We start from the raw sequence: 230,686 nt of genomic DNA on the forward strand, positions 1-230,686 counted from the left end.
ATGGCCGGGCACTGGCGCACCCTGCTGGGCGGGATCTGCGCCGATCCGCAGGCGCGGATCGACCAGTTGCCGCTGCTGGACGCCGCCGAGCGCGCCTTCGTGACCGAGGGCTGCAACCAGAGCGCCCGCGAGTATCCGCTGGAGCGTAGCTATGTCTCGCTGTTCGAAGAACAGGTGGCCGCGAATCCAGAGCGCACCGCTGTCAGCTATCTCGACCAGAAACACAGCTACATCGAACTCAACACCGCCGCCAACCGCCTGGGCCATGCCCTGATCGCGGCGGGCGCCGGCTTCGACCAGCCGATCGCGCTGCTGGCCGAACGCGGCCCGGACCTGCTGGGCATGATCGTCGGCAGCTTCAAGGCTGGTGCGGGTTACCTGCCGCTGGACCCGGCGCTGCCGAACCAGCGCCTGAGCGGCGTGATCGGGCAGAGCGGGGCGCCGGTGCTGGTGTGCAGCGCCGCCTGTGAAGCCCAAGCCCGTGAACTGCTGGTTGGCCTGGAAGGCGTGCAACTGCTGGTCTGGGAACAGGTCCAGCAGAGCGATGCCATCAACAATCCGGGCCGCTACAGCCGTCCGGACAACCTGGCCTACGTGATCTTCACCTCCGGTTCTACCGGCCTGCCGAAGGGCGTGATGGTCGAACAGCGCGGCATGCTCAACAACCAGCTGAGCAAGGTGCCGTACCTCGATCTGAGCGACAAGGACGTGATCGCCCAGACCGCCTCGCAGAGCTTCGATATCTCGGTCTGGCAGTTCCTCGCCGCACCGCTGTTCGGTGCCCGGGTAGATATCGTGCCGAACGACATCGCCCGCGATCCGCAGGCGTTGCTGGCCCATGTTCAACAGCAGGGCATCACGGTGCTGGAAAGCGTCCCGTCGCTGATCCAGGGCCTGCTGGCCGAAGAGCGCGTCAACCTCGACGGCCTGCGCTGGATGCTGCCGACCGGCGAAGCGATGCCGCCAGAATTGGCCAAACAATGGCTGCTGCGTTATCCACAAATCGGCCTGGTCAACGCCTACGGTCCGGCGGAATGCTCGGACGACGTGGCCTTCTTCCGCGTGGATCTGGAATCGACCCGGAGCACCTACCTGCCCATCGGCACCCCGACCGACAACAACCTGATCTACCTGCTGGACGATGCTCTGGAACTGGTGCCGCTGGGCGCCGTCGGCGAGCTGTGCGTCGCCGGCACCGGCGTTGGCCGTGGCTACGTCAGCGACACCCGCCGCACCGTCCCGGTCTTCGTGCCGAATCCCTTCGGTGCCCCGGGCGAGCGCCTTTACCGCACCGGTGACCTGGCCCGCCGTCGCGCCGATGGCGTGCTGGAATACGTCGGCCGCGCCGACCACCAGGTGAAGATCCGCGGCTACCGCATCGAACTGGGCGAGATCGAAACCCGCCTGCTGGAACACCCGGCGGTCCGCGAAACCGTGGTCCTCGATATCGACGGCCCGCAAGGCAAGCAGCTCGCCGCCTATCTGGTCCCGCGTAGCGAGATCAACGTCGACCAACTAAAGGCCACGCTCAAGGCCAACCTGCCGGACTACATGGTGCCGACGCATTTCATAAAGCTCGACGCCATGCCGCTGACCCCCAACGGCAAGCTGGACCGCAAGTCCCTGCCACAACCCGACGCCAGCCAGTCCCAGGCCACCTACATCGCCCCGGTCACCGAACTGGAACACCAACTGGCCGCCATCTGGACCGAAGTCCTGAAGATCGAGCGAGTGGGCCTTAACGACAGCTTCTTCGAGCTCGGCGGCCATTCCCTGCTGGCCGCGCAGATGGTGGCGCGGATCAAGAAGCACCTGGGCATCAGCCTGCCGCTGCGCACCCTGTTCGAGCAGCCGCTGCTCGGTCAGTTGGCCACTGCGCTGGCGGCGCTGAGCACCACAACGACTGACGATGACTGGGACGACATGGACCAGTTCATGGATTCACTGGAGGAAACCGAAGCATGAGCGGGACCACAACTGCACGTATCGCCAAACGCTTTGTCGGTCTGTCGCTCGACCAGCGCCGTCAGTTCCTCGCCAAGCTGCGGGCGGACGGCAAGGACTTCACCCTGCTGCCGATTCCGGAGTGCCGCCACGACGTGACGGCGATCCCGCTGTCCTACGCTCAGCAGCGCCTGCTGTTCCTCTGGCAGTTGGACCCCACCAGCGACGCCTACAAAATGAGCACCGCCCTGCGCCTGCGCGGGCAACTGGACGACAGCGCCCTGCAACGCGCCTTCGACCTGCTGCTGCAACGTCATGAAGTGCTGCGCACGGTGTTCAACACCGAGGGCGAGCAGCCGCGCCAGGTGATCCAGGCGCCGCTGTCGCTGGAACTGGAGCGTGTCGACCTCCAGGAAGCCGACCTGGCCGCCCGCGCCGGCGCCTTCGTTTCCCGTCCGTTCGACCTGCGCCAGGGCCCGCTGCTGCGCGCCTGCCTGTTCCGCCTCGGCGCCGCGGACCACGTGCTGGTGGTGTGCATGCACCATATCGTCTCCGACGGCTGGTCCATGGAGGTGATGGTCAAGGAGTTCGCCCAGGCCTACCAGGCCTTCAGCCAGGGCGCCGAACCGGACCTGCCGGCGCTGCCCTTGCAATACGCCGACTACGCCATCTGGCAGCGCCAGTGGCTGGAAGCCGGGGAGGGCGAGCGTCAGCTCGACTACTGGCGCCGCCAGCTGGGCGACGAGCAACCGCTGCTGGAAGCCGCCCAGGACTTCCCGCGTCCGTCGACCCAGAGCTTCCGCGGCGAGCACCTGAAGTTCGACTTCGGCCGCGACCTGTCCCAGCGCCTCAACGCCTTTGCCCGCAGCCAGGGCATGAGCCTGTTCATGCTGGTGCTGGCCGGCTTCTCGCTGTTCCTCTCGCGTCAGTCCGGGCAGCGCGATATCCGCATCGGCGTGCCCAACGCCAACCGTGGCCGTAGCGAAACCGAAGGGCTGATCGGCTTCTTCATCAACACCCAGGTGCTGCGCTGCCAGCTCGACGAGCGCCTGAGCTACCTCGACCTGCTGGCCCAGGTCCGCGAGACCTCGTTCGAGGCTCAGGCCCATCAGGACGTGCCCTTCGAGCAACTGGTGGACCAGTTGGCGCCGGAGCGCAGCCTTGGCCACAACCCGCTGTTCCAGGCCAAGTTCAACCAGCATGTGATGCTCAAGCAAGAGCTGTCGCTGAAGCTGCCGGGGCTGGAGGTCAGCGAGTACCCGATGCACCGCGAGGGTGCGCATTTCGACCTGGCCCTGGATATCACCGACGACGGCAGCCTGGTGCATGGCGACATGGCCTATGCCAGCGACCTGTACCAGCGCAGCACCGTCGAAGCCTTCATCCCCCAACTGCTGCAACTCTTCGAGCAACTGCTCGATGCGCCGCAGGCGCCGCTTTACAGCTTGGGCGCGCTGCCGCAACCGGCGTCCGCTGAAGCACTGCCCGCCGCACCGTCGGTTCTCGCGCAATGGCAGGCCAATGTCGAGCGCCAGCCAGACGCCATCGCTGCTCGCTGCCTGACCGAAAGCCTGACCTACCGCGAGCTGGACGAGGCAGCCAACCGACTCGCCCATCACCTGCTGCAACAGGGCGTCCAGCCGGGCGAGCCAGTAGCGGTGCCGATGGAGCGCTCGCTGCCCTGGCTCGCCGCGCTGCTGGCGATCTTCAAGGCCGGCGCTGTATACATGCCGCTGGATGTGAAGGCCCCGGTCGAGCGCCTGCAGCAGATGCTGACCCGCGCTGGCGCCCGTGCGGTACTGCGCGCTGAAGCCGGACTGCGCCTGGAAGTGCCCGTCGATATCGTCTGGCAACCGGCACTCTGGCAGCAACAGCCGGCTACCGCACCGGCCATCGCCCTGCACGAACACTCCCCGGCCTACGTGATCCACACCTCGGGCTCCACTGGCCAGCCCAAGGGCGTGCTGGTTAGTCATGGCGCCCTGGCCAGCTACGTGCGCGGTCTGCTGGCGCGCCTGCAACCGGCGCCGGAGGCGAGCATGGCGCTGGCCTCGACCATCGCCGCCGACCTCGGCCACACCGTGCTGTTCGGCGCTCTGTGCGCGGGGCGCACCCTGCATGTGCTGCCCGAGGCCCTGGGCTTCGACCCGGATGGCTTCGCCGACTACATGGCCACCCACCAGGTCGGCGTGCTGAAGATCGTGCCCGGTCATCTCGCCGCGCTGCTTCAAGCGGCGCGGCCGGCCGATGTGCTGCCACACCAGATGTTGATCGTCGGCGGCGAAGCCTGCCCGGCCGGACTGGTAGAGCGGGTTCGCGAACTGCGTCCACAGTGCCGCTTTATCAACCACTACGGCCCGAGCGAAACCACGGTCGGCGTGCTGACCCATGAAGTCGCGGACGAAATCCCGTCGGTCGTGCCGGTCGGTTCGGCGCTGCCGGGGGCCGTGGTGCGGGTGCTGGACGATGTCTTCAATGGCGTCGCCGAGCGTGTCCCCGGCGAGTTGTATATCGGCGGCGACAGCCTTGCCCTCGGCTATCTCGGCCAGCCGGCGCTGACCGCCGAGCGCTTCGTGCCGGACCCTCATGGCCCGGCGGGCGCGCGCCTGTATCGCAGTGGCGACCGCGTGCGCCGCAACCCTGAAGGCCAGCTGGAATTTATCGGCCGCGCCGACGACCAGGTGAAGATCCGCGGCTATCGTGTCGAGCCGGCGGAAGTCGCGCGGGTGCTGCAAGGCCTGGCGCAGCAGGCGGTGGTCCTCGCCGTACCGCAGGATGACGACGCCAGCCGCCTGCAACTGCTGGCCTGGGTCGTCGCCGAAGGCGTCACCGGCGAGTCCCTGCGCCAGCAGTTGGCCCAGGTGCTGCCGGACTACATGGTGCCGGCGCAGATCGTTTTGCTGGAGCAACTGCCGCTGACCGCCAACGGCAAGCTGGACAAGCGCGCCCTGCCCAAGCCGGGCGCGGTGCAGCAGCGCTATGTCGCGCCGCAAGGCGAGATCGAGGAAACGCTCGCGGCCATCTGGCGCGAAGTGCTCAAGCTGGAACAGGTCGGCAGCACCGACAACTTCTTCGAGCTGGGCGGCGACTCCATCCTCAGCTTGCAGATCATCGCCCGGGCCAAGCGCCAGGGGATCAAGCTCAATCCCAAGCAGCTGTTCGAAAAGCAGACCATCGGCCAACTGGCCACCGTCGCCAAGCTGATCGAGAAGAAGGCCACGGCCCCGGTGGTCGAACTGGTCAGCGGCAACCTGCCGTTGCTGCCGATCCAGGCGCGCTTCTTCGAAATGGATATCCCGCAGCGCCAGCACTGGAACCAGTCGGTGCTGCTCAAGCCGGCGCAGAAGGTCGACGCCGCCCATCTCCAGGCAGCACTGCATGCCCTGCTGGAGCAGCATGACGCCCTGCGCCTGAACTTTGCCCGGCAGTACGCCGGCTGGCAGGCGGTGTTCGCACCGCTGGACAGCACCTCGGTGTTGTGGACCCGCACCGGCGATGACCTGCAAGCCCTGGCCGACGAAGCCCAGCGCAGCCTCGACCTGAAGAGCGGCCCGCTGCTGCGTGCCGTGCTGGTGGACCTGGCCGATGGCAGCCAGCGCCTGCTGCTGGTGATCCATCACCTGGTGGTGGACGGCGTGTCCTGGCGTGTGTTGCTGGAGGACCTGCAACAGGCCTGGACCGCCATTGCGGCGGGCCGTGCCCCGGTGTTGCCGGCCAAGACCAGTTCGTACAAGGACTGGGCGGAAAAGCTCCATGCCTACGCCAACAGCCCGGCCCTGGAAGCCGAGCGCGACTACTGGCGCGGCGTGCTCGACGGCGCCGCCGGCAGCCTGCCGCAGGACAATCCGCAAGGCAGCCTGCGTATCCGCGATGCCGCCCATGCCACTTCGCGCCTCGATGCCGACCTGACCACGCAACTGCTCAAGGTTGCCCCGGCGGCCTACCGCACTCAGGTCAACGACCTGCTGCTGACCGCCCTGGCCCAGGTGCTGTGCCAGTGGAGCGGCCAGCCATCGACACTGGTGCAACTGGAGGGCCATGGCCGCGAAGACCTGTTCGACAGTATCGACCTGAGCCGCACCGTCGGCTGGTTCAGCAGCCTGTTCCCGGTGCGCCTGACCCCGGGCGCAAGCGCCGCCGCCTCGCTCTGCGGCATCAAGGAACAGTTGCGCGTGGTGCCGGCCAAGGGCATCGGCTTTGGCGTGCTGCGCTACCTCGGCGATGGCGATTTCGCCCATGAGCTGGCGGCCCTGCCGCAGCCACGGGTGACCTTCAACTACCTCGGCCAGTTCGACGGCAGCTTCGAGCAGGACGCCGCCTTCGGCCTTGCCAGCGAAAGCAGCGGCCAGCCGCTGTGCGAGGACGGTCCGCTGGGCAACTGGCTGGGCATCAACGGCCAGGTGTTCGACGGCCAGTTGCGTCTGGACTGGACCTACAGCCGCGAGATGTTCCGCGCCGAGACCATCGAGGCCCTGGCCCGTGACTACGAGCGCGCGCTGCAAGGCCTGATCGAACATTGCGTGGCCGGTCATCACGGCGTCACGCCGTCGGACTTCCCGCTGGCCGGCCTGACCCAGGCGCAACTGGACGGGCTGCCGGTGGCCGCGGCGAGCATCGAGGACATCTACCCGCTGGCGCCGATGCAACAGGGCATGCTGTTCCACAGCCTCTACGCCAGCGAGGCGGGCAACTACATCAACCAGCTGCGGGTCAGCGTCGATGGCCTCGACCCGGCGCGCCTGCGGGAGGCCTGGCAGGCCCTGCTGGACCGCCATGAAGTGCTGCGCAGCAGCTTCGTCAGCGATGCGGCGCAGCCGGTGCAGGTGGTGCAGCGCCGTGTCGAGCTGCCCTTCGTGCAGATCGATGCCCGCGAGCAGGACGCCAGCTGGCTCGACCACTGGGCACGGGCCGAACGGGACAAGGGCTTCGAGCTGACCCGCGGCCCGCTGCTGCGGGTGGCGCTGGTCCGCACCGGCGACGACCGCCATGAATTGATCTACACCAACCACCACATCCTGATGGATGGCTGGAGCAGCTCGCGCATGCTCGGCGAGGTCCTGCAGCGCTATGCCGGCCAGGCACCGACGCGCCAGGGCAGCCAGTACCGTGACTACATCCGCTGGTTGCAGCAGCAGGATGCCGCGGCCGGCGAGCGCTTCTGGCGGGAACAGCTGGCCGCGTTCGACGAGCCGACCCGTCTGGCCCAGGCACTCAAGGGCACGGCAGAGGGCGAGGGCTACGGCGAATACCTCGAAGACCTGGACGCCGGCCTGACCCGTCGTCTCGGCGAGTTCGCCCGCGAACAGCGGGTCACCCTCAACACCCTGGTGCAAGCCGCCTGGCTGTTGCTGCTGCAACGCTATACCGGGCAGTCCAGCGTCACCTTCGGCGCCACCGTGGCGGGTCGTCCGGGCGAACTGGCGGGCGTCGAGGAACAGCTGGGGCTGTTCATCAACACCTTGCCGGTGGTCGCCAGCCCGCGCCCGGAACAGTCCGTGGCCGAGTTCGTGCAGCAGGTGCAGGCGCAGAACCTGGCCCTGCGCGAGTTCGAGCAGACGCCGCTGTACGAGGTGCAGCGCTGGGCCGGCTGGAGCGGCGAGGCGCTGTTCGACAATATCCTGGTGTTCGAGAACTACCCGATTTCCGATGCCCTGCAACAGGCGGCGCCGGACGGCCTGGTGTTCGGTGATGTCCGGACCGAGGAACAGACCCATTACCCGCTGACCCTGGTGGTCAATACCGGTGAGCGACTGTCGTTGCGCATCAGCCATGACCGCCGGCATTTCGGCGAGCGTGCGGTGGCGCAACTGGCGGCACACTTCAATCATCTGCTGGCGGGGCTGATCGTCGATCCGCAGGTGCGCCTGGGTCAGCTGGCCCTGCCGGCGGAAGAGATGAAGGCCGTTCCCCGCTTCCCAGGCGAGCAGTGCATTCACCAGATGATCGAAGCCCAGGCGGCGCGGTTGCCGCAGGCGGTGGCAGTGAGCTTCGGCGTCGAGCAGCTGACTTATGCACAGCTCAACGCCCGCGCGAACCAGCTGGCGCACAAGCTGCGCGAGCAGGGCGTGGGGCCGGATGTGCTGGTGGGGCTGTCGGTCGAGCGCAGCCTGGACATGCTGGTCGGCGTGCTGGGCATCCTCAAGTCGGGCGGGGCCTATGTGCCGCTGGATCCGGATTATCCACAGGACCGCCTGGACTTCATGACGGCAGACAGCGGGATCAAGCTGCTGCTGACCCAGGCCGACCTGCAAGCGCTGGCGGGCTACAGCGAAGAGAACCCGGTCAACCTGACCACCCCGGACAACCTGGCCTACGTCATCTACACCTCCGGCTCCACCGGCAAGCCGAAGGGTGCCCTGCTGCCCCACAGCAATGTGCTGCGCCTGTTCAAGGCCACCGATGCGTGGTTCGGCTTCGACGAGAAGGACGTGTGGACCCTGTTCCACTCCTATGCCTTCGACTTCTCCGTGTGGGAGATCTTCGGTGCGCTGATGTACGGCGGCCGGCTGGTGGTGGTGCCACGCGAAGTCACCCGTTCGCCGGAAGATTTCCACAAGCTGCTGGTGGCCGAGCAGGTCACCGTGCTGAACCAGACGCCATCGGCGTTCAAGCAACTGGCGCGGGTGGCCTGCGACTCGTCCGCCGACCTGGCCCTGCGCTATGTGGTGTTCGGCGGCGAAGCCCTGGATGTCGGCAGCCTGCAACCCTGGTTCGAGCGTTTCGGCGATCAGCAGCCGCGCCTGATCAACATGTACGGCATCACCGAAACCACGGTGCACGTGACCTACCGCCCGATCAGCCAGGCCGACCTGCAACAGGCCGAGGTCAGCCCGATCGGCGAGGCCATCCCGGACCTGTCGATGGTCGTGCTCGACACCGACTTCAACCCGGTGGCCCCGGGCGTGTGCGGCGAGCTGCATGTGGGCCACGCCGGCCTTGCCCGCGGCTACCACAACCGCGCCGCGCTGACGGCCGAACGCTTCGTGCCCAACCCGTTCGCCGCCGACGGCAGTCGCCTGTACCGCACCGGCGACCTGGCGCGTTTCCGTGACGAAGGGGTGATCGAATACGCCGGCCGTATCGACCACCAGGTGAAGATCCGCGGCTTCCGTATCGAACTGGGCGAGATCGAGGCGCGCCTGCAGGAACACGACGCCGTGCGCGAGGTGATCGTCCTTGCCGTCGACGGCCCGGCCGGTCAGCAACTGGTGGCCTACCTGGTGCCCCGCGATGCAGCCCGGACGGACCTGCGCGACACCCTCAAGGCCCACCTCAAGGCCAACCTGCCGGACTACATGGTCCCTGCGCACCTGATGGTGCTGGACGCCATGCCGCTGACTGCCAACGGCAAGCTGGACCGCAAGGCCCTGCCCAAGCCGGACGCCTGTGCCGCGCAAGGCGCCTATGTCACCCCGGTCAGTGCACTGGAACAGCAACTGGCGGCCATCTGGGCCGATGTCCTGCAAGTGCAGCAGGTCGGCCTCAGCGACAACTTCTTCGAACTGGGCGGTCACTCGCTGCTGGCGACCCAGGTGGTCTCCCGCGTGCGCCAGCAACTGGACCTGGAACTGTCCCTGCGCGACCTGTTCGAGTCCGCCGACCTCGCGGCTTTCGCCGCTGCTGCCGAGCAAGGCCCGGCCAGCAAGGCGCCGGCGCTGGTCCGCGCCGACCGCGACCAGCCGCTGGCCCTGTCCTACGCCCAGCAACGCCAGTGGTTCCTCTGGCAGCTGGAGCCGGACAGCGCCGCCTACAACATTCCGGTGGCCCTGCGCCTGGACGGTGCGCTGGATATCGAGGCGCTGGAGTCCAGCTTCAGTGCGCTGATCGCCCGTCACGAAACCCTGCGCACCACCTTCCGCCAGGACGGCGAACAGGCCGTGCAGATCGTTCATCCGGCCGCGCCGCTGGTGCTGGCGGTGGAAGCGCTGCCGTCCGGCGACAGTCTGGAAGACTGTATTGCCCGGGAAGTGCGCCGTCCGTTCGACCTGCAACACGGTCCGTTGCTGCGGATCAAGCTGTTGCACCTGGGCGAGGACCGCCATGTGCTGGTGCTGACCCAGCACCACAGCGTCTCCGATGGCTGGTCGATGCCGATCATGGTCGACGAGCTGGTACGCCTCTACGAGGGTTTCAGCCAGGGCCGCGAGACTCACCTCGACGCTCTGCCAATCCAGTACGCCGACTACGCCCTGTGGCAGCGCCAGTGGATGGCCGCCGGTGAACAGCAGCGCCAGCTCGACTACTGGACCGCGCAACTGGGCGGCGAGCAGCCGGTGCTGGAACTGCCTACCGACCGCCCGCGTCCGGCGATCCAGCAGTTGGCCGGCGCACGTCACGCCATCGCACTGGAACCGGCGCTGGTGGACAGCCTCAAGACCGTGGCGCGGCAGCAGGGCGTGACCCTGTTCATGCTCCTGCTCGCGGCGTTCCAGACCCTGCTGCAGCGCCATAGCGGCCAGTCGGATATCCGCGTCGGCGTGCCGATCGCCAACCGCACCCGGGCCGAGACCGAGAAGCTGATCGGCTTCTTCGTCAACACCCAGGTGCTGAAGGCCGAGTTCAGCGCCGACGCCACCTTTGCCGAGCTGCTGCAACAGGTGAAGCACACCGCCCTGCAGGCCCAGGCCCATCAGGAACTGCCGTTCGAGCAACTGGTGGAAGCCCTGCAGCCGCAGCGCAGCCTCAGTCACAGCCCGCTGTTCCAGGTGATGTTCAACCACCAGACCGAGGTCAGGGGCACGGCGCATCAGCTGCCGGGCCTGAGCGTCGAGGTGCTGGGCGCCGACAGCCAGTCGGCGCAGTTCGACCTGACCCTGAACACCGTCGAGCATGCCGCCGGCCTCGATGCCGAACTGAGCTACGCGACTGCGCTGTTCGACGGGGCGACCATCGCCCGTCTGGCCGGGCACTGGCGCAACCTGCTGCAAGGCATCTGCGCCGACGCCAATCAGCGCATCGCCGACCTGCCGTTGCTGGATGCGGATGAGCGTCGGCGCATTCTCGTCGACTGGAACCAGAGCCAGGCCGATTACCCACGCGAGCAATGCCTGCCGGCGCTGATCGAGGCGCAGGTGCTGGCAACGCCGCAGGCCACCGCGCTGGTCCTCGGCGATATCACCCTGAGCTACGCGCAACTCAACGCCCATGCCAATCAGCTGGCGCACAAGCTGCGCGAGCTGGGCGTCGGACCGGACGTGCTGGTGGGCGTGGCGCTGGAACGCGGTGTGGAGATGGTCGTCGGCCTGCTGGCGATCCTCAAGGCCGGTGGTGCCTATGTGCCGCTGGACCCGGATTTCCCGCGGGATCGTCTGGCCTACATGATGGAAGACAGCGGTTTGAAACTGTTGCTCAGCCAGTCTTCGTTGCTGGATCAACTGACCATCCCGGCGGACGTTGAAACGCTGTGCCTGGACCAGGAAGGCGACTGGCTGGACGGCTACAGCCAGGACAACCTGCCAGCCTCGGCTGCGCCGGAAAACCTCGCCTATGTGATCTACACCTCCGGCTCCACCGGTCTGCCGAAGGGCGTGACGCTCCAGCATCAGTCCCTGGTCAACTTCCTGTTCAGCATGGCCGACCAGCCGGGGCTGGGCGCGGATGACCGGGTGCTTTCGCTGACCTCGCTGTCCTTCGATATCGCCGGTCTGGAACTGTACCTGCCGCTGATTCGCGGGGCGTCGGTGGTGCTGCTCAAGCCGCACCAGAACAAGGATCCGCAGGCGCTGTTGCAGGTGATCGCCGAGCAGCAGGTCAGCGTGATCCAGGCTACGCCTTCCAGTTGGCGGATGATCCTCGACGCTGCTCCGGCGGGCGCCCTGAAGGGCAAGACCATCCTCTGCGGCGGTGAAGCACTGAGCGCCGAACTGGCCCAGCGCCTGATCGACCAGGCCGGCCATGTGTGGAACGTCTACGGCCCGACCGAGACCACCATCTGGTCGGCGCGTCACTACCTGACCCAAAGCGACGATGTCTGGCTGGGCAAGCCACTGGCCAATACCACGCTGCATATCGTCAGCGATGATCTGGACGTGTTGCCGGTCGGTGCACGGGGCGAGTTGCTGATTGGCGGCGATGGCCTGGCCCGTGGTTACCATCAGCGTCCATCGCTGACCGCACAGCGTTTCGTGCCGGATCCGTTCTCGACCACGGGCGGCCGCCTGTACCGCACCGGCGACGTGGCGCGCTACCACGCCGACGGCGTGATCGAGTACGTCGGTCGTCTCGACCACCAGGTGAAGATCCGCGGCTTCCGTATCGAACTGGGCGAGATCGAGGCGCGGTTGCTGGAGCATCCGGCGGTGCACCAGGCCGTGGTGATCGATATCGACCTGGCCGGCCACAAGCAACTGGCTGCCTACCTGATCGCCGACACCGACAGCGCGGAACTGCGCAACGCCCTCAAGGCCCACCTGCGCGCCGGCCTGCCGGACTACATGGTGCCGGGTCACCTGGTCTGGCTCGACGCGATGCCGCAGACCCCCAACGGCAAGCTCGACCGCAAGGCCCTGCCGGCACCGGACGCCAGCCTGGCCCAGCGCGCCTACGTGGCGCCGGTCAGCGAGCAGGAACAGCAGATGGCGGCGATCTGGGCCGAGGTGCTCAAGGTCGAGCGCGTCGGCCTGACCGATGACTTCTTCGAGCTGGGCGGGCATTCCCTGCTGGCCGCGCAACTGGTCTCACGCATTCAATCCGGCCTCGGTATCGACGTACCGCTGCGCCTTATCTTCGAGAAACCGCAATTGAACGAATTCCTCCTGGCCTTCGCCGACACCGGCCTGTCGCTGACCGAGGACGGCCTGTCCGATATCGAAAAACTGATGAACGAAATGGCAGGAGCCTGAGATGGACAAGACTACCGCAGAGCGCATTGCCAAACGTTTCGTCGGCCTGCCCCTGGAGCAGCGCCGGCAGATTCTCGACAAGATGCGCGAGACCGGGCAGAGCTTCCGCCTGCTACCGATCGCCGTCACCCGCCACGACACGCCGCGCATCCCGCTGTCCTACGCCCAGCAGCGCATGCTGTTCCTGTGGCAGATGGCGCCGGACGACAGCGCCTACAACGTGCCGATGGCGGTACGCCTGAACGGTGCGCTGGACCAGGACGCGCTGGGGCGTGCCCTGCAGGCGCTGGTGCAGCGCCATGAAACCCTGCGCACCCGCTTCGTCTCGGTGGACGGTGCATTCCACCAGGAAATCCTCGAGCAGGTGCCGGTGGCTCTGGAGGTGACCGAGGTCGCGGGTGAAGAGGCGCTGCGGGCCCAGGTGGAAGCCGAATTGCAGGCACCGTTCGACCTGCTCGGCGGCAACCTGCTGCGGGCCCGGCTGTTCCGCCTTGGTGCCAGCGAGCATGTGCTGACCCTGTGCATGCATCACGTGGTCTCCGATGGCTGGTCCGGCCAGTTGCTGGTGCGCGAATTCGTCCAGCTCTATCAGGGCGAGATCAGCGGCCAGCCGGCGCAACTGCCGGCGCTGGCGATCCAGTACGCCGATTACGCGATCTGGCAGCGCGCCTGGCTGGAAGCCGGGGAGGGTGGGCGTCAGCTGGACTACTGGAAGCAGCAGTTGGGCGAAGAGCACCCGGTGCTGAGCCTGCCACTGGATCATGAGCGTCCGCTGCAACCGAGCCATCGCGGCGCCGTACTGCGCGCCGACCTGCCGGCAGATCTGTCCGCGCAACTCAAGCAACTGGCCCGCGGCAATGGCCAGACCCTGTTCATGCTGGTACTGGCGGCCATGGCGGTGGTGCTGTCGCGCTATAGCGGCCAGACCGATATCCGCATCGGCGCGCCCAATGCCGGGCGTACCCGCAGCGAGCTGGAAGGGCTGATCGGCTTCTTCATCAACACCCAGGTGCTGCGTATTCAGGTGGACGAGCGGCAGACCTTCGCCGCGCTGCTGGAACAGGTCAAACAGGTGGTCAGCGGTGCCCAGTCGCACCAGGAACTGCCCTTCGAGCACCTGGTGGACGCCCTGTTGCCGGAGCGTAACCTGGGCCACAACCCGCTGTTCCAGTTCAAGATCAACCAGCAGGTGGCCGGCGTAGACGACGGCGAGGGCGGCAGCGTCGAGGGCCTGAGCGTCGAGAAGTACGCCTCCGGTTCCACCGATGCGCGCTTCGACCTGGCCTATGACTTCGTCGACGGCCCGGGCGGCGTGCGTGGTTATTTCACCTATGCCACCGACCTGTTCGAGGTGGCGACCATCGAGCGTATCGCCGGGTCGCTGCGTCGCGTGCTGGAAAACCTTGTGGCGCATAGCGCCGAAGCCGTGCTGGCCTTCCCCGAGCAGGCCCCGCAACTGGCCGCGCCAGAGGCCCCGGCGCTCGCCGGTGGCAACTTCATCACCCTGTGGCAACAAGGCTTGCAGGCCGGTCGCGGCAAGCTGGCCCTGCGGGCTGGCGAGCAGACCCTTGATTACGATGAGCTGGAAGCACAGTCCAACCAGCTCGCCCATTACCTGCAAGGGCAGGGCGTCGTTGCCGGGCAGACCGTTGCGCTGTGCCAGGAACGCGGTATCGAGTGGGTCGTCAGCTTGCTGGCGGTGCTCAAGCTGGGCGCCGTGTACCTGCCGCTGGATACCCGCCAGCCTGCCGAACGCCTGCGCCAGTTGGTACGCGACAGCGGTACAGTGCTGCTGATCCACGCCGGTGATTTCGATCTGGGCTGCCCTTCGCTCAGCTGGAACCCGCAGCTGTGGGCCGCCTGCGACACGCACGCGCCCGCCGTGCACATCCACGCCGAACAACCGGCCTACCTGATCTACACCTCCGGCTCCACCGGCCAGCCCAAGGGCGTGGTGATCAGCCATGGCGCCCTGGCCAACTACGTGCAGGCGGTGCTGGAGCGCCTGGAGCTGAGCACCGACGCCAGCCTGGCCATGGTCTCCACCATCGCCGCGGACCTCGGCCACACCATGCTCTTTGGCGCCCTGGCCTCGGGTCGGGCGCTGCATTTGCTGTCCCATGAACACGCCTTCGACCCTGACCGCTTCGCCGCCTATATGGCCGAGCACCAGATTGACGTATTGAAGATCGTCCCCAGCCATCTGCAAGGCCTGTTGCAGGCGGCCAATGCGACGGATGTGCTGCCGCGGCAACTGCTGGTGCTCGGTGGCGAGGCCAGCAGCTGGAGCCTGGTAGAGCAGATCCGCAGCCTGAAGCCGGGCTGCCGGGTCCTCAACCACTACGGCCCGACGGAAACCACGGTCGGCATTCTCACCCACGAAGTCGGCGAGCGCCTCGACGCCTGCCGCAGCGTGCCGGTGGGCCAGCCGCTGGCCAATGGCACCGCGCAGGTGCTGGACGCCTGGCTCAATCCGGTGGCGGACCGCGTGGCGGGCGAGCTGTATCTGGGCGGGCAAGGCCTGGCCCAGGGGTATCTGGGGCAGCCTGCGCTGACCGCCGAACGCTTCGTTCCGGCGGAAAACGGCCAGCGCCGCTACCGCGCCGGTGACCGCGCGCGGGTGGTGGACGGGTTGCTGGAATACCTCGGCCGCGCCGACGACCAGGTGAAGATCCGCGGCTACCGGGTCGAGCCAGGCGAAGTCGGGCACCTGCTGCAAGGCCTCGCCGGGGTCGCCGAAGCAGTGGTTCTCGCGCTGCCGCAAGACAACGACGAAACGCGCCTGCAACTGGTCGGCTACTGCGTTGCCGCCAGCGGCGTGAGCCTGGACGGCGAAGCCCTGCGCCAGCAACTGGCCGTGACCCTGCCGGAGTACCTGGTACCGGCGCAGATCCTCTTGATGGAGCGCCTGCCGCTGACCGCCAACGGCAAGCTGGACAAGCGCGCCCTGCCCAAGCCGGGCGCGGTCAAGCAGCGCTACGTGGCGCCATCCGGCGAGATCGAGGAAAAGCTCGCCGCGATCTGGGCCGACGTGCTCAAGCTGGACCAGGTCGGCAGCACCGACAACTTCTTCGAACTGGGCGGCGACTCCATCCTCAGCTTGCAGATCATCGCCCGGGCCAAGCGCCAGGGCATCAAGCTGAGCCCCAAGCAGCTGTTCGAGAAACAGACCATCGGCCAGCTTGCCAGCGTCGCCAAGCTGATCGAGAAGAAAGCCGCCGCCCCGGCGCCGGTGCAGATCAGCGGGCGCCTGCCGCTGTTGCCAATCCAGGCGCGCTTCTTCGACACCGCCATCCCCGAGCGCCAACACTGGAACCAGGCGGTGATGCTCAAGCCCACTGTGGTCCTCGACCCGGTGCACCTGCAGGTCGCCCTGCACGCGTTGCTCGAGCAGCACGACGCCCTGCGCTTGAGTTTCCAGGAACAGGCCGCCGGCTGGCAGGCCAGCTTCGCCCCGGCCAACAGTGCCGGCGTGCTCTGGGTCCGCGAGCTGGATGATGTTGCCGCTCTGCGCGAACTGGCCAATGAAGCCCAACGCAGCCTCGACCTCAAGGACGGCCCGCTGCTGCGCGCCGTGCTGGTCAACCTGGCCGGCGGCGAGCAGCGCCTGCTGCTGGTGGTCCATCACCTGGTGGTGGACGGCGTGTCCTGGCGCGTGCTGCTGGAAGACCTGCAACAGGCCTGCGCCGCGCTGATGGCCGGCAAGGCTATCGAGTTGCCTGGCAAGACCAGCTCGCTCAAGGCCTGGGCCACCCACCTGCACGACTACGCGCTAAGCCCGGTGCTGGAGCAGGAGCTGGACTACTGGCAGCAGCAATTGCAGGGCGCCAGCGATGTGCTGCCTTGCGATCATCCCGAGGGCAGCCAGGAGCGCCGCCACGCCGTGTCGGTGAGCACCCATCTGGACGCCGAGACCACCCGCAAGCTGCTGCAGGAAGCCCCGGCGGCCTACCGCACGCAGATCAACGACCTGCTGCTCAGCGCCCTGGCCCGAGTGATCTGCCGCTGGACCGGGCAGCCTCATGCGCTGGTGCGCCTGGAAGGCCATGGCCGCGAAGACCTGTTCGACGATATCGACCTGAGCCGCACCGTCGGCTGGTTCAGCAACCTGTTCCCGGTGCGCCTGACCCCGGCGGCGGACCTCGGTGCCTCGATCAAGACGATCAAGGAACAGCTGCGCGCCATTCCCAACAAGGGCATTGGCTACGGCGTGCTGCGCCACCTCGGCAACGATGCCGCCCGCGCCACCCTGGGCGCGCTGGCCCAGGGCAATATCGTCTTCAACTACCTGGGCCAGTTCGACGGCAGCTTTACCGCCGAGAACGCCCTGTTCGCCCCGTCCGGCGAGAGTGCCGGTGACGGCCAGGACTTCGCCGCGCCGCTGGCCGCCTTGCTCAGCCTCAACGGCCAGGTCTACGGCGGCGAGCTGGACCTGGGCTGGAGCTTCAGCAGCTCGGTATTCGAGCGCGACACCGTGCAGCGTCTGGCGGACGACTACGCCGCCGAGTTGCGCCTGCTGGTGGCGCACTGCACCGGCGCCAACGTCGCCGGGATCACTCCGTCGGACTTCCCGCTGGTGGCGCTGACCCAGGCCGAGCTGGACGGACTGCCGGTGAACGCCGGCCAGGTGCAGGACCTCTATCCACTGTCGCCGATGCAGCGCGGCATGCTGTTCCACAGCCTCTACGAGGCCGAGGCGGGGCACTACATCAACCAGTTGCGCATCGATGTCGACGGCCTCGACGTGGCCCGTTTCCGCGCGGCCTGGCAAGGCCTGGTGGACCAGCACGAGGTGCTGCGCAGTATCTTCGTCACGGCGCTGGAGCAGCCAGTGCAGATCGTCCTGCGCCAGGTCGAGGTGCCGTTCGTCGAGCGCGATGCCCGCGCGGCGCACGACCAGCACGCCTGGCTCGACGCCTGGGCTGCCGAGGAGCGGGCCCGCGGCTTCGCCCTCGACCAGGGCCCGTTGCTGCGCCTGGCGGTGGCCCGCACCGGCGCGCACAGTCATCAATTGATCTACACCTGTCACCACATCCTCATGGATGGCTGGAGCACCTCGCGCATGCTCGGCGAAGTGCTGCAGCGCTACAGCGGCCAGACCGTGCCCCGGCAGGCCGGGCGTTACCGCGATTACATCGCCTGGCTGCAGGCTCAGGACGGCGCCGCCGCGCAGGGTTTCTGGCGCGAGCAACTGCGCGCGCTGGAGGTGCCGACCCGTCTTGCCACGGCGCTGGTCGCGCCCCGCGCCGGCGAAGGCTACGGCGATCACGGGCACAGTCTGGATGGCGAACTGACCCAGCGCCTGGGCGAGTTCGCCCGGGAGCAGCGCGTCACCCTCAACACCCTGGTCCAGGCCGCCTGGCTGTTGCTGCTGCAACGCTATACCGGGCAGTCTGCGGTGGTGTTCGGCGCCACCGTGGCCGGTCGTCCGACCGAGCTGGCGGGCATCGAGGAGCAACTGGGCCTGTTTATCAACACCCTGCCGGTAGTGGGCTGCCCGCGTCCCGAGCAGCGCGTCGGGCAGTGGCTGGCGCAGGTACAGGCCGGCAACGTCGCCCTGCGCGAGTACGAGCACACGCCGTTGAACGACATCCAGCGCTGGGCCGGCCATGGCGGCGAGGCGCTGTTCGACTCGATCCTGGTGTTCGAGAACTACCCGGTGTCCGAGGCGCTGGAGCAGGCCGCCCCGGAAGGACTGGTGTTCGGTGCGCTGAACAACCAGGAACAGGCGCACTATCCGCTGGCGCTGGTGGTCAATGTCGGCACGCGCCTGTCGATGCGCCTGGGGCATGACCGGACGTGCTGCGACGCCGCGCAGGCAGCGGCCATCACCGTTCATCTGGAGCAACTGTTGCGGGCGCTGATCGAGGATGCCGAGGCACCGCTGGGCAGTCTGTCGCTGCTGACCCAGGGCGAGCGCGAGCAGTTGCTGCATGGCTTCAATACCAGTGCCGTGAGCTTCCCTGAGACCTTGCTGCCGACGCTGATCGAGGCCCAGGTGCAGGCCACGCCCGACGCCGTCGCGGTGATTCTCGGTGAGCGCCAGTTGGGCTATGCCGAGCTGGACCGCCAGGCCAATCTTCTGGCCCGCCGTCTGGTGGATCTGGGCGTAGGGCCGGACGTGCTGGTGGGCCTCTCGCTGGAGCGCAGCCTGGAAATGGTCGTCGGCTTGCTGGCGATCCTCAAGGCCGGTGGTGCCTATGTGCCGCTGGACCCGGCGTACCCGCGTGAACGCCTGGACTACATGCTGGGTGACAGCGGTGTCCGCCTGTTGCTGACCCAGTCGTCGTTACAGTGGGGCGACGACGTGCGCCGGCTCGATCTCGACACGACGATCGACTGGCAGGACCGTACCGAGGCCACGGCGCCATCGGTGCAACTGCACGGCGACCACCTGGCCTACGTGATCTACACCTCCGGCTCCACCGGCCGGCCGAAGGGCGTGGAAATTCGCCATGGCGCCCTGGCCAACCACATGCTGTGGATGCAGGACGAACTGAAGCTGGTGCCACGGGATCGCGTGCTGCAGAAGACCGCGTTCAGCTTCGATGCCTCGGTCTGGGAGTTCTGGCTGCCGCTGATCAACGGCGCGCAACTGGTGCTGGCCAGCCCGGCGCTCAGCGATGACCTGTCCTTGTTGTGGAACGAGGTGGAGCGGCAGGCCATCAGCGTCCTGCAACTGGCGCCGTCGGTACTCCAGGCCCTGCTGCCGGAGGCCCGCAGCGGCCAGCTGGGTTCGCTGCGCACCCTGGCTTTCGGTGGCGAGGCGCTGAGCGCGGCGCTGGTGGAACAGTTGCGCGAGCAGTGGAATGGCCAGCTGTACAACCTGTACGGCCCGACCGAAGCCACCATCGACACCAGCAGCCTGCTGATCGACGGCCCGGTGGACAGCACCATCGCCGCCATCGGCCGACCGATCGCCAACGTGCGCACCTACGTGCTCGACGCGAACCTGCAACCCTGCCCGGTGGGCAGTGCCGGCGAGCTGTATGTCGGCGGCGATTCCCTGGCCCGTGGCTACCACGGCCGCGCCGACCTGACGGCCGAGCGTTTCGTGCCGGATCCGTTCACGTCCGGCGCCCGGCTGTACCGCACGGGTGACCTGGTGCGCTACCGCGCCGACGGGGTGATCGACTACCTCGGCCGCATCGACCATCAGGTGAAGATCCGCGGCTTGCGCATCGAGCTGGGCGAGATCGAAGCGGTGATCCGCCGGCATGCCGAAGGGCGCGACGTGGTGGTGCTGGCCAACGCCACGCAGTTGCTGGCGTACCTGGTCGGTGCTTCTGACGAGCGTCTGGTGGAGACCCTGAAGGCACGCCTGGGCGAGGACCTGCCGGCGTTCATGGTGCCGGCGCACTGGCTGTTCCTCGACCAGTTGCCGCTGACGCCGAATGGCAAGCTGGACCGCAAGGCCCTGCCGCAGCCGGAAGCGGGGCAGGCCCAGGCGGCCTGGGTGGCGCCGCGCAGCGAGCTGGAAATGCAGTTGGCGGCGATCTGGGCCGAAGTGCTCAAGGTCGAGCGGGTCGGCTTGCACGACAACTTCTTCGAACTGGGTGGCGACTCGATCATCTCTATCCAGGTGGTCAGCCGCGCCCGTCATGCCGGACTCTTCTTCACGCCCAAGGACCTGTTCCAGCGCCAGACCGTACAGAGCCTGGCGGTGGTGACGCGGCGTGCCGAGGCGAGCGTCATCGAGCAGGCGCCGGTACAGGGTGAGGCGCCGCTGACGCCGATCCAGCAGGCGTTCTTCGACAGCGTCATCCCCCAGCGCCATCACTGGAATCAGGCGGTGATGCTCAAGCCATCCCGCGTCCTGCACGCCGAGCCGCTGACGCAGGCCCTGCGTGCGCTGCTGGCGCAGCATGATGCCTTGCGCCTGACCTTCACCCGCGAGCAGGACCTTTGGCACGCAGTACATGGCCAGGGCGAGGATGCCGCGCTGCTCTGGCAGCGCCAACTGAACCATGCCGACGAGCTGGAGACCCTGGCCCAGGCAGCCCAGCGCAGCCTCGACCTGGAACAGGGCCAACTGTTGCGCGCCGTGCTGGCGCAACTGCCTGACGGTTCGCAACGGCTGCTGCTGGTGATCCATCACCTGGTGGTGGACGGGGTGTCGTGGCGGATCCTGCTGGACGACCTGCAAAGCGCCTACCGCGCCCAGGACGCTGGCCAGCCCCTGGTCCTGCCCGCCAAGACCAGCGCCTACAAGGACTGGGCCGAGCACCTGGTGGCCTACGCCGCCAGCCCGGCCATGCAGCGGGAACTGGCCTGGTGGCAAGGGCAGTTGGCCGATGCCAGCGATGCCTTGCCGGGGCGCCAGCTCGACGTTGCCCTGAGCAACCGTGATGTCGCCAGCGTGCATACCCGCCTCGACCCGGAACTGACCCGGCAATTGCTGCAGGACGCCCCGGCGGCCTACCGCACGCAGATCAACGACCTGCTGCTGACCGCCCTGGCGCGGGTGATCTGCCGCTGGAGCGGACAAGCCTCGGCGTTGATCCGTCTCGAAGGGCACGGCCGCGAAGACCTCTTCGACGACCTCGACCTGACCCGTACCGTGGGCTGGTTCACCAGTGTCTACCCGGTGAAGCTGAGCCCGCAGCCCGGGCTCGCCGAGTCGATCAAGACCATCAAGGAGCAGTTGCGGGCGATCCCCGACAAGGGCATCGGCTACGGCGTGCTGCGCTACCTGGGCAGTGATGACGCACGCCAAGCGCTGGAGCGGCTGGCCAAGGGCAACATCGTGTTCAACTACCTCGGCCAGTTCGATGGCAGCTTCGCCAGCGAGGATGCGCTGTTCCTGCCGTCCGGCGAAAGCCGTGGCGACATGCAGGGCGCGGACGCGCCGCTGGACAGTCCGATCAGCCTCAGCGGCCAGGTGTACGCCGGCCAACTGGAACTGACCTGGCGTTTCAGCACGGCAGTTTTCAGCCGTGACGAGCTGCAGGACCTGGCCGAGGGGTACCAGGCCGAGCTGCGCCGGTTGATCGGCCATTGCCTGGCGGATGGCGTCGCGGCAGCCACGCCGTCGGACTTCCCCCTGGCGGCTCTGGACCAGGCCGGCATCGACCGCCTGCCGGTACCGGCAGCGACCCTGGCCGATATCTACCCGCTGTCGCCGATGCAGCAGGGCATGCTGTTCCACAGCCTGTACGAACAGGCGGCGGGCAACTACATCAACCAGATGCGCGTGGATGTCGACGGGCTCGACGTGGCCCGCTTCAAGGCGGCCTGGCAGGCGGTGATCGACCAGCACGACGTGCTGCGCGCCAACTTCGTCAGCGACCTCGAGCGGCCGCTGCAAGTGATCCGTCGTCATGTCGAGGTGGCCCTGCGTGAAGAGGACTGGCGCTTGCGCGATCACTCGCCGACGGCACTCGAGGCCTGGGCCGGGGCCGACCGCCAGCGCGGCTTCGACCTGGAGCAGGACCCGCTGCTGCGCCTGACCTTGCTGCGCACCGGTGATGCCCGACATCACCTGGTGTACACCAGCCACCATATCCTGATGGATGGCTGGAGCAGTTCGCGGCTGCTGGGCGAGGTGCTGCAGCGCTACCACGGGCAGCCACCGCAGCAGAGCGGCGCGCGTTACCGCGACTACATCGAGTGGCTGCAACACCAGGACGCCGCGGCCAGTGAAGAGTTCTGGCGCGACCAACTGGCCGCGCTGGAAGCACCGACCCGCCTGGCCGTGACACTGGCGGACGCGGTCGGGGCCAGTGGCCATGCCGACCATCACTACGCCCTGGACGCGCAACAGACCCGGCGCCTGAATGCCTTCGCCCGGGAGCAGCGCGTGACCCTCAACACCCTGGTGCAGGCGGCCTGGCTGTTGCTGCTGCAACGCCATACCGGCCAGGCCAGTGTTGCCTTCGGCGCCATTGTCGCCGGGCGTCCGGCGGAGCTGCCGGGGATCGAGGAACAACTCGGCCTGTTCATCAACACCCTGCCGGTGCTGGCCAGTCCGCGGGCCGAGTGTTCGGTGGCGACGTTCGTGCGCCAGCTGCAGGACCTCAACCTGGCCCTGCGCGAGCACGAGCACACGCCGCTCTACGATATCCAGCGCTGGGCCGGGCAGGGCGGTGAAGCACTGTTCGACTCGATCCTGGTATTCGAGAACTACCCGGTGTCGGAGGTGCTGCAACAGGCCGCACCGGAAGAACTGGCCTTCGGCAGCGTGATCAACCGGGAACAGACCCACTACCCGCTGACCCTGGTGGTGCAGGCGAACGACACCCTGGCGGTACGGTTCAACTTTGACCGCCAGCGCTTCAGTGAAGCCGGCATGGCTCGCCTGGCCGGGCATTTCGACCGCTTGCTGCGTGCCCTGGCCGCCGACCCTGCGGCGCCACTGGGGGAATTGGTGCTGCTGGCGGACGACGAACGTCAGCAACTGCTTCACGGCTGGAACGACACCCGGGTGGCCTTCGACGCGACCCCTGTGCATGAGCTGGTCGAAGCCCAGGTGTGGGCGACGCCGGATGCCACCGCAGTGATTCTCGGCGAGCGCAAGCTGAGCTATGCCGAGCTGGACCGCCAGGCCAACCGCCTGGCCCGGCGTCTGGTCGACCTGGGCGTGGGCCCGGACGTGCTGGTGGGCCTCTCGCTGGAGCGCAGCCTGGAAATGGTCGTCGGCTTGCTGGCGATCCTCAAGGCCGGTGGTGCCTATGTGCCGCTGGACCCGGCGTACCCGCGCGAGCGCCTGGACTACATGCTGCGTGACAGTGGCCTGAAGCTGCTGCTGGGCCGTGGCGTGCCGCCGCTGGCCAGCCAGGTGCAGGTTCTCGACCTCGATCAGGCGATCGACTGGAAGGACCACGTCGACGTGGCGCCGGTGCAGGTCGCGGTAGACCCGGACCACCTCGCCTACGTGATCTACACCTCCGGCTCCACCGGGCGGCCGAAAGGCGTGGAGATCCGCCACGGCGCCCTGGCCAACCACATGCTGTGGATGCAGGACGAACTGAAGCTGGTGCCACGGGATCGCGTGCTGCAGAAGACCGCGTTCAGCTTCGATGCCTCGGTCTGGGAGTTCTGGTTGCCGCTGATCAACGGTGCGCAACTGGTGCTGGCCAGCCCGGCGCTCAGCGATGACCTGTCCTTGTTGTGGAACGAGGTGGAGCGGCAGGCCATCAGCGTCCTGCAACTGGCGCCGTCGGTACTCCAGGCCCTGCTGCCGGAGGCCCGCAGCGGCCAACTGGGTTCGCTACGCGTCCTGGCGTGCGGTGGCGAGGCGCTGAGCTCGGCGCTGGTGGAACAGTTGCGCGAGCAGTGGAATGGCCAGCTGTACAACCTGTACGGCCCGACCGAAGCCACCATCGACACCAGCAGCCTGCTGATCGACGGCCCGGTGGACAGCACCATCGCCGCCATCGGCCGACCGATCGCCAATGTGCGCACCTACGTGCTCGACGCGAACCTGCAACCCTGCCCGGTGGGCAGTGCCGGCGAGCTGTATGTCGGCGGCGATTCCCTGGCCCGTGGTTACCACGGCCGCGCCGACCTGACGGCCGAGCGTTTCGTGCCGGATCCGTTCACGCCCGGCGCACGCCTGTACCGCACGGGTGACCTGGTGCGCTACCGCGCCGACGGGGTGATCGACTACCTCGGCCGCATCGACCATCAGGTGAAGATCCGCGGCTTGCGCATCGAGTTGGGCGAGATCGAAGCGGTGATCCGCCGGCATGCCGAAGGGCGCGACGTGGTGGTGCAGGCCAACGCCACGCAGTTGCTGGCGTACCTGGTCGGTGCTTCTGACGAGCGTCTGGTGGAGACCCTGAAGGCACGCCTGGGCGAGGACCTGCCGGCGTTCATGGTGCCGGCGCACTGGCTGTTCCTCGACCAGCTGCCGCTGACGCCGAATGGCAAGCTGGACCGCAAGGCCCTGCCGCAGCCGGAAGCGGGGCAGGCCCAGGCGGCCTGGGTGGCGCCGCGCAGCGAGCTGGAAATGCAGTTGGCGGCGATCTGGGCCGAAGTGCTGAAGGTCGAGCGGGTCGGGATGAACGACGATTTCTTCGCATTGGGCGGTCATTCGCTGCTGGCCGTGCAGGTGGTGGCGCGGGTCCGCGAGCAACTGCGTTGCGAGGTGCCGCTGCGCGAGCTGTTCGACAAGAGCACCCTGGCCGACCTGTGCGCGCTCATCGAGCGCCAGCAGGGTCAGGCAGACAGTGCCCAGGACGAACTGACTAAATCGCTGGAGGCCCTCAAACGTCTTAGTGCAGAGGAAATCGACAACCTGCTCGCCTGACTGGAGACCCCAAACGTGCAAGAGCTGCTTGACTCCGTAAAATCGCTGTCTGCCCGGGAACGCAAGGCGTTGGCCGTCCTGCTCAAGCGACAGGGGGTGAATCTGTACGGGGTTACCCCGATCTTCCAGCGCGAGATCGAGGCTAGCGCGGCGCTATCCTATGCCCAGCAACGCCTGTGGTTCCTCTGGCAACTGGAACCGACCAGCAGCGCCTACAACATCCCGGTGGCGCTGCGCCTGACCGGCAGGCTCGATGTCGCTGCCCTGCAAGCGGCGTTCGGCGCGCTGGTGGCCCGCCATGAAACCCTGCGCACCACCTTCCGCCAGAGCGGCGAGCAGGCGGTGCAGGTGGTGCATCCGCCAGCGCCGTTCAACCTGGCCGTGGAGCCGCTGGACGACCGCTCGCACCTGGACGCGCGGGTCGCCGCCGAGCTGCGCGCGCCGTTCGACCTGGAGGCCGGTCCGCTGTTGCGCGTGCGCCTGCTGCGCCTGGCGGCAGAGGAGCATGTGCTGGTGGTGGTGCAGCACCACAGTGTGTCCGATGGCTGGTCGATGCCGATCATGATCGACGAACTGGTCCGCCTCTACGACGGCCATTGCCGTGGCCAGGCCGCGCACCTGCCGGCCCTGCCGATCCAGTACGCCGACTACGCCATCTGGCAGCGCAACTGGATGGAGGCGGGCGAACAGGAGCGCCAACTGAACTACTGGGCGGCGCAACTGGGGGGTGAGCAGCCGGTGCTGGAACTGCCCACCGACCGGCCACGACCGCTGTTGCAGAGCCATGCTGGCGCGCGCCTGGACATCGAACTGCCGCCAGCCCTGGCGCAGGACCTCAAGGCACTGGCACGCGCGCAGGGCGTGACCCTGTTCATGCTCCTGCTGGCGTCGTTCCAGACCCTGCTGCAGCGCCACAGCGGCCAGGCGGATATCCGTGTCGGCGTGCCCATCGCCAACCGCACCCGGGCCGAGACCGAGGGGCTGATAGGCCTGTTCGTCAACACCCAGGTGCTCAAGGCCGAATTCGCCGCGGACACCACCTTCGCCGCGCTGCTGCAACAGGTCAAACAGACCGCGCTGCAGGCCCAGGCCCATCAGGACCTGCCCTTCGAGCAACTGGTGCAGGCCTTGCAGCCAGAGCGTGATCCGGGGCGCAGCCCGCTGTTTCAGGTGATGTTCAACCACCAGACCCGCGGCCAGGGTCATGGCCCGTCGCTGCTGGACCTGCGGATCGAGAAACTGCCGGTGCGCGAGCACGCCGCGCCGTTCGACCTGACCCTGGAAACCCTGGAGCATGACGCCGGCCTGGGCGCGGCGATCACCTATGCCACGGCCCTGTTCGACGCGGCGACCATCGAGCGCCTGGCCGGGCACTGGCGCAACCTGCTGCAAGGGATCTGCGCCAACGCCCAGCAGCGTATCGCTGACCTGCCGTTGCTGGATGCGGATGAGCGTCGGCAGATCCTGATGGGCTGGAACCAGAGCCAGGCCGCCTACCCCCGCGAGCGGTGCCTGCCGGCGCTGTTCGAGGCGCAGGTGTTGGCGACCCCGGAGGCCGTCGCGCTGATTTCGCCTGAAACCGCTGTCGACTACGCCGAGCTGAATACCCGGGCCAACCGGCTGGCGCACAAGCTGCGCGAGTTGGGCGTCGGCCCGGATGTGCTGGTGGGCGTGGCGCTGGAACGCGGTGTGGAGATGGTCGTCGGTCTGCTGGCGATCCTGAAAGCCGGTGGCGCCTATGTGCCGCTGGACCCGGATTTCCCGCGGGATCGTCTGGCCTACATGATGGAAGACAGCGGTTTGAAACTGTTGCTCAGCCAGTCTTCGCTGCTCGACCAACTGAGCATCCCTGCGTGCGTTGAAACGCTGTGCCTGGACCAGGAAGGCGACTGGCTGGACGGCTACAGCCAGGACAACCTGCCAGCCTCGGCTGCGCCGGAAAACCTCGCCTATGTGATCTACACCTCCGGCTCCACCGGTCTGCCGAAGGGCGTGACCCTCCAGCACCAGTCCCTGGTCAACTTCCTGTTCAGCATGGCCGACCAGCCGGGGCTGGGCGCGGATGACCGGGTGCTTTCGCTGACGTCGCTGTCCTTCGATATCGCCGGTCTGGAACTGTACCTGCCGCTGATTCGCGGGGCGTCGGTGGTGCTGCTCAAGCCGCACCAGAACAAGGATCCGCAGGCGCTGTTGCAGGTGATCGCCGAGCAGCAGGTCAGCGTGATCCAGGCCACGCCTTCCAGTTGGCGGATGATCCTCGACGCGGCGCCGGCAGGTGCCCTCGCTGGCAAGACGGTGCTGTGTGGTGGTGAAGCCTTGAGTGCGGAACTGGCTCAGCGCCTGATCGACCAGGCCGGCCATGTGTGGAACGTCTACGGTCCGACCGAGACCACCATCTGGTCGGCGCGTCACTACCTGACCCAAAGCGACGATGTCTGGCTGGGCAAGCCGCTGGCCAATACCACGCTGCATATCGTCAGCGATGATCTGGACGTGCTGCCGGTCGGTGCACGGGGCGAGTTGCTGATTGGCGGCGATGGCCTGGCCCGTGGTTACCATCAGCGTCCATCGCTGACCGCACAGCGTTTCGTGCCGGATCCGTTCTCGACCACGGGCGGCCGCCTGTACCGCACCGGCGACGTGGCGCGCTACCACGCCGACGGCGTGATCGAGTACGTCGGACGTCTCGACCACCAGGTGAAGATCCGTGGCTACCGCATCGAGTTGGGCGAGATCGAGGCGCGGTTGCTGGAGCATCCGGCGGTGCACCAGGCCGTGGTGATCGATATCGAGGTGTCCGGTATCAAGCAACTGGCGGCCTGGCTGGTACCGGTCGAGGGTGCCGGGGATCCGGATGCGCTGCGTGTCGAACTGCGTGCCCATCTCAAGGCCGGTCTGCCGGAGTACATGGTTCCGGGGCATCTGGTGTGGCTGGAGAAAATGCCGCAGACGCCGAATGGCAAGCTCGATCGCAAGGCGCTGCCCGCGCCTGATGGCAGTCAGACGCAGGTTGGTTATGAGGCGCCACGCAACGAGCGGGAACGGGAACTTGCGCGGATCTGGGCCGAGGTGCTCAAGGTCGAGCGGGTTGGACTGAAGGACAATTTCTTCGCCCTCGGTGGCCATTCGTTGCTGGTGATCACCCTGGTCAGCCGGCTGCGCGAGGCGTTCTGCACCCAACTCAGCCTGCATGACTTCCTGTTGCTGGACACCTTCGAGGACCTTTCCGATTTCCTTGCTGTTGGCGAAAACCGGGTGAAGAACCCGGTGGTCACCATGAATATCAGCAGCAGCGCCAAAGCGCCGCTGTTCTGCCTCCCGCCCGGTGGTGGCGGCACCTACGCCTACTACCCGCTGGCCGGGCACCTGGGGCCGCAGCGCAGCGTGCTCGGGGTGGTGAACAAAAGCTACGTGGTGCCGGGCTGGCAGGAAACCTCCTGGGACGACATGGTCGGCTACTACGTCGAGCAGATCCGCAAGGTGCGGCCGGTCGGGCCGTACAACCTGCTGGGCTGGTCGCTCGGCGGTGCCCTGGCGATCGAGGTGGCACATGCGCTGGAAGCGGCGGGTGAGACCGTGGGCTTCCTCGGACTGGTGGATACCTACCTGCCCAAGGGCGAGCAACTGCTGGCCGCGGATGACGCGCTGGAAAACGAAGAACCCGAAGCCGGCCCGTGGGATGGCCTGGTGAAGAGCCTGCTGGCCTTCGCCCCCGGGATTGGCGAGGCGGTGGTGATGGGTCTGATCGAACAGGCGACCGCGCGCTTTGCCGATCCCAAGGACGCGGCGGACTGGGTGATGGTCCAGGTGGCCGAGTGCAGTGGCACCGATATCGAAGCGCTGCGGGCGATTCACCGGGATATCGGGGTTCAGGCAGAGATTGCCAGTGGCTATCAGTTGCTCAGCGCCAATATGGCGTTGGGGCAGGCGTTCCGGCTCAAGCCGCTGAAGGTGCAGCCGCATTGCTGGTGGGCGGGGGCGAGTCGTAGTGCGGAGCAGGTGGAGCTGGCTGAAGAGGTGTTGAGGGCGGGCTGCGAGCTGGAGACGTTGCGCTCGGCCACGCTGGAAGGGCAGAAGCACGATGATGTGATTCTGGCGCCGGCGTTGTTGAATGACCTTGCATTCGAGCTGGAACGCGCCGACTGACGGTAAACCGCATCAGGGCTGCCAGGTGCATGTCTTGAGCTTTGCAGCGCTCAAGGGCGCTGCACTTATCAAGGCGAGCACCTATCAGCCCTGATGCGGTTCTGTGTCAGGCTTCATAACCTGTTGCATTTAGCCGAAAAACTTCACCCCCATCCGACTTCTTTGTAGGCAATTTCCCAAGCATACTGCCGCCCCCCGCTTGGTGGTTGCGTCCTTGGGAAACGCTGCCTAGGCTGCGTCGGTCGTTGCCAAATCAACGACCGGATTAGCAGTCCGACAGACGTTAAAACCCTCCAGCACCTTATGGCGGCTGTATGTGTGGGCACCTTCGGGTGCGCCGGGTTCTGACGTCCTCGGTCTGCTAACCCACATACAGTCGCCACCCAATTCGTTTAGCAGCGAATCGTGGCGCTCCCGTTCGACGACGTCAGGAGTTACCCATGAAGAAGATTGTCCCCGATCCACCCCACCTCACCACCACCCACACCCACTTCGCCACCACCCACCGCAGCCATGCACCGCTGTTCGCCGTCAATGCCGGAGTCCATGTGGACGACGCCTTGATGCACGTGGCGTCAGCGCTGAAGTCCGCGATCGAGACCAACCTGCAGGCGTGCGACCTGGCCGATCGCAAGTACGGCGACCTGCTGTGGGCGACCCAGCAGTCGCTGGAGATCGCCCAGGTGCTGATCGGCTCGCTGTTGGCCTCGGCGCAGATGCGCCGCGCGGCTGAAAGCGGGTGACAGCGTTGGCCTCGATGCCATGAAAAAAGGGCCAGTCAGAAAACCTGACTGGCCCTTTCTCGTTGCTGCCTCAGGCGATCAGAAATCGCCGCGCAGGGTCAGCATGAAGGTGCGTGGATCGCCCCAGACGTTGCCGCGGTTGAGGCCGGCGGCCACGGTGTAGTACTTGCGGTCGAAGAGGTTTTCGCCGGTCAGGTTGACCTTCCAGTGCTCGTCCAGCTTCCAGCCGATACGGCCATCCCAGATGCCGCGACCCGGCGAGCCGTAGTCGGTGCCACCGACCAGTTCGTTCTTGTAGCCCGATTGCGCGGAGACGCCAAGGCCGACGGTCAGGCGCTTCCATTCGCCTTCTTGCGGGGTGTAGCTGGTGCTGATGCGGGCGATGTGCTTCGGCGTGTCGACGGTCAGCGGCGTGCCTTCCGGGCTGACGATACGGTTGTAGGTATAGCCGGCCAGGACTTCCAGGCCCGGCAGCACTTCACCGCTCGCTTCCAGGTCGATGCCCTTGCTGCGCTGGACCAGACCATTGACCTGGCAAAGGCCGGAGACGTTGGTTGGGCAGAGGTGGGTCTCGTCAGGATCGGTGACGGCGAGGTCTTCCTGCTTGATGTAGAACAGCGCTGCCGACACGTTCAGGCGCTTGTCGAACAGTTCGCCCTTGATCCCGGTTTCATAGTTGGTGCCGATGGCCGGGTCCAGTGGCGAGCCGCTGTAGGTACGGTCGTTCTGCGGCTTGAAGATGTCCGCGTAGCTGGCGTACCAGGACCAGTTCTCGGCGAAGTCGTAGATCAGGCCGGCGAACGGCGTGACTTCGCGGTTCTGCTGCGTGACGTAGTCGTTGCCGGCGCCCAGTTGCTGGTCGTAGTCGAACTTGTACCAGCTGACCCGCGTGCCCAGTACCAGGCTCAGTGGCTCGGTCAGGTGCAGGCGTGCGTTGGCATAGAGGCCCGAGCGCTCGTCGATGGAGTTGGACTTCAGCGACCAGGCCGGACGGTTCGGCTTGGCGAAGGCGTTGTGATCGACATCGAAAATGTTGATCGGGATCGAGGTTGCACGGGAGTACGGGGCGCGTCGCTCGGTCAGCTCCTGGCGCGACCAGTTGGCACCGACGGTGACCTGGTGCGACAGGCCGTATGCGTCGAAGTGGCCTTCCATGAAGCTGTCGACACCCACGCTTTCGATATTGGTGTGGCGGAACTCGACGTTGCGGAATACCGAGCCGCTGTTGGTGGCTGGATTGATCGCGCCATTACCGTACGCAGCCACCATGTCCAGGTCGCTCTTGGACCAGGTCACGGAGGTCTTGTTGCTCCAGTTCTCGTTGAAGCGATGGTCCAGTTGGGCGAAGGCTTCGGTGGTGTTGGTGTTCAGGTGGTTCCAGTCCTGGACCAGCGCGGTGGAGCGGGAAATGTCCAGGTTCTGCCCGTTGCTGTAGCGCGGCAGGCCCCAGATCGAATAGCCGTCGGTCCTTCTTTCCTGGCGACGCAGGCTCATGGTCAGGGTGGTGTCTTCGGCCAGGTCCGCTTCGAGGATGCCGTAGAGCAGTGGCGTCTTCGACTTCAGTTCGTCGATGTACGATCCCCGGTCCTCGTAGGCGGCGACCATGCGACCCCGCAGGGTGCCGGAGTCATTGAGCTTGCCGCTGCCGTCGAGGTCCACGCGGTAGTTGTCATAGGAGCCGGCACGGGTGGTGATGGAGAACTGCGGTTCGCTGGTGGGACGCTTGCGCACCAGGTTGACCGCGCCACCCGGGTTGCCGGCGCCAACCAGCAGGCCGGCAGCGCCACGCAGGACTTCGACCCGGTCGTAGATCGCCATGTCCGGTGCCATCCAGCCGGTCAGGGTGTAGGCCTGACCGGGAATGCCATCGATCAGGTAGCTTTCTTCGTTCAGCACGAAGCCGCGGGACTGGAAGACGTGAGAGCCGAAGTTGCGCTGGCTGAACGACATGCCAGGGGTTTTCGACAGCACTTCGCTCAGCGTCGTCAGGTTTTTGTCATCCATCAGCTGGCGGGTCATCACCGTCACCGACTGCGGCGTCTCGCGCAGTGATTGCGCCGCTTTGCCGATGGTCACGGCTCCGGTGGTGTAGGAGCCGGTGTTATCCGTGGTCACTCCCAGCATCTGCGAATTGATCGCCGTCGGTGCCAGGTTCACTGCCTTCGGGTTTTCTTCGGCGGCTGGCGTCTCGGTCTTGGCCTGCACGTCCTCGGCCATGACCTGGGCGGCGAACGGCAGGGTCAGGGCGAGGCCGAAGGCGGCCTGGCGCAATAGCAAGGCCTTGCTGAGAGGAGTGAGTCGGGACGGTGTGTGCATGTGCTGGTAACTCGTTCTAATGGTTATGTCGTGAGTGTTGGCGTCGCGGAGTCAACGGCTCGGAGCACTGGACGAGGGTGGGGAGCGCGTTTTGTCGTTGTAGAGAACGAGTTGCATGCGCAAGGATTTAACGGGATTTTCACTTTTCAGAATTTTCTGACGAAGCCGGCGTGATGGGCGCAGATGTCGGATTTCTGGCGACTGGATACAGGCGGTCTGGCGAGGGAAGGGGCGAAACGAGGCCTTCAGAAATCGCCGCGCAAGGTCAGCGTGTAGCTGCGCGGGTCGCCGAAGATATTGCCGCGGTCCAGGCCGCTGGCGGAGGTGTAGTAGGTGCGGTCGAACAGGTTGTCGCCGTTGAGGCTGACGGTCCAGTGTCGGTCTACTTTCCAGGCGATACGCGCATCCCACACGGCATGGCCGGGCGAGCCGTACGCCGCGGTGCTGTCGCTGTCGGTGGTGTAGCCGGACTGCGCCGACACGCCGGCCCCCAGGCTCAGGCGATTCCAGGCGCCGGGCAGGGTGTACGAGGTACTGGCACGCAGCATGTGCTTCGGCGTTTCTGCCGAGACCGGGCCACCGGCGCTGCTGTGGGTCAGGTTGAAGGTGTAGCCGGCCAGTACCTGCAAACCGGGCAGCACTTCGCCGCTGGCCTCCAGTTCGATGCCGCGGCTGCGTTCCACGGTGCCGTTGACGTAGCAACTGCCGGCGACATCATTGGTCAGGCATTTGCCGTCGCTGGTGGCGTCGATGGCGTAGACCCCTTCCTGGCGGATATAGAACAGCGCCATCGCCACGTTCAGTCGCCTGTCCAGCAGTTCTCCCTTGAGGCCGGTTTCGTAGCTCTTGCCGATGGCCGGGTCGAGGATCGAGCCGCTGACCGTGCGGTAGTCGCTCTGCGGCTGGAAGATGTCGGTGTAGCTGGCGTACCACGACCATTCCTCGTCGAGGTCGTAGATCAATCCGGCGAAGGGGGTGATCCGCGCCTGCTGACGGGCGACGAAATCGCCGCCGCCGATGCGGTAGTCGAAGTCGTAGCGGTACCAGCTGGCTCGCGCGCCGAGGATCAGGCTGAGGGGTTCGCTCAGGTGCAGGTTGGCCTTGCTGAACACGCCATAGCGCTCGTCGACGCTGCGGTTGACCGACTTCCAGGCCGGTCGTGCCGGCCTGGTGAAGGCCTGGTGATCGACGTCGGACAGGTCGATGGGGATGTTCAACGCCAGCGGCGCGCGTTTTTCCAGGACGTCCTGGCGCGACCAGTTGGCTCCGGTGGTGATCTGGTGCGAGAGGCCGAACGCCTCGAAATGCCCGTCGAGGGTGCTGTCGATGCCGGTGCTGTCGATATCGGTATGGCGAAACTCGACCCCGCGAAAGGCCACGCCCTTTCCGGTCAGTGGGTCCACCGTGCCCCGCGCGTAGGCGGCCGACTGATGGAAACCACCCTCGGAATGGATCACCGACAGGTTGCCGTTCCAGTCGTCGTTGAAGCGGTGGGTGACCTGGCCGAACACCTCGGTGATCTGCGGCTGGAGCAGGTTCCAGTCCTGCACCAGGGCGGTGGAGCGCGGCACATCGAGGGGCTTGCCGTCGCTGTAGCGCGGCAGGCCGAAGATCGAGTAGCCGCGTACCTTGCTCGATTGCTGACGCAGGCTGGCGGTCAGGGTGGTGTCGTCGTCCAGATCGATGTCGACGATGCCGTAGAGCAAGGGCGCCGTGGCGTGCTTTTCGTCGAGGTAGGAACCCTTGTCCTCGTAGGCAGTGATCAGGCGTCCGCGCACGGTGCCGGCGTCGTTGAGCTTGCCGCCAGCGTCGAGGTCGAGGCGGTAGCTGTCCCAGGAGCCGGCGCGGGCGATCAGCGAGAGGCGCGGCTCGGCGGTGGCGTGCTTGCGCACCAGGTTGACCGCGCCGCCCGGACTGCCGGCGCCCAGCAGCAGGCCGGCGGCGCCGCGCAGGACTTCGACGCGGTCGTAGATGGCCATGTCGGTGGGCATCCAGGCCGTGGGGTTGTAGGCCTGCCCGGGGATGCCGTCCATCATGTAGTTTTCGTTGCTGACCACGAAGCCCCGCGACTGGTACAGGTGCGAGCCGTAGTTGCGCTGGCCGAAGGTCATGCCCGGCGTATGCGCCAGGACCTGGTCGAGGCGGGTGAGGTTGCGGTCGTCCATCAGTTGGCGGGTCATCACCGTCACCGATTGCGGGGTCTCGCGCAGCGATTGGGTGGACTTGCCGAGGGTGATGGCGGGCGTGGTGTAGGAACCGCTGCCCTCGGTGGTCGGCTCGATCGGTTCGGCGCTGATCGAGGTCGGGGCCATGTCGAGCAGCGTGGTGGTCGGGTTCATCAGCAGGGTCAGGGTATCGCCGACCAGGCTGAAGTTGATGCTGGTGTTGCGCAGCAGCAGGTGCGCGGCCTGTTCCGGGGAGTAGCGGCCGCGGACCTGGGTGCTGGTTCTGCCCTGGATATCGTCGGGGTTGACCAGCACCTGCAGGTCGCTCTGCCGGCCCCATTCCTGCAAAGCACTCCACAGCGGTTGCGCGGGGATGTCGAAGCTGACCTCCTGAGCCTGCACCTGGGTGGCGACGAAGCCCAGCCCTGCGCCGGCCAGCAGCGGCACAGGGCACAGGCGCAACAGGTGCTTCATCAGCAAGGCCAGGGGGAACGAGGCGCGTCGTTGCATTCTCTGCATGAACCGAGTGCCTTCCATGGGCATGGAAGCGGTGGATAGGGGAACCCTGAGGCATCATGAATGACTGATGTCAGGATAATGGCGAGGTGAACAACGTCAATGATATCCATTTCCAAATGTTTTCACATTCGGCGATGGAAATAGTTTTGCCCGCCGCAGCGCAGGCCGGGGCGGGTGAGGGGAACGAGAGAAGAGTCAAGCTTATAGAGGCCGCAAAGCGGCCCCAGGGGCTTACGCGGAAACAGCCTCCACCTGCTCGACGCTGATCCGCCCACCCTCCATGCGCACCAGCTGATCAGCCACCGGGAAATAACGGTCGTCATGGGAGATCACGATGATGGTCTTCCCCTGAGCCTTCAGCTCTGGCAGCAGCTCGGTATAGAACACCCGGCGGAAGGCCGGGTCCTGGTCGGCGGCCCATTCGTCGAAGACCAGCAACTGGCGCTCGTCGAGCCAGGCGTTGATCAGCGCCAGGCGCTTGCGCTGGCCGGTGGACAGGTCGGTGGTGGTGAAGACGCCGTCGCGGATGCCGACCTTGTGTGCGATATCCAGGCGCTCCAGGTACTTGCCGGCGTCTGCCGGCAGCGGCGCGTCGCCGGGCAGCGGGTCGTCGAACAGGTAGTAGTCGGCGAAGATGGTGGTGAACAGCTGGCGGTAGTCGTCCAGTTGCTCGGCCTTGAGCGGCTCGCCATTGAACAGGATCTCGCCCTGCTGCGGCGTGTACAGGCCCAGCAGCAGCTTGATCAGGGTGGTCTTGCCGCCGCCGTTCTCGCCGACGATGAAGACGATGTCGCCCTGCTTGATGTGCAGGTCGATGGGGCCGAGGTGGAAGGATTCGACACCTTCCACCGGTGGGTAGTCATAGCGTGCCCGGCGCAGTTCCAGGCTGTGCATCGGGGCCAGGGTCGACGGGCGGTCGCTGACCAGCAGGTGCGGTTCCGGCGAGGAGAACTTCCACGACAGCTCGGCGATGCGGCGCAGGGCGATCTTGGCCCGGGAGATGATCGGCAGGGTGGTGATCAGCCGTTCCAGCGGGCCCTTCATGTACAGCATGACCAGGACGAAGCCGCCGAGCACGGTCTTGTCGGTGGTCGGCCACAGCGCCTGGAAGGCGATGGCGATGCCGATCACCGCGAAGAACAGCATGGAGCCGAAGGTTTCGGCGCTGACGAAGATCCCGGCGGCGCGGATGTTCGCCGCGCAGATGCGCTCGGTGGTGCCGCCGATCTGCTCGTTGAGCAGGTGCTGACGGCGGCGACGCTGGATGCGCAATTCCTTGGCCCCGGCGGAAATCGCCTGGTAGTGCTTCTGCAGTTCGTCCTCGCCGTCGCGGGCCCGCAGGATGCTGCGCATGCCGGCCTGGTGCGCCAGATACTGCGCGCCGGCGCCGATGACCACGGTAAGCAGGGTCAGGCCGAGGATCTGCCAGGACAGGAAGGCCAGGTAGCTCAGGCAACCGAGGGTCACGGTGAAGGCGATGACCATGGGCGCCACCGACAGGGCGAAGTTGCTCAGGGTGTTGACGTCGTTGAGCAGCACCGGGATCAGCCGGTGTGTGCGGTAGCGCTCCAGTTGCTCGATGGGCGCGACCAGGATCTTCGCCGCCAGCTCGCGGCGCAGGTTGGCCACCACGCGCTGGCCGACCCGGTTGCTCAGCAGGCTGGAGCCGGTGGAGCAGGCCAGGGTCAGCAGGCACAGGCCGGCGAACAGCAAGGCGCTGTCGATGCCGGGGCCACCGTCGCGGGCCATGGCGTTGTTGATGGTGGCCAGCAGGCCGGTGACGCTCAGACCGCTGACCATCCCCAGCACGGTGGACAGGACCACCAGCCACCAGTAGGGCTTGAGGATCCGCAGGGTTTCCCGGGCCAGGCTTTCAGTCTTCAGGGTCATGCAGTGGTCTCTCGGATCATGGCCGTTGCGCCTGGAATGCGCACAGGAGGGAGTGGGCCGTCAGGGAGAGGACGAGCCTGGACCGCGGAAATTTAGCGGTGCGGAGCGCGGTACCGCAGGTCGGACAGATGAATTCTGTCGCCGATTGCGGCCTTGGCGGTTTCAGTGCCCGGCCAGCTGTTGCACAATAGGCGCCGTTTTTCCCCTCCAGGATTTGCAATGTCTAAGTCAACCGTCTGCGGTGCGCTCGGGCTGGCCCTTGTGCTGGCGGGTGTCGCCGGGTGTTCCTCGAAGAAGGCCGCCGTCTACGAACACGAGAACTTCGATGATTCGGGCACCTTTTCCCGCAGTTTCCCGGTCAGCGAGTCGAGTTCCTGCGAAGCCGCGCGGCGTGCCCTGCTGAGCCAGGGCTACATCATCACCACCGCCGACAAGGGCCAGGTGAACGGCAACAAGAGCTTCCAGCAGACCGGCGAAAGCCACATGCAGATCAGCTTCAACGTGGTCTGTGCCGACGACATGGGCGGCGACAGGCGCTCCACCGTGTTCGCCAACGCCCTGCAGGACCGCTACGCGCTGAAGAAGTCCAACACCTCGGCCAGCCTTGGCGTGGGCGTGCTGGGTTCGGTGTCGATGCCGATCGGCTCCACTGACGACTCGATGGTCAAGGTGGCCAGCGAGACGGTGACCTCGGCCAAGTTCTATGAGCGCTACTTCGCCCTGGTGGAAAGCTTCCTGCCGCCGGCACCGAAGCAGCCGGCCGCCGAGCCTGCCCCAGTCGCCCCGGCGAAGCCGGCGGTCGAGCTGGGCATGCCGGAGAGCACCGCCCCGGCGCCGGCTGCCCTGGCCGCGCCTCAGGCCGAAGCTGCGGCTCCGGCGCCAGTCGCCGCCCCCGTGGTGGAAACCCAGGCTGCGCCGGTAGTGGATGACAGCCAGGGTTCGCAGCCGATCGCGCCGCCGGCCGAGGCCACGCCGATCAGTGCCGAGCAAGGCACTCCGGCGGCGTCCGAGGCAGCACCAGTGCCCGCAGTGGAAACGCCAACTGCGCCGACCGACGGCAACAGCGCGCCGACGCTCTAGCACGGGGATAAATCCTGTTACACCTGCTACGTTTATTTTCGTACACGTTGTTGTCATTTTTCCTTCACCGGTGCACTTTAGGGTGAGTCAGGACACAGATACGAACAGACGAAGAAACGGAGTAGGCAATGGACGATTATCAGGAAGAACTTCTCGAATTCCACGCTGCGGAAATGGATGTACCGGAGCCGGCGGACGATGCGACAGAGCTGTGACGAAATTGAAAGGAAAGGGCCAGTGCATGCACTGGCCCTTTTTTATTGGAGTACTGAATGTGCACGCGGTCGGTGTTTAGCCCACCCGCCGCTGACTGCGCCGAAACTCCCCCGGTGTCACCCCGCTCCAGCGCTTGAATGCCCGCTGGAACGCCTCCGCCGAGGCAAACCCCAGCAGATAGGCAATCTCGCCAAACGCCAGCTCGGTGTCGCGGATATAGCTCATCGCCAGATCCCGCCGCGTGTCATTGAGAATCGCGCGAAACTGCGTGCCTTCCTCGGCCAGCTTGCGCCGCAGGGTCCAGGTCGGCAGTTGCAGGCGCCGCGCCACTTCTTCCAGGTCTGGCTCGCGCCCGCCATTGAGCAACGGCCCGAGCAGGTGGGCGATGCGCTCGGCGAGGCTGCGAATGCGCGTGCGCTCCTGCAACTCCTGCTCGCACAACTGCAACAGATGCTGCCAGGTGCTGGGGCAGTGGGCGGGGTTACGCAGGTCGAGGGCGGCGCGGCCCAGGCGCAACTGGTTGGTCGGTGCGCCGAACTGCACCGGCGTCAGGCTCAGGGCCTGGTAGCGCTCGGCGTAGGCCGGGCTGTCGAATTCGATCTCGATGCGTTCGGCCTGCACCGGCTGGCCCACCAGGTCAGACAGCTGCGCCAGCCAGCCTGATAGCAACGAATCCACCACGAAGCGGTTGTAAGCGTTGTACGGGCTGATGGAGTAAAAGCGCAGCCAGGCGCCCTGGGCGTCCTCTTCAAAACGCGATTGCCCGCGGTAGTTGGCTGCATACAGCGGCTCGAAGTGCAGCAGGGTGCGGGCCGCCTCGCCGAGGGTTGGCGCTTGCGCCGCCGTGATGCCGGCCAGCCCGGCCTGGCCGAGACGGCTCAGACGCCCCATGCACAGGCCCAGCGCCGGCTCCCGGCATTGCGCGATGGCAGCGTGGCCCAGGTGCATGTAGCGCGGGATCGACAGGCGCGCGCCGGGCTCGGCCAGGCGGGCCGGGGTCAGGCCATAGCGTTCCAGCAATGGCGCTGGGTCTTCGCCGCGTTCGTTCAGGGCCAGTTGCAGGCTCTGGATGAAGCCGACCGACAGATCGCCCAGGCGTACCCTTGGCCGGGTCATCAGATCAGAGCCACAGGTTGAGCAACCGCGCGCCACGGCCGTCGCCGGCGTGGTACAGGCCATTGAGGTTGGCGAAGCCCAGGCCTTCACCGCGCACTTCCCAGAACTGCCCGCGCAGGAACACGCTCATGCTGGCGACGCCCGCTGGCACTGTGCTTTCGCTGAGTCGGTACCAGGCCTGTTCTTCGCTGGTTTCACCCGGTTGCAGCAGCAGGTCCGCCGCCTGCGGCTGATGGCGGTTGCCGCGCCAGGGGCCGTGCCAGTCGCCGACGAAGGCCGGGTTGGCGATGATCTGCGCATCCTGGCTGACCAGTCGCGCATAACTGGACGGGTACCAGCCGTCGCTGCCGAGCAGCACACCGAGGCGGCCGGCGGGGGTGTCGATGACCTGCGGCGGGTGCGTGGTGCCGGCGCTGATGAAGCGCCGTACATTGCTGTCCGGGTATTGCTGGCGCTGCACTTCGCCCAGCACCGTGCCATTGCCGGCGAATACCAGGCTGCTGTTATAGAGGGCGCCGGAGCCGGTGCGCAGGACGCCATGGTCGAGATAGGGCTCGGGCAGGACGATAGAGCCGGCCACCAGGGTCACGCCGAACTCCTTGGCCAGGTCGCCAAACAGCTTCTGGTAGTCGGCAGCCATCTGCCCGGCCTTCATGCGCAGGTGGGCGTCGGCGCGGCGGTCGTCGCCCTCGGCGCTGGCCATCGCCAGGCCATAGCGCACCGGATTGCTCAGTTCCAGCCACTGGTAGGCCTCGCGCAGGCGTGTGACCTGATACAGCTCGCGTTTTTCGCCACGGGCCCAGAGCCAGGTACCGATATGTTCCGGGAGCACTACCACCGTGCGTTCGTTGACCAGCCCCTTGACCCGCGCCTGTTCCAGGTAGGCGGCGAGCTTGCGGTGCAGGCGGGTGAGGTTCTGGTAGTCGCCGGGATACAGCAGCGGCTCGATGCCGAGCAGGTTGCCCTGGCCACTGGGCACGCCCTGGTCCAGGGCCAGCTCGACGCGCAGGTCGGACAGGTAGTGACCCTCGGGGCGTTGCTCGGCCCAGAGCATGTAGCCGCCGAAGGCAGCGAGGAGAACGAGCGCCAGGGCGCCGGAAAGCAGTTTGCGCATGGAGCGGACAAGGCCGGGAAGGAATTCGTCCCTAGGGTAGTCGCCCCGGTGCATTTGGATCAATAACTTGTCATTTTCGGTCATTGAGCCGCGACGGATCGGCCTTTAATGTCGGCTTCATACAAACCGACGGGGCCCATCGAGGCACCCGCATTCCGTGATTCAGCGTGGAGATCATCATGACCGCCGCTCAATACCCGCACCTGCTCGCTCCCCTCGACCTCGGCTTCACCACCCTGCGTAACCGCACCCTGATGGGCTCGATGCACACCGGCCTGGAAGAAAAGCCCGACGGCTTCGAGCGCATGGCCGCCTACTTCGCCGAGCGTGCCCGAGGCGGCGTCGGCCTGATGGTCACTGGCGGCATCGGGCCGAACGTCGAGGGCGGCGTGTATTCCGGCGCGGCCAAGCTGACTACCGTGGAAGAGGCCGAGAAGCACAAGATCGTCACCCAGGCCGTGCATGAGGCCGGTGGCAAGATCTGCCTGCAGATTCTCCACGCCGGGCGCTACGCCTACAGCCCCAAGCAGGTGGCACCGAGCGCCATCCAGGCACCGATCAACCCGTTCAAGCCGAAAGAGCTGGATGAAGAGGGCATCGAGAAACAGATCGCCGACTTCGTCACCTGTTCGCAACTGGCGCAGAGCGCCGGTTATGACGGCGTCGAGATCATGGGTTCGGAAGGCTACTTCATCAACCAGTTCCTCGCCGCCCACACCAATCACCGTACCGACCGCTGGGGCGGCAGCTACGAGAACCGCATGCGCCTGGCGGTGGAGATCGTCCGCCGTGTGCGCGAGGCGGTCGGGCCGAATTTCATCATCATCTTCCGCCTGTCGATGCTCGATCTGGTGGAAGGCGGCAGCAACTGGAAAGAGATCGTGCAACTGGCCCAGGCCATCGAGAAGGCCGGCGCGACCATCATCAACACCGGTATCGGCTGGCACGAGGCGCGCATCCCGACCATCGCCACCAAGGTGCCGCGGGCGGCGTTCAGCAAGGTGACCGCCAAGCTGCGCGGCGCGGTGAAGATCCCGCTGATCACCACCAACCGCATCAACACCCCGGAAGTCGCCGAGCGCGTGCTGGCCGAGGGCGATGCGGACATGGTTTCCATGGCCCGGCCGTTCCTCGCCGACCCGGACTTCGTCAACAAGGCCGCCGAAGGCCGCGCCGACGAGATCAACACCTGCATCGGCTGCAACCAGGCGTGCCTGGACCACACCTTCGGCGGCAAGCTGACCACCTGCCTGGTCAACCCACGGGCCTGCCACGAGACCGAGCTGAACTACATTCCGGTGAGCCAGGTGAAGCGTATTGCCGTGGTGGGTGCCGGCCCGGCTGGCCTCGCGGCGGCCACCGTGGCGGCGGAGCGTGGGCATCAGGTGGTGCTGTTCGATGCGGCCAGCGAGATTGGTGGCCAGTTCAACGTGGCCAAGCGCGTGCCGGGCAAGGAAGAGTTCTACGAGACCCTGCGCTACTTCGGCCGCAAGTTGCAGACCACGGGCGTCGAGTTGTGCCTGAACACCCGGGTCGACGTGGCGCAGCTGGCGGCTGGCGGCTATGACGAGATCATCCTCGCTACCGGTATCGCCCCACGCCTGCCGGCGATCCCCGGGATCGAGCATGACAAGGTGCTGAGCTATCTGGACGTACTGTTGCAGCGCAAGCCGGTGGGTCAGCGGGTAGCGGTGATCGGCGCCGGCGGGATTGGTTTCGATGTCTCCGAGTTCCTTGTCCACCAGGGCGTGGCCACCAGCCAGGACCGCGAGGCGTTCTGGAAGGAGTGGGGGATCGATACTGGCCTTGAGGCCCGTGGCGGTGTCGCCGGGGTCAAGGCCGAGCCGCATGCCCCGGCGCGCGAGGTCTATCTGCTGCAGCGCAAGAAAACCAAGGTCGGCGACGGCCTGGGCAAGACCACCGGCTGGATTCACCGCACCGGGTTGAAGAATAAACAGGTGCAGATGCTCAACAGTGTCGAGTACCTGGGGATCGATGATGCCGGTTTGCATATCCGCATTGGCGAGGGCGAGCCGCAGGTGCTGGCGGTGGACAACGTGGTGATCTGCGCCGGCCAGGACCCGCTGCGCGAGCTGCAGGACGGGCTGGTGGCGGCGGGGCAGTCGGTGCATCTGATTGGCGGTGCCGATGTGGCGGCGGAGCTGGATGCCAAGCGGGCGATCAACCAGGGCTCGCGGTTGGCGGCGGCGCTCTGACCGGGGCGGGCGGCGTTGCTGATGGCCTCATCGCGGGCAACGCCCGCTCCCACAAGGTTCTCCCACAAGGTTCTGCAGCGCCCCGGATACCTGTGGGAGCGGGCGTTGCCCGCGATGAGGCCATCAAGCCCACACCCTATGAGCCTGCTTTCCCCAGTCCTTGTGTGAGCGGGTTTACCGGATCGCCGGACCGCCGCGATTGCAGTAGTGAATTCACCACCGCAATCGCGGGTGAACCCGCACAGGTTCATCTGTCGCCTGTAAACTCGCGCTCATGTTCGATCTTCCCCAAGCCCCGCTCCAACCGCTTACGCTGCCCTGGCTCCAGGCCTCCGGCATCGACGCCGCCATCCTGCGCCTCGACCTGATTGACCCACTGATCAGTGGCAACAAATGGTTCAAGCTCCACGAACACCTGCGCCTCGCCCGACAAACCCAGGCCCCTGGCCTGATCAGCCTGGGTGGCAATCATTCCAACCACCTCCACGCCCTGGCCGCCGCCGGCCAGCGTTTCGGCTTCGCCACCGTTGGCCTGCTGCGCGGCGAGCCACAGGACACCCCGACCGTCCGCGACCTGCAAGCCCTCGGCATGCAGCTGCACTGGCTCGGCTACGGCGGCTATCGCGCGCGTAACCAGCCCGGCTTCTGGCAGCCCTGGCAGGAACGCTACCCCGGCTGGTACTGCATACCGGAAGGCGGTGGCGGCGAAGCGGGCACGAAAGGCTGCGACCTGATCGTCGAGCAGGCGAAAGCGCAATTACCGGCACTGGGTTGGGACGACTACGATGCTTGGTGGCTCGCAGTCGGCACCGGCACCACCCTGGCCGGACTGGTCCTGGCCGAGGCCGGTGCCCACGTGGTGCACGGCGCGCTGGCAGTACCACCGGGCCATGGCGTGGAACAGACCGTCCCGGCCCTGACCGGCCACCTGACCAACTATCACCTGCACAACGCCAGCCGCGGCGGCTTCGCCCGAATCGACCCCGAACTGCTCGATTTCATCGCCCGCTGCGAAGCCGAATCCGGCCTGCCGCTGGAGCCGATCTACACCGGCAAGGCCCTGCTGGCGCTACACGACCAACTGTTGGCCGGTACCGTTCGTCGCGGCACCCGCCTGATCGTCGTGCATACCGGCGGATTGCAGGGCCGCCGGGCGATTTAAACGCTGGCGTTGAGCGGGAAACCCCGGAGACTGGTGTAATCTGACAGCAAAAGGCCACACGTTTTTCGACGCGGCGACCGTTTTAGTAGGAAAGGGCAATGTTCGAGATAGACCGCAACAGCAAGGTGCTGTTGGTAGACCAGATCCGTAGCGCAATCATCGGCCGCATCGACGCCTTCCAGTGGGTCCAGGGCAGCCGCCTGCCCTCGGTCAGGGCCCTGTCGAAGCAGCTGGGCGTGAGTATCTTCACGGTGAGCAGTGCCTACGAGGACCTGGTCGCGCAGCGGATCATCGAGTCCCGTCCGGGCGCCGGCTACTACATCCTGCCCACCGGCCCGGCCGGCAGCAAGGACCCGGAACGGATGATTCCGCCGTCCAGCCTGCACGCCGGCTTCCTCTACCGGGCGCTGGACCCGTCGCAGTACGACACCCCGGTCAGCTCTGGCTACCTGCCGCCATCCTGGCTGGTGGACGCGGTACCGGCCTCGGTCACCGGGCGACTGATCCGCAGCACCCTGTCGTGCAGCGTGCCGGCCCCGGCGGCCGGCAGCCAGGAACTGCGCTCGGTGATCGCGAAGAAGCTGCGCGAACTGCAGATCAACGCCTCCAGCAGCCAGATCGTGGTGACCATCGGCGCCACCCATGCCTTCTCCCTGATCCGCAACATGATGCTCGAACCCGGCGACTACCTGCTGGTGGAAGATCCCAGCTACCTGCTGCTGCAACTCAAGCTGATCAAGGATCGCGATTTCAACATCATCACCGTGCCGCGCACCGCCGATGGTCCTGACCTCGAGGCGATGGAAGCGATCGTGGCCGAGTATCGCCCCAAGCTGTTCCTGACCCAGACCCTGGTGCACAACCCCACCGGCGGCAACACGTCGCCGGCCAAGGGCTTCAAGATTCTTTCGCTGGCGCAGAAATACGATTTCCATATCGTCGAGGACGATATCTTCGGCGCCCTGTGCGCCAGGCAGACGCTGCGCCTGAGCAGCCTCGACGAGTGGAGCCGGACGTTCTACCTGAGTGGTTTCAGCAAGGTGCTCAGCCCCGCGCTGCGCCTGGGTTATGTGGTGGCGCCGCCGGCGTTCGTCGAGCGTCTGGTCGAGCAGAAGATGTACAACGTGCTGTGCGGCTCGTCGCTGGACGAGACCATCGTCGCCTACACCCTGGAGTCAGGGCGTTACCAGCATCACCTGGATGCCTTGCGCCAACGGGTCATGCAAGAGCGTACCCGCGCCCAGGAGTGGCTGGGCAAGGTGGGCGTGGAATTCGAGGAGGGGACCGCCGAAGGCCTGTTCCTCTGGGCGCGCTTCCCTGCGCATGTGGACCTTCGCCGGCTCATCGAGCAGGCGCACGACGAGCGCATCTTCCTGGCCCCGGGCTCACTGTTCAGCAACACCCGCGCGTACGACCAGTACCTGCGCCTCAACGTCAGTCACTGTAACGACCCACGTTTCCGGCAATTCCTCGATGTCCATCTATGCAGCGAAACTGCCAGCGCTTGAAGTAGTCCGCCAGCGTGCTCACCTTGCCCAGGTCCTCGAAGGAATAAATGACGCCATTGAGGATCTGCACCACGTCGTTGTCGCGCAGGCTGGGGATGATCGAATCCTCGAAGATTTCCGAGCCGTTGACCGCCAGGCTCAGGTCGTCGATCCAGTACAGCGGCTTGCCGTCCTGGCCGGACCAGATCCGGGTGTCGGCATAGAAGGACTTCAGCGCCAATCCATTGGTTTGCATGGGCATGTGGTTGATCCCGCTTCGACTGATTAAAAGTTCGGTCATGGTTCAGGCCTTGCGTTGGGCGCGGAACCGCAGCCGGGTTGCATCAACGGTCCAGCGCCCGCAGGAATCCAGCAGGTCGCCGACCAGTTCTTCACTGACTTCTTCAAGAAACGCCGGGCGCAGCGCCAGCGGCACGGCGCGCAGGTAGTGGCCGTAGTGGTGCTCGAGCCATTCGCCGATGGGCCGGTCGAGGACCGCCGGCTGCTCGAACCAGCTGATGTGGTTGATGTGGAAGCCCGCCTGCTCCAGCACCATCTGGTATTCATGGGCGGTGGGCAGGTAGGCGTGGTGCATGCCTCGCGAGTCGATGGAGCGGCGCTCCAGGGCGCCATGCAGGGCGCGATGGATCAGTGCCGCGTGGCCGCTTCCGGCGAACTCGCCAACGAAACGCCCGCCCGGCTTGAGGGCCATGAAGGCGCCGCAGGCGACCAGGTCGGCATGGTGCATCTCGTGCAGGGCGTCATGACTGAACACCGCATCGAATTCCTGATGAAAATACAGCTCCTCGGCGTTTCCGCGCTTGACCTCCAGGCCCCGTGCCCGGGCAGCCAGCACCCGCTCCGGACTGACATCGAAGCCCACCACCTCGGCGCCCTGGCTAGCCAGTTGCGCACTCAGGCAGCCGTCGCCACAACCGATATCCAGCACCCGTTCGCCCGCCTGCAACGCCAGCAGGCTTACCACGCCTTCGGCGTGGTGGACGATGCACGGCGGTGGTGGCTCGGGGGGCTCGGTGCCGGGGCGGAAAAAACTCGGAGCACTCATCACTTGGATTCCATCGGGTACAGGGACGAAAGACGCGCGCCGGTTGCCCGGCGCGCGCGGTATTCAAATGCGTTTGGACAGCCACACCAGCACGATCACCACGGCGCACACCGCCGGGGTCAGCCAGTTCCAGGTTTCGCCCATCAGCCAGATCGAGAAGCCGAAGGTGAAGAACGGCTGCAGCAGTTGCAGTTGGCTGATGCGCTGGATGCCGCCCAGGGCCAGGGCGCGGTTCCAGGAGAAGAAGCCCAGCAGCGAGTTGATCAGGGCCAGGAACAGCAGGGCCGCGACGCCCTGGCCCGGCAGGTTGGCGATGGCTTCGCCGTCATAGAGGAACAGGCTCACCGGGAGCAGTACGGGCAGGCTGACCACCAGGGTCCAGCACATTACCTGCCAGCCCGGCAGTTCCTTGGACAGCGCGCCGCCCTGGGCATAGCCGAAGCCGGCGAGGATGACCGCGCCGAGCAGGGCCAGGTCACCGATGTAGATATCCTGCACGTCGGACTTGACCACGGTGTAGGCCAGTACGGTGAGGAAGCCCAGGCTCGATACCGCCCAGAACGCCTTCGACGGCCGGGTGCCGGTGATCAAGGTGCCGAAGATCGCGGTGGACAGCGGCAGGGCGGCGAGGACTACGCCACCGTGGCTGACCGGCACGTACTGCATGCCCAGCGCGGTGAGCACCGGGAAGCCGTAGACGATGCCGGTGGAAGTCAGCAGCATGCGTTTGATCTGCGAGCCGTTGGGCAACTTGGCGCGGCCGATGATCAAGAACGGAATCGCCGCGAGCGCCGCCAGTACGGAACGGAAAAAGCCGACCTGGAGGGCGCTCAGGTCCCCGGCGAGCATCTTCGCCGCCGGCAGGGTCATGGCGAAGGCGGCGACGGAGATGAGCCCGAGGAAATAGGCCTGCAGGTCCTGGTTCTTGGTGTCTTGGTAGCTGGCGACTGTACTTTGCGTCATTGCAACGGTTCCTTCTGGCTTTACCGGTAAGGCCTGCGTCCCTCATGGACGCAGGCGCACGCCGGTCAGATCTGTTTGTTGTTCAGGTTCGGTTTGTCCAGCGGGCTGGTGCTGAGGAAGAACACCAGGGAAGTGCGCGTACCGCTTTCCACCTTGCGCACGCCGTGGGGAATCTCGCAGCGGTTGATCAGCACGTCGGCGTAGCCGGTCTTGAGCAGGGCTTCCTTGCCTTCGTAGTCGACGAAGAACTCGCCACCGTCATAGTCCTTGCCGAACTGGATCACTACCGAGTAGCGGTATTCCAGGTTGCTGTAGGTGTCGATGTGCTTGCCGATGAAGTTGCCGGCTTCCAGCTTGTTGGCCTGGCAACGGCGGATGTAGCACTCGCCGCCCATGATGCCGTTGAAGAACTCGCGGCTCTTGCCGGACGAGAGGATCTCCACCACGCGCTTGCCCCATGGGTCGTTGCGGTACACCGGCAACTGGCCCTTGATGTCTTCCATGAAGCGGCCGACCGACAGGAAATTCTGCTCGCCCACGTCGCCGATCTCGATGATCGTCTTGGGGATTACCTGGCAGGCTTCTTCCATGTAGGCCAGGTCTTCCCGGGAGAACAGCTGGGCGGCATTCAGGGCCGCGTAGGCGCTGCTGTTCAGTTGCTGGCTTGCCGTTTGAATCGTCTCTTGCATGATCAGGCTCCTTGAGAATCGGCGAGTGGGTACAGCGTGTCGTTCAGGTCGTCGGCAGTGGTTTGCAGCGGCCCGAAGGGCTCGCGAACGCCACGGCACATGTGGTCACGGATCAGGTACAGCCCGGCCATGAAGCCCCAGACTTCGAGGAAGGGGCCGTAGCTGGAGGGCTGCTGCTCGATGCTGGCGCGGTAGTTGGCGATATGCCGGTAATGCACGTTGGGACGGCGGTGATGCGCGTCGTGGTTGGGCAGGTCCTGGGGGTACACGTAGAGGCGCACCGGCACGTCCAGCAACAGGCCCTTGAGCAGCCACGTGGCCCAGGCAACCAGACCGCCGCGGGGTGGCTTGCGGCCCTGGAAGCGGCCCCAGGTCAGGCGTCCGTAATGCGGCTTGTCGCCCCGTCCGGCTTCGCGCTGGTAGAACCACAGGTGCTCGGTGAACAGTTGCAGCCACATCGAGTGCTCGAACAGCACGGCCCGCGGGATCACGTAGATCAGGCCGAACGCCGCCAGGCAGTCGGTAGCCCACAGCAGGGCCAGCAGGGCGCCCCAGAACACCAGGCGGAAGCGCACTTCGTCCCGTGGTGGCCGCACGAAGCAGTCGTTCAGCGTCGCCCGCCACTGGCGCAGCAGGTAGGCCGGGCGGAACGGCGTGCTGATCACCCGCCACCAGTAGGTCGGTTCCGGCATGCCCGGGTGGAAGCCCTGCGCTTCGATGAAGCACTGGTCCGGGTCGATGTCGGTGCACAACACGTGAATGTTGTGGTGCTCGCGCACATGGCTCTGGTTGTAGGTGTCCCAGTCCTGGTACAGCAGCGGCGTGGTCAGGAAGAAACGGGCGTAACGCTGGGCCCGCGCCTTGTCCTTGAGCACCGCACCATGGGTCAGGTAGTGGAAGGTCGCCTGCATGCTGCGCAGGCGGTTGACCATCAGCACCCAGGCGGCCAGTACCAGCAGCACCGACAGCAGCGGATGGAAGGCACCGTCCAGCACCGCCTTGCCGAGCAGCACCAGGCCGATCATGGTTGCCCAGGTGATTGCCAGGTGAGCCCGCAGGAAGGACTCGCCGGTGCGCTCCATCCGTGCCTTCAGGGCGTCGGCATCCTGCACCTGGCCCTTGCCGGTCAGCCAGGTCCACAGCGGCTGGAATGGCAGGTGGGCGTAGCTGGCGCGGACGTTGCCCTGTGGGCCGTACTGGCAATAGTGAGTGGTTTCTCGCTGGCTCATCAGTACACCCGCGTCAGGTAAAGGACAGGGATGTCGCTGTACAACCAGTAGAACGGCTGCATGCGGTTATGGTCGGCACCGATGACGATGGGGTTGCGCCATTGCCCGGCGAACACCTGGCCGATGGCCGCGTACTCCGCGCCCTGGGCGTAGAGGATGCGCATCAGTTCCTCGTTGCTGCGGTTCTGGTGCCAGGCCTGGTACAGCGGCAGCCGGGCGTTGAAGATCGCCGCGTAGTCGAGGTCGCTTTCAACGATGCAGCCGTTGTCGCGGTTGGCCAGGCGCTCTTCGGCGTCTGCGGTCATTGCCCGCCATTGCGCTTCGCCGCCGGCGGCCTCGGCGATCATGATCGACTCGGTCTGCGGGCCGAGGATGTCGAGCATCTTGGCCTGGCTGATGCGCAGCTTGCGGGCGAAGCCTTCACGGGTTTCCTTGAGACGGTTGAGGGTCGACTCGTCGAAGCCTTCGAAGTCGCCGCCACCGATGGCGATGCGCGCGTCGATGCCGTGCTTGCGCAGGACCGCCTGCAGGTCGGGCAGGGTCTTGACCACGCGGCTGGCCACCAGGCCGATGCCTTCGCCGAGGTGGTCGAAGGTGTAGCGCAGCCGGCCGTTCTTGCTTTCGTAGCCGTAGTCCGGGCACACCGGCGAGACCAGGGTGATGGTTTCGCCGGCCAGGCCCTTGGCCAGGGTTTCGGCGAAGCGGGCCATGAAGTGCGGCGCCGAGCTGGTGAACGACAGACGCTCGAAGGCGCGCTCCAGGTCCACCACCAGGGCGTCCGGCAGAACTGTCATGGCCGGGTAGCGCACCTTCAGTGCCGGGGTGGTGACGGTATTGTCGTTGACCGCGCACAACAACAGGTTCAACAACGATGGACGACTCTGGTTGATATAAGGCTTGTCGAGGATCAGCGTCTTCTTGCCTTCGCTATTGCGCACTTGCCATTGAAAGCCGGGGAACTTCGACTGGATGAAACGATAGAACGGCATATAACGCGGCAAACCGGTCTTTTCATCATCATCCCGTTGGAAGCGGGAATACACCGCCGACAACCGGGAAACTTCCTCTTCGATGCACAGTGCCTTTACCAGGTCGGCCGGTGGTTGTTGCGACAGGGAAATCGGCGACAACACACGCTTGCTGATCAACTTATGGGTAAGTTTGTTTCTGACGTAATACTTCGCGAGAGATTGGCTCATGGAATCACCGATACGAAAGTTCCTGGTCAGCAGGCACAAGTTCAATAAGGTTGATATTCACGTGTTCCGGTTGCTGCAGGGCCCAGAGCACCGCGCGGGCGACATCCTCTGGCTCCAGCGGGGTCAGGCTGCTGTACACGCGGTCGGCCTTTTCCTGGTCGCCGGCGCACTGCACCAGGGCGAACTCGGTGCGCGTCTTGCCGGGCGCAATGCTGGTCAGGCGCACCCGGCGGCCCACCAGTTCGGTGCGCAGGCAGCGTCCGAAGTGATCGACGAAGGCCTTCGAGGCGGCGTACACATGCCCGCCCTGGTAGTGCACATGGGCCCCGATCGAGGTCAGGTTGACCACGTGGCCATGACCGCTGGCGATCAGTTTCGGCAGTACTGCACGGGTCACGTTGATCAGGCCGTGGATATTGGTGTCGAGCATGGTGGATATCTGCTCGTCGCTGACATCCAGCAAAGTTCCCTGGCCTTGCAACAGTCCGGCGCCATTCACGAGTTTGCTGATGGCAGCGAATTCGTCGGGCAGATCATTCAACTTCTTGTTCAGCTCAAGACTGTCGCGAACATCACAGTCCAGTGCATGAAAACGTCCGTGGAATTCATCGGCCAATTGATCAAGCCGTTCTTTCCGACGTCCGATTCCAATAACTTTGCATCCCTGCTCGATGAGCATTCGGGCACAAGCGAGCCCGATGCCAGACGTCACTCCGGTGACGACGACCGTTTCATCAGTTTTCAATTGCTGCTCCTTTTTATTGCACGCTCAGGTGGGGTGTTTCGCAGTGACAGAAGCGTCCGTGCCTGATGAACACGTGCAGATTAGGAACAGCGGCGGGGGATGTACCGGTACAGCGGCAGCGGGTGGCCGCCAAACTGTCTGGTCGCGAGACCATGACAGTTGAGGGGAGGGGGCGGGGGATGAATCGTGGGGACAGAACGCGGACCCTGTGGGAGGGGGGTAAACCCGCCCACACAGTCCCTGCTAAATCATTGGGAGGTGTTTCAGTCGTTGCCCGGAAGCATGCGCCGTAGGGTGTTGTCCTTGCGTACATAGTGGTGGTACAGGCCGGCCACGGCATGCAGGCCGATCAGCCAGTAACCGAGGGTGGCGCCCCATTCATGCCAGCCCTTGACCGTGCGGGCCAGGTCCTTGTCCGGCTGGACCAGCGCCGGCAGGTCGAAGCCGTAGAAGGGGATGGGTTTGTCGGCGGCGCTGAGGATGGTCCAACCGGCCAGGGGCAGGCCGATCATCAGGGCGTACAGCAGCCAGTGGACCAGATGCGACAGGCCGGTCTGCCAGGCGGGCGGCGCCGGCACGATGCGCGGGGTTGGCCGGGTCACCTTGAGGAACAGACGCAGCCAGACCAGCAGGAAGACGGTCAGGCCGAGCATGAAGTGCAGGGTTTTCATCAATTCCCGCTCGGGGCTGTCCTTGGGGAACAGGCCGCGAAATTCGATGCAGGCGTATACAGCCGCCAGCAGCACCAGCATCAGCCAGTGCAGGGCCACGGACAGAGTGCCGTAGCGCTCCCGGGTATTGGTCAGGCTCATTGAACATTCCTCTTCAGGTCAGGGATTGCGCTCTTGGTGGCGCTGTCTTCAACTCTAAACCATCCGGGTTTGGGGTGCCTTGATGTGGATCCCCAGAACCGCGCCTACAAGGTCAGCGCAGGCAGGTCAGGCCAATGGTCCGAAACCAGGAACGCTCGCTCCGCCTCATGCCAATCCCCATCCGCGCCGGGTATCAGGCGCACCATCAACTGCGCCTGGGCGTGGGGATCGAGGGCGGCGATCCAGTCACGCAGATGCTGCGCCGTCCACACCTCGTCCGCCGCCACCCGCGCCGGCCCGAGCCAGAACTGGCGCGGCAGCAACTGCCAGCTCCCGGCATCACTGGCGGCATGGAACGCGGCCCAGTCGCGCTGGTACAGCCAGCGTCCGCGTTGGTGCTCGGCATGCACGCCATCGGGCGACTCGGGAGGGACAGCCCACGGATAAAACAGATAGCCACCCAGCCACAGTCGCGCCTCGACCCGATCCAGACCCAGGCCTGCCAAGGCCTCGCGGCTTTCCGGGCGGCTGGAAATGGGTAACTGGTGCGCCGCCAGATGCGCCAGCTTGCGGTCCAGCCGGTCATGGCAACCGGGGCCGAGCCAGTGCGCCGGGTCGTGGCCGTCGCCCGCGTCGGGACCGAGGTAGAGCTTGATCGCCAATTCCAGGTGATGCACGCCGTCGCGGTCGCGCAGCACCATGTCCAGCTCGCCCAGCGTGTGTCCGCCCTGGCGTATTGGCAGGTTGGCGGCCAGCAGTTCGACGCCGGGTGCCTGCTGCAATGCGAATTGCCACAGCCGTTCGTAGTACAGGCCCAGGCGTCGGCTGGCCGAGCGCGCCAACCAGTCCAGCAACGGTGCAGGATTGCGGTCAAGGCACAGCAGCCAGTCGCGCAACTGTCCCGGATTCTCGACCCAGCCGCTGGCACTCAGCGGGTGGCGCTGCGGCCACGGTGCCCCAGCCAGCAGCGGTGGCGACAGCAGGGCCCAGGCCAGATCACGCACCGTGGGCTGGCGCAGATGACGGGGCAGGGCATGGAGGGCGGCGAGCGGATTCATCCAGCGAGCATAGCCCCGTTTGCCGCCAGCCGGGGCACTGGCCCATAATCGGCGTTCGTAACCGTGCTTTTCCTATGTAGCAGAGCCTTAGCAGGAGCCCCATGGAGCAATTTCGCAATATCGGTATCATCGGCCGCCTCGGCAGCTCACAGGTACTCGATACCATCCGCCGACTGAAAAAATTCCTGCTGGAACGGCACCTGCACGTCATTCTCGAAGACACCATTGCCGAAGTCCTGCCCGGCCACGGCCTGCAAACCTCCTCGCGCAAGCTGCTGGGCGAGGTCTGCGATCTGGTCATCGTGGTCGGCGGCGACGGCAGCCTGCTCGGCGCCGCCCGTGCCCTGGCCCGGCACAACATCCCGGTACTCGGGATCAACCGCGGCAGCCTGGGCTTCCTCACCGATATCCGACCCGACGAACTGGAAGTGAAGGTCGCCGAAGTCCTCGACGGCCACTACCTGGTGGAAAACCGCTTCCTGCTCCAGGCCGAAGTGCGCCGCCACGGCGAGGCCATCGGCCAGGGCGATGCCCTTAACGACGTGGTCCTGCACCCGGGCAAGTCGACGCGGATGATCGAGTTCGAGATCTACATCGACGGCCAGTTCGTCTGCAGCCAGAAGGCCGACGGCCTGATCGTCGCCACCCCGACCGGCTCCACCGCCTACGCACTGTCCGCTGGCGGGCCGATCATGCACCCCAAGCTGGACGCCATCGTCATCGTGCCGATGTATCCGCACACCCTGTCCGGGCGGCCGATCGTGGTCGACGGCAACAGCGAACTGAAGATCGTCGTGTCCCAGGACATGACCATCTACCCGCAGGTCTCCTGTGACGGTCAGAACCACTTCACCTGCGCGCCCGGCGACACCATCACGGTGAACAAGAAGCCGCAGAAGCTGCGCCTGATCCATCCGCTGGACCACAACTACTACGAGGTCTGCCGGACCAAGCTCGGCTGGGGCAGCCGCCTGGGTGGTGGAGGCGACTGATGCTCGATCCCGCGCGCAGTTTCGACCTGATCGGCGATGTCCACGGCTGTGCCCACACCCTCGAGCGGTTGCTCGACGCCCTCGGCTACAAGCGCCGGGGCGGGGTGTGGCGACATGCCCAGCGCCAGGCCTTGTTCCTCGGCGATATCATCGACCGCGGCCCGCGCATTCGCGAGGCCCTGCATATCGTCCATGACATGGTCGAGGCCGGTCAGGCCCATTGCATCATGGGCAACCATGAATACAACGCTCTCGGCTGGACCACCCCGGCGCCGGCCGGCAGCGGCAAGACCTTCGTCCGCGAGCACACCCCGCGTCATGCCCGGCTGATCGACGAGACCCTGACCCAATTCGCCGATCACCCCGGCGACTGGCACGACTTCCTCGGCTGGTTCTACCAGTTGCCGCTGTTCGTCGATGCCGGGCGCTTCCGCCTGGTCCACGCCTGCTGGGATGGCCGGGTGATCGACACCCTGCGCCAGCAGTACCCGCAGGGCCTGATCGACGAAGCCTTCGTTCGCGCCTCGGCGCAGCCGGACACCTTCGCCCACCTGGCTTGCAACCGCCTGCTGCGCGGCACCGACATGCGCCTGCCGGACGGCCTCACCCTGACCGGTGGCGACGGCCTGACCCGGGCCTTCTTCCGCACCAAGTTCTGGGAGGAAGACCCGCAGACCTACGGCGATATCGTGTTCCAGCCCGATGCCCTGCCGGCCGAGGTGGCCAGCGCGCCGCTGAGCCACAGCCAGAAAAACGCCTTGCTGCGCTATGCCGAGGACGAGCCGATGCTCTTCGTCGGGCACTACTGGCGCAGTGGCAAGCCGGCGCCGATCCGCGCCAACCTGGCCTGCCTGGACTACAGTGCAGTGCTTTACGGCAAGCTGGTGGCCTACCGGCTCGACGATGAAACCCGGATCGACCCGCGCAAGTTCGTCTGGGTCGACGTGGAACGGCCGGAGGCCAGTCAATGAATGTGGTTGAAATCCTGCGCCTGCCACTGGACGCCGACTTGAGCGGTTTCGTCCAGTTGCTGCGGCGCCTTCAGGTGCCGCACCGGGTCACCGAGGAACAGGGCACGCAGGTGCTCTGGGTCGAGGAATCGCGGGCCGAGCAGACACTGCGTTTGTATCAGCTGCACCCTCAGGGCGATATCGACCCCGAGCTGCTGCCAGCGCCAGAGCCGGTGCCGCAGCGCCCCGGCGTCGCCGAGCAACTGCGCGCCAGCAAGGCTACTGCGGCGGTGCTCCTGCTGTGCCTGGTGGTGGCCGGCCTGACCGGGTTCGGCGACAACGTCGAAACCCTGCGCTGGCTGACCTTCCTCGATTTTCATGTGAAGGGCGACTACGTCTATTTCACCCCGCTGGAGGTCAGCCTGCAGGCCGGCCAATGGTGGCGGCTGATCAGCCCGATGCTGGTGCATTTCGGCATCCTCCACCTGGCCATGAATGGCCTCTGGTACTGGGAACTGGGCCGGCGTATCGAAGGACGTCAGGGCGCATTCAGCCTGCTCGGGCTGACCCTGGTGATTGGCGTGGCATCCAACGCCGCGCAATACCTGTTCGGTGGGCCGAGCCTGTTCGGCGGCCTGTCCGGCGTACTGTACGGACTGCTCGGGCATGTCTGGCTGTACCAGTGGCTGGCGCCCAGCCCGCTGTACCGCATGCCAAAGGGTGTGCTGGTGATGATGCTGGTGTGGTTGCTGCTGTGCCTGTCCGGACTGGTCAGCCTGCTCGGCTTCGGCCAGATCGCCAACGCCGCCCATGTCGGCGGGTTGTTGGTCGGATGCCTGAGCGGACTCTTGGGCGGGGCGCTGGCCCGGCGTAAACTGACGGCTTGATTTGGGAGACGCTATGTCCACTTTTGCGCAAATGATCGAAAACATCACCCCGGAAATCTACGAGAGCCTGAAGCTGGCCGTGGAAATCGGCAAATGGGCTGACGGGCGCAAGCTCACCAGCGAGCAGCGCGAACTGTCCCTGCAGGCGGTGATCGCCTGGGAAATGCAGAACCTGCCCGAGGATCAGCGCACCGGCTACATGGGCCCGCAGGAATGCGCCTCGAAGTCCATCACCGTGCCGAACATCCTGTTCAAGTCGGATGCGATCCATTGATCGAAGTCGGCCGTGGTTCCATTCGCAAGATGGCCGCGCGTCTCGAGACGCCGGTCGTGCAATACGCCTTCCGCCTGGATGAGGTCGAAGTCCCGGTCAACCCGATGATCGGCCAGACCGTGCGCCTCGAATACCTGGGCGCCATCCACTGCAGTCATTGCGGCAAGCGCACCAAGACCAGCTTCAGCCAGGGTTACTGCTACCCGTGCATGACCAGGCTGGCCCAGTGCGACGTCTGCATCATGAGTCCCGAACGCTGCCATTACGACGCTGGCACCTGCCGCGAGCCGTCCTGGGGCGAGCAGTTCTGCATGACCGACCACGTGGTCTACCTGGCCAACTCGTCGGGGATCAAGGTTGGCATCACCCGCGCCAGTCAGTTGCCCACCCGCTGGCTCGACCAGGGCGCGAGCCAGGCCCTGCCGATCCTGCGGGTCGCCACCCGGCAGCAGTCCGGGCTGGTGGAAGACCTGCTGCGCAGCCAGGTCGCCGACCGCACCAACTGGCGCGCGCTGCTCAAGGGCGACGCCGAGCCGGTGGACCTGATTGCCGTGCGTGATCAACTGTTCGACAGTTGCGGCGACGGCATCCGTGGCCTGCAGGAGCGCTTCGGCCTGCAGGCGATCCAGCCGCTCACCGATGGCCAGCCCCTGGAGATCCGCTATCCGGTCGAGGCTTATCCAGGCAAGATCGTCAGTTTCAACCTGGACAAGAACCCGGTGGCCGAGGGCACGCTGCTCGGCATCAAGGGCCAGTACCTGATCTTCGATACCGGCGTGATCAACATTCGCAAGTACACGGCTTATCAACTGGCCGTGCATCAGTAAAAGGACCGCCACATGCGCACCGAACAGCCGCAAGTGATCTACCTCAAGGACTATCAGGCCCCCGAGTACCTGATCGACGAAACCCACCTGACCTTCGAGCTGTTCGAGGACCACACCCTGGTCCACGCCCAGTTGGTAATGCGCCGCAACCCGGCGCGCGGTGCCGGCCTGCCGCCGCTGATGCTGGATGGCCAGCAGCTCGAGCTGCTGAGCGTCGCTCTCGACGACCAGGCCCTGAGCGCCGGCGAGTACCAGCTCGGCGACAGCCACCTGACCTTGCAGCCGACCGCCGCGCAGTTCACCGTCGACACCAGCGTGCGCATCCACCCGGAAAGCAACACCGCGCTGGAAGGCCTGTACAAGTCCAGCGGCATGTTCTGCACCCAGTGCGAGGCCGAAGGCTTCCGCAAGATCACCTACTACCTCGACCGCCCGGACGTGATGAGTGCGTTCACCACCACCGTGATCGCCGAACAGCACCGCTACCCGGTCCTGCTCTCCAACGGCAACCCGGTGGGCAGCGGCCCGCAGGAAGACGGTCGGCACTGGGCGACCTGGGAAGACCCGTTCAAGAAGCCGGCCTACCTGTTCGCCCTGGTGGCCGGCGACCTGTGGTGCGTCGAAGACACATTCACCCGCCAGTCGGGCCGTGACGTGACCCTGCGTATCTATGTCGAGCCGGAAAACATCGACAAATGCCAGCACGCCATGAACAGCCTGAAGAAGTCCATGCGCTGGGACGAAGAGGTGTACGGTCGCGAGTACGACCTGGACATCTTCATGATCGTCGCGGTCAACGACTTCAACATGGGCGCCATGGAAAACAAGGGCCTGAACATCTTCAACTCCAGTTGCGTGCTGGCCCGCGCCGAAACCGCTACCGACGCCGCGCACCAGCGGGTCGAGGCGGTGGTGGCCCACGAGTACTTCCACAACTGGTCGGGCAACCGCGTGACCTGCCGCGACTGGTTCCAGCTCTCGCTCAAGGAAGGCTTCACCGTGTTCCGCGACGCCGAGTTCAGCGCCGACATGAACTCGCGCACGGTCAAGCGCATCGAGGACGTGGCCTACCTGCGTACCCACCAGTTCGCCGAGGATGCCGGCCCGATGGCCCACGCCGTGCGTCCGGACAGCTTCATCGAGATCTCCAACTTCTACACCCTGACCGTGTACGAGAAGGGTTCGGAAGTAGTGCGCATGGTCCGCACCCTGCTGGGCACCGAAGGCTTCCGTAAGGGCAGCGACCTGTACTTCGAGCGTCACGACGGCCAGGCGGTGACCTGCGACGACTTCATCAAGGCCATGGAAGACGCCAACGGTGTCGACCTGACCCAGTTCAAGCGCTGGTACAGCCAGGCCGGTACGCCGCGTCTCGCGGTCAGCGAGGCCTATGACGCCGCCACGCAGACCTACAGCCTGACCTTCCGCCAGAACTGCCCGCAAACCCCGGACAAGGTGGAGAAGAAGCCGTTCGTGATCCCGGTGGAACTGGGCCTGCTGGATGCCCGGGGCAACGACCTGCCGCTGCGCCTGCAGGGCGAGGCCGCCGCCAATGGCACCTCCCGCGTGCTGTCGGTGACCGAGGCCGAGCAGACCTTTACCTTCGTCGATATCGCCGCCAGGCCGCTGCCGTCGCTGCTGCGCGGCTTCAGCGCGCCGGTCAAGCTGTCGTTCCCTTACGACCGTGACCAGCTGATGTTCCTCATGCAGCACGACAGCGATGGTTTCAATCGCTGGGAAGCCGGCCAGCAACTGTCGGTACAGGTGCTTCAGGAACTGATCGGCCAGCACCAGAAGGGCGAGCCACTGGTGCTGGACCAGCGTCTGGTCACCGCCCTGGGCAGTGTGCTGGGCAATGACAGCCTGGATCAGGCCATGGTCGCCGAGATGCTTTCGCTGCCGAGCGAGGCCTACCTCACCGAGATCAGCGAAGTCGCCGATGTCGATGCCATCCACGCCGCCCGCGAGTTCGCCCGCCAGCAACTGGCCGCGCAACTGTTCGATGGCCTGTGGGCGCGCTACCAGGCCAACCGCAGCATGTCGCGGCAGACCGCCTACGTGGCCGAGGCCGAGCATTTCGCCCGGCGTGGCCTGCAGAACATCGTGCTGTCGTACCTGATGCTCAGCGGCAAGCCTGAAGTCCTCGAAGCGACCCTGGAGCAGTACGACGCCTGCGACAACATGACCGAGCGCCTGACGGCCCTGGCCGTGCTGGTCAACTCGTCGTTCGAGGCCGAGCGGGCCAAGGCACTGGCGGCGTTCGCCGAGCACTTCAAGGACAACCCGCTGGTCATGGACCAGTGGTTCAGCGTCCAGGCCGGCAGCACCCTGCCGGGCGGGCTGGCGCGGGTGCGCGAGCTGATGACCCATCCGGCGTTCACCATGAAGAACCCGAACAAGGTGCGCGCGCTGATCGGTGCCTTCGCCGGGCAGAACCTGATCAACTTCCATGCGGCGGATGGTTCGGGTTATCGCTTCCTGGCGGATATCGTCATCGAACTGAATGCGCTGAACCCGCAGATCGCCTCGCGGCAACTGGCGCCGCTGACCCGCTGGCGCAAGTATGACGACAAGCGTCAGGCGTTGATGAAAGGCGAGCTGCAGCGGATCCGGGATTCCGGGTCGCTGTCCAGCGATGTGTTCGAGGTGGTGAGCAAGAGCCTCGCCTGAGGTGAGAGAAGGCCGCGAAAGCGGCCTTTTTCTTTTGTTGTCAGTGAGAGCCTCATCGCGGGCAACGCCCGCTCCCACAGGGTTTTATGTCTTGCCAGGATCTTGTGGCTGACCGAGAACCTTGTGGGAGCGGGCGTTGCCCGCGATGAGGCCCTCAGCAACACCATCAATCTCCCGATAACAAAAGATAACGTCCCGTTCGTTGTCAGCCCTTCGCAAACCCCGATAGGATGGCCATCAGCTATTGCAGGGCTCTGGAATAAGCTTTTCGCAGTACCTGCAGATGGATTGACCCACATAACAATAATCGGGGGACAGATCTGTGACCGGACCTCTAACACTGGCGGCCAGCGCGGCATTGCTGCTGGCGATGGGCCTTTGGACCAACAGCATCGAAGCAGCCACGGCGACGACGGCACCTGAAACCGAAGTCTGGTCGACCCTCTCGACCAAGGCCGACAAGGGCCTGCTGCTCGACGTGACTCACGCCGGTGCACGCTTGGTCATGGTCGGCGAACGCGGCCATATCCTCTTCTCCGACGACCAGGGCAAGACCTGGACCCAGGCCAAGGTCCCGACCCGACAACTGCTCACCGCCGTCACCTTCGTCGACGACAAGCACGGCTGGGCCGTCGGCCACGATGCGCAGATACTCGCCAGCAGCGACGGCGGCGCCACCTGGACCAAGCAGTTCGAAGACCTCTCCCGCGAAGCACCGCTGCTCGATGTCTGGTTCGACAACCCGCAGCACGGCCTGGCCATCGGCGCCTATGGGGCCATGCTCGAAACCACCGATGGCGGCCAGCACTGGCAGGACGTCGGCGACCGCCTCGACAACCCCGACCAGTTGCACCTCAACGGCATCACCCGGGTCAAGGACGCCGGCCTGTTCATCGTCGGCGAGCAGGGAACCTTGTACCGCTCCAGCGACGACGGCCAGACCTGGCAGAAGCTCGACAGCCCCTACGAGGGCTCGTTCTTCGGTGTGATCGGCACCGCCAAACCCCAGACCCTGCTGGCCTACGGCCTGCGCGGCAACCTCTACCGCTCCACCGACTTTGGCGACACCTGGCAGCAGGTCAATCTTCAGGCTGCCCGCGGTCCGCTCGAATTTGGCCTGTCAAACGCTACGCTTCTCGATGATGGCAGTCTGGTACTGGTGGGTAACGGCGGCACCGTCCTGCACAGCAGCGACGACGGCGTGACCTTCAGCGTCTTCAACCGGGCCGACCGCCTGGCACTGGCTGGAGCCAGTGGCCTGTCCGACGGCAACCTGATCCTGGTGGGGCAGGGCGGCGCGCACTTCGCCGCCACCACCGGTGCCGAGAGGGCGCAACCATGACAGCTCGGGAGCAGTTCAGCATGAATCAACACCATCAGGACAAGCCCACCACCCTGGAGCGCCTGATCTTCAACAACCGCCCGGCAGTGATCGCCATCTGCCTGCTGGTCAGCGTGTTCCTGTTCTGGCAGGCCACCCTGATCCGTCCTTCCACCAGCTTCGAGAAGATGATCCCGCTGGAGCATCCGTTCATCCAGAACATGCTCGAACACCGCAACGACCTGGCCAACCTCGGCAACACCGTGCGCATCTCGGTGGAAGCGGTCAACGGCGACATCTTCGACAAGGACTACATGGAGACGCTGCGGCAGATCCATGACGAGGTCTTCTACATTCCCGGGGTCGACCGTTCCGCGCTGAAGTCGCTGTGGAGCCCGGCGGTACGCTGGACCGAGGTGACCGAGGAAGGTTTCTCCGGCGGCGAGGTGATCCCCAACACCTACAACGGCTCCCAGGACAGCCTCGACGCCCTGCGCAACAACGTGCTCAAGTCTGGACAGATCGGTCGCCTGGTGGCGAACAACTTCAAGTCGAGCATCGTCGACGTACCGCTGCTGGAGTCCTACCCGGACCCGCAGGACCCGGGCAAGCAGGTCAAGCTGGACTACCAGCAGTTCTCCCACCAGCTGGAGGAGAAGATCCGCGACAAGTACCAGGCGCAGAACCCCAACGTGAAGATCCATATCGTCGGCTTCGCCAAGAAGGTCGGCGACCTGATCGACGGCCTGATGATGGTAGTGGGCTTCTTCGGCATCGCCTTCGTCATCACCTGGATCCTGCTGTACTGGTTCACCTGGTGCATCCGCAGCACGGTGGCGGTATTGATCACCACCCTGGTGGCGGTGGTCTGGCAACTGGGGCTGATGCATGTGGTCGGCTTCGGCATCGACCCGTACTCGATGCTGGTGCCGTTCCTGATCTTCGCCATCGGTATTTCCCACGGCGTGCAGAAGATCAACGGCATCGCCTTGCAATCCAGTGACGCCGACAACGCGCTGACGGCGGCACGGCGCACCTTCCGCCAGCTGTTCCTGCCGGGGATGATCGCCATCCTCGCCGACGCCGTGGGTTTCATCACCCTGTTGATCATCGATATCGGGGTGATCCGCGAGCTGGCCATCGGCGCCTCCATCGGTGTGGCGGTAATCGTCTTCACTAACCTGATCCTGTTGCCGGTCGCCATTTCCTATGTCGGCATCAGCAAGAAAGCCATCGAGCGCAGCAAGCGCGACGCCACCTGCGAGCATCCGTTCTGGCGCCTGCTGTCGAACTTCGCCAGCGCCAAGGTGGCTCCGGTGTCCGTCGTCCTGGCCCTGCTGGCCTTCGGCGGCGGCCTCTGGTACAGCCAGAACCTGAAGATCGGCGACCTCGACCAGGGCGCGCCGGAGCTGCGTCCGGACTCGCGCTACAACAACGACAACGCCTTCATCATCGACAACTACTCCACCAGTTCCGACGTGCTGGTGGTGATGGTCAAGACCCCCACCGAAGGCTGCTCGGCCTACGACACCATGGCGCCCATCGACGAACTGATGTGGACCATGCAGAACACGCCGGGCGTGCAATCGGCGATTTCCCTGGTGACCGTGTCCAAGCAGATGATCAAGGGCATGAACGAGGGCAACCTGAAATGGGAAAGCCTGTCGCGCAACCCTGAAGTGCTGAACACCTCGGTGTCCCGTGCCGACGGCCTGTACAATGCCGACTGCTCGCTGGCGCCGGTGCTGGTGTTCCTCAACGACCACAAGGCCGAGACCCTCGACGGGGTGGTCAAGGCGGTCAAGACCTTCGCCGACAGCCACAACCGCGACGGCCTGGAGTTCCTCCTGGCGGCGGGCAACGCCGGTATCGAGGCGGCGACCAACGACGTGATCAAGTCGGCCGAGCTGACCATCCTGATCCTGGTCTACATCTGCGTGGCGGTGATGTGCATGATCACTTTCCGCTCCTTCGCCGCGACCCTGTGCATCGTTCTGCCGCTGGTGCTGACCTCGGTGCTGGGCAACGCCCTCATGGCGTTCATGGGCATCGGCGTCAAGGTCGCCACCTTGCCGGTGGTGGCCCTTGGCGTGGGTATCGGCGTCGACTACGGTATCTACATCTACAGCCGCCTGGAAAGCTTCCTGCGCGCTGGCCTGCCGTTGCAGGAGGCTTACTACGAGACCCTGCGCTCCACCGGCAAGGCCGTGCTGTTCACCGGCCTGTGCCTGGCTATCGGCGTGTGCACCTGGATCTTCTCGGCCATCAAGTTCCAGGCCGACATGGGCCTGATGCTGACCTTCATGCTCCTGTGGAACATGTTCGGTGCCCTGTGGCTGCTGCCGGCACTGGCGCGCTTCCTGATCAAACCGGAGAAGCTCGCCGGGCAGAAGGGCAACTCGATCTTCGCCCATTGATCCTGGGCTGAACCCAACGCGGGCCTGACGTCACAACGTCAGGCCCGCGTTGCTTTTGGGCTATCATTGCGCCTTTCCCTGACCATGGCAGTTCCCCGATGACCACCCTTTCCCACGCCCTGCAAACCTGCGACATGCTGCTGATCGACGGCCTGCACGCCTTCGACTTCGTCTTCGATGACAGCGGCCTGCGCCTCGAATGCATGGACGGTCGCGCCCTCAAGCGCTGGGCCTTCACCCCCGTGCAGATCGAGGCGGCCCGTGCCGAGGGCGGCGACTGGCTGATCGCCGGTGATAGCGGCGAGCACCGCCTGGTGTGCATGAGCGCGTTGCGGGCGTCGGAAGAGGATGAAGACGACGATGAAAGCGCTGTTGAGCCTGCTGATCGCTAGTGCCATGAGCCTGACCGCGCAAGGCCACGAACTGCTGGTGGGTGGCTATACCGACAGCCTCTACCGTTATCGCTTTAGCGATGGGCACATCGAGGCGCAGCCGTTGCAGGTGGTGGCGACGAGCAATGCATCGTGGCTGACCCTGTCGGCCCGCCAGGTGTATGCAGTCAACGAGCAGGCGCCGGGGCGGGTGTCGGCGTTCAGCCTGGATCGGCAGCACGGGTTGCGGGCGCTAAACCAGGTAAGCAGTGACGGTGCCGAGCCGACCCACAGCAGCCTGAGCCATGACGGGCGTTTCCTGTTCGTCGCCAACTACGGTGGCTCCAATGCCGAGGGCGGCAATCTGGCCGTGCTTCCGGTGTTGGCGGACGGGCGTCTGGGCGAGCCGGTGCAACAGGCGCGGCATGCTGCGAGCAAGGTCGATGCCGGGCGCCAGGCCACGCCGCATGTGCATTCCATGGTTTCTTCGCCGGATGGGCGCTATGTATTCGCCAGCGATCTCGGTGCCGACCGGGTCTTCGCCTATCGCTACGATGGCAACAAGCCCCAGCCCCTGGACTTCTTCGGCTCGGTAGCGCTGCCGCCGGGTAGCGGGCCGCGGCACCTGCTGTTCAGCGCCGATGGCCGGCATGCCTGGCTGACCCTGGAAATGCGCGGGGCGGTGGCGGTGTTCGATTGCCAGGACGGGCGCCTGACCCTGCGCGACACGGTCTCCCTGACCGACAGCCGCGATCCAGGGGCCAGGGCGGCGGGTGCGCTGCATGCCTCGGCGGACGGGCGCTTCCTGTATGCCAGCAACCGGGGGACGGCCAACGAGCTGGTGGTGTTCGCCATCGATCCAGTCGATGGCGGGTTGAAAACGGTTCAGCGGCGTTCGGTGGAAGGCGATCATCCACGGGAATTCGCTCTCGATCCTGCCCAGGGCTTCGTGCTGGTGGCTAACCAGAAAAGCAACGAAATCGTGGTGATCCGCCGCGATCGTGACAGCGGCAGGCTGGGCGAGGTGGTGCAGCGATTTCACCAGGCCGCCCCTTCGGATCTGAAGTTCATCGACTGACTATCGATGGCCTCGATAGTCGTTACTGGTGCAATGAATTTTTCCCGGTGGCGGCAGCGGCGTAGTTTTGAACCAAGCCAGACGGCTCTTCAACTCCACGTTTTCGAGGCCAGACCGATGAACTTCAATCTCTTCCCTGTGATCGCCGCATCTGCCATTTCCGCTTCCGTGGTGCAGGCTGCCAATGCCCATGTCGAGCTGAGCGAGCGCAAGGCCGCCACGCCGAGCTACACCACCGAATACCTGCGTCAGAGTGCCAATTTCTATGCGGCGCTGGATCACAAGGTCAACCACTGATTCCGAGTTGAACACGGACCTGTGGGAGCGGGTTCACCCGCGATGACGTCGGTGAATTCACTACCGCAATCGCGGGTAAACCCTCTCCCACAGGGTTCGCGTAAAGCCCGCTAGGGCTGCTTGGCCATGATTGCCTTGAACAGTTCCGATTCCAGCCAGCCCTGCAGCCAGGCCCTAAGCTTGGGATAGGGTGCCTCGGCGAACCACTGCGGTTCGACCCCGGCGAACTGGCGGATAAACGGCATCAAGGCGGCATCGGCCAGGGTCGGATGCTCGGCCAGCAGGTAACGCTGTTCGCCGAGCCGCCGTTCCAGATCCGCCAGGATCACTTCCGCCTGCTGCCGATAATGCTCCCGCGACTGCTCCGGATACCGCTCGGCATACTTGTAGTGGTTCAGGTGCACCTTGAACTCACCGTCATTGCGCGCGATCAGTTCGTCGATCCGCGGATCGCCCCCCAGCAGCCAGTCCTGTGGATCGTTCTGTTCCAGGGCCCAGCGCATGATCTCCAGGCTTTCCTCCAGCACCCGGCCCTCGACACTGAGCACCGGCACCGTGCCCTTGGGCGACAACGCCAGCATCTTTGCCGGCTTGGCCTTCAGGCTGACCTCCTCGATCTGCACCGCGATCCCCGCATAGCGCACGGCCAGCCGCGCGCGCATGGCGTACGGACAGCGGCGGAAGGAGTAGAGGATCATCCATTCACCTCCAGGGTACTCAGGCCATTGCCTTGGCGCCGCACCTGGATCTGCACGCCGATCCGCTCATGCATTTCCTGCACGTGGGAAATCACCCCGACCTTGCGCCCCTGGGCCTGCAAGCCGTCGAGGGCGTCCATGGCCAGTTGCAGCGACTCCGGATCGAGGCTGCCGAAGCCTTCGTCGATGAACAGCGATTCGATACGCAGGGTGCTCGACGCCATGGACGCCAGGCCCAGGGCCAGGGCCAGGGACACCAGGAAGGTCTCGCCGCCGGACAGCGAATGCACCGAGCGCAGTTCGTCGCCCATCTCGGTGTCCAGCACCAGCAGGCCGAGCTGGCTGCCGCCGCGCTTCAGGCGGTAGCGCTTCACCAGCTGGCGCAACTGGTGGTTGGCGTGGTGCACCAGCAGGTCGAGGTTGTAGCCCTGGGCGATCTTGCGGAAGGTGTCGCCGCTGGCGGAGCCGATCAGGTCGTTGAGGCGACCCCAGCGCAGCATGTCTTCCCGTGCCGCGCCGATGCGTTCGGCGAGGCTCTGGCTCGCTTGCTGGCGGCGCTGGTCCTCGGCCTGTTGGGCACGCAGTTCGGCGCACTGGTGTTCTTGCTGCTCAAGCTGCTGCTGGCTGGCGAGCAGGGCCTGCTGCAGTTCGTCGAGGGAGCGTTCGCTGAGGTTCAGCGCCTGATGCTGCTGCACCCGCTCGTCACGCTCCTGGACCCGCACACCGGCCTGTTCCACGGCCTTTTCCGCCGTTTGCAGGCGCTGGCGCAACTGCGCGACCTGCTCGTCGTCCATGCCCAGCAGGGCATCCAGGCCCTGTTCGTCCAGTTCCGGATGGGCTTCGCGCCATTGTGCGATGGCCGCATCCAGTTGCTGGCGCTCCTGGTCGAGGGCCTGGTGCTGGCCTTCCCGTGCTTTCAGCTCGCTGGCCAGGGCGGCTGCTTCGGTGCGGGTTTCCTGCAATTGCTGATTGCTCGTGGCTTCGGCGGTGCGGGCTTGTTCCACGGCCTGTTCCAGTTGCTGCTGCCAGTGATCGGCATCGCGGTGCTCGCCGATCAGTTCGGCCAGGCCAGTGCGGGCCTGTTGCTGCTGGGCTTCGAGGGCGGCGAGCTGCTGTTGCAGCTTGTCCAGCTCGCGCTGGTGCTCCTGCTGTTTGGCGGCGGCGCTGTCGCGCTGCTTGAGACGTTCCGCCAGTTCTTCCTGCTCGTCCTTCTGCTGGTCGAGCAGTTGCTTGCGCGCGCCCAGGCGTTGGTCGAGGTCGAGGAAGGTGGGCGCCGGGTCATCTTTCAGCGCGCTGAAGATGTCCGCCGGCAGCAGGCTTTCGAACGGTGCCAGGTCCTGCTGCAGGCGCTGTTCGTCGGCATTCAGGCTATCCAGCTGCTGGTTCAGTTGCTGGGTGGCTTGCTGGCTCGACTCGTTGGCCTGCTGCAGCTCACGCTGCAGGCGCGCGGCGTCCTGTTGCAGGGTGAGCAGGGCGGTCTGGCGCTGTTCGTCGCGGGCGATATCGTCGTTGAGCCGGCGCAGTTGCAGGTCGAGCCATTTGCTGCGGGCAGCGGCGTCGTGTTCGGCCAGCTGTGGATAAAGTGCATGGCCTTCCAGTTCCGGGGCCAGGGCCTGGCGCTGGGCGTTCAGTTGTTCCTGCTGGTGCTGGTATTCCTTGAGCTGGCCCTTGACGCTGCCGAGCTGCGAGCGCAGCTCGTCGAGCTTCTGGTTCAGTTCATCGACGGCGCGCTGGGCGTTGGCTTCCTCGTCCTGGTCGTGACGGGCGAGGTTTTCCAGCAGCGCTTCCGGCTGGTGATACGGATGATCCAGGCTGCCGCAGACCGGGCAGGGCTGCTCGTCCTGCAACTGCGCGCGCAGTTCCTCGACGCTGGCGCTGCGGGCCAGGCGCTGGCGTTCCAGCAGTTGACGGGTCAGGGTCAGGGCCTGTTCGGCGGCGATCTTGTCCTGCTTGCCTTGCAGGCCGGCGGCCATCAGTTCGCTGTGTTGCTGCTGGGCGGCTTGCTGGCGTTCGCCGAGGGCGTGCAGGCGCTGCTCGACGTCCTGCTGGCGGCTCCAGGCCTGGGCCAGGGACTCGAAGCCGCGTTGCAGCTTGCGGTTGTCTTGCAGCAGGGTGCCCAGCAGGCCGATCTGCTCGGCAAGAGCCTGGGGTTCGGCCGCGGCTTCCTTGAACAGCAGCTCAAGCGAATTGCGCAGTTCGGCGCACTGGCGGGCCTGGGTTTCGGCGCGCTGTTGCAGGGCCGGCAACTCTTCGCGGCCCTTGGCGAGGCGATTGGCGGTGAGCATCACCTGTTGCAGTTGGCCGCGATAGGCGGTCCAGGAATCGCCCAGGTCGGCCAGTCCGGCGCTTTGTTCCAGTTGCGCGGCGATGGTCGCCAAGGACTGTTCGTGGCGTTGCTGGTGTTCAATCAGCGTCGCTAGCTGGCTCTGGCTGTCCGCATGGGCCTGCCGTGCCTGCTGGCTGGCTTCGTGGTCGCGGTTCAGGTCCTGTTCCAGGCGTACCAGGTTGTTCTGGATGATGAAGGCTTCCCGCAGGCGCGGGGCGTTGTCGTTCTGCTGTTCACGGGCGCTGGCCAGGGCCTCGCGGGACGTGGCCAGCGCCTGTTCCAGTTGAACCTGGCGCTCGCCCAGCTCGACCTGCTGCCGACGCTGCTGCTCCAGCGCGCTGGCCAGCGGCGTGAGCTGGTTGAGCACGTCCTGGCGGCGGGCGAACTGGTGCCGCTGTGGGGCCAGCTGTTCCAGGCGGGTCAGGTTCAGGCGTTCGCCGGCCAGTTGCTCCCACTCCTGGCGGGCACTGGCGAGGGCGTCGGCGGCGCTGCGCTGCTGGTCCTGCAGGGCCAGCAGTTCGTTGCTCCAGTTGCGCTGCTGTTCGAACTGGCGCTGCCTTGCCTGTTCGTCCTTGAGTTGCTGCTGGGCACCGGCGAGGCGCTGGTCGAGGTCGGTGCGGGCCTCCTCGGACATCGGCAGCACGCCGCTGGCTTCCAGCTCCAGGGCCTTGTGCGCCTCGAAGGCTTCCCGCGCCTTGATGAAGGCGCGTCGGCCCAGCTGGCTGTAGATCGCCGTGTTGGTGAGCTTTTCCAGCAGCTCGCTGCGTTCCTTGTCGTCGGCCTTGAGGAAGGCGCTGAACTCGCTCTGGGCCAGCATCACCGCACGGGTGAACTGGGCGAAGTTGAGGCCCAGGCGCGCTTCGATCAGTTGTTCGTACTCGCGCTTGCTCTGGTTGCTCAGCAGTTGCTGGCTGTCCAGGTCGTGCAGGCTTTGGCGGCTGCCCTGCAGCTTGCCGTTGGCCTTGTCGCGGGCACGGTTGGTTTCCCAGCGGGCGCGGTAGCGGTGGCCGTCGATGCCGACGAAGTCCACCTCGGCATAGGCACTGCCGGTGCCACGACGGAGCAGGGTGCGCGGGTCGTTGGTGAGGATTTCACCGTCACCGTCGGGCACTTTGGTCTCGCGGCCGATAGTGTCCAGTCGCGGCACGGTGCCGAACAGCGCCAGGCACAGGGCGTCCAGCAGGGTGCTCTTGCCGGCGCCGGTAGGGCCGGTGATGGCGAACAGGCCGGCGCTGGCCAGCGGTTCGGCAGTGAAATCGACCTCGAAGGGGCCCGCCAGGGAGGCGAGGTTCTTTAGGCGGATGGCGAGGATCTTCATGCTGGTTCCTCTTCTTGCTGCACGTCCTGCAGGAGCAGGGCGAAGTCCGCCAGGGTGCGTTCGTCGGCGACGCTGCCGTAGGCCTGTTCCCAGGCGCGGGCGAAGAGGTCTTCGGGGCGCAACTGGCTGAGTTCCATCAGGCGCTCGTCGTCATCGCCCTCGGCACCGGCGCGTCCGGCGTATTCGGCGGCGATGCGCACCAGGCGCACGGCCTTGCCCTGCAGGGCGGCCTCGATCTGCTGGCGCAGGTCGGGCTGGGGTTCGTCCAGTTGCACGCGCACTTCCAGCCAGGGCTGGCGCTGCTCGTCTTCGAGCAGGTCCGGTTCGGGCAGGTCGGTGAGCTGGGCGAGGACCTCGACCAGCGGCGCCGGGCCGACCCGTTGCAGGGCAACGGCCCGCGGTATGCGGCGGCTTTCCACGCTGACCAGGCTGGAGCCCTTGAACTCGACTTCGAGAATCTGGTGCGGATAGTTGATTTCCGAGAACGACAGCGGGATCGGCGAGCCGCAGTAGCGGATGCGTTCCTCGCCGTTGACCTTCTGCGGCTTGTGCAGGTGGCCGAGGGCGACATAGCCGATCTCGCTGCCGAACAGGCTGGCCGGCAGGGCCTCGGCGTTGCCGATGATCAGGCTGCGTTCGGAGTCCTCGGACACCGAGCCGCCGGCCATGTGCGCGTGGCTGACGGCGATCAGTGCCTGCTTTGGCCCGCGTTTGGCCAGGGCCGCGGCGATGAGTTTCTCGTGGACCTGGGCGATGCCGCGCAGGTAGTCGTCGCCGAGCGCGGCGCCGGTGACTTCCGCCGGGCGCAGGAAGGGCAGGGCCAGGCACCAGCCGTGGACCTTGCCCTTGGCGTTGGCCAGCGGTACCAGCAGGCGCTCGGCGTCCAGCTCGCCGTCGTCCAGCCACTGCACGCGGCCGAGGGCGTGGGTGCGCAGGCGGCGCATCAGGGCGGCGGGCAGTTCGATGCGCGAGCCGGAGTCGTGGTTGCCGGCGATCATCACGATGGTCAGGCCGGGTTGCTGCTCGTGGGCCTGGACGATGAAGTCGTAGAGGCGTTCCTGGGCTTTCACCGGAGGGTTCACGGTGTCGAATATATCCCCGGCGATCAGCAGGGCATCGGGTTGGCGCAGCTTCAGCTGGCCGAGCAGCCAGTCGAGGAAGCAGGCATGTTCGAAATCGCGCTCCTGGCCGTGCAGGGTTTGCCCCAGATGCCAGTCGGAGGTGTGAAACAGACGCATGGGTAGTCCCGGGGTGTGATCTGGGCGAGAGATAAAGCCGGGTATGGTACCTGAATGTGGGATTGGTCAGGTTTTTAGGTAGGACTTGAGGCCCTCATCGCGGGCAACGCCCGCTCCCACAAGGATTTTTGCCAACCACATCATCTGTGTACGACGCGGACCCTGTGGGAGCGGGCGTTGCCCGCGATGAGGCCATCAGCCTCGACATCCTATTTGGGATAGAGCGGCGGCAAGCTGCCGTTATCACCCTGGGCCGGCTGCGTCTGCTCCGCCGCCGGAATGGTGCTGATTGCCCGCCACAGGTCTTCACCCTGCCAGTACTGCCCCGCCTCGCTGTACAGCGCACTGTTCAGTCCATCCAGCGCATCCGACAACGGCACGAAGCGCGCCGCCATGTCCGCCAGGGTCTGTGGCTGCTGCCGGGCCCAGGCGTCCAGCGCCTGGCGCGTGGCCTGCGGGTCGTTGGCCTGGCAGGCGCGCTTGAGGTCGTCCAGCAGCGTGCGCGGGCTCGGTCCGGCCTGGATCGCCCGCGCCACCGCCGGCTGCGAACGGGCTCGCCACCACAAGGCAAAGCCGGCCAGGGTGGTCAGCGCCAGAATCAGGGTGCTCAACTGCCACGGCCAGAGCAGCGCATTGCCCCGATCCGTCGCCACGCTTGGCGTCTCCGCGCTCAGCGCCGGGTTGTCCTGCACCGTCAGCCGATGGGCCGGCAAACTGCTGTGTTCCAGATGGTCCTCGCGGGTGTTCCACCAGGCGATTTCCAGACTCGGCAGCTCCAGGTTGCCGCTGTGGGTCGGTACCAGCGCTTCTCGTTCCTCGCGACTGCCGATCAGACCGCGCTCGTCGATCTGGTTGCGCAACTGTGGCTGGTCCGGATACCGCCGCAGGCCAGTGATTTCGGTGCCCGGCAGCGGCGTCAGCTGAGTGCTGGACAGCCCCTCGGCCTTGACCGTGACGCCACGGGTCAGCGAATCGCCGATCTGGATCGGGCCCTGGCCCGGGTCCGGGCTCCAGTGTTCTTCCAGGGTCACGCTGCGCGCCGGCAGCCACGGCGCCCCGGCCGGATAGCTGGCGGGAATCGGCTTGACCTGCAACGGCAGCTCCCGCGAACTCACCCGCACCTGGCTGTTGCCGGCCGCATTGGGGCTGTCGCTGTCACCCCCGGCGCTGGTGGCGCTGAAGGTCAGCGACGGCACCGTGACCTCGCCGCTGTGCTGCGGGTACAGGGCGTAGCGCATCTCGATGACGCCATGGCGGATGCCGTTGATCAGCTTCTCGTAGGTGCGCGACTCGCCCAGTGGCTCGATCTTCACCCCCTCCAGTTGCAACGGGCTGAGGCTGCTGTCGTCGTACAGCGACACCGAGTGGTAGATGCGCAGGGTCAGCACGGCCTGGGCCTGCACGTAGACGCTGTTCTGGTCGAGGCTGGCTTCGACGAACACCGGGGCAAGCAGGGTGGTCGGGGTGTCTTCGGCGGCCTGCACCTGGAGCTGGATCGGCTCGCTGTGCAGTTCGCCAAGGTGCAGCGCGGGGATTTCCAGAGTGCCGGCGCGGCGCGGCATCAGGGTGACGACCCAGCGGGTGGTTGCTTCGTTCTGCCCGTCGAGGGTGTTGAGGCTGTTGAGCTGGCGCGTTCCGCGGACTTCGAAGTCGGCCTGCAAGGGCGTCAGGTCCGGCTTGCCGAACTGGGTGACGTCGCGGATTTCCAGGGTCAGCTCCAGGGTTTCCGCAGTGCTCAGCTGGCTGCGGTCGACGCTGGCCAACAGCCCTTGGGCCTGGACCTGCAAGGCGAAGAAAAGACAGAAGACGAAGGCGCAAACGCGGCTCATCGATGGGTTTCCTGAAGTTGTTGCTGTTCGTACCAGAACTTGCGCCGCAGCAATTGTGAAGGATTGTCGGGAATCTGCCGCAGCCATTGTTCCAGGGCCTGGCGCTGTTCGGCGTCCAGGGTGCTGCCAGTGGGGCGCTGCGGCGGCTGGGTGACGGATTCGTCGTCATCGCCGTTGGCATTCTGCGGCGCCTGGGTGTTGCTCTGTTCCTGGGTGTCGCGGGGCTCCTCGCCGGGTTGTCCGGCTTCGTTCTGCTCGCTGCTTTGCTGTTGATTGTCGCTGTTGTCGCCAGGAACCGGCTGGCCCGGCTGCTGCGGGTTTTCCTGTTGCGGTTCCTCGGGCGGCGGTGTCTGTTCCTGCTTGCGTTGTTGCAGCAGTTGTTCCACCAGGGCCTTGTTGGTCAGCGCCGGTTGCAGGTCGGGCTGGCGTTCCAGGGCTTCCTCGTAGGCATCCAGCGCCGCTTCCAGTTCTCCGCTGCGGGCCAGGGCGTTGCCGCGGTTGTAGTGGCCGGCGGCGCTGTCGTCGAGGGCGAACTGGCGGGCAGCCCCTGCGAAGTCTTCGGCCTCGTAGAGGGCCCAGCCTTTCCACTGCGGGTCCTGGAAGTGTTTTGCCGCTTCCGCCGGGCGGCGCTTTTCCAGCAGGTGCTGGCCCTGCTGATCGGGGCGCCGCCACAGGTCGCTGAATTCGAAGGCGTACGACGGTTGCGGCAAACACAACAATAGCGGCAGGCAGAACAACCAGCCACGCCGTCCGGCGCAGGCGGCGAGCAACAGCAGCGGCAGCAGCAGCCAGTAGCCCTGGTCGGCCCAGGTATCCAGCTGCACGGTCTGGCCGTCGTTGGTCAGCGCTTTTGGCTTGTCGAACAGGCCCAGGCCGCGCAGGTCGAGGTCGTCGATGCGGGCATGGCGGTAGCGGCCGCCGAACTCGGCGACGAAACGCTTGAGGCTGGAGCTGTCCAGTTTGGGCATGAGGATGTTGCCGTCGGTGTCCTTGAGCAGTTCGCCGTTGGCTTGCTTGACCGGCGCACCTTCGGCACTGCCGACGCCGAGCATCAGCAGTTCGGGGCCGTTGCGGCCCAAGGCCTGTTCGATGCCCTGGCGTTCCTTGTCATCCAGCGACGAGGCGATCAGCAGCAACCGGCCCTGGCCCAGCGCGCCCTGAGCGAGCAGGGCCAGGCCTTTGCGCACGGCCAGATCGGCGCGCTGCCCGGGTTGCGGCATGATCCCCGGTTCCAGCGCTTCCAGCAGGTTGCGGCTGGTGCCGAGGTCGTCCGACAGCGGCACCAGGGTGTGGGCGCTGCCGGCGTAGACGACGATGGCGGTCTGGCTGTCGCGGCGGTGTTCGAGCAGGTCGAGGATCTTGCGTCGTGCCTGTTCCAGACGGGTTGGCGGCGTGTCCTCGGCCATCATCGCCGGGGTCAGTTCAAGCAGGATCACCAGCGGGTCGGCAGGGCGCTGTCGGGTTTCTTCCAGACGCTCCCAGCTCGGTCCGAGCAGGGCCAGCACGCCGAGCAGCCAGGCCAGGCCGAGGGCGACCCAGGGCAGCTTGCTGTCGTGGCCGCTGCCACCGCCGAGCAGTACGTTATGGAAGGCCGGCGGCAGGATCATCTGCCAGCGCCCGGCGCGTTTCTGCCGGTGCCAGAGTTTCCACAGCAGCCAGCCGAACAGCGGCAGCAACAGCAGCCACAGCGGACGCATGAAGTGCGGCAGGATCTCGTTCATCGACGCCTCCGCAGGCGCAGGCGCTTGAGACGCTGGCGCCATTCCGGGTGCGGCTGGAGGAAGTCAGGGCGGCGCAACAGGCGCTGGAGCAGGCGTTGCAGCAGGTGGTCGGGCCAGCGTTCGCGGATCACCAGGACGATGCTCAGCAGCAGCGCCGCGGCCAGCGGCCAGGCGTACAGGGGTTCGGCGGTACGGGCCTGTGTCGGTTGCTGCTCCACCGGTTCCAGCAGGTCGAGGGTGTCGCCAATGGCCTTGAGCTCGGCACCGTCGCGGGCGCGGAAGTATTCGCCATGGGTGATCTGGGCGATCTCGCGCAGCGAGGCTTCGTCGAGGTCCAGGCTCGGGTTGAGGCCGAGCTGGCCCACCGTGCCGCTTTCCTCGGCGCTGGCGCCGATGCCGATGGTGTAGATGCGGATGCTTTCCTGGGCCGCCAGGCGCGCGGCGGTCAGCGGGTGGATCTGCCCGCCGTTGTTGGCGCCGTCGGTGACCAGGATCAGCACGCGGCTGTCGGTGGGGCGCTGGCGCAGGCGTTTCACCGCCAGGCCGATGGCGTCGCCGATCGCCGTGTTCTTGCCGGCGATGCCGATCTGCGCGTCATCCAGGAAGTTGCGCACGGTGCGCCGGTCGAAGGTCAGCGGAGCCTGCAGGTAGGCCTGGCTGCCGAACAGGATCAGGCCGACCCGGTCGCCTTCGCGTTGCTGCAGGAAGTCGCCGAGCAGGTCCTTGACCAGGGACAGGCGGCTGACGTCCTCGCCGTCCCAGCTCATGTCGGGGAAGTCCATGGACCCCGAGACGTCTACCGCCACCAGCAGGTCGCGGCCGCTGGCAGCCACTGGCAGCGGTTCGCCGAGCCATTGCGGGCGCGCGGCGGCGCACAGCAGCAGGAGCCAGACCAGCACGAACGGCGCCTGCTGGCGCCAGGTCGGCAGGTTCAGGCGTGCGCGGCGTCCGGCCAGGCCTTCCAGTTCATCGAGGAAACTGACCTTGAGCACCGGCTCGCCGCTGTCTGCCGCTGGCAGCAGCAGGCGCGCCAGCCAGGGCAGCGGCAACAGGGCGAAGATCCACGGCCAGGCCAGTTCAAACATGCTTGCGGATCCAGGTTTCGACCGCCTGGTTGAGCCCGGCAATGGCCTTGTCGTCGAGGCGGCATTCAGGCTTGTAGGTGCCTTCCACCAGCACCATCCAGCGGGTCAGCCCGGCGGCCGGGCAGCGGTTGTCGAGGAAGGCCAGCCACTTGCGGCCATTGAGGGTGTGGCTGTTGCTGTCCGGGTAATGGTTGCGGCACAGGCGTTTGAGCAGAGCGTTGATCTGCTGCAGCCAGGCACCGGCCGGTGCGCCGTCGTAGGGCTTGGGCAGTTGCGCCAGTTCGGCCAGGGCAGCGACGCGGATCGGGTCCAGCGGCTGTTCCGCCCGTGGCACCGGGGCCTGGCGTGGCCGCCAGTGACGCAGGCGCCAGGCGCCCCAGCCGAGCAACGGCAGGATCAGCAGCAGCGCCCACCAGCCCGGGGCAGGCGGCCAGGCGCTGATCGGCGGCGGGGCGATCAGCGGTTGCAGTTGCGCCAGGGGATTCATCGTGGTTTGCCCGCCCGTTGCGGATCGAGGTATTCGCGCAGTTGCTCGATCATCTCGCTCTGGGTACTGAGCGGCATCAGCACCACCCGCAGCTTTTGCGCGAGCATTTCCCAGCGTTCGATGCGTGCCTCGCTCTGCTGCCGGTAGCTCTGGCGCAGGTTGCTGTCCAGGGTGTCCAGCTCCAGTTGCGCGCCGCGCTGGGCGAAACGCAGCAGGCCGGCGGCGGGCAGGGCGTGGTCGAGGGGATCGGAGAGCGGCAGCAGGAGCAGGTCGCAATGCCGCGACAGCAGGCTCAGTTGCTGCTCGACGCTGGGATTCAGCGCCCGTTCGTCGCAGAGGATGATCGCCAGGCTGCCCGGGCGCAGCACTTCGCGAGCGCGGCGCAGGGCGTTGCCGAGGTTGTCGCCCTGGGGCACGGACTCGGTGTGCAGCGCCTGGTTGGCCCGGGTCAGGCGGTTGAGCAGTTGCAGCAGGCTCTGCTTGCTGCGCCGGGGCTTGATCTCGTGATGCTCGTTGTCGCCGAAGACCAGGCCGCCGATGCGGTCGTTGTGGCCCAGCGCCGCCCAGCCGAACAGCGCCGCAGCCTGCGCCGCCAGCACCGACTTGAACATCAGCCCGGAGCCGAAGAACAGCCGGCGGCTCTGCTCGACCATGATGAAGATCGGCCGTTCGCGTTCCTCATGGAACAGCTTGGTGTGGGGTTCCTGGGTGCGCGCGGTAACCCGCCAGTCGATGTTGCGCACGTCGTCGCCGGCCTGGTACACGCGCACCTGGTCGAAGTCCACGCCGCGCCCGCGCAGCCGCGAATGGTGCAGGCCGACCAGCGGGCTGCGCTGGCCAGGGGCGGAGAAGATACGGACCTCGCGCACCCGGTGGCGCATCTCGATCAGCTCGGCGAGGCTGACGCGGATGCCGGGGGCGGCCAACAGTTGACTGGGCATGGGTTCAGGCGACGGCGACGACGTCGAGGATGCGCTGGATCACCCGGTCCTGGTCGATACCGGCGGCTTCCGCCTCGAACGACAGGATGATGCGGTGGCGCAGCACGTCGAACAGCACCGCCTGGATGTCCTCGGGGCTGACGAAGTCGCGCCCGGCCAGCCAGGCATGGGCGCGGGCGCAGCGGTCCAGGGCGATGGAGCCGCGGGGGCTGGCGCCGTAGGCGATCCAGTCGCCCAGCTCGGCGTCGTACTTGGCGCCGTTGCGGGTGGCCATGACCAGTTGCACCAGGTATTCCTCTACCGCGTCGGCCATGTACAGACCGAGGATTTCCTTGCGCGCGGCGAAGATCGCCTGCTGGCTGACCCGGCGTTCCGGCTTGGTTTCGCCATTCAGCGCCTCGCCACGGGCCTGGGACAGGATGCGCCGCTCCACGGCGGCATCGGGGAAGCCGATCTTCACGTGCATGAGGAAGCGGTCGAGCTGGGCTTCCGGCAGCGGGTAGGTGCCTTCCTGCTCGATGGGGTTCTGCGTGGCCATCACCAGGAACAGCGGCGACAGCTCGTAGGTACTGCGGCCGACGCTGACCTGACGCTCGGCCATGGCCTCCAGCAGGGCCGACTGGACCTTGGCCGGGGCGCGGTTGATTTCGTCCGCCAGCACCAGGTTGTGGAAGATCGGGCCTTGCTGGAAGACGAAGCTGCCGGTTTCCGGGCGATAGATCTCGGTGCCGGTGATATCGGCCGGGAGCAGGTCGGGGGTGAACTGGATGCGGTGGAACTGCGCTTCGATACCGTCGGCCAGTTCCTTGATGGCCTTGGTCTTGGCCAGGCCGGGGGCGCCTTCGACCAGCATGTGGCCGTCGGCCAGGAGGACGATCAGCAGGCGCTCGACCAGTTTTTCCTGGCCAAGGATCTGGGTTGAAAGAAAGGTGCGCAGCGCGATCAGCGCTTCACGGTGTTCCATCGTCGACGGTTCCTGGGATGAAGCCCGGGGCTGGGGTGCAGCGGCCGGGCAGAGGCGGATACTTTAATCCATCCGGGGGGTCGCCGACTAACGGTGGCGGGGGAAATTCTTCAGGACATGGCGTTGTGCGATGCCCTGTAGGCGCAGGCAAGCCAGCTCCTACACAACTGCGTTGCCTCGAGATGTGGGTGTCTACGCACGGGCCTACCTGACATTTCTGCCAGTTGGCCGTTGTCGGCGGGCGCGGTACAACCGTGGTAATCAGCCGGCGGAGCCTATTCCATGAGCGGTTCGGTGCATGTCCATACGCCGCATTTGCAGGCGCTCGAAGGGCGCGGACTGCCGGTGCGCGAGGTCGACTATCACCGGGCCCAGGCCGGGCAGGGTGCCGAGCGGCAGGTCACCCTCAGTCGTTTCGATGCCAGCGCCAGGCAGCGGCGGCAGTGGGATGCGCGCCAGTCCGAGCGTCTTGGGTCAAGCCAGCGGCAGGTGGAGAGCCTGTCCGGCACGCTCCTGCTCAGCGAAAGCCCCGATGCCGGATGGTCCCTGATCTTGCCGGGAGACGCCGGGCAGGCCGTGGAGCGCTGGGACACCCGGGGCAGTCACTGGCTGTCTGGGTATGACGAGCGGTTGCGGCCGCTGGTCGTGAGTGAGCGGGTGGGCGGCGAGCCGGTGCGGGTCTGCGAGCGCTTCGCCTATGGCGAGGCCGGGAGTAATCGGCGTGGGCGGTTGGTGCGTCATGATGACAATGCCGGTAGCCGTCTGTTCATGGCTTACAGCCTGGTCGGCCAGGCCAGTGCGCAGGTCCGGCATTTCCTGCGCGCCCTCGATCTGCCGGACTGGCCCGAATCCCTGGCCGAGCGCGATGCCCTGCTGGAGTCGGGTGCGGGGGCGGCCAGTGCCGTCAGTCATGGTCCCTTGGAGGACGTGCTGGCACAGGTCGATGCGCTGGGCCACTGTCAGCGGTTCACCTTCGACCTGGCGGGCCAGTTGGCGACCTTGACGCTGGAGCTGCCCGGCCGCGCGTCACAGCCCTTGCTGAGCGATGCCCGTTACGACGCGTTCGGGCGGATCGAGACGCAGACATTGGGCAATGGCGTGGCCAGCATCGCCGGGTACGATCCTGCCGACGGGCGCCTGCGCCAACTGAAGGCGCGGCGCCCGGGCGAATCTGCGCTGCTGGACCTGCAGTACAGCTACGACCGGGTCGGCAATGTCCTGCGCATCGAGGACCTGACCCAGTTGCCAAGCCATTTCGCCAACCAGCGGGTCGATGGCGTCAGTACCTTTACCTACGACTCCCTGTCCCGACTTATCGAAGCCACGGGCCGCGAAGCCGCCGGGGCGCTGATCGGCCCCGGCCTGCCGGACCTCGCGCCGTCCCCCGGCGACACCAGCCGCCTGCTCAACTACCGCCAGCACTACGCCTACGACGCCAGCGGCAACCTGCTCAGCCTCGAACACCTCGGCCAGCAGGGCTATACCCGGCGCATGGCAGTGGCGGTGGACAGCAATCATGCCTTGCCCTGGGAGGACGATGTCGCGCCTGAGGACCCGCGCAGCGGCTTCGACGCCAATGGCAACCAGTTGGATCTGCTACCCGGCCAGCCGCTGCGCTGGAATGCACTGAACCAGTTGCACGCGACCCGACAGGTGGCCCGGGACAGCGCTGCGGATGACGAAGAGCACTATCGCTACGGCGCCGATGGCCTGCGGCTGCGCAAGGTGGTGACGCGCAATGTGGCGGGGCGCATGCGTCAGGCCGAAGTGCGCTATCTGCCGGGGATGGAGTTGCGCAGCCGTGAGGGTGAGGAACTGGCGGTGATTACTGCCCAGGTTGGACTTTGTGCCGTGCGCTGTCTGGTCTGGACCACAGGGCAGCCCGAGGAGGTCGAGGCACCGCAGGTGCGCTACAGCCTCGCGGATGTGATGGACAGCAGCGCGCTCGAACTGGATGGCGAGGGTCGGACCATCAGCCACGAAGGCTATTACCCCTTCGGTGGCACGGCCTGGTGGGCGGGGCGCTCGGCGCTGGAGGCGGGGTACAAGGTGCGCCGGTATGCGGGCAAGGAGCGGGATGTCACGGGGTTGTACGACTATGGGTTGCGGTATTACGCGCCGTGGTTGATGCGCTGGATCAGTCCGGATCCGGCGGAGGATGTGGATGGGCTGAACCGGTTTGTGATGGTGGGGAACAATCCGGTGACGTCGAGGGATCGGCAGGGGTTGGTGGGTGAACGGAAGCAGGCCATTCCCTCGGCAGAAGTACGCCGGAAATTCGTGATCGATCATTTCAGCCATGAGGTCGAGGGCAACATGGTTCGCTCCAGATATGTCGACCATGAATTCAATGAAAGCGTGTTCGTCAATACCTATGACCCTGACGGTTGGCTGATGGAACACAACTTCAAGAAAACCGAAACGCATGGGTTCTTCGCCAGTGACGTGGCACTCCGTCAGCTTGAACTTGTGTATGGCAGCCTGGAAAAGGTACCCCGGCCTGCATTCATCATGCGTCAAAATGTCTCCAATAATGCAGCGTGGGATGCACTTGTCGGATTAGAAAGTGGCTCTGCGGAGATGACGCGGGCATTTTTCGAAACAGTCAACGGAAAGACCACCCGGTACCTGATGGAAAGCATGAAGCTCGAAGCCAGCACGGTGACCATGGATCTTGTTCCTGGAATCATCAAAAAACGGATGTACTTAACCGTTCATATCGCCTCGTCTACGCCGTCGGTTGCTGAGGGCATCGAGCCGTTGGCCAGCTCAGGGGCGAGCGTCGCGGACACCCTCAATGTGCCTGACGGGCAGGTGCTGGATGCTCTGGCGGAAAAAGATGAATGGATCAGTTTTCCCGTAAGTGACGAACTGGTGATACGTCATATGAAGAAATACGAAACCTCGTTGTAGTGGATTGTCCATTTGAACGGATCAGTCCACACCCACACCCCGCGACTCAAGGCGTTCGACAGTCGCAGGCTCGCCCTGCGCGAGGTCGATTACCACCGTGCAGAGCCAGGGCCAGGCGCTGAACGGCGGATAACCCTCAGCCGCCACGATCCGGCCGCGCGGCATCACGTGCAGTGGGATGCAAGGCTGTTCGAACATATCGGGCAGGGTGCCCAGGCCAGCCAGCGACAGCTGTCGAGCCTGACGGGCAGGGTCTTGCTGGACGAAAGCACCGATTCCGGATGGCAGCTTGTGCTGCTGGGTGATGCTGGCCAGACCTGCGAGCGCTGGGATACCCGGGGCAGTCACTGGCAGACGGCCTTTGACACCTGTGTCCGTCCGCTATGGATCCGCGAGCAGGCTGCGCAAGGCACCCCGCGGGTCGCGGAGCGGTTCACCTATGCCGTCGAAGCGGGTGCCAATGGTCGCGGCCGTCTGTGCCGCCACGATGACGAGGCCGGTAGCCGGCGCGTGACGGGCTACAGCCTCAACGGCGAGGAGCGGAGTGAAACCCGGCGTTTTCTCGCCACGCTGGACCTGCCGGACTGGCCAGAGGACGCCACTGCGCGGGATGCCCTGCTGGAGCCCGGTGCAGGCGCGGACACGACCTTCGTTTACGGCCCACTTGCCGGGCAACGCCTGGAAAGCATCGATGCCCGGGGCAATCGCCAGGTGTTCCGGCACGCCTTGAACGGCAAGCTGTCCAGCCTGACCCTCTGCCTGGCGAACGGTACGCAGCAGCCGATCGTCAGCGGCCTGCGCTATGACGCTCAGGGGCAAGTAGCGACGCAGACCGCCGGCAACGGTGTGGTCAGCCAGGCGCAGTTCGATCCCGCCAATGGTCGCCTGCAGCGCTTCAGCGCCAGTCGCCCGGGTCGTTCCCTGCTGCAGGACCTGCACTATCACTACGACCCGCTGGGCAATGTGCTGAAGATCGAAGACCGCAGCCAGGCGGTGGTTCACTTCGCCAACCAGCGGGTCGACCCGGTCAGCACCTTCCGCTATGACTCGCTCAGCCAGTTGGTCGAAGCCAGCGGGCGTGAGGCTGCCGGGGTATTGGCCGGGCCCGGCCTGCCGGAGCTGACGCCCGATCCCGGCGATACCAGCCGCCTGCTCAACTACCGCGAGCACTATGACTACGATGCCAGCGGCAACCTGCTGTCGCTGCGCCACAGCGGCCAGGCCTGCTGGACGCGAACCCTGCACGTGGCCGCTGACAGCAACCGCGCGCTGCTGGCACCGGGTGATCCGGCGCAAGGGTTCGATGCCAACGGCAACCTGCGCGAATTGGCCCCCGGCCAGCCATTGCAATGGAACGCCCGCGACCAGTTGCACGGGACCCGCCAGGTGGCACGGACGCAGGCGGGCGATGACGATGAGCACTATCGCTATGGTGGTGATGGCCAGCGCCTGCGCAAGGTGGTGTCGCGGCGTGTGGCCGGGCGCCTGCAGCACAGTGAAACCCGGTATCTGCCGGGGCTCGAGCTGCACACCCGGCAGGGCGAGGCGTTCGTCGTGGTGACGACCCCGGATTGTCGCTGCCTGTACTGGGTCGAAGGGCAGCCGGACGGCATCGAGGGGCCGCAATGGCGCTATTGCCTGCGCGACCTGCATGACAGCAGCGGCCTGGAACTGGATGGCGAGGCGCGGATCATCAGCCACGAAGGCTATTACCCCTTCGGTGGTACGGCCTGGTGGGCGGGGCGCTCGGCGCTCGAGGCGGACTACAAGACCCACCGCTACTCGGGGCGCGAGCGCGATGGCAGCGGGCTCTACGACTATGGCCAGCGCTACTACGCGCCGTGGCTGGCACGCTGGATCAGTCCGGACCCGGCCGGGGATGTGGATGGGCTGAACCGCTACCGCATGGCGCGCAACAATCCGCTGACGCTGAAGGACGAGTCCGGCCTGTCACCCACCTACAAGGGCGGGGTGGTCAGTCGACATGATGAAGGCGCCATCGAGGCTCGTGAGGTTCGTCGCAAGTTCGTCGCCGAGCAGTTCAAGCACAAGTTGCTGGGTGATGGGATGGTGGGGTCGCACTGGTTCGGGCCGGATGGCAACAAGAACGAGTTCGTCAATTCGTTCGGCGAGGAATGGACCTTTATCCACAACTTCAAGCGAACGGCGACCGACCTGTTCTTCGCCAGCGACGTGGTGGCCCATCAATTCGCCCTGGCCTCCGGGGCCTACGAGCTGGACGGGCGGCTACCGTCGCGGATGGTGCGGGAAAACGTGGTCAATGTGCCAACCTTGTCCGCTTTAGAAGACTTGCCGAGTGGCTCGGAAGCCATGAAAGAGCAGTTCCTGGCCAATACGCCGCTAGGGATATTTACCCGGCATCTACTAGAGGAATTCGGCATGAGCGCGACCAACGTCAGCATGCAGCCGTTATCGATGAACCGGGCGGGCGAAGCGAGGGCCGGGCGGGTCGCGGTCGCCCAGGTCAACATCGACATCCAGGCCGAGGCGCCCGAACCGAAGCCGTTACCGAGCCCGATCGAACCGCCTCCACCGGAGGAGGCGGTTCGTCTTCATGCGCTGTTTCCAGCACCGCCTGGCGAGCATGACGAAGGGCTTGGGGCGCAGGCCCTCCTGGCGCTACCAGTCATCCGCCGCGCTCATCGATAGAATGCTCAGCGCTCGCTGACGAAAGTCCCGATATCCTTGAGAATCACTTTCAACGCCTGCTCCACTTCATCCAGGTCACCCAGCGCATTCTCCAGGCTGATCTCCAGCACATCATCGCCACCAAACAGGTCGGTAGCACCCGGCGCCGTCTCGATCCGCAGATGGGTAGCACTCAGCGTCACCTTGATATCCCGCAGGGTGTCGCCTTCCTCGTCCAGCATCAGGTCGATCTCGGTCTCCTCGGGGTAGCGGCTCATGATGAACAGCTCGCCATTGCTGCTGTTGCTGCCCAGGGTGGCGAGGTTGTCTTCTTCGTCGTCGGCCGGGTTGGCGAAGATCAGCGCGGAAGTGAGTTGCATGGCGAAGCCCGATACAAGGAATTGAAACGCCAGTGTGCCAGCGTTTGCCTGCGGGATGAAATCTCCGGCTGCACCTCGTTGTCCGAATATGTCGCAGCGCTGCAAGCAGGGGCGGGCGGGCAGTCGTTAAGCTGCGCTGTCGATGGACATCCGTAAAGACGCAGTCGCCCCGCGCCAGTGGTCTTTGCAGAGGTCCATCCCGGTGTGACCGTTCGGTCAGCCCGCCGCTCTTTAAGCATTTCCCCGCCGCCTTGCCCGACATTGACTATGGTTGATGCGGGATAAAGCGGACACGCGCGACGCTTCATCCAAAAAACAAAGCCCAAGCGGAGTACCACAGATGGCGTTTTTCACCGCAGCCAGCAAAGCCGACTTCCAGCATCAACTGAAAGCGGCCCTGGGGCAGCACATCAGCGAACAGGCACTGCCACAAGTGGCGCTGTTCGCCGAGCAGTTCTTCGGCATCATCTCTCTTGACGAACTTACCCAGCGGCGCCTGTCCGACCTGGTCGGTTGCACCCTCTCTGCCTGGCGCATCATCGAGCGCTTCAACCACGACCAGCCCCGGGTCAACGTCTACAACCCCGATTACGAGCGTCATGGCTGGCAGTCGACCCACACTGCCGTGGAAGTCCTGCACCATGACCTGCCATTCCTGGTGGACTCGGTCCGCACCGAGCTGAACCGCCGCGGCTACAGCATCCACACCCTGCAGACCACCGTGCTCAGCGTGCGTCGCGGGGCCAATGGCGAACTGCTGGAAATCCTGCCCAAGGGCACCCAGGGCGAAGGCGTCCTCCAGGAATCGCTGATGTACCTGGAGATCGACCGTTGCGCCAACAACGCCGAACTCGGCGTGCTGACCCACGAACTGACCCAGGTGCTGGCCGAAGTGCGCGTCGCCGTGGCCGACTTCGAGCCGATGAAGGCCAAGGTCCGCGAGCTGCTGGCGCTGGTCGAGCAAACCCCCTACGCCGCCGTCGAAGGCGAGAAGGCCGAGGTCAAGAGCTTCCTTGAATGGCTGGTGGGCAACCACTTCACCTTCCTCGGCTATGAAGAGTTCGTGGTCAACAGCGATGCCCAGGGCGGGCATCTGGTCTATGACGAAAACTCCTTCCTCGGCCTGACCCGCCTGCTGCGCGCCGGCCTCACCGCCGAAGACCTGCGCATCGAAGACTACGCCGTCGCTTACCTCAACGAACCGCTGTTGCTGTCCTTCGCCAAGGCCGCCCACCCGAGCCGCGTGCACCGTCCGGCCTACCCGGACTACGTGTCGATCCGCCAGCTGGACGCCGACGGCAAGGTCATCAAGGAATGCCGCTTCATGGGTCTGTACACCTCGGCGGTGTACGGCGAAAGCGTGCGCCAGATCCCGTACATTCGCGACAAGGTCGCCGAAGTCGAGCGCCGTTCCGGCTTCGATGCCAAGGCCCACCTGGGCAAGGAACTGGCCCAGGTCCTCGAAGTGCTGCCCCGCGACGACCTGTTCCAGACCCCGGTGGACGAGCTGTTCAGCACCGTCATGTCCATCGTGCAGATCCAGGAACGCAACAAGATCCGCGTGTTCCTGCGCAAGGACCCGTACGGCCGCTTCTGCTACTGCCTGGCCTACGTGCCGCGTGACATCTATTCCACCGAAGTGCGGCAGAAGATCCAGCAAGTGCTGATGGAGCGCCTGAAGGCCAGCGACTGCGAGTTCTGGACCTTCTTCTCCGAATCCGTGCTGGCGCGCGTACAACTGATCCTGCGGGTCGATCCGAAGAACCGCATCGACATCGACGCCAGGCAGCTGGAAAACGAAGTGATCCAGGCCTGCCGCTCGTGGCAGGACGACTACGCCAGCCTTACCGTCGAAAGCTTCGGCGAAGCCCAGGGCACCAACGTCCTGGCCGACTTCCCGAAAGGCTTCCCGGCCGGCTACCGCGAGCGCTTCGCCGCGCACTCGGCGGTGGTGGACATGCAGCACCTGCTCAACCTGTCGGACAAGAAGCCGCTGGTGATGAGCTTCTACCAGCCGCTGACCCAGACCGGCAAACAGATCCTGCACTGCAAGCTGTACCACGCCGATACCCCTCTGGCCCTGTCCGACGTCTTGCCGATCCTGGAAAACCTCGGCCTGCGCGTGCTCGGCGAGTTCCCGTACCGCCTGCGCCACAGCAATGGCCGCGAGTTCTGGATCCATGACTTCGCCTTCACCTACAGCGAAGGCCTGAGCCTGGATATCCAGCAGCTCAACGACACCCTGCAGGACGCCTTCGTCCACATCGTCAACGGCGACGCCGAGAACGACGCCTTCAACCGCCTGGTGCTGACCGCCGGCCTGCCATGGCGCGACGTTGCCCTGCTGCGTGCCTACGCCCGCTACCTGAAGCAGATCCGCCTGGGCTTCGACCTCGGCTACATCGCCAGCACCCTGAACAACCACACCGACATCGCCCGCGAGCTGACCCGGCTGTTCAAGACCCGCTTCTACCTGGCGCGCAAGCTCACCAGCGAAGACCTCGAAGACAAGCAACAGCGTCTGGAACAGGCGATCCTCACGGCGCTGGACGACGTCCAGGTGCTCAACGAAGACCGCATCCTGCGGCGCTACCTGGACCTGATCAAGGCCACCCTGCGCACCAACTTCTACCAGCCGGACGCCAAGGGCCACAACAAGTCCTACTTCAGCTTCAAGTTCAATCCCAAGCTGATCCCCGAACTGCCCAAGCCGGTACCGCGCTTCGAGATCTTCGTCTACTCGCCACGGGTCGAAGGCGTGCACCTGCGCTTCGGCAACGTCGCCCGCGGCGGCCTGCGCTGGTCGGACCGCGAGGAAGACTTCCGCACCGAAGTCCTGGGCCTGGTAAAAGCCCAGCAGGTGAAGAACTCGGTCATCGTGCCGGTGGGCGCCAAGGGCGGCTTCCTGCCCCGTCGCCTGCCGCTGGGCGGCAGCCGTGACGATATCGCCGCCGAAGGCATCGCCTGCTACCGCATCTTCATCTCCGGCCTGCTCGACATCACCGACAACCTCAAGGACGGCGGCGTCGTGCCACCGGCCAACGTGGTCCGTCACGACGAAGACGACCCGTACCTGGTGGTCGCGGCGGACAAAGGCACCGCCACCTTCTCCGACATCGCCAACGGCATCGCCATCGACTACGGCTTCTGGCTCGGCGACGCCTTCGCCTCCGGCGGTTCCGCCGGCTACGACCACAAGAAGATGGGCATTACTGCCCGTGGCGCCTGGGTTGGCGTGCAGCGGCACTTCCGCGAGCGCGGCATCAACGTGCAGAAGGACAACATCACCGTGGTCGGCATCGGTGATATGGCCGGTGACGTGTTCGGCAACGGTTTGCTGATGTCCGAGACCCTGCAACTGGTCGCGGCCTTCAACCACCTGCACATCTTCATCGACCCGAACCCGGATGCCGCCAGCAGCTTCGCCGAGCGCAAGCGCCTGTTCGACCTGCCGCGTTCGGCCTGGAGCGACTACGACACCAGCATCATGTCCGAGGGTGGCGGCATCTTCCCGCGCAGCGCGAAGAGCATCACCATCACCCCGCAGATGAAGGAACGCTTCGCCATCGAAGCGGACAAGCTGACCCCGACCGAACTGCTCAACGCCCTGCTCAAGGCCCCGGTGGACCTGCTGTGGAACGGCGGTATCGGCACCTACGTCAAGTCCAGCGAAGAAAGCCACGCCGACGTCGGCGACAAGGCCAACGACGCCCTGCGGGTCAACGGTGACGAACTGCGCTGCAAGGTGGTGGGCGAGGGCGGCAACCTGGGCATGACCCAGCTCGGCCGTGTCGAATTCGGTCTCAATGGCGGCGCCACCAACACCGACTTCATCGACAACGCCGGTGGCGTGGACTGCTCCGACCACGAGGTCAACATCAAGATCCTGCTCAACGAGGTTGTGCAGGCCGGCGACATGACCGAGAAGCAGCGCAACCAGCTGCTCGGCAGCATGACCGACGAAGTCGCCACGCTGGTGCTCGGCAACAACTACAAGCAAACCCAGGCCCTGTCCCTGGCCGCACGTCGCGCCAAGGAACGCATTGCCGAATACAAACGCCTCATGGCCGACCTCGAAAGCCGCGGCAAGCTCGATCGCGCGATCGAATTCCTGCCGTCGGAAGAGCAACTGGCCGAACGCATCGCCGCCAACCAGGGCCTCAGCCGTGCGGAACTGTCGGTGCTGATCTCCTACAGCAAGATCGACCTCAAGGAAGCGCTGCTCAAGTCGCTGGTGCCGGACGACGACTACCTCACCCGCGACATGGAGACCGCGTTCCCGCCGTCGCTGGTGCACAAGTTCGCCGACGCCATGCGCCGTCACCGTCTGAAGCGCGAGATCGTCAGCACCCAGATCGCCAACGACCTGGTCAACAACATGGGCATCACCTTCGTCCAGCGGCTCAAGGAGTCCACGGGCATGAGCCCGGCGAACGTGGCCGGGGCCTATGTGATCGTGCGGGACATCTTCCACCTGCCGCACTGGTTCCGTCAGATCGAGGCGCTGGATTACCAGGTGCCTGCGGAAGTGCAGCTCACCCTGATGGACGAACTGATGCGCCTGGGCCGTCGTGCTACGCGCTGGTTCCTGCGTAGCCGTCGTAACGAGCAGGACGCTGGCCGTGACGTCGCCCACTTCGGCCCACAGATCGCTGCGCTGGGCCTGAAGCTCGACGAACTGCTGGAAGGCCCGACCCGTGAGCGGTGGCAGACCCGCTACCAGAGCTTCGTCGAAGCGGGTGTGCCGGAGCTGCTGGCGCGGATGGTGGCCGGTACTACGCACCTGTACACCCTGCTGCCGATCATCGAAGCCTCCGACGTTACCGGCCAGGAGCCGGCGAAGGTGGCCAAGGCGTTCTTCGCAGTGGGTAGTGCGCTGGATCTGACCTGGTACCTGCAGGAGATCAGCAACCTGACCGTGGAAAACAACTGGCAGGCGCTGGCTCGTGAGGCCTTCCGCGACGATATCGATCTGCAGCAGCGGGCGATCACGATTTCCGTATTGCAGATGGCGGATGCGCCGGAGGATATGGATGCGCGGGTGGCGTTGTGGATGGAGCAGCATCGGGTGATGGTGGAGCGGTGGCGGGCGATGCTCGACGACCTGCGTGCCGCGACTGGGACTGACTACGCGATGTATGCGGTGGCTAACCGGGAGTTGGTGGATCTGGCGTTGAGTGGGCAGTCGGCGGTTTTGCCTTCTTGATGTAGTTGTGTGAAATGAAGAGGCCCCGGCAGAGATGTCGGGGCCTTTTCATTTAAGGGGTTCAAGTGTCGTATGGAGGTACAAAACTTCCTCTTGGTCCGGCTTTCTTGTAGGCAATTTCCCAAGCATACTTCCCCGCGTTAGTTCTCGTTGCGCTCCTTGGAAACGCTGCCTAGGCTGCACCGGTCGTTGCATTGCAATGACAGGCTTTGACAGGCCTGAAGACCGCTTTTCGAGGAGACGCCAACCGCTATGGCGGCTGTGCGTGTGGGCGCCTTCGGGCGCGCCAGGTTTTTCTCCTCATGGTCCCTGGTCTGTCAACCCGCGCACAGTTGCCACCTACCTGTTTGACAGCCGGTTCGTGGCACATCCTGTTAGACCGAGGAGAATGTCATGAAGAAGATTGTTCCTGATCCGCCGAGGATCACCACCGTTCATACCCGTTTTAGTGCCTGTAATGACAGTCATAAGCCGTTATTTGCGGTTTGTGAGGGCGTCGATATCGAGGATGCGCTTGTGCATCTTTCCATGACGTTGAGGTCGGCGTTTGAGACCAATGTGCAGGTTTGTGAGCAGGTTGACCGCGGTGTGGGTGGGTTGGCTTGGGCGACTTATCATTCGCTGGAGATTGGGTTGGCGTTGGTGGAGTCGATGTTGGGTGGGTTGGCGGGGGAGGAGGGGCGGAGGGTTAATTAGGGGAGTTGGGCCGTGTGAGCGGCCCATTTTCTTTTTTGGGTTTACTTGATGGCTCGGAGTCAATGGCGCCGGGGTCATCTGAACCGCCGTCCATACATGCTTTAGTCTCCCCGCTGCAGGAGGGATGCCCTGGAAAACCGTTCACGCTGAGTGGCCGTCTCGTCGGTGATATCGGCAAGGTGGTTGCGGGCTTGGCCTAGCTGGCGCTCAACGAGGGGCTGACGAAGCACCATAACGCGGTCTGTGACGATGGACGCAATGTCCAGATTAAGACTACGTTCGGTATGAGCATTACGTTTCCGGTTCACCACGTACCCGATTACTACCTGGGTATTCGGATGAACCGTGACGGTACGTTTGAAGAGATTTACAACGGGCCGGGACATCTCATCCACCAGCAACTGGCTGGACGCAGTCCGACCCGGACCGGGCTGTATGGTGGACTCATGCCGAGGAGGATCGGATGGAACACCGCTGAATATGCATCAGCGCTTGTGATCAGCTCACTCTGGCTCGATGGCTTGCAGCCGTTCCTTGAGCTGTTGGTTTAGTGAGACTCCATTTATACCAGAATGGATTTCCCGGTGGCAGTTTGGGCAGATCGCTCCGACGTACCGTGGATGATCAAGGCCGCCATCGGAAAGGCGATTTACGTGATGGGGTTCCAGATAGGCTTTACCGTCTTTCTTCAAGAACGGGGCTGGCTTCAAGCAGCATTCGCAGACCCCGTCGGCTCGCATCAGTACGTAGTGAGCAACCTTCCGGCTACGCTGGTAAATCTTCCTTGGCGCAGATTGGCCGGGTTCGGTTGTTCCAGGTGTGCAGGCGGCGATTGCTGCCTGTCGGGCAGCTTCCAGCGAACTCGGGAGGTTTGCCTCTTCCTCTATATCAGCTTCGCTGATTTGCTCTGAGCTGCCGTCGCGCACCAATCGGAATACGATGGCCGAACGTTCTTCCTTCAGCTCATCGAGCTGAAGCTCCCGGAAAGTGTCCGCGCAAGAAAACTCTCCTTCGAACCGGTAACCATTGCTTTTACCCAAGGACTTGAAGAGGTAGAGCGCACGCCCAGTCTTCGCATGTTCAGCGATGGCTAGGTTGTTACGGTCGAGGGTCATAGGCCCGCGCTTGCCTTCGCCGGTGTAGAGATACGTTGAATTGTCCTCATCCCACTGGTCGGTGTATCCGTACTGTTTGCCGGTTTCTCCAGAGAAAATGAAAATCGCGGGATAGTTTTTAGATACGGATATTCCGGTGCGGTGGTTGCCGCCAAAAAGGCCGTGTATCTCGGTTTGGCGGTCGTAGGTTGCTCCTACTTGAAACTGTAGGGTTGGCTGAGCTGCATTTCGTGGAAGCTCTGTTACCACGAAGTCACGTTTTTCGAGATAGCTGTTGGTTTGGTAACCGCCTGAAAACAGACTGACCGGAACTCCTGTTGCGAGAGAGACGATTTTCTTCGCTGGATACAGTGTGCCGTCCACATCAATCGCGTAGAGGTGGGACTGGTTTTGTTCCCACGTTTGCCACTCTTGATGGCCTCTGAACTCTGCGTCAAAAACCTGCATGGCGCTGACGATTGCTTCCCTGGATACCGCTTTGATTGCCACGAGTGCAGACCTTTTTCGCTGAGCTGTGTAGGAAATTTCCTATCGTGGCGAAAATGGGTACACGTTTCAATGTGGGTGATGGCTTGGTGCTACTGATTCGGTAGGGGGGAGCAGGGTTTCCGGTGGTTCGACGCGGTGATGATGGTGGAGGCGCTGGCGTAATCGCGGGTGAACCGCACACACATTGGGCTGCGGTGGCGGCTGGTTCGATGGTCTGTCGGTGAAGGTAATAGTGAAGTCACTATTGCGATCGCAGGCTGCAAGGGTTGCGATTGCTTCGGTCGGTTTAACGCTGCATGGGTATCTGGATATCTGGAGTTGATGCGCAGAAATCCTGTCTGCGAGTCAGGTCCGTTATCTGCCTGTGGCTCGTGCTGGATGGTTTTGGGACCGCTAGCGCGGTCCTTCGCGGGCAAGCCACGCTCCTACGGGGGTGGGGCGTGTCGTTACGAGATCTACAGCGGGCGGCGGTGTCATCCGGATTGGAAAAGCGCAGCCCAGCAGGGTAGGGCAGGAAGGCTGCGCTTGCGGAGCCAGTTACTTAAACCGCCGCTCCACCCCCCGCTCCACCAAAATCTTCGCTGAAATCTCCTCCACCGAAAAATGCGTGGAATTGATATGCGGAATATTCTCCCGTCGGAACAGATTCTCCACCTCCCGCACCTCAAACTCGCACTGGGCGAAGCTGGAGTACCGGCTGTTCGGCTTGCGCTCATGCCGAATCGCGGTCAGTCGGTCAGGATCAATCGTCAACCCAAACAGCTTGTTCTGATGCTTTTTCAGCGCCGTCGGCAGCTGCAACCGCTCCATATCGTCCTCAGTGAGGGGATAGTTAGCCGCCCGAATCCCAAACTGCATAGCCATGTACAGACAAGTCGGCGTCTTCCCACACCGCGAAACCCCCACCAGGATCAAGTCGGCCTTGTCATAGTAGTGAGTCCGAGCCCCATCATCGTTATCGAGCGCAAAGTTCACCGCCTCGATCCGCTCCATGTAATTCGAGTTCCCACCGATGGAGTGCGATTTCCCCACGGAATACGACGAATGCGCCGTAAGCTCCTGCTCCAGTGGCGCAAGGAAGGTGGAGAAGATGTCGATCATGAACCCGTTCGAGGTCGCGAGGATCTCCCGAATGTCCTGGTTCACGATGGTATCGAAGATGATCGGCCGCACCCCATCCCGCTCCGCCGCAGCATTGATCTGCTGCACCATCACCCGCGCTTTCTCCACGCTGTCGATGTACGGCCTGGTGAACTTGTTGAACGGAATGTTCTCGAATTGAGCCAGAAGACTCTGCCCGAGGGTCTCCGCCGTGATGCCGGTACCGTCGGAAATGAAGAAGGCAGATCGTTTCATTTGCGCCATGGGCCTTAAGCTGGTGACGATTCTTGGATATGATAGGTTCGGTTTGCCGAACGCCATCGTAACGACATCGTCGGCATTCTCACTTATTTTCCAGGTCCAGGCCACAAGCGCCCGGACGGTCCCATAGGGGATTCGCCGGCGTCCTGAGCTTTTCCAATACAGTTAGTGGAGAGATCACCTTGGTAGAGTACGTAGTTTCCCTCGATAAGCTCGGCGTCCATGATGTGGAGCATGTGGGGGGCAAGAACGCATCCCTGGGCGAGATGATCAGTAACCTCGCGGGCGCCGGCGTATCGGTCCCCGGCGGCTTTGCCACTACGGCTCAGGCGTACCGTGACTTCCTCGAACAGAGCGGCCTGAACGACAAGATCCACGCGGCCCTCGACGCCCTGGACGTGGACGACGTCAACGCCCTGGCCAAGACCGGCGCGCAGATCCGCCAGTGGGTCATGGAAGCCGAATTCCCGGCTCGCCTGGACGCCGAAATCCGCACCGCCTTCGCCGAAATGGCCAACGGCAACGAGAACATGGCCGTGGCCGTGCGTTCCTCCGCCACCGCCGAAGACCTGCCGGACGCGTCCTTCGCCGGCCAGCAGGAAACCTTCCTCAACATCCGCGGCGTGGACAACGTGATCCGCGCTGCCAAGGAAGTCTTCGCCTCCCTCTTCAACGACCGCGCCATTTCCTACCGCGTGCACCAGGGCTTCGACCACAAGCTGGTGGCCCTGTCCGCCGGCGTGCAGCGCATGGTGCGTTCGGAAACCGGAACGGCGGGCGTGATGTTCACCCTCGATACCGAATCCGGCTTCCGCGACGTGGTCTTCATCACCGGTGCCTACGGCCTGGGTGAAACCGTCGTACAAGGCGCGGTCAACCCGGACGAGTTCTACGTCCACAAGAACACCCTCGAAGCCGGCCGCCCGGCCATCCTGCGCCGCAACCTGGGCAGCAAGGCGATCAAGATGGTCTACGGCGACGAAGCCAAGGCCGGTCGTTCGGTCAAGACCGTCGATGTCGACCGCGCCGACCGCGCACGCTTCTGCCTGTCCGACGCCGAAGTCAGCGAGCTGGCCAAGCAGGCGATGATCATCGAGAAGCACTACCAGCGTCCGATGGACATCGAATGGGCCAAAGACGGCGACGACGGCCAGCTGTATATCGTCCAGGCCCGTCCCGAGACCGTGAAGAGCCGTTCCAGCGCCAACGTGATGGAACGCTACCTGCTGAAAGAGAAGGGCACCGTCCTCGTCGAAGGCCGCGCCATCGGCCAGCGCATCGGCGCCGGCAAGGTCCGCGTGATCCACGACGTTTCGGAAATGGACAAGGTCCAGCCAGGCGACGTGCTGGTCTCCGACATGACCGACCCGGACTGGGAACCGGTGATGAAGCGTGCCAGCGCCATCGTCACCAACCGCGGCGGCCGTACCTGCCACGCGGCGATCATCGCCCGTGAGCTGGGTATTCCGGCAGTCGTGGGTTGCGGCAACGCCACCCAGGTCCTGAAAGACGGCCAGGGCGTCACCGTGTCCTGCGCCGAAGGCGACACCGGCTTCATCTTCGAAGGCGAACTGGGCTTCGACGTGCGTCAGAACTCGGTCGACGCCATGCCCGACCTGCCATTCAAGATCATGATGAACGTCGGCAACCCGGACCGCGCCTTCGACTTCGCCCAGCTGCCGAACGCCGGCGTGGGCCTGGCCCGCCTGGAATTCATCATCAACCGCATGATCGGCGTGCACCCGAAGGCACTGCTGAACTACGCGGGCCTGCCGCAAGACCTGAAGGACAGCGTCGACAAGCGCATCGCCGGCTACAACGATCCGGTCGACTTCTATGTCGAGAAGCTGGTCGAGGGCATCAGCACCCTGGCCGCTGCGTTCTGGCCGAAAAAGGTCATCGTGCGTCTGTCGGACTTCAAGTCCAACGAATACGCCAACCTGATCGGCGGCAAGCTGTACGAACCGGAAGAAGAGAACCCGATGCTGGGCTTCCGCGGTGCGTCGCGCTACATCAGCGAGTCGTTCCGTGACTGCTTCGAGCTGGAGTGCCGCGCGCTGAAGCGTGTGCGCAACGAGATGGGCCTGACCAACGTCGAGATCATGGTGCCGTTCGTGCGTACCCTGGGCGAAGCCAGCCAGGTGGTCGACCTGCTGGCCGAGAACGGCCTGGGCCGTGGCGTGAATGGCCTGCGCGTGATCATGATGTGTGAACTGCCGTCCAACGCCATCCTGGCGGACGAGTTCCTGGAGTACTTCGACGGCTTCTCCATCGGCTCCAACGACCTGACCCAGCTGACCCTGGGCCTGGACCGTGACTCGGGGATCATCGCCCACCTGTTCGACGAGCGTAATCCTGCGGTGAAGAAGCTGCTGGCCAACGCCATCCAGGCGTGCAACAAGGCGGGCAAGTACATTGGTATCTGCGGCCAGGGTCCTTCGGACCATCCGGACCTGGCCAAATGGCTGATGGAGCAGGGCATCGAGAGCGTTTCGCTGAACCCCGACTCCGTGCTGGAGACCTGGTTCTTCCTGGCCGAAGGCCAGGGCGCGGCCTGATCCGCTAGACACGCGACGTTCGTCGTCCGCGGACGGCGAACGTCGCGACGCTTTTATCCAGGGCGTGTCCAATGAGTGGACGCGCCCTTTTTCGTACAAGAAACCTATGCAAAGCAGCAGCAACCTGTTTCCCGTCGCCCTGCTCAGGGCCGAACGTTGTGGTGACCTGAGCGAGGACGTCTACCGCCTGAAGGCCGGCAACAGCCCCGACCCGAGCGTCGAGCTGGCGCTGACCCGCCTTGGCCTGGCCGATCAGGACGCGGCCCGGGGCGTGCCGGTGATCCTTCTGCACGGCAGCTTCTCCAACCGCCGTTTCTGGTTCTCGCCCAAGGGCGTTGGCCTTGGCGCCCATCTGGCGCGGGCCGGCTTCGATGTGTGGATTGCGGAAATGCGCGGCCACGGCCTGTCGCCGCGCAACCGCAACTACAACAACAACCGTGTCGCCGACTATGCGGGCTACGACCTGCCGGCGATCGCCGCTTTCGTCCACGAACAGACCGGCCAGCCGGCGCACTGGCTCGGCCACTCCCTGGGCGGCACCACCCTGGCGGCCGCGCTGGGCGGGCGCTACCTGGACGAGGACCTGATCGCCAGCGCGGCGTTCTTCGGCACCCAGGTCAGCCGTACCTACTGGCCGCTGAAGATCCCGCCGGTGGAGTGGGGAGGTCGCCTGCTGCTCAAGCGCTTCCCGCATATTTCCGGCTCGCGGCTCAAGCGCGGCCCGGAAGACGAGCCGATCGGCCTGGCCATCGAAAGCATGCGCTGGTTCGGCCTGTTCGGGCGTTTCGGTGAAAAGGACCGCGATTGGTGGGCTGGCCTGGCCGAGGTGCGGGTGCCGGTGTTGTGCGTCGCCGGGGCTGGCGATTTCCAGGATCCGGCCTGGGCCTGTCGCAAGCTGTTCGAGCAGATCGGCAGTGACGACAAGCGTTTCCTCAAGCTCGGCGTGCAAGACGGATTCGACAACTTCGGCCATGTGGATATGCTGGTCAGCAAGCCCGCGCAGACTCAGGTCTGGCCGTTGGTGGAGCGTTGGCTGCGGGATCCGCTGGCGATGGTCGAGCGGCCGGCGGCGTCGGACGTTTCGCCGGAGCCGGTTAGCGGCTAAGATGTGACGTTTTTCGGAATTCTGGTCATTTCCTGTTTCTGAGCCTTTGACATGTTCGTTGCCCTTGAACGCCTCATCAATCTGCACGACGGCTACCGCAAGTCCTTCCGGGTCAGCGGCCAGTCGCTGTTGCTATTGGTGGTGGACAACCGGCCGGTGCTGATCGAGGATCGCTGCCCGCACCAGGGCGCGCCGCTGGCTGCGGCCACGCTGGAGGGCGACGTGCTGCGTTGCCCACGGCACGGCCTGACCTTCAGCCTGTCCTCGGGGAGGGCGCTGCAGCCTGGGTGTGCAGGGTTGAACCTGTTCAAGCTGGCGTACGAGGGTGACCGCATTGGCATCGACGTGTAGCCTGAATCAGGCCTAAAGCCGTATTGTCAGCTTTCGTCCCTTTGAGTGATCGTGAATTCCGACAACCCATTTCTTGGTCTGACAGGAGTTTCCCATGCATTACGTAACGCCCGATCTGTGCGACGCCTACCCTGAACTGGTGCAGGTGCTGGAGCCGATGTTCAGCAACTTCGGCGGTCGTGATTCGTTTGGCGGCGAAATCGTCACCATCAAGTGCTTCGAGGACAACTCGCTGGTCAAGGAGCAGGTCGAGCTCGACGGCAAGGGCAAGGTCCTGGTGGTGGACGGCGGCGGTTCGCTGCGCCGCGCGCTGCTGGGCGACATGCTGGCCGAGAAGGCGGCGAAGAATGGCTGGGAAGGCCTGGTGATCTATGGTTGCGTGCGTGATGTCGATGTCCTGGTGCAGACCGACGTCGGCGTGCAGGCCCTGGCCAGCCACCCGATGAAGACCGACAAGCGCGGCATCGGCGACCTCAATGTCGCGGTGACCTTCGCTGGTGTCACTTTCCACCCCGGGCAGTACGTGTACGCGGACAACAATGGCGTGATCATCTCGCCGAAGCCGCTGACGATGCCCGAGTAATCCCGTAGACAGGACGATGGAGTAAGGATGTTCGAGGAAGACAACGCGCAGTGGGGGCTGGTCCATGCCCTGGTGCTTGATGGCAGGGGCGGTGCGCGTCCTATCGCTCGGACTGAACTCGATGCCCTGGTCCTGCAGCCGGAGGAAAGCCTCTGGCTGCACTGGGACCGCGGTCATCCGCAGACCCAGACCTGGCTGCGTCAGGACAGTGGTCTCAACGAATTCTCCTGCGACCTGCTGCTGGAGGAAAACACCCGCCCGCGCATGCTGCCGTTGCCGGATGCGCAGATGCTGCTGTTCCTGCGTGGGGTCAACCTTAATCCCGGTGCCGAGCCCGAAGACATGGTTTCGGTGCGGATCTTTGCCGAGGCGCAGCGGGTGATTTCCCTGCGGCTGCGGCCGTTGCGGGCTACTGACGAACTGCTCCAGCAACTGGACGAGGGCCACGGTCCCCGTACGGCGTCGGAATTGCTGCTGAGTCTGGCGCAGTTGCTGACGGACAAGGTGCAGGCGGTCGTCAGTGATCTTTCCGAACTGGTCGATGACGAGGAAGAAAAACTCGAAGCCGACGAGCGCTATACCCCGGAGCATGGTGCGCTGCAGCAGATGCGTCGGCGTGCGGCCGGGTTGCGCCGGTTCCTGGCGCCGCAGCGGGAAATCTACGCGCAACTGGCGCGCAATAAGTGGCCGTGGTTCTGCGAGGACGATGCGGACTACTGGAACGAGCTGAACAACAGCCTGATCCGCTATCTGGAAGAGCTGGAGCTGACTCGCGAGCGGGTAGCGCTGGTGCTGGAAAGTGAGGATCGCCGTCTTAATGAGCGGATGAACCGGACGATGTACCGGTTCGGCATCATTACCTGCATCTTTTTGCCGATGAGCTTCGTTACCGGGTTGCTGGGCATCAATGTCGGCGGGATTCCCGGTTCTGGCAGTCCGTACGGCTTCCTTTATGCCAGCCTGCTGGTGGTAGGCCTGGCCCTTGGTCAATGGTGGCTGTTCCGCCGCCTGCGCTGGGTCTGATCCATGTTGCTCGAAGCACGCCGCGGAACCTGTGGGAGCCGGCTTGCCAGCGATTGCGATGGTAAATCCACTGCTGCAATCGCTGGCAAGCCAGCTCCCACAGGGATTGTGGTCAGCCCTGAATCGGGGTTGAACTTGTCCCTTTTACCCGTGCGAATTGTTCATGTGACCCATGGCACGACCGTCTCGTCTTTGACAGACATTGCGCGAGGTGCCCATGCACGATCCCTTTGAACAATCCCTGCGAGACATGCTCAACGCGTCGCCGTCCGGCCAGGACCGCGACGATGACGCCGCCCTCGGGCGTGTCCTCAAGACCGCCAACCGCCAGGTTGGTGCCAGCGATATGTTCAGCCTGCTTGGCCGTTGGGGCCAGGCGCTGATGATCGCTCTCAACAATGGCTCGGCGCATGTTGCGCCGGTTCGCCGCAACGCTTCCAAAGCTGATAAGGCCGATTGAATATGGAACTTGATCTCTGGACCCAGAGCATGGTCACCGCAATGACTGCGTTGTGGACCAAAGTCGCGAATTTCATCCCGAACCTGTTCGTGGCACTGGTCCTGGTGTTGCTCGGCTTCGTCGTCGCCAAGCTGCTGGACACCTTGTTGTCCAAGCTGTTGGCCAAATTCGGCCTCGACCGGCTGATGGCCGGCACCGGCCTGACCAAGATGCTCAGCCGCGTCGGCATCCAGGTGCCGATCTCGACGCTGATCGGCAAGATCGTCTACTGGTTCGTCCTGCTGGTGTTCCTCGTTTCCGCCGCCGAATCCCTCGGCCTTGAGCGGGTGTCTGCCACCCTCGACATGCTCGCCCTGTACCTGCCGAAGGTGTTCGGCGCAGCGCTGGTGCTGCTGGCCGGCGTACTGCTGGCCCAGGTCGCCAACGGCCTGACCCGGGGTGCCGCCGAAGGCATCGGCCTGGAATATGCCGCCGGCGTCGGCCGCATCGTCCAGGGCCTGGTGATCATCATCAGTATCTCGGTGGCCATCAGCCAGCTCGAAATCAAGACCGACCTGCTCAACCATGTGATTGTCATCGGGTTGATTACCGTTGGTCTGGCCGTTGCCTTGGCCATGGGCCTGGGCAGCCGGGAAATCGCCGGGCAGATCATTGCCGGCATCTACGTGCGTGAGCTGTACCAGGTGGGCCAGGAAGTGCGAATTGGCGACGTCGAAGGCCAGATCGAAGAGATCGGCACGGTGAAGACCGTGGTGCTGACCGATGAGGGCGACCTGGTGTCGCTGTCCAACCGCACGTTGCTGGAGCAGCGGGTCAGTAGCCGCTGACTGGGCAAATCCTGCTAATGTATGCCGCCGCAAAATCGCCCCTCTCGGGCGAGCGGCGACGAATACCTGACTGCCGGCCTGATTTGTTTTGAATAAAGTCACCTCGCTGCCCATGCGTTACGACCCCCGCGAACTCACCGATGAGGAGTTGGTGGCGCGTTCGCATGAGGAGCTTTTCCATGTCACCCGCGCCTATGAAGAACTCATGCGGCGCTATCAGCGCACCCTTTTTAACGTTTGCTCACGTTATCTTGGGAACGATCGCGATGCCGACGATGTCTGTCAGGAGGTGATGCTGAAGGTGCTCTACGGTCTGAAGAACTTCGAGGGCAAATCCAAGTTCAAGACCTGGCTCTACAGCATCACCTATAACGAGTGCATCACCCAGTACCGCAAGGAGCGACGCAAGCGTCGGTTGATGGACGCCCTGAGTCTCGACCCTGTAGAGGAAGCTTCTGAAGAGAAGTCGCCGAAGCCGGAAGAGAAAGGAGGGCTGGACAGGTGGCTGGTTCATGTGAACCCCATTGACCGTGAAATCCTGGTGCTACGATTTGTCGCAGAGCTGGAATTTCAGGAAATTGCCGACATCATGCATATGGGCTTGAGTGCGACGAAAATGCGCTACAAGCGTGCGCTAGACAAGCTGCGCGAGAAATTTTCGGGCCAGATTGAAACTTAGCTGGTCGGAAATTTCTCTAACCACTCGGTGAGTTCTGCTAAACTTGCCGACGAGTTGTCCCCCGGAAAAGGGTTGGGGACTGCTTAACAATCACCAGATGGGGATTTAACGGATGAAATTGAAAAACACCTTGGGCTTGGCCATTGGTTCTCTTGTTGCCGCAACTTCCTTCGGCGCACTGGCACAAGGCCAAGGCGCGGTTGAGATTGAAGGCTTCGCTAAGAAAGAGTTCTTCGACAGTCAGCGCGACTTCAAAAACAACGGCAACCTGTTCGGCGGCTCGATTGGTTACTTCCTGACCGACGACGTCGAACTGCGCCTGGGCTACGACGAAGTTCACAACGCTCGTGGCGAAGATGGCAAGAACATCAAGGGCTCGAACACCGCCCTGGACGCTCTGTACCACTTCAACAACCCAGGCGACATGCTGCGCCCTTACGTCTCTGCCGGTTTCTCGGACCAGAGCATCGGCCAGACCGGCCGCGGTGGTCGTAACGGTTCCACCTTCGCCAACCTGGGCGCTGGTGCCAAGTTGTACTTCACCGACAACTTCTACGCTCGTGCTGGCGTTGAAGCCCAGTACAACATCGACCAAGGTGACACCGAGTGGGCACCTAGCGTCGGTATCGGCGTAAACTTCGGTGGTGGTGGCAAGGCCGCTCCTGCTCCAGCACCAGCTCCAGTAGCTGAAGTCTGCTCGGACAGCGACAACGACGGCGTCTGCGACAACGTCGACAAGTGCCCGAACACCCCAGCCAACGTTACCGTTGACGCTGATGGCTGCCCGGCTGTTGCCGAAGTCGTTCGCGTTGAGCTGGACGTCAAGTTCGACTTCGACAAGTCGGTCGTCAAGCCAAACAGCTACGGCGACATCAAGAACCTGGCTGACTTCATGAAGCAGTACCCACAAACCACCACCACCGTTGAAGGTCACACCGACTCCGTTGGTACCGACGCTTACAACCAGAAGCTGTCCCAGCGTCGTGCTGACGCTGTGAAGAACGTTCTGACCAACCAGTACGGTGTTCAGTCGAACCGCGTTCAGTCGGTTGGCTACGGTGAGTCCCGTCCGGTTGCTGACAACGCCACCGAAGCTGGTCGCGCTGTCAACCGTCGCGTTGAAGCTCAAGTAGAAGCCCAAGCCAAGTAATTGGTCTGAGCGCTACTGAAAAGCCCGGCTTCGGCCGGGCTTTTCTTTGCCTGCGATTTGTCGCTCAGCCCTTGAGCAGGACGATCAGCAGCACCAGGTTGAGCAGCAGCGAAACCAGGGCCAGGCCGCGCCAGGTCTTCAGTGGCTCTCGCTCCAGCAACGGGCGCGGGCGCAGTGCCAGGGGCTGCTGTTCGCCCTGTTCCAGCAACAACAGCCATTGTTCTGCGGTCTCGAAGCGCTGGTCGGCTTCGCGTGCCAGCGCCTGGGCCAGGTTGCACTCAAGCCATTGCGGCACGTCCGGCCGCAGCCGGGCGAGGCTCACCGGGTTGCCGAAACGCGGGCGCTGGAAGGCCTCGATCTCGCCATAGGGGTATTCCCCGGTCAGCAGCCAGAACAGTGTGACGCCCAGGGCGTAGAGATCCTGTCGCGGCGAAGGCGGCTCGCCCTTGAAGGCTTCCGGCGCGATGAATGACGGGGTACCGGGCAACTCGTGTGCGCGGTCTTCGGAGAGGCCGGGGCAGTAGGCGAGACCGAAGTCCAGCAGGCGTAGCTGGCCGTCGGGCCCCAGGTGCAGGTTTTCCGGCTTGATATCGCGGTGCAGGATATTGCGCCGATGCAGCATGCCCACGGCACGCAGGCTTTGCCGGGCGATATCCAGCCATTGCGGCAGTGAAAGCGGCCCATGGCGGGCGAAGTGCTCGGCCAGGGTCGCTCCGGGGTATTCACGCATCAGGTAGTACAGGTGCTGGCGCTGATTGCCGGGATGGACTTCCGGGAAGCAGCGTCCGGCCATTCGGCGCAGAAACCATTCTTCCATCAGCAGTTGCTGTTGCGCGGCGCTGTCCTGTTCGCGCCCGGGTGGCAGGGTCTTGAGCAGCCAAGGCTGTTGCTCACGGTCGCGTACGCGATAACGCAGCGATTGCTGGCTGTGGCCGAGCAGGGTTTCCACCTGCCAGCCCTCGAACGCCTGGCCCGGACGCAGGGGTGGTGGCAGAGGCCATTGGCGCAATTGCGCCAGGGTGTCGCCGAGACTGGCCGTACCCGGTTCCTCGACCCGTACCAGCACTGCACTGGCATTGTCCTGGCTGCCGGCCAGGTGGGCCATGCGCACCAGCGTGGCCGCGGCCTGATCGAGATCCGGGTGATCGCGCAGGACCCCGGCGATCTCGCGCTCGTCGAGCGCGCACCAGATCCCGTCGCTCAGCAGAACGAAGCTTTCGCCGGGCTGCAACTCGCCTTCCTGGTAATCCACCAGCAGGTGTTCGTCCAGGCCCAGCGCCCGCTTGAGCACATGTTGCATGCCGGGCTGGTCCCAGACGTGGTCCTGACTGATGCGTTGCAGCCGTGTGTCGTGCCAGCGATAGACCCGGCAATCGCCAACATGCGCCAAGGTGAAGCGCTGGCCGCGCAGAACCAGCGCACTGACGGTAGTCAGCAGCGGTTGGCCGCCGCCATTGGCGCGCAGCCAGCGGTTCTGCGCCAGCAGCAGGCGATCGAGGGCCTGAGCCACGCCCCAGGTCGGCGGCGTGGCGTAGTAGTCCATGGCCAGCGCCTGCAGGCTGGCCCGCGCGGCCAGCCCGCCATCGGCGCACTGGCTGACCCCGTCGGCGAGGGCGAACAAGTAGCCCTTGCTCGCCGCCAGTTCCTGCGCAGGGGTGACCAGGCGCGTGGCGTCCTGGTTTTCCTCCCGCGGACCGCAGGCACTGGCCTGGGCGAAGCTCAGGCGCAGGCTCATCAGACCCGCGCCGCGGTCACGGCCGCCGAGCCCCAGGTGGTGCGCCAGCGACGCTTGACCCCGTGCAGGCCGAACCAGGCCAGCACGCCGAGACTGGCGAACAGCCACAGACCAAGCTGGTAGTCGCCGCTGTATTGCTTGATGGTGCCCAGGCCCGCAGCCAGCAGGAAGCCGCCGATGCCGCCGGCCATGCCGATCAGGCCGGTCATCACCCCGATTTCCTGGCGGAAACGCTGCGGTACCAGCTGGAACACTGCGCCGTTGCCCGCACCGAGGCCGAGCATGGCGCTGACGAACAGTCCCAGCGCCGCCACCGAACTGGGCAGGTTGAAACCGACGGCGGCGATGCAGATCGCCGCCACGCTGTACATCGCCAGCAAGGTGCGGATGCCGCCGAAACGGTCGGCCAGGGCGCCGCCCAGGGGGCGCATCAGGCTGCCGGCGAAGACACAGGCGGCGGTGTAGTAGCCGGCCGTGACCGGGTTCAGGCCGTACTGGTCGTTGAAATAGCCGGGCAGGGCGCTGGCCAGGCCGATGAAACCGCCGAAGGTGACGCTGTAGAAGAACATGAACCACCAGCTGTCGCGGTCACCGAGGGCCTTGAGGTAGTCAGCCATGGCCTTGGGCTTGGGCCGTTGCGGGGCATTGCGGGCGAGCAGGGCGAACAGTGCCAGGGTCAGCAGCAGTGGCAGTACGGCGAGGCCGAAGACGTTATTCCAGCCGTACGCGGCAGCCAGCACCGGGGCGAGCAGGGCGGCGAACACCGTGCCGGAGTTGCCGGCACCGGCGATGCCCATGGCCTTGCCCTGGTGCTGCGGCGGATACCACTGCGAGGCCAGCGGCAGGGACACGGCGAACGACGCCCCGGCAACGCCGAGGAACACGCCCAGCAGCAGGGCCTGCGGATAACTGTGCACCCCCAGCTTCCAGGCGCAGAACAGGGCGACGATGACGATCACCTGACCGATCAGGCCGGCGGTCTTCGGCGACAGGCGATCCACCAGGATGCCCATGACGAAGCGCAGCACCGCGCCGGCGAGGATGGGCGTGGCCACCATCAGCCCGCGTTGTTGGGTGGTGAGTTGCAGGTCGGTGGCGATCTGTACCGCCAGCGGGCCGAGCAGGTACCAGACCATGAAGCTCAGATCGAAATAGAGGAAGGCGGCGAACAGGGTCGGGACATGCCCGGATTTCCAGAAGCTCGTATTCATTGGACACCTCACGGGGGCTGAAACAAAAAGACGCCGCTTCCCGGCTCGCAGTGGGCGAGGGGGAGAGCGACGTCTTTGTCGAGGGAATGTGGGGCAACCGCCGTTGGCTACCGGGGAAGTCAAAGCAATAGCTGGGCCAGATGTGCCTGCCGTTCGCTTGTAGGAGCTGGCTCAGCCCAGCATTTCACTCATGGCAATGATCTGCTCCGCCACCTGAATCAGCTTCTGCTGCTTGCTCATGGCCTGCCGCCGCATCAGGGTGTAGGCCTGTTCCTCATCGCATTGGCGCATCTTCATCAGCATGCCCTTGGCCAGCTCGATGCGCTTGCGCTCCGCCAGTTGCTGGTCCCGGGCATGAAGCTGGGCCTTGAGCGCCTGGTCGCTTTCGAAGCGAGCCATGGCCACGTCGAGGATCGGCTGCAGGCGCCGGGCATGGATGCCCTCGACGATATAGGCACTGACCCCGGCCTGGATCGCCTGGCGCATCACCCCCGGATCATGCTCGTCGGTAAACATCACGATCGGTCGCGGAAGGTCGCGACTTACCAGTACCACCTGATCCATCACATCGCGCCCGGGTGACTCGGTATCGATCAGGATCACGTCCGGCCGCACCGTCTCGACGCGCGCCGGCAGGTCGATGGTCAGGCCCGAAGCCTCGATCACCTCGAAACCGGCCTCCACCAGAGCCGCGTGCAGGCGCCCTACCTTTTTCTCGGTGTCGTCGATCAACAGGATTCGCAACATCTGGGCAACTCCCGTCAAGCGTCGGACAAGGCATGCAGGCGAAACCCGTGGGCATAGCCACGGGGATCGCTGCCATCCCAGACCGATCCGTCGATCAGTTGGCTGCTGCGCATCGAGGCCAGCGGGCAGTCGATGCCCAGGCTGGTGGCGGCGTCGCGGTACAGGCCCAGCTGCTGGACCTGTCGCGCCACCGCGAGGTAGTCCGGGTCTTCACGCAGCAGGCCCCAGCGACGGAACTGGGTCATGAACCACATGCCGTCTGACAGGTACGGCACCGTGGCCTTGCCGTCGTCGAACAGGCTCAGGCCGTGGGGATCGTGCCAGCGATTGCCCAGGCCATCTTCGTAGTCGCCGAGCATGCGCGGCTCGATGGCCGCCAGTGGCGCGTCGAGGTAGTTGGCCGCGCTGAGCAACTGCGCGGTGGCTCGGCGGTTTTCCACGCTGGCCTCGATGAAGCGGCTCGCTGCCAGTACCGAGACCACCAAGGCCCGTGCACTGTTCGGACACTGCTGTACGAACTGGCTGTTGCTGGCGAGGACCTTTTCCGGATGATCCGGCCAGATCGACTGGCTGGTGGCCAGGGTAAAGCCCATGCCCTGGTTCACCGCGTCCGCCGACCAGGGTTCGCCGACACAGAAACCGTCGATGCGCCCGGCCCGCAGGTGGTCGAGCATCTGCGCGGGCGGGACCACCACGCTGTCGACGTCGTGCAGGGGATGGATGCCCTGGCTGGCGAGCCAGTAATACAGCCACATGGCGTGGGTGCCGGTGGGGAAAGTCTGAGCGAAGGTCAGTTTTGTCCCGCTTTGGTGCACATGCCGCTGCAGTGCTTCGGGATTGGTCACGCCTTGGGCCTGCAAATCCGGCGACAGGTTGATGGCCTGACCGTTGTGGTTCAGGCCCATCAGCACGGCCATTGGTGTCGGCGCCACGCCGATCCCCAGGTGTACCGCGTAGGCCAGGCCGTACAGGCAGTGGGCGGCATCCAGCTCGCCGCTGAGCAGGCCGTCGCGCAGGCCGGCCCAGGAGCTTTGCCGCTTGAGGTTCAGGGTCAGGCCGTGGGGCTGGGCGAAGCCCTGGGTCGCCGCCACCACCAGTGGGGCGCAGTCGCTCAGGGCCATGAAGCCGATGTTCAGGCTGGTCTTTTCCGGCGCATCGCTGCCGTGCAGCCAGGCCAGGGGGGAAGGGGAAAGGTCTGTCATCACGGTCAACTCTGGATAGCCCAAACCCTGTGGGAGCGAGCTTGCTCGCGAACGGCGGCGAAGCCGTCGTAAAACCTGAGCCCCGGGCTTACCAGGCACACCGCGGATTCAGGGTTTGTGGCCGCTTCACGTCCATTCGCGAGCAAGCTCGCTCCCACAAGGCGTCTTGTTCATGGGGCGATCCAAGCAACCCATATGCCAAGCCCCTGTCGCCGCAACCCCGGGCTGGCTATAATCGCCCCCTCTTCAAACTCCTGAGCCAAGCCCGCCCATGTATAACCTGGCCCGCCAGCTGTTGTTCAAACTGTCACCGGAAACCTCCCACGACCTGTCGCTCGACCTGATCGGCGCCGGTGGCCGTCTGGGCCTCAACGGACTGTTGACCAAGGCTCCGACGCGTCTGCCGGTCACCGTCATGGGCCTGGAGTTCCCCAACCCGGTAGGCCTGGCAGCGGGACTGGACAAGAACGGTGCGGCCATCGACGGTTTCGGCCAGCTGGGCTTCGGCTTCGTCGAGATCGGCACCGTGACCCCGCGTCCGCAGCCGGGCAACCCCAAGCCGCGCATCTTCCGCCTGCCGGAAGCCGAGGCGATCATCAACCGCATGGGCTTCAACAACCTCGGCGTCGACAACTTGCTCAACCGCGTGCGGGCGTCGAACTACAAGGGCGTGCTGGGCATCAACATCGGCAAGAACTTCGACACCCCGGTCGAGCGCGCCGTCGACGACTACCTGATCTGCCTGGAGAAGGTCTACACCCACGCCAGCTACATCACCGTCAACGTCAGCTCGCCCAACACCCCGGGCCTGCGCAGCTTGCAGTTCGGCGACTCGCTCAAGCAACTGCTCGACGCCCTGGCGGTACGCCGCGAGGCGCTGGCCCAGGCCCACGGCAAGCGCGTCCCGCTGGCGATCAAGATCGCCCCGGACATGACCGACGAGGAAACTGTGCTGGTGGCTTCGGCGCTGCAGGAGTCGGGCATGGACGCAGTGATCGCGACCAACACCACCCTCAGCCGCGAAGGCGTCGAAGGCCTCAGCCATGCCGACGAGGCCGGTGGACTGTCCGGTGCGCCGGTGCGTGAGAAGAGCACCCACACCGTCAAGGTACTGGCGGGTGAACTGGCCGGGCGCATGCCGATCATCGCTGCAGGCGGCATCACCGAAGGCCGTCACGCCGCCGAGAAGATCGCTGCGGGTGCGAGCCTGGTGCAGATCTACTCCGGCTTCATCTATAAAGGCCCGGCACTGATCCGCGAGGCGGTGGACGCCATCGCCGCCATGCCGAATCGCTGAAACCCGGACATAAAAAAGGGCCCCTTCAAGGGGCCCCCTGGGCCGAAGCCCGCCGCCCGGATAGGGCGCGCATGTGAAACGGTTATTCGGTTGAAGCTCCTCGATCAGCCAACGGCGTGAACTTCGTTGAGTCTATGGATACCAGCGGTGCCGGTCATTCCATCCCAGTTGTCGCCCCGTCCTTCACGCCAGCCATTGATCCATGCCTGGCGCACGGACGGCAGGGTGAAGGGGCAAAGCTCGCGGGATTTGCCGGTGACTCCGTATTGGTAGCCACGTGAAAATGCTCTTTCCAACGGATCACGCTTAAGTCTTCTCATAGGGTACTGCCCTCATTTGTTGACTGTAATGTCCCGTCGGCCTCGTGTGAGGCCGGGCAGATTCGTTCTGCCGGTGGTGCGCCCGCTGCCGGCGTCGCGGGCTGAAGTGTCGTACCGTTGCGGTCACGACCTGATTAGAGTTCTAACCAATGGTGACGGACGTGTGAACAAACGTTTTGTCATAAGCACGTAACCTTTCCATGAGTGAGAGGATAAGTAAAAAATTGCTTCAGAACTGGAGCCCGGGTAAAGCCAGCTATCATCAGGATTTGCCCGGCCTGTAGAGCAAAAAGCCATCGCCGAGACCGTTTCCCGGCGCGTGCGAATAAATCGACGAAGGGTCGCTTTTTATCCCTTCAGCAGCAGAATTTTTCATTCTGCCCGACGATCAAAACCTCTTTGCCTCCCGCGAAAGGTTCTCGGCGGGCGGCCCGGCACGCAATGTCGTGCCACTCGGGGGCTTGCCGAAGGCACCCGATCAAACTTCGAAGGGCGATGCGCTCGCTTCTTCACTACAAGGCTGGATGACACATGTCGGACCGTTTCGAACTCTACCTTACCTGTCCCAAGGGCCTGGAAGGCCTGCTCGCCGATGAGGCCCGCGGCCTCGGCCTGGAGGAGGTGCGCGAGCACACCTCGGCCCTGCGCGGCTCGGCCGACATGGAAACCGCCTACCGCCTCTGCCTTTGGTCGCGCCTGGCCAACCGCGTGCTGCTGGTGCTCAAGCGCTTCAACATGAAGAACGCCGACGACCTCTACGACGGTGTCCACGATGTCGACTGGGCGGAACACCTGGACGCCGCCGGCACCCTGGCGGTGGAGTTCAGCGGCCATGGCTCGGGCATCGACAACACCCACTTCGGTGCCCTCAAGGTCAAGGACGCCATCGTCGACAAGCTGCGCAACGCCAAGGGCGAGCGCCCGTCGATCGACAAGCTCAACCCCGACCTGCGCGTGCACCTGCGCCTGGAGCGTGGCGAGGCGATCCTTTCCCTCGACCTCTCCGGGCACAGCCTGCACCAGCGCGGCTACCGCCTGCAGCAGGGGGCCGCACCACTCAAGGAAAACCTCGCCGCCGCCGTGCTGATCCGTGCCGGCTGGCCGCGCATCGCCGCCGAAGGCGGGGCCCTGGCTGACCCGATGTGCGGTGTGGGGACCTTCCTCGTCGAGGCGGCGATGATCGCCGCTGACATCGCACCGAACCTCAAGCGCGAGCGCTGGGGCTTCACTTCCTGGCTCGGCCATGTACCGGCGCTGTGGCGCAAGGTCCACGACGAAGCCAAGGCCCGCGCCGAAGCCGGCCTGGCCAAGCCACCACTGTGGATCCGCGGTTATGAAGCCGACCCGCGGCTGATTCAGCCAGGGCGCAACAACGTCGAGCGCGCCGGTCTCAGCGACTGGGTGAAGATCTACCAGGGCGAGGTCGGCACCTTCGAGCCGCGCCCGGACCAGAACCAGAAAGGCCTGGTGATCAGCAACCCGCCTTACGGCGAGCGTCTCGGTGACGAAGCCAGCCTGCTGTACCTCTACCAGAACCTCGGCGAGCGCCTGCGCCAGGCCTGCCTCGGCTGGGAGGCGGCGGTGTTCACCGGCGCCCCGGACCTGGGCAAGCGCATGGGCATCCGCAGCCACAAGCAATACGCCTTCTGGAACGGCGCGCTGCCGTGCAAGCTGCTGTTGATCAAGGTGCAACCGGACCAGTTCGTCACCGGCGAGCGTCGCTCCGCAGAGCGCAACCAGGACGATGATCGCCCGGTTCAGGCCGTCGCGGCCGAGCCCGCGCGGCTCAGCGAAGGCGGGCAGATGTTCGCCAACCGCCTGCAGAAAAACCTCAAGCAACTGGGCAAGTGGGCCAAGCGCGAGCACATCACCTGCTACCGCCTGTATGACGCCGACATGCCTGAATACGCGCTGGCCGTCGACCTGTACCAAGGCTGGGTGCATGTGCAGGAATACGCGGCACCGCGCTCGGTCGATCCGGAAAAGGCCCAGGCCCGCCTGTTCGATGCCCTGGCCGCGATTCCCCAGGCGCTGGGCGTGGACCAGAGCAAAGTGGTGGTCAAGCGTCGCGAGCGTCAGAGCGGCACTCGCCAGTACGAGCGACAGAACAGCCAGGGGCAGTTCATGGAGGTCAGCGAAGGCGGTGTGAAGCTGCTGGTCAACCTCACCGACTACCTCGACACCGGTCTGTTCCTCGACCACCGCCCGATGCGCATGCGCATTCAGCGCGAGGCCGCGGGCAAGCGTTTCCTCAACCTGTTCTGCTACACCGCCACGGCCAGCGTCCATGCAGCCAAGGGCGGAGCGCGCAGCACCACCAGCGTCGACCTGTCGAAGACCTACCTGGACTGGGCGCGGCGCAACCTGTCGCTCAACGGCTTCTCCGACAAGAACCGCCTGGAGCAGGGCGACGTCATGGCGTGGCTGCAGGGCAACCGCGACCAGTTCGACCTGATCTTCATCGACCCGCCGACCTTCTCCAACTCCAAGCGCATGGAAGGGGTGTTCGACGTGCAGCGCGACCATGTGCAACTGCTCGACCTGGCGGTTGCACGCCTGGCCCCGGGCGGCGTGTTGTACTTCTCCAACAACTTCCGCAAGTTCCAGCTCGACGAGCACCTGCAGGAGCGCTACGCCATCGAAGAAATCAGTGCCAGCACCCTGGATCCTGATTTCGCCCGCAACAGCAAGATCCATCGCGCCTGGCGCATCCAGGCACGGTGAGATAAATGACGCATTCCTGGCTCTCTCGGTCGTGGCTACTGGCTATTATTGAAGAGAGCCGTGAGTGCCGTCACTGGCCGGCGTCGTGAGTGTTTGCCCATGTCGAAGCCTGTCCAGCGCCCGAAGATGCTCGGTTTCATCAGTGAAGAAGTCTCCGCCTGGCTGGTCGCCTTCGTTACCCTGGTGGCCGGCGGCCTGCTGACTGCCTTGCTCGCCCTTGCGGCGTACAAGTTGTATCAACAGCAACTGGCGCAACGTTTCGAGCTGCTGGCCAACGAACGTTACAGCCGCATCGAAGAACGCCTGCAGGACCAGATGCAACGTCTGGACGGACTGCGGCGGTTTTTCGTGTATTCCGAGGAAATCACCCGCGTCGAATTCGACGGTTACGTGCGGCCGCTGCTGCAGCGTTCCCAGGCTTACTCCTGGGCGCCGCGAGTCACCGGCGCGGAACGCGCTGGCTTCGAGCAGCGCAACCGAGCGGCCCTTGGCCGCGACTTCGGCATCCGCGAACTGGGCGATGGTGGGGTGCTGCAGCCGTCTCAGGCGCGTCCGTTGTATTACCCGGTACTGTTCAGCCAGACCCTTAACCAGTTGCCGCCGCCGCTGGGCTTCGACCTGCTCTCGCAGCCGGTGCGCCGTGATGCGCTGCTGCGTGCGGCTGTTCCTCGGTCGATGGCGGTGTCTGCGCCGTTCGACCTGCTGGGGGTGGACCCCGCCTATGCCCGCGGCATGCTGATGGTGGCTCCAGTGTATCCACCGCAATCCGCTGGTGGTGAACCCAAGGGTTATGTCATGGCCGTGCTGAGCATGCGCCAGTTGATGGCCGACGGCCTGCCCCGTGCCGACCAGGACAATCTGGTGGTGCGCATTCTGGACCTGTCGTCTGCGGCCAACCCGGAAGCCTTGTTCCAGTCGGGTAACCCGGTCGCCGACTCGCCGTTGATGGTGCAGAAGGTCCTGCATCTGGCCGATCGTTCTTATCAACTGAACATGTTCCCCAGCCAGGAATTTCTCCGCGATAACCGCTCCTCGGCGACCTCGGTCATCGTCGTCGGCGGTCTGCTCAGCCTGTTGCTCAGCGCCTTGCTGTTCAGTCTGTTCAGCCAGCGCCAGCGTGCCCTGACCCTGGTCGAGCAACGTACCGCGCAGCTGCGCATCAGCGAGGAAAGCTTGCGTGATACCCACAACCAGTTGCGCAGCGTGCTGGACGCGGCGACCCAGGTGGCGATCATTGCCACCGACCTGCATGGCCAGATCAGCACCTTCAATGCCGGTGCCGAGCGCATGCTCGGTTATGCCAGCGAGGAAGCGGTGGGCAAGCTGACCCTGGAAAGCCTGCTGCTACCCGAGGAAGTGCAGGAGCGGGCACGCCTGATGAGCTTGCGTTTCGGCCGCGAGATCAGCGCCAGCCAGGCGATGCTGGTGGACAGCGTGCCCAACGCCGACGAGGAGCCCGGCGAATGGACCCTGCGGCGCAAGGACGGCAGCTTGCTGCCGGCGAACATGCTGGTCACTGCAGTGCTTGATGAGTACGGTTTGTGGGTCGGTCACCTGGCGATCTGCATCGACATCACCGAGCGCAAGCGCGTGCACGAGGCGCTGGAGGCCCGTGATCGCCTGCTGGACAAGCTCACCGCCCAGGTCCCGGGCGGTATCTACCAGTTCCGTCTGAACCCGGATGGCACCTCGTGTTTCAGCTACTCCAGCGAAGGTTTGCGCGATATCTACGAAGTCGAGCCGGCGCTGCTACGCCAGGACGCTACCACAGTATTCGAGCGCATCCACCCCGACGATCTGGCGCGGGTGCGCTTCTCGATCCGCGAGTCCGCCGACCAGCTCACGCCGTGGCGCGAAGAATATCGGGTGCAGTTGCCCAAGGCCGGGTTGCGCTGGGTGCGCGGCGAGGCCACCCCGGAACCGCTGCCTGACGGTGGCACCCTGTGGCACGGCTACCTGACGGATATTTCCGACCTGAAACGGGTGGAGGAAGAGTTGCGGGCCTTGTCGGTCACCGACTCGCTGACCGGCATCCACAACCGCCGTTATTTCCAGGAACGACTCAAGGCCGAGCTGGAGCGGGCGCAGCGCGATGGCCAGGATTTGGCAGTGATCATGCTGGATATCGATCACTTCAAGCTGATCAACGACCAGTTTGGCCATGCCGTCGGGGATCTGGTGCTGCAGAGCCTGTGTCAGCGCATCAGTCATCGCCTGCGGCGGACCGATGTGTTCTGTCGTCTGGGTGGGGAAGAGTTCATGGTGCTGTGCCCGGGGAGCAATGCGGCGCAGGCTCATTCGCTGGCGCTGGAGTTGTGGCAGGGGGTGCGCAGCGTGCCCGTGGACGGCGTGGGTCGGGTTACCGCGAGCTTCGGGGTGGCCGGCTGGCGCTCGGGGGAGGGCGCCGATGCCTTGTTGTTGCGTGCCGACTCCGGGGTCTATGCGGCCAAGCAAGCTGGCCGCGACCGGGTCGAAGCCGAACAGCTCTGATCTCCGTCGCTCATGCGGGCTTCATCGCTGGCAAGCCAGCTCCCACAGGGTCCGTGGCGCCTGCAAGCCTCTGCTGACTGGAACTGCCATCACAGGGTCCTGCGGTGCTCTTGAGAGCACCGGAGATCCTTGTGGGTGGCTTGCCAGCGAGAGGCCATCAGCTACTGCAGATACCTCAGGGCTGGCTGGCGATCGCCGCCTTCGGCTGCTTGTACAGATCCAGCAACACCTGATCCAGCACCGCCGAGGCACCCCACGGCCGCGGATCGTTGAGGATCGCGGTTACTGCCCAGGTCGTCCCGTTGCTGTCGCGGCTGAAGCCGGCAATGGCCCGTACGGTGTTCAGGGTGCCGGTCTTGATATGGGCTTCACCCGCCATGGCTGTGCGCTTGAGGCGCTTGCGCATGGTGCCGTCCATGCCGGTCAACGGCATCGAGCTGATGAACTCGGCGGCATACGGGCTCTTCCACGCGGCCTGCAGCAGGGTCGCCATCTCGCGGGCGCTGACCCGTTCGGCACGGGACAGTCCGGAACCGTTTTCCATTACCAGGTGCGAGGCGGTGATGCCTTTCTTGGCCATCCACTGCCGTACCACGCGCTGCGCGGCACGGGCGTCGTCGCCATCGGCGTCGGTACGGAAGCGCGCACCCAGGCTGAGGAACAACTGCTGGGCCATGGTGTTGTTGCTGTACTTGTTGATGTCGCGAATGATCTCGACCAGGTCCGGGGAGAAGGCGCGGGCCAGCAGGCGGGCGCTCTTCGGCACTTCCTCGACGCGGTCGCGGCCCTGGATGCTGCCACCCAGCTCGTTCCAGATCGCCCGCACCGCGCCGGCGGCGTAGGTCGGGTGGTCTAGCAGCGACAGGTAGGTCTGCGAGTTGCAGCCCTCGCCGAGCTGGCCGGTGACCGTGACGCTGACGCCGTCAGGCTGGACCACCGGGTTGTAGCGCACATCGCCGCTGCACTGTTTGCTGGCCACGGCCTTGACCTGGTTGTCGATGCGGATGCTCGCAATCGGCGGCTCCACCGACACCAGCACCCGGCCGCCGTCGTTGCGGGCGACGAAGCGCAGGGCCTTGAGGTTGACCAGCAGCGAGTCGGGCTTGACCAGGAACGGTTTGTTCTCGTCACCGCCGTCGTCGTTGAACTGAGGCAGTTGCGGCTGGATGAAGTGGCTGCGGTCGAGCACCAGGTCGCCGGTGATGGTCTGCACGCCGTTGGCACGCAGGTCGCGCATCAGCAGCCAGAGCTTCTCCATGTTCAGCTTGGGATCACCGCCACCTTTCAGGTACAGGTTGCCGTTGAGCACGCCGTTGCTCAGCGTGCCATCGGTGTAGAACTCGGTTTTCCACTGGTAGGTAGGGCCGAGCATTTCCAGGGCGGCGTAGGTGGTCACCAGCTTCATGGTCGAGGCCGGGTTGACCGAGACATCAGCGTTGAAGATGGTCGGGGTACCGGGGCCGTTGAGCGGGATCATCACCAGCGACAGGGCCGAATCGTCCAGTTTGTTGCTTTTGAGGGCCTGTTGCACCTTGGGTGGCAGGCTGGTGTTGACGGGCGCGGAGTGAGCCGGCAGAGCGAGGGGCAGCAGCATGCCGACGAACAGCAGAGAACGGAGGGATGGGGTCATGAGTACTGAAAACCCTGCGCAGGAAGGCTGAAATGAAACGGGGCTTTACAAGATGATGGCCCCGGTTGAAAAAATGATAGCGCGCATTATGCCCCAAGCCTGGAGCGGCGTGGGTCGGGGAGGGAGGGTTTTGTCGGGTTTTGTGGGGTGACAGCGATGGGGCCCAGGCGGTTCATTTCCGACAGACATAAAAAAACCACCCCCATGAACCTCACAGGGGTGGTTTTTCAGCACACGATCACTTGGTGTTGATCGGGTTTTCCGGGTACCAGGCGTCCAGCAGCGGGCTGATGTCGATCTTGGTCAGCTCGTTGCGGCCTTTCAGCCAGGCCTCAACGCTGGCGCGCTGCTCTTCGGTCACCGAACCGCGCTTGGCCGAGCACACCAGGCCGAAGTCTTCGCCGCCTACATAGTCCAGACCATTGGCGTCCATGGCTTCAGCCAGGAAAGCGTCCAGGAAGGCATCGATCGCCTCGTCGGACAGGTCTTCCTTGAACTCCAGGTTCAGCTCGAAACCCAATTCCTGGAACTCGCCCACACACAGCTTTTTGCGCAGACGACGGGAACGGTTGGTAGCCATGAAAACAATCCTCTAAGTAATTACGGTGCGCAGTCTAACAGCTCGGGCGTGCGGATGCCTGCCCTGTCTCGTTTCAGTCCTGGCCTTCATCGTCCGGCCCTGGCACCTCCGGCAGGCTGGCGAGGGTTTGCCGCAGGGTCTCGTCGACCCTTTTCATCTGTTGCAGCACCTGGCGTTTGCGTCGCCGGAGCACCGGCTCGGGGGCGAAGCGTGCGCAGACCTCTTCGAGCTTCTCGCAGGCCAGCATCAAGTCCTCGGCCTGGACGATCCGTGCCACACCGAGGATCTGGTGGGCGACATTCTTCAGCGGCTGCGGATTGCCATGGGTATCGATGGCGTGCAGCCGTTGCTGATCCTCCGGGCTGCTGCGCAGCAGGGTCTCCAGGAGGCGGCGCAGTTCAGTGGGGCAGTCGCCGATGATCGGTTCCAGGCCCTTGAGGTCGAGTCGCGCGGGGGCGCTGCGTTCGCTGCGTCGTGGCGCGACGGCAGCCAGGCGCTGGCCGAGGGTGTGCAGTCCGATGGGCTTGAGCAGACAGTCGTCCATGCCGGCTTCCTGGCAGGCCCTATGGACTTCTGGCTGGGCATTGGCGGTGTAGCCGAGGATGGTGCAGGGCGCTCGCTCCTGATGTTCTTCCTGTTCGCGCACTGCGCGGGTGAACTGGTAGCCGTCCATGCGCGGCATGTTGCAGTCGACGATCAGTACATCGAAGCCGCTCGCCTGCCACAGGGCCAGGGCCTCTTCGCCGTTATCCGCGCAGTGCCAGTGCACGCCGAGGAAATCCAGTTGTTGCGCGACCAGTTGCAGGTTGGCCGGGTGGTCATCCACCACCAGCACCCGCAAGCTTGCGCTGGGCATTGGCGGCGCCAGTTCCTGTGGCTTGGGCTCGCAGGATGCGGGCAGGCTGCGCAGTGGCAGGCTGATGCGGATTTCCGTGCCTTCCCCAGGCTTGCTGAACAGGCTCAGTTTGCCGCCCATCATTTCGCACAGGCTGCGGCTGATCACCAGGCCGAGGCCGGTGCCGCTGCGGGCTTGCGGGCTGTCCGGTTCGACCTGGGCGAATGGCTTGAACAGGCGCTGCTGGTCGTCGGTGGAAATCCCGATGCCGGTGTCGCACACCGAGACCTCCAGTTGCAGGTCATCGCGGTTGTTATCGCCCGTGGTGGGCAGGCTGGAGATGGCCAGGTCGAGCTTGACCTGGCCCCAGGTGGTGAACTTGATCGCATTGCTTACCAGGTTGGACAACACCTGCTTGAAGCGCAGGGGGTCGAGCAGCACGTCGCGGTGCGCGCTGCGGGAAATCGTCAGGTTCAGTTCCAGGCCTTTCTGTCGGGCCAGGCCGTCGAACACCTGGCCCACCGACTGCACCAGTTCCGCCGGGTTGACCCGTTCCGGACACAGGTTGAGGTGGCCGGACTCGATGCGGGCGATGTCGAGGATATCGCCCATCAGCGACAGCAGGTCCTGCGCCGAGCGGTAGGCAACTTCCAGTTCCGGGCGATCCGCGTCCGGCGTGCCGGCGCGCTTGAGGGCCAGTTCGAGCATGCCGATCAGCGCGTTCATCGGCGTGCGGATCTCGTGGCTCATGGTGGCGAGGAACTTGCTCTTGGCGCGGTTGGCTGCGTCGGCCTGTTCCTTGGCCAGGCGCAGGTCCTGGATCAGCCGGCGCCGCTCGCTGATGTCCAGCCAGCCGCCAATGATGCCCTTCACTTCGCCGAGGGAGTCGCGGTAGGGCAGGATCCAGTGATAGAGGGTCCGTTCGACGTTCTTGAGCAGCAGCGGCCGGTCGAGGATCAGCGGTTGGCCTTCCTTCATCACCCGCAGGTAGTCGGACTGGATCTTGTGTGCGTCGTCGTTGCCCCCCGGCAGTGCTTCATGGATCGACTTGCCGAGCACGGCGTCGAGTTCCAGGTCCAGGGCCTGCAGGTAGCTGTCGTTGCAGGTCTGCAACAGGCCGTTGCGGTCGCGGACATAGATCGGATGGGGCGTGCCGTTGACCATGGCGCGCATGAATTCCAGCTGGTCATTGAGGGCACGCTCCGCAGCTTCGCGCTGCTTCATCTGGCGTCGCATCCAGGCATTCCAGGCCAGGGACAGGAGCAGCATGACCAGGGTGCCGAGGATGATCTTGAGGATGGCGTGCTGGTGATTCTGCCAGTAGGAATAGGTGCCCGCGTTGTAGCCTCGCCAGCGGCTGTTGATGTTGCCCATCTCCTCGGGAACGATGCTGGTCAGCGCCTTGTCGAGGATCGAAGCGAGTTCCGGAGCGTTGCGCGAGGTGGCCAGGGAAAATGTCGCTGGCAAGTCGCTGACCGTGGCGCGGATCACCAGGTCGCGTTGGGTGGTGAGGTTGAAGTTGGCGTTGATCAGCGCCATGACCATGCCGTCCACCTGACGGTGCACCAGCATGCTGGCTGCCGCTGCCGCATCCTCGGTGGACACCAGCTGGATGTCCGGATAGCGCTGGCGGATGCCCTCGTTGAGCAGGTTGCCGCGAGTCACTGCCAGACGCCGGCCCTGCAGTTGCTCGAGGGACCTGGGCGCATCCTTGCCGTCGCGGGTGACCAGGACGTAGGAGTTTTCCAGATAGGGACGGCTGAAGGTCAGCGCCTTCTCCCGCTCCGGGCTGGTAGAGATGGCCGCGATCAGGTCGGCGTGGCCATGTTCCACCTGGTCGAGCATGTCGCTGATGCCGTTGCTGCGCTTGATCTCGAAATGCAGTCCGGTACGCAGGCGAATCAGCTCCAGCAGATCGGCGGCGATGCCCCGCAGGTTGCCGGATTTGTCGAAGAAGGTCAGCGGCGCAGCGTGTTCGTCCACCGTGACCCGCACCACCGGGTTCTTTTCCAGCCATTGTTCTTCTCGGGGGGACAGCTGCAGCTTGCGGTCGGTGAGCAGGATGCTGCTGCCGGCGCTCCAGCGCTGGAAGATGCTGGCGCGGGTGGTGCTGGTGACGGCCTCGAGGGTCTTGTTGATCAGGGTCAGGAGGACCTGGTTGCTCTGGTGCACGGCGAAACCGAAGCCGGTGGCTTCATGCTTGGCGAAATTGGCCATCTTCAGGTTGCGCAGGTGGCTCTGGTTGAGCAGGTAGTGGGTCGACAGGGTGTCGCCAAGAAACACGTCGGCCTGGTCGAAGGCCACCGCGTTGAGGGCGTTGTGGTAAGAGCTGTAGGTGCGGATGCTGGCGTACGGGTAGGTGGTGCGCACTTCCGCGAGGGGCAGGTAGTGCTCGATCATGCTCAGGCGCAGGCCCTGGAGGCCGGTGTCCAGGGGGCGGGCCTCGTTTTCCCGGGTCACCAGGACCGGCTGGTCCTCGGCATAGGGCTGCGAGAGGTCTACGCCCTGCACCGCCAGGTCGTAGCTGTTGGCGCTGCCAAGCAGGTCGATGTCGCCGTTCACCAGGGCCTGGAGCGCCAGGTCGCGGCTGGGGAAACGACGGATTTTCACCGGCAGGCCGAGGGTGGCACCGAGCAGGCCGGCATAGTCGGCGGTGACCCCCTCATAGTCGCGGCCGCTGGCGGTCATGTCGAATGGTGGATAGTCCGGCGCCGAGGTGCCCAGCACCAACTCGCGGCGGGTATGGACCCAGGCCTGTTGCGCCGGCGTCATGGCGATTCGCAGCGGCACCTGGGCACTGCGGCTGAGCAGCTTGAGATTGTCTTGCGCGGCGTCATCCGCCAGCGCCTGGCCAACGCCGACAATGAGCAGCAGGCCTGCCAGGAAGCCCCGTGCGAGCATGGCGGCCTTCATACCAGCTCGTTGCGTTTGGCCATTTCGATCAGTTCCACCAGGGACCGCGCCTTGAGCTTCTGCATCAGACGTTTCTTGTAGGTACTGACGGTCTTGTTACTCAGGAACATGCCTTCGGCAATTTCCTTGTTGCTTTTTCCCTGGGCAAAAAGTTGCAGAACCATCAACTCGCGATCATTGACTGATTTGAATAGCTCTATTTCTTCGGGAATATCAACCTGTTGGCGAAACGGAACAATCGCCTGGCTGGGGAAGTAGTTGTACCCGGAAAGTACTGCCTTGATCGCACTGAGCAATTCACTCAGGTCTTCCTGCTTGCACACATAACCGCAGGCGCCCGACAACATGCAGCGAATGGCGAACAGGGCGGGGGACTGCGCGGTGAGCACGAGGATCTTCAGCGACAGCGACATGGTATTGAAGCGCGACAGCACTTCAAGGCCATCCAGGCGAGGGATGCCGATATCGAGGATGACCAGGTCCGGCGGGCTTTCGCGGACCATCTGCATGGCGTCGACGCCGTTATCGGACTCGCCGGCGATCCGATAGCCTTCGTTCTCCAGCAGCATTCGCAAGGCCAAGCGTATGACAGGATGGTCATCGACGATAAATACAGAGTGCATGCTCAATCTTCCAAAGGAACTCATGGTGAAGGCGGCACCATAGCCCAGATGAGAAGGCTGCACATAAATAGAGTGGGGTTGAGCTTTAATATAGGAATTTTCCTACTCAACATTTGCGTATCGACTACAAAGTTCCTTGTGAAGTTTCCATGTTTATTGTCGGAAGATACCGGCAAACAGCCATATCCAAAGTTGGCAGGCCCGGCCCACGAACGGGGCCGGGCGGCAGGAGGGGCACTCAGATCGGGCTGGAGCGTCCGGTCATTTCCCGGGCCATTTCGCTGGCGTAGCTGTCGGTCATCCCGGCGATGAAGTCGATCATGCGCAGGAAGGCGCTATGCAGCGAGGCATTCGGGTCGGGGGCGTTGTTGCCGAGCAGGTCGAGGATGCGCCGGTGCTTGAACGACGGCGTGCGCCCGCCATGCTGTTCGAGGGCGGCGCCGCAGAAGGAGTTGAGGAGGATCTCCAGGGTGGTATAGGCACCGATCTCGTGCAGGGTCTTGCGCTTGTCCTGGAAGATCTTCTTGCGGGCGATGTCCTTGGCCTGTAGCACGCAGCGCTTGGCCGGACCGTCCATGTGCTCCACCAGGTCGCCCTGCAGGGTGCCCGCCAGCAGTGCCGGCTGCTGCTCGACGAAGGCCCGTGCGGCGGCGTTGGTCAGGTGCTCGATGGCCTTGCCGCGGAGAATCGCCAGCTTGCGTCGCCGCGAATCCTGCGGGCCGAGCTGGCGGTAGGTTTCCGGCAGGTCGTCGCCGACCAGGCCTAGCAGCAGGGCCTCCACCTCGGTGTAGTCCAGCAGGTCCATCTCCAGACCGTCTTCCAGGTCGATCAGGGCGTAGCAGATGTCGTCTGCCGCTTCCATCAGATACACCAGCGGATGACGTGCCCAGCGCTGGTTTTCCAGGAGCGGCAGCTCGAGCTTGTGGGCGATCTGCTCCAGCAGCGGCAGCTCGCTCTGGTAGCAGCCGAACTTGTGTTTCTTGTAGCCCAGGGAGTCGGCATGGCGCGCGGTCCACGGGTATTTGAGGTAGGTGCCGAGGGTGGCGTAGGTCAGCCGGGTGCCGCCGTCGAACTGGTGATATTCCAGCTGGGTGAGGACGCGGAAGCCCTGGGCGTTGCCCTCGAAATTGAGGAAGTCGGCACGCTCGGCATCGCTCATGGCGTCGAGCCAGCCGCGCCCGGCGGCCTGCTGGAACCAGTGGCGGATGGCGTCCTCGCCGGAATGGCCGAAGGGTGGGTTGCCGATGTCATGGGCCAGGCAGGCCGACTGCACGACCATGCCCAGGTCGCTCGGCTCGCACCAGTCCGGCAGGCACTCGCGCAAGGTTTCGCCGACACGCATGCCCAGGGAGCGGCCCACGCAACTGACTTCCAGCGAGTGCGTCAGGCGGGTGTGGATATGGTCGTTGCTGGTGACCGGGTGGACCTGGGTCTTGCGTCCCAGGCGGCGGAAGGCGCCAGAGAAGATGATGCGGTCGTGGTCCTTGTGAAACGGACTGCGGCCGAGTTCTTCGGGGCTGTGCAAGGTCTTGCCGAGGCGTTCGCGGGTGAGCAGGGTGTGCCAGTCCAAGGCCGGTTCTCCATGGCGGATTCAAGGGCCTAGCTTCCCGTGTCGGGCCCCTGACCGCAAGATCAAAGTCCGGCGGCGTCGACGTCGATCAGCAGCAGGCGGCGGCCGCCATCGAAGAACTGCCCGGCGGTGAGGCAGTACTGGTTGCTGGTGGCGTCGCGGTAGGTGCTGGAGAGGATCAATCGGCGTTCGGTCCAGCCCTCCGCCAGCAGGTGATGGAAGTAGGGGCGCCACGACCAGTTGTGCCCCAGGTAGCTGGAGTCGACATGCCAGCCTTGCTGGCGCCACTCCAGGTTAGGCGTCAGTTGGGTGCCGTGGGGGTCGCAGAGGAAAAAGCGCAGCAGCCAGGGATAGGCCTGCAGGTCGGGGAGCTTTTCCAGCGGCGCATTGCTCAGTACCCACTGCTGCAACTGCGGCATCAGTTCTACCAGTTGCTGGCGGCGTTGCATCAGCCGTGTGCGCTCCGCCAGCTTGCCCTGTACGTAGTTTTCCCGCAGGCGGGCGAAACGTTCGGCGAAGGCGCCTGCCGGAAAGAATCCGGGCTCGGCGCCGGCGAAGAGAAAGCCCTGCAGGTAGCGTGCTCCGCATTCCAGGGCGAAATTCAGCTCGGCTTCGGTCTCCACCCCCTCGGCGATGATCCAGCAACCGGTCTTCTCGGCCATCTGTGCCAGGGCCTTGACCACTTCGCTGCTCGGTCCGCCGCGGGCTGCGGCCTGGAACAGACGCATGTCCAGCTTGAGGATGTCCGGCTGCAGCGACAGCACCCGGTCCAGTTGCGAGTAGCCGGCGCCGAAGTCGTCGATGGCAACCCGCGCGCCGGCCTCTCGGTACTGGCGAACCACCGTGGCCAGGCGCTCGCGGTCGCCGCCGGTCTCGGTGATTTCGAACACCACGCGTCGCGGGTCGATGCCCTGCTGGCGCAGTTGCGTAAGGCTCGGCAGTGGCTCGCCGGGTTGTAGCTCGCTGACCCAGCGCGGCGAAATGTTGAGGCTCAGGAACCAGTCGTCCGGGGCCCGGTGAAAATGCTTGAAAGCCTGTTCCCGCAGGGTCCGGTCGAGTTGCAGCAAGTCGGCGGAGGGGATATGCGGATCGTTGAACAGCGGGCCCACCGAACGCAGCGTGCCGTCGGCCTGGCGCAAGCGCCCCAGGGCTTCGACGCCAGCGATACGGCCAGTGGCGGTGTCGATGAACGGCTGGAAACAGGCGAGCGGTTGCTCGACGGACACGGCGACTCCTTGTTGTTGTAGACGCTGAAGGGCGGTACGGACCGCCCGGTCATCGTTCTGCAAGAATGCCGCCAGTTGCCTCAGGGCTGCCTGGGCGGTTGCTGCATGAACAGACGAATCAGTGGCAAAAGGCTACTGGTCAGCGTGGTCAGTCGCCCCAGGTTGCCGCTGCGCGCGCCCTTGCCGGTAAGGAAGCCGAGCAGGACCACCGCACCGATGCCCCATAACGGCGCATGCTTGATGCCCAGCCCGCCTTGCAGCCCGCTGTGCAGGCTGTCGCCCATGCTGCGCAGGCGGGTCAGGGGTTGCAGGGCGTTGCCTGCTTCGTTGCGGATTTCCTGACGATGCATTTCCAGGCGCAGGCGCACCATGGCCTTGCGCAGTTCGCGACGATCGTTGGTATTGGGCAGTTCAGGCAGGCTCATGGCAACAGGCGCTCCCGGTCCTTGGCGATTTCTTCGAGGGTGGCACGGAACGGCGACAGCTCGTCACGCACCGCAGCCAGCAGGCGCATGCCGCAGAACAGCGCGGCGGCGCCGTAGAACACGCAGAGGCCGATGATGCCGGCCAGGCGGTAGGTGTCCCACAGCAGCACCAGCAGCAGCGCCGATAGTGCGGTCAGCAGCAGCAGAGCGAAGACCAGCGCCAGGCCGGCGAACAGCAGCAGGTTCAGAGTGGTGCGTTTCTGCTCCTGCAACTCGATGCCGAACAGTTCGACATGACCGTGAAGCAGCCCGAGGATGGCGGCGCCGAGACGCCGTGCGGACGAACCGGGGGATTGGTTTTCCATGCCCCGGACCCTCAGCGCCGACTGGCCAGCAGACCGATCAGGAAACCCACGCCGGCAGCGATGCCGATGGATTGCCAGGGATTGTTCTGCACATAGTCTTCGGTACTGGTCAGCGCCGCCTGGCCGCGATCACGCAGGTCCTGGTTGGTCTGTTGCAGGGTTTCCCGGGCGCGCAGCAGGTTGTCATGGATTTGCGCACGGAGTTCGTCGGCCTGGTCGCCGGCGAGGGTCGCGGTGTGTTCGAGGAGTTTCTCGGTGTCGCGCACCAGGGTCTGGAAATCAGCCATGAGGATTTCCTGGGCGGTCTGTGCCTGTTTGCTGGCCATACGGTTCTCCATGAAGGGGGGCAGTTGAATTTCGAGTGCCGGGTGTCGCCGAAGGTTCAGTGCGAGGGCGCTGGTACAGCAATTGCTTCGCTGTGGTGCGCCTGGCCTGGCGCCTGCGCCGTTTCCGGGCGCAGGCGCGCCTGGCTGGCCGTTCAACCATAACTCAATTCAAGACAAACCCAGGAAAAAGTCACCTCGCACGGTGTGGAAGGGCATCCGACTGATCCAGTCTGGTGCGACCAGGAGGGCCTTCGAACCGCTTTGGTGCTTTTTTCGTTCAGCAGGTCTGCCGCCTTCATGGAAAATTTGCAAAGCGCCGTGGATTCCCTGGTCCAGGGCTCCAACACCCTGTTCATCCTCCTCGGCGCGGTCATGGTCCTGGCCATGCACGCCGGTTTCGCCTTCCTCGAAGTGGGCACCGTGCGCCACAAGAACCAGGTCAACGCGTTGTCGAAGATCCTCAGCGACTTTGCCGTGTCGACCCTGGCCTACTTCTTCATCGGCTACTGGGTGTCCTACGGCACCCATTTCCTGCACCCGGCGGCGACCCTCGGCGCCGAGCATGGTTATGGCCTGGTGAAATTCTTTTTCCTGCTGACCTTCGCTGCGGCGATTCCGGCGATCATTTCCGGTGGCATCGCCGAGCGTGCACGCTTTGCCCCGCAACTGTGCGCGACGTTGCTGATCGTTGCTTTCGTCTACCCGTTCTTCGAAGGCATCGTCTGGAATGGCAACTTCGGGGTGCAGGCCTGGCTGGCAGTGACCTTCGGAGCTGGCTTCCATGACTTCGCCGGCTCCGTGGTGGTGCATGCCATGGGCGGCTGGCTGGCGCTGGCGGCGGTGCTGTTGCTCGGGCCGCGCAATGGACGTTATCGGGAAGGGCGGCTAGTGGCCTTCGCGCCGTCGAACATTCCGTTCCTGGCCCTGGGGTCGTGGATCCTGATCGTCGGCTGGTTCGGCTTCAACGTGATGAGCGCGCAGACGTTACCGGCAGTGAGCGGGCTGGTGGCGGTCAACTCGTTGATGGCCATGGTCGGGGGCACCGTGGCTGCGCTGCTGGTCGGCCGCAATGACCCGGGCTTCCTGCACAACGGCCCGCTCGCCGGGCTGGTGGCGATCTGCGCGGGTTCCGACCTGATGCATCCGGTGGGGGCGCTGGCTACCGGCGCGATCGCCGGGGCGCTGTTCGTCTGGTGTTTTACCGCGACACAGAATCGCTGGAAGATCGACGACGTGTTGGGGGTATGGCCGCTGCATGGTCTGTGCGGGGTGTGGGGCGGGATCGCCTGTGGGATCTTTGGCCAGGAACTGTTCGGCGGGCTGGGTGGGGTGAGTCTTGCCAGCCAGCTGATCGGCAGCCTCGCTGGAGTGGTTGTGGCGCTGGCGGGCGGGTTCGCCGTGTATGGCGCGATCAAGGCCGTGCATGGGCTGCGCTTGAGCCAGGAAGAGGAGTATTACGGAGCGGACTTGTCGATTCACAAGATCGGGGCGACCAGTCAGGACTGACAGAGGCTCTCCAGCACACTCATGTGGGAGCGAGCAATCTCGCTCCCACAAGTGATCGGCGGCGCTAACGCCCCGCCAGCAACCTCGCCTCACAGGCCTTGATCGCCGTCATCGGCCCGCACACCAGCACCGAATCCCCGGCATGCAGGCAAGTGCCGGTGTTCAGCGCCAGGTCGTTGCCATTGCGCTGCACTGCCTGCAATTCCACACCCAACTGCTCAAGGGTCAGGTCATCCAGGCGCCGCCCGCAGGCATAGGCAGTAGCCGGCAACTGCACCGCATGCATCAGCACCTTCGGTTGCCCTTCGCTGTCCACCATCTCGGTCTGCGCGCCCTGGTAGAACCCCTGCAGCAGGCGGTAGCGACTCTGCCGCACTTCCTCCACGGTCTGGCGTACCCGCTCTTCCGGCACGCCCAGCATCACCAGGGCATGGGACGCCAGCATCACGCTGGACTCCAGCACCTCCGGCACTACCGCGCTGGCACCAGCGGCACGCAGTTCGTCGCGCAGGCTGTCGTCGCGGGTGCGCACCAGGATCGGAATCTGGCTGTTGCGATGACGCGCCGCCTTGAGCACGCTCATCGCCACTTCGGTGTTGTCCACCGCGATCACCAGCAGCCGTGAGCGTTCAAGGCCAATGGCTTCCAGCAATTCACCGCGCCGCGAATCGCCGTAGTGCACGCAATGCTCGCCGGCGGCCGCTTCCTGGACCCGCACCGGATCATCGTCCAGGGCAATGAACGGCAACTGCTCGCGGCGCAGGAAGCGCCCGATGGACTGGCCGACCCGACCATAGCCGCAGATGATCACGTGGCCATTGATGTTCGCGCTGCGCGCTTCGATCTCTTCCAGGTGCACCTCTTCATTGGGCTTGCGGTGCAGGCGCAGGGCGATGGCTGGCGCCGCGCGCAGCAGCAGCGGAGTGACCAGCATCGAGCAGAAGGTCGCGGCCAGCAGCAGGTGTCCAAGCGCTTCCGGCAGCAGACTGCTCTGTTGCATCTGCGCCATCAGGGCGAAGCAGAATTCGCCGCCCTGGGCCAGGGCCAGGCCGCTGCGCCAGGCGGTTTCCGCGTCGCTGCCGCGCACTCGTACCAGGGCCGCCACGACGCAGCCTTTCAACACCAGCAGGCCAAGGGTCAGACCGAGGATTTCCAGGCCATGGCTGGCGAACAACTGAAGATCGATGAGCATGCCGATACTGACGAAGAACAGGCCCAGCAAGATGTCGCGAAACGGCCGGATATCCGCTTCGATCTGGTGCCGGTAATTGCTTTCGCCCAGCAGCATGCCGGCGAGGAACGCGCCCAGTGCCGGCGACAGGCCGAGCAGGTGGGTGAGCCAGGCGGTGAGCAGGACGATCACCAGGGCCAGCAGGACGAACAACTCCGCCGAATGGGAGCTGGCCACTTCGTGGAACAACCGCGGCAGCAGCCAGCGGCTGGCCAGGAGCAGGCCGACGAACAGCACCACGGTCTTGAGCAGGGTCAGCGGCAGGGCCCAGTACCAGGCCTGGCCGCTTTCCCCGGCGAACACCGGAACCAGTGTCAGCAGCAGAACCGCCACCACGTCCTGGAACAGCAGCACGCCAATGGCGTTCTGCCCGTGGCTGCTGAAGATTTCGCCGAGGCTGGTCAGCTCTTTGGACACGATGGCGGTGGACGACAGCGCCAGGCCACCGCCGAGCAGCAATGCCGCAGTGCTCGGCATGCCCAGCAGCGACAGCATTCCGGCCAGCAGTACCCCGGTGCAGGCCACTTGCAAGCTACCGAGGCCGAATACCACCCTGCGCAGGGCCAGCATCTTCGACAGGGAGAATTCCAGACCGAGGGAAAACAGCAGGAACACCACGCCCATTTCCGCCAGGTCAGGCAACTCCTCGCTTTCGTTGACCCAGTCCAGTGCCGTCGGGCCGACGAACAGGCCGACGCACAGGTAGCCCAGTACCGGCGGCAATTGCAGCCGGCGGAATACCGCGATGACGACCAGCGACGACGCCAGAATGATCAGCAGGTTTGCGAACACACCACACACTCCCTGTAAAAAACAGCAAAAAAACGTCTAGGTTACAGCGCCTGCCAAGGGCAGGGATTGATCCGGGTCAATATTTTTCCCTTTGCCGGGCGCGCCTCGACGGGATTTGGGTCGAGTCCTAGAATGTGCACTTCGTTTATTTCGTATCGGTATTTTTCATGCTTCCTGAATGCCAATTGTTCGGCACCCTGGGTTGCCACCTGTGTGAAGTCGCCGAGGCGCTGCTGATGCCGTTCGTCGAGCATGGCCTGTTGGTCGAACTGGTGGATATCGGCGAGGATGAGGCGATGGTCGAGCGCTATGGCCTGCGCATACCGGTTCTGCGTCGTTGCGACAGTGGCGCGGAATTGAACTGGCCGTTCGATGCCGACCAGGTGGTGGCTTTCCTCGGGTGAGCGGCCGAGGTCACATCTTGATGCACAAGGATGCATGCATCGTTCCGGAGGCGATTGGAGAATCCCTGTCTGCTGGCCTCGGCCAGCATGGATCCCAACGCCAAAGGAGTGGCACGCATGTTTCTCACCCCGCATTTCACCCTCGCCGAAATGACCGCCTCGCAGATCGCCAATCGCGAAGGTCTGGACAACAACCCTGACAGCAAGACCATCGCCAACCTCGTCGAGCTGTGCAAGACCCTGGAACAGGTGCGCAGCCTGGTGGACCAGCCCTTGCTGGTCAGCAGCGGCTATCGCAGCGAAGCCCTCAATCGCCGGGTCGGCGGTTCGGTCTCCAGCGCCCACGTCCTGGGCCTTGCCGCCGACATCATCGCCGTCAGCCTGACGCCGCGACAGCTGGCGCAGCGCATCAGGGACAGCTCGCTGGCATTCGATCAACTGATCCTCGAATTCGATGGCTGGGTGCACCTGGGCCTCGCCGAACACCAGCAGCGCCGCCAGGTGCTGACCATTCGCCAGGGCACCGGCTACCTGCCAGGCCTGCAATGAATCGTGACGTCGATTGACGTTCAGGCCGTTCGCCTCCTATGCTGTATAAAGATACAGTATGCGAGGCGGGCGGCTTCATGTCCGGAGAAGAATCATGGTCAACGTCGAACAATTGAAATCCAGCGTCAACCGCATGTCCGCGGAAGAGGTCGGCGATGCCGTGCGCGAGTTGCGCCAGGATGGCCTGGTCACCGATGACCGCACGCCGTTCGGCAAGGTCCATTTCAACACCTGCTTCGCCGAGATCGAGGCGTTGTTCCAGCGTGCCGGCTTCCACCGGCCGCTGGACGTCGTGGGTTACGAGGGGCAGGCCTACGCCTTGTATGACGCCAGCCGCTGGGAGGCGGTGGCGGTGCTGCGCTGGTTGAAGGCGACCTGCGAAGGCGCGTCGATGGAGGCTGGCTGAGGCGTCAGGCATGCCGGATAATGGTCAGCCCTTCAGTAGCGAGTCTGTCCATGAGTTCCTTCGATCCGGCCAAGCATCAGGCCAGTACCGTTTGCCTGCCACCGGGTCGCTGGGCCACCGTGCTGGACTGTCTATGCGAGCATTTCCAGGCGATCGGTCGTGAGGTCTGGCTCGATCGTTTCGCTCGCGGGCGAGTGCTGGATGCTCAAGGGCAGGCCCTGGCGCTCGATCACCCCTATCGGCAGGGACTGCGCATCCACTATTTCCGGGAGGTGCCGAACGAGAAGCCGATTCCGGTGCTGGAAACCATCCTGCATGTTGATGAGCACCTGGTGGTAGCGGACAAGCCACATTTCCTCCCGGTGACGCCGACTGGCGAGTACGTCGAGCAGACCTTGCTGCGCCGTCTGATCCGGCGCCTGGACAATCCCCACCTGGTGCCCCTGCATCGTATCGATCGCCACACCGCCGGGCTGGTGCTGTTTTCCGCCAACCCGCAGAGCCGTTCGGCGTATCAGCAGCTGTTTCCCACGCGGCGCATCGACAAGCATTACCAGGCGATCGCGCCTGCCTTGCCCGGGCTGCAATTTCCCTTGGTGCACAAGAGCCGAATGGCCAATGGCGAGCCGTTCTTCCGCATGCGGGAGGTGGCGGGGGACAGCAACAGCGAGACCGTGGCGGATGTGCTGGAGCGCAATGGCGAGCTGTGGCGCTACGGGTTATCGCCGGTGACGGGCAAGACCCATCAGTTACGGGTGCATATGGCGGCACTCGGGGCACCGATCTGCAATGATCCGTTTTATCCGGAGGTCGTGCAGGGAGAGGATGACTACGCGAAACCCTTGAAACTGCTGGCCAGGAGCCTGCGCTTCAGTGATCCGTTGAGTGGGGAAGAGCGGTATTTCGAGAGTTGCCTGAGCCTTGATTGGTAGGCTCCTCTGATCCAACAAAAAAGGCCCGGAAGTTCGCGCTTCCGGGCCTTTCTGCATTTCAGCCAACTTCAGCGGTTGAACCGCTCCACCAGCGAGTACTGGGTCGTCGCGGTATGCGTCAGCTCTTCACTGAGCAGTGCCGAATGCTGCGCCTGCTCCGAGGTCTGGTCAGCCAGTGCGGCGATGGTGCTGATATTGCGGCTGATTTCTTCGGCCACCGAACTCTGCTGTTCGGTAGCAGCGGCGATCTGCGTGGCCATGTCGGTGATATTGGCCACCGCCTCGCTGATACCTACCAGCGCCTGATCGGCTTCCATCACCCGCTGCACGCCTTCCTCGGCCTGGCGGTGTCCGGCTTCCATGGTCTGCACGGCATTGCTTGCAGTTTGCTGCAGCTTGGCGATCAGTCCGTGGATCTGTCCGGTGGATTCGCTGGTGCGCTGCGCCAGCTGGCGTACCTCGTCGGCGACTACGGCGAAGCCGCGGCCCATCTCGCCGGCACGTGCTGCCTCGATGGCGGCGTTGAGCGCCAGCAGGTTGGTCTGGTCGGCGATGCCCTTGATCACATCGACCACGCCGCCGATCTCGTCGCTGTCGCGGGCCAGTTGGGTAACCGTCTGGCCGGTTTCACCCACGGCGGTGGACAGGCGCTGGATGGCGTCGCGGGTTTCCCCGGCGATGCTGCGGCCACGGTCGGTAAGGCGGTTGGCCGCCTGGGTGGCGTCGGCGGTGCGCTGCACGTGGTTGGCCACTTCCTGGGTAGTGGCGGCCATCTGGTTGACGGCAGCGGCGACCTGCTCGGTCTCGACCCGTTGGCGCTCCAGGCCGGACGAGCTGTTGTGGGCCAGGGCGTCCGATTGACGGGCCTGCTCGTTGAGGTGTTCGGCGGTGTCCTGCAGGCGGGTCAGGCAGGTCTTCAAGCGCGCGTCCTGGCTGAGCATGGCCATTTCCAGGCGGGCCTGGACGCCGCGGCTGTCGGTAAACATCTGCGCGATCAGCGGGTCTGAGGTGGTCTGCTCGGCCAGGCGCAGCAGGCGCTTGAGGCCACGTTGCTGCCAGCTCAGGCCAAGCAGGCCGAGCGGCACCGAGAGCGCAGCGGCAAGCGCGAAGCCCCAGGAGTGGCCCAGCCAGAGGCCGATGAGGAAGCCGATCTGGCTGACCATGATGAACGGCAGCCAGTCCTGCAGCACCGGCAGCCACTTGTCACGGCGCGGGATCGCCGACTTGCCGTCGTTGATGCGTTTGTACAGCGCTTCGGCGCGGCGCACCTGCTCGGCGGTCGGCTTGACCCGCACTGACTCATAGCCGACTACCTGATTGTTCTCGAAGATCGGCGTGACGTAGGCATTGACCCAGTAGTGGTCGCCGGACTTGCAGCGGTTCTTGACGATGCCCATCCACGGCAGGCCCTGCTTCAGGGTCGTCCACATGTGGGCGAAGACCGCTGGCGGTACGTCGGGGTGGCGAACCAGGTTATGCGGGGCGCGCATCAACTCTTCGCGCGAAAAACCGCTGATATCGATGAAAGCGTCGTTGCAGTAGGTAATGACACCCTTGGCATCGGTAGTCGAAATCAACCGTTGTTGGGCAGGGAAAGTCCGTTCGCGCTGGGTAATCGGCTGGTTGTTACGCATAAGCTGTTCAATCCGCAAGGCTTTCGTGTGATATCGGCAAGGACACGAAATTATTGAATGAATATTTGGGTTTTATTGATCTTGCTCAATATTCGCCAGGGCCGCCTGAACTATGGAAATTCGTCACGTTCGGGATATTTGCGCGCATTCTTTCACATTTTCGCAACATAAGTCAGTCGGTGACCGATAGGTTCAGGGGGTCGCCTTGAGCGGGTAGGTGAACAGGGCGAAATGCGCGAGGTTCAGTCCGAAGTGCGCCAGCAGTGCCGCCGGCAGTCCGCCATGGCGCCAGGCTAGCCCATAACCGGCCCCGGCCAGCGTCGCCAGGGCGACCCACGGCCAGCCGCCACCGACATGGGCCAGGCCGAACAGCAGCGCGGCAAGCAGCAAGGCCAGGTTGTCACCCTGGCGCAGTGGGGCGAACAGACGTTGCAGGCCGCCTTGAAGATAGCCGCGAAACAATGCTTCCTCGACCAGGCTGACCAGCAGCAGGTTGTTGGCGGCCCACAGCCAGGCCAGGGGTGGCCATTTCGGCGACCAGTCCACCCTACCCAGCAGCCATGCACTGCCCAGGCAGGCCAGGCTGGTCAGCACTGCCGCCAATACTGCGAGCCTGGGTTGCGGCTGGCGGGCCATGACGATCCACGGACAGGCCAGCAACAGCCAGAAGCCGATCAGGGGTTTGTCCAGGTTGAGGTGCATGGAGAAGGGAATGGCATCGGCGCTGAAGCGTGTCTGGTCGATGACCCGGGTGTTGTCGAAGCCTGGCAGCCAGTGCAGAGCGAGGGCCACGCCGGTGAGGACGAACAGGGTGTGGCCGAGGATCTTCCAGTGTCGGAGGCGGGTGGGTTGCACCAGCCAGCCGCTGCACAGCAGCAGAGCGAAGGCCGGCAGGCTGGCGAGACCGAGGTGGCCATGGCTCAGGGCCAGGGCATAGCCCAGGGCGAGCAGGGCCAGTAGGAAAGCGCGCATGTCGAATCCTTGTCGATAAGGCATGCAGGCTTCGACTGCATCAATCGCAAACAGGACACACAAACGACGCGGACCTTGTGCCGCGGGTTCACCGGGATGCCGCTTCCACAGGGTCCGCGTCGTTTTTAGCGGGCGATCATCTGCCGCAATACGTAGTGCAGGATGCCGCCTGCCTTGAAGTACTCCACTTCGTTAAGCGTATCGATCCGGCACAACACGGCGATGGTTTGCGCACTGCGATCCTCCCGGGTGATACGCAGTTCCAGGCTCATGTGCGGTTCAATCTTCACCCCGCTCAACCCGAGAATGTCGATCTTCTCCCGTCCGGTCAGCCCGAGCTGCTTGCGATCCTGTCCGGCACTGAACTGCAGCGGCAGCACGCCCATGCCCACCAGGTTGGAGCGGTGGATACGTTCGAAACTCTCCGCCAGCACTGCCTTGACCCCCAGCAGGTTGGTGCCCTTGGCCGCCCAGTCGCGGCTGGAGCCGGTGCCGTATTCCTGTCCGGCGATCACCACCAGTGGCGTGCATTCGTCGCGGTAGCGCATGGCCGCATCATAGATCGCCAGCTTCTCGCCACTGGGCACGTGCAGGGTATTGCCGCCTTCCTCACCGCCGAGCATCTCGTTGCGGATGCGGATATTGGCGAAGGTGCCGCGCATCATCACTTCATGGTTGCCGCGTCGTGAACCATAGGAGTTGAAGTCCCGCGGTTCGACGCCCTTGTCGCGCAGGTAGCGCCCGGCCGGGCTGTCGGCCTTGATGTTGCCGGCTGGCGAAATATGGTCGGTGGTCACCGAGTCGCCGAGCAGGGCCAGGATGCGCGCGCCGTGCACGTCCTCGATCTTCGGTGGCGGGCCGGAAATGCTGTCGAAGAACGGCGGATGCTGGATGTAAGTGGAATCGTCCTGCCAGACGTAGGTGGCGGCCTGTGGCACTTCGATGGCCTGCCATTGCTCGTCGCCGGCGAAAACCTCGGCGTATTCCTTGTGGAACATCTGCGTATCCACCTGGGCCACGGCTGTGGCGATTTCCTGCTGGCTCGGCCAGATGTCCCGCAGGTAAACCGGCTGGCCATTGCGGTCGTTGCCCAGCGGGTCCTGGCTCAGGTCCAGGCGCACGCTGCCGGTCAGGGCATAGGCCACTACCAGCGGCGGCGAGGCCAGCCAGTTGGTCTTGACCAGCGGATGCACGCGACCTTCGAAGTTGCGGTTACCCGAGAGCACCGAGGCCACCACCAGGTCGGCCTTGCCGATGGCGCTTTCGATCGGCTCGGCCAGCGGTCCGGAGTTGCCGATGCAGGTGGTGCAACCATAGCCCACCAGGTCGAAACCCAGTTCATCGAGGTAGCGGGTCAGGCCGGCGGCCTTGTAGTAGTCGGTCACCACCTTGGAACCGGGGGCTAGCGAACTCTTCACCCAGGGTTTGCGTTGCAGGCCTTTTTCCACCGCCTTCTTCGCCAGCAGGCCGGCGGCCATCATCACGCTGGGATTGGAAGTGTTGGTGCAGGAGGTGATAGCCGCGATGACCACGGCACCGTCCTTCAGCGTGTGTTGCTGACCCTCGAAATCGAAGCGGATCTCGCCGTGGCCCTCGGCACTGGCCTTGCGCGCATTGAGGCCGAGGAAATCATCGAAGGCTGCGCTTACGCCGGGCAGGGCAACGTGGTCCTGTGGGCGTTTCGGCCCGGCCAGACTGGCCTGCACATCGTTCATGTCCAGCGCCAGGGTGTCGCTGAACAGTGGTTCCTGGCCGGGCTCGCGCCACAGGCCCTGGGCCTTGCAGTAGGCCTCCACCAGCGCCACGCTGTCCGTCGGGCGCCCGGACAGGCGCAGGTAGTCGAGGGTCACGTCGTCCACCGGGAAGAAGCCGCAGGTGGCGCCATATTCCGGGGCCATGTTGGCCAGGGTGGCACGGTCAGCCAGCGGCAGGTCGGCGAGGCCGTCGCCGTAGAATTCGACGAATTTCCCGACCACGCCTTTCTTGCGCAGCATCTGCGTGACCGTCAGCACCAGGTCGGTGGCGGTGATGCCTTCGCGCAGCTTGCCGGTGAGCTTGAAGCCGATCACTTCCGGAATCAGCATCGACACCGGCTGGCCGAGCATGGCCGCTTCCGCCTCGATGCCGCCGACGCCCCAGCCGAGTACGCCGAGTCCGTTGATCATGGTGGTGTGGGAGTCGGTGCCGACCAGGGTGTCGGGGAAGGCGTAGGTGCGGCCATCTTCCTCGCGGGTCCACACCGTGCGGCCCAGGTATTCGAGGTTGACCTGGTGACAGATGCCGGTGCCCGGTGGCACCACGCGGAAGTTGGCGAAGGCGTTCTGGCCCCAGCGCAGGAAGGCATAGCGTTCGCCGTTGCGTTGCATCTCGATGTCAACGTTTTCAGCAAAGGCTTCAGGGCTGGCGTAGCGGTCGACCATCACCGAGTGGTCGATCACCAGGTCCACCGGCGACAGCGGATTGATCCGCTGCGGATCGCCACCGGCCTTGGCCATGGCCGCGCGCATCGCGGCGAGGTCGACCACTGCGGGCACCCCGGTGAAGTCCTGCATCAATACCCGCGCCGGGCGGTACTGGATCTCGCGGTCGGAGCGACGCTCCCGCAGCCAGGCGGCGAGGGCGCGCAGGTCGTCGCCGTTGACGGTCTCGCCGTCTTCCCAGCGCAGCAGGTTTTCCAGCAGCACCTTGAGCGACATCGGCAGTTTCTGCAGATCACCGAGGCTGCGGGCGGCGTCGGTCAGGCTGTAATAATGGTAGTCGCGGCCATTCACGGCCAGGGTCTTGAGGGTTTTCAGGCTGTCGAGCGAGGACATTGACCAACTCCTTCTGGGTCGGTGCACGGCTGTCGTGTCCGCTGTCGCCGTCACACCGGCTCTTTCACGGTCCGCACGGCACGGACCTGGCTGAACGGTCAGATTAGCCCCGTTTGGCTGATCCGACCCTTTACTGGACCGGCGGGGCATGTCGCCGGTTCCGAAACTCCTTTATCATTCGCCGATTTTCCGCCGGGGCAGCTTGTCCCCGGTCAAGGTCGCTGGCCATGGCCCGCCGACTGTTCTGGAGTACGTGATGAATACCCTGTTCCTGCACTGCCGGCCCGGTTTCGAGGGTGAGGTCTGTTCCGAGATGAGCGAACACGCCGCGCTGCTCGGTGTGGCCGGCTATGCCAAGGCCAAGCCGCAGAGCGCCTGTGCCGAATTCATCTGCAACGACGCCGAGGGCGCCGAGCGGATCATGAGCGCGCTGCGTTTCAAGCAGTTGATCTTCCCCCGCCAGTGGGCTCGCGGCAGCTTCGTCGAGCTGCCGGAAACCGACCGCATCAGCGTTTTGCTTGAACACCTGGCCGGTTATCCACAGGCCGGCAGCCTGTGGCTGGAGGTGATGGACAGCAATGACGGCAAGGAACTGTCCACCTTTTGCCGCAAGTTCGAGGTCCCGCTGCGCAAGGCTCTGGTTAAAGCGGGGCGGCTGAAGGAGAAGGACGGCCCGGGCCCGCGCCTGCTGCTGACCTTCGTCAGTGGCCGACGGGTGTTCCTCGGCCTGGCCGACGCGGACAATTCGGCGATGTGGCCAATGGGCATCCCGCGTCTGAAATTCCCCCGCGAGGCGCCGAGCCGTTCGACCCTCAAGCTGGAAGAGGCCTGGCACCACTTCATCCCTCGCGAGCAGTGGGAGCAGCGCCTGTCCGACGACATGACCGGCGTCGACCTCGGTGCCGCGCCGGGCGGCTGGACCTACCAGTTGGTGCGCCGCGGCATGCTGGTCACCGCCATTGACAACGGGCCGATGGCGGAAAGCCTGATGGACACCGGCCTGGTCCAGCACCTGATGGTCGATGGCTTCACCTGGAAGCCGAAGCAGACCGTCGACTGGATGGTCTGCGATATCGTCGAGAAGCCGGCGCGCACCGCGGCGATGATCGAGGACTGGCTGGGCGGTGGGCACTGCCGCGAGGCGGTGGTCAACCTCAAGCTGCCGATGAAGCAGCGCTATGCCGAGGTGCGGCGCCTGCTGGAGCGCATCGAGGAAGGTTTCAAGGCGCGCAAGGTCAAGGTGTCCATCGGCTGCAAGCAGCTCTACCACGACCGCGAGGAAGTCACCTGCCACCTGCGCCGTCTCGACCTCAAGCCACGCTGATCAATCACCGAATTGCGGAGTTCCCGAATGACCGATTTCACCCCCGATGCCGTGCTCGATGCCACCGGCCTGAACTGCCCGGAACCGGTGATGATGCTGCATCAATATGTGCGTGACCTGGCCGCTGGCGGCCTGCTCAAGGTCATCGCCACCGACCCGTCCACCCGCCGCGACATTCCCAAATTCTGCGTGTTCCTCGGCCATGAGCTGGTGCAGCAGGAGGAAGAGGGCGGTACCTACCTGTACTGGATCCGCAAGAAGCTCGACTGAGCCCGATACACGCCTGCCTGTTACACCTGCTGTTTCTTCCGGTGACGACTGCACCGGCACTGTGCACGGAACGGGTGCGAAGCCACTGCTCGCACCCGGTGCCGGCACTGTCTCCTCCTGACTTCCCTGTATCCGGCACACAGGTTGCTAGCCAAACGCTATCACCCAGGGTCCGTGCGGAAACGTTTATGCGACCTGCGATCCCGGGGGGCCTAATAAGCGCAGGAGTGGGTTCATGAACCGTCTGTTGTCACCGGGTGCGCGTCTGTTGGGGCGTTTCGGCTTCGCCCGCAAATTCCAGTTGCTGTTTCTTCTGTTCATGTTGCCGCTGGTGTTCAGTCTCGGGCTGATCGGCATGGATTACCGTGCCCGGCTCGCGGTGATCGCCGGCGAGCAGTCGGGGGTGCGCCAGTTACAGGTGCTCGATGACCTGGAGCGCGAGCTGTCCGCCCAGCGGTATCGGGCGGCGCGCTGGAAAGCCGTCGACATTCTGCGTGAACCCACGACCGAGACGCGGCAACTGATGAGCGAGATCGATGCCGCGCTGCCGCGTATCGATCAGGCGCTGAAAAATCTGCGTGCTACCCTGGACCGGGAAAAGGCCGGCACCGACACCCTGGCCCGTTTTGACGCCCTGCAGGGCTCGTTGGCCGGCCTCGACAGCCAGTCCCTGCGGGGGCTTGGCTGGTGGCCGGATGGTTATGATCGTTTCACGGCCACCCTCGGCCGTCTGCAGGCGTTGCGCGAGCAGATAGCCATGGACACCGGGCTGATCCTGGACCCATGGCTGGAAACCTACCTGTTGATGCAGCTGGCGACCCAGCAGACGCCGGAGTTGATCGAGCGCATTGGCCGCATGGCCAGCATTGGCCAAACCTCGGTGGTCACCGGCCAGTTCAGCCTGCAGAGCCGTTTGCAGATGCGCGACCTGCGTAGCCGTATCGCCGATGCCCGAGAGCAGATGGACAAGACCGCAGATGCCTTGAAGACCCGCCTGCCACCGGAGTTGCAGGGCTGGGCCGATCGATATGCGGCGAGCCTGAAGGTGCTGGATACGCAACTGAAGGTGCTGGATGACGGCGTGTTCGCGGGCAGCATCACGCTCAAACCGGCCGATTTCGAAGCCAGCATCGGGCGCCTGCTGGACGAGATGGTCGGGCTGCGCGGGCAGTCGTTGCAGTCGCTGGACGAGCGGCTGGATCACTACCACGACCAATCCAATCGCGAATTCATCCCGGTGGGGGTGACCATCGGTTTGCTGCTGCTGGTCGCGCTGTACCTGTTCGCCTGCCTGCAGGCGTCGATCCGGCGCAGTGCCAGCGGCATCACCACCCTGGCCGAGTCGCTGCGTGACGGTAACCTGTGCGTCGAAGTATCGGTGCAAGGGCGCGATGAACTGGCGAGTATCAGCCAGGCGCTGAACGTCGCCGTGGTGCAATTGCGCGCCAGCCTGCTGGGGGTCAACCAGGAGACGCGCCAGGTAGGCTCGGCGGTGCAGACCCTGACTGTGCAGGCCAACGGCACCTTGCAGGATGTGGAGCGCCAGCAACAGCAGATCAGCCAGATCGCCGCCGCTGCGACCCAGCTCGCCGCCACCTCGCAGGAGGTGGCGCGCAGCTGCGAGCACGCCTCCGACAGCGCCCGGCACACCCGCAGGATCGCTGAAGACAGTAGTCACGACAGCCAGCGCACCACCGACAGCATCCAGCAGCTCAATCGACGCCTGACCGAGACCGCCGAGGCGCTGGGGCGGGTCAGCGAGCAGGGCCAGCAGATCCAGTCGGTGGTCGATGCCATCCGTGGTATCGCCGAACAGACCAATCTGTTGGCGCTCAACGCGGCCATCGAGGCGGCGCGGGCGGGGGAGCAAGGGCGTGGTTTTGCCGTGGTGGCCGACGAGGTGCGCAGCCTGTCGCAGCGTACCCAGGCGTCCACGGCGCAGATCGCGGCGACTGTGGACAGCCTGCGCTCCACGGTCGACCAGGCCGTCGGGCTGATGGAAAGCGCCTGTGGCCAGGCGGTCGGCGATGCCCAGGCGGTCACCGGGTTGGGTCAACGCTTGGGCGAAATCGCAGCGGCCACGCAGGGCGTGACCGACACCCTGGCGCAGATCCTCTCGGCGGTTGAAGAGCAGACCGGTACCGCCGATGAAGTCAGCGGCAATATCCAGCAGGTCGACCAGGCGGCCGGGCGTCTGCTGGACGGGGCTCGGGCGGTGAATCAGGCGGCGGACAGCTTGAGCGAGGGCAGTCGCGCCCTCAGCGATAACACCGCGCGCTTCACCCTGAACTGAGGCATCAGTCCCGTGCGGCCCGGCGGATATGCCGCCGGGTGCTGCGCGCCAGGCGGATCGACAGCATCAGCGCCGCACAGGTCAGACCGGCGATCAGGCCCTGCCACAGGCCGCTCGGGCCGCTGGCCGGGCCGAGGTGGTCGGTGAGGCCGAGCAGGTAGCCCACCGGCAGTCCGATGCCCCAGTAGGCGAACAGGGTCAGGATCATGGTCACGCGGGTGTCCTGGTAACCGCGCAGGGCGCCGGCGCAGATGACCTGGATGGCATCGGAGAACTGGTACAGCGCGGCGAACACGATCAGCATCGCGGCGATCTGGATCACCGCAGTATCCGGGGTGTAGATCGAGGCGATCTGCTCGCGCAGGAGCAGGATCAGGCTGGCGGAGAACGCCGCGAACACCAGCGCCGTGCCCAGGCCCACCAGCGAGGCGAAGCGCGCCTGGAGCGCATCGCCGGCACCCACTGCCTGGCCGACCCGCACGGTCACCGCCATTCCCAGCGAGTAAGGGATCATGAACAGCAGCGAGCTGATGTTCAGGGCGATCTGGTGCCCGGCCACCACGGTCGGGCCGAGGCTGCCGATGAGCAGGGCGATCACCGCGAAGATGCTCGACTCGGCGAACACCGCGATGCCGATCGGCAGGCCGATGCCGAGCAGGCGCTTGATCACCGTCCATTGCGGCCGTTCGACCTTGGTCAGCACACGGCTGTCAGCATAGGCCGGGGCCCAGCGGCTCCAGCCGGCCATGCTCAGGGCCATGAACCAGCCGACGATGCCCGTGGCCCAGCCGCAACCGACGCCGCCCAGTGCCGGCAGGCCGAAGTGGCCGTAGATGAGGATCCAGTTCAGCGGGATGTTCAGCAGCAACCCGCACAGGCCGATGACCATGCTCGGCCGGGTGCGCCCGAGTCCGTCGCTGTAGCAGCGCAGCACGTAGTACAGGGCGATGCCGGGGAAGCCGAAGGCGATGCCATGCAGGTAGCCCATGCTTGGGCCGATCAGCGATGGATCGACTTTCATCCAGTGCAGGATGGGTTCGGCGCTGAGCAGCAGGGTGCTGGCCAGCAGACCTACCACCAATGCCAGCCATAGCGCTTGGCGTACAAGCGGGCCGATCTCGCCGTGCTGGCCAGCGCCGAAGCGCTGTGCCACCTTGGGCGTGGTGGCCAGGAGGATGCCGGTCATCAGCAGGTACACCGGGATCCAGATCGAGTTGCCCAGGGCCACAGCCGCCAGGTCGCCGGGGCTGACGCGGCCGGCCATCACCGCATCGACGAAACCCATGGCGGTGGTCGCCAGTTGCGCGACGATGATGGGTGTCGCCAGGCGCATCAGGCTGCGCACTTCGGTGCGGATGCGGGCGGGGCGGGAGAGGGTGGTGCTGGTCATTGGGTCGTCTGAGACTGTTGCGGAAAACCGGCAAGTTTACGCCTTGACGCGTCGGTCAGGAAATAGCTGGTGGCTGACGCGGATCCTGTGGGAACGGGTTCACCCGCGATTGCGATGGTGGGCCCACCACCGCAATCGCGGGTAAACCCGCTCCCACAGGGATTGCGGTCGGCTTTGCAAGAGTGGAAAAAGACATGGCCCACCTGATGCTCTGCCCCTACACTGCGATCCCCTCAAGGAGATCGCCATGCTCATAGTCGCCGACGAAAATATCCCGCTCCTCGATGCCTTCTTCGCAGGCTTCGGCGAGATCCGCCGCTATCCGGGCCGGGCCATCGACCGCGACTGCGTGCGCGACGCGGACGTGCTGCTGGTGCGCTCGGTGACCAAGGTCGACCGCGCGCTGCTCGAAGGCAGCCAGGTGCGCTTCGTCGGCACCTGCACCATCGGCACCGACCACCTCGACCTGGGCTGGTTCGCCGAAGCCGGGATCCACTGGTCCAGCGCGCCGGGCTGCAACGCCCGCGGCGTGGTGGACTATGTGCTCGGCAGCCTGCTGACCCTGGCCGAGCTGGACGGTGCCGACCTGGCCACGCGCACCTATGGTGTGGTCGGCGCCGGCGAGGTGGGCGGGCGCCTGGTCCAGGTGCTGCGCGGGCTGGGCTGGAAGGTGCTGGTCTGCGACCCGCCGCGGCAGGCGGCGGAGGGCGGTGACCATGTCGGGCTGGAGCGGATCCTCGCCGAGTGCGACGTGATCAGCTTGCACACCCCGCTGACCCGCTCCGGCGAACAGGCCACCTGGCATCTGCTGGACGCGCAGCGTCTGGCACAACTGCGTCAGGGCGCCTGGCTGATCAACGCCGCCCGCGGGCCGGTGATCGACAACGCTGCCCTGCGCGAACTGCTGCTGCAGCGTGAGGACGTACTGGCGGTGCTGGATGTGTGGGAGGAGGAGCCGTTGGTGGATGTGGACCTGGCCGACCTGTGCGTCATCGCCACCCCGCATATCGCCGGCTACAGCCTCGATGGCAAGCAGCGCGGCACGGCGCAGATCTACCAGGCGTACTGTGCCTGGCGTGGCGAGGTGGAGCAGGTGCAACTGGTGGACCTGCTGCCCCGGCCCTGGCTGGCGCGTGTGGAGTTGCATGCCGACTGCGATCCGGCGTGGGCTATGGCGACGCTGTGCCGGGCGGTGTACGACCCGCGCCGCGACGATGCGGATTTGCGCCGTAGCCTGGGAGATGACCCGGTGGCGCAGAGGATGGCGTTCGATGTGCTGCGCAAGCAGTATCCGGTGCGGCGGGAGATCGAGGGGCTGGGGGTGCGGATCGAGGGCGACGCTCCGGAACTGCGGCGGATTGCGCTGGCCTTGGGGTGTGTGGTCGAAGGCTGACTGTTCGTCGCTCTCCCGGGCCCTATCGCTCGCTTGCCAGTGATGAGGTCCCAGAGAACACCACCCATTAAAAAACCCGGCGCAAGCGCCGGGTTTCGAAAGAGGGGGTGAGACTTCAGCCTTTTTTCGCCGATTTGTCCCGGCTTTTTTCCAGCTCCTGGCAAGCTTGCTGGATCATTTCTTCGGTGATCGGAATCTCGCGCCCTTGCGCGTCGATGATCGAACCGTGCGCCGGAACCGGCTGGGTAGGACGTTGTTGCGGGTTGCTGCTGCTATGCTGCAGGCTCATTTCCTGTCTCCTCATCAGGTGGCTAGCCCAGATTAATCACGCGTGATGACCAGGCTGTGACAACTCCCTTGGCTGTCTCATCATGCGAACGGACAGTGCAACAGAAAGTTCATTCGTTCACCAGTGGTACCTTAGACCGATGCGCTCTAAGGTCCTCAGCACACGGCAATTCCCATGATCAATCCGCTTTCCTCCCGCCAGCGCCAGGCCCTGCGCCTGGCCTGGCGCTTCGTTCGCCCGTATCGATCCCAGTCATTGCTGGCCTTGCTCGCGCTGGTGATCACCGCCGCAATCACCCTGTCGATGGGCCAGGGCATCCGCCTGCTGGTGGACCAAGGCTTCGTCACTCGCTCTCCAGACCTGCTTGGCCAGTCCATCGCGCTGTTCATGGCCCTGGTGCTGGCCCTGGCCGTAGGCACCTTCAGCCGGTTCTACCTGGTCTCGTGGATCGGCGAGCGGGTGGTGGCCGATATCCGCCAGCAGGTCTTCGATCACCTGCTGAGCCTGCATCCAGGCTTCTTCGAGCACAACCGCAGCGCTGAGATCCAGTCACGGCTGACCGCCGACACCACGTTGCTGCAATCGGTGATCGGCTCGTCGCTGTCGCTTTTCCTGCGCAACATGCTGATGGTCATCGGCGGTATCGTCCTGTTGTTCGTCACCAACCCCAAGCTGACCAGCATCGTGGTTCTCGCCCTGCCGCTGGTGCTGGCGCCGATACTGGTGTTCGGCCGCCGGGTGCGCACGCTGTCTCGACAGAGCCAGGACCGCATTGCTGATGTCGGCACCTACGTCGCGGAAACCCTTGGTCAGATCAAGACGGTGCAGGCCTACAATCACCAGCCGCGGGATCGCCAGCGCTTCGGCGAAACGGTGGAGGCGGCCTTCGCCACCGCACGCAAGCGCATCGTCCAGCGGGCCTGGCTGATCACCCTGGTGATCGTGCTGGTGCTCGGTGCGGTGGGGGTGATGCTCTGGGTCGGTGGCATGGACGTGATCGCCGGGCGCATCTCCGGTGGTGACCTGGCGGCTTTCGTGTTCTATAGCCTGATCGTCGGCAGTGCCTTCGGTACTGTCAGCGAAGTCATCGGCGAACTGCAGCGCGCCGCCGGTGCAGCCGAGCGTATCGCTGAGCTGCTGGCGGCGCGCAGCGAGATCGTCGCGCCGGTCGGTGGCGGTATCCCATTACCGGAACGGGTCCGCGGCGAACTGGACCTGCAAGGCCTGCGTTTTGCCTATCCCTCGCGGCCCGAACGTCCCGCCATCGACGGTCTCGACCTGCATGTCGAACCTGGTCAGACCCTGGCACTGGTCGGGCCGTCAGGCGCGGGCAAGTCGACCCTGTTCGACCTGCTCCTGCGTTTCTACGACCCGCAGGAAGGCCGCATTTTCCTTGATGGCCAACCTCTTGCCGAGCTCGATCCCCAGGACCTGCGCCGCCAGTTCGCCCTGGTGGCGCAGAATCCGGCGCTGTTCTTCGGCACGGTCGAGGACAACATCCGCTACGGCCGCGCCGACGCCAGCTTCGCCGAGGTCGAGGCCGCCGCGCGCAGCGCTCATGCTCATGAGTTCATCCTGCAACTGCCCCAGGGCTACCAGACTCACCTGGGCGATGCCGGCCTCGGTCTCTCGGGTGGCCAGCGTCAGCGCCTGGCGATCGCCCGGGCCCTTTTGGTGGACGCACCGATCTTGCTGCTCGACGAAGCCACCAGCGCCCTCGACGCACAAAGCGAGTATCTGATCCAGCAGGCCTTGCCCACCCTGATGGCCGGACGCACGACCCTGGTCATTGCCCATCGCCTCGCCACCGTGCAGCACGCCGACCGCATCGCGGTGATCGATGGCGGACGAATGGTGGCGATTGGCAGTCACCGCCAATTGATTGCGGAAAACCCCTTGTATGCACGACTCGCGGCGCTGCAGTTCAGCCCGGAATAGAGCGCCGGGTGGATTTTTTACAGTTATGTGACAGTGGCTGGGGAAATTGTCACATTTCTGTAGCAATCCCCTGAGAGTATCCCTTTCAACTGTTGCGTAAATGCTCGATGCAGTTGGCTGCCGTTGCGATGGCAGCTTTTTTTTGCCTGTGAATCGACGACATGGATGTCTGTGGTCGGCACTGCCGCCGTTTTTTAGCCCTCCGAGATCCTCGCCGATGCCTCTGCGTACTTCCCTGCGAATGCAAATCCTTGCTCTGCTTGCCGGCAGCCTGCTGGCGATGCTGCTGATCGCCCTGGTCTGTTTCCGCCTGCTGTCCGCCAGCGTCGACGGTTACGGCCAGCTGGTCGACGGCCCGCTGCGTGCCTCGCAGCAGATCGACGAAGCCAACCTGCAGTTCAAGATTCAGGTCCAGGAATGGAAGAACGTGCTTCTGCGCGGCAAGCAGCCGGCGGACCTGGACAAGTACTGGCAGCAGTTCAAGGCTCAGGAGCGTTTGGTCCAGGACATCCTCGACCATCTGGTGCGGGAGAACGTTGCCGATGCGTCGCTGCGTGCCGACCTGGTGCAGTTGCAGGAGAGCCATCGCCAGTTGGGTGAGGCCTACGCTCGCGGGCGTGATGCCTTCCTCGCCGCGGGTGCCGATCCGACCGCTGGCGACCAGGCGGTGAAGGGCGTGGACCGTGCCGCCAGCGAGCAGATGAGCGCCCTGGTTAACCAGTTGCGTGCCGCTTCCTCGGCCCAGGCCGGGGAGATCAGCGCCGAGGCCCAGCGCACGGTGTGGCTTGGCCTGCTGGTGATGCTGGCATCGGCCCTGGCCATCGGCGTGTTCAGCCTGTGGCTGGTCAACCGGAGTCTGATCGAGCCGATCCGCCGTCTCATCGAATATGTCGCGCATCTCAGTCAGGGCCGCTTCGACGCCCGCGTCGCCAGCGATCGCCAGGATGAACTGGGTCGCCTTGCGATAGCTGCCAATACCCTGCGCGACTTCCTGTCGGAAACCGTCGGTCGCTTGCAGGACAATGCTGGCGAACTGGAAAACGCCAGCGGCGACCTGCGCAAACTGGCCGGCGGCATGGCGCGCGGCACTGACGACCAGTTCCAGCGCACTGACCAGGTGGCCACGGCGATGCACGAGATGTCTGCCACCGCTCAGGAAGTCGCCCGGCATGCCGCCGAAGCGGCCAAGGCGGCCGACGACGCCGACCACAGCGCCCAGGCTGGCGAGCAGGTGATGCAGGCGACCATCGACACCATTTCCAGGGTCAATCGCGAGATCAGTGGTACCGCCGAAGTGATTCGCCACCTGGAGCAGGACAGTGCGCGGATCGGCAAGGTGCTGGAGGTGATCCGTGGCATTGCCGAGCAGACCAACCTGCTGGCCCTCAACGCGGCCATCGAGGCGGCGCGGGCCGGGGAAGCCGGGCGCGGTTTCGCCGTGGTGGCGGATGAAGTGCGCAACCTGGCGCAACGCACCGCCTCGTCGATCGCCGAGATCAACCAGATCATCAGTGCCGTGCAGTCCGGCGCGGTGGAGGCGGTGAAGGCCATCGAGAGCGGTCAGGCGCGTTCGGAGGAGGGCACCGAGCAGGTCCAGCGCGCAGGGGAGATGCTGCAGCGCATCACCCTGGCGGTGGAAGCGATTCGCGACATGAACCGGCAGATCGCCACGGCGGCGGAAGAGCAGACCAGCGTTGCCGAGGATATCTCGCGCAACCTGATCGAGATCACCCGGATCGCCACCGATAACCAGGATGCCGTACAGCGTACCGAGCGGGCGGGGCATCGGTTGCACGAACTGTCTGGACAACTCGGCGAAGTGACGGCGCGGTTGAGCGCCTGATTCTCCGGCCAAAACCAGGGGGAAATCCGCCACTCAGCGGATAATTGCCCGGTGTCGATGGCGGAATCCCGCCAGAAAAACCTCGAAATATGGGGTGCGACCCTACGCCTCGCCTATTAGCCATTGGTCGCGACAAAGTTGGCCCGCTTAATGCTTTAAGGCCGCGCGGGCCAAGCCCCGCGTTAAAGACCATGGGCTGCCATGGCAGCCACGGCAGAAAGACCGCTCCCCCGCATTCGAAGATACCCCAGCCACCGCCAGCCACCGGTTCGGCACATGAGTGGGCACAACGACAAGACCAGGGCGTGCACCCGGGCGCGGCGGTCAGGCCAATACCTTCACTTCAATTGGATTGAATCATGAAAAAAATCCTTTTGGCGCTCCTGTGCCTGAGCGTCATTGGTTGCTCCAAGCCCAGTGAACCGGAAAAGACCGTCGACGTCCTGCTGATTGGCGGCGGCATCATGAGTGCCAGCCTCGGTACCTACCTGCACGAACTCGAACCGAACTGGTCGATCGGCATCTATGAGCGCATGGACCAGGTTGCCGAAGAAAGCTCCAACGCCTGGAACAACGCCGGTACCGGCCACTCGGCATTCTGCGAGCTTAACTACACCAGCGAAGCCGCCGACGGCTCCATGGACATCAGCAAAGCCGTGGGCATCAACGAGCAGTTCGAGATCTCCAAGCAGTTCTGGTCCTACCAGGTCGAGCAGAAGGTCCTGAACAACCCGTCGTCGTTCATCAACAACGTGCCGCACATGAGCTTCGTCTGGGGTGACAAGAACGTCGAGTTCCTGCGCAAGCGCCACGCTGCCTTGCAGCACAGCTCGCTGTTCCGTGGCATGGAGTACTCCGAGGACCACGCGCAGATTGCCCAGTGGGTACCGATCGTGATGGAAGGCCGCGCCGCCGACCAGAAGATCGCCGCGACCCGCATGAGCATCGGCACCGATGTCAACTTCGGTGAGATCACCCGCCAACTGGTGGGCTCGCTGACCAAGAGCGACAAGGTCAGCCTGAACCTGCGCCACGAAGTCCGTGACATCAAGCGCAATGCCGACAACACCTGGACCGTGGTGGTCGCCGACCTGGGCAACAAGGGCGTCGAAACCAGCGTCAAGGCCAGGTTCGTGTTCATCGGTGCCGGTGGTGGCGCGTTGAAGCTGCTGCAGAAGTCGGGTATCCCGGAAGCCGAAGGCTATGCCGGGTTCCCGGTGGGTGGCCAGTTCCTGATGACCGACAACCAGGACATCGTTTCCCGGCACAAGGCCAAGCTGTACGGCAAGGCTTCGGTCGGTGCACCGCCGATGTCGGTTCCGCACCTTGATACCCGTATCATCGACGGCCGCGAAGTGCTGCTGTTTGGTCCGTTCGCAACCTTCTCCACCAAATTCCTGAAGAATGGTTCGCTGCTGGACATGTTCGCGGCGTTGAACAGTCACAACATCATGCCGATGACCCATGCCGGCATCGACAACATCGACCTCAGCACCTACCTGATGGGCCAGTTGATGCTCAGCTTCGACGACCGTATGGCCGCGCTGCGCGAGTACTTCCCGAACGCGAAGAACGAAGACTGGAAACTGCTGCAGGCTGGCCAGCGCGTGCAGATCATCAAGAAGGATCCGGTACACGGCGGCATCCTGCAGTTCGGTACCGAGGTGGTCGCGTCCCAGGACGGCACCATCGCCGCGCTGCTGGGCGCTTCGCCAGGCGCTTCGACTGCCGCGCCGATCATGTTGAGCGTGCTGGAGAAGACCTTCAAGGATCGCATCAAGACCCCTGAGTGGCAGGCCAAACTCAAGGAAATCGTGCCGACCTACGGTCAGAAGCTGAACAACGATCTTGAGCTGACCAACAAGACCCGCGAGTGGACCAGCTCGCGTCTGGGCCTGACCTTCGTTCCGGTGCTGCCGGAAGAGCAGGCTGTGGCTGAACCGGTGGCTGCTCAGTAAGGCGATGCTCGGGCAAGGATCTTCCTTGCCCTTCAGGGCCCTATCGCGGGTTCACCCGCGATAGGGCCCGATCAGTCAGTGCAAGGCTGACTGATCAATGCTTCTTCTTGCCCAGGTGATTGCCCAGCGCCCCACCTGCCGCGCCACCGACACCCGCGCCGATCGCCGCGCCGGTACTGCCACCCAGCTTGTCGCCCAGCAGCGAGCCACCCGCCGCACCCAGGCCGCCGCCCAGCGCTGCCTTGGTCTTGTTGCCTTTCTTCGCCGTCACGGCGCCACCTGCCGCGCCGCCAACGCCGGCACCGATGGCCGCGCCGGTCTTGCCGCCGAGCTGCTGGCCAACCACATTACCCAGGGCACCGCCCAGGCCGCCGCCGAGTGCCGCGGTGCCGTCGCCGGCAACGGCGCCTTGTGCGAACAGCAGACCCAGGGTGACGGCGACAATAGTCTTGCGCATGTGAAACGACCTCTAGAAAAGAACGTGCCTTCAGGCACGCGAAACGGCATCGCCCGTCATACGGACCATGCCAGGGAAGGAACAGGGGAGCGAATACGACAAAGCCCGCGAAACGCGGGCTTTGTCGATGAGCGATTTGGTCGGAGAGACAGGATTCGAACCTGCGGCCTTCTCGTCCCGAACGAGACGCGCTACCTGGCTGCGCTACACTCCGATGAAGAAAATTCTACTCAAAAATTTCACTTCGACAAGCCCCCGATTCGGCCTGACCGGGGGCTTTTTCAGAGAAGTCTTACAGCTCTTTGACGGTGCGGATCTGGTCCTTGTTGACGCGGGTGCGCTTGCCGTCCAGTTGCTGGAATTCGTAGAAGCCGGAATCGTCATCGTATTTCGGGGTATCCACGGCCTGGATTTCGCGCCCGTCGTTGAGAGTGATCACGGTTGGCGTCGAGCAGCCAGCCAGGGCAGCGAGACCGGCGGCGAGGAAGAAAGCGGGAAGGGTCCGTTGAATCATGGGGTAAATCTCCAGTTAAGTGAGGCCGTATAACGTGTTGAGACGCAAACTGTTACCGCAAGTTCCTTGCGAGGTTGAGCCTAGTGCCTGTTTGCCATATTGACTCGGCTCAATGCCTCTCCGGGTTCGCCGCGCGGGGCAGCGGTTCCCTGTGATATAACACCGGGCATTCCCTTCGTTCAACGGACCCCATGCCATGAAAGCCAAGGCAGATGCGCCTTTCGTGCCGCTCAATATCGCCGTGCTCACGGTCAGTGACACCCGCACCCTGGAAACCGATACCTCCGGCCAGGTCTTCGTCGACCGCCTCAGCGAAGCCGGCCACAACCTCGCCGCACGGGTGTTGCTCAAGGACGACCTGTACAAGATCCGCGCCCAGGTCGCGACCTGGATCGCCGAGGACGTGGTCCAGGTAGTGCTGATCACCGGCGGCACCGGTTTCACCGGGCGCGACAGCACCCCGGAAGCGGTAGCCTGCCTGCTGGACAAGCAAGTGGACGGGTTCGGCGAGCTGTTCCGGCAGATCTCCATTGCCGATATTGGCACTTCCACCGTGCAGTCCCGCGCCCTGGCCGGCCTGGCCAACGGTACCCTGGTGGTTTGCCTGCCGGGTTCTACCAACGCGGTGCGCACCGGCTGGGACGGTATCCTTGGCGAGCAGTTGGACAACCGTCACCGCCCGTGCAACTTCGTCCCGCACCTGAAGCAGGCCGCGCCCTGCGAAAGCCGTGGCTGAGGCGTCGGCGGCCAAGCCGCTGCTGCCGGTCGAGGCGGCGCTGGAGCGCCTGCTGGCGCTGGCCGAGGCGGCGCCGATCAGCGAATTCGAAGAGGTCACCCTGGCCGATGCCGACGGCCGCGTGCTCGCTCGTGACCTGCATGCCACCCTTGACCTGCCGCCGTGGCCGAACAGCGCCATGGACGGATACGCCCTGCGCGTCGCCGACTGGACAGGGGAGCCGCTGGTGGTCAGCCAGCGCATTTTCGCCGGCCAGTCTCCCGAACCCCTGCAGCCGGGTACTTGCGCGCGGATCTTTACTGGTGCGCCTGTGCCGGCGGGGGCCGATTGCGTCGAGATGCAGGAAAACGCCGAGGTGCTGGACGACCAGCGCGTGCGCTTCACCGAGGCGCTGCAGGTCGACCAGAACATCCGCCCGCAAGGCCAGGAAACCCGGGCCGGCGAGCTGGTATTGGTCGCGGGTACCCGACTCGGCCCGATTGAGCTAGGACTTGCCGCGACCCTGGGCTACGCCAGGGTCCAGGTGGTACGTCGGGTGCGGGTAGCCGTGTTGTCCACCGGCGATGAACTGGTGGAGCCGGGCCTGCCCCTGGGGCCGGGCCAGATCTACAACAGCAACCGCCGACTGCTGTGCAGCTGGTTGCAACGCCTGGGCTGCGAGGTGGTGGACGCCGGGATCCTCCCGGACGACCTGGAGCTGACTCGGCAGAGCCTGGGGCGCCTGGGTGATGTCGACCTGATCCTGTCCACCGGCGGCGTGTCCGTGGGCGAGGCGGACTACCTCGGCATCGCCCTGCGTGAACAGGGCGAGCTGGCCTTGTGGAAGCTGGCGATCAAGCCAGGCAAGCCGCTGACCGTGGGTGAGTACAACGGCGTGCCGGTGATCGGCCTGCCGGGCAATCCGGCCTCGACTTTGGTGACCTTTGGGTTGCTGACCCGGCCATACCTGTTGCGCCGTCAGGGTGTGCAGGAGGTCAAGCCGCCGCAGTTCGCCGTACCGGCCGGCTTCGACTGGCCGAAGGCGGGCAACCGCCGCGAATACCTGCGGGCGCGAATGGAGCAGGGCAGGGCGCTGATCTACCGCAACCAGAGTTCCGGGGTACTGCGCAGCGCGGCCTGGGCGCAAGGGTTGGTCGAGGTGCTGGAGGGAAGTACGCCGATGCAGGGGGATATCGTGCAGTTCATTCCCCTGAGCGAGTTGCTCGGCTAGTCATCGCGGGCAACGCCCGCTCCCACAATGGTTGCATGCACCGCAGACCCTGTGGGAGCGGGCGTTGCCCGCGATGAGGCCCTGACGGGCAACTCAGGAAAATGGCATCATCCCGCCCGCCAGATCTCCTATCATCAAGGGCTGGCTGGCCAACCGTTGATGCACCCCCTCCAACTGCGCCGCCGCCACGCTCCAGTCATGCCGCTCGCGCACGAACGTCCGTCCGGCCACCGCCAGCTGCTGCATACGCTGCGGCTGACTCAAAAGTCGGGTAATGGTCAACGCCAGATCATCCGCCCCATCCCCACCCAGATAATGCTCGCCATGCCGCACCTGCAAGCCTGAAACCCCTTGCTGCGTGGTCACCACCGGCAACCCGGCCGCCATCGCTTCGAGCAGCTTCACCTTGCACCCACCGCCATGACGCAACGGCGCGAAGAACAGCGCCGACAGCCGTTGCAACTCGCGCAAGTCCGGCAGGTAGCCCACCCATTCCACCCGCGGATCGTTCCAGTGCAGCTTCCAGTGCGCCGGCAAGCCATGCCCGACGATGGCCAGGCGCACCGCCGGGTTGTGCTGCCAGACCTGCGGCAGGATTTCCTCCAGCGCCCAGGCGAGCGCTTCCTGGTTGGCCCGGTACTCGAAATTGGCGACGAACAGCAGGCGCTGGCTGCGCGGGGCGAAGTCGATGTGCGCGTAGTGGTCGCAGTCCACCCCGTTGACCACCACCTGGGTAGGCCGCCCGGTGAGTTGGCTGATCTCCTCGGCGTCGCAGGGGCTGACTGCCACCACCTCGCTGGCTTGCTTCAGCACCCGGGTTTCCCAGCGCCGGTAGCGCCAGCCGTCGAAGCTGTTGAACGGTCGCAACCACAACGGCAGGCGGTCCTGGCAGGCAGCACCCCGGGACCATTCGACGCGATGTTCGCTGACGATAAAGGGGCGGCCGCTGGCCTGCAGCGCCTGTTCGAAGGGCTGGAAGCTATAGCTGTGCTCGATCTGGATCACGTCCCACTGCTCCTGGAGCAGGTTCTCGAAGTGATGGCGCAGGTGTGGCGCCAGGCCGTTGATGCAGGTCCGCATCGGATAGCCGGCGGACACTGCCGCGAGCATGTTCAGCGGGCTGTGCACGGCGCGCCGCGGTAGCACGATCAGGCGCTCCACCAGCGGTGCCAGGGCCTGTCGCGCGGCGTCGCAAAGGGGAACCTTGGACTGGGTCAGCAGGGTGATTCGATGACCCCGCTGCGCCATGCCGCGCAACAGGTGGAACTGACGGGTCTTGCTGCCACTGGTGGTGGGCCAGGGGAGATAGGGCAGTGTCCAGAGTACGCGCATGACACTTCCTCGCTTGCCGTGGGGCGTTGGTGGTGGAAAAACAAGGCGTCCTGGCTGGCGCCCGGGCGCAGTCGTACCGGTCGATGCAGCGGACGCGAGCGTCCTTCCCTCCCCAGGGTCATGTCGCAAGCTTGTCAAGAAGTTGACTTCGATGTTTTCCTGCTCTGGTTTTGCCAATTATTTGTCGAAGCATGGCCGGGCTTGGGCGATCTTTCCATGTCATTCGTAAGATTGCCCAACTTTACTTGCGAGGTATGCAGCAACTCCCTATCGGCTGTGGTCGAGATGGGGAATCGAAAATTCGCGAGGGGAGTCACGATGGGCGAACGCAAAGCGCTGCTGATCCTGCATGGCAAGCAGGCGATGAACGAAGAGGTGCGCAACGCTGTGCAAGGTCTGCGCGAGTGCGGTTGGCAACTGGATGTTCGCCTGACCTGGGAGGGCGGCGATGCCGAGCGTCTGGTGCAGGAGGCGCTGGCGGCCGGTTATCCACAGCTGATCGCCGGTGGCGGTGACGGCACCCTGCGCGACGTGGTGCATGCCATGGCTGCTGCCGAGACTGATGCCAGCCTGGTCCTGCTGCCGCTGGGCACTGCCAATGACTTCGCCCGCGCTGCGGATATCCCTCTGGAGCCGGCGGCGGCCCTGGCCTTGCTGGAGAGCGAGGCGTGTCCGGTCGATCTGGGTGAGGTGGATGGCCAGGTGTTTCTCAACATGGGGACCGGCGGCTTCGGCAGCCAGGTCACCGCGCAGACCTCGGAAGACCTGAAGAAGGTGCTGGGTGCCGCCGCCTACCTGTTTACCGGGTTGTCCCGCTTCAGTGAGCTCAGCGCGGCATCGGTCAGCTTGCGGGGGCCGGATTTCCAGTGGGAGGGCGAGTTGCTGGCCCTGGGCATCGGCAATGGTCGCCAGGCCGGCGGCGGGCATGTGCTGTGCCCGGAGGCGGTGGTCGACGACGGGCTGCTGGACATCAGCATCCTGCCGGCGCCGCAGGAGGTAGTCGGCACCCTGCGCGACCTGCTCGCCGGTGGCCTTGGCCTGGACAGCATGTTTATCCGCGCGCGTCTGCCATGGGTGGAGATCAAGGGGTCGCAGGGCCTGGACATCAACCTCGATGGCGAGCCGCTGCAAGGTGACAGCCTGCGTTTTCGCGTGTTGCCCGGGGCACTGCGCCTGCACCTGCCGGCACAGTCGCCGCTGCTCAGTCGTCGAGGCTGATGATCTGCTCGCGCACGGCGAACAGCACCAGGCCGGCCACGTCGTAGATCTGCAGGCGCTTCATGATCTGCGAGCGGTGGGTTTCCACGGTCTTGACGCTGAGGCCGAGGCCATTGGCGATCTCGCGGGTGGACTTGCCGCGCACGATCAGGCGCAGGATCTCCAGCTGGCGCGCAGTGAGGTTGTACTTTTCCACAGGCTCCGGCTTGTGCCCGCGCAGCAGCGCCTGGTTGATCACCGCGTGGGCGATCGCCGGACTCAGGTAGCGCTCGTCGTTGCGCAGCGCGGCCAGGGCCTGCTCCAGCTCGGTGGCGGTGGTGTCCTTGAGCAGGTAGCCGTGGGCGCCGCTTTCCAGGGCCTGCATGATCAGTTGCGGGTCAGTGTGCATCGACAGGATCAGCACCTTGCAGCGGCTGCCCTCGGCTTGCAACTGGCTCAGTGCCTCGAGCCCGCCCATGGAGCGCATCGACAGGTCGAGCAGGACGATGTCCGGGTCCAGGTCGTTGACCAACTGGACCAGCTGGCTGCCATCGCAGGCCTCGCCCACCACGTTGTAGCCGGGAATATCGGAAACCAGAGCGCGAACACCGGCGCGGATCAGGGAGTGGTCGTCAACCAGCAGCAATTTACAGGTCATGAAGTCTTACTTGAGTTGGCGCGCTCGCGCGTGCGGGGTGGCCAGGGGAAGAGCGCATCGATCCGCGTGCCCTTGCCGGGTTCGCTGTGGACCGTGAGGCTGCCGTTGAGCAGGTGCGCACGCTCGGCCATGCCGGCCATGCCGCACTGGCCTTCCTCGCCAGGTTTGGGGGAGGGCAGGAAGCCTTGGCCGTCGTCGCTGATCGACAGCGCCAGGCCCTCGGGCTGGCGCTGGAAACGCACGATCAGGTTGTGCGCCCGGGCGTGGCGCAGGACGTTGGTCACCGCTTCCTGCGTGATACGGAAGGCGGCCATGGCCATGTCTTCCGGGATACCTTCCAGGCGGCTCTTGCACTCCAGGCTCCAGCGCACCTCGGTATTTTCCAGGGTGCGCAGCAGATGCGCGCGCAGGCTGGCCTCCAGGCCCAGGCTGTGGAGCTGGCGCGGAGCAAGGCTGGTGGCGAGGTTGCGCACGTTGGACAGGGTGTCGTCGAGGGTGCTGCGCAAGGTGGTGCATTGTTCCTGCAGGGTTTCCGGCAGGCGCCGTTGCAGCCACTCCGCCTGAAGCTTGGCAGCGGTCAGCAACTGGCCGATGTCGTCGTGCAGTTCGCGGCTGAGGCGCTGGCGCTCGCCTTCCTGGACCTTGAGCAGGCGATCTGCCAGCTCTTGTGGTGTCATCAGGATGTTGTCCTTGCGCCGCCGCGCCAACCATAGCAGGCCGAGCAGGGTCAGTCCCTGCAACAGCACCACGATTACGGGCAGGGGACGGGCACCCAGGTAGCAGACCAGCCCCGCTGCCAGCGACGCCAGGCATGAGAGCAGCGTGACCCGATGCAGCAGGGCCATGCCGCGCGGGCAGCGCGTGAAAGTCTTGAGGCTTGAATACACAGGAAATGAAGCCACTGAAAGATCACTTTTCAAAGCCGGTCCGGGGTTGATTGAAAGGCTTTTACGGACGGCCTTCAACAACTTTTATCATCATGTTGCAACGTGCGGCCAGGCACTTTTTCAGTGCGCTGAAAGCGCCATGTTCCAGCATTGGCAACAGTCGGCAATCGGCTCGGGCGGCGCATGGTATCACTTCAGGCCCAATTGGTCGTCGGGTCTGTCGGTGGGCTGCTGAGTCAGGTTTTATGGGGTGGTACGGACGTTCCGACTGGTGCGGATTCTAGCACTTTGCCACTAGTGTTGGCGAACTCGAACTTTCATTGAAAAGGCGCATGTACTGTTTCCGTATTGGTGGAGTTGTGTGGAAAGAGGCTGCTTAGTTGCCGCTTAGTGTGTCCTGGAAAACACTGCGATATGTATGCCAGATATGTATTCCGGTAGGGCTTAGTTGGACTTTGGTTGTATACGATCGCTTGCCCGAGCCCTGTGCCAGAGGGCCTGGCCGGACTGTGCGAGTGCATTCAGACCGGCTGGCTGCAGCGCTGCGTGGCTGCCTGCAAGGCTGTATCCAGGCTGTCGAGCAGTTCCTGTTGCTCTGCGACGTCCAGGTTCAGCGTGCCGTCGCAGGGGTCAACCAACTCTATTTGCCAGGCCAGCAAGCACAGGCAGGCTTCGATGATGCCGAGGGCGGGGCCATGGAGGCGGTTGCGACGTTCGACAGGGTCGAGCAGAGCGCACAACTGCGCGCAGAAATCAGCGACTTGCGCCAGTTCCTGATCCCGCGCCTTGTCCCTAAGGGTGCCGAGGGTACGGATCAGGCAATCACTGGCATCGGCATCCTCGCCGATCAATTGAAAATGTTGCAGGCACTCCTGTGCCCGGTTCAACAACGACTGGGCATCACCCAGAAAATCCTGTAGGGCGCTCATATCCGGCGAATCGTTCAGCATCGGGCCGCTCCCAGCGAAGACGCGCGCAAAGCGCGGACGCTAGCGGACGAACGGTCAGGAACGGAGGCTGGCCACAGCTTGGTAATTGCGAACACAGGCCTGACTCCATTCATGCATTGAGAATGGCGTCACATTAATGGCTAACGGATATCACGAATATCAGGTCCAACCCGATTGTTGATAAGGGTTTCCCTGATGGGTTTTTCGGGTGACACCCCGTTGCGGGGTAGGGTGAGGAAAGGTGATGAGTCCAGTAAAGCATGATGCTAAAGTGACATCAATGCCCCGAACAGCTTTTTCTTGCAGGGGTCAAGCTGTGCCATACGTGGCCGATATAAGGCCAATGCTTTTTACCTTTTGCAACAAGCCTGGGGGATTCAATGGCTGGCATTCTCGACACGGTAGACCAAAGAACGCAGCTGGTGGGCGAAAACCGCCTGGAAATCCTCATGTTCCGCCTGGCAGGTCGCCAGTTGTTCGCGATCAACGTTTTCAAGGTGCAGGAGGTCCTGCAACTGCCTAAGCTGACCCTGATGCCACAACGCCACAGCTTCGTCTGCGGCGTGGTCAACCTGCGTGGGCAGACCCTGCCGGTGATCGACCTGTCCCAGGCGATCGGCATGCGTCCGCTGGAACCGGGGCCGAACAGTACCATCATCGTCACCGAGTACAACCGTTCGGTGCAGGCGTTCCTGGTGGGCGGCGTCGACCGCATCGTCAACATGAACTGGGAAGCCATCATGCCGCCGCCAACCAGCGCTGGCCGCCAGCACTACCTGACCGCCATCAGCAAGGTCGATGAACAGTTGGTTGAGATCATCGATGTTGAGAAGGTGCTGGCGGAAATCGTTCCCTACAACGCGAAAGTTTCCCGCGACAAGCTTGAGGACCCGATCCTGCGCCGTGCCCAGGGCCGCGAAGTGCTGCTGGTGGACGATTCCACCGTGGCCTTGGCGCAACTGCGCGAGACCCTGTCGCAACTGGGGGTCAAGCTGCACGTGGCCAGCGACGGCCTGAAGGCGCTGCGCATGCTCAAGGGCTGGGCGGATTCCGGGGTGGATGTCTGCGAGAAGCTGCTGATGGTCTTCACCGACGCCGAGATGCCGGAGATGGATGGCTATCGCCTGACCACCGAGATTCGTAGCGATGCCCGCCTGCGCGGTCTTTACGTGGTGTTGCACACCTCGCTGTCGGGTAGTTTCAACGAGTCGATGGTGAAGAAGGTTGGCTGCGACAACTTCCTCTCCAAGTTCCAGCCAGACCGCTTGGTGGACGTGGTGCGCCAGCGTCTGGAACTGGACGAAGCCACCGCCTGACATGGGGCCCGTTGACCCGGCAGCGTTTGCCGGGCAACGGGTGTAAGCTGCTCTCTTTTGCCAGGGAGCCTGTCGTATGCGTCTGAGTGCGCTTTATCGTTACCCGCTCAAGTCGGCGCAGGGCGAAGCCTTGCAACGCTCGCCGTCGGGCCTCCTGGGGCTGGAGGGTGACCGCCGCTGGATGCTGGTGGATGCCGGCAACAACCGCTTTCTCACCCAGCGTGCCTTCCCGCAGATGAGCCAGCTTTCGGCGTTGTATGCCGAGGATGGTGGCCTGTCGCTCAATGCTCCCGGCCTGCCGGCTTTCCATGCCCCCGTTCCCGACCCTGATGATGCGCTGCGCGGCGTGACCATCTGGCGCGACACCCTGCGTGTGCCGGACGCCGGCGATGCCGCGGCGCAGTGGCTGAGCAGCTTCATGGGCCGTGAGGTGCGCTTGGTGCATGTGCCGCAGGCGCGGACCCGCTACTTGCCCTCGGGTTATGGCGAAAACAGCGACCGGGTGGCGTTTGCCGATGGCTTCCCGCTGCTGCTGATCGGCCAGGCGTCGCTGGATGACCTGGCGCAGAAGGTCGGACGGCCGATGGAGATGATGCGTTTTCGGCCCAACCTGGTGATCGAAGGTGCCGAGGCGTTCGCCGAGGATGGCTGGAAGCGTGTCCGCATAGGCCAGCAGACCTTCCGCGTGGTCAAGCCATGTGGGCGTTGTATCCTCACGACTATCGATCCGGCCACCGGCGAGCGCAGCCCGGACCGCGAGCCGTTCGCGACGCTGATGAACTATCGGCAGAAGGAAGGGGAGGCGATGTTCGGACAGAACCTGGTGGCGGATGGGGAGAGTGTGCTGGAGGTGGGGATGCCTGTGGAGGTGCTGGAGTAAACACCCAGCAGAAACGACGCGGCCCCTGTGGGAGCGGGTCCGCGTCGTGCTTTGGAGCTTTTTGGTTACTGATCGTCGAAATACCGCTCATGCCAATCCACCAGCGGTTGCGGTGAATTTAGCTTCTGCCCGTAGATCACCGCATACGACAGCACGTTCTGTACATATTGGCGGGTTTCGTCGAACGGGATCGATTCGACCCAGACATCGAAACTCAGGTGGTCCGCCCCGCGCAGCCACTGCCGCACTCGCCCGGGACCTGCGTTGTACGCCGCCGAGGCCAGCACCCGGTTACCGTTGAACTGCCCGTGTACCTGGCTCAGGTAAGCAGCGCCGAGCTGGATGTTCTTGTCCGGATCCAGCACTTGGCTCGGCGAGGCCAGCGGGATGCTGAACTTGCGTGCGGTTTCCTTGGCTGTCCCAGGCATCAGTTGCATCAGTCCGCTGGCACCGACGCTGGAGCGGGCATCGTCCATGAAGGCGCTTTCCTGGCGGGTAATGGCGAACACCCAGCTCGAATGCAGGCCACGCACCTTGGCTTCGCGCACCAGGGTATCGCGGTGAGCCATCGGGAAGCGGATGTCCAGGTCATCCCAGTACTGCGCCTGGCTGATGGTGCGGATGGCCGGGAAATACCAGCGCAGGTCGTAGGCGATGCGTGCCTGGGCGACCATCTCGTCGCGATTGAAGTGACGGCTGACGTGGTACCACTCGCGGCGGCCGTCGACGATCTGCCCGCGGGCATGGAACTCCAGGGCGCGGCGCACGCCAGGCGTATTGCGCACCTTGTTCATCAGTTGCTGGCTGATCACGAGCGGCTTGTTGTTCAACTGGTACGGGGTCTGTGCACGGTCGGCGGCGAGGAATCCGTAGAAATCGCGTTCGCGGGCGACGGTCTTGTACAGCAGCGGGATCTGCGGGTTCTGCGGTTGCGCCAGCTCCAGGCTGCGGGCCTGCCAGTAGCGCCAGCGGTTGGTGGTGGCGAGGTCCTGGGGCAGGCGCTTGCTCAGCTCATATGCCTCTTCCCAGCGACCCAGGCGCAGGAGCAGGCGCATGCGCCATTCGCTGACCGTGTTGTCGCGCAGTTGCGGGTCGTAGCGGGTCATCAGGTCCAGTGCCCGCGGGTCGTACCGACGGGCCAGGGTCAGGCCGATCTCGCGGGCGATAGCGACCTTCTCGTCGACCGAGAAGTGCATGCGGTTGGCGTAGTCATCGAGCAGGGCCATGGCCCGGTCCGGGTCCTGGCGCGCCAGGCGGCGCAGGCCGAGGCTGACCACGTCCGACATGGCCTCGTTGACCGGGGTGAAGCGCGAGGGCTGGTTGAGCAACTCAGGTTTTTGTGCAACGTCTACCAGCAGGCGGCCTTCGTTGCCGAGGGTCGGCAGCGTCTTCACCAGGCTGCTGGCCAGCGCGTAGTTACGTGCCTGGGCCGCCAGCTTGGTGCGCAGCCAGCGCTTCTGTTCCGTCAGTTGGCCTTCCGCGGCCCATCGGTCGAACAGTGCATCACAGGCCGCCGGTTGCGACTTGCCCACCGACCACAGCTTGTCGGCGGTGGCATAACCTTCGGCGCGCAGGTTGTGGCTCAACTGGTACTGGCCATTGAGGCAGTCCAGCTCAGTGAAATTCAGCTTGGGATCGTAGTATTTGACGAAGGGCTGCCAGTCGCCGCGCTCGGCCAGCCAGCGTAACCAGCGCAGCTTCATCCAGTTGGCCTGGGGCAGGTCGCCGTTCTTGGCCAGGAAGGCTTCGATCTCGGCGTTGCTCGCGGTCTTCAGGCGCGCGGTCAGCTCGTCGTAGGCGAGGTAGGGCTCCAGCGGGTAGTCCTGCAAGGCTGTGGCGTAGCGCTGGTACGGGCCCTTGTCGCCCTTGGCCAGGGCGCGCTTGGCTTCGTCGTACATCTGGCGTTGTTGGGCGAGATCGGCGGCCTGCGCGATACCGGCCACGGAGGCCGAGAGCAGCAGGCAGGAAACGAGGTTGAGCAGGCGGCGCATGAGACTTCCAGACAGTTGACCAAAACGAGTGGCGGCGTCGCCAGCACTGTGGGTTCACGAACCTAAGCTTAGCCGTTTGCCCGCAGCCGATGAAAGCATTGTGCTTGTATCCAGGCGTAATACCGCGCCGTCTGGCGGATGGCAGGCGGGCTGTGTCCTCCGGCCAAGTCGGGTAGAATGCGCGCCCGCTTTCTGGAGAAGATCATGAGCCTGCTCAAATTCAGCGATGTCTGCCTCGCCTTTGGCGCCATGCCCCTGTTGGACAAGGTGTCCTGGCAGATCGCCCGTGGTGAGCGGGTCTGCATCATTGGCCGTAACGGCACCGGCAAGTCGAGCATGCTACGCCTGGTCAAGGGTGACCAGAAGCCCGACGACGGCGAAATCTGGCGTGCCCCTGGCCTGAAGATCGGCGAGCTGCCGCAGGAACTGCCTGTGGCCGACGACCGTACCGTGTTCGATGTTGTCGCCGAGGGCCTGCAAGGCGTCGGCAAGCTGCTTGCCGAGTACCACCACCTGAGCCAGAACATCCACAGCGATGCCGATCTGGAAAAGCTCATGCATGTCCAGCACGACCTCGAGGCCCGTGATGGCTGGCGTCTGCAGCAACTGGTGGACAGCACCCTGAGCCGCCTGCAACTGCCAGCCGACAAGACCCTCGCCGAGCTCTCCGGTGGCTGGCGCCGCCGCGTGCTGCTGGCCCAGGCGCTGGTGTCCGAGCCGGACCTGCTGCTGCTCGACGAACCGACCAACCACCTGGACATCGGTGCCATCGCCTGGCTGGAAGACGCCCTGAGCAGCTTCAATGGCGCGGTCCTGTTCATCACCCACGACCGCTCCTTCCTGCAGAACCTGGCGACCCGCATCCTCGAACTGGACCGCGGCGGCCTGATCGACTGGAACGGTGACTACGCCAGCTTCCTGGTGCACAAGGAAGCGGAACTGGCGGCGGAAGAAACCGCCAACGCGCTGTTCGACAAGCGCCTGGCCCAGGAAGAAGTGTGGATCCGCCAGGGCATCAAGGCCCGGCGTACCCGTAACGAAGGCCGCGTGCGTGCCCTCAAGGCCCTGCGCGTGGAGCGCAGCGAGCGTCGCGAGCGCCAGGGCAAGGCGAACATCCAGATCGAGTCGGCGGAAAAGTCCGGCAAGCAGGTGATGGTCCTCGAGAACATCAGCTTCGCCCACCCGGGCGGGCCGAACCTGGTCAAGGATTTCTCCATGGTCCTGCAGCGCGAGGATCGCATCGGCCTGCTCGGCGCCAACGGTACCGGCAAGACCACCCTGCTCAAGCTGATGCTGGGCGACCTGCAGCCGACCAGCGGCAAGGTCGAGGTCGGCACCCGCCTGGAAGTGGCCTATTTCGACCAGTTGCGCAACCAGCTGGAGTTGGAAAAGACCGTGATCGACAATGTCGCCGAGGGTCGCGACTTCATCGAGATCGACGGTCAGAGTCGCCACGTGCTGAGCTACCTCGGCGACTTCCTGTTCAGCCCGCAACGTGCGCGCACGCCGGTCAAGGCGCTGTCCGGGGGCGAGCGCGCGCGGTTGCTGCTGGCCAAGCTGTTCAGCAAACCGGCCAACCTGCTGGTGCTCGACGAACCGACCAACGACCTCGACGTGGAAACCCTGGAACTGCTGGAAGAAGTACTGTCTGGCTACAAGGGCACCGTGCTGATGGTCAGCCACGACCGGGCCTTCCTCGACAACGTGGTGACCAGCACCCTGGTGTTCGAAGGCGAGGGCAAGGTGCGTGAGTACGTCGGTGGCTACCAGGACTGGATCCGCCAGGGCGGTTCGCCACGCCTGCTGGGGGTCAGCGAGAGCAAGTCGGGCAAGTCCGAGCTGAACAGCGCGGTGGTGACTGCGCCGGCGGCCGAGCCTGTGGCTGCAGCGGTTGCCGTCGTGCCGGACACGAAGAAGAAGCTCAGCTACAAGCTGCAGCGCGAGCTGGAAGCCCTGCCGGGGCAGATCGAGGCGCTGGAAGAGAAGATGGCTGCGGTGCAGCAGGAAATCTCCGATGCGGGCTTCTACCAGAAGCCGATCGCGCATACCAGCAAGGTGCTGGCTGACCTGGAGAAGATGCAGGCCGAGCTGGATGTGTTGGTGGAGCGTTGGGCGGAACTGGACGGCTGATACAACAGGGGCCGCAGAGCGGCCCCATTTCTAATGGTTATTCAGCTTTCTTCTGCAACCGCACTGCCAGCACATCGCACGGCGCGCCATGCAGCACATCGTTGGCAGTGGACCCGAGCAACAGCGCCAGGCCATGCCGGCCATGGCTGCCGACCACGATCAGGTCGCATTGCTGATCCTTGGCCAACTGGTGGATTTCCTGGCGTGGCTGGCCGTAGGTCAGGTGTGAATCGCCGCGGTTGATCTCCGGGTACTTGTTGAACAGACGGTCCATGCGCTCCTTGGCCTGGTCGAACTGCTGTTGTTGCAGTTGCGACAGGTCCATCGGCACATCGCCGCCAAAGGCCATGGCCATCGGCTCGACGATATGCACCAGCGACACCTTGGCATTGCCGGCTACCGCCAGCTCGCGGGCGCGCTTGATCACCGGATCGCATTCCTCGGTCAGGTCGACGGCAACCAGAATGTGTTCGTAGGGCATGAGAGGTTCTCCTGACAATCGCAGTAAGTGAAGTATGGTCCGTTTCAGGCTGATCGCATCCGGCTGCGGCTAACCAGCTCATTGGTAAAGTCTTGATAGGAATAACAGATATGACGGTCTGGGTAGTAGTGTCAATCCTCGCGCTGATCCTCAGCCCGCTGGCGTGGCTGTTGCCATCGCGGCGCATGAGCGGGCGGATGGCCGTGCGCCTGGAGGCGCGGCGCATGGGGCTGGCCATGCAACTGGCGCCGCAGACCTGGCCGCACTGGCTGCCGGAAGAGCCGCCGGCCACCTGCGCGCAATACCACCAGGCGCGGCGCAAGGGCAGCACTGACAACTGGTGCTATTGGCAAACCGCGCCGGGTAGCTGGCTCAACCAGTGGCGCGAGCCTTGCGAGGACGAGCGGGTGCTGGAACAGCTCAAGCGCTTGCCGCCGAGTGTCTACAAGGCGGAGGCGGGGACGCAGATGATCGCTCTATGCTGGGGCGAGCGTGAGGGCATCTCTGTATTGCAGGATGTTGCCCAAGTCCTCAAGACCCTGGCATGAAAAAAGCCCGCCGGTTTCCCGGGCGGGCTGCAATGCACTGAACGCACTGGAAAAAAAGGCCAGGCAGGCCGGGAAGTACTTCAGTTGCTGGCAGTGTAGAGCGCAAACGTTTCTTTCGCGCGTCAAACTCCCTTCTTTTTTCTCCTGCACGATGTTTAAACGGTCGGATCCTTTTTCTGCCCGCGACGTCTATCGCTCACGTGAATGATGGTCGATCACCGTCATGCCGGATTGCTCAAAAGCCGAACAGAACTGACCGGAAAGTCGCATTCCTCCAGCGCTTTGGGGGGTTTGACAAAGGCATTCTTTTCGGTGAATGTGTGCACACCCCAGTCAAACGGGCGTATGAATTGAGCGTTTGTATGTCAGAAAGCTCTTACAGAATCCCGTCCTATCGCGCTGAAGGGTAGGTCTGCAGCGAAGCGGCGGCGGTTGCCGGCCAGCGCTACAGCGATCAGCGTGTACAGTTCAGCTTCCATATCGTGGAGATCAGTTGATGATTTACGAAGGTAAAGCCATCACGGTTAAGGCTCTTGAAAGCGGCATCGTCGAACTGAAGTTCGACCTCAAGGGTGAGTCCGTCAACAAATTCAACCGTCTTACCCTGAACGAACTGCGTCAGGCGGTGGACACCATCAAGGCCGACGCCTCGATCAAGGGCGTGATTGTCAGCAGTGGCAAGGACGTTTTCATCGTCGGCGCGGACATCACCGAGTTTGTCGACAACTTCAAGCTGCCCGAGGCCGAACTGGTCGCCGGCAACCTGGAAGCCAACCGTATTTTCAGTGACTTTGAAGACCTCGAAGTGCCGACCGTCGTCGCCATCAACGGCATCGCCCTGGGTGGCGGCCTGGAGATGTGCCTGGCCGCCGACTTCCGCGTGATGTCCGCCACTGCCAGGATCGGCCTGCCGGAAGTCAAGCTGGGTATCTACCCGGGCTTCGGCGGAACCGTGCGCCTGCCGCGCCTGATCGGTGCCGACAACGCCATCGAGTGGATCGCCTCTGGCAAGGAAAACCGTGCCGAAGACGCCCTGAAAGTCGGTGCCGTCGACGCCGTGGTTGCCCCTGAGAAACTGCAGGAAGCCGCCCTGGACCTGATCAAGCGCGCCATCAGCGGCGAGTTCGATCACAAGGCCAAGCGCCAGCCGAAGCTGGAAAAGCTCAAGCTGAACGCCATCGAACAGATGATGGCCTTCGAGACCGCCAAGGGCTTCGTTGCAGGCCAAGCCGGTCCGAACTACCCGGCCCCGGTCGAAGCGATCAAGACCATCCAGAAAGCCGCCAACTTCGCCCGTGACAAAGCCCTCGACGTCGAGGCCGCCGGCTTCGCCAAGCTGGCCAAGACCTCGGTTGCGCAAAGCCTGATCGGCCTGTTCCTGAACGACCAGGAACTCAAGCGCAAGGCCAAGGCCCATGACGAAATCGCCCACGACGTGAAGCAGGCTGCCGTGCTGGGCGCCGGCATCATGGGTGGCGGCATCGCCTACCAGTCGGCGGTCAAGGGCACTCCGATCCTGATGAAGGATATCCGCGAGGAAGCCATCCAGCTCGGCCTGAACGAAGCCTCCAAGCTGCTCGGCAAGCGCGTCGAGAAAGGTCGCCTGACCCCGGCGAAGATGGCCGAAGCGCTGAATGCGATTCGTCCGACCCTGTCCTACGGCGACTTCGCCAACGTCGACATCGTTGTCGAAGCCGTGGTCGAGAACCCGAAGGTCAAGCAGGCTGTGCTGGCTGAAGTGGAAGGCCAGGTCAAGGACGACGCGATCCTCGCCTCGAACACCTCGACCATCTCCATCAATCTGCTGGCCAAGGCCCTGAAGCGTCCGGAAAACTTCGTTGGCATGCACTTCTTCAACCCGGTGCACATGATGCCGCTGGTGGAAGTGATCCGTGGCGAGAAGTCCAGCGAAGTGGCCGTGGCCACCACCGTTGCCTATGCCAAGAAGATGGGCAAGAACCCGATCGTGGTCAACGACTGCCCGGGCTTCCTGGTCAACCGCGTGCTGTTCCCGTACTTCGGCGGCTTCGCCAAGCTGGTCAGCGCTGGCGTCGACTTCGTCCGCATCGACAAGGTCATGGAGAAGTTCGGCTGGCCGATGGGCCCCGCCTACCTGATGGACGTGGTCGGCATCGACACCGGCCATCACGGTCGTGACGTCATGGCCGAAGGCTTCCCGGACCGCATGAAGGATGACCGCCGCTCCGCCGTCGACGCCCTGTACGAGGCCAACCGCCTCGGCCAGAAGAACGGCAAGGGCTTCTACGCCTACGAGACCGACAAGCGCGGCAAACCGAAGAAAGTCGCCGACGCCTCGGTACTGGAAGTGCTCAAGCCGATCGTCTTCGAACAACGCGAGGTCAGCGACGAGGACATCATCAACTGGATGATGGTCCCGCTGTGCCTGGAAACCGTGCGCTGCCTGGAAGACGGCATCGTCGAGACCGCAGCCGAGGCCGACATGGGCCTGGTCTACGGCATCGGTTTCCCTCCCTTCCGTGGTGGCGCGCTGCGCTACATCGACTCGATCGGTGTGGCCGAATTCGTCGCCCTGGCAGACAAGTACGCCGATCTGGGCCCGCTGTACCACCCCACCGCCAAGCTGCGCGAGATGGCCAAGAACGGCCAGCGCTTCTTCGGTTAAGCGCCCAACGGTATAGAGCGAGAGTAAATATATGAGCCTGAATCCAAGAGACGTGGTGATTGTCGACTTCGGTCGCACGCCGATGGGCCGCTCCAAGGGTGGCATGCACCGCAATACCCGCGCCGAAGACATGTCCGCGCACCTGATCAGCAAGGTCCTGGAACGCAACGCCAAGATCGACCCGGCCGAAGTCGAGGACGTGATCTGGGGCTGCGTCAACCAGACCCTGGAGCAGGGCTGGAACATCGCGCGCATGGCGTCGCTGATGACCCAGATCCCGCACACCGCCGCCGGCCAGACCGTCAGCCGCCTGTGCGGCTCGTCGATGAGCGCGCTGCACACCGCCGCCCAGGCGATCATGACCGGCAACGGCGACGTCTTCGTCGTTGGCGGCGTCGAGCACATGGGCCACGTCAGCATGATGCACGGCGTCGATCCGAACCCGCACATGTCCCTGTACGCCGCCAAGGCCTCGGGCATGATGGGCCTGACCGCCGAGATGCTCGGCAAGATGCACGGCATCAGCCGCGAACAGCAGGACTTGTTTGGCCTGCGCTCCCACCAGCTGGCCCACAAGGCCACCGTGGAAGGCAAGTTCAAGGACGAGATCATCCCGATGCAGGGCTATGACGAGAATGGCTTCCTCAAGGTCTTCGACTACGACGAAACCATCCGTCCGGATACCACCCTGGAAAGTCTGGCCGCGTTGAAGCCTGCCTTCAATCCCAAAGGCGGCACCGTGACCGCGGGTACTTCCTCGCAGATCACCGACGGTGCCTCCTGCATGATCGTCATGTCGGCCCAGCGTGCCCAGGACCTGGGCATCCAGCCGCTGGCGGTGATCCGCTCCATGGCGGTGGCCGGCGTCGACCCGGCGATCATGGGCTACGGCCCGGTGCCAGCAACGCAGAAAGCGCTCAAGCGCGCGGGCCTGAGCATTGCCGACATCGACTTTTTCGAGCTCAACGAGGCCTTCGCCGCACAGGCCCTGCCAGTGCTGAAGGATCTGAAAGTTCTCGACAAGATGGATGAGAAGGTTAACCTTCACGGCGGTGCCATCGCTCTGGGTCACCCGTTCGGGTGCTCGGGCGCGCGGATCTCGGGTACGCTGCTCAATGTCATGAAGCAGAACGGCGGTACCCTGGGCGTGTCGACCATGTGCGTCGGCCTCGGTCAGGGCATTACCACGGTCTTCGAGCGCGTCTGATCGCGTGAGTTGACCAAACCGGGGCCTGGCGCCCCGGTTTTTGTTTTTTCGGATTTTTTTCAAGAGGGGTGGGCGGCATGCAGATACAGCCAGGCGTATACCGGCATTACAAGGGGCCTGAGTACCGTGTCTTCGGCGTGGCGCGGCATTCCGAGAGCGAGGAATGGGTGGTGTTCTACCAGGCCCTGTACGGCGAATATGGCCTTTGGGTCAGGCCGCTGTCGATGTTCCTGGAGTCGGTCGAAGTTGACGGCGAGCAGGTGCCACGCTTTGCTTTGGTGGAGGCCGAGGCGACGCTGTTTTCGCGACCGGATGGCGCTGGCGGCTGAACTCCCGCGCTTGACCTCATTCTATAGCCACTATATATAGCGGTGCCGCGTCAGGTACCTGCCGTGTTTTTATTTTCGATATTCAGGAATTTTCCGATCCATGGGCAAATCGCTGGTCATTGTGGAATCCCCGGCTAAGGCCAAGACCATCAACAAGTACCTGGGCAGCCAGTACGTGGTGAAGTCGAGTATCGGCCATATCCGCGACCTGCCCACCAGCGGTTCGGCCAGTGCCAGCAAGGAGCCTGCGGCCAAGCGCGGCAAGACCGCCGGCGAAGCCCCGGCGCTGTCGCCCAAGGAAAAGGCGCGCAAGCAGTTGGTCGCACGCATGGGCGTCGATCCGGATCACGGCTGGAAAGCCAAGTACGAGATTCTCCCGGGCAAGGAGAAAGTGATCGAGGAGCTGCGTCGCCTGGCCAAGGATGCCGACACCATCTATCTCGCAACCGACTTGGACCGCGAAGGGGAGGCCATTGCCTGGCACCTGCGGGAAGCCATCGGCGGTGACGACAGCCGCTACAAGCGCGTGGTGTTCAACGAAATCACCAAGAAAGCCATCCAGGAAGCCTTCTCGCAGCCGGGCGACCTCGATATCGACCGGGTCAATGCGCAGCAGGCCAGGCGTTTCCTCGATCGTGTGGTCGGCTACATGGTCTCGCCGCTGCTCTGGTCGAAGATCGCTCGTGGCCTGTCGGCCGGCCGGGTGCAGTCGGTGGCGGTGAAGCTGGTGGTGGAGCGCGAGCGTGAGATCCGTGCCTTCGTTCCGGAAGAGTACTGGGAAGTCCACGCCGACCTGGGTACTGCCAAGGACGCCAAGGTGCGCTTTGAAGTGGCCCGCGAGAAAGGCGAGGCCTTCAAGCCTCTGAACGAAGCCCAGGCCATGGCGGCGCTGGAGAAGCTCAAGGCTTCCAGCTACAGCGTGGCCAAGCGTGAAGACCGTCCTACCAGCTCCAAGCCGTCGGCACCGTTCATCACCTCGACCCTGCAGCAGGCTGCGAGCAACCGCCTCGGTTTCGGCGTGAAGAAGACCATGATGATGGCCCAGCGGCTCTACGAAGCCGGCTACATCACCTATATGCGTACCGACTCGACCAACCTCTCGACCGACGCCGTGGAAATGGCCCGGACCTACATCGAGAACGAGTTCGGCAAGCAGTACCTGCCCGACGCGCCGATCGTCTACGGCAGCAAGGAAGGCGCCCAGGAGGCGCACGAAGCGATCCGTCCGTCCGACGTCAACACCCATCCGAGCAAGCTGAGCGGCATGGAGCGTGATGCCGAGCGCCTGTACGAACTGATCTGGCGCCAGTTCCTGGCCTGCCAGATGCCGCCGGCGCAATACCTGTCGACCACCGTCAGCGTCGCCGCTGGCGACTTCGAGCTGCGCGCCAAGGGCCGTATCCTCAAGTTCGACGGTTACACCCGCGTGCTGCCGCAGCAGAGCAAGCCGGGCGAGGACGACGTCCTGCCGGAAATGAACCAGGGTGAAGTGCTCAAGCTGATCCAGCTCGATCCGAGCCAGCACTTCACCAAGCCGCCGGCGCGCTACTCCGAAGCCAGCCTGGTCAAGGAAATGGAAAAACGTGGCATCGGTCGTCCGTCGACCTACGCGGCGATCATTTCCACCATCCAGGACCGCGGCTACGTGACCCTGCACAATCGCCGCTTCTACTCCGAGAAGATGGGCGACATCGTAACCGAGCGCCTGTCCGAGAGCTTCTCCAACCTGATGGACTACGGCTTCACCGCCGGCATGGAAGAGAACCTCGACGACGTGGCCCAGGGCGAGCGTGACTGGAAGAACGTGCTGGACGAGTTCTACGGCGATTTCAGCAAGAAGCTGCAGGCCGCCGAGTCCAGCGAAGATGGCATGCGCGCCAACCAGCCGACCCCGACCGACATTCCGTGCAAGGAATGCGGCCGACACATGATGATCCGTACCGCCTCCACCGGCGTGTTCCTTGGCTGCTCGGGCTACAGCCTGCCACCGAAGGAGCGCTGCAAGGCCACGGTCAACCTGGTGCCGGGCGACGAGATCGCCGCAGACGACGAGGGCGAGTCCGAGTCCCGCGTGCTGCGTGGCAAGCACCGCTGCCCGATCTGCGCGACTGCGATGGATGCCTACCTGCTGGACGAAAAGCACAAGCTGCATATCTGCGGTAACAACCCGGATTGCGCGGGCTACGAGATCGAGGAAGGCAACTATCGGATCAAGGGCTACGAAGGTCCGAGCCTGGAATGCGACAAGTGCGGCAGCGAGATGCAGCTCAAGACCGGTCGTTTCGGCAAGTTCTTCGGTTGCACCAACCCGGCGTGCAAGAACACCCGCAAGCTGCTCAAGAGTGGCGAGGCTGCGCCACCGAAGATGGACAAGGTGGACATGCCGGAACTCAAGTGCGAGAAGGTCAACGACACCTACGTGCTGCGTGACGGTGCCTCGGGTCTGTTCCTGGCTGCCAGCCAGTTCCCGAAGAACCGCGAGACCCGCGCACCGCTGGTGCTGGAGATCATCCCGCACAAGCACGAGATCGATCCGAAGTACCACTTCCTTTGCGACGCACCGCAAAAGGACCCGGAAGGCCGTCCGGCGGTGATCCGCTACAGCCGCAAGACCAAGGAGCAGTATGTGCAGACCGAGGTCGATGGCAAGCCGACGGGCTGGAAGGCGTTCTACGATGGCAAGGCGTGGAAGGTCGAAGACAAGAGCTGATTGGCTGAAGGGCTGATCGAGGGCCACCCCTGACACTGTCAGGGGTGGCCTTTTTGTTTGTCCTTGAGGGCCTCATCGCGGGTAAACCCGCTCCCACAATGTCCGCAGCGACTCGGAACCCTGTGGGAGCGGGTTTACCCGCGATGAGGCCCTCAAGTGCGAAAAAGATTACAGATTCTTGCACCCGCTAACCGCTTCCCCGAAACTGACGGACTTGCCCCCGCAGTCCTACCGGAGAGCGCCCTTCATGGCCCAGGAACTCTATACCCGCACCAACCAGAAAATCTTCTTCGCCGGCCTGGCCCTCGAAGGTCTCGGCAAGGCGCAGGAAAGCAAGGCCATGAACGCCCAGGCGCTGGTCCAGGCCGAGCGCGAATCGGCGCTGTTCCACCTGTACGGCGCGCTGCTGGGGCTGTGCCATGAGATCGCCGGCTACTACCGCCTGCCCCAGGCTTCCGCGCCACGTGCCGAGGCGCTGCTGACCCCCGAAGTACTGCAAAGCATCGCCATCCCGGAAATGGCCGAACTGGTCGAGCTTGCCCAGCAATCGGAAACCTGGCTGGCGCGTTTGTTGAAAGCTTATTCCGATTTGTTCAAACCGCCGGTCGCTATCAAGGCGCTAAAAGGCGATGTCACCCAGCCGCTGATCCAGGCCGTCAGTCTCGACGCACCTACAGCAGCCCCTCTGTCACGGGAAGAACTGGAAGAGTGGCGGCAGAACCTGAAGAAGCTGACCGTTCGTTTCCGCGAAGGCTTGAGTGAGTGCTGATCGCTTTTGTCGCTGGTACAATGCCCGCCTTTCCTGGAGAACAGTCCTGATATGCCCACGTCCTTTCTAGAAATTGTCGAATTGCCAGACGGTCGCATCGAGCTGCGCCGTGCCGAGGACGAGGGTTCCCTGGTGACCCTGAACTTCTCCGAGGACGCCAAGGCGTTCCTGCAGGGCCAGCACGTCGAAGTGGCCAAGGCCATGCTCAGTGTTGGCGTGCAGATGGCAGGTCGCCTGGTGGAAGGCGAAATCGAGCGGGAAGAGGAAGGACCGCGGGTTCTGCATTGATGGTGGGATGATGGCCGGGCTTCCTCGCAAGGAGGAAGCCGGATGTCGGCGTCATCGCATTTCTGAAGTATCAGCCCAGACGAATATTCAGGCTTTGCGCGCTTCCGGCGTGCGCGGCGCGGGTCAGTTGTTGCCGTGCGGCGCTGCTGACCGGGTTCAGCCAGCTCACCACGGTGTGGCTGCGGCCCAGGCGCAGGGCATCGCACGCCAGTTGCAGGGCGCTCTGGTTGCCTCGTGGCTGCAGGATCAGGATGCGTTCGCGGTTCAGGCCGGCATCACGCAGCCAGGCCTGGGTCAGGGTGGCAGGAGGGGCGATCAGGGTTAGCCAGCGGGCGTCCTGTTCCTCGCTCAGTTCACGCAGGACCGGCGCCAGCAGGTTATGGCAGTGCTCCAGCGCACCACGGAAAGACAATTCGCTGAACGCCTGCGGCTCGTTCTCGATGCGCGCGGGCTTCTCGGCTTTCAGTTTGGGCAGGACTGGCTGGGCCAGGAATGCCTCGAACAGGGGTAACTGTGCTTGCTGTGGTGCGTGTGGATACTGCATGACGCCTCCTGGTTACCGGCGAATGACGCCGACGCTCAACCCCTCGATTACCAGATCCTGGTCTTTCAGGTTGACCTCGATGGGTGCGAATTCGGGGTTTTCCGCAATCAGCCAGACCTTGCTGCCTTCACGTTTGAAGCGCTTGACCGTCACCTCGTCACCGAGGCGGGCTACGACGATCTGCCCATTGCGTGCTTCGCGGCAGGTGTGCACGGCGAGCAGGTCTCCGTCGAAAATACCGACGTCCTTCATGCTCATGCCGTGCACGCGCAACAGGTAGTCGGCCCGGGGATGGAAGAAGGCCGGGTTGATGGCGCAGGATTCTTCGATGTGCTGTTCGGCGAGGATCGGTGCACCGGCGGCAACACGACCGATAATCGGCAGCGAGTTGTCGTCCTGGGTCTTGGCTTCGAAGCCGGGGATGCGGATACCGCGGGACGCGCCCGGAGTCATCTCGATCGCGCCCTTGCGCGCCAGGGCCTTGAGGTGTTCCTCGGCGGCGTTGGGCGATTTGAAGCCCAGTTCCTGAGCGATTTCGGCCCGGGTCGGCGGGAAGCCGTTGTCTTCAAGGCAGCGCTTGATAAAAGCCAGAATCTCAGCTTGGCGTGGCGTCAGTTTCAGCATGTCGAGGTCTCTGTCTTTTTATACAGTGACTGGGATTATATACAGTGGTGGCCCAGCTGCAAGCTTGAAGCTACAAGCGGCAAGAAAAAGCAGCCCGAGTATCCTCCTCGCTCAGCTTGCAGCGTGCGGCTGTGATCTAATAGCGCGCCTGACTTGACAGTCACGAGCATGAAACGTATGTTTCAAACAACTGTTTGTCAGGTAGATTATTTCCATGGCCCAATCGGAAACCGTCGAACGCATTCTCGATGCTGCCGAGCAATTGTTCGCGGAAAAAGGTTTCGCAGAGACCTCGCTGCGACTGATCACCAGCAAGGCCGGGGTCAACCTGGCGGCGGTCAACTATCACTTCGGCTCGAAGAAGGCTCTGATCCAGGCCGTCTTCTCGCGTTTCCTCGGGCCGTTCTGCCAGAGCCTCGAACGCGAGCTGGACCGCCGACAGGCGAGTCCGGCGCACAAGCCGAACCTCGAGGAGCTTCTCGAGATGCTGGTGGAGCAGGCCTTGGTGGTGCAGCCACGCAGCGGCAACGACCTGTCCATCTTCATGCGCCTGCTGGGCCTGGCCTTCAGCCAGAGCCAGGGCCACCTGCGGCGTTACCTGGAAGACATGTACGGCAAGGTGTTCCGCCGCTACATGCTGCTGGTCAACGAAGCCGCGCCGCGCATCCCGCCGATCGAGCTGTTCTGGCGCGTGCACTTCATGCTTGGCGCCGCAGCGTTCAGCATGTCCGGGATCAAGGCACTCCGGGCGATCGCCGAGACCGATTTCGGGGTCGACACCTCGATCGAGCAGGTGATGCGCCTGATGGTGCCGTTCCTCGCCGCCGGCATGCGTGCCGACAGCGGTGTCATTGATGAGGCAATGGCCGCCGCGCAGCTGCGCCCGCGTAGCAAGTCAAGCAGTGTGCCGACCCCCGCCAAGGCCTGATCGGCGACTGGGCGCGACGCCTGGCTTCGGCTAAGCTAGCGCCCCATGTCTACTCTCGATCTGCTGCTCATTTCCCTCGCCGATCAATGCCTCTACGGGTTTTCCCAAGGCCGTCTGGTCGTGCGCCTGCCGGTCTCCACGGCGCTCAATGGTCCAGGTGAACGCAACGGCTCCGGCTGTACGCCGCGTGGCCTGCATCAGGTGCGGGCGAAAATCGGTGATGGTCTGCCGCAAGGGGCCGTCCTGCGTGGACGACGCTGGACAGGCGAAACCTGGACCCGCGAACTGCACGCGCAATTCCCCGGCCGCGACTGGATCCTCACTCGCATCCTCTGGCTCAGCGGCTGCGAGCCCGGGCGCAATCGCCTGGCGGCGGTGGACACCTTCCGTCGCTACATCTACCTGCACGGCACGCCGGACACGGAACCCATGGGCGTGCCGTTGTCCCATGGCTGCATCCGCCTGCGCAATGCCGACCTGCTGAAGCTGTTCGACCAGGTTCCGCCCCATTGCCCGGTGCGCATCGAAGAAGCGGCCTGCCCGCAGTGGGCCAGCGCCCCTATCAACTGAAGGATCAATTATGAGTGCCAGCCTGCAAGGCTCCCTGATGGTCGATATCGCCGGTCACTGGCTGACCGCCGAAGATCGCCATCTCCTGCGCCAGCCCGAAGTGGCCGGCCTGATCATCTTTGCCCGCAACATCGACAGCCCACGGCAGGTGCGCGAGTTGACCGCGTCGATCCGCTCCATCCGCCCGGACCTGATCCTCGCCGTGGACCAGGAAGGCGGGCGCGTGCAGCGCCTGCGCCAGGGCTTCGTGCGCCTGCCGGCGATGCGCGCCATCGCCGACAACGACAATGCCGAATACCTCGCCGAGCAGTGCGGCTGGTTGATGGCCACCGAGGTGTTGGCGGTGGGCCTGGACCTGAGTTTCGCCCCGGTGCTGGACCTTGATCACCAGCGCAGCGCAGTGGTCGGCAGTCGCGCCTTCGAAGGTGATCCGCAGCGCGCCACAGCGCTGGCCGGTGCCTTTATCCGCGGCATGAACGCAGCTGGCATGGCCGCGTGCGGCAAGCACTTCCCGGGGCATGGTTGGGCCGAGGCCGATTCCCATGTCGCCATTCCTACCGACGAGCGCAGCCTGGAGCAGATTCGCGCCGCGGACCTGGTGCCATTCACTCGCCTCAGCGGACAGATGGCTGCAGTCATGCCGGCACATGTCATCTATCCGCAGGTCGACAACCAGCCGGCGGGCTTCTCGCGGCGCTGGCTGCAGGAGATCCTGCGTGGTGAACTGGGCTTCGACGGGGTGATCTTCAGCGATGACCTGTCCATGGCCGGGGCCCATGTGGTGGGGGATGCGGCGAGCCGGATCGAAGCGGCGCTTAGCGCAGGCTGCGACATGGGCCTGGTGTGCAACGACCGGGCGGCTGCGGAGTTAGCGTTGAGTGCGGCGCAGCGGATGAAGGTGACGCCTTCGCCGCGAATCGCGGCGATGCGTGGGTGTGGATTTGCGCGGACCGATTATCGCGAGCAGCCGCGTTGGCTGGAGGCGTTGGGGGCGTTGAAGCAGGCGCAACTGGTCGATTGATTTGCTGGCCTCAAGGGCCCCATCGCTGGCTTGCCAGCGATGCGGGCCCTGAGGTCAATACAGCTCAGCGGGTCTTCTGCTGCTCCGGCAATGGCGAGAACAGCGCCTCGATATCATCTGCCGCCAGCTTCCATTGCCCGGCTTCCTTCCCTTCCAGTAACCCGGCCGCCAGTGCCGCCTTGTCCTTCTGCAGTTGCTGGATCTTCTCTTCCACCGTCCCGCGGGTAATCAGCTTGTAGACGAACACCGGCTTGTCCTGGCCGATGCGGTAGGCGCGGTCGGTGGCCTGGTTCTCGGTTGCGGGGTTCCACCATGGGTCGTAGTGGATCACCGTGTCCGCCGCCGTCAGGTTCAGGCCGGTGCCGCCGGCCTTGAGGCTGATGAGAAACAGCGGCGTCTCGCCTTTCTGGAACTGCTGCACCGGCGTGCGCCGGTCCTTGGTGTCGCCGGTCAGCAGGCTGTAGCGGATCTTGCGTTTCTCCAGTTCTTCCTCGATCAGCGCGAGCATCGAGGTGAACTGGGAGAACAGTAGGATCTTGCGCCCTTCGTTGAGCAGGTCCTCCAGCATGTCCATCAGGCTGCCCAGCTTGCCTTTGTCGGACTGCGAGCCTTTGAACTTGGCGCTGGCCACCAGGCGTAGGTCGCAGCAGACCTGGCGCAGCTTGAGCAGCGCATCGAGAACGACGATCTGGCTGCGTGCTGCGCCGTTGCGGGTGATCTCAGCGCGGACCTTGCTGTCCATGGCCACCCGCACAGTTTCATAAGTGTCGCGCTGGGCGTCGCTGAGGTCGACCCAGTGGACGATCTCGCTCTTGGCCGGCAGCTCGGTGGCCACCTGCTCCTTGGTCCGGCGCAGCAGGAACGGACGGATCCGAGCCGCCAGGTGGCTCATACGCTCGCTGTCGCCGTGGCGTTCGATCGGAGTGCGGTAGTCGCGGGCGAAGGTCTTGCTGTCGCCGAGCCAGCCGGGCAGCAGGAAATGGAAGATCGACCAAAGCTCGCCCAAGTTGTTTTCCATGGGCGTGCCGGTCAGGCACAGGCGCTGGTTGGCTTGCAGTTCCCGCGCGGCCTGGGCGGCCTTGCTGGTGGCGTTCTTGATGTTCTGTGCTTCGTCGAGCACCAGCACGTGCCAGGTGTGCTGTGTGAAGTGCTCAAGATCGCGGGGCAGCAGGGCGTAGGTGGTCAGCACCAGATCGTAGTCGAGCAGGTCGGCGAAGTGCCGGGTCCGTCCCGGGCCATGCAGGGCAATTACCCGCAGCTGCGGGGTGAAACGCTCGGCCTCGTCCAGCCAGTTGGGGATCAGGCTGGTGGGCATCACCGCCAGCGCCGGGGTTTTCAGGCGGTTGGCGTTCTTCTCGGTGAGCAGGTGGGCTAGGGTCTGCAGGGTCTTGCCCAGACCCATGTCGTCGCCAAGCAGTCCACCGACATCCAGACCGCGCAGGGTCTGCAGCCAGCTCAGGCCTTCGAGTTGATAAGGGCGCAGGGTCGCGTTCAGGCCTTCGGGTGGCCTGACCTCGGTGTACTGCGCGCTTTTCAGGCGGCTGGCAAAGTCGCGCAGGCGCTCGCCGCCTTGCCAGGTCAGGGTGACGCCGTCGAGGTTGCTCAGGCGCGCCGCATCCGGCGCGGCCAGGCGCAGCGCGCGGCCATCGCTTTCATGCAGGTAGAGCTCGCCCAGGGTCGCCATCAGCGGCTTGATCCGAGCGTAGGGCAGGGCGACCCGTACCGCGACGGCATCGTGGCGGTGACGGTTGAGGTCGATCAACAGGTGCTCGTCGTCGCCGCGTTTGACCAGCTCGCTGGCTTTCAGCAGTTCAGGACTGCTGCGCAAGAGTTGCAGGAGGATCGGCAGCAGGCTGTGCCGTTCGCCATTGACCACGATGCCCAGCTCCAGGTCGAACCACTGGTGGCCGGGCGCCTCGTCGATGTCGGCGTACCAGTCGTCGATGTGCTGCAGGTTGAAGGCGAAGTCCGGGCGGACTTCCAGTTCCCAGCCGGCCTTGCGCAGCGCCGGGATGCCTTCGCGGGCGAAGGCCAGCCAGTCCTGGTCGCTGTCCAACAGGAGCATTTCGCCGGCGGTTTCCGGCAGCGCCTTGCTTTGCCGGGTGGCGACCTTGAAGCCCCAACGTTGCAGGATCTTGCGAAACGCCTGTTCCGCCGCCTTGTCGCGCTGGATGAGCTGGCGGGTGTTGCCGGCGAGGCGGGTCAGTGGCTTGTTGTCTGAGCCATGGGTGCGCAGGCCGTCATAGTCGAAGGAGAGGGCGGCGCGGTGTTGCAACTGGCGCTGCATGCGTCCGCTCTTCGGCGCATAGGCACTGAACTCGTGGCTGGCGAGGATCAGGTGGGCGGTTGGGCGCAGATGATCGATCGTTTCTTCCTGCAGGCGGGTCGGGGTGGGAACTTGCTTGCCTAGCGCGCTGAGGCGGTGGCTGAGTTGCGCCACCAGTGGTTCCGGCACTTCCGGGGCGAGGGCGAGTTGCTGGGCGACGTGGGGGTCGAGGTCATGCTGGACCAGGCCGGCCTGCAGAGTCTCGGCGTTGAAGTAGTACAGCGGCTGTATGGGCAGGATCCTGCCCAGCGATTTGTCGCCGTCGTACCAGTCGCCGTGGTAGTTGCCGTTTTCGAGGCGGATCCAGCGGAATTCTGCCGGGCGGGCGGGGCCTCGCTGCACCGCCGGTGGTGTTTCGCCGAACATCAGGCGTCCGGTATCCAGGACTTGCTGGAAGATTTCGCCGTCGTACTGCTCATTCAGCGGAAAGGTCATCATCCAGTGATTCTGCTTGCGATTGAGCCGCAAGAGGATCTCCCGATCTGCGGGCGTGACGTACTTCGGCGGCTGATACAGCAGTTCAGGGACGGACTGGAGCTTGGAGAACTGAATCTGGCCATCGGGTTGCCGGGTGCCTTTCTTCAGCTTGAGGCAGAAGAGTTCTCCGTCGAAGTGTATGAAGTAGTAGATCCCGCGGCCCTGGCGCTCAGGGGATATTGCGCTGGCGGGAGGCCTTTCCAGTCCGTCCAGCCAGGTCTGCAGCTCGGTGGGCATGCGTTCCGGTGGCGGAGGCGGTGTTGCTACCGCTACCGCTTTCTGGTCGGCTTGCAGGTGGTAGAGCACTGCGGCGCAATGTTTGCAGTCGGAGTGCACCGGGCATGTGCACTCGCAATCGATTGACATCCCTCGGTAGCCAGGACTGATCGTTATGGTCTGCTGGTAGAGATTTCCTGCAGAACCCCGACAGGTGGCGTAAAGGATTTCGCTAGGATCGTCGTAGTTATCGTTGAACTCGATCCCTTGGATGCTGACTCGCTGCTGCGCTGCGTAATCGCGACCACGACCGAGAATCGCGCGACTGAACTGGCGCTCCCAGCGGTCATCATCCAGCAGCAGGTCGGTTGCGACAGACATCCGTCACTGCTCCATCAACGCAGGATCAGGCGCCGCACTCGACGGCGCCCCCGCCTTGCGGATCTTCAGCAGCAGGGCCAGGTGTCCGCCATCCAGGTAGGTCAGCTCGGCATTCTTCACGTTGCTGTTGCCCTGGCGGAACTGTTCGCTCTGCATCACCGCGCCGTTGCCGTCGAACCGGTTGACCCACAGGTTGGCCTCGACCGCGAGGAATCGGCCATCCTTCAGGCTCAGGTTGCCTTCGATGGGGAAATGACCAAACTGCTCCTGGCCGTCGCTCAGGGCAACCTTCGATGCCTCGCTGCCGACGTTCTGCTGCCAGGCCTTGCGTAGCAGCACGGTGTACTGGGTGTCTGCGTTGAGGCGCTCGACCTCACCGTCGAGGATCGGCTGGCGCACATCGTACTGGGCGATTGGCGCGGCGCCGTCGCTCCAGTTTTCCGGGGCGAACTGGCTGGTGATGGCCGGTACCGCGTTCTGCCGCACCAGGATCATTTCCACCAGGTACTGGGTGTCGGCGAAAGCTGCCGGGGCGATCAGCGCCAGCAGCAGGGTCAGGTTGCGAATGGCACGCATGGGGCTTCCTTAAGCGGTTTTCGGGGTCAGGCGCTCGAACAGCGCTTCCAGGGTCGAGAAACGTTCATCGGCGCGCTCCATGGGCACCATGAACCTGAATTGGGTGGCGCCTTCGAACTTGTAGCGCTTGGGCTGGCCCTGGATCAGCTTGATCAGCACCAGCGGATCGACCGGCGTTTCGCTTTCGAACTCGATCTTGCCACCTTGCGGGCCGGCGTCGACCTTCTTGATCCCGAGCTTCTCCGCCTGCAGCTTGAGCAGGGTCAGGCGGATCAGGTTCTTGGTCGGTTCCGGCAGCAGGCCGAAGCGGTCGATCATCTCGACCTGCAGGTCGTTGAGGCCATCCTCGTCCACCGCCGAAGCGATGCGCTTGTACAGGATCAGCCGCGCATGCACGTCCGGCAGGTAGTCCTCGGGGATCAGCGCCGGCAGGCGCAGGTTGATTTCCGGCCCGCCACCCAGCGGCTGGTCGAGGTTCGGCTGGGTACCCTTGCGGATCGCCTTGACCGCGCGCTCGAGCATTTCCATGTACAGGGTGAAGCCCACCGCCTGGATCTGCCCGCTCTGGCCTTCGCCGAGCAGTTCGCCGGCACCGCGGATTTCCAGGTCGTTGGTGGCGAGGACGAAGCCGGCGCCAAGGTCCTGGGTGTTGGCGATGGCTTCCAGGCGCTTCTCCGCATCGGCGGTGATCTGCTGGCGCGGCGGCGTCAGCAGGTAGGCGTAGGCCTGGTGGTGGCTGCGTCCGACCCGGCCACGCAACTGGTGCAACTGGGCCAGGCCGAACTTGTCGGCGCGTTCGATGATGATGGTGTTGGCGCTCGGCACGTCGATGCCGGTCTCGATGATGGTCGAGGCGATCAGCACGTTGAAGCGCTTGTGGTAGAAGTCGCTCATCACCTGTTCCAGTTCGCGTTCGCGCATCTGTCCATGGCCGATGCCGATACGTGCCTCGGGCACCAGTTCGGCGAGGTCGGCGGCGCACTTCTCGATGCTCTTTACGTCGTTGTGCAGGTAGTAGACCTGGCCGCCGCGCAGCAGCTCGCGCAGCAACGCTTCCTTGATGGTGCTCTTGTTCTGCTCCATGACGAAGGTGCGCACCGACAGGCGTCGGGCCGGCGGGGTGGCGATGATCGACAGGTCGCGCATGCCCGACACCGCCATGTTCAGCGTGCGCGGGATCGGCGTGGCGGTCAGGGTGAGGATGTCCACCTCGCTGCGCAGGGCCTTGAGCTGCTCCTTCTGGCGCACGCCGAAACGGTGTTCCTCGTCGATGATGACCAGGCCCAGATCCTTGAACTTGACGTCATCCTGCAGCAGCTTGTGGGTGCCGATGACGATGTCGATCTTGCCTTCGGCCAGCTCGGCCATGGCCGTGTTGACTTCCTTGGCCGATTTGAAGCGGCTCATCACTTCCACGCTCACCGGCCAGTCGGCGAAGCGGTCGCGGAAGCTGTTGTAGTGTTGCTGGGCGAGCAGGGTGGTGGGCACCAGGATGGCCACCTGGCGACCGCTGTGCACGGCGATGAACGCTGCGCGCATGGCCACCTCGGTCTTGCCGAAGCCGACGTCGCCGCAGACCAGGCGGTCCATCGGCTTGGCCGCCAGCATGTCTTCGCGCACCGCCTCGATGGCGTTCTGCTGGTCCGGGGTTTCCTCGAAGGGGAAGCCGGCGCTGAAGGCGGCGTAGTCGGCCGCCGGGTCGGCGAAGGCGTAGCCCTTGCGCGCGGCGCGGCGGGCGTAGATGTCTAGGAGTTCGGCGGCGACGTCGCGGACCTGTTCGGCAGCCTTGCGCTTGGCTTTCTGCCAGGCCTCGGAGCCGAGCCGGTGCAGCGGTGCCAGGGCGTCGTCGCTGCCGGTGTAGCGGGCGATCAGGTGCAGGTTGGCCACCGGCACGTAGAGCTTGGCGCCCTCGGCGTATTCGAGGGTGAGGAACTCGGCGGCCTGGTTGTCGATTTCCAGGGTCGCCAGGCCCAGGTAGCGGCCGACACCGTGGTCGATATGCACCACCGGCGCGCCTTCGCGCAGTTCGGTGAGGTTCTTGATGACCGCGTCGTTGCTGGCGTCGCTGCGTTTCTCGCGGCGTCGGCGCTGCATGACGCGCTGGCCGAACAGCGGGCTCTCGGCCACCAGGGCCAGGGCCGGGTCCTCCAGTACCAGACCGTCGTCCAGCGGGGCGATGGTGATCGCCAGGCGCTCCTTGCCGGTGACGAAGTCGAGCCAGCTTTCTACCGTCTGCGGCCGCAGCTTCAGGCGTTCCAGAAGTTCCAGCAGGACCTCGCGGCGCCCCGCCGATTCGGCGGTGAACAGCACGCGGCCGGGGAACTGGTCGAGGAACTCGGACAGCGCCGCCAGCGGCTGGCTGGCCTTGGCCTCGATGGCCAGATTCGGCAGCTTCTGGGCCGGGAAGCGCTCGCGGCCGACGCCTGCGTCGAGGTCATCGCTGCTGACCACGATGCGCGGCCAGCCCTTGAGGCGGGCGAAGCAGTCTTCCACCGGCAGGAACAGTTCGGCCGGCGGCAGCAGCGGCCGGTTGGGGTCGATGCGGCGCTCTTCGAAGCGTCCGCGCACGTCGTTCCAGAAGTGCTCGGCGGCCTGTTCCACGCCCGGCAGGGAGAACACCTGGGTGTCCTGCGGCAGGTAGTCGAACAGGGTCGAGGTGTCTTCGAAGAACAGTGGCAGGTAGTACTCGATGCCGGCGGGGATGATGCCGCTGGTGAGGTCCTGGAAGATCGGGCTGCGGCGGAAGTCGACGTCGAAACGCTCGCGGAAGCGGGCCTTGAAGCGGGTTACCGCCTCTTTCTGCAGGGGGAATTCCCGCGCCGGGAGCAGGCGCACCGACTCGACCTTGTCGATGGAGCGCTGGGTTTCCGGATCGAAAGTGCGCAGCGTCTCGATTTCGTCATCGAACAGATCGATGCGGTAGGGCAGCTTGCTGCCCATCGGGAACAGGTCGATCAGCGCGCCACGCACGGCAAACTCGCCGTGTTCGTAGACCGTGTCGACGCAGCGGTAGCCGCTGGCCTCCAGGCGCGTGCGCATCTGCTCGACATCGAGCTTCTGGCCGACGTCCAGCACCAGGCTGCTGCCGAGCAGGAAACTGGTCGGCGCCAGGCGGTGCAGGGCGGTGGTGATCGGCACCACGAGGATGCCGTGGTCCAGTTCCGGCAGGCGGTACAGGCTGGCGATCCGCTGCGAGATGATGTCCTGGTGCGGCGAGAACAGGTCGTAGGGCAAGGTTTCCCAATCGGGGAAGGGCAGTACCGCCAGCTCTGGCGCGAAGAAGCGCAGCTCCTGCTCCAGCCGGTCGGCGCTCTGGCTGTCGGCGGTAAGCAGCAGGGTAAAGCGTTTGGCGGCGCTGGCGGCCTCGGCGATGGCCAGGCTCAGGGCGGCGCCGGGCAGGTTGCCCCAGGTTTGTTTGCCGGCAGTGGCCGGCAGGTGCGGTAGACGCAGAACAGGCACGGGAGGTCGAGCTCCAAGCGTTGCGACAAAGAGACCGATTGTACCGGGCCGGGGCCCGTGCTGTAAGGCTTGTGGCGGGCAAATTGCCGCGATGGGGCGGAGGCGACAGGCGCTCATTGCTCCAAGCGCGACGCGGCGTCATAATGTAGCCCCTTTTTTCTGTCCCTACATGTGGAAGGTTCCCGTGACTCAGAAGCCCGACCAGTGTCTTGGTGAGTGGATCGATCGTGAAGCACTTGCAGAAGCGATGATCCCGCTTATCGGTCAGCTCTACCGCAATAACAACGTGGTGAGCTCGATCTATGGCCGCAGCCTGATCAACCGTTCGGTGATCTCGATCCTCAAAGCGCACCGCTTTGCCCGTCATCGCCAGAGCGACGAAACCGAACTGTCCGTCCACGAGACATTCCCCCTGCTCAAGGCCATGAGCGAGCTGAAGCTGGGTGCCGCGTCGGTAGACCTGGGCAAGCTGGCCAACAAGTTCAAGCTCGAAGGCAACGGCCGCAGCGCCGAGCAGTTCGTGCGCGAGGAACTGGCCGAGGTAGTCGGTCAGCAGAACGCTTCCGCACGCAAGGGCACCGACGTCGTCCTGTACGGCTTCGGCCGCATTGGCCGCCTGCTGGCGCGCATCCTGATCGAGAAGACCGGTGGTGGCGACGGCTTGCGCCTGCGTGCCATCGTCGTGCGCAAGGGCGCGACCAACGACCTGGTCAAGCGTGCCAGCCTGCTGCGTCGTGACTCGGTGCACGGCCCGTTCGACGGCACCATCACCGTCGACGAAGAGAACAACACCATCACCGCCAACGGCAACCTGATCCAGGTGATCTACGCCAAGGCGCCAAGCGAAGTCGACTACACCCAGTACGGCATCAACAATGCCCTGATCGTCGACAACACCGGCGTATGGCGTGACGCAGAGGGCCTGGGCCAGCACCTGGCCTGCCCGGGCGCTGCCCGCGTGATCCTCACCGCACCTGGCAAAGGCGCGCTGAAGAACATCGTTCACGGTATCAACCACGGCGACATCACTGCCGACGACAAGATCATCTCCGCTGCCTCCTGCACCACCAACGCCATCGTGCCGGTGCTGAAGGCGCTGAATGACCAGTACGGCATCGTCAACGGCCACGTCGAGACCGTTCACTCGTTCACCAACGACCAGAACCTGATCGACAACTTCCACAAGGGCAGCCGTCGCGGGCGTGCCGCGCCGCTGAACATGGTCATTACCGAGACCGGCGCCGCCACCGCAGCCGCCAAGGCACTGCCAGTGCTGAAGGGCAAGCTGACCGGCAACGCCATCCGCGTTCCAACGCCGAACGTCTCCATGGCGATCCTCAACCTGAACCTGGAAAAGGCCACGACTCGCGAAGAGCTGAACGAGTACCTGCGCCAGACCGCCATGCATTCCGAACTGCACAAGCAGATCGACTACGTGAGCTCCCAGGAAGTGGTATCGACCGACTTCGTCGGTTCGCGCCACGCCGGTGTGGTCGACGCCGAAGCCACCATCTGCAACGACAACCGTGTTGTCCTGTACGTCTGGTACGACAACGAATTCGGTTACAGCTGCCAGGTGGTACGCGTGATGGAAGAAATGGCTGGGGTGAACCCGCCTGCGTTCCCACGCTAAGCTTGCTGTGAGTTGAAAAAGAACGGGAACCTTCGGGTTCCCGTTTTTTTTGGCTGAGTTTTGGGACCGCAAAGCGGCCCCCGAATACCAAGGAGGCCCCTGTTTGAAAATAGCCCTGAGTATTCTTTGTGCTCTCGCCCTGGCCGGCTGTGAAAAATCCGACCTGGTCCAAAGCATCAGCGGTCCCACCATGGGCAGCACCTACACCGTGCAATACGTTCCGCCGGCCAACGGCCCCGATGCCAGTCAGGTCAAGCAGGAGGTCGAGAGCATCCTCGCCACCCTCGACCAGCACTTCTCCACCTACCGCGGCGATTCCCTGGTCAGCACCTTCAACCAGCTCCCCGTCAGCAGTTGCCAGGCCATGCCGGAAGACGTGCTCAAGCTGGTCCGCTTCGGCGAAACCCTGTGGCGCGAAAGCGGCGGTGCCTATGACCTGAGCGTCGAACCGCTGATGAACCTCTGGGGCTTCGGCCCGCAATCCCGTGAACAGAAAGTCCCCGACCCACAACGTCTGGCGCAGGTCCGTCAGCGCGTCGGCCAGGGGTACCTGCGCATCGAAGGTGAGCAGTTGTGCAAGGACATCGCCCTGGAGCTGGACTTCGACAGCATCGTCGCCGGCCATGCCGTCGATCTGGTCAGCGCCCGGCTACGTGCTCTAGGTATCGACAACCAGTTGGTGGAAATCACTGGCGAGCTCAAGGCTCTTGGCCGCAAGCCCGATGGCAGTGCCTGGCGCGTGGCCCTTGAGTTGCCCCAGGAAGACCGCCAGATCGCCGAGCAGGTGCTCAGCGTCGAGGGCCTCGGTGTGTCGACATCGGGTGACTACCGCAATTATTTCGAGGAAAATGGCCAGCGTTTTTCCCACACCTTCGATGCCAGGCTGGGTCGACCGGTCAGCCAGTCCCTGGCGGCGGTGACGGTATTCGACCCTTCGGCGCTGGTGGCTGATGGTTACTCCACGCTGCTGCTGGTGCTCGGCCCGGAAAAGGGCTGGGATTTCGCCGTGGCGCAGGATCTGGCTGCGGTTTTCACGATCCGTGCCGATAGCGGTTTCAGCGCCCGCGTGACCCCGGCCTTTGCCCGGGTCGTCGCTACAGGCGTGGCGGGAAACAAACAATGATGTCTTGCATGTAGTGCAGAGAAAAATAGCCTACGACGCGACCAAGGGTTAATGTGCGCGCCGTTCAAGCTTGATTAGACTGCACCCGAATTTTTTCATGGCCTCTACCGTGAGCCGTGATGCCCCGGTCGCCGGCGTGGTGCCCGGGCCTGTTCTGAAGGAGTACGCATGGCTGTCTACAACTACGACGTAGTGGTGCTGGGTTCCGGCCCCGCAGGAGAAGGGGCGGCAATGAATGCCGCCAAAGCAGGACGCAAGGTTGCGATGGTCGATAGCCGTCGTCAGGTCGGCGGCAACTGCACCCATCTGGGCACCATCCCGTCCAAGGCCCTGCGTCACTCGGTCCGCCAGATCATGCAGTTCAACACCAACCCGATGTTCCGGGCCATCGGTGAGCCGCGCTGGTTCTCCTTCCCCGATGTGCTGAAAAGCGCCGAGAAGGTCATCTCCAAGCAGGTCGCCTCGCGCACCGGCTACTACGCACGCAACCGCGTCGACGTGTTCGTCGGCACCGGCAGCTTCGCCGACGAGCAGACTGTCGAAGTGGTCTGCGCCAATGGCGTGGTCGAGAAGCTGGTCGCCAAGCACATCATCATCGCCACCGGTTCGCGTCCGTACCGTCCGGCCGATATCGATTTCAACCACGCACGTATCTACGATAGCGACACCATCCTCAGTCTCGGTCACACCCCACGCAAGCTGATCATTTACGGCGCCGGCGTGATCGGTTGCGAATACGCGTCGATCTTCAGCGGCCTCGGCGTGCTGGTGGAGCTGGTGGACAACCGCGGGCAACTGCTGAGCTTCCTCGACTCGGAAATCTCCCAGGCCCTGAGCTACCACTTCAGCAACAACAACATCACCGTGCGCCACAACGAGGAGTACGAGCGCGTCGAAGGCCTGGACAATGGTGTGATCCTGCACCTGAAATCGGGCAAGAAGATCAAGGCCGACGCCTTGCTGTGGTGCAACGGCCGTACCGGCAACACCGACAAGCTGGGTCTGGAGAACATCGGCATCAAGGTCAACAGCCGTGGCCAGATCGAGGTCGACGAGGCCTACCGTACCCAGGTGCCGAACATCTACGGCGCCGGTGACGTGATCGGTTGGCCGAGCCTGGCCAGCGCTGCCCACGACCAGGGTCGCTCCGCCGCCGGCAGCATCGTCGACAACGGCAGCTGGCGCTTCGTCAACGACGTGCCGACCGGGATCTACACCATTCCGGAGATCAGCTCGATCGGCAAGAACGAGCAGGAACTGACACAGGCCAAGGTGCCCTACGAAGTGGGCAAGGCCTTCTTCAAGAGCATGGCCCGCGCGCAGATCGCCGGCGAGCCGCAAGGCATGCTGAAGATCCTGTTCCACCGCGAGACCCTGGAAATCCTCGGCGTGCACTGCTTCGGCTACCAGGCTTCGGAGATCGTCCACATCGGCCAGGCCATCATGGACCAGCCGGGTGAGCGCAATACCCTGAAGTACTTCGTCAACACCACCTTCAACTACCCGACCATGGCCGAAGCCTATCGGGTAGCGGCCTACGACGGCCTCAACCGGCTTTTTTGAGCGGCTCCGGCCGGTGGCCTGAGCCGGCCGGGGAGATCGATTTCAGCGATTCTCGAGGGTGGCAGTGGCCAAACCGGGAAAGTCTGTAATCAGGCTGTCCACGCCGAAGTCGGCGAGCCGGCGCATCAGTGCCGGTTCGTTGACCGTCCACACCGACACATGCAGCCCTTGGCGCTGGGCTTTGACCAGACGCTCGGGGCTGCAGTGCGTCCAGTTCAGCGCCAGCAACTCGCAGCCGTAGTTCTGCGCGACCTTCAGCGGGTCGAGCCAGGCGTATTCCGCCACCAGCCCCCGAGAGATGTCCGGTACCAGTTCCTGGGCGGCGCCGAGCACTTCCCGCGAGCTCGAGGTGATGGTGACCTTGTCCAGCAGGCCGAAGCGCTGGGCCATCTCGCGAATCGCCAGCACCGTGGTTGCGGCGCGGGTGCGCGAGGCGCTCTTGACCTCCAGTTGCCAGTGCTCGAAGGGGCATTTCTCGAACAGCTCTTCCAGGCGCGGGATAGGGCAGGGCTGCACCCAGCCCGGACCGCCGCTGCGCGCGTCGTAGGTCACCAGCTCCGCCGCCGTGTGTTCCACCACCTTGCCGCGGCGGCCTGTGGTGCGCTTCAGGGTCGGGTCATGGATCACCATCAGCTCGTTGTCGGCGGACAGGTGCAGGTCGAGTTCGCAGCGCCGCACGCCATGTTGCAGGCATTGCTGGAAGCTGGTCAGGGTGTTTTCCGGGGCTTCGCCCTTGGCGCCACGATGGCCGTAAATCTGCGTCACGTTTGTTCCTTCAAGTAAGACTGAGCACTGAAACTCAGGAAGCTGGCGGGTCGTTCTGTTCCAGGGCCTGGCGGCGTTGCTGTTGCTGGCGTTGCAGGATATAACGGGCCAGCAACTGGCGCTGGGCATCGCTGATATCGACGAACTCGGTACCGATGTCGTATTGGCCGTCGGCCAGCTTGTCGCAGTGGGTGACCCGGGCCCGCAGCAGCAGGCCGGAGGCGCGGGGCATCAGGACCATCTTCAGCGCCACGCGGGCGCCGGGGTCGAAGGCTTCGGCATGCTTGAACTCGACGCCGCCTTCGGACAGGGTCACCGCCTGCGGAGCGCCGATATGTCCGATCAGGGTCTGTGCGAGCACTGCGCTGAGCAGATCGATGCGTTTGTTCTGTGCCTTGAGGAAGGCGGACAGGGTACGATCCTTCTCACTGAGCTGGCGCAGCAGGTGCTGTGATTCGAACTCGCTCAGGTGCAGTTCGCTGAGCAAATTGAAGAGCGGAGAATCATCTTGCAACAAGTCCGTGCCCAAGGCATCCGCCGCGCTCAGCGGGCTAATTTCCAGTGCGATCCGGTCCTCGATACGATAGTATTCGCGGCGATCTTCTTCATCTAATGTCGACATGGCGAACCCATGGTTACGGCGGTGGTCTGAGTGTAAATCCGCTGTCCTGCCCCCGCCACAAGGACGTTCCTCTTTCATCCGAACAAGCCCCGACATGTTCAGACCTCTTTTCGTCTTCATCGGCACGCGCTACACCCGTGCCAAGCGTCGCAACCACTTCGTCTCGTTCATTTCCCTGACCTCGATGATCGGCCTCGCCCTGGGCGTGGTGGTGATGATCGTGGTGCTCTCGGTCATGAACGGCTTCGACCACGAGATGCGTACCCGGGTCCTCGGCATGGTCCCTCATGCCACACTGGAGACCGGGCAACCGCTGAACGACTGGCCGGCCCTTGCCGACAAAGTAAAGCAGAATCCGTCCGTGCTGGACGTCGCGCCCTTCACCCAGATGCAGGGCCTGCTGACCCACGACGGCAAGGTACAGAAGGTCCTGCTCAACGGTATTGACCCGGCGCAGGAGCGCAAGGTTTCGATCATCGGCGACTTCATCCAGCAGGGCCGGCTGGAAGACCTGGCGCCGGGCAGCTTCGGCATCCTCATCGGTGACAAGGCCGCGGCCAAGCTCGGCGTCGGCATCGGCGACAAGCTGACCTTCGTCGCCCCCGAGGTCACCGTGACCCCGGCCGGGATGTTCCCGCGCATGAAGCGTTTCACCGTGGTCGGCACCTTCCACGTCGGTGCCGGCGAGATCGACGGCTACCTCGGTCTGACCAACCTCTCCGACCTGTCCCGCCTGCACCGCTGGAAGGCCGACCAGGTACAGGGCCTTCGCCTGAAGTTCGACGACCTGTTCCAGGCCCCGCGCAACGCCTACAATATCGCCCGCCAACTGGGCGACCACGAGTACTACGCCCGTGACTGGACCCGCAGCTACGGCAACCTGTATCAGGCTATCCGCATGGAGAAGGCAATGATCGGCCTGCTCCTGCTGCTGATCGTCGCAGTGGCGGCGTTCAACATCATTTCCACCCTGGTCATGGTGGTCAACGACAAGCGTGGCGACATCGCCATCCTGCGCACCCTCGGCTCGACGCCGCGGCAGATCATGGCCATCTTCATGGTCCAGGGCACCATCATCGGCGTGGTCGGCACCGCCATCGGCGCCGCCGTCGGTATCCTCGCGGCGCTCAATGTCAGCGCCGCCATCGCCGGCCTGGAGCGCCTGATCGGCCACAAATTCCTCAACGCCGACGTCTATTTCATCGACTACCTGCCGTCCCGGATCATGGCCGAGGACGTGTGGATGGTCTGCGGCGCGGCGCTGGTCCTGAGTTTCCTCGCCACCCTGTATCCGGCCTGGCGTGCGGCACGCACCCAGCCCGCGGAGGCGCTACGTTATGAGTGAGTTGGGCATGAGTGATAAAGCCGTATTGAGTTGCCGCAGCCTGGGCAAGTCCTATGAGGAAGGCCCGGAGAAGGTGCAGGTGCTGGCTAACCTGCAGCTTGAGCTGTTCCCCGGCGAGCGCGTGGCCATCGTTGGCAGTTCGGGCTCGGGCAAGAGTACCCTGCTCAACCTGCTGGGCGGCCTCGACACCCCGAGCGAAGGCAGCGTCTGGCTGGCCGGCGAGGAGCTGTCGGCCCTCGGCGAGCGCGCCCGCGGCCTGCTGCGTAACCGCGCGCTGGGCTTCGTCTACCAGTTCCACCACCTGCTGCCGGAGTTCACCGCCCTGGAGAACGTGTGCATGCCGCTGCTGATCGGCCGCACGCCCATCCCGGAAGCCCGCGAGCGCGCCGAGGCGCTGCTCAAGCGCGTCGGCCTGGGCCATCGCCTGAGCCACAAGCCGGCCGAGCTGTCCGGCGGCGAGCGCCAGCGGGTGGCGATTGCCCGGGCACTGGTCAACCGGCCTGGCCTGGTGATGCTCGACGAGCCCACCGGCAACCTCGACCAGCACACCGCCCAGGGGATCCAGGACCTGATGCGCGAGCTGAGCACCTCGTCGCAGACCGCCTTCCTGGTGGTGACCCATGATCTGAACCTGGCGCGGCAGATGGACCGCGTGCTGCGTCTGGAAGAGGGCCGCCTGGTCTCGATCTGACGCGTGGCGGGCGCCCGTGCCGTTGCCGGGCGCCCTGGTCGTTTTCCTTGCCTGGGTGCATCACTTCATGTTCAGACCCCTGTCAATTTTCATCGGCGCGCGCTACACCCGCGCCAAGCGCCGCAACCATTTCATCTCGTTCATCTCCATGACCTCGATGATCGGCCTGTCCCTGGGCGTGCTGGCGATGATCACGGTGTTGTCGGTGATGAACGGTTTCCAGCGCGAAATGAGTTCGCGGATCCTCGGCATGGTGCCCCACGCCATGATCGTCGGGGTCAACCCGCTGGACGACTGGCAGCCGGTGGCCGCCGCCGCGCTGAAGAATCCCGAGGTGATCGCCGCGGTGCCCTTCACCGAGATGGAAGGCATGCTGTCCTACAAGGGCTCGATGCAGCCGATCCAGGTCAGCGGCATCGACCCGGCGCAGGAGGGCAAGGTGTCCATCGTGGCCGACCATATCGTCCAGGGCCGCCTTGAAGACCTCAAGCCAGGCGAGTTCGGCGTGGTCATCGGTGAGATCACCGCGCGGCGCTTTCGCCTCAATGTCGGCGACAAGCTGACCCTGATCGTCCCGGAAGTGAGCAGCGAGCCGGGGGGTATCACTCCACGCATGCAGCGCCTGAACGTGGTCGGCATCTTCAAGGTCGGCGCCGAACTGGATGGCTCCATGGCCATGATCCACGTGGCCGATGCGGCGCAAATGCAGCGCTGGGCGCCGAACCAGGTGCAGAGCGTGCGCCTCAAGCTCAAGGATCTGTACGCGGCGCCGGCGGTGTCGGCGTCCATCGCGTCGAGCCTGGGCGAGCAGTACCGCGCCGATGACTGGACCCACACCCAGGGCAGCCTGTTCAGCGCGATGAAAATGGAGAAGACCATGATCGGCCTGTTGCTGCTGATGATCATCGCGGTAGCGGCGTTCAACATCATCGCCACCCTGATCATGGTGGTGAACGACAAGGGCGCGGACATCGCCATCCTGCGCACCATCGGCGCCACGCCGGGGCAGATCATGGGTACCTTCATGGTCCAGGGCAGCCTGATCGGCGTGGTTGGCACCCTGATCGGCGGCGTGCTCGGCGTGGCCCTGGCGCTCAATGTCAGTGAGGTTGTGGGCTGGATCGAGCGGGTCAGCGGCCAGCACATCTTCACTTCCGACGTGTACTTCATCAGTTCGTTGCCGTCGGAACTGCAATGGGGCGATGTGGCGCTGATCTGCACGGCCGGCCTGGTGATGAGCTTCCTTGCCACCCTTTATCCGGCCTGGCGCGCCTCGCAGGTCGAGCCGGCGATGGCCCTGCGTTACGAGTGAGGCGAGTGGCTGGGCAGATCGATGACGAACCTTGTCCAGCCGTCCACCGATTCCGCGCCGATGCTGCCGCCATGGGCCTGGACGATGGAGCGGGTGATGGCCAGGCCCAGGCCCGCGTGCTCGCTGCTGCCGGCCCGGCGTGCCGGGTCGGCGCGGTAGAAACGGTCGAACAGGCGCGGTAGCTGCGCGGCGTCGATCGGTTCGCCGCGGTTGGCCACTTCCAGGCGGATACTGCCGCCACTTTCCCGGATATCCACATTGATCTCGCCACCCGCCGGGGTGAAGCGCAGGGCATTGTCCAGCAGGTTGGACAGGGCCCGGCGCAGCATATGGCGGTCGCCGGCCAGGGCGGCGTGGCCGCTGCGCTGCAGGCGTACCTCGGCGTCCTCCGCCAGCGGCGCGTAGTACTCCAGCAGGGCATCCACTTCCCCGTGCAGCGCCAGCGGCTCGCGGGTCGGCATCAGCAGGCCGTGGTCGGCCTTGGCCAGATAGAGCATGTCGTTGACCATCTGCGCCATCCGTTGCAGCTCTTCCAGGTTGCCGTGCAGCGCCTCGCGGTACTCGTCGAGGCTGCGCGGGCGGGTCAGGGTGACCTGGGTGTGGGTCAGCAGGTTGGACAGTGGCGTGCGCAGTTCATGGGCGATATCCGCGGAAAATGCCGAGAGGCGCTGGAAGGCATTGTCCAGGCGTTCCAGCATGGCATTGACCGTGGCCGCCAATTCCGCCAGTTCCACCGGCATCTGCTCCTCGGGCAGGCGCGTGGTCAGCGAGCGCGCCGAGACGCTGGCGGCGATCTCGCCCATCTGTCGCAGCGGGCGCAGGCCGCTGCGCGCGGCCCAGATTCCGAGCAAGGCGGTGGCCAGGGCGCTGAGGCCGACGGTGAGCCAGATCAGGTGCTGCATGCGCTGGAGGAAATGCTGATGGTGGGTGATATCGAGGAACAGGGTTAGTTGCAGCGCCGGTAGTTGCACGCTGAGACCGCGCCAGGCGGCGTGTTCGCCGTGCAGAGTGGTCAGGCCCGGCGCGTTGGCGCTTTCTGGCAGGTCCGCGCGGCTGTCGAACCAGGCTTGTCCATCAATGCCGCGCAGGCGCAGGGCGAGGTCGGTCTGGTGCGCCAGCTCTTCTTTCAGGGCCGGCAGGCGCGACGCCAGGGTGGACGGGCTATCGACGCCTTCGACCAGGCGTTGCATTACCGGTAGGCGACTGTTGAGCAACTGTTGATCGAGCTCGATGAAGTGCGCCTCGCTGGCGCGGCTGAACAGGACCCCCGCAACCAATGAGACCACGGCCGTGCAAGCGGCGAACAGCAGGGCCAGGCGTGCGCCGAGGGACAGGCGTGGCATCAGTTCGGACGCTCTTCGAGGACGTAACCCATGCCGCGCACGGTGTGGATCAGCTTGTTGTCATGGGCGTCGTCGATCTTCAGGCGCAGGCGGCGGATCGCCACTTCGATGACATTGGTATCGCTGTCGAAATTCATGTCCCAGACCTGCGAAGCGATCAGCGACTTGGGCAGCACCTCGCCCTGGCGGCGCAGCAGCAGTTCGAGCAGGGCGAACTCCTTGGCGGTGAGGTCTAGACGCTGGCCGGCGCGTTCGACGCGGCGGCGGATCAGGTCCAGGCGCAGGTCGGCGACGCTCAGGCTGGTTTCCTGGGGCGGCGCGCTGCCGCGGCGCAGCAGGGTGCGGACCCGGGCCAGCAGTTCGGAGAAGGCGAAGGGTTTGACCAGGTAATCGTCGGCGCCCAGTTCCAGGCCGTGGACGCGGTCCTCGACGGCATCGCGGGCGGTGAGGAACAGCACCGGCACGTTGTGCCCGGCTTCGCGTACCGCCTGGAGGATCTGCCAGCCATCGCGGCCGGGCAGCATCACATCGAGGATCAGCAGGTCGTAGTCGCCGGTCAGGGCCATGAACTGGCCCGTCTCGCCGTCGTTGGCCAGCTCGGTGCTGAACCCGGCTTCGCTGAGGCCCTGGTGCAGGTACTGGCCAGTCTTGGCCTGGTCTTCGACTATCAGCAGTTTCATGGGGTTCTCGGTGTTGGCGACAGTGACGTTATACCTGCCCGGTGCCGCGGCCGGGCGAAGCTGACAAAGTTGTAATCTTATCGTCAGTTGGACGCCAGCGCGGGGCTCGCACAATGGCGACATGACTCTGCTGAAACGAGGTACTCCGATGAAATCCGCACTTGCCGCCGCCATTCTCGCCCTGTTCAGCCTGCCGGCCCTGGCCGGGGCAGGCCATGACTATGCATTCGGCCATCCGGCGCCGGCGGCCAAGGCCACCCGTACCGTCGAGGTGACCCTGGGCGACATGTATTTCGAACCCCGCAGCCTTGAGGTGAAGGCGGGCGAAACCGTGCGCTTCGTGGTGATCAACAAGGGCCAGGTGGCTCATGAGTTCAACCTCGGCGACACGGCCATGCACGCCGCGCACCAGAAGGAAATGCTCGCCATGGCACAGATGGATCATTCGCAGATGGGCCATGGCGGAATGGATCACGGCATGAGCCACGATGATCCGAACATGGTCATGGTCCAGCCCGGTCAGCGTGGCGAACTGACCTGGACCTTCAGCAAGTCCGCGCCGATCGAGTTCGCCTGCAACGTGCCGGGGCACTACCAGGCCGGGATGGTCGGCACGCTGAACATCGCCCAGTGAGCCATGCAGGGCTCAAACCCGATAGACTAGGGCAATTTCGTCCTTCAGGTTTGAGCCATGCACCCCGCTGCAGAACATTCCCCGCTGGGTAAATCCAGCGAATACGTTTCCACCTACACGCCGTCCCTGCTGTTCCCCATTCCGCGCCTGGCGAAATGGGCCGAACTGGGCGTCAGCGGCGGCAACCTGCCGTGGCAGGGCGTCGATTTCTGGAACTGCTTCGAGCTGTCCTGGCTGCTGCCGTCGGGCAAGCCGGTGGTGGCCATTGGCGAGTTCGCCATTCCCGCCGATTCGCCGAACATCATCGAATCCAAGTCGTTCAAGCTTTATCTCAATTCCCTGAACCAGACCGTGTTTGACTCGTCGGACGCGCTGCAGGCGTGCCTGGTGCAGGACCTCAGCGCCGCCGCCGGCAAGCCGGTTGGCGTGCGTATCCGCAGCCTGGGAGAAGTGGCGGGCGAGGGCGTGGTCAGCTTGCCGGGCCAGTGCATCGACGACCTCGAGATCAGTATCAGCAACTACGAGCACCCGCAGCCTGAACTGCTGCGCTGCAATAAAGAGAAACAGGTTGAGCAGGTGCTGCACAGCCACCTGCTCAAGTCCAACTGCCCGGTGACCGGCCAGCCGGACTGGGGCAGCGTGGTGGTGGAATATCGCGGTCCGGAGCTGGAGGCGGCGAGCCTGCTGACCTACCTGATCAGCTTCCGCCAGCATGCGGACTTCCATGAGCAGTGCGTGGAGCGGATCTGGCTGGATCTCAAGCGGCTGCTGGATCCGGAGCATTTGACGGTGTATGCGCGTTATGTGCGGCGGGGTGGGCTGGATATCAATCCGTACCGAAGCATGGGGCCGGTCGAGGTAGATAACCGTCGTCTGGTAAGGCAGTAACCTGAAGAGCGCCACGGACCCTGTGGGAGCGGGTTTACCCGCGATTGCATCGGTGAATTCACTACCGTAATCGCGGGTGAACCCGCTCCCACAGGGGGCGCGGTGTTATGTCAGATCCCCATGCTCTGCAGGCTCTGAACGATATTGCGCAGGGTCGCGGTGAGTCCCGGGTGATCGACTTCGAAGCGCTCCACGGCGAGGTTGACGCCGTCCACCAGGTTGTTGTCCTGGGTCGCGGCCTCCAGTTGCAGCTGGGCTTCGATCTGCTGCATCAGTTCTTGCAGGTGCTCGCGCTCTTCCAGGGACAGCGGCGGGTCTTGTTCCAGTTGCTCGCGCAGGGTGTTGAGTTGCTCTTGCAGTTCGCGGGCCGGCATGCTGATCTCCCTTATCTCGATAGGCACAGCCATGGACCCCGGCCGACGGCGAAAGGTCCCTGGCACGCCTCTCAGAGTAATCCACCCGGCTACGCTTTGCATGATCGGCGTCAACCGTGTGTTTCAGGGTTTTTCGCCCTTCAGGCGGCGTTGGCTGATATCCGCCAGGCAGTCCGCCAGTTCCTGCAGATGGTCGATCACCGAATGCACGCCGAGGCCGAACAACTGCAGGGTGGCCTTGCCACGCTTGTGCTCGCGCTGCCTGTCATCCAGCGCCTGCCATTCCGTTTCCGATAGCCCGCACAGCGGACCGCAGGCCGCCAGGCCGATGGTCCACAGGCCGGCATTGAGTCCGGCCTGGAGCAGGCGCGGCTCGCCGCTGATCAGCACGCAACCCTCCAGTTGCCCGGCGTCGATATGCATCAGGGCTTTCCAGCAGGCATCCGGCGCAGGCCAGGGCTTGGCGTCGCCGTGGTGGATGGCCTGCAGCCAGTCGGGCAGGGCGCTGCTCAGGTGTTTGCCATGGTCTGGCGCGACATCGTCGAGCCAGGCGCAGGGCACCTCGTGGCGGCGCAGCCACTCGAGCACGTCGAGGGCGCCTGGTGTGGGGTGGACCGGTGCATCCTTGGCAGCCTCCTGGCTGCGCCCGCCGAAATCGACCAGGCAGCCACGAAGTCCGAACAACAGCGCAGTGAAGGCGGGAGCGTGTGGCATGGTCAACATCCCTGAAATAGCAGGGACGTTACCGACCGTCCATGACGGTTTGGTGACGCCTTGGTGAATACAGCGGCGCCAAGTATTTGCGACGCGGACGCGATGACGCTTTATACTCGTTCAATTTGGCGCGGGGCATTCACCGCCCCGTTCAGTGTTCATCCAGGAGAATAGATATGCGCGGGATCGGTACGGGAGTGCTCGATCGTTGGTTCCGGGCCAGTGTCTGCGCGACCGCGCTGCTGGCCTCGTTCGCTGCCCAGGCGGCCACCGAGGAGGATCCTTGGGAGGCCGTCAACCGGCCCATCTTCCGTTTCAACGACACGGTCGATACCTACGCGCTGAAACCCATCGCGCAGGGCTACCAGTGGGTGACCCCGCAGTTCCTGCAGGATGGCGTGCACAACGTCTTCCAGAACCTGGGGGACGTGACCAACCTGGCCAACAACATCCTCCAGCTCAAGCCACGGGCGGCAGGCATCGATACCGCGCGGCTGATCGTCAACACCACCTTCGGTCTCGGCGGCTTCTTCGACGTAGGTACCAAGATGGGCCTGCAACGCAACGACGAAGACTTTGGCCAGACCCTCGGCTACTGGGGCGTCGGCAGCGGTCCGTACGTGATGCTGCCGCTGCTCGGCCCGAGCACCGTGCGCGATGCCATCGCCAAGTACCCGGACAGCTACACCGAACCCTACCGCTACATCGACCACGTGCCGACCCGCAACACCACTCTCGGGGTCGATGTCGTGGACACACGTGCCAGCCTGCTGTCGGCCGAGAAGATGATCCGCGGCGACAAGTACACCTTCATCCGCAACGCCTACCTGCAGAACCGCGAGTTCAAGGTCAAGGACGGCGAGGTCGAGGACGACTTCTGATTCGTCGTTGCAACCGGTGCAAAAAAGGCGACCTTCGGGTCGCCTTTTTCGTTGTACTCAGTACATCTTCAGGATGCGCAGGCCTAGTTTCTGCAGGTTGTCCGGCTGGTCGGCGATCCATACCACCTGGGTGGTGGCTTCCAGGCCCTTGAGGGCCGGGTGGTCCGATTCGATGCGCACCAGCAACTGGTCGCCAACCTTGAAGGTTCGTGGCGCCTGAATCTGCATGCCGCTGCTGGACAGGTCCAGGCACACCGCTGCGACCACCTGCTCGGCATGGATCAGGGTGACGTCGGCGTCGACCCTCATCCGGATGAAATCACGCTTCTCGCTGTAGCCGTCGAACGTCTGGTTCATGCCTTGATCCTTACATTGGGTTGCCACAAACCGGGTTTTTATAACTCCCGGTGATTTGCGCTGTAAAGAGCGGCGAGTGAGCGTCGCCGCATGCTTGAAACGCCTGACGGATGGGAGTACCGTCTGCGCCTTACAGGGCACCTCTGCGTGTTGTCGGTCGGATGTTTCTGACCTACAACTCAGATAGACAGAGTGGCTAGAAGAGAATCCAGTACGTGTGCTCCAGCCTGTCGAGCCACCTACGCCAACCTATTTCTGGCGCCGTTTGCCCACATGCAGAAAACCAGTGCAACGCTGCTGATAATCGATGACGACGACGTGGTGCGCGAGAGCCTCGCGGTCTATCTGGAAGACAGCGGTTTCAGCGTCCTGCAGGCGAACAACGGCCAGCAGGGTCTCGAAGTGTTCGAACAGGATCGGCCCGACCTTGTGATCTGCGATTTGCGCATGCCGCAAATGGGCGGGTTGGAATTGATTCGCCAAGTGACCGAGCATGCGCCCGATCTGCCGGTGATAGTGCTCTCCGGTGCTGGCGTGATGAACGATGCCGTCGAAGCCCTGCGTCTGGGCGCTGCCGATTACCTGATCAAGCCCCTGGAAGACCTCGCCGTGCTCGAGCACTCGGTGCGCCGTGCGCTCGACCGGGCGCGTTTGATCCTGGAAAACCAGCGCTACCGGGAAAAGCTCGAAGCGGCCAACCGCGAACTGGAAGCCAGCCTGCACCTGTTGCAGGAGGACCAGACCGCCGGGCGCCAGGTGCAGATGAACATGCTCCCTGAAAGCCCGTGGCATTGTGGCGAGTTCGCTTTCGAGCACCAGATCATCCCGTCGCTGTACCTGTCCGGTGACTTCGCGGACTACTTCCGGGTCGACGAGCGGCGCATCGCCTTCTATCTGGCGGACGTTTCAGGCCATGGCGCGTCGTCGGCGTTCGTCACGGTGCTGCTGAAGTTCATGACCACCCGGCTGCTCTTCGAATTCAAGCGCGCCGGTTCGCTGCGGGACTTCAAGCCGTCGGAAGTGCTCGGGCACATCAACCGCGGCCTGATCAACTGCAAGCTGGGCAAGCACGTGACCATGGTTGGTGGCGTCATCGACGAAGACACCGGTCTGTTGACCTACGCCATCGGCGGCCATCTGCCACTGCCGGTGCTGTTCACCCCGGGGCAGGGCCGTTACCTGGAAGGCCGTGGCCTGCCGGTCGGCCTGTTCGACGAGGCGACCTACCAGGACCACGTGCTGGAACTGCCGCAGCAGTTCAGCCTGACCCTGCTCTCGGACGGCATTCTTGACCTTTTGCCGGGCGAGACACTCAAAGATAAAGAAGCGGCCCTGCCTGAGATCATCAGGGACGCGGGCGGCAGCCTGGATGGCCTGCGGCAACGATTCGAATTGGCTACGCTTGGGGAGATGCCGGATGATATCGCCCTATTGGTGTTGAGCAGGAACCTTCAATGAGTACCGGTAGAATCCAGTTCGCCGAACAGAACGGCACCTTTGTTCTGAAGTTTGTCGGTGAAGTGCGCCTGACCCTGTGTTCGGCGCTGGATGCAACTATTGAAAAGATCTTCACCGCGCTGAATTTCTCGGCGATCGTCATCGATCTGACAGAAACCCAGAGCATCGACAGCACCACGCTCGGCTTGCTGGCCAAGCTGTCGATCCTGTCGCGGCAGAAGGTCGGCCTGTTGCCGACCGTTGTTACCACCCACGCCGACATCACCCGCCTGTTGCAGTCGATGGGCTTCGATCAGGTGTTCAACATCGTCGACCGGCCGATTCCGTGCCCCGAGTGCCTGACCGACCTGCCATCGCAGGACCAGGACGAGGATGTGGTGCGTTCCAAGGTGCTGGAGGCGCACAAGATCCTCATGGGGCTGAACGACTCCAACCGTGAAGCGTTCCATGACCTGGTGAGCGCGCTCGAGCGTAGCTGAACCCTTAGGTCCTATCGCTGGCAAGCCAGCGATAGGACCCTCATTCCCGCCGCAGAAACTCGGTCCTTTCCGACCCGTCCGCATTCAGCTGGAACACCCGCTCCGGCTGCCCCGCCTCATTGAAGAACACCTGCCCCAGCCCCGCGTTGTTCCACAACCGCTCCCCCGACTCGGCCCGGCTCGGTACCCGCGGCACCACCTCCATCAGGCGCCGCCGGGTAAACCAGTTCAACGGCGAACGCGGCGAGTACAGCCAGCGGTTGAGCCGGTCGAACACCTCCAGCAACCGCGCCGGGAACTGGTTCTTGATCCCGCTGCTGGTCACCTGCCACAGGTGCGGGCTGCGTTGGCGATGACGGATCAGCACCTCGTAGACGAACGAGTAGTGCACATCGCCGGACAGCACCACGTAATGCCCGGGCGTGCGCGAATGGCGGAAGATGTTCAGGATCACCTGCGCCGCGCCGCGGTGGGCCATCCAGTTCTCCGCATCCACCAGCAGTGGATAACCGCACCAACTGAAGATTTTCTGCACCGTCTCGATCAGCTTCACGCCGAAGATCGGCGCCGGCGAGACGATGACCGCCGAGGGATGATCCAGCAGCGCCTGCTGCAGCTCGCAGAGCGCTTCCCAATCGAGCAGGCCGGACGGTTTGGCCAGGTTGCTTTCGCTGCGCCAGCGCCGGGTGCGGGTGTCCAGCACCAGTAGGGTAGGCTTGGTGGGCAGGCTGTAGTGCCAGTTCTGGAAACGCAGCAGGTCATCGATCAGCGCGTTCTGCCGGGCGCCGTCCAGGTGGCTTTCGCTGGCAAACAGCGCCTGGCATTTCTCCAGCAGGTCGCCAAAGGCGTCGGGGTTGTTGCCCCACCCCTGACACAGCAGGTAGGCGAGCAAGGCATTGCCGATGATCCGCCGCGAGAAGGGATGGCCGTAGGCGGTCTCCTCCCACTGCGCCGAGAGGTTCCAGTCGTCGGTAATGTCGTGGTCGTCGAAGATCATCAGCGTCGGCAGGTGCGCCAGGGCACGGGCGACGCCGGCTAGGCCGTCGATGAATCCTTCCAGGCAGTCCTGTTCCAGGCGATAGCGGGCCTGATGAGCGGGACTCAGCGTCGGCATGTCCGGGGCGATCAGGGTCCACGGCATGGGCGACCAGACGAGCAGGTACATCGCCAGGGTTTCGGCGAAGGTCACCAGGTGGTTGTCGGCGCTACTGCTGGTGAAGATCGGCTTGCGTACGCCGCCGAAGAAGCGTTCGCGCAGGGTCTCGTTACTTTTCAGCGCCGGCAGCAGGTCGCCGCGCTGGTAGTAACTGGCCGGGTGACCGTACAGCTCGATACTGTCAGCGATTACCGCGCCCTCCAGGCATTCCTCGAACAGGCCGAGGCGTTGGATCAGATGGTGGATGGCGCGCAGCATGGGACCTGCGACATCGTCGGCGTAGACCTGGTCACCGCTCATCATCAGCAACGCCGGTCGTTGCACGGCCTCATGCGGGCTCGCCAGCAGTCGATCGGCACAGAGCAGGCCGTCGGCGGCGGGGTGGTGCGGCTTGCGACAGGAGCCGTGAAGCAACTGGTCCAGCCGCGACCGCACCACGAAATCCGGCCGCACAGCGCCGTCGTACAGCAGGTGCGGCGCCCAATTGGCGATGCCTTCGCCGTCCAGCAGCAGGTCATAGCCGATGCGTTCGTCGCAGGGCAGCAGGGTTTCCAGCTGGAGGTCCATCAGGTGCACGAATGCGTTCCGGCCCACGGGCAGAATCCGGCAGCGCGGGCCTTCCAGAGTCAGGACCAGCGGCTCGACGCCGGGGCAGTGCAGGTGCAGTTCCGGCACCAGGGGGCGAGTGGCGACCAGCCAGAAGACGATGCGCGTGGTTTCGACCCGGCGCAGCAACGGCCCGGCGAGTACCAGCGGCAAGCTAGGGGAATCGGACATCAGGGCGGGGATCGTTTGCCAGTAGTTGCGAAAGAGGCGGGACTCTCCGCGCTGTCGCGACTACTGGCAAACCGATATTTGTATCAGGCTTTTGCAGAGAGCAGGGCTTCGAGCTTTTCCTGGTCGCGGGCGAACAGGCGGATGCCCTCGGCCAGTTTCTCGGTGGCCATGGCGTCTTCGTTGAAGGCCCAGCGGAAGCGGCTTTCGTTCAGTTCGATACGTGGCTCACCCTTGGCACCCGGCTTCAGCTTGCGCTCCAGGCTGCCCTGGTCGTCGCTCAGCTGTTGCAGCAGCTCGGGGCTGATGGTCAGGCGATCGCAGCCGGCCAGTTGCTCGATCTGGCCGATATTGCGGAAGCTGGCACCCATGACCACGGTGTCGTAGCCATTGGCCTTGTAGTAGTCGTAGATGCGGGTCACCGACTGCACGCCCGGGTCCTCGGCACCGACATATTCCTTGCCGGTGGATTTCTTGTACCAGTCGTAGATGCGCCCGACGAACGGCGAGATGAGGAACACCCCGGCATCGGCGCAGGCAGCGGCCTGGGCGAAGGAGAACAGCAGGGTCAGGTTGGTCTGGATGCCTTCCTTTTCCAGGGTCTCCGCGGCGCGGATGCCTTCCCAGGTCGAGGCCAGCTTGATCAGCACGCGGTCGCGGCCGACGCCGGCCTTGTCGTACAGCTCGATCAGTTGCCGGGCCTTGGCCAGCAGGGCCGGTTCGTCGAAGGACAGGCGGGCATCGACTTCAGTGGAGATGCGTCCCGGAATTGCCTTGAGGATGCCGCTGCCCACCGATACCGCAAAGGCATCGCAAGCCAGGTCGACATTGCCCTTGCTGCTGGCGATGGCCTGGGCCAGCAGGTCGGCATAGCCGGGCAGGGCGGCGGCCTTGAGCAGCAGGGAAGGGTTGGTGGTGGCATCGACCGGCTTGAGGCGACTGATCGCGTCGATATCGCCGGTATCGGCAACGACGGTGGTGAACTGCTTGAGTTGTTCCAGCTTGGAAGTCATGAGCGTGCTCTGTCCTGTGCGGTGCAACGACATTACCCGAGCCCCGCCAGCGGCTCAAGGCCGGCCTGACGGGGTTTTGGCGGTATGTCTTCGAGTGCCGGACGACGCTCGGGTTCCTAGTGGCCTTTTAGCAGTTCAGCGGCCTGGTCCAGCAGGCCCAGCGGGTCGTTGGTCTTGTGCACGTCTACCGACAGCAACTGGCGGAAACGCCGCGCGCCCTTGAAGCCCTGGGCCAGGCCGAGGACGTGGCGGGTGACGTGGTGCATGGCGCCGCCCGCGGCCAGGTGCGCGGCGATATAGGGTTTCAACTGCTCCAGCGCTTCGCTGCGGCTGATCACCGGCGCGTCACTGCCGAACAGTTGCTGGTCCACCTGCGCCAGCAGGTAGGGGTTGTGATACGCCTCGCGACCGAGCATCACGCCGTCGAAGGTCTTGAGGTGCTCATGGCACTCCTCGAGGGTCTTGATGCCGCCGTTGAGGATGATTTCCAGGTCGGGGAAGTCCTGTTTCAACTGTGCCGCGATGTCGTAGCGCAGCGGCGGGATCTCGCGGTTTTCCTTGGGCGACAGGCCTTCGAGGATGGCGATCCGCGCATGCACGGTGAAGCTGCGGCAGCCGGCGTCGCGCACCTGGCCGACGAAGTCGCACAGCTCGGCGTAGCTGTCGCGGCCGTTGATGCCGATGCGGTGCTTGACCGTCACCGGGATGTCCACGGCGTCGATCATCGCCTTGACGCAATCAGCCACCAGCGCCGGATGGCCCATCAGGCAGGCGCCGATCATGTTGTTCTGCACCCGGTCGCTGGGGCAGCCGACGTTCAGGTTCACTTCGTTGTAGCCCGCCACCTCCGCCAGCTTTGCGCAGGCCGCCAGGTCGGCCGGCACGCTGCCACCCAGTTGCAGGGCCAGCGGGTATTCGGCAGCGTCATGGCCGAGGAAACGCGCGGCATCGCCATGCAGCAGGGCGCCGGTAGTGACCATCTCGGTGTAGAGCAGGGCGTGGCGGGAGAGCAGGCGCAGGAAATAGCGGCAGCGGCGGTCAGTCCAATCCATCATGGGTGCTACTGAAAATCTTCTGTTCATAAGTCCTTGATTTATAAGGGTTTGAAGGCGAAACCGGTTTGGTTTTCGTGTTCAAAATTTGGTGAAAATTCGCTGTATGGGTACACCTGGTGTACACGCCGAGTACCAAAAAGGTATGCTTTGGGTACTGAAAAATGAACACGGAGTGAACACGCATGGCCTCGATTCAACAGCTCCCGAGTGGCAACTGGCGCGTGCTCATTCGCAAAAAGGGTCACAAGACCATCAGCGAGACCTTTGCTGATGTGAAGCTGGCTCGAAAATTCGCTAAGGAAAAGGCTAAGCAGCTGGAGGAGATCAAAGCCACTGGCAAGATCTCTGCGCCCAAGGACTCCACTGTTGCGCATTATATCGACGATTACCTGGAGCACATACAGCCCGGACGAACGCTCCAGCGGAGTGCCTTGTTCATCCTCAAGGCATTGAAGAAAAGGTTCGGCAAGATCGGAATCGAGAAGCTGTCACGCAGCCACCTGGACGCCTTCATTGAAGAGAGGAAGAAAGCAGGTGTTCAGGGACAAACCATCGCCGGCGACCTTTCGATGCTATCGAGCGTGCTGAGGCACTGCTCGGAGACTAGAAAACTGAATATCGACGGCGAGATGGCGGACAACGCACGGAAGTCGATTAAGACAGATCACAAGCTTCGCATTAAGAGCCGTGAAACTGAATGCATTCCAACCCAGGCTGAGATGGATGCGATTCTTCGACAGTACGAAAAAATGAAGCGGCAGCAGATTGATATGCCGGCAGTCATTAATTTCGCGCTGGCCACGTCAATGAGACAGGCTGAAATTTGTGGCTTGAAAATCGAAGATCTGGACTTTGAAAACAAGACCGTGATTATCCGGAATCGTAAGCATCCGACTGAAAAAGAGTACAACGACCAGACTGTGCCTCTTCTTCCCAAAGCGTGGGAGATCGTCCTGGCTGCTGTAGGGACTCGCACAACCGGACAAATATTCCCCTACAAGTCAAAGTCAGTAGGTGTTTCCTATACCCGTGTTCGTAAAAGTGCAGGAATCAAGAGGCCAACCAGGTTCCACGATATCCGGCATAAGGCGATCACTGATTTCTTTGCACTTGGCCTCAACGTACCACAGGTAGCGTTAATGAGCGGGCATAAAGACTGGCAGACGTTGAAACGTTACACACACGTCAAGGCTGTCCATGTTCATTCCGCCTATGAGGATCTGAGCGCGAAGAGCCAAGATGCCAAAACGCTTTCTCAAAATATGGCCTTCCTCGCTGAGCAAATTTCTGAGCTCAAGGCTTTGACGGAGGCGAAATAAAAAAGGGGGCCGTGGCCCCCTTATTTCATTTGATGCATTTCATGATGAAGTCATCGTTGACGCTGTCGATTAAGCCAGATATGAATTCGATGACAGCACTCTTCGGATAGAGGTAAGCGTTGCCAAAGTGAATGGCCTTTGGGCCTTTTCCCTTCTTCCTCCAGTATTCCAAGGTCTCAATCTTTACCTTAGCTAACTCGCTGAGATCCTCTGCGGTGTAGCAGTTCACTTCGTCAGCAATCTTTCGTCGCAGGTCACTCATGTCAGGCAGCTCCACCTTGAGTGAACCCAAACCCTTTTACCCTAGCCATCAGGAACGTGCTGATTCCCTGCACAGGGTAAAAAAAGCAATTGCCGGCGTAAGCGTAGGCCGGGCCGGTGCCATGCCTGCGCCAGTTCTCCAAAGTGGGCTTGGTAACGCCGAACAGCTCCGCAACATCGTTTTCGGTCAAAAAGCCCATGTCCTGCGCGATATCCTTTTGCATCTCTCATACCCGGTAATGCCCGCCATCGTGGCTGTCAGCGATACCTTTTTACGCTGTGGCCCTGGGTGTCGTACCTAGCGAGCCAGTCCGAGCGGTTGTGCTCGTGTCAATATATGTAAAATTATTTTCCAGACCGCCGTCAAGGCACGGAACCCATTTATTTCAAAGTATGCGGACAGCATACCCTTAACTATGAGTATGCTTAGAAGAGACTCTGACCGGATCTCGGGACGAAAAAAAGCCCCGCTGGGAGAGAGACCAGTGAGGGGCTAGGGGTGATGCTAAGAAGAAAAGGAAGGAAACTTCAAAGCATTACTTATAATACCACATTCTTCTGTTGTGTGTGGTTTGTTGTCAAATGCAAATCACCGATTTCGTTTTGAGCGGGGAAGCCGTTAGTGCCTGGATTTTGTTTAATTCTGGCCAGAATTATATGCCCCTCGGCTTTAATTAAGTCCTTCAGTTGTTGCATATCTGTTCTGGTGGCCTTGGCGATTTTGTCTTGAATCGATCTACTGATCTTGATCGCTGTCGGGTGGTTCCCGTCGCCGTAGAAGCGGTGCCAGAAATGCCGGCCTGCGTGCTCTCCTGACATCACTTGGAGCTCGACCAGTGCTGACTGGCCACCTTTTTTTGTGAGTTGGCTTTTGACAGACCTGACCTTGATCATCGCGTCGTGGGTTGGCATCGGCTCCCTGGACTGCGCTTTGGCGTTGACGATCTGCATGTCGTCTTGTCTGCGGAATTTGCGCTTTAGAGAGTTGATGTGAGACTTCGTGAAGATCTTGCATGAACGCCATGCAGCAGCCTCTTGGCTCTCGCCTGGACGTGGGCGGTTTCGGCTGTACTGGCGGTCGCGGAAGTATTCATTGCCAGCGTGCTCATCATTGTCGTATTCGAAGAGGCGATGGGCGATCTCATCCTCTGTTGATGACGTGATCATGCCGCCGACGATGCGGTTGAGCTGGTATGAGCGTCCGCGTGCGCCTGTACCACCTGTAGCTTTTCGAGCGGCCCCCGGCTTGTATTCGACATCCAGGCCATACGTGGAATTGTGTAGCAGGTACTCAAGTACGTCTGCTGGCCTGCCTGGGTTGTAGAAGCTGATTGCGTACTGCCTGCGGTCAGGGTGCGCGGTGTACACGTAGAAGCAGTGCGAGAGACTCTTCCAGCAAGGATCTAGAGCTCGCAGCATCCTACCGCCCAGGAAGTCATCAATCTGTTCGAGGATGGCGGCGTAGGTCGTGTCGTGCTCGTCCGGCAGAACTGGGCGTGAAGGTTTGAGGATGATCCGGAAGCGCGGAGCTGCCTGGGTGTGGGAATGGCTGGTGTAGACGATGTGCTCCAGACACAAGTCGTTCAGTGCATCCTCGACTTCTTCGAGCTGGATCATGTCGTCGTCGTAACCTTCGCCGAGTTTTTGGTCAACGTCGAAGACGATCAGCGTTGATGATACGACGTTGTCTGCGTGCCTAGTCGGAATTCGGAATTGAGCCGGAACGAAAGTTGATGCTCTCTCTTTATCTTCCAGAACAAGCGGTTCTGCGAAATGCTTTTCGTAGAAAGAGAGCAAGTTACTTGCGTTAGCTGCGGTCAGGCTGTTTGTTGATGCCCAGGATTGTGTTGAATAGTTGATCATGATGACACTCCTTTTTGACGAGTCTCTCGCTCATCTGTGTCCATTAAACAAATGGAGCAAAGGTCGATGCAACACTATTCATCAAAAAAAATGTTGGGCTGGGTTTTGAGTGGGCTTTCCTTGGCTTGATATTGGGTTGTGAGTGTTTAATTGCTGCAGGGTGTTGACTGCTGAGTCTCTCTGAGCCAAAGCTATAAAGGCTGCGAGCCACCCACGCTACCCCTACTACCTATTTTCTTCTTATAAAGAGAGAGGTAGTGGGGGTGCCCTAAAAACTCTGGCTAAGAGAATCTGCTTTTGTGTAAGTGCGAAATTATTTCTTATATTGGATATAAATATTTTGTCTAATTAATGTTTTTCGCTTGTGCTTGATTGTGCTCATTTTTAATACTGTGGATACAGAGGCAGGAGAGAGCCTCGAATAAAAGGAAATGTAGTATGAGTATCGTGCCAAAAGTAGCAGTCGAAATCGATGCGTTCAGTCCAATTGTTATCGCAAATAACGAGAGCGCTCTTGATGTTGCCAGAGAGATGAAGGAGTACGGTAAGCAGACTAGACTGATATCAATCGATGGTGATGTGCTGAGAGCCGTATCCGTAGCATACAAGACGGCGTCAGGATTACACAGTCTTAATGAAGGGCAAATATCTAAATCAATTTATACGATGTCGAAGCTCGACCTAGCGTTGATGATCGTGAAAGCTGACAGCAGCGACAAAGCGTTCGACACAGCAGCGTTCGAAATCGCTCGTGATGTTTTCGTCTCCGGCAAAACCCAAGAGAAAGCCCAAGCTCTCGCTGAAGCGACCGGTCGCACTCAAGAAGCCTGCGTGTCAGCAATCAATAGCAAGCTCGAATTCCTGACAGCTCGCATGAATTCAAAAACCAACACCCTGGACGCCACCGGCATTTCCAATGCGAGCCCGGAGGGAATCCGCGACATGATCCTGGCAGACGGTGGAAAATTCCTGATCAGCCTGCCGACCGGCGAAGGCAAATCGACGATCATCAACGAGCCAGTCATTCATCACTACCTGGACACCGGCAGGAAAGTCCTGATCATCTCGCACCGCCGCTCGATCAACAGGACTCTGGCCAACATCCCAGGAATCGTTAGCTACGACGAGTGCAATGATCCCCGCGACTTGCAGAACGCAAAAGGCCTGAAGATCGTCGTCAACTCTCTCAACGCACTCAAGTTCAAGCGCTTCATCGAGTCAGTCGACCTTGTCGTCATCGACGAAGCCTCGCAAGTGATCTCGCACGTCCTGGGTGGCGAAGTAAAAAACCGCCAGGCAGTCTGGGAAACCTTGGATTTTGTCGTCAAACGCACAGCAAACGTGATCATGAGCGATGCTGACATTGACGCACGCTGCGCAGAGATGATTGGGCCTGACCACAAGCTGTTTCGGAAGCCCGCAGCTCACGCTGGCATTACTGTGTATACCGGCGACATCAACCACGTCAGAGCCTTGGCTGTCGCGTCAGCATGCAGCACGCCCACTCTGATCGCTTGCGATGCGGTTAAGGAGGCCCTGGCCCTCGCGAAGTCAATTTCTAAGCAAGGTGGGCCAGATGCGCTGGTGATCACTGCAGACAATGCCCTCTGGCCGGATCAAGCTGCTTTCATTGCGAACCCGAATGACACCGCGTACCAGGTTGTGATTTACAGCCCGGTCATTACTTCCGCGCTTTCGATCACGTCTGGCCACTTCAAATCGCATTACGGCATCTTCCAGGGACAGGTTGTGCCGAGTGACGCTATCCAGATGCTTCGTCGTGATCGCACCGCCAAGAGCTTCGTGGTTGGCATTAAGCAGCCCATGTACAGCAAGTCTGAAGCCGTTGAAGTGTCTTACAAGTGCAAGCCCGTCTGCCTCGACGACCTGCTGGGCACGCTGAGTTTCAAAGATGGCGATCAAGATACAGAGATGGTTGTTCGGTCGGCTCTCAGCTCACTGCAATTTCAGTTTCTTGAGTACAGGCATCGCAGAGACGAGGCTTGGTTGCGCGACAACATTCAGAGCGCGTTGCCTGCGAGTCTCATGTCGCGAGGGTTCTCTGTCGAGGTTTTGAAGCATGATGACGTCCTTTCCCTAGACGGATACAAGTCTGACAGTCTGGCGAAAAAGGCCGTCAAGCGTCAGATCGCCAAGGGCGTAAGCCAGGCAGTCAGCGCCGACGAGGCTACTGCGCAGCGAGTTCGTGATTATGGTTCAGAGAACGAGAAGGAATACCTCGAGGCGTCCCGTGCAAGAGCCATCGAAGTAATGGGCGTTACGACCTTCAGCATGAGCGATGCGATGATATGGGGCCATGGCGAAGGCGAGTCGAAAGTCAGACTGTATCGCAAGCTTCACAACCACTGCGGAGCACTCTCCGGCCTCTGCCTGGCAGCCCCATCAGACCAGGACGCGACCATTGATGAAATTTCAGCGAAGGTAATGGCAATCCTGAAGCCCGCACTGATCGTAATGGCTTACAGCGATGCTTGGACAGAGAATCGCAGCGTCGAGCTGTTCGACACACTGAACGCGATTCGCACAGACGTACTAAAAGCCGGGATCAGGCTGAGCGCTGCAAAAAGCAATCAAGCAAAGAAAGCTGATATCACAAAAATCTTCGCGCAGTTCGGACTTTCGGTCAAAAGGCATGAGACAACCAACAAGCAATATTTCTACACTATTCGCCCAAAGTCACTGATTCAAATGACCCGCTACATCTGATCCCCCAAGCGCCACGGAAGGCGCTGCAATATACCCAATATAAATATTTTGACAACTTTGCTATTTGCTATTGCACGGCCAAATGCTCATCCATAACATGGAAGGTATAGCAAGAATAAAAAAGGAAAGGCCATGACTTCTTATGTGGAGCTTGATATTGAAAAACTGTTCGAGGCGGAACTCAAGAACAAAGACAGCAGACTTTGGTCTATTGTAGAGAAAAGCGTCCAGGAACACTCGGCTATCCAGAATGACGCTCCTGAGGTATTTGATCCTGCGAACCCGAATCCTAAGCTTCTTGATGAGGCTCGGATATCATTACTCTCTGGAAGCAGGGCTATAGATCGAAATCTTTTGAGGTATACGATTGAGGAGAGCCTGCGTGTAATGAAGGATGTTCCATGGAACACCTATAATCGTCAGCGTACAGGGGTATTGGAAGAAGGTGAGGAGATCATCATGCTCCCTTCTGTCTATCCAGTTTACAAGCCCTACAGGTCTCACAACGAAGCTTACGAGTTCGAGTTTGGAGGGTTGGTTGGCTACGAATATGAGCCTAAGCACCTAATGCTAAATTATGTCATCAAGAGCACTTATACATCTGATACTAATGAGATCCTGAACAATCGGATAGTTTGGGAGTGCAAGGGCAGAATCTCGACACTCATCGACGCGAAGAAATATGTCAACTCCGCAAAGCAAAATCATGTTCACTTCATATTCGTTTTTCAGTCGAGAAACATTACTTGCCCGTGGACGTTCTCAAGGCCTCCGAGAAAAGACGGAACCAGGATGACCCTTGAAGAGTGGTGTGTAAATAACGGTTTTGACTACTGTTATATGGGTGAGGTGGAGCAGTTTAAGAAAACTGAGCACTTCAAATGGCTTGTTGAAAACGTCGGTAAGGGACTTGGCACTCTATCGGAGCAGTTAGAAGGCAAAGAGCCACTGAGATACGACGCAAAGCCGAACAATTATAGCCTGGCTAAGCGAATGAAACGTAAAGGCTGAAACACTAAATCTACATGATGTACAGAACACAAGGGCCACGACGGCTCTTTTTTTTGCGCACAAACAAAGCTGTTAATAGTGTTACAATGTCTGCATAAAAATAATAATAACGAGTGAGACATGCGAAAAATCCTGGGGATTGATCCTGGACTCTCTGGCGGTCTATCTATCATTGACGAGCAATTTAACTTAATTGCTTGCATTCAAATGCCAACCTGCTTTGTTGACGGCAAAAAGCGTCGGGTAGACCCGCGTCCCGTTTTTGACTTTATTGCGCAGCACGAGCCAGAGCTGGCTGTTGTTGAGCTGGTAGGTGCCAGGCCTGGCCAGGGTGTGACATCGATGTTCAGCTTCGGTGATGCCTTTGGGGTTGTCCGGGCTGTTGCTGAGTGCCTGTGCCCAGAGGTTCGGTATTCGCGACCGCAAGAGTGGCGCGGCCATCAGAGCCTTACAGGGCTGTCGAAAGAGCAAATTGCTGAGGTTGCCTTCGAGGTGTTCCAGGCCGAGGCCATCTATGGAAAGCCCCGTGGTGGCAAGCGTGCTGTGCGTGATGGGATCTCTGACAGTCTGATGATCGCGAAGTACGGCGTCAGGTTTTTGGAGTGACTGATGGCGACTAAGGCTCTCACGAAAAAGATCATCTCTGATCTCGAAAAGTACATCACTCAGACGACCAGCCTGAAGATCGCCTGCGGCTGTGCCGGTGTGCCGTCGTCCACGTTTTATGCATGGCAGAAGGCTGCAAAAGAGATCGAAGAGGAAGGCAAAGACGAGTCCGACTTAACCAAAGACGAAGCTCTGCTGATGGAATTTCTGGAGCGCATTGACCTAGCTAAAGCCAAGTCGTGCAAGCCAGCCATTGATGCCGTGATGAAGGCCATCAAGGAAGGCGATGCCAACCAAGCTGCAAGGTTACTCAGCAGACGTATGCCAGAGGAGTTTGGCGACTGGAACCGCAAAGAGGTGACGATTCGCCAAGAAGTAAACGAAGAATCCAGCACTGGTATCGCTCTGATCCCCTCAATGGGAAGCGACATCGACCTCGATCAACAGCTTCAGCAACAGCAATCCGATGCCTTGTTGCTCGCAAAAACAAAAACAAACGAACTCTCATAATAATAAGAAGAAAGGTATTCGTGTGATTAAGCAAAGAAGTTGGGGTGATTGTGGTGTTGTTGCACTGCTAAATGCAATCCAAGACAACGGTATTTCTTACTACAATCGTCCTGGTGGCTACGAGGATATGGTTTCGAGTCTCAATAATAGAGACTGCGGAATTACCATTCAGGAAATTTGTAGCATTCTCTACGACCATGGATTCCTACCAGTACACATTCCCTTGGAAGGATTCGCTGCTGCATCTGGGATTGCGAATGCAAAGTCAAGCTCTGTTGATGTGAAGGAGGGACTATTCGGGCAGTGGAGTAAAGCCATCTATCAAGTCAAAACGAAGTCGGGAACTTTGCACTTTATATACTTCGACGGCTACCTGATTTGGGATGGTGCAACTAACAGTCCTGTATACCCGAGGTTTAGCGATTACGAGTCCGTTATTGACGCTGTCTACATCCTGCCCAATACCCCATTCTCTATTTATCGTGGCGCAGATGAGTTTGTAGACTTTGCAGAGTCTCAGCTTGAGCGTATCGAGAAATGGGAGGCATCTCTTCGCGATTCCCATGAAAAAACCGCAGCCCAGAAAGTTGCGGAGTACGAAGCCGCTCGAACGGTCACGATCACTAATACGGTTGACGAAATCTCTGTAGCCCAGGCGCTTGAATCACCGAGCGCTGACGAGATAGTCATGAACATCATTCGGAAGAGCCGTTTGTGATCAAACAAGGCCAGGCGCTTGTGCGCAAACAGAGCCTCTTTGTACTACATGCGGTACGGGAAGGTGCGTTGTGATCCATAAATGGAACATTAACCCCGGTGAGGTGGCTTTATGAGCTCTGCCGGGAACATTAAGCACATCGCCAGGGCTGTCCGAAACGTAGTCTGGAAGCCACTACCAGGCTCGCAGGAAATGTTCATGATCCTGGGGCAGCCTCAGTCGCTCGTGCGAGAGGTTCTGTTTCATGGCTCCAGGGGCAACGGGAAGTCCGACGCACTGATCATGGGCTTCCTGCAGCACGTCGGCAAAGGCTGGGGTGCTTACTGGCGCGGCACGATTCTGCGCAAAGAATTTAAGCACCTGGAAGATCTGGTGAAGACCGCTGGGATGCTGATCCCTCGGATCTTCCCGGATGCAGTGTGGAATGAGTCTAAGCACAAATGGACGTTCGCCACTGGCGAGGTGTTGATCTTCAATCACATCAAGCACATCAGGGAATACGACGGAAAATTCCACGGCCATCAGTATGCGTACATCGGGTGGGACGAGCTGGCCACCTGGAGCAGCATCGAGATCTACGAGGCAATGATGTCGACGCTTCGTACTGCTTACCAGCCGTCCAAAGCACAGCCGAATCTCCCACCACTGCAGGTGAGGGCCACCACCAACCCATGGGGCTGTGGACGCACCTGGGTGTACGAGCGGTTTATCGAGGGTAAGCGTCCAGGAGAGATCACCTATAATGCAGACGGCACCAGGCAGCGCTGCGCGCTCTTCGGCACAGTCTTTCAAAACATCCACATCGACGAAGGCTACATCCGCAACTACCTGGGTCAGCTCATCGATCCGGCTAAGAAAGCGGCTTGGCTGCTGGGTGACTGGGAAGCTGTCGATACGGGCGCTATGTTTGGCCCAGTCTGGTCTGCAGATCGCTTGATCTTGGAGCCCTTCGAGATCCCGCGTCACTGGAAAACTGACAGATCCTTCGACTTTGGTCAGTCCACGCCTTTTTGTTGCCTCTGGTACGCGGAAACTAACGGTGAGGCCATCACGGTTAATGGCCAGACGTTTTGCCCACCAAAGGGCACCCTTATCGTCGTTGGAGAAGATTACGGCACAGAGATCGACGCTAAGACAGGCAAACAAACCAAGGCCGACGCCGGCCTCTACCTGTCCGCTAAGCAGATCGGCGAACGACTCAAAATCAGGGAAAACAAGCTACTCGAAACCGTGCTCAAGCAGCACCAAAAAGTCCAAGCCGGCCCGGCAGACAACCAGATTCACAACGGCAGCAAGGTTGACCAGGGAAATGCTCCAACAGTCGCAAAAGAACTCAAGGCCGCTGGCATGGAATTCGTCAATTCAGACAAGAGCCCTGGCTCTCGTGTGACCTCAGCTCAGCTCATGTTCGACAGGCTTCACGCTACAAAAACCCAAGACCCAAGCAAGCCCCACATCTACTTCTTCAAGTCGTGCAGGTTTGCTCTCAAAACAATGCCTTTCCTGCAGCGAGATGATGATCAGCCTGATGCAGTGGCCAAGGGGCCGGACGACCATGCTTGGGACGCTCTGGCATATCGGTTGACATGGAAGCGTCCAGTAACTTCGATTCAACAAGGTATTCGGTAACGCCACAAGTTTGACGTCAAACAAAGTACAATTGTTGTAGTCAAATAAGAATAAAAATAGGCGCTATATATGTCTGTTAGTCAGCGCTCGATGCGCAGCCAGAAAGATTATGATGTTCGAAAAATAATTAGGACACTTCAGGGCGGGACAGTTGCTATCCGGGCTGCTGGGGTTGAGTATTTACCCAAGGAACCTGGTGAGACACCGGAAGCCTACCGGAGACGCTTGAACAGGTCTTTCTTAACTAACTACTTTCAACGCACGGTAGCAAACCTAGCCTCGAAACCATTCAGCATGCCCGTAGGCATCAAGAGCGAGAGATTCCCAGAGCTTGCTGATGAATATCTGATTGACGTGGATGGTCGAGGCACCAGTGCAACCACACTTGCTCATGCCTGTACCGCCGATGCAGTAGCGATGGGATCAACGTTCCTGGCCGGCGATTGTGCGGTGAACGGTGGCAGGCCTTATCTCTACCTCCTTGCTGGCGAAAACATCCTGGCTGCTCGAAAAAATGAGGACGACAAGCTCATCCACATCCGCATCTTGGAGTCGGCGGTAGTCCAGGATGGCCAGTGGGGTGAAAAGGAAGTTAAGCGAGTCAGGGTCTTTGACCGAGAGGGTGACGTTGTTACCTGGTCGCTATACGACGGCGAGACAGATGACCCAATCATCCTCGACCAGCCTTTTGCGCTCAAAGAGATCCCAGTCACTCCAATCCACGCCGCTGAGGCGATTGCATGCGATCAGATCCAGGCACCGCCGCCGCTGCTCGATCTGGCCTACATGAACGTTCAGCACTATCAGGAAAGCTCCGATCAGTCGAACATCCTGCGCATTGCTCGTGTTCCTGTTCTGTTTGCCTCGGGTGTGGCTGAAGACGCAGCCATTACGATTGGGTCGGAGTACGCGATCAAAGGTGAAGCAGGTGCTGACTTGAAGTATGTCGAGCACTCTGGTGCAGCCATTGGCGCAGGCCGTGACTCCCTCAAGGATTTGGAGGCAAAAATGGAAGCGTATGGCCTCGGGATGCTGGAAAACAGCGGGGTGGCGGAAACAGCGACGGGTCGAGCGCTACGAGCAGGTGAGACGAACAACAGGATTGCTATGCTGGCCTTGAACGTTGCCAGTGCCCTGGAGAAAGGGCTGGGATGGATGGCGTATTTCAACAAGATCGCGGAGCCAGACTTCCAGGTACACATCGATACCGAGTACGGCATTAGCTCCTCGTCGGAAGACCTCACGGCGTTGGCCAACGCTCGCACCATGGGTGATTTGTCGCGTGAAGATTACCTCCAGGAGATGAAGCGCCGGGGCATCCTTCGCCACGAGTTCAGCCTGGCGGATAACGAAGATCGTCTGTCTACAGAGCTGGCCTGACTGGCGTAGAGGGGCCGCAGCCCCTCCAGCTTATCAAGTGTCGAGCATGTCCCACTCATCACCCAGAATCCATCGAAGGGCTGACAGCTTCCCGTTGATCATGCCCCACTCAAAATCATCCCAAGGGCCGGTGTCTTCATATTTCTCGCGAACCTTTTCGGCTGCAGCAAGAGCGCCTTTTAGGATGTGTTCGTGAATTACTCCGTTCCCGTAGCGTTCCGTACCCTCTGGGACGATTTCAATATCACCCTGTTCCAAGTGGTACATACGATTCATATGCCGGTTGTACCAAACCTTGTCGACCAGCTCGTCCATAGCCCCCAGGATCTCCTGAAGGCCTCGCGTCTGATCCTCCCAGGCCCACTCGTTCTCATAGTGGAATTCTTCAAGGTCTAGCAGATCTTCGATTGCCGACTTCGTGGTATTGAAAAACAGGGAAGCTTTGCCATCAAAGATGTCTGAGAAGTCTTCGTGGGGCTGCCTGTGATCTTTGCCCGAAAAGTCAGTAACGTTATGAGTCACGAACCTGAAGGTCTCGAAATTGGCTGCCTGCTCAACACCGAACTCCTGGAAGGCTTCGGCCAGTACCGCGTCAGCAACGCTATTCTTCTGTTTGTGGAATGGCGCTTTCTTGGCGATTGCCCGCTCTGCAGCTTTGATCTTGGCGGTATCTGAGATGGGCGTCTGGAAAGACAGGTCGAACAGCTTGATGACTCGGTTGACGCTGCCCTGGGTCGCCTCAGAAAGGATCGGAAGCCGGTGGTTGACATCGTCAATGGTATCCAGGGCAGTGTCTTTCCCTTCGCCACCAAATGACTGGATCATTCCTTTGACAACGCGGATCTCACTCGCAATCCGCTTGCGTGTGGACTCAATGACCTTGTCCTTGTTTCGCTCGAATTCTGTGCGGACGAGCTCGGGCACCAAGAGCTTGATCACTCCATCTTCGACGAGATGCTCAATGGCTGTCAGCATTGGCAGTTCTGCTTTCTGAGTCGAAATATCAAGCCAGACGCATGTATCGAGCATTACGAGATGCATGGACGCTCCTTGCGGTGTGTAGATAGCTAGACTTTAGTTCGGCCAGCACTGGATAATGGCCTATCAACATACAGGAGCGACAAATGTCCCGTCTCGCAGAATTCCGTGCCCTGGAGCAGCAGCTGGCTGCTCAACTGGCTGAGCTTGAGTCCCTGAAAAACGACGATGGCCTCAAAAAAGAAATTGAATTCGAGAAGAAGCTCCGTGACCTCTTGGCTGAGTACGGCTACAGCCTGCGTAACATCGTTGCCATCCTAGACCCTCAAGCTGCCTCGCGTCGTGCTGCTCCTGCAGCTGTAGCTGAGAAAGGCAACCGCAAGCCACGTCAGCTGAAGGTCTACAAGAACCCTCATTCCGGTGAAGTCGTCGAAACCAAGGGTGGCAACCATAAAACGTTGAAAGAATGGAAAGGCCAGTACGGTGCCCAAGAAGTCGAGTCCTGGTTGGCTCAGTAAGACTTTTTGAGTACAAACAAGGGGCCTTCGCAAGGCCCCTTTTTTATTTAAGGAAGAAAAATGCAGATCAAGAAACCGCAGCACTTGCGGGCATTCCAAGAGCTCCTGGCAGGTACGCGTTACCTGCTTTGCGTAGATCTCGAAGCCACGTGCGATGAGTACCCTGAAGGCCTGACCGACGAGCAAAAGCTTGAGCACAAGCTCGCTGTGCATCGTGACGAGATGGAAACCATTGAGGTCGGCGCTGTGGTTCTAGATCTGCATCAAAGCGCGAAGATCGTCAGCGAGCACACATGGTTCGTTCGCCCGGTGCTGAACCCTGTTCTGACAGATTTCTGCAAAAGCCTGACAACGATTGATCAGGTCGACGTCGACAGTGCCAGCACCTACAACGAGGTTCGACAGGCGCTGGATGACTACTTAGCCCCATTTAAAAGCGAAGGCCTGATGTGGTGCTCGTGGGGGGACTACGACGCGAAGCAGCTGGCGATGGATGCGGAGCGGAACAGCTGCGAACCCATGCTTGCCTGCTTTGCACACACGAACGCCAAAAAGTGGCACTGGAAGGTGCTCAACTGTAGGGCAATGGCCCTCCGGCCTGCAGTTGAAGACTGGGGTATCGAGTGGTCAGGCCAGTACCACAGAGGTATTGATGATGCCCGCAACCTGGGCGTGCTGGTAGGTGAGATCCTGCGAGCTGGCTGACCTGCCTGGGCTGGAGGTATGATGTCAGTTTGACTGCAAATGGGCACGGGGATGCCTGGATTGTCGTCACGAGCTGTTACTTATACTTCTTGCCCATGAAGGATTCATGATGAGCAATCAGGACACACGTTACCCGAAGGGCTATTTCAAGAATCACCCTAAGGAGCTTCCCTCCAGCCTAAAGGGATTTGATTTCCATGCGGTGACCAAGATTCGCCTGCCGGGCAATAGCAACAGAACAACAATATTCGAGTTTCTCCCGAAGCAGTTCAAAGCGTTGCTGGACGGTATTGAGAAAACTATTGAGCAGGTGGTTTCGGATGCCACTAAAAAACTTAGAAAGAAGCAAAAAACGCTGAAGTCTGAGCTAAAGCAGGCAAGTGTGGCCTTGCGTGATCTTGAGGAACAATTCGACGAAGTCGTTGCTGAGCGTGATGAAGCTCTTGCGCAAGTGGCACAGCTCGCCAAGAAACCCAGCAAAGCGGTTGAAGATCCCAAAAAGGTAAAATACCTTGAGCGAGAGCTCGAAAGGATCAAGCGACTCTTTGAGCAAAAGAATGATGAAAACAAGAAATTGAAGTCCCAGCTGCAGGCCGATTATGGTGACGATCAGAAGATCAGAGTCGATCTCAACAAAGCTCTAAGAGATAATGCCGATCTTGCGAAATTTCTTAGTGACATTACGTCTGCGCTCGCGGAGAGGGGTATTGAATTGGAGGATCTCCTACCTGGAAACTCTGGGATGATTTCTGCTAGTACAATTCTTTCAATCAATACAACTAACGTAACGACGCCGAAGCCTTACCGGGGCTAGCTCCGATGGCTGACAGGGTTGGGCTGGCAGTAGCATGTCAGTTTGAGTTCAAATGGGCCCCGCAGGGCCCTTTTTACCGTGTGAGGAAGACATGGCGAACAGGATTTCCCCCGAAAAACAGCGTCGGATAGATTACGAGAATCAGTTCATGAATTTCGAATTCATTGACCTAACCTCGAAGCTGATTTTAGACGAGCTAACCGCATGGGCGAACGAGAATATATTTAAGCCTATCGGCGGCACTCTCACTGTCAATCGACCTATGAACGAGTCGGTTAATGCTTGCGCAATTGTTGATCAAAAAAGCCCGATGAACGGCACCATTTTGATTAATATGGGTATGATCCGTGAGATCTACAGGGATTCATTTACTTTTCCCCCATACTGCGAACAGTTTGTCAAAGACTCTGACAGCCTCAAATGGCTAAATGAGGAATTTAAATGTCGAGAGTTTACCTTTGAAACGGGACTGCCGGAGATTCCAGAGAAAAATAGAAATGCGTTTTTTCATCTTATAAAGGATATATTTGTCGGAAAGGACGAGAGATTTACTGAGGCAGCAACAGCAGCTCGTTGCATGTACTATGAGGTCGCACTGGCTTGGGTGTTCTTCCATGAGCTAAGCCATTTGGTTCAGTGTCATTATAAGCTACGCAAAAATATTGGTTCCAATGGTATCGTGGAGTTTTACGAAATTCGGGATGAGTCTGCTGATGCTGAGGAAAATGCATATGATCAAGCGAGGGAAGTCCTAGCCGACATGGAGGGTATCGATTTAACTCTCAAATATATGATTCGGAAAGATATCTTTACATCGGGTTCGCTCTACATTTTCATGTGTGCGCTAGGTTGCATGTTCAATCGCTTCTACAATGGCTATGATGAACTGATTACAATTGGCAAGGGAACGCATCCTCATCCAATAGTTCGGAGCGAGTTTGCAACCTCGTTTATTTTAAATTCGGCGAGTCAGAAACTTCTAGATTTGAAGTACGCCGAAGATTACGAGGGCGTAGCAGTGGCACTTACATATCTGAGTGTTCGGGCTAGTGTATTTTCTGGTGTGTTCTGGGGGTGGCGGTACGAGGACATGGAAGAAGGGGCGCTCACTTCATTCATGAAGTTTTCCAGTCAGTACAACGTAAAGCAAAGAAAGGCCTGCTGCCTTGAGATCGAAAGATCTATGAATCAGCAACTCGTAACTATAGCTGGGAACCACCTCATGAAAGAAAATTTCCTTAGCTCTTTGGCGCGAATGAAGTCGTTCTTCGATAGGCCTGGAGTGAACCAAGCCCAAGGATGAAATTCATCACGCTACACCTCTAGCATGGCGCGTGTAGCGTTTAATAGGTGAGTTTCCTAAAGAAAATCCTGATCATTCCAATGATCACCACATAAGCAGGTGTGATTATCAAGTAGTAAAGCTTGATCAGGGAGTTGTCAACTAGGATTATGGATGTTGGAGCTAATATGAATAGGGTAATAAATGCGAAGGTGATTGTTGTTCGTACAGCATCCTTTAATAAGTGAAACACATCGTCAATAATGAGCGGTGTAAAATACTTTGCTCCGAATGCCATAATTGCAATAAACCCCGCAGCATAAAATAGTTCTTGCATAAATCCTCTCTTATTATTTGTTGTCAAACTGTTTAATGGCCAGAGCGCTTCACAAACTCTTTGTATCGCTCCCGGCTGGCTAGTACCTGGTCTCGAATCTCTGAGACGTCGATTCTCATTGTTCCTGATGGGGTGACATGCAGGGTTTTGAGGGAGTTAATGGCTAAGATGAACTGCTCTTCCTCAATTTCCGACCTGCTCTTCTGACGGCAGGGTGCATTCTTCTTCCTGGTCAAGAATTGAGTCATGGCCGAAATCATAGGCCGCACTGCAGGATGGTTAGTTCGTAATCGTCCTCAGCCATACCTCCATACTCCAATTCGTCATCAAGATCGCTCTTGCTGATGTTCCAGTTTGATGGCTCAATATTCCCTTCTGTCCCGAGATGGATTTCGCGGCAGTCGACCTTACTTATGAATCCATTGTTGAGGAGGTGGAGTGTCACGCGATTAGGGCCAGCGCTACCGGACGATTGCTCTTTTATTTCGTTGGCAATATTTGATAGGTCGAAATCTCTACTGCATATAAATGGCCCCGTGTAGCTGTAGTCTGAATATCTCTCAGTTGAGAGAATGACTAGCTGGCCTTGAGTGAGCTTGAACCCACCATCTTTGGTTGTTCTGTTATTTACATTTAACCCTGTTCTCAATTTTCTGCACTCCTTTAATCGTGTAATAAATACATTGTGCAAAATGAGATAGCATGCAGTCCATATCTATTTTCAAACTGATTTCTAGCGCTTGCTTGATAAGTGCTAATTACCCTTGAAAACACAGATGCGTATGTCAGTCGCATACCCATAAAATAATTTCACATTGCCCTTTGCTGACAAACCTTGTGCTTTCAAATCGGCAGATAAATTGTTAGCTTTTGACTAGACCTGCGAGGTGGTGCCATGCACAAGTCGGAATCGATCAGTGAGCGCAAAGCTCGTGATCAGCGCGAAAAGGCTGAAGCGCTAGAAAGCCTGAGCGAGGAAGAGATTAAGGCCGGCAATGAGATGCTCAAGCGGTTTGCAGCGAGCCCGGCAGGGAAGAGGCTCAAGCCGAGTGGCAGGCGCTCATACAACTACGACAAGAACAGCTTTGACTGAGCTTCACTGAGAAGCCTGCCAGCTCTCAACGGCTCTGCTTAGCGCCTGGACATCCTGCAGCGCTCGGTGCCCACGACGTAGGGGAAGTCGCTTCAGGATCTCAGATGCAGCTTCGCGACCGACAAGCGCTTCCAGCGGTTTGACTTCAAACGTCGCTTCGATGCCTGCCGCTTCGTACAGCACGTCAAGCCAGAAACAGTCGGCGGGGTTGTCTGAGCAGAGGGTTTTGCCGTCAAAGAGGCGGTTCATTTCCTGCGCGACTGCCAGGGGTGGTGTGCCTTGGCTTATGAGCTGCTCGCGGCTGATTCCGTGCATGTCTTGGGCGTCGTAGCTCCAGTGATCCCAGTACCGCGCTGGTTGAATGAGGGACTGGTACTCACCGCCTGGATATACGACAGCTACTTCAATCGGGTAGCTGTCAGGAGCAATGCCTGAAGCCTCAAAGTCAACAAAATGGGTTGGGCGCTCGATCTTCATTGTGGCCGCTCAGTGATCCTGGGTTGCTCCTTAGTTAGCTCAGCGGTGATTTCTCCACGACCAGGGATGATACGAATCAGGCTTTGCACGAGTGGTTTAGCGAGCCCGAGATCCTCCAGACGCTCGATGAGAATCCAAGCCTCAAGGTCGGTATGGTGTTCATCCTTTCCTGCAACGATTTGGTTTGCGACAGTGACGAGATCAAAATCCTTGAGGGCAACCATTGGCTTGTTACTCTCGTCACGAATACCGTGCAGCAGTGTGAAAACCTGGCCTTTCTTGATCTGCATCGCGCATCTCCATGTGTTGCCTTCATCCTGCCGCGCTGGCAATTTGGAGTCAAACGGCGTTGCCCGGCCGTTGGAGCCAGTGATAGGTTGCCAGGATGAATCAGCCACTGTTCGACCTCGACCTATCTCGGGTTACTCGTGAGCACTACATCACCGGTAAAGCTGCGATCAACTTCCCTTACCCCGGCGTGACCACAGGTGGATGGCATTTCCTAAACTATTGGGATCGGGAGTCGGGGGTGTGCAAAGTGTCGCTTGCTGGCATCCATTTCCCTGCCACCTCGGCGTTCTTTGGTGATGTGGGAGTCCGGGATGCAACCCAGGTGCTGGCCGAGCGCGGATGGCATGCTGACGGCAAAGCGGTCTGGATGGCGGATCATTGCAGAGCGGCAGCAGACATGGTCGTCAGGTGGGCCCTAAGTGAGTCTCAGCACTGTAGCGTCGAAATAGACGACTGGTTTCCGTCTAACGCAGATCGCCACCGGTTCCTGGATTTGGTGGTGTCTGCCAAGACTCAACTCGATGCGGTTGGGAGGTGCGATAAAGTCGAGCTCTGGCTTGCTGCTCAATCTTAGCCGGGGTTTCGTAGCCTCGACTGCACCTGCTGTCTGCCGTCTTCGCAGACGAAATACACCCTCGCTGGTGACCATACGTGGCGCTTGTAGACGAAGGATTCATCTTTCGAGCGAAATGCAGTGACATAGCTAACGTTGGCTATCTCGTCGAGCTCACCTGCCGCGAAGTCATGCATGCAATCGTCGAACGTAATGCCCGGCTCTTTCTTTGAAATCGCGTGAGCGAAGTAGTCTCTGATCGACATGTCAGTGCCGTCGTAAATCCATTCATCCCTCATAGCGGTCTCCAAAAACGGCTCTGGCATCTAGCTTGTCTAGCGAGTGTACGTAATCGACCGGGATCTCGTAAGCCACGCTGAGCGGCAGCTCATGTCTCGAAATCAGCACCAGTGGTAGTGGCTCGTTCCACGGTCTGGCTAGGGCAGTCTGCAGATCTTTGTCGTCAAACCTTTCGATCTGGCTGCCGGCGAGCTGGTATGCGTAGTAGCCCTGGCTCATTGCGTATTCGAGCTGAGTCTGGAAAGAAAAGCGACCGCCCGTGCTGTCGTTACCGGCGCTCAGGAGGATTGCGCGGTGCTGATGCAGGATGTGATCGAGGAGCTGGAGCTTGAGATCAGGGAGTGCCTGGCGGTGCTTGGGTGCCAGAGTCATCACGGTGACAGGATAGATAACCTCTGTGTCTCCCAAGGGGTAGATCGTGCATTGGCAGACCAGCTCCCTTGTCTCAGTGGTCTCGACTGCAAGGATGTCGAAGTCCTGGCCGGGAGTCGCAGTGATTCGATATCCCGATACAGTGGGCAAGGTCATGCGCGAGCTCCAGGAGGGGCCGCCCAGGGGTGAGCGGCTTGTAGCTAGACTACTTCAGAGGATTGGCAGTAGCACCAAGCGAAGACTGGTAGCAGCCGCAGCCGTACTCTTTCCAGTAAGCATCATCGCTCAGCGAAGCTAGGGTGGCCTGCTTCTGCTTGTAGTTCTCGATACGGCTCAGGTTCTTGGACGTGAACGGGTGATTTGCCGGGTCGAACGAAGTGTCGCCGCTTTGGATTCGGAATTCGGTGAACTCCTGATTCTTTTGCGTCAGTTCATCGATGTCGGTCTGAAGTGCAGCAGTTGCGCGCTCTTTGCCGCGCTGAATGAAGAACTTCTTGGTGTCAGCGACTTCAGCATTGAAGCCATCCATGTCCTTGCCGTTCAGGACTTTGGCGAACTCTTCACCAGGATAGCGAGAGTGAAGCATCTTAATGTTGCCAGCCATCTCAAGATATTCGTTATCTTTCATGCCTTTCATCATCGCCTTGAGCGACTGATCAGCAGAGGCCGAGGTAGTGCCATCGACTTCGGTTACCTTCGATTCACCGCAAGCGGTCAGCATGACAACGGCAAGAGCGAGCGCAATCTTTTTCACGTACAGCATTCCTTTGTGTTTGTATCACGAATGTGACAAGAATTTTTTAACACAAAGGTGATGGCAATTCAATATCGCAGCTGTGCGCTAGTTAAGTTTTCTCGTAGTACGGAACTAATGTGTATTTCTGATGTCGCGGGCCCTTGCTCTCAAGAGGCTATGGTGTAACGCGAAAAATGGATTGTAACAGCCGCTGTGTTACATGACAAAATTTGCGTTACAAGCCTGTCTTAATGAGCGACTAATCCGAAGAATGAAAATATATTTGATCCGCGAAAAGCTCCGTGGATAAAATACAAATATTAGAAGAAGAGCTGAAGCTCTCGGGTAAAACTATGCAGACAATCACAATTCGAGCTTTGACTCCAGAAACTGAAGAAATTTGCGCTATCCGCTTGGTCGGCGGGTTTGATTCAGAGCGTAAACATTACCCTGCCTTGAACATTTTCCGCTTTGACAACAAACGGCACCTTGAGCTGCTGGCTGATTATGCCGAGGCGGGTTGTCCGGAGAGCATGGATCTGATTGAGCGTCTGATAATCGGCGAGTTGATTCATGCTAAGGATCTCGTATTTGATGGCATCCGTTTTGTGTTTGATGTGCAGAGTTTTACTGAGCCAAAGAGTTTGAGATGCCTCGCTTGGGAAGTATTGGCACAGATCATCGAAGAATAAAAAGGAGAAACGATGAGTAGGTTCGCTCAGCAACATGAAATCTATATCCAGGCTCAAGAGGCATTCCGGCGTGGGGATCATTCCACCGGGCTGAGAAACACCTTGTATCTCATGGCTAATTTCATAGTCGGTATGAAGGGTTATGACCTGTACAGGCTGTGGGAAGCATCAGTCATTGGAGGGAATCCATCGGAGGAAATCTTCGGTGCAATGGTTGATGGAGACTTGGTTGTACCAGTTCTTCAAGATGCCAAAAATGGGAAGATTCAGATAATCCAAGACTTCCTGGCCGCTGTGCAAAGAATCGAGATCAGTGAAAGGGAGCGAATTTTGAGAGCTGTGGTGTAGTCAAGAGCTATTTTGCAAAAAATCCCCTTTGCCATTTTTTATGATATTATGGTGTTACAACATAAAACAACAATAAAAGAATCCTCGGGGGATTTAATCAATGTTGCAGCGTCATAATTCGCTTATCGTTCTTCATGCTTACGGAGATGACGAAGGCGAAAACGAGCCAGGGGCTCAACCAGAAGTAGACCTTTCCCATCCTGCTGTACAAGCTCTCTTAAAAGAAAGAGATGCTCGTCACAGCGCCGAAATTGCTGGGCTAGTAAGCAAGAAGAATGAGTTGCTAGGCGAGATCAAGACTAAAGATGCTCGGTATAAGGCTTTCGAGGCTCAGATTCAGGATCAAGAAGACCTAGAAGCTTACAAAGCCGGCAAGCTGGATATCACTGCGTTTTCTGACAAACGAGTAAATGCCGCCGTTGAGTCCTATAAAGGCATTCTGAGCGAAAAAGATACCAGCATCCAAGAACTGGAGAAAAAACTCCAGGAATCTGATCTTCGCATCAAGCGCATGCATGTCTCTCAAACAATCAACCAACTGGTTCTGGCCCACGAATTTGTACACAAAGAGGCTGCTGAGGACATCGCCGAATTCGCACTGCGCGAGGGCGAAGTTGATACTCAGGGCAATCTGGTGTTTCGTGACGAATACGGCAACGTAAGGCTTGGTCGTGACGGCAAACCGCTGCAGGGCAAAGAGTGGTTGGATGGCCTGATTGGTCGGAAGAAGTATCTAGCGAAAGACCTGCCTGGGTCAGGTGGCAAGCAAGGCACTGGTGGATCAGGCCGTACAATGAGTAAAGCTGAATGGCAAAAGCAGTATATGAACGCTACTGAAAAAGAAGCGAAGGAACTGCGTGCCAAGCGTGAGAAAGGCGAGATCGTAATCGTCTGATCGAAGTACCCGCTGGGGCTCGCCTGAGCCCCCGGTTGAAATGCTGGCAGGGCCGGCGACTGTTTTGCTCAGTGAGCGACAGATATCCTCAACAGTACCAAATAAAAATAATAATAAATAGGTATATCAATGACCCAGAGTAATGCACTCGTCGTCATGCCAGCTTTTGGCAATGACATCGAAGCATATGTAAATGAAGTAATCCTGCCAGATGCCATGAAGCGTCTCCGTGCACGCGTGGTTGCGCGAAATATTGTCACTGTGAACAACACGGATGAATCTAAAGAGGTTGGTGACACCGTTCGCGTTCCGATGCCTGTAACGTTCGACAAGGTTGATAAATTTGATCCTGTTAACGGTACATTTGCGACACCTATCACTGTTAAGAAGGTTGATGTCACGGTAGACAGGCACTACTTCAAACAGGTTGAAATGTCCGACATGGAGTTCACCGGAAGCACTTCGGGCCCTCTCCAAAACGCCGTTGGTGGAATGGTCGATGTTATCTGCCGTGGCTACAACGGTGATATTGCGGAAGCCGGTCTGGAAATTCCGAATTTCTCGGGCGACTTGATGTCTTCTAATAAGCGTGATGGTTCCGACCTGATCAACCTGCAAGAAGCCATTGAGCGAGCGAACGTCTATGACGACAGGAAACTCTATCTCACCAGTCGCAGCAATGCAGATCTGTTGAATGTTTATGCCAACTATAACTACAAAGATGCAGAAGCATCGGGCGTTCTTGGCAACAAGTTCAACTTTGACATCATGAGCGACAACCAGGCGATCATGCACAAAGCTGGTTCTGCGTCTGCTAACGCTGGCCTGAAGGTGGCGGCAGATGCTCAAACTGGAACCTCGGCGATTAGCATCTCTGCCAAGGCAGGTGATCGTTTCGTTAAGGGTGACATTCTGGTTATCGCCGGGACTGATCAGACCTTTGCCGTCGCGAGCACAGTAGTCGCGGTTGACGGTTCGAACACTGTCCCTACCACGACTGAAATCAAAAGCACCATTTTTGCGAATGCTGCAGTTACTGTCGTCGGTGACCACAGGATTGACTTGGCATGCACCCCGACCTTCGCAATGCTTGTGTCTCGCAAGCTTGAAAGCCCTGCTGGCCAGCCTGGCGTCATCACTGGCTACATCTCGGATGAAGTCTCGGGTCTCTCCCTGCAGTCGATGATCTGGTACGACGCTGCTCGCCGTAAGCACCAGTTCCGCCTGGAAACCCTGTTTGGGCTGAAAGTTCTCGACCACGACCGCGCAATGCGTATGGGTGGTCACTAAGATCGCCGGGGCCCAGCGACTAGCAAGGCCCCACGTTCAGCAGACCCCGTTCGCTTACCGGCAGCGGGGTCTTTCACTTTCAGGAGCAACAAAATGAGCGAAGTAACAGCTACAAAAGACCGCACGGGCGAAGTCCTCCCCATCGTCAGGCCGGGAAAATCCCTAGGCAAGTCAGCCCTGTCTGGCACTCAGGTATTCACATCGTCGGCCCCAGACTGCGAGGCTATTTACCTCTTCTGCACTTCACTGATCCACCTGGCCGAGGGCACCGCAGTCACAGAAGCAGACGCACCAATCGATGCACGCGGCGGGGTCTATTTGAATGCAAACCGGGGTCGTCCAGTCAGCGTGCGCCTGCTCGATGGAGAGGATGGTGCGACGGTCTGGATTCATGAAGTGAGATGACTTGATGAATATCCTTGGTCGTAATCTCCTCTCCATGACGGTGTACCACCTGCGGCGAGCCATCCGAATCGTCATCGGCTCACCTGTGATTGATGACATCGTGGCGAATCCTAATGGCACGGTGACTGTCGACGGTAGCGGTGGGACGCCTGGGCAAACAATCGTCGTAACCTTCCCGGATGGCTCGGTGGGCACTGGTGTGGTCGGTAATGGCGGCGGTTGGTCGGTGACGTCACCGGGTGCTCTGACGCTTGTGCCTGCTGCGCCTGACCTGGTTGTTGACCAAGTGCCTACGCCTGTTACTCCTACGACTCCTGAACCTGGCGAAGTGAAGCCTGGAGGAGGTGGTGGCACGGTAATCGGAGGTGGTGGAGCAACCCCTGGTGATGATGTCGAGGTGACGCTGCCTGGTGGCGAGACCGGATCTGGCGAGGCTGATGGAGATGGCGACTGGGAAGTTGAGTTTCCGGATGTTCCATATGATCCAGATCTCGATCCCGGCGATGTTGGGGTTGTCACGAATCCCAAGCCAGGTGAGCCCGTTGTCGACGACGTCACGGCGAACCAAGACGGCTCAGTGACGGTTGGCGGCAGCGGCGCAAATCCTGGCGACCAGGTGACCGTTACCTTTCCTGACGGAACAACGGGCACTGGCACGGCTAACGACAATGGTAATTGGAGCGTTGTGTCACCTGGTGAACAAGACCCTGAGCTCACTCCTGGCGACGTGACTGTCGATGCCAAGCCTGATCCGATGGCGGGCTCCGTCTCTGCTCCTGATGCGATTTACGCTGATATCGCTGGCCTTGATTTCGTCGAAGTGGATGACGGCGGCAACTACATCGCGTGGGAGCAGTTCGTTGAGCAGCTAAAGCGTGTCATTGGCATCGACGAGACGGCTACCAACTCAGTCAGTTTTGGTGGTGTGTATGGCCAGCCTAAGAGAGTCCTGAAGCATGGGGATACGTACATCGCAGCTTTTGACGGTAGCTACGTGATCTTCAATAGTGCGCAGCAGCTTGCCGAGGGTACTGCAAGGGTCGTGGAGAAGAACTACATCTCCGACCGCGCTTGCGACGTATTCAAAACTGAGCTGGGTGCCTACTACCTGCGAGGTGACAGTGGTGTTGATCGACTCACTGGGATCAATGGCGCAGACACCAACCTGATCTTGGATATCGCTGGCACATACGGTGACACTAAGCTCCCAGCGATGGCCACATTGGGCGACAAAGATTGGCTGGTAAATACGGACTTCACCATCTCGTACCTCATCGATCCGGACAACCTCCAGGTCACACCAGGCCCAGTGCTCGACGATGTGACACTGCTGATCGACGGCACGGGCAATGAAGTCGTCTCGTCGGGCGGTCGTGTCTTTGCGAGCATCAAGCGTCCAGACGCAACTACAGCGGTAGTGGAGCTTACCGTCGATGGCTACACCTTGGTCAGTGAGGGGAGCGGCAAGCTCGTAGCTGGTGACGACTATCTGTACATCCTATCCGGCCAAGACGTCCGGAGAGTCGACTACAACGCTGGCTCAGAAAAACTAATCACCTTAGACAGTGCAGTTACGAACGGCTTTGCCAGGGGCGACTTCGCAGTCTTCTTGAACGCGGATGTTTCATTGACAGTCACATATGACGCAGGTGCTAACCCCGAGAAGGTATTCCCGGTCGAGGGCGATTCGAGTTTGAAGTGGATCGATGTCGAAGAGGATAGCCTGGTGCTCACTCGTAACTACAGAGACTTTGACCTGCTCGAATATAAGCTCCTAGAAGAGTGATACAATATCAACACAATAAGATTTGCATTCAAAGCAAACGGAGTTTCGAATGAAGGCTAATAAAAAGCGACCAAATGAAATCGAAATAGCTGAAGGTCTCTGCTTTCAGAAAAGCGCAGGCTGGGGGACAACCGCGAAATCTACTACGTTCAGAGAGATCTTTGATCAGCTAGCTGCCCAAGAGCACAATGCGGTGGCAGCTAATGACAACTAATAGAAAGCGGCCCAGCGATCTACAGACTGCATGGGACGGAAATCAAAACGCTGTATTTCATGTTCACCGTCCTGGGAACTCACAAAAGGCCTCTGTAAAGCAGTTGGTGGAAGCGGCGGTTGCTCTTGGCGATAAATCCACAGAGATCGCAGCAGCCGCAGAACTTGCACAGCAAGCAAAAGATCAGGGCACAGCACTGAGCGACGAACTGGGCGTACTTAGTGACCGTGTTGTTGAGCTCGAAAATGCTCCGTCAGCGGCATCACCAGCATTACCTGGCAGGTATGAGGTCGGTTCCTACTGTATTGCTCGTGATGTCACTGCGGGTAATAGGACTGGGGACTACTACGAGGCGGCACCGGGAACGGGAATTACGATGATGGCTCTCGATGGCACAGCCGGAGTGGCCCCTGGGGTTGGAACTTGGCGACAGATGTCGTGGAAGGTAAACGGCGGAACTAACTACATCGCTAGGGCTACGATTTGGATGAGGATTGCATGATGGAAGTACGTAACCCAAGAGTAAGCGGTAATGGCGGATACGACTGCGAAATAAACCACGAAGTCTACAGCTGGATTCCGTTTACAGCACACCCCGATGATATCGTTGATCTTGGACGCCAAGTCTACCAGGAGATCCACGAGGGCCAGCATGGAGAGGTTGGGCCATTTGTGGCAAACGTGCTGACGACAGAGGAAGTCGAGAGCCTGCGCAAGGCTGCTTACGCCAACGAATTTACCGGTAGTGATCGGCTTTTTGCCGAGGCCCAAAGAATGCAGGTGATGAGCGAGGCGGGTTGGGAGTCGGTACGTGACGCGGCGATTGCTCGATTCGAGGAGATAAAGTCCGAATACCCTTGGCCTACTTTGGAGACAAATAATGAGTAAAAATGCAGTGTGGCTGGAATTGGCCGGTGACCGAGTGCTTGTCGATGTGGGGAGTGCTGCGGAAGGGCATTGGCGTGGTCTGGGGTATTTTGAGCCTGGGGCTTCTCTGCCTGATGAGCATGTGACTGCGGAGAAGCCTGCGCGGAAGCCGAGAACAAAGAAATTGGTTGAGTTAAATCCCGAGATCGTCCTCTAGCTTCATCCCCTTTATCAGGTTCTCGTCTGCAAATAGTTCAAGAGCCTTTTGTCGCACGGCCTCAGCGATATCCTTGATTGACTTTCCATTAACGATAGCAAAGTGTTGGTGCTGAGTTGCTCGCTCGATCACTCGAAGGTAGATACTCTCGCCATGCTTCTGGAGGGCCTGGTGGAAGGGGTTATTCGGATCAAAGTTTTCGACCGCAGACTCCAGTGCTGATTTCAGGCTCACAACACGTCCTTGATTTAAGTGTTACAATAAAAAGATAGGCTCACATGATAATAAGAAGAAAGTCTAATGTCAATTTCACAATACGTGACGGTGGAAGCCACAAAGCTTTCGCCGCCATTGGCGGTAATTACCGCATCTATAAGTGGCATGTCAGTTGATGACTGGATTAAAGCATTAACAGTTCTGTACCTGGTTTGCCAGATTACATTTTCCGTCCTAAAGAACAGGCGAGAGTCGAAGGAAAGTGAGGCTAAGCAAAAGGTAGCTGACGATGCTCAATAAGCGCATTGCTGGCTATACGCTTGCTGCAACACTCAGTATCGCTACTGCAGTTGTCTCCACTTTCGAAGGTCTGCGCACTGAAACCTATCTCGATCCGATTGGAATCCCAACCATTTGCTACGGGCACACTACTACAGCAAGGCTCGGCGAAAGGCGAACTCCAGAGCAATGCAAGGCGCAGCTCAGCAAAGATCTCCTGATTGCGATTGAAGATGTTGAACGCCGGGTCAAAGTGCCGATGACAGTGGAGCGTCGGGCTGCTCTGGTTTCTTTTGTTTACAACGTCGGTGGGTCTAAGTTTGGTAGCTCAACACTACTGAAGAAGCTAAACGCTGGTGATCCAGCAGGCGCATGTGCGGAGCTGTCGAGGTGGGTGTATGCCGGGGGCGTGAAGCTTAATG

177 protein-coding genes, 1 tRNA gene and 2 pseudogenes (2 of these 180 only partly in view) are annotated in these 230,686 nt (G+C 62.9%); 100 read left to right on the top strand and 80 right to left on the bottom strand.

The annotated features are described in order from the left end of the window. The 5 genes and pseudogenes from AC5QPF_RS09290 to AC5QPF_RS09310 form a co-directional block, all read left to right on the top strand. Positions 1-1,965, top strand: partial view of an amino acid adenylation domain-containing protein gene (locus AC5QPF_RS09290; protein ID WP_494962934.1) — the 3' portion only. It extends 1,401 nt beyond the left edge of the window; only the last 1,965 of its 3,366 coding nucleotides appear in the window; its start codon lies beyond the left edge, outside the window; its stop codon occupies positions 1,963-1,965. After that, positions 1,962-12,785, top strand: coding sequence for an amino acid adenylation domain-containing protein (locus AC5QPF_RS09295; RefSeq protein WP_494962935.1), 10,824 nt, complete (start codon positions 1,962-1,964; stop codon positions 12,783-12,785). Before AC5QPF_RS09290 ends, AC5QPF_RS09295 begins: the two co-directional genes overlap by 4 nt. 1 nt (position 12,786) lies before the next feature. After that, complete coding sequence (locus AC5QPF_RS09300) at positions 12,787-25,035, top strand: amino acid adenylation domain-containing protein (RefSeq protein WP_494962936.1); 12,249 nt, start codon at positions 12,787-12,789, stop codon at positions 25,033-25,035. A 153-nt stretch (positions 25,036-25,188) separates the two neighbouring features. Continuing rightward, positions 25,189-29,181 (top strand): annotated as a pseudogene (locus AC5QPF_RS09305) (amino acid adenylation domain-containing protein); the annotation flags it as partial. 440 nt (positions 29,182-29,621) lie between these two features. After that, positions 29,622-29,924: a DUF3077 domain-containing protein gene (locus AC5QPF_RS09310; protein WP_494962937.1), complete on the top strand. Its 303-nt coding sequence runs from the start codon at positions 29,622-29,624 to the stop codon at positions 29,922-29,924. A 78-nt stretch (positions 29,925-30,002) separates the two neighbouring features. Here the strand turns inward: AC5QPF_RS09310 and AC5QPF_RS09315 are convergent, their stop codons facing one another. The 3 genes from AC5QPF_RS09315 to AC5QPF_RS09325 form a co-directional block, all read right to left on the bottom strand. Beyond that, positions 30,003-32,240, bottom strand: a complete 2,238-nt coding sequence (locus AC5QPF_RS09315; protein WP_494962938.1) for a TonB-dependent siderophore receptor — start codon at positions 32,238-32,240, stop codon at positions 30,003-30,005. A gap of 245 nt (positions 32,241-32,485) precedes the next feature. Then, the gene (locus AC5QPF_RS09320; protein ID WP_494962939.1) at positions 32,486-34,924 is read right to left on the bottom strand and encodes a TonB-dependent siderophore receptor; all 2,439 of its coding nucleotides are present in this window, start codon (positions 34,922-34,924) and stop codon (positions 32,486-32,488) included. Between the two features lie 231 nt (positions 34,925-35,155). After that, positions 35,156-36,814 (bottom strand): cyclic peptide export ABC transporter, encoded by a 1,659-nt coding sequence (locus tag AC5QPF_RS09325; protein ID WP_494962940.1) that lies wholly within the window; start codon positions 36,812-36,814, stop codon positions 35,156-35,158. Positions 36,815-37,033: 219 nt separating this feature from the next. Here AC5QPF_RS09325 and AC5QPF_RS09330 point away from each other — a divergent pair, with 219 nt between their 5' ends. After that, positions 37,034-37,894 carry a DUF2242 domain-containing protein gene (locus AC5QPF_RS09330; protein WP_494962941.1) on the top strand — a complete coding sequence of 287 codons (861 nt, stop codon included), beginning with the start codon at positions 37,034-37,036 and terminating at the stop codon, positions 37,892-37,894. Between the two features lie 291 nt (positions 37,895-38,185). Here the strand turns inward: AC5QPF_RS09330 and AC5QPF_RS09335 are convergent, their stop codons facing one another. Next, a complete protein-coding gene (locus tag AC5QPF_RS09335; protein ID WP_494962942.1) occupies positions 38,186-39,226 on the bottom strand; it encodes an AraC family transcriptional regulator ligand-binding domain-containing protein in 1,041 nt (346 codons plus the stop codon). Between the two features lie 4 nt (positions 39,227-39,230). Then, positions 39,231-40,340, bottom strand: a complete 1,110-nt coding sequence (locus AC5QPF_RS09340; RefSeq protein ID WP_494962943.1) for a nitrilase-related carbon-nitrogen hydrolase — start codon at positions 40,338-40,340, stop codon at positions 39,231-39,233. Between the two features lie 179 nt (positions 40,341-40,519). Here AC5QPF_RS09340 and AC5QPF_RS09345 point away from each other — a divergent pair, with 179 nt between their 5' ends. The 3 genes from AC5QPF_RS09345 to AC5QPF_RS09355 all read left to right on the top strand — a co-directional run bounded on the left by AC5QPF_RS09345 (position 40,520) and on the right by AC5QPF_RS09355 (position 45,226). Continuing rightward, positions 40,520-42,556, top strand: coding sequence for an oxidoreductase (locus AC5QPF_RS09345; protein ID WP_494962944.1), 2,037 nt, complete (start codon positions 40,520-40,522; stop codon positions 42,554-42,556). Between the two features lie 274 nt (positions 42,557-42,830). Further along, positions 42,831-43,718 carry a pyridoxal-phosphate dependent enzyme gene (locus AC5QPF_RS09350; RefSeq protein ID WP_494962945.1) on the top strand — a complete coding sequence of 296 codons (888 nt, stop codon included), beginning with the start codon at positions 42,831-42,833 and terminating at the stop codon, positions 43,716-43,718. A 98-nt stretch (positions 43,719-43,816) separates the two neighbouring features. Beyond that, on the top strand, positions 43,817-45,226 hold the full coding sequence (locus AC5QPF_RS09355; protein ID WP_494962946.1) for an aminotransferase class I/II-fold pyridoxal phosphate-dependent enzyme: 1,410 nt from the start codon (positions 43,817-43,819) through the stop codon (positions 45,224-45,226). Here AC5QPF_RS09355 and AC5QPF_RS09360 read toward each other — a convergent pair. The 9 genes from AC5QPF_RS09360 to AC5QPF_RS09400 form a co-directional block, all read right to left on the bottom strand. Beyond that, a complete protein-coding gene (locus AC5QPF_RS09360; RefSeq protein WP_494962947.1) occupies positions 45,153-45,467 on the bottom strand; it encodes a hypothetical protein in 315 nt (104 codons plus the stop codon). The genes AC5QPF_RS09355 and AC5QPF_RS09360 overlap by 74 nt on opposite strands. A gap of 42 nt (positions 45,468-45,509) precedes the next feature. Further along, on the bottom strand, positions 45,510-46,271 hold the full coding sequence (locus AC5QPF_RS09365) for a methyltransferase domain-containing protein (protein WP_494962948.1): 762 nt from the start codon (positions 46,269-46,271) through the stop codon (positions 45,510-45,512). 63 nt (positions 46,272-46,334) lie between these two features. After that, on the bottom strand, positions 46,335-47,234 hold the full coding sequence (locus AC5QPF_RS09370) for an EamA family transporter (RefSeq protein WP_494962949.1): 900 nt from the start codon (positions 47,232-47,234) through the stop codon (positions 46,335-46,337). 65 nt (positions 47,235-47,299) lie between these two features. After that, complete coding sequence (locus tag AC5QPF_RS09375) at positions 47,300-47,923, bottom strand: 2OG-Fe(II) oxygenase (RefSeq protein WP_494962950.1); 624 nt, start codon at positions 47,921-47,923, stop codon at positions 47,300-47,302. A gap of 2 nt (positions 47,924-47,925) precedes the next feature. After that, positions 47,926-49,152, bottom strand: coding sequence for a hypothetical protein (locus AC5QPF_RS09380; RefSeq protein ID WP_494962951.1), 1,227 nt, complete (start codon positions 49,150-49,152; stop codon positions 47,926-47,928). Next, positions 49,152-50,282, bottom strand: coding sequence for a hypothetical protein (locus AC5QPF_RS09385; RefSeq protein ID WP_494962952.1), 1,131 nt, complete (start codon positions 50,280-50,282; stop codon positions 49,152-49,154). Before AC5QPF_RS09385 ends, AC5QPF_RS09380 begins: the two co-directional genes overlap by 1 nt. Before the next feature lie 73 nt (positions 50,283-50,355). Next, positions 50,356-51,030 (bottom strand): SDR family NAD(P)-dependent oxidoreductase, encoded by a 675-nt coding sequence (locus AC5QPF_RS09390; RefSeq protein ID WP_494964146.1) that lies wholly within the window; start codon positions 51,028-51,030, stop codon positions 50,356-50,358. Between the two features lie 329 nt (positions 51,031-51,359). After that, positions 51,360-51,908 (bottom strand): cytochrome b/b6 domain-containing protein, encoded by a 549-nt coding sequence (locus AC5QPF_RS09395; RefSeq protein ID WP_494962953.1) that lies wholly within the window; start codon positions 51,906-51,908, stop codon positions 51,360-51,362. A 104-nt stretch (positions 51,909-52,012) separates the two neighbouring features. After that, the gene (locus AC5QPF_RS09400) at positions 52,013-52,966 is read right to left on the bottom strand and encodes a DUF1853 family protein (protein ID WP_494962954.1); all 954 of its coding nucleotides are present in this window, start codon (positions 52,964-52,966) and stop codon (positions 52,013-52,015) included. 101 nt (positions 52,967-53,067) lie between these two features. Between AC5QPF_RS09400 and AC5QPF_RS09405 the strand changes: the two genes are divergently transcribed. From AC5QPF_RS09405 to AC5QPF_RS09455, 11 genes are all read left to right on the top strand, one after another. Further along, positions 53,068-53,958, top strand: a complete 891-nt coding sequence (locus tag AC5QPF_RS09405; protein WP_330077717.1) for an NAD(+) kinase — start codon at positions 53,068-53,070, stop codon at positions 53,956-53,958. After that, on the top strand, positions 53,958-54,929 hold the full coding sequence (locus AC5QPF_RS09410; protein ID WP_494962955.1) for a metallophosphoesterase: 972 nt from the start codon (positions 53,958-53,960) through the stop codon (positions 54,927-54,929). Before AC5QPF_RS09405 ends, AC5QPF_RS09410 begins: the two co-directional genes overlap by 1 nt. Further along, positions 54,926-55,795 (top strand): rhomboid family intramembrane serine protease, encoded by an 870-nt coding sequence (locus tag AC5QPF_RS09415; protein ID WP_494962956.1) that lies wholly within the window; start codon positions 54,926-54,928, stop codon positions 55,793-55,795. The genes AC5QPF_RS09410 and AC5QPF_RS09415 overlap by 4 nt, the downstream gene beginning before the upstream one ends. Positions 55,796-55,808: 13 nt before the next feature. Next, the gene (locus AC5QPF_RS09420) at positions 55,809-56,069 is read left to right on the top strand and encodes a YeaC family protein (protein ID WP_330077720.1); all 261 of its coding nucleotides are present in this window, start codon (positions 55,809-55,811) and stop codon (positions 56,067-56,069) included. Then, on the top strand, positions 56,066-56,896 hold the full coding sequence (locus tag AC5QPF_RS09425) for a DUF2797 domain-containing protein (RefSeq protein WP_494962957.1): 831 nt from the start codon (positions 56,066-56,068) through the stop codon (positions 56,894-56,896). Before AC5QPF_RS09420 ends, AC5QPF_RS09425 begins: the two co-directional genes overlap by 4 nt. 12 nt (positions 56,897-56,908) lie before the next feature. Further along, positions 56,909-59,566 carry an aminopeptidase N gene (pepN, locus tag AC5QPF_RS09430; protein ID WP_494962958.1) on the top strand — a complete coding sequence of 886 codons (2,658 nt, stop codon included), beginning with the start codon at positions 56,909-56,911 and terminating at the stop codon, positions 59,564-59,566. A gap of 370 nt (positions 59,567-59,936) precedes the next feature. After that, positions 59,937-60,908 carry a YCF48-related protein gene (locus AC5QPF_RS09435; protein ID WP_494964147.1) on the top strand — a complete coding sequence of 324 codons (972 nt, stop codon included), beginning with the start codon at positions 59,937-59,939 and terminating at the stop codon, positions 60,906-60,908. A gap of 20 nt (positions 60,909-60,928) precedes the next feature. Beyond that, positions 60,929-63,304 carry an MMPL family transporter gene (locus AC5QPF_RS09440; protein WP_494962959.1) on the top strand — a complete coding sequence of 792 codons (2,376 nt, stop codon included), beginning with the start codon at positions 60,929-60,931 and terminating at the stop codon, positions 63,302-63,304. A 98-nt stretch (positions 63,305-63,402) separates the two neighbouring features. Next, positions 63,403-63,696: a DUF5629 family protein gene (locus AC5QPF_RS09445; protein WP_494962960.1), complete on the top strand. Its 294-nt coding sequence runs from the start codon at positions 63,403-63,405 to the stop codon at positions 63,694-63,696. Then, on the top strand, positions 63,665-64,753 hold the full coding sequence (locus tag AC5QPF_RS09450; RefSeq protein ID WP_494962961.1) for a beta-propeller fold lactonase family protein: 1,089 nt from the start codon (positions 63,665-63,667) through the stop codon (positions 64,751-64,753). The genes AC5QPF_RS09445 and AC5QPF_RS09450 overlap by 32 nt, the downstream gene beginning before the upstream one ends. Positions 64,754-64,870: 117 nt before the next feature. After that, on the top strand, positions 64,871-65,050 hold the full coding sequence (locus AC5QPF_RS09455; protein WP_494962962.1) for a hypothetical protein: 180 nt from the start codon (positions 64,871-64,873) through the stop codon (positions 65,048-65,050). 110 nt (positions 65,051-65,160) lie between these two features. Here the strand turns inward: AC5QPF_RS09455 and AC5QPF_RS09460 are convergent, their stop codons facing one another. From AC5QPF_RS09460 to AC5QPF_RS09500, 9 genes are all read right to left on the bottom strand, one after another. Continuing rightward, positions 65,161-65,748 (bottom strand): glutathione S-transferase N-terminal domain-containing protein, encoded by a 588-nt coding sequence (locus AC5QPF_RS09460; protein ID WP_494962963.1) that lies wholly within the window; start codon positions 65,746-65,748, stop codon positions 65,161-65,163. Beyond that, the gene (locus tag AC5QPF_RS09465; protein WP_494962964.1) at positions 65,745-69,392 is read right to left on the bottom strand and encodes an AAA family ATPase; all 3,648 of its coding nucleotides are present in this window, start codon (positions 69,390-69,392) and stop codon (positions 65,745-65,747) included. Before AC5QPF_RS09465 ends, AC5QPF_RS09460 begins: the two co-directional genes overlap by 4 nt. After that, complete coding sequence (locus AC5QPF_RS09470; RefSeq protein WP_494962965.1) at positions 69,389-70,630, bottom strand: exonuclease SbcCD subunit D C-terminal domain-containing protein; 1,242 nt, start codon at positions 70,628-70,630, stop codon at positions 69,389-69,391. Before AC5QPF_RS09470 ends, AC5QPF_RS09465 begins: the two co-directional genes overlap by 4 nt. 209 nt (positions 70,631-70,839) lie before the next feature. Further along, a complete protein-coding gene (locus AC5QPF_RS09475; protein WP_494962966.1) occupies positions 70,840-72,459 on the bottom strand; it encodes a BatD family protein in 1,620 nt (539 codons plus the stop codon). After that, positions 72,456-74,180 carry a VWA domain-containing protein gene (locus AC5QPF_RS09480; RefSeq protein WP_494962967.1) on the bottom strand — a complete coding sequence of 575 codons (1,725 nt, stop codon included), beginning with the start codon at positions 74,178-74,180 and terminating at the stop codon, positions 72,456-72,458. The genes AC5QPF_RS09475 and AC5QPF_RS09480 overlap by 4 nt, the downstream gene beginning before the upstream one ends. Further along, entirely contained in the window at positions 74,177-75,265 is a 1,089-nt protein-coding gene (locus tag AC5QPF_RS09485; protein ID WP_494962968.1) for a VWA domain-containing protein, read from the bottom strand. Before AC5QPF_RS09485 ends, AC5QPF_RS09480 begins: the two co-directional genes overlap by 4 nt. Then, the gene (locus AC5QPF_RS09490) at positions 75,258-75,752 is read right to left on the bottom strand and encodes a DUF4381 family protein (RefSeq protein WP_494962969.1); all 495 of its coding nucleotides are present in this window, start codon (positions 75,750-75,752) and stop codon (positions 75,258-75,260) included. The genes AC5QPF_RS09485 and AC5QPF_RS09490 overlap by 8 nt, the downstream gene beginning before the upstream one ends. Continuing rightward, entirely contained in the window at positions 75,749-76,693 is a 945-nt protein-coding gene (locus tag AC5QPF_RS09495; RefSeq protein WP_494962970.1) for a DUF58 domain-containing protein, read from the bottom strand. The genes AC5QPF_RS09490 and AC5QPF_RS09495 overlap by 4 nt, the downstream gene beginning before the upstream one ends. 4 nt (positions 76,694-76,697) lie before the next feature. Next, positions 76,698-77,657, bottom strand: a complete 960-nt coding sequence (locus AC5QPF_RS09500; RefSeq protein ID WP_064303528.1) for an AAA family ATPase — start codon at positions 77,655-77,657, stop codon at positions 76,698-76,700. Between the two features lie 282 nt (positions 77,658-77,939). On the opposite strand from AC5QPF_RS09500, the gene AC5QPF_RS09505 reads away from it, so the two are divergent. Then, positions 77,940-80,570: an RHS repeat-associated core domain-containing protein gene (locus AC5QPF_RS09505; RefSeq protein ID WP_494962971.1), complete on the top strand. Its 2,631-nt coding sequence runs from the start codon at positions 77,940-77,942 to the stop codon at positions 80,568-80,570. Between the two features lie 12 nt (positions 80,571-80,582). After that, on the top strand, positions 80,583-83,240 hold the full coding sequence (locus AC5QPF_RS09510; protein ID WP_494962972.1) for an RHS repeat-associated core domain-containing protein: 2,658 nt from the start codon (positions 80,583-80,585) through the stop codon (positions 83,238-83,240). A 5-nt stretch (positions 83,241-83,245) separates the two neighbouring features. Here the strand turns inward: AC5QPF_RS09510 and AC5QPF_RS09515 are convergent, their stop codons facing one another. Beyond that, the gene (locus AC5QPF_RS09515; RefSeq protein ID WP_494962973.1) at positions 83,246-83,599 is read right to left on the bottom strand and encodes a hypothetical protein; all 354 of its coding nucleotides are present in this window, start codon (positions 83,597-83,599) and stop codon (positions 83,246-83,248) included. 340 nt (positions 83,600-83,939) lie between these two features. On the opposite strand from AC5QPF_RS09515, the gene AC5QPF_RS09520 reads away from it, so the two are divergent. The 3 genes from AC5QPF_RS09520 (at position 83,940) to AC5QPF_RS09530 (ending at position 90,052) form a co-directional block, all read left to right on the top strand. Beyond that, entirely contained in the window at positions 83,940-88,805 is a 4,866-nt protein-coding gene (locus tag AC5QPF_RS09520) for an NAD-glutamate dehydrogenase domain-containing protein (protein ID WP_494962974.1), read from the top strand. Between the two features lie 393 nt (positions 88,806-89,198). Next, positions 89,199-89,501, top strand: coding sequence for a DUF3077 domain-containing protein (locus tag AC5QPF_RS09525; RefSeq protein ID WP_494962975.1), 303 nt, complete (start codon positions 89,199-89,201; stop codon positions 89,499-89,501). A gap of 218 nt (positions 89,502-89,719) precedes the next feature. Then, positions 89,720-90,052 (top strand): DUF6998 domain-containing protein, encoded by a 333-nt coding sequence (locus AC5QPF_RS09530; RefSeq protein ID WP_494964148.1) that lies wholly within the window; start codon positions 89,720-89,722, stop codon positions 90,050-90,052. Here AC5QPF_RS09530 and AC5QPF_RS09535 read toward each other — a convergent pair. Then, positions 90,005-91,105: an SRA domain-containing endonuclease gene (locus AC5QPF_RS09535; RefSeq protein WP_494962976.1), complete on the bottom strand. Its 1,101-nt coding sequence runs from the start codon at positions 91,103-91,105 to the stop codon at positions 90,005-90,007. The two genes, AC5QPF_RS09530 and AC5QPF_RS09535, sit on opposite strands and share 48 nt — an antisense overlap. Positions 91,106-91,642: 537 nt before the next feature. Then, positions 91,643-92,461 (bottom strand): posphoenolpyruvate synthetase regulatory kinase/phosphorylase PpsR, encoded by an 819-nt coding sequence (gene ppsR, locus AC5QPF_RS09540; protein ID WP_494962977.1) that lies wholly within the window; start codon positions 92,459-92,461, stop codon positions 91,643-91,645. A 188-nt stretch (positions 92,462-92,649) separates the two neighbouring features. On the opposite strand from ppsR, the gene ppsA reads away from it, so the two are divergent. From ppsA to AC5QPF_RS09585, 9 genes are all read left to right on the top strand, one after another. After that, positions 92,650-95,025 carry a phosphoenolpyruvate synthase gene (gene ppsA / locus AC5QPF_RS09545; protein WP_494962978.1) on the top strand — a complete coding sequence of 792 codons (2,376 nt, stop codon included), beginning with the start codon at positions 92,650-92,652 and terminating at the stop codon, positions 95,023-95,025. 106 nt (positions 95,026-95,131) lie between these two features. Then, entirely contained in the window at positions 95,132-96,130 is a 999-nt protein-coding gene (locus AC5QPF_RS09550) for an alpha/beta fold hydrolase (RefSeq protein ID WP_494962979.1), read from the top strand. A gap of 51 nt (positions 96,131-96,181) precedes the next feature. Continuing rightward, positions 96,182-96,481, top strand: coding sequence for a Rieske 2Fe-2S domain-containing protein (locus tag AC5QPF_RS09555; RefSeq protein WP_494962980.1), 300 nt, complete (start codon positions 96,182-96,184; stop codon positions 96,479-96,481). 94 nt (positions 96,482-96,575) lie between these two features. Then, positions 96,576-97,064, top strand: coding sequence for a ribonuclease E activity regulator RraA (rraA, locus tag AC5QPF_RS09560; protein WP_494962981.1), 489 nt, complete (start codon positions 96,576-96,578; stop codon positions 97,062-97,064). A 27-nt stretch (positions 97,065-97,091) separates the two neighbouring features. Continuing rightward, a complete protein-coding gene (cmaX, locus tag AC5QPF_RS09565; protein WP_494962982.1) occupies positions 97,092-98,087 on the top strand; it encodes a divalent cation transporter CmaX in 996 nt (331 codons plus the stop codon). Between the two features lie 217 nt (positions 98,088-98,304). Continuing rightward, positions 98,305-98,547 (top strand): CrfX protein, encoded by a 243-nt coding sequence (locus tag AC5QPF_RS09570; protein WP_494962983.1) that lies wholly within the window; start codon positions 98,305-98,307, stop codon positions 98,545-98,547. A gap of 2 nt (positions 98,548-98,549) precedes the next feature. Then, complete coding sequence (locus tag AC5QPF_RS09575) at positions 98,550-99,374, top strand: mechanosensitive ion channel family protein (RefSeq protein WP_494962984.1); 825 nt, start codon at positions 98,550-98,552, stop codon at positions 99,372-99,374. Between the two features lie 112 nt (positions 99,375-99,486). Further along, a complete protein-coding gene (gene sigX / locus AC5QPF_RS09580; RefSeq protein WP_476743577.1) occupies positions 99,487-100,053 on the top strand; it encodes an RNA polymerase sigma factor SigX in 567 nt (188 codons plus the stop codon). Positions 100,054-100,165: 112 nt separating this feature from the next. After that, the gene (locus tag AC5QPF_RS09585; protein WP_494962985.1) at positions 100,166-101,203 is read left to right on the top strand and encodes an OmpA family protein; all 1,038 of its coding nucleotides are present in this window, start codon (positions 100,166-100,168) and stop codon (positions 101,201-101,203) included. 64 nt (positions 101,204-101,267) lie between these two features. Here the strand turns inward: AC5QPF_RS09585 and AC5QPF_RS09590 are convergent, their stop codons facing one another. The 4 genes from AC5QPF_RS09590 to AC5QPF_RS09605 form a co-directional block, all read right to left on the bottom strand. After that, positions 101,268-102,938: a protein kinase domain-containing protein gene (locus AC5QPF_RS09590; RefSeq protein ID WP_494962986.1), complete on the bottom strand. Its 1,671-nt coding sequence runs from the start codon at positions 102,936-102,938 to the stop codon at positions 101,268-101,270. Next, positions 102,938-104,149 (bottom strand): NarK family nitrate/nitrite MFS transporter, encoded by a 1,212-nt coding sequence (locus tag AC5QPF_RS09595; protein ID WP_494962987.1) that lies wholly within the window; start codon positions 104,147-104,149, stop codon positions 102,938-102,940. Before AC5QPF_RS09595 ends, AC5QPF_RS09590 begins: the two co-directional genes overlap by 1 nt. A 171-nt stretch (positions 104,150-104,320) precedes the next feature. Beyond that, positions 104,321-104,896, bottom strand: a complete 576-nt coding sequence (locus tag AC5QPF_RS09600; RefSeq protein ID WP_494962988.1) for an ANTAR domain-containing protein — start codon at positions 104,894-104,896, stop codon at positions 104,321-104,323. 14 nt (positions 104,897-104,910) lie between these two features. Continuing rightward, the gene (locus AC5QPF_RS09605) at positions 104,911-106,098 is read right to left on the bottom strand and encodes an ABC transporter substrate-binding protein (RefSeq protein ID WP_494962989.1); all 1,188 of its coding nucleotides are present in this window, start codon (positions 106,096-106,098) and stop codon (positions 104,911-104,913) included. Between the two features lie 271 nt (positions 106,099-106,369). On the opposite strand from AC5QPF_RS09605, the gene AC5QPF_RS09610 reads away from it, so the two are divergent. Next, positions 106,370-107,395 (top strand): quinone-dependent dihydroorotate dehydrogenase, encoded by a 1,026-nt coding sequence (locus tag AC5QPF_RS09610; RefSeq protein WP_494962990.1) that lies wholly within the window; start codon positions 106,370-106,372, stop codon positions 107,393-107,395. 104 nt (positions 107,396-107,499) lie between these two features. Here the strand turns inward: AC5QPF_RS09610 and rmf are convergent, their stop codons facing one another. Then, the gene (gene rmf, locus AC5QPF_RS09615) at positions 107,500-107,715 is read right to left on the bottom strand and encodes a ribosome modulation factor (protein ID WP_009404525.1); all 216 of its coding nucleotides are present in this window, start codon (positions 107,713-107,715) and stop codon (positions 107,500-107,502) included. Between the two features lie 531 nt (positions 107,716-108,246). On the opposite strand from rmf, the gene rlmKL reads away from it, so the two are divergent. Together rlmKL and AC5QPF_RS09625 are read left to right on the top strand one after the other, a co-directional pair. Beyond that, a complete protein-coding gene (rlmKL, locus tag AC5QPF_RS09620) occupies positions 108,247-110,439 on the top strand; it encodes a bifunctional 23S rRNA (guanine(2069)-N(7))-methyltransferase RlmK/23S rRNA (guanine(2445)-N(2))-methyltransferase RlmL (protein ID WP_494962991.1) in 2,193 nt (730 codons plus the stop codon). 99 nt (positions 110,440-110,538) lie between these two features. Further along, positions 110,539-112,929 carry a diguanylate cyclase gene (locus AC5QPF_RS09625; RefSeq protein WP_494962992.1) on the top strand — a complete coding sequence of 797 codons (2,391 nt, stop codon included), beginning with the start codon at positions 110,539-110,541 and terminating at the stop codon, positions 112,927-112,929. 175 nt (positions 112,930-113,104) lie between these two features. On the opposite strand, the gene dacB is transcribed toward AC5QPF_RS09625, so the two are convergent. The 9 genes from dacB to AC5QPF_RS09670 all read right to left on the bottom strand — a co-directional run bounded on the left by dacB (position 113,105) and on the right by AC5QPF_RS09670 (position 123,422). After that, positions 113,105-114,559, bottom strand: a complete 1,455-nt coding sequence (gene dacB, locus AC5QPF_RS09630) for a D-alanyl-D-alanine carboxypeptidase/D-alanyl-D-alanine endopeptidase (RefSeq protein ID WP_494962993.1) — start codon at positions 114,557-114,559, stop codon at positions 113,105-113,107. A gap of 238 nt (positions 114,560-114,797) precedes the next feature. After that, on the bottom strand, positions 114,798-115,139 hold the full coding sequence (locus tag AC5QPF_RS09635) for a 50S ribosome-binding protein YggL (RefSeq protein WP_494962994.1): 342 nt from the start codon (positions 115,137-115,139) through the stop codon (positions 114,798-114,800). A gap of 73 nt (positions 115,140-115,212) precedes the next feature. Then, positions 115,213-118,887, bottom strand: coding sequence for a transporter substrate-binding domain-containing protein (locus AC5QPF_RS09640; RefSeq protein WP_494962995.1), 3,675 nt, complete (start codon positions 118,885-118,887; stop codon positions 115,213-115,215). Then, positions 118,884-119,510 carry a response regulator gene (locus tag AC5QPF_RS09645; protein ID WP_494962996.1) on the bottom strand — a complete coding sequence of 209 codons (627 nt, stop codon included), beginning with the start codon at positions 119,508-119,510 and terminating at the stop codon, positions 118,884-118,886. The genes AC5QPF_RS09640 and AC5QPF_RS09645 overlap by 4 nt, the downstream gene beginning before the upstream one ends. Before the next feature lie 238 nt (positions 119,511-119,748). Continuing rightward, entirely contained in the window at positions 119,749-121,080 is a 1,332-nt protein-coding gene (locus AC5QPF_RS09650) for a deoxyguanosinetriphosphate triphosphohydrolase (protein WP_494962997.1), read from the bottom strand. Positions 121,081-121,142: 62 nt separating this feature from the next. After that, complete coding sequence (locus AC5QPF_RS09655; protein ID WP_494962998.1) at positions 121,143-122,306, bottom strand: EAL domain-containing protein; 1,164 nt, start codon at positions 122,304-122,306, stop codon at positions 121,143-121,145. 80 nt (positions 122,307-122,386) lie between these two features. Next, on the bottom strand, positions 122,387-122,731 hold the full coding sequence (locus AC5QPF_RS09660) for a hypothetical protein (protein ID WP_494962999.1): 345 nt from the start codon (positions 122,729-122,731) through the stop codon (positions 122,387-122,389). Beyond that, entirely contained in the window at positions 122,728-123,096 is a 369-nt protein-coding gene (locus AC5QPF_RS09665) for a phage holin family protein (protein WP_494963000.1), read from the bottom strand. Before AC5QPF_RS09665 ends, AC5QPF_RS09660 begins: the two co-directional genes overlap by 4 nt. A gap of 11 nt (positions 123,097-123,107) precedes the next feature. Further along, positions 123,108-123,422, bottom strand: coding sequence for an ElaB/YgaM/YqjD family protein (locus AC5QPF_RS09670; RefSeq protein WP_458975939.1), 315 nt, complete (start codon positions 123,420-123,422; stop codon positions 123,108-123,110). Between the two features lie 297 nt (positions 123,423-123,719). Here AC5QPF_RS09670 and AC5QPF_RS09675 point away from each other — a divergent pair, with 297 nt between their 5' ends. Next, positions 123,720-124,928, top strand: a complete 1,209-nt coding sequence (locus AC5QPF_RS09675) for an ammonium transporter (RefSeq protein ID WP_494963001.1) — start codon at positions 123,720-123,722, stop codon at positions 124,926-124,928. A gap of 64 nt (positions 124,929-124,992) precedes the next feature. On the opposite strand, the gene AC5QPF_RS09680 is transcribed toward AC5QPF_RS09675, so the two are convergent. Next, positions 124,993-126,951, bottom strand: a complete 1,959-nt coding sequence (locus AC5QPF_RS09680) for a monovalent cation:proton antiporter-2 (CPA2) family protein (RefSeq protein WP_494963002.1) — start codon at positions 126,949-126,951, stop codon at positions 124,993-124,995. Positions 126,952-127,118: 167 nt separating this feature from the next. Between AC5QPF_RS09680 and AC5QPF_RS09685 the strand changes: the two genes are divergently transcribed. From AC5QPF_RS09685 to AC5QPF_RS09700, 4 genes are all read left to right on the top strand, one after another. Further along, positions 127,119-127,355, top strand: coding sequence for a glutaredoxin family protein (locus AC5QPF_RS09685; RefSeq protein ID WP_494963003.1), 237 nt, complete (start codon positions 127,119-127,121; stop codon positions 127,353-127,355). A gap of 117 nt (positions 127,356-127,472) precedes the next feature. Further along, a complete protein-coding gene (locus AC5QPF_RS09690) occupies positions 127,473-127,904 on the top strand; it encodes a D-Ala-D-Ala carboxypeptidase family metallohydrolase (RefSeq protein WP_494963004.1) in 432 nt (143 codons plus the stop codon). Between the two features lie 94 nt (positions 127,905-127,998). Further along, on the top strand, positions 127,999-128,310 hold the full coding sequence (locus tag AC5QPF_RS09695; RefSeq protein ID WP_494963005.1) for a transcriptional regulator: 312 nt from the start codon (positions 127,999-128,001) through the stop codon (positions 128,308-128,310). A gap of 50 nt (positions 128,311-128,360) precedes the next feature. Beyond that, complete coding sequence (locus AC5QPF_RS09700; RefSeq protein WP_494963006.1) at positions 128,361-129,242, top strand: pseudouridine synthase; 882 nt, start codon at positions 128,361-128,363, stop codon at positions 129,240-129,242. 68 nt (positions 129,243-129,310) lie between these two features. On the opposite strand, the gene AC5QPF_RS09705 is transcribed toward AC5QPF_RS09700, so the two are convergent. The 3 genes from AC5QPF_RS09705 to acnA form a co-directional block, all read right to left on the bottom strand. Next, a complete protein-coding gene (locus AC5QPF_RS09705; protein WP_494963007.1) occupies positions 129,311-130,876 on the bottom strand; it encodes a methyl-accepting chemotaxis protein in 1,566 nt (521 codons plus the stop codon). Between the two features lie 192 nt (positions 130,877-131,068). Then, the gene (locus AC5QPF_RS09710; RefSeq protein WP_494963008.1) at positions 131,069-131,848 is read right to left on the bottom strand and encodes a CPBP family glutamic-type intramembrane protease; all 780 of its coding nucleotides are present in this window, start codon (positions 131,846-131,848) and stop codon (positions 131,069-131,071) included. A gap of 125 nt (positions 131,849-131,973) precedes the next feature. Next, on the bottom strand, positions 131,974-134,661 hold the full coding sequence (gene acnA, locus AC5QPF_RS09715) for an aconitate hydratase AcnA (RefSeq protein WP_494963009.1): 2,688 nt from the start codon (positions 134,659-134,661) through the stop codon (positions 131,974-131,976). A gap of 256 nt (positions 134,662-134,917) precedes the next feature. Between acnA and rlmM the strand changes: the two genes are divergently transcribed. The 3 genes from rlmM (at position 134,918) to AC5QPF_RS09730 (ending at position 138,548) form a co-directional block, all read left to right on the top strand. After that, positions 134,918-135,985, top strand: coding sequence for a 23S rRNA (cytidine(2498)-2'-O)-methyltransferase RlmM (rlmM, locus tag AC5QPF_RS09720; protein ID WP_494963010.1), 1,068 nt, complete (start codon positions 134,918-134,920; stop codon positions 135,983-135,985). A 27-nt stretch (positions 135,986-136,012) separates the two neighbouring features. Next, on the top strand, positions 136,013-136,255 hold the full coding sequence (gene tusA / locus AC5QPF_RS09725; RefSeq protein WP_330074600.1) for a sulfurtransferase TusA: 243 nt from the start codon (positions 136,013-136,015) through the stop codon (positions 136,253-136,255). A gap of 1,150 nt (positions 136,256-137,405) precedes the next feature. Then, complete coding sequence (locus AC5QPF_RS09730) at positions 137,406-138,548, top strand: methyl-accepting chemotaxis protein (RefSeq protein ID WP_494964149.1); 1,143 nt, start codon at positions 137,406-137,408, stop codon at positions 138,546-138,548. 4 nt (positions 138,549-138,552) lie between these two features. Here the strand turns inward: AC5QPF_RS09730 and AC5QPF_RS09735 are convergent, their stop codons facing one another. Beyond that, the gene (locus AC5QPF_RS09735; protein ID WP_494963011.1) at positions 138,553-139,938 is read right to left on the bottom strand and encodes an MATE family efflux transporter; all 1,386 of its coding nucleotides are present in this window, start codon (positions 139,936-139,938) and stop codon (positions 138,553-138,555) included. Positions 139,939-140,185: 247 nt separating this feature from the next. Between AC5QPF_RS09735 and pdxB the strand changes: the two genes are divergently transcribed. Then, positions 140,186-141,331 (top strand): 4-phosphoerythronate dehydrogenase PdxB, encoded by a 1,146-nt coding sequence (gene pdxB, locus AC5QPF_RS09740; RefSeq protein ID WP_494963012.1) that lies wholly within the window; start codon positions 140,186-140,188, stop codon positions 141,329-141,331. Positions 141,332-141,446: 115 nt separating this feature from the next. On the opposite strand, the gene AC5QPF_RS09745 is transcribed toward pdxB, so the two are convergent. Continuing rightward, on the bottom strand, positions 141,447-141,620 hold the full coding sequence (locus AC5QPF_RS09745) for a PA1571 family protein (RefSeq protein ID WP_494963013.1): 174 nt from the start codon (positions 141,618-141,620) through the stop codon (positions 141,447-141,449). Positions 141,621-141,794: 174 nt separating this feature from the next. Between AC5QPF_RS09745 and AC5QPF_RS09750 the strand changes: the two genes are divergently transcribed. The 4 genes and pseudogenes from AC5QPF_RS09750 to mqo all read left to right on the top strand — a co-directional run bounded on the left by AC5QPF_RS09750 (position 141,795) and on the right by mqo (position 147,359). After that, positions 141,795-143,558: an ABC transporter transmembrane domain-containing protein gene (locus tag AC5QPF_RS09750; protein WP_494963014.1), complete on the top strand. Its 1,764-nt coding sequence runs from the start codon at positions 141,795-141,797 to the stop codon at positions 143,556-143,558. A 799-nt stretch (positions 143,559-144,357) separates the two neighbouring features. Then, positions 144,358-144,468 (top strand): annotated as a pseudogene (locus AC5QPF_RS09755) (hypothetical protein); the annotation flags it as partial. A gap of 228 nt (positions 144,469-144,696) precedes the next feature. Then, positions 144,697-145,401, top strand: coding sequence for a methyl-accepting chemotaxis protein (locus tag AC5QPF_RS09760; RefSeq protein ID WP_494964150.1), 705 nt, complete (start codon positions 144,697-144,699; stop codon positions 145,399-145,401). Between the two features lie 359 nt (positions 145,402-145,760). After that, complete coding sequence (mqo, locus tag AC5QPF_RS09765) at positions 145,761-147,359, top strand: malate dehydrogenase (quinone) (RefSeq protein WP_494963015.1); 1,599 nt, start codon at positions 145,761-145,763, stop codon at positions 147,357-147,359. Between the two features lie 94 nt (positions 147,360-147,453). On the opposite strand, the gene AC5QPF_RS09770 is transcribed toward mqo, so the two are convergent. The 3 genes from AC5QPF_RS09770 to AC5QPF_RS09780 all read right to left on the bottom strand — a co-directional run bounded on the left by AC5QPF_RS09770 (position 147,454) and on the right by AC5QPF_RS09780 (position 148,330). Beyond that, a complete protein-coding gene (locus AC5QPF_RS09770) occupies positions 147,454-147,816 on the bottom strand; it encodes a glycine zipper domain-containing protein (protein WP_494963016.1) in 363 nt (120 codons plus the stop codon). A gap of 137 nt (positions 147,817-147,953) precedes the next feature. Continuing rightward, a tRNA-Pro gene (locus tag AC5QPF_RS09775) sits at positions 147,954-148,030 on the bottom strand. 78 nt (positions 148,031-148,108) lie between these two features. Beyond that, positions 148,109-148,330, bottom strand: coding sequence for a YgdI/YgdR family lipoprotein (locus AC5QPF_RS09780; protein ID WP_330074608.1), 222 nt, complete (start codon positions 148,328-148,330; stop codon positions 148,109-148,111). A 196-nt stretch (positions 148,331-148,526) separates the two neighbouring features. On the opposite strand from AC5QPF_RS09780, the gene moaB reads away from it, so the two are divergent. Both moaB and AC5QPF_RS09790 read left to right on the top strand, forming a co-directional pair. Then, positions 148,527-149,066, top strand: a complete 540-nt coding sequence (gene moaB, locus AC5QPF_RS09785) for a molybdenum cofactor biosynthesis protein B (protein ID WP_494963017.1) — start codon at positions 148,527-148,529, stop codon at positions 149,064-149,066. Continuing rightward, a complete protein-coding gene (locus tag AC5QPF_RS09790; protein ID WP_494963018.1) occupies positions 149,059-150,276 on the top strand; it encodes a molybdenum cofactor synthesis domain-containing protein in 1,218 nt (405 codons plus the stop codon). The genes moaB and AC5QPF_RS09790 overlap by 8 nt, the downstream gene beginning before the upstream one ends. A 93-nt stretch (positions 150,277-150,369) precedes the next feature. On the opposite strand, the gene AC5QPF_RS09795 is transcribed toward AC5QPF_RS09790, so the two are convergent. Further along, positions 150,370-151,608 (bottom strand): glycosyltransferase, encoded by a 1,239-nt coding sequence (locus AC5QPF_RS09795; protein ID WP_494963019.1) that lies wholly within the window; start codon positions 151,606-151,608, stop codon positions 150,370-150,372. Between the two features lie 318 nt (positions 151,609-151,926). Between AC5QPF_RS09795 and yegS the strand changes: the two genes are divergently transcribed. After that, positions 151,927-152,826, top strand: coding sequence for a lipid kinase YegS (yegS, locus tag AC5QPF_RS09800; RefSeq protein WP_494963020.1), 900 nt, complete (start codon positions 151,927-151,929; stop codon positions 152,824-152,826). Here yegS and AC5QPF_RS09805 read toward each other — a convergent pair. The 3 genes from AC5QPF_RS09805 to AC5QPF_RS09815 all read right to left on the bottom strand — a co-directional run bounded on the left by AC5QPF_RS09805 (position 152,810) and on the right by AC5QPF_RS09815 (position 155,279). Next, positions 152,810-153,463 (bottom strand): response regulator, encoded by a 654-nt coding sequence (locus AC5QPF_RS09805; RefSeq protein ID WP_494963021.1) that lies wholly within the window; start codon positions 153,461-153,463, stop codon positions 152,810-152,812. The two genes, yegS and AC5QPF_RS09805, sit on opposite strands and share 17 nt — an antisense overlap. Next, positions 153,460-154,350 (bottom strand): histidine kinase, encoded by an 891-nt coding sequence (locus tag AC5QPF_RS09810; RefSeq protein ID WP_494964151.1) that lies wholly within the window; start codon positions 154,348-154,350, stop codon positions 153,460-153,462. The genes AC5QPF_RS09805 and AC5QPF_RS09810 overlap by 4 nt, the downstream gene beginning before the upstream one ends. Positions 154,351-154,871: 521 nt before the next feature. Then, positions 154,872-155,279, bottom strand: a complete 408-nt coding sequence (locus AC5QPF_RS09815) for a histidine kinase (protein ID WP_494963022.1) — start codon at positions 155,277-155,279, stop codon at positions 154,872-154,874. Between the two features lie 401 nt (positions 155,280-155,680). Here AC5QPF_RS09815 and AC5QPF_RS09820 point away from each other — a divergent pair, with 401 nt between their 5' ends. Together AC5QPF_RS09820 and AC5QPF_RS09825 are read left to right on the top strand one after the other, a co-directional pair. After that, a complete protein-coding gene (locus AC5QPF_RS09820; protein ID WP_494963023.1) occupies positions 155,681-156,616 on the top strand; it encodes a chemotaxis protein CheW in 936 nt (311 codons plus the stop codon). A gap of 76 nt (positions 156,617-156,692) precedes the next feature. Then, the gene (locus tag AC5QPF_RS09825) at positions 156,693-157,496 is read left to right on the top strand and encodes an MOSC N-terminal beta barrel domain-containing protein (RefSeq protein ID WP_494963024.1); all 804 of its coding nucleotides are present in this window, start codon (positions 156,693-156,695) and stop codon (positions 157,494-157,496) included. A gap of 65 nt (positions 157,497-157,561) precedes the next feature. Here AC5QPF_RS09825 and AC5QPF_RS09830 read toward each other — a convergent pair whose 3' ends face one another. Beyond that, positions 157,562-159,487 (bottom strand): transglycosylase SLT domain-containing protein, encoded by a 1,926-nt coding sequence (locus AC5QPF_RS09830; protein WP_494963025.1) that lies wholly within the window; start codon positions 159,485-159,487, stop codon positions 157,562-157,564. Positions 159,488-159,691: 204 nt separating this feature from the next. Here AC5QPF_RS09830 and AC5QPF_RS09835 point away from each other — a divergent pair, with 204 nt between their 5' ends. Next, the gene (locus tag AC5QPF_RS09835) at positions 159,692-161,617 is read left to right on the top strand and encodes an ATP-binding cassette domain-containing protein (protein WP_494963026.1); all 1,926 of its coding nucleotides are present in this window, start codon (positions 159,692-159,694) and stop codon (positions 161,615-161,617) included. Positions 161,618-161,654: 37 nt separating this feature from the next. Here AC5QPF_RS09835 and AC5QPF_RS09840 read toward each other — a convergent pair whose 3' ends face one another. Next, entirely contained in the window at positions 161,655-162,098 is a 444-nt protein-coding gene (locus AC5QPF_RS09840; RefSeq protein ID WP_494963027.1) for a universal stress protein, read from the bottom strand. A 110-nt stretch (positions 162,099-162,208) separates the two neighbouring features. Between AC5QPF_RS09840 and AC5QPF_RS09845 the strand changes: the two genes are divergently transcribed. From AC5QPF_RS09845 to AC5QPF_RS09875, 7 genes are all read left to right on the top strand, one after another. Further along, complete coding sequence (locus AC5QPF_RS09845) at positions 162,209-162,646, top strand: hypothetical protein (RefSeq protein ID WP_494963028.1); 438 nt, start codon at positions 162,209-162,211, stop codon at positions 162,644-162,646. 496 nt (positions 162,647-163,142) lie between these two features. Continuing rightward, positions 163,143-165,290, top strand: a complete 2,148-nt coding sequence (gene fadB / locus AC5QPF_RS09850) for a fatty acid oxidation complex subunit alpha FadB (RefSeq protein ID WP_494963029.1) — start codon at positions 163,143-163,145, stop codon at positions 165,288-165,290. Between the two features lie 31 nt (positions 165,291-165,321). Then, positions 165,322-166,497 (top strand): acetyl-CoA C-acyltransferase FadA, encoded by a 1,176-nt coding sequence (gene fadA, locus AC5QPF_RS09855; protein WP_458975970.1) that lies wholly within the window; start codon positions 165,322-165,324, stop codon positions 166,495-166,497. A gap of 77 nt (positions 166,498-166,574) precedes the next feature. Next, positions 166,575-166,826, top strand: a complete 252-nt coding sequence (locus AC5QPF_RS09860) for a DUF1653 domain-containing protein (RefSeq protein WP_494963030.1) — start codon at positions 166,575-166,577, stop codon at positions 166,824-166,826. 100 nt (positions 166,827-166,926) lie between these two features. After that, the gene (gene topA / locus AC5QPF_RS09865) at positions 166,927-169,536 is read left to right on the top strand and encodes a type I DNA topoisomerase (protein WP_494963031.1); all 2,610 of its coding nucleotides are present in this window, start codon (positions 166,927-166,929) and stop codon (positions 169,534-169,536) included. Between the two features lie 247 nt (positions 169,537-169,783). Then, positions 169,784-170,305 (top strand): DUF6586 family protein, encoded by a 522-nt coding sequence (locus tag AC5QPF_RS09870; RefSeq protein ID WP_494963032.1) that lies wholly within the window; start codon positions 169,784-169,786, stop codon positions 170,303-170,305. 51 nt (positions 170,306-170,356) lie between these two features. Then, on the top strand, positions 170,357-170,593 hold the full coding sequence (locus AC5QPF_RS09875) for a hypothetical protein (RefSeq protein WP_330074624.1): 237 nt from the start codon (positions 170,357-170,359) through the stop codon (positions 170,591-170,593). Between the two features lie 70 nt (positions 170,594-170,663). Here AC5QPF_RS09875 and sulA read toward each other — a convergent pair whose 3' ends face one another. Continuing rightward, entirely contained in the window at positions 170,664-171,137 is a 474-nt protein-coding gene (gene sulA / locus AC5QPF_RS09880) for an SOS-induced cell division inhibitor SulA (protein WP_494963033.1), read from the bottom strand. Positions 171,138-171,149: 12 nt separating this feature from the next. Beyond that, the gene (lexA, locus tag AC5QPF_RS09885; RefSeq protein ID WP_494963034.1) at positions 171,150-171,761 is read right to left on the bottom strand and encodes a transcriptional repressor LexA; all 612 of its coding nucleotides are present in this window, start codon (positions 171,759-171,761) and stop codon (positions 171,150-171,152) included. A gap of 214 nt (positions 171,762-171,975) precedes the next feature. Here lexA and AC5QPF_RS09890 point away from each other — a divergent pair, with 214 nt between their 5' ends. Genes AC5QPF_RS09890 through nagZ form a run of 3 tightly spaced genes read left to right on the top strand, consistent with a single transcriptional unit; the run spans position 171,976 to position 174,280 of the window. Further along, the gene (locus AC5QPF_RS09890) at positions 171,976-172,689 is read left to right on the top strand and encodes a TetR family transcriptional regulator (RefSeq protein WP_494963035.1); all 714 of its coding nucleotides are present in this window, start codon (positions 171,976-171,978) and stop codon (positions 172,687-172,689) included. A gap of 45 nt (positions 172,690-172,734) precedes the next feature. Next, positions 172,735-173,259, top strand: coding sequence for a L,D-transpeptidase family protein (locus AC5QPF_RS09895; RefSeq protein ID WP_494963036.1), 525 nt, complete (start codon positions 172,735-172,737; stop codon positions 173,257-173,259). 22 nt (positions 173,260-173,281) lie between these two features. Then, entirely contained in the window at positions 173,282-174,280 is a 999-nt protein-coding gene (gene nagZ / locus AC5QPF_RS09900) for a beta-N-acetylhexosaminidase (RefSeq protein WP_494964152.1), read from the top strand. 64 nt (positions 174,281-174,344) lie between these two features. On the opposite strand, the gene AC5QPF_RS09905 is transcribed toward nagZ, so the two are convergent. Genes AC5QPF_RS09905 through mfd form a run of 3 tightly spaced genes read right to left on the bottom strand, consistent with a single transcriptional unit; the run spans position 174,345 to position 181,715 of the window. Further along, the gene (locus tag AC5QPF_RS09905; RefSeq protein WP_494963037.1) at positions 174,345-177,680 is read right to left on the bottom strand and encodes an SNF2-related protein; all 3,336 of its coding nucleotides are present in this window, start codon (positions 177,678-177,680) and stop codon (positions 174,345-174,347) included. A gap of 3 nt (positions 177,681-177,683) precedes the next feature. After that, a complete protein-coding gene (locus tag AC5QPF_RS09910) occupies positions 177,684-178,256 on the bottom strand; it encodes a CsiV family protein (RefSeq protein ID WP_494963038.1) in 573 nt (190 codons plus the stop codon). Between the two features lie 9 nt (positions 178,257-178,265). Further along, positions 178,266-181,715, bottom strand: a complete 3,450-nt coding sequence (mfd, locus tag AC5QPF_RS09915; protein WP_494963039.1) for a transcription-repair coupling factor — start codon at positions 181,713-181,715, stop codon at positions 178,266-178,268. 169 nt (positions 181,716-181,884) lie between these two features. On the opposite strand from mfd, the gene AC5QPF_RS09920 reads away from it, so the two are divergent. From AC5QPF_RS09920 to sthA, 3 genes are all read left to right on the top strand, one after another. Further along, positions 181,885-183,348 (top strand): glyceraldehyde-3-phosphate dehydrogenase, encoded by a 1,464-nt coding sequence (locus tag AC5QPF_RS09920; protein WP_494963040.1) that lies wholly within the window; start codon positions 181,885-181,887, stop codon positions 183,346-183,348. Positions 183,349-183,451: 103 nt separating this feature from the next. Then, the gene (locus tag AC5QPF_RS09925) at positions 183,452-184,471 is read left to right on the top strand and encodes an FAD:protein FMN transferase (protein ID WP_494963041.1); all 1,020 of its coding nucleotides are present in this window, start codon (positions 183,452-183,454) and stop codon (positions 184,469-184,471) included. Between the two features lie 168 nt (positions 184,472-184,639). Beyond that, positions 184,640-186,034 carry a Si-specific NAD(P)(+) transhydrogenase gene (gene sthA, locus AC5QPF_RS09930; RefSeq protein WP_458975984.1) on the top strand — a complete coding sequence of 465 codons (1,395 nt, stop codon included), beginning with the start codon at positions 184,640-184,642 and terminating at the stop codon, positions 186,032-186,034. A 42-nt stretch (positions 186,035-186,076) separates the two neighbouring features. On the opposite strand, the gene AC5QPF_RS09935 is transcribed toward sthA, so the two are convergent. Further along, positions 186,077-186,799, bottom strand: coding sequence for a glycerophosphodiester phosphodiesterase family protein (locus tag AC5QPF_RS09935; RefSeq protein ID WP_494963042.1), 723 nt, complete (start codon positions 186,797-186,799; stop codon positions 186,077-186,079). Positions 186,800-186,833: 34 nt separating this feature from the next. Beyond that, on the bottom strand, positions 186,834-187,421 hold the full coding sequence (locus AC5QPF_RS09940) for a PilZ domain-containing protein (protein ID WP_494963043.1): 588 nt from the start codon (positions 187,419-187,421) through the stop codon (positions 186,834-186,836). 94 nt (positions 187,422-187,515) lie between these two features. On the opposite strand from AC5QPF_RS09940, the gene AC5QPF_RS09945 reads away from it, so the two are divergent. The 3 genes from AC5QPF_RS09945 (at position 187,516) to AC5QPF_RS09955 (ending at position 190,769) form a co-directional block, all read left to right on the top strand. Then, positions 187,516-188,766 carry a lipoprotein-releasing ABC transporter permease subunit gene (locus tag AC5QPF_RS09945; protein ID WP_494963044.1) on the top strand — a complete coding sequence of 417 codons (1,251 nt, stop codon included), beginning with the start codon at positions 187,516-187,518 and terminating at the stop codon, positions 188,764-188,766. Between the two features lie 7 nt (positions 188,767-188,773). Beyond that, positions 188,774-189,457 (top strand): lipoprotein-releasing ABC transporter ATP-binding protein LolD, encoded by a 684-nt coding sequence (gene lolD / locus AC5QPF_RS09950; protein WP_494963045.1) that lies wholly within the window; start codon positions 188,774-188,776, stop codon positions 189,455-189,457. 67 nt (positions 189,458-189,524) lie between these two features. Next, positions 189,525-190,769 carry a lipoprotein-releasing ABC transporter permease subunit gene (locus tag AC5QPF_RS09955; protein WP_494963046.1) on the top strand — a complete coding sequence of 415 codons (1,245 nt, stop codon included), beginning with the start codon at positions 189,525-189,527 and terminating at the stop codon, positions 190,767-190,769. On the opposite strand, the gene AC5QPF_RS09960 is transcribed toward AC5QPF_RS09955, so the two are convergent. After that, on the bottom strand, positions 190,760-192,115 hold the full coding sequence (locus AC5QPF_RS09960) for a heavy metal sensor histidine kinase (RefSeq protein WP_494964153.1): 1,356 nt from the start codon (positions 192,113-192,115) through the stop codon (positions 190,760-190,762). The genes AC5QPF_RS09955 and AC5QPF_RS09960 overlap by 10 nt on opposite strands. Next, positions 192,112-192,792: a heavy metal response regulator transcription factor gene (locus AC5QPF_RS09965; protein WP_494963047.1), complete on the bottom strand. Its 681-nt coding sequence runs from the start codon at positions 192,790-192,792 to the stop codon at positions 192,112-192,114. Before AC5QPF_RS09965 ends, AC5QPF_RS09960 begins: the two co-directional genes overlap by 4 nt. Before the next feature lie 148 nt (positions 192,793-192,940). On the opposite strand from AC5QPF_RS09965, the gene AC5QPF_RS09970 reads away from it, so the two are divergent. Beyond that, positions 192,941-193,426 (top strand): plastocyanin/azurin family copper-binding protein, encoded by a 486-nt coding sequence (locus tag AC5QPF_RS09970; RefSeq protein WP_494963048.1) that lies wholly within the window; start codon positions 192,941-192,943, stop codon positions 193,424-193,426. Between the two features lie 57 nt (positions 193,427-193,483). Beyond that, a complete protein-coding gene (gene queF / locus AC5QPF_RS09975) occupies positions 193,484-194,314 on the top strand; it encodes an NADPH-dependent 7-cyano-7-deazaguanine reductase QueF (protein WP_494963049.1) in 831 nt (276 codons plus the stop codon). Positions 194,315-194,424: 110 nt separating this feature from the next. On the opposite strand, the gene AC5QPF_RS09980 is transcribed toward queF, so the two are convergent. Continuing rightward, on the bottom strand, positions 194,425-194,688 hold the full coding sequence (locus AC5QPF_RS09980) for a DUF4404 family protein (RefSeq protein ID WP_494963050.1): 264 nt from the start codon (positions 194,686-194,688) through the stop codon (positions 194,425-194,427). 123 nt (positions 194,689-194,811) lie between these two features. Further along, positions 194,812-195,402, bottom strand: coding sequence for an HAD superfamily inactivated hydrolase PcrP (gene pcrP, locus AC5QPF_RS09985; RefSeq protein ID WP_494963051.1), 591 nt, complete (start codon positions 195,400-195,402; stop codon positions 194,812-194,814). A 176-nt stretch (positions 195,403-195,578) separates the two neighbouring features. Here pcrP and AC5QPF_RS09990 point away from each other — a divergent pair, with 176 nt between their 5' ends. Beyond that, positions 195,579-196,283 (top strand): MlaA family lipoprotein, encoded by a 705-nt coding sequence (locus tag AC5QPF_RS09990; RefSeq protein ID WP_494963052.1) that lies wholly within the window; start codon positions 195,579-195,581, stop codon positions 196,281-196,283. Between the two features lie 57 nt (positions 196,284-196,340). Here AC5QPF_RS09990 and AC5QPF_RS09995 read toward each other — a convergent pair whose 3' ends face one another. Then, the gene (locus AC5QPF_RS09995) at positions 196,341-196,640 is read right to left on the bottom strand and encodes a PilZ domain-containing protein (protein ID WP_494963053.1); all 300 of its coding nucleotides are present in this window, start codon (positions 196,638-196,640) and stop codon (positions 196,341-196,343) included. Between the two features lie 273 nt (positions 196,641-196,913). On the opposite strand from AC5QPF_RS09995, the gene rssB reads away from it, so the two are divergent. Then, positions 196,914-198,098, top strand: a complete 1,185-nt coding sequence (rssB, locus tag AC5QPF_RS10000) for a two-component system response regulator RssB (protein WP_494963054.1) — start codon at positions 196,914-196,916, stop codon at positions 198,096-198,098. Continuing rightward, positions 198,095-198,577, top strand: a complete 483-nt coding sequence (rssC, locus tag AC5QPF_RS10005) for an anti-sigma factor antagonist RssC (RefSeq protein WP_330074648.1) — start codon at positions 198,095-198,097, stop codon at positions 198,575-198,577. Before rssB ends, rssC begins: the two co-directional genes overlap by 4 nt. Positions 198,578-198,617: 40 nt before the next feature. On the opposite strand, the gene AC5QPF_RS10010 is transcribed toward rssC, so the two are convergent. The 3 genes from AC5QPF_RS10010 to dusA all read right to left on the bottom strand — a co-directional run bounded on the left by AC5QPF_RS10010 (position 198,618) and on the right by dusA (position 202,602). Next, entirely contained in the window at positions 198,618-200,510 is a 1,893-nt protein-coding gene (locus AC5QPF_RS10010) for an alkaline phosphatase D family protein (RefSeq protein ID WP_494963055.1), read from the bottom strand. A gap of 83 nt (positions 200,511-200,593) precedes the next feature. Continuing rightward, a complete protein-coding gene (gene tal / locus AC5QPF_RS10015; RefSeq protein ID WP_494963056.1) occupies positions 200,594-201,520 on the bottom strand; it encodes a transaldolase in 927 nt (308 codons plus the stop codon). 116 nt (positions 201,521-201,636) lie between these two features. After that, on the bottom strand, positions 201,637-202,602 hold the full coding sequence (gene dusA, locus AC5QPF_RS10020; RefSeq protein ID WP_494963057.1) for a tRNA dihydrouridine(20/20a) synthase DusA: 966 nt from the start codon (positions 202,600-202,602) through the stop codon (positions 201,637-201,639). A gap of 155 nt (positions 202,603-202,757) precedes the next feature. Here dusA and AC5QPF_RS10025 point away from each other — a divergent pair, with 155 nt between their 5' ends. Further along, on the top strand, positions 202,758-203,894 hold the full coding sequence (locus AC5QPF_RS10025; RefSeq protein WP_494963058.1) for a tyrosine-type recombinase/integrase: 1,137 nt from the start codon (positions 202,758-202,760) through the stop codon (positions 203,892-203,894). Positions 203,895-203,919: 25 nt separating this feature from the next. Here AC5QPF_RS10025 and AC5QPF_RS10030 read toward each other — a convergent pair whose 3' ends face one another. From AC5QPF_RS10030 to AC5QPF_RS10040, 3 genes are all read right to left on the bottom strand, one after another. Then, a complete protein-coding gene (locus AC5QPF_RS10030; RefSeq protein ID WP_494963059.1) occupies positions 203,920-204,156 on the bottom strand; it encodes a helix-turn-helix domain-containing protein in 237 nt (78 codons plus the stop codon). Position 204,157: 1 nt separating this feature from the next. After that, positions 204,158-204,379 (bottom strand): helix-turn-helix transcriptional regulator, encoded by a 222-nt coding sequence (locus AC5QPF_RS10035; RefSeq protein WP_494963060.1) that lies wholly within the window; start codon positions 204,377-204,379, stop codon positions 204,158-204,160. A gap of 316 nt (positions 204,380-204,695) precedes the next feature. Next, positions 204,696-206,018, bottom strand: a complete 1,323-nt coding sequence (locus AC5QPF_RS10040) for a hypothetical protein (protein ID WP_494963061.1) — start codon at positions 206,016-206,018, stop codon at positions 204,696-204,698. Positions 206,019-206,456: 438 nt separating this feature from the next. Here AC5QPF_RS10040 and AC5QPF_RS10045 point away from each other — a divergent pair, with 438 nt between their 5' ends. The 7 genes from AC5QPF_RS10045 (at position 206,457) to AC5QPF_RS10075 (ending at position 214,599) form a co-directional block, all read left to right on the top strand. Further along, positions 206,457-208,745 carry a replication protein RepA gene (locus AC5QPF_RS10045; protein WP_494963062.1) on the top strand — a complete coding sequence of 763 codons (2,289 nt, stop codon included), beginning with the start codon at positions 206,457-206,459 and terminating at the stop codon, positions 208,743-208,745. 132 nt (positions 208,746-208,877) lie between these two features. Next, positions 208,878-209,756 (top strand): PDDEXK family nuclease, encoded by an 879-nt coding sequence (locus AC5QPF_RS10050; RefSeq protein ID WP_494963063.1) that lies wholly within the window; start codon positions 208,878-208,880, stop codon positions 209,754-209,756. Between the two features lie 120 nt (positions 209,757-209,876). Further along, positions 209,877-210,362: a hypothetical protein gene (locus AC5QPF_RS10055; RefSeq protein ID WP_494963064.1), complete on the top strand. Its 486-nt coding sequence runs from the start codon at positions 209,877-209,879 to the stop codon at positions 210,360-210,362. A gap of 3 nt (positions 210,363-210,365) precedes the next feature. Beyond that, positions 210,366-210,872 carry a hypothetical protein gene (locus AC5QPF_RS10060; RefSeq protein ID WP_494963065.1) on the top strand — a complete coding sequence of 169 codons (507 nt, stop codon included), beginning with the start codon at positions 210,366-210,368 and terminating at the stop codon, positions 210,870-210,872. A gap of 22 nt (positions 210,873-210,894) precedes the next feature. Continuing rightward, on the top strand, positions 210,895-211,590 hold the full coding sequence (locus tag AC5QPF_RS10065) for a hypothetical protein (protein ID WP_494963066.1): 696 nt from the start codon (positions 210,895-210,897) through the stop codon (positions 211,588-211,590). A 192-nt stretch (positions 211,591-211,782) separates the two neighbouring features. Then, positions 211,783-213,219, top strand: a complete 1,437-nt coding sequence (locus tag AC5QPF_RS10070) for a hypothetical protein (RefSeq protein WP_494963067.1) — start codon at positions 211,783-211,785, stop codon at positions 213,217-213,219. 294 nt (positions 213,220-213,513) lie between these two features. After that, complete coding sequence (locus tag AC5QPF_RS10075) at positions 213,514-214,599, top strand: DUF4055 domain-containing protein (protein WP_494963068.1); 1,086 nt, start codon at positions 213,514-213,516, stop codon at positions 214,597-214,599. Positions 214,600-214,632: 33 nt separating this feature from the next. Here the strand turns inward: AC5QPF_RS10075 and AC5QPF_RS10080 are convergent, their stop codons facing one another. Further along, positions 214,633-215,640, bottom strand: a complete 1,008-nt coding sequence (locus AC5QPF_RS10080) for a PIN domain-containing protein (protein ID WP_494963069.1) — start codon at positions 215,638-215,640, stop codon at positions 214,633-214,635. 83 nt (positions 215,641-215,723) lie between these two features. On the opposite strand from AC5QPF_RS10080, the gene AC5QPF_RS10085 reads away from it, so the two are divergent. The 5 genes from AC5QPF_RS10085 to AC5QPF_RS10105 all read left to right on the top strand — a co-directional run bounded on the left by AC5QPF_RS10085 (position 215,724) and on the right by AC5QPF_RS10105 (position 220,326). Next, complete coding sequence (locus tag AC5QPF_RS10085; RefSeq protein WP_494963070.1) at positions 215,724-216,095, top strand: histone-like nucleoid-structuring protein, MvaT/MvaU family; 372 nt, start codon at positions 215,724-215,726, stop codon at positions 216,093-216,095. A 60-nt stretch (positions 216,096-216,155) separates the two neighbouring features. After that, the gene (locus AC5QPF_RS10090; protein ID WP_494963071.1) at positions 216,156-216,800 is read left to right on the top strand and encodes an exonuclease domain-containing protein; all 645 of its coding nucleotides are present in this window, start codon (positions 216,156-216,158) and stop codon (positions 216,798-216,800) included. 106 nt (positions 216,801-216,906) lie between these two features. Beyond that, positions 216,907-217,614: a hypothetical protein gene (locus AC5QPF_RS10095; RefSeq protein ID WP_494963072.1), complete on the top strand. Its 708-nt coding sequence runs from the start codon at positions 216,907-216,909 to the stop codon at positions 217,612-217,614. 148 nt (positions 217,615-217,762) lie between these two features. Further along, on the top strand, positions 217,763-218,917 hold the full coding sequence (locus tag AC5QPF_RS10100) for a hypothetical protein (protein WP_494963073.1): 1,155 nt from the start codon (positions 217,763-217,765) through the stop codon (positions 218,915-218,917). A 1,211-nt stretch (positions 218,918-220,128) separates the two neighbouring features. Then, positions 220,129-220,326, top strand: a complete 198-nt coding sequence (locus AC5QPF_RS10105) for a hypothetical protein (RefSeq protein WP_494963074.1) — start codon at positions 220,129-220,131, stop codon at positions 220,324-220,326. A gap of 3 nt (positions 220,327-220,329) precedes the next feature. Here the strand turns inward: AC5QPF_RS10105 and AC5QPF_RS10110 are convergent, their stop codons facing one another. Beyond that, positions 220,330-220,803, bottom strand: a complete 474-nt coding sequence (locus AC5QPF_RS10110) for a 3'-5' exonuclease family protein (protein ID WP_494963075.1) — start codon at positions 220,801-220,803, stop codon at positions 220,330-220,332. Further along, the gene (locus AC5QPF_RS10115) at positions 220,800-221,093 is read right to left on the bottom strand and encodes a hypothetical protein (RefSeq protein WP_494963076.1); all 294 of its coding nucleotides are present in this window, start codon (positions 221,091-221,093) and stop codon (positions 220,800-220,802) included. Before AC5QPF_RS10115 ends, AC5QPF_RS10110 begins: the two co-directional genes overlap by 4 nt. A 95-nt stretch (positions 221,094-221,188) precedes the next feature. On the opposite strand from AC5QPF_RS10115, the gene AC5QPF_RS10120 reads away from it, so the two are divergent. Further along, complete coding sequence (locus AC5QPF_RS10120; RefSeq protein WP_494963077.1) at positions 221,189-221,668, top strand: hypothetical protein; 480 nt, start codon at positions 221,189-221,191, stop codon at positions 221,666-221,668. On the opposite strand, the gene AC5QPF_RS10125 is transcribed toward AC5QPF_RS10120, so the two are convergent. From AC5QPF_RS10125 to AC5QPF_RS10135, 3 genes are read right to left on the bottom strand one after another with little or no spacing between them, the layout of a single operon-like run. Beyond that, on the bottom strand, positions 221,665-221,946 hold the full coding sequence (locus tag AC5QPF_RS10125; protein ID WP_494963078.1) for a hypothetical protein: 282 nt from the start codon (positions 221,944-221,946) through the stop codon (positions 221,665-221,667). The genes AC5QPF_RS10120 and AC5QPF_RS10125 overlap by 4 nt on opposite strands. After that, complete coding sequence (locus AC5QPF_RS10130; protein WP_494963079.1) at positions 221,936-222,475, bottom strand: hypothetical protein; 540 nt, start codon at positions 222,473-222,475, stop codon at positions 221,936-221,938. The genes AC5QPF_RS10125 and AC5QPF_RS10130 overlap by 11 nt, the downstream gene beginning before the upstream one ends. Positions 222,476-222,524: 49 nt before the next feature. Beyond that, complete coding sequence (locus tag AC5QPF_RS10135; protein ID WP_494963080.1) at positions 222,525-223,073, bottom strand: hypothetical protein; 549 nt, start codon at positions 223,071-223,073, stop codon at positions 222,525-222,527. Between the two features lie 284 nt (positions 223,074-223,357). Here AC5QPF_RS10135 and AC5QPF_RS10140 point away from each other — a divergent pair, with 284 nt between their 5' ends. The 8 genes from AC5QPF_RS10140 to AC5QPF_RS10175 all read left to right on the top strand — a co-directional run bounded on the left by AC5QPF_RS10140 (position 223,358) and on the right by AC5QPF_RS10175 (position 229,573). Then, positions 223,358-223,747: a hypothetical protein gene (locus AC5QPF_RS10140; RefSeq protein WP_494963081.1), complete on the top strand. Its 390-nt coding sequence runs from the start codon at positions 223,358-223,360 to the stop codon at positions 223,745-223,747. 12 nt (positions 223,748-223,759) lie between these two features. Further along, on the top strand, positions 223,760-224,095 hold the full coding sequence (locus AC5QPF_RS10145; protein ID WP_494963082.1) for a hypothetical protein: 336 nt from the start codon (positions 223,760-223,762) through the stop codon (positions 224,093-224,095). A gap of 100 nt (positions 224,096-224,195) precedes the next feature. Then, positions 224,196-224,990: a hypothetical protein gene (locus AC5QPF_RS10150; protein ID WP_494963083.1), complete on the top strand. Its 795-nt coding sequence runs from the start codon at positions 224,196-224,198 to the stop codon at positions 224,988-224,990. 129 nt (positions 224,991-225,119) lie between these two features. Continuing rightward, positions 225,120-226,280, top strand: a complete 1,161-nt coding sequence (locus AC5QPF_RS10155) for a major capsid protein (RefSeq protein WP_494963084.1) — start codon at positions 225,120-225,122, stop codon at positions 226,278-226,280. A gap of 93 nt (positions 226,281-226,373) precedes the next feature. Next, positions 226,374-226,685, top strand: a complete 312-nt coding sequence (locus AC5QPF_RS10160) for a hypothetical protein (protein WP_494963085.1) — start codon at positions 226,374-226,376, stop codon at positions 226,683-226,685. A 4-nt stretch (positions 226,686-226,689) separates the two neighbouring features. Next, positions 226,690-228,471 (top strand): hypothetical protein, encoded by a 1,782-nt coding sequence (locus AC5QPF_RS10165; protein ID WP_494963086.1) that lies wholly within the window; start codon positions 226,690-226,692, stop codon positions 228,469-228,471. Between the two features lie 203 nt (positions 228,472-228,674). After that, positions 228,675-229,187: a hypothetical protein gene (locus AC5QPF_RS10170; RefSeq protein ID WP_494963087.1), complete on the top strand. Its 513-nt coding sequence runs from the start codon at positions 228,675-228,677 to the stop codon at positions 229,185-229,187. Further along, the gene (locus AC5QPF_RS10175; RefSeq protein WP_494963088.1) at positions 229,184-229,573 is read left to right on the top strand and encodes a hypothetical protein; all 390 of its coding nucleotides are present in this window, start codon (positions 229,184-229,186) and stop codon (positions 229,571-229,573) included. The genes AC5QPF_RS10170 and AC5QPF_RS10175 overlap by 4 nt, the downstream gene beginning before the upstream one ends. Positions 229,574-229,745: 172 nt before the next feature. Here the strand turns inward: AC5QPF_RS10175 and AC5QPF_RS10180 are convergent, their stop codons facing one another. Next, on the bottom strand, positions 229,746-230,003 hold the full coding sequence (locus tag AC5QPF_RS10180) for a hypothetical protein (RefSeq protein WP_494963089.1): 258 nt from the start codon (positions 230,001-230,003) through the stop codon (positions 229,746-229,748). Positions 230,004-230,274: 271 nt separating this feature from the next. Between AC5QPF_RS10180 and AC5QPF_RS10185 the strand changes: the two genes are divergently transcribed. Further along, positions 230,275-230,686, top strand: the 5' portion of a protein-coding gene (locus tag AC5QPF_RS10185) for a glycoside hydrolase family protein (protein WP_494963090.1). It continues 53 nt past the right edge of the window; 412 of the gene's 465 nt are visible here — the first part of the coding sequence; its start codon is at positions 230,275-230,277; its stop codon lies off the right edge, out of view.

This window comes from Pseudomonas sp. Con_6 (assembly GCF_059379395.1).

Excerpts from the sequence above, each read along its gene's own strand:
- AC5QPF_RS09295 (WP_494962935.1), top strand. The coding sequence starts at position 1,962 with ATGAGCGGGACCACAACTGCACGTATCGCCAAACGCTTTGTCGGTCTG.
- AC5QPF_RS09300 (WP_494962936.1), top strand. The coding sequence starts at position 12,787 with ATGGACAAGACTACCGCAGAGCGCATTGCCAAACGTTTCGTCGGCCTG.
- AC5QPF_RS09310 (WP_494962937.1), top strand. The coding sequence starts at position 29,622 with ATGAAGAAGATTGTCCCCGATCCACCCCACCTCACCACCACCCACACC.
- AC5QPF_RS09315 (WP_494962938.1), bottom strand. The coding sequence starts at position 32,240 with ATGCACACACCGTCCCGACTCACTCCTCTCAGCAAGGCCTTGCTATTG.
- AC5QPF_RS09320 (WP_494962939.1), bottom strand. The coding sequence starts at position 34,924 with ATGCAGAGAATGCAACGACGCGCCTCGTTCCCCCTGGCCTTGCTGATG.
- AC5QPF_RS09325 (WP_494962940.1), bottom strand. The coding sequence starts at position 36,814 with ATGACCCTGAAGACTGAAAGCCTGGCCCGGGAAACCCTGCGGATCCTC.
- AC5QPF_RS09330 (WP_494962941.1), top strand. The coding sequence starts at position 37,034 with ATGTCTAAGTCAACCGTCTGCGGTGCGCTCGGGCTGGCCCTTGTGCTG.
- AC5QPF_RS09335 (WP_494962942.1), bottom strand. The coding sequence starts at position 39,226 with ATGACCCGGCCAAGGGTACGCCTGGGCGATCTGTCGGTCGGCTTCATC.
- AC5QPF_RS09340 (WP_494962943.1), bottom strand. The coding sequence starts at position 40,340 with ATGCGCAAACTGCTTTCCGGCGCCCTGGCGCTCGTTCTCCTCGCTGCC.
- AC5QPF_RS09345 (WP_494962944.1), top strand. The coding sequence starts at position 40,520 with ATGACCGCCGCTCAATACCCGCACCTGCTCGCTCCCCTCGACCTCGGC.
- AC5QPF_RS09350 (WP_494962945.1), top strand. The coding sequence starts at position 42,831 with ATGTTCGATCTTCCCCAAGCCCCGCTCCAACCGCTTACGCTGCCCTGG.
- AC5QPF_RS09355 (WP_494962946.1), top strand. The coding sequence starts at position 43,817 with ATGTTCGAGATAGACCGCAACAGCAAGGTGCTGTTGGTAGACCAGATC.
- AC5QPF_RS09360 (WP_494962947.1), bottom strand. The coding sequence starts at position 45,467 with ATGCCCATGCAAACCAATGGATTGGCGCTGAAGTCCTTCTATGCCGAC.
- AC5QPF_RS09365 (WP_494962948.1), bottom strand. The coding sequence starts at position 46,271 with ATGAGTGCTCCGAGTTTTTTCCGCCCCGGCACCGAGCCCCCCGAGCCA.
- AC5QPF_RS09370 (WP_494962949.1), bottom strand. The coding sequence starts at position 47,234 with ATGACGCAAAGTACAGTCGCCAGCTACCAAGACACCAAGAACCAGGAC.
- AC5QPF_RS09375 (WP_494962950.1), bottom strand. The coding sequence starts at position 47,923 with ATGCAAGAGACGATTCAAACGGCAAGCCAGCAACTGAACAGCAGCGCC.
- AC5QPF_RS09380 (WP_494962951.1), bottom strand. The coding sequence starts at position 49,152 with ATGAGCCAGCGAGAAACCACTCACTATTGCCAGTACGGCCCACAGGGC.
- AC5QPF_RS09390 (WP_494964146.1), bottom strand. The coding sequence starts at position 51,030 with ATGCTCATCGAGCAGGGATGCAAAGTTATTGGAATCGGACGTCGGAAA.
- AC5QPF_RS09395 (WP_494962953.1), bottom strand. The coding sequence starts at position 51,908 with ATGAGCCTGACCAATACCCGGGAGCGCTACGGCACTCTGTCCGTGGCC.
- AC5QPF_RS09400 (WP_494962954.1), bottom strand. The coding sequence starts at position 52,966 with ATGAATCCGCTCGCCGCCCTCCATGCCCTGCCCCGTCATCTGCGCCAG.
- AC5QPF_RS09405 (WP_330077717.1), top strand. The coding sequence starts at position 53,068 with ATGGAGCAATTTCGCAATATCGGTATCATCGGCCGCCTCGGCAGCTCA.
- AC5QPF_RS09410 (WP_494962955.1), top strand. The coding sequence starts at position 53,958 with ATGCTCGATCCCGCGCGCAGTTTCGACCTGATCGGCGATGTCCACGGC.
- AC5QPF_RS09415 (WP_494962956.1), top strand. The coding sequence starts at position 54,926 with ATGAATGTGGTTGAAATCCTGCGCCTGCCACTGGACGCCGACTTGAGC.
- AC5QPF_RS09420 (WP_330077720.1), top strand. The coding sequence starts at position 55,809 with ATGTCCACTTTTGCGCAAATGATCGAAAACATCACCCCGGAAATCTAC.
- pepN (WP_494962958.1), top strand. The coding sequence starts at position 56,909 with ATGCGCACCGAACAGCCGCAAGTGATCTACCTCAAGGACTATCAGGCC.
- AC5QPF_RS09435 (WP_494964147.1), top strand. The coding sequence starts at position 59,937 with ATGGGCCTTTGGACCAACAGCATCGAAGCAGCCACGGCGACGACGGCA.
- AC5QPF_RS09440 (WP_494962959.1), top strand. The coding sequence starts at position 60,929 with ATGAATCAACACCATCAGGACAAGCCCACCACCCTGGAGCGCCTGATC.
- AC5QPF_RS09445 (WP_494962960.1), top strand. The coding sequence starts at position 63,403 with ATGACCACCCTTTCCCACGCCCTGCAAACCTGCGACATGCTGCTGATC.
- AC5QPF_RS09450 (WP_494962961.1), top strand. The coding sequence starts at position 63,665 with ATGAAAGCGCTGTTGAGCCTGCTGATCGCTAGTGCCATGAGCCTGACC.
- AC5QPF_RS09455 (WP_494962962.1), top strand. The coding sequence starts at position 64,871 with ATGAACTTCAATCTCTTCCCTGTGATCGCCGCATCTGCCATTTCCGCT.
- AC5QPF_RS09460 (WP_494962963.1), bottom strand. The coding sequence starts at position 65,748 with ATGATCCTCTACTCCTTCCGCCGCTGTCCGTACGCCATGCGCGCGCGG.
- AC5QPF_RS09465 (WP_494962964.1), bottom strand. The coding sequence starts at position 69,392 with ATGAAGATCCTCGCCATCCGCCTAAAGAACCTCGCCTCCCTGGCGGGC.
- AC5QPF_RS09470 (WP_494962965.1), bottom strand. The coding sequence starts at position 70,630 with ATGCGTCTGTTTCACACCTCCGACTGGCATCTGGGGCAAACCCTGCAC.
- AC5QPF_RS09475 (WP_494962966.1), bottom strand. The coding sequence starts at position 72,459 with ATGAGCCGCGTTTGCGCCTTCGTCTTCTGTCTTTTCTTCGCCTTGCAG.
- AC5QPF_RS09480 (WP_494962967.1), bottom strand. The coding sequence starts at position 74,180 with ATGAACGAGATCCTGCCGCACTTCATGCGTCCGCTGTGGCTGCTGTTG.
- AC5QPF_RS09485 (WP_494962968.1), bottom strand. The coding sequence starts at position 75,265 with ATGTTTGAACTGGCCTGGCCGTGGATCTTCGCCCTGTTGCCGCTGCCC.
- AC5QPF_RS09490 (WP_494962969.1), bottom strand. The coding sequence starts at position 75,752 with ATGAATCCCCTGGCGCAACTGCAACCGCTGATCGCCCCGCCGCCGATC.
- AC5QPF_RS09495 (WP_494962970.1), bottom strand. The coding sequence starts at position 76,693 with ATGCCCAGTCAACTGTTGGCCGCCCCCGGCATCCGCGTCAGCCTCGCC.
- AC5QPF_RS09500 (WP_064303528.1), bottom strand. The coding sequence starts at position 77,657 with ATGGAACACCGTGAAGCGCTGATCGCGCTGCGCACCTTTCTTTCAACC.
- AC5QPF_RS09505 (WP_494962971.1), top strand. The coding sequence starts at position 77,940 with ATGAGCGGTTCGGTGCATGTCCATACGCCGCATTTGCAGGCGCTCGAA.
- AC5QPF_RS09515 (WP_494962973.1), bottom strand. The coding sequence starts at position 83,599 with ATGCAACTCACTTCCGCGCTGATCTTCGCCAACCCGGCCGACGACGAA.
- AC5QPF_RS09520 (WP_494962974.1), top strand. The coding sequence starts at position 83,940 with ATGGCGTTTTTCACCGCAGCCAGCAAAGCCGACTTCCAGCATCAACTG.
- AC5QPF_RS09525 (WP_494962975.1), top strand. The coding sequence starts at position 89,199 with ATGAAGAAGATTGTTCCTGATCCGCCGAGGATCACCACCGTTCATACC.
- ppsR (WP_494962977.1), bottom strand. The coding sequence starts at position 92,461 with ATGAAACGATCTGCCTTCTTCATTTCCGACGGTACCGGCATCACGGCG.
- AC5QPF_RS09550 (WP_494962979.1), top strand. The coding sequence starts at position 95,132 with ATGCAAAGCAGCAGCAACCTGTTTCCCGTCGCCCTGCTCAGGGCCGAA.
- AC5QPF_RS09555 (WP_494962980.1), top strand. The coding sequence starts at position 96,182 with ATGTTCGTTGCCCTTGAACGCCTCATCAATCTGCACGACGGCTACCGC.
- rraA (WP_494962981.1), top strand. The coding sequence starts at position 96,576 with ATGCATTACGTAACGCCCGATCTGTGCGACGCCTACCCTGAACTGGTG.
- cmaX (WP_494962982.1), top strand. The coding sequence starts at position 97,092 with ATGTTCGAGGAAGACAACGCGCAGTGGGGGCTGGTCCATGCCCTGGTG.
- AC5QPF_RS09570 (WP_494962983.1), top strand. The coding sequence starts at position 98,305 with ATGCACGATCCCTTTGAACAATCCCTGCGAGACATGCTCAACGCGTCG.
- AC5QPF_RS09575 (WP_494962984.1), top strand. The coding sequence starts at position 98,550 with ATGGAACTTGATCTCTGGACCCAGAGCATGGTCACCGCAATGACTGCG.
- sigX (WP_476743577.1), top strand. The coding sequence starts at position 99,487 with ATGCGTTACGACCCCCGCGAACTCACCGATGAGGAGTTGGTGGCGCGT.
- AC5QPF_RS09585 (WP_494962985.1), top strand. The coding sequence starts at position 100,166 with ATGAAATTGAAAAACACCTTGGGCTTGGCCATTGGTTCTCTTGTTGCC.
- AC5QPF_RS09590 (WP_494962986.1), bottom strand. The coding sequence starts at position 102,938 with ATGAGCCTGCGCCTGAGCTTCGCCCAGGCCAGTGCCTGCGGTCCGCGG.
- AC5QPF_RS09595 (WP_494962987.1), bottom strand. The coding sequence starts at position 104,149 with ATGAATACGAGCTTCTGGAAATCCGGGCATGTCCCGACCCTGTTCGCC.
- AC5QPF_RS09600 (WP_494962988.1), bottom strand. The coding sequence starts at position 104,896 with ATGTTGCGAATCCTGTTGATCGACGACACCGAGAAAAAGGTAGGGCGC.
- AC5QPF_RS09605 (WP_494962989.1), bottom strand. The coding sequence starts at position 106,098 with ATGACAGACCTTTCCCCTTCCCCCCTGGCCTGGCTGCACGGCAGCGAT.
- AC5QPF_RS09610 (WP_494962990.1), top strand. The coding sequence starts at position 106,370 with ATGTATAACCTGGCCCGCCAGCTGTTGTTCAAACTGTCACCGGAAACC.
- rmf (WP_009404525.1), bottom strand. The coding sequence starts at position 107,715 with ATGAGAAGACTTAAGCGTGATCCGTTGGAAAGAGCATTTTCACGTGGC.
- rlmKL (WP_494962991.1), top strand. The coding sequence starts at position 108,247 with ATGTCGGACCGTTTCGAACTCTACCTTACCTGTCCCAAGGGCCTGGAA.
- AC5QPF_RS09625 (WP_494962992.1), top strand. The coding sequence starts at position 110,539 with ATGTCGAAGCCTGTCCAGCGCCCGAAGATGCTCGGTTTCATCAGTGAA.
- dacB (WP_494962993.1), bottom strand. The coding sequence starts at position 114,559 with ATGACCCCATCCCTCCGTTCTCTGCTGTTCGTCGGCATGCTGCTGCCC.
- AC5QPF_RS09635 (WP_494962994.1), bottom strand. The coding sequence starts at position 115,139 with ATGGCTACCAACCGTTCCCGTCGTCTGCGCAAAAAGCTGTGTGTGGGC.
- AC5QPF_RS09640 (WP_494962995.1), bottom strand. The coding sequence starts at position 118,887 with ATGAAGGCCGCCATGCTCGCACGGGGCTTCCTGGCAGGCCTGCTGCTC.
- AC5QPF_RS09645 (WP_494962996.1), bottom strand. The coding sequence starts at position 119,510 with ATGCACTCTGTATTTATCGTCGATGACCATCCTGTCATACGCTTGGCC.
- AC5QPF_RS09660 (WP_494962999.1), bottom strand. The coding sequence starts at position 122,731 with ATGAGCCTGCCTGAACTGCCCAATACCAACGATCGTCGCGAACTGCGC.
- AC5QPF_RS09665 (WP_494963000.1), bottom strand. The coding sequence starts at position 123,096 with ATGGAAAACCAATCCCCCGGTTCGTCCGCACGGCGTCTCGGCGCCGCC.
- AC5QPF_RS09670 (WP_458975939.1), bottom strand. The coding sequence starts at position 123,422 with ATGGCCAGCAAACAGGCACAGACCGCCCAGGAAATCCTCATGGCTGAT.
- AC5QPF_RS09675 (WP_494963001.1), top strand. The coding sequence starts at position 123,720 with ATGGAAAATTTGCAAAGCGCCGTGGATTCCCTGGTCCAGGGCTCCAAC.
- AC5QPF_RS09685 (WP_494963003.1), top strand. The coding sequence starts at position 127,119 with ATGCTTCCTGAATGCCAATTGTTCGGCACCCTGGGTTGCCACCTGTGT.
- AC5QPF_RS09690 (WP_494963004.1), top strand. The coding sequence starts at position 127,473 with ATGTTTCTCACCCCGCATTTCACCCTCGCCGAAATGACCGCCTCGCAG.
- AC5QPF_RS09695 (WP_494963005.1), top strand. The coding sequence starts at position 127,999 with ATGGTCAACGTCGAACAATTGAAATCCAGCGTCAACCGCATGTCCGCG.
- AC5QPF_RS09700 (WP_494963006.1), top strand. The coding sequence starts at position 128,361 with ATGAGTTCCTTCGATCCGGCCAAGCATCAGGCCAGTACCGTTTGCCTG.
- AC5QPF_RS09705 (WP_494963007.1), bottom strand. The coding sequence starts at position 130,876 with ATGCGTAACAACCAGCCGATTACCCAGCGCGAACGGACTTTCCCTGCC.
- AC5QPF_RS09710 (WP_494963008.1), bottom strand. The coding sequence starts at position 131,848 with ATGCGCGCTTTCCTACTGGCCCTGCTCGCCCTGGGCTATGCCCTGGCC.
- acnA (WP_494963009.1), bottom strand. The coding sequence starts at position 134,661 with ATGTCCTCGCTCGACAGCCTGAAAACCCTCAAGACCCTGGCCGTGAAT.
- rlmM (WP_494963010.1), top strand. The coding sequence starts at position 134,918 with ATGAATACCCTGTTCCTGCACTGCCGGCCCGGTTTCGAGGGTGAGGTC.
- tusA (WP_330074600.1), top strand. The coding sequence starts at position 136,013 with ATGACCGATTTCACCCCCGATGCCGTGCTCGATGCCACCGGCCTGAAC.
- AC5QPF_RS09730 (WP_494964149.1), top strand. The coding sequence starts at position 137,406 with ATGGTCGGGCTGCGCGGGCAGTCGTTGCAGTCGCTGGACGAGCGGCTG.
- AC5QPF_RS09735 (WP_494963011.1), bottom strand. The coding sequence starts at position 139,938 with ATGACCAGCACCACCCTCTCCCGCCCCGCCCGCATCCGCACCGAAGTG.
- pdxB (WP_494963012.1), top strand. The coding sequence starts at position 140,186 with ATGCTCATAGTCGCCGACGAAAATATCCCGCTCCTCGATGCCTTCTTC.
- AC5QPF_RS09745 (WP_494963013.1), bottom strand. The coding sequence starts at position 141,620 with ATGAGCCTGCAGCATAGCAGCAGCAACCCGCAACAACGTCCTACCCAG.
- AC5QPF_RS09750 (WP_494963014.1), top strand. The coding sequence starts at position 141,795 with ATGATCAATCCGCTTTCCTCCCGCCAGCGCCAGGCCCTGCGCCTGGCC.
- AC5QPF_RS09760 (WP_494964150.1), top strand. The coding sequence starts at position 144,697 with ATGTCTGCCACCGCTCAGGAAGTCGCCCGGCATGCCGCCGAAGCGGCC.
- mqo (WP_494963015.1), top strand. The coding sequence starts at position 145,761 with ATGAAAAAAATCCTTTTGGCGCTCCTGTGCCTGAGCGTCATTGGTTGC.
- AC5QPF_RS09770 (WP_494963016.1), bottom strand. The coding sequence starts at position 147,816 with ATGCGCAAGACTATTGTCGCCGTCACCCTGGGTCTGCTGTTCGCACAA.
- AC5QPF_RS09780 (WP_330074608.1), bottom strand. The coding sequence starts at position 148,330 with ATGATTCAACGGACCCTTCCCGCTTTCTTCCTCGCCGCCGGTCTCGCT.
- moaB (WP_494963017.1), top strand. The coding sequence starts at position 148,527 with ATGAAAGCCAAGGCAGATGCGCCTTTCGTGCCGCTCAATATCGCCGTG.
- AC5QPF_RS09795 (WP_494963019.1), bottom strand. The coding sequence starts at position 151,608 with ATGCGCGTACTCTGGACACTGCCCTATCTCCCCTGGCCCACCACCAGT.
- yegS (WP_494963020.1), top strand. The coding sequence starts at position 151,927 with ATGGGCGAACGCAAAGCGCTGCTGATCCTGCATGGCAAGCAGGCGATG.
- AC5QPF_RS09805 (WP_494963021.1), bottom strand. The coding sequence starts at position 153,463 with ATGACCTGTAAATTGCTGCTGGTTGACGACCACTCCCTGATCCGCGCC.
- AC5QPF_RS09815 (WP_494963022.1), bottom strand. The coding sequence starts at position 155,279 with ATGAGCGCCCTACAGGATTTTCTGGGTGATGCCCAGTCGTTGTTGAAC.
- AC5QPF_RS09820 (WP_494963023.1), top strand. The coding sequence starts at position 155,681 with ATGGCTGGCATTCTCGACACGGTAGACCAAAGAACGCAGCTGGTGGGC.
- AC5QPF_RS09825 (WP_494963024.1), top strand. The coding sequence starts at position 156,693 with ATGCGTCTGAGTGCGCTTTATCGTTACCCGCTCAAGTCGGCGCAGGGC.
- AC5QPF_RS09830 (WP_494963025.1), bottom strand. The coding sequence starts at position 159,487 with ATGCGCCGCCTGCTCAACCTCGTTTCCTGCCTGCTGCTCTCGGCCTCC.
- AC5QPF_RS09835 (WP_494963026.1), top strand. The coding sequence starts at position 159,692 with ATGAGCCTGCTCAAATTCAGCGATGTCTGCCTCGCCTTTGGCGCCATG.
- AC5QPF_RS09840 (WP_494963027.1), bottom strand. The coding sequence starts at position 162,098 with ATGCCCTACGAACACATTCTGGTTGCCGTCGACCTGACCGAGGAATGC.
- AC5QPF_RS09845 (WP_494963028.1), top strand. The coding sequence starts at position 162,209 with ATGACGGTCTGGGTAGTAGTGTCAATCCTCGCGCTGATCCTCAGCCCG.
- fadB (WP_494963029.1), top strand. The coding sequence starts at position 163,143 with ATGATTTACGAAGGTAAAGCCATCACGGTTAAGGCTCTTGAAAGCGGC.
- fadA (WP_458975970.1), top strand. The coding sequence starts at position 165,322 with ATGAGCCTGAATCCAAGAGACGTGGTGATTGTCGACTTCGGTCGCACG.
- AC5QPF_RS09860 (WP_494963030.1), top strand. The coding sequence starts at position 166,575 with ATGCAGATACAGCCAGGCGTATACCGGCATTACAAGGGGCCTGAGTAC.
- topA (WP_494963031.1), top strand. The coding sequence starts at position 166,927 with ATGGGCAAATCGCTGGTCATTGTGGAATCCCCGGCTAAGGCCAAGACC.
- AC5QPF_RS09870 (WP_494963032.1), top strand. The coding sequence starts at position 169,784 with ATGGCCCAGGAACTCTATACCCGCACCAACCAGAAAATCTTCTTCGCC.
- AC5QPF_RS09875 (WP_330074624.1), top strand. The coding sequence starts at position 170,357 with ATGCCCACGTCCTTTCTAGAAATTGTCGAATTGCCAGACGGTCGCATC.
- sulA (WP_494963033.1), bottom strand. The coding sequence starts at position 171,137 with ATGCAGTATCCACACGCACCACAGCAAGCACAGTTACCCCTGTTCGAG.
- lexA (WP_494963034.1), bottom strand. The coding sequence starts at position 171,761 with ATGCTGAAACTGACGCCACGCCAAGCTGAGATTCTGGCTTTTATCAAG.
- AC5QPF_RS09890 (WP_494963035.1), top strand. The coding sequence starts at position 171,976 with ATGGCCCAATCGGAAACCGTCGAACGCATTCTCGATGCTGCCGAGCAA.
- AC5QPF_RS09895 (WP_494963036.1), top strand. The coding sequence starts at position 172,735 with ATGTCTACTCTCGATCTGCTGCTCATTTCCCTCGCCGATCAATGCCTC.
- AC5QPF_RS09905 (WP_494963037.1), bottom strand. The coding sequence starts at position 177,680 with ATGTCTGTCGCAACCGACCTGCTGCTGGATGATGACCGCTGGGAGCGC.
- AC5QPF_RS09910 (WP_494963038.1), bottom strand. The coding sequence starts at position 178,256 with ATGCGTGCCATTCGCAACCTGACCCTGCTGCTGGCGCTGATCGCCCCG.
- AC5QPF_RS09920 (WP_494963040.1), top strand. The coding sequence starts at position 181,885 with ATGTGGAAGGTTCCCGTGACTCAGAAGCCCGACCAGTGTCTTGGTGAG.
- sthA (WP_458975984.1), top strand. The coding sequence starts at position 184,640 with ATGGCTGTCTACAACTACGACGTAGTGGTGCTGGGTTCCGGCCCCGCA.
- AC5QPF_RS09940 (WP_494963043.1), bottom strand. The coding sequence starts at position 187,421 with ATGTCGACATTAGATGAAGAAGATCGCCGCGAATACTATCGTATCGAG.
- AC5QPF_RS09945 (WP_494963044.1), top strand. The coding sequence starts at position 187,516 with ATGTTCAGACCTCTTTTCGTCTTCATCGGCACGCGCTACACCCGTGCC.
- lolD (WP_494963045.1), top strand. The coding sequence starts at position 188,774 with ATGAGTGATAAAGCCGTATTGAGTTGCCGCAGCCTGGGCAAGTCCTAT.
- AC5QPF_RS09955 (WP_494963046.1), top strand. The coding sequence starts at position 189,525 with ATGTTCAGACCCCTGTCAATTTTCATCGGCGCGCGCTACACCCGCGCC.
- AC5QPF_RS09965 (WP_494963047.1), bottom strand. The coding sequence starts at position 192,792 with ATGAAACTGCTGATAGTCGAAGACCAGGCCAAGACTGGCCAGTACCTG.
- AC5QPF_RS09970 (WP_494963048.1), top strand. The coding sequence starts at position 192,941 with ATGAAATCCGCACTTGCCGCCGCCATTCTCGCCCTGTTCAGCCTGCCG.
- queF (WP_494963049.1), top strand. The coding sequence starts at position 193,484 with ATGCACCCCGCTGCAGAACATTCCCCGCTGGGTAAATCCAGCGAATAC.
- AC5QPF_RS09980 (WP_494963050.1), bottom strand. The coding sequence starts at position 194,688 with ATGCCGGCCCGCGAACTGCAAGAGCAACTCAACACCCTGCGCGAGCAA.
- pcrP (WP_494963051.1), bottom strand. The coding sequence starts at position 195,402 with ATGCCACACGCTCCCGCCTTCACTGCGCTGTTGTTCGGACTTCGTGGC.
- AC5QPF_RS09990 (WP_494963052.1), top strand. The coding sequence starts at position 195,579 with ATGCGCGGGATCGGTACGGGAGTGCTCGATCGTTGGTTCCGGGCCAGT.
- AC5QPF_RS09995 (WP_494963053.1), bottom strand. The coding sequence starts at position 196,640 with ATGAACCAGACGTTCGACGGCTACAGCGAGAAGCGTGATTTCATCCGG.
- rssB (WP_494963054.1), top strand. The coding sequence starts at position 196,914 with ATGCAGAAAACCAGTGCAACGCTGCTGATAATCGATGACGACGACGTG.
- rssC (WP_330074648.1), top strand. The coding sequence starts at position 198,095 with ATGAGTACCGGTAGAATCCAGTTCGCCGAACAGAACGGCACCTTTGTT.
- AC5QPF_RS10010 (WP_494963055.1), bottom strand. The coding sequence starts at position 200,510 with ATGTCCGATTCCCCTAGCTTGCCGCTGGTACTCGCCGGGCCGTTGCTG.
- tal (WP_494963056.1), bottom strand. The coding sequence starts at position 201,520 with ATGACTTCCAAGCTGGAACAACTCAAGCAGTTCACCACCGTCGTTGCC.
- dusA (WP_494963057.1), bottom strand. The coding sequence starts at position 202,602 with ATGAACAGAAGATTTTCAGTAGCACCCATGATGGATTGGACTGACCGC.
- AC5QPF_RS10025 (WP_494963058.1), top strand. The coding sequence starts at position 202,758 with ATGGCCTCGATTCAACAGCTCCCGAGTGGCAACTGGCGCGTGCTCATT.
- AC5QPF_RS10030 (WP_494963059.1), bottom strand. The coding sequence starts at position 204,156 with ATGAGTGACCTGCGACGAAAGATTGCTGACGAAGTGAACTGCTACACC.
- AC5QPF_RS10035 (WP_494963060.1), bottom strand. The coding sequence starts at position 204,379 with ATGCAAAAGGATATCGCGCAGGACATGGGCTTTTTGACCGAAAACGAT.
- AC5QPF_RS10040 (WP_494963061.1), bottom strand. The coding sequence starts at position 206,018 with ATGATCAACTATTCAACACAATCCTGGGCATCAACAAACAGCCTGACC.
- AC5QPF_RS10045 (WP_494963062.1), top strand. The coding sequence starts at position 206,457 with ATGAGTATCGTGCCAAAAGTAGCAGTCGAAATCGATGCGTTCAGTCCA.
- AC5QPF_RS10050 (WP_494963063.1), top strand. The coding sequence starts at position 208,878 with ATGACTTCTTATGTGGAGCTTGATATTGAAAAACTGTTCGAGGCGGAA.
- AC5QPF_RS10055 (WP_494963064.1), top strand. The coding sequence starts at position 209,877 with ATGCGAAAAATCCTGGGGATTGATCCTGGACTCTCTGGCGGTCTATCT.
- AC5QPF_RS10060 (WP_494963065.1), top strand. The coding sequence starts at position 210,366 with ATGGCGACTAAGGCTCTCACGAAAAAGATCATCTCTGATCTCGAAAAG.
- AC5QPF_RS10070 (WP_494963067.1), top strand. The coding sequence starts at position 211,783 with ATGTTCATGATCCTGGGGCAGCCTCAGTCGCTCGTGCGAGAGGTTCTG.
- AC5QPF_RS10075 (WP_494963068.1), top strand. The coding sequence starts at position 213,514 with ATGCCCGTAGGCATCAAGAGCGAGAGATTCCCAGAGCTTGCTGATGAA.
- AC5QPF_RS10080 (WP_494963069.1), bottom strand. The coding sequence starts at position 215,640 with ATGCATCTCGTAATGCTCGATACATGCGTCTGGCTTGATATTTCGACT.
- AC5QPF_RS10085 (WP_494963070.1), top strand. The coding sequence starts at position 215,724 with ATGTCCCGTCTCGCAGAATTCCGTGCCCTGGAGCAGCAGCTGGCTGCT.
- AC5QPF_RS10090 (WP_494963071.1), top strand. The coding sequence starts at position 216,156 with ATGCAGATCAAGAAACCGCAGCACTTGCGGGCATTCCAAGAGCTCCTG.
- AC5QPF_RS10095 (WP_494963072.1), top strand. The coding sequence starts at position 216,907 with ATGATGAGCAATCAGGACACACGTTACCCGAAGGGCTATTTCAAGAAT.
- AC5QPF_RS10100 (WP_494963073.1), top strand. The coding sequence starts at position 217,763 with ATGAATTTCGAATTCATTGACCTAACCTCGAAGCTGATTTTAGACGAG.
- AC5QPF_RS10105 (WP_494963074.1), top strand. The coding sequence starts at position 220,129 with ATGCACAAGTCGGAATCGATCAGTGAGCGCAAAGCTCGTGATCAGCGC.
- AC5QPF_RS10110 (WP_494963075.1), bottom strand. The coding sequence starts at position 220,803 with ATGAAGATCGAGCGCCCAACCCATTTTGTTGACTTTGAGGCTTCAGGC.
- AC5QPF_RS10115 (WP_494963076.1), bottom strand. The coding sequence starts at position 221,093 with ATGCAGATCAAGAAAGGCCAGGTTTTCACACTGCTGCACGGTATTCGT.
- AC5QPF_RS10120 (WP_494963077.1), top strand. The coding sequence starts at position 221,189 with ATGAATCAGCCACTGTTCGACCTCGACCTATCTCGGGTTACTCGTGAG.
- AC5QPF_RS10125 (WP_494963078.1), bottom strand. The coding sequence starts at position 221,946 with ATGAGGGATGAATGGATTTACGACGGCACTGACATGTCGATCAGAGAC.
- AC5QPF_RS10130 (WP_494963079.1), bottom strand. The coding sequence starts at position 222,475 with ATGACCTTGCCCACTGTATCGGGATATCGAATCACTGCGACTCCCGGC.
- AC5QPF_RS10145 (WP_494963082.1), top strand. The coding sequence starts at position 223,760 with ATGAGTAGGTTCGCTCAGCAACATGAAATCTATATCCAGGCTCAAGAG.
- AC5QPF_RS10150 (WP_494963083.1), top strand. The coding sequence starts at position 224,196 with ATGTTGCAGCGTCATAATTCGCTTATCGTTCTTCATGCTTACGGAGAT.
- AC5QPF_RS10155 (WP_494963084.1), top strand. The coding sequence starts at position 225,120 with ATGACCCAGAGTAATGCACTCGTCGTCATGCCAGCTTTTGGCAATGAC.
- AC5QPF_RS10160 (WP_494963085.1), top strand. The coding sequence starts at position 226,374 with ATGAGCGAAGTAACAGCTACAAAAGACCGCACGGGCGAAGTCCTCCCC.
- AC5QPF_RS10165 (WP_494963086.1), top strand. The coding sequence starts at position 226,690 with ATGAATATCCTTGGTCGTAATCTCCTCTCCATGACGGTGTACCACCTG.
- AC5QPF_RS10170 (WP_494963087.1), top strand. The coding sequence starts at position 228,675 with ATGACAACTAATAGAAAGCGGCCCAGCGATCTACAGACTGCATGGGAC.
- AC5QPF_RS10175 (WP_494963088.1), top strand. The coding sequence starts at position 229,184 with ATGATGGAAGTACGTAACCCAAGAGTAAGCGGTAATGGCGGATACGAC.